The sequence below is a fragment of the Mucilaginibacter sp. UR6-1 genome (assembly GCF_020880975.1).
Classification (GTDB): Bacteria; Bacteroidota; Bacteroidia; order Sphingobacteriales; family Sphingobacteriaceae; genus Mucilaginibacter.
This window is the reverse complement of the sequence record NZ_JAJIWP010000003.1, coordinates 288,358-519,043: the sequence shown is the minus strand read 5'-3', so window position 1 is coordinate 519,043 and position 230,686 is coordinate 288,358. Positions and strand designations below refer to the sequence as shown.

The 230,686-nt window shown below is 44.2% G+C and carries 208 protein-coding genes and 2 tRNA genes (2 of these 210 running past the window's edge); 80 read left to right on the top strand and 130 right to left on the bottom strand.

Going from position 1 to position 230,686, the window contains the following annotated elements; all coding sequences use genetic code 11:
- From LJ707_RS12715 to LJ707_RS12615, 21 genes are all read right to left on the bottom strand, one after another.
- Positions 1–577 carry the 5' portion of a hypothetical protein gene (locus LJ707_RS12715; protein ID WP_228951500.1) on the bottom strand. It extends 2,543 nt beyond the left edge of the window, so the window shows 577 of its 3,120 coding nt (coding positions 1–577); its start codon is at positions 575–577; its stop codon lies beyond the left edge, outside the window.
- Positions 578–583: 6 nt separating this feature from the next.
- On the bottom strand, positions 584–1,588 hold the full coding sequence (locus LJ707_RS12710; protein WP_228951498.1) for a hypothetical protein: 1,005 nt from the start codon (positions 1,586–1,588) through the stop codon (positions 584–586).
- Positions 1,588–2,214, bottom strand: coding sequence for a hypothetical protein (locus tag LJ707_RS12705; protein ID WP_228951496.1), 627 nt, complete (start codon positions 2,212–2,214; stop codon positions 1,588–1,590). The genes LJ707_RS12710 and LJ707_RS12705 overlap by 1 nt, the downstream gene beginning before the upstream one ends.
- Before the next feature lie 106 nt (positions 2,215–2,320).
- Positions 2,321–3,604 carry a hypothetical protein gene (locus LJ707_RS12700; RefSeq protein WP_228951494.1) on the bottom strand — a complete coding sequence of 428 codons (1,284 nt, stop codon included), beginning with the start codon at positions 3,602–3,604 and terminating at the stop codon, positions 2,321–2,323.
- Positions 3,601–3,834 carry a hypothetical protein gene (locus tag LJ707_RS12695; protein WP_228951492.1) on the bottom strand — a complete coding sequence of 78 codons (234 nt, stop codon included), beginning with the start codon at positions 3,832–3,834 and terminating at the stop codon, positions 3,601–3,603. The genes LJ707_RS12700 and LJ707_RS12695 overlap by 4 nt, the downstream gene beginning before the upstream one ends.
- Before the next feature lie 115 nt (positions 3,835–3,949).
- Positions 3,950–4,534 carry a hypothetical protein gene (locus LJ707_RS12690; protein WP_228951489.1) on the bottom strand — a complete coding sequence of 195 codons (585 nt, stop codon included), beginning with the start codon at positions 4,532–4,534 and terminating at the stop codon, positions 3,950–3,952.
- Between the two features lie 83 nt (positions 4,535–4,617).
- Complete coding sequence (locus LJ707_RS12685; RefSeq protein ID WP_228951486.1) at positions 4,618–5,829, bottom strand: hypothetical protein; 1,212 nt, start codon at positions 5,827–5,829, stop codon at positions 4,618–4,620.
- A gap of 136 nt (positions 5,830–5,965) precedes the next feature.
- Positions 5,966–7,162 (bottom strand): head maturation protease, ClpP-related, encoded by a 1,197-nt coding sequence (locus LJ707_RS12680; RefSeq protein WP_228951484.1) that lies wholly within the window; start codon positions 7,160–7,162, stop codon positions 5,966–5,968.
- Between the two features lie 403 nt (positions 7,163–7,565).
- Complete coding sequence (locus LJ707_RS12675) at positions 7,566–7,796, bottom strand: hypothetical protein (protein WP_228951482.1); 231 nt, start codon at positions 7,794–7,796, stop codon at positions 7,566–7,568.
- A 50-nt stretch (positions 7,797–7,846) separates the two neighbouring features.
- Entirely contained in the window at positions 7,847–8,794 is a 948-nt protein-coding gene (locus LJ707_RS12670; protein ID WP_228951479.1) for a DUF2845 domain-containing protein, read from the bottom strand.
- On the bottom strand, positions 8,791–9,702 hold the full coding sequence (locus LJ707_RS12665) for a DUF2845 domain-containing protein (protein ID WP_228951477.1): 912 nt from the start codon (positions 9,700–9,702) through the stop codon (positions 8,791–8,793). Before LJ707_RS12665 ends, LJ707_RS12670 begins: the two co-directional genes overlap by 4 nt.
- A gap of 62 nt (positions 9,703–9,764) precedes the next feature.
- Positions 9,765–12,335, bottom strand: a complete 2,571-nt coding sequence (locus tag LJ707_RS12660; RefSeq protein WP_228951475.1) for a hypothetical protein — start codon at positions 12,333–12,335, stop codon at positions 9,765–9,767.
- 72 nt (positions 12,336–12,407) lie between these two features.
- On the bottom strand, positions 12,408–13,328 hold the full coding sequence (locus tag LJ707_RS12655; protein WP_228951474.1) for a hypothetical protein: 921 nt from the start codon (positions 13,326–13,328) through the stop codon (positions 12,408–12,410).
- An 11-nt stretch (positions 13,329–13,339) separates the two neighbouring features.
- Positions 13,340–14,260 (bottom strand): hypothetical protein, encoded by a 921-nt coding sequence (locus LJ707_RS12650; protein ID WP_228951472.1) that lies wholly within the window; start codon positions 14,258–14,260, stop codon positions 13,340–13,342.
- A 72-nt stretch (positions 14,261–14,332) separates the two neighbouring features.
- Positions 14,333–16,375: a hypothetical protein gene (locus LJ707_RS12645; protein WP_228951469.1), complete on the bottom strand. Its 2,043-nt coding sequence runs from the start codon at positions 16,373–16,375 to the stop codon at positions 14,333–14,335.
- A 12-nt stretch (positions 16,376–16,387) separates the two neighbouring features.
- Positions 16,388–18,487: a SprB repeat-containing protein gene (locus LJ707_RS12640; protein ID WP_228951468.1), complete on the bottom strand. Its 2,100-nt coding sequence runs from the start codon at positions 18,485–18,487 to the stop codon at positions 16,388–16,390.
- Positions 18,488–18,507: 20 nt separating this feature from the next.
- Positions 18,508–18,945 carry a hypothetical protein gene (locus LJ707_RS12635; RefSeq protein WP_228951466.1) on the bottom strand — a complete coding sequence of 146 codons (438 nt, stop codon included), beginning with the start codon at positions 18,943–18,945 and terminating at the stop codon, positions 18,508–18,510.
- Between the two features lie 29 nt (positions 18,946–18,974).
- The gene (locus LJ707_RS12630) at positions 18,975–19,178 is read right to left on the bottom strand and encodes a hypothetical protein (protein ID WP_228951464.1); all 204 of its coding nucleotides are present in this window, start codon (positions 19,176–19,178) and stop codon (positions 18,975–18,977) included.
- Complete coding sequence (locus tag LJ707_RS12625) at positions 19,121–19,822, bottom strand: hypothetical protein (RefSeq protein ID WP_228951456.1); 702 nt, start codon at positions 19,820–19,822, stop codon at positions 19,121–19,123. The genes LJ707_RS12630 and LJ707_RS12625 overlap by 58 nt, the downstream gene beginning before the upstream one ends.
- Before the next feature lie 18 nt (positions 19,823–19,840).
- Positions 19,841–21,052, bottom strand: coding sequence for a PBSX family phage terminase large subunit (locus tag LJ707_RS12620; RefSeq protein WP_228951454.1), 1,212 nt, complete (start codon positions 21,050–21,052; stop codon positions 19,841–19,843).
- A 47-nt stretch (positions 21,053–21,099) separates the two neighbouring features.
- The gene (locus LJ707_RS12615) at positions 21,100–21,504 is read right to left on the bottom strand and encodes a terminase small subunit (RefSeq protein ID WP_228951452.1); all 405 of its coding nucleotides are present in this window, start codon (positions 21,502–21,504) and stop codon (positions 21,100–21,102) included.
- A gap of 208 nt (positions 21,505–21,712) precedes the next feature.
- Between LJ707_RS12615 and LJ707_RS12610 the strand changes: the two genes are divergently transcribed.
- Positions 21,713–22,288: a hypothetical protein gene (locus LJ707_RS12610; protein WP_228951449.1), complete on the top strand. Its 576-nt coding sequence runs from the start codon at positions 21,713–21,715 to the stop codon at positions 22,286–22,288.
- Positions 22,289–22,291: 3 nt separating this feature from the next.
- On the opposite strand, the gene LJ707_RS12605 is transcribed toward LJ707_RS12610, so the two are convergent.
- Entirely contained in the window at positions 22,292–22,660 is a 369-nt protein-coding gene (locus LJ707_RS12605) for a VOC family protein (RefSeq protein ID WP_228951447.1), read from the bottom strand.
- A gap of 210 nt (positions 22,661–22,870) precedes the next feature.
- On the opposite strand from LJ707_RS12605, the gene LJ707_RS12600 reads away from it, so the two are divergent.
- Entirely contained in the window at positions 22,871–23,104 is a 234-nt protein-coding gene (locus tag LJ707_RS12600) for a hypothetical protein (RefSeq protein WP_228951445.1), read from the top strand.
- Between the two features lie 82 nt (positions 23,105–23,186).
- Here the strand turns inward: LJ707_RS12600 and LJ707_RS12595 are convergent, their stop codons facing one another.
- Complete coding sequence (locus LJ707_RS12595; RefSeq protein ID WP_228951443.1) at positions 23,187–24,383, bottom strand: MFS transporter; 1,197 nt, start codon at positions 24,381–24,383, stop codon at positions 23,187–23,189.
- A 102-nt stretch (positions 24,384–24,485) separates the two neighbouring features.
- Between LJ707_RS12595 and LJ707_RS12590 the strand changes: the two genes are divergently transcribed.
- Positions 24,486–24,686 carry a hypothetical protein gene (locus LJ707_RS12590; protein ID WP_228951441.1) on the top strand — a complete coding sequence of 67 codons (201 nt, stop codon included), beginning with the start codon at positions 24,486–24,488 and terminating at the stop codon, positions 24,684–24,686.
- Here the strand turns inward: LJ707_RS12590 and LJ707_RS12585 are convergent.
- The 6 genes from LJ707_RS12585 to LJ707_RS12560 all read right to left on the bottom strand — a co-directional run bounded on the left by LJ707_RS12585 (position 24,673) and on the right by LJ707_RS12560 (position 34,385).
- Positions 24,673–25,725, bottom strand: coding sequence for an LLM class flavin-dependent oxidoreductase (locus LJ707_RS12585; RefSeq protein ID WP_228951439.1), 1,053 nt, complete (start codon positions 25,723–25,725; stop codon positions 24,673–24,675). The genes LJ707_RS12590 and LJ707_RS12585 overlap by 14 nt on opposite strands.
- Positions 25,725–27,029, bottom strand: coding sequence for an NAD(P)/FAD-dependent oxidoreductase (locus tag LJ707_RS12580; protein ID WP_228951437.1), 1,305 nt, complete (start codon positions 27,027–27,029; stop codon positions 25,725–25,727). Before LJ707_RS12580 ends, LJ707_RS12585 begins: the two co-directional genes overlap by 1 nt.
- Before the next feature lie 102 nt (positions 27,030–27,131).
- Positions 27,132–28,130 (bottom strand): glycoside hydrolase family 5 protein, encoded by a 999-nt coding sequence (locus tag LJ707_RS12575; RefSeq protein WP_228951435.1) that lies wholly within the window; start codon positions 28,128–28,130, stop codon positions 27,132–27,134.
- Positions 28,131–28,205: 75 nt separating this feature from the next.
- The gene (locus LJ707_RS12570) at positions 28,206–31,058 is read right to left on the bottom strand and encodes a pitrilysin family protein (protein WP_228951433.1); all 2,853 of its coding nucleotides are present in this window, start codon (positions 31,056–31,058) and stop codon (positions 28,206–28,208) included.
- A gap of 406 nt (positions 31,059–31,464) precedes the next feature.
- Positions 31,465–33,933, bottom strand: a complete 2,469-nt coding sequence (locus LJ707_RS12565; protein ID WP_228951431.1) for a TonB-dependent receptor domain-containing protein — start codon at positions 33,931–33,933, stop codon at positions 31,465–31,467.
- Positions 33,934–34,022: 89 nt separating this feature from the next.
- Positions 34,023–34,385 carry a Dabb family protein gene (locus LJ707_RS12560; RefSeq protein ID WP_228951428.1) on the bottom strand — a complete coding sequence of 121 codons (363 nt, stop codon included), beginning with the start codon at positions 34,383–34,385 and terminating at the stop codon, positions 34,023–34,025.
- 337 nt (positions 34,386–34,722) lie between these two features.
- Here LJ707_RS12560 and LJ707_RS12555 point away from each other — a divergent pair, with 337 nt between their 5' ends.
- Genes LJ707_RS12555 through LJ707_RS12540 form a run of 4 tightly spaced genes read left to right on the top strand, consistent with a single transcriptional unit; the run spans position 34,723 to position 36,874 of the window.
- On the top strand, positions 34,723–35,187 hold the full coding sequence (locus LJ707_RS12555) for a VOC family protein (RefSeq protein ID WP_370632406.1): 465 nt from the start codon (positions 34,723–34,725) through the stop codon (positions 35,185–35,187).
- On the top strand, positions 35,187–35,597 hold the full coding sequence (locus LJ707_RS12550) for an iron chaperone (RefSeq protein WP_228951424.1): 411 nt from the start codon (positions 35,187–35,189) through the stop codon (positions 35,595–35,597). Before LJ707_RS12555 ends, LJ707_RS12550 begins: the two co-directional genes overlap by 1 nt.
- Before the next feature lie 54 nt (positions 35,598–35,651).
- Positions 35,652–36,467 carry an MBL fold metallo-hydrolase gene (locus LJ707_RS12545; protein WP_228951422.1) on the top strand — a complete coding sequence of 272 codons (816 nt, stop codon included), beginning with the start codon at positions 35,652–35,654 and terminating at the stop codon, positions 36,465–36,467.
- Between the two features lie 35 nt (positions 36,468–36,502).
- Positions 36,503–36,874, top strand: coding sequence for a hypothetical protein (locus LJ707_RS12540; RefSeq protein ID WP_228951420.1), 372 nt, complete (start codon positions 36,503–36,505; stop codon positions 36,872–36,874).
- On the opposite strand, the gene LJ707_RS12535 is transcribed toward LJ707_RS12540, so the two are convergent.
- Entirely contained in the window at positions 36,871–37,539 is a 669-nt protein-coding gene (locus LJ707_RS12535) for a phosphatase PAP2 family protein (protein ID WP_228951413.1), read from the bottom strand. The two genes, LJ707_RS12540 and LJ707_RS12535, sit on opposite strands and share 4 nt — an antisense overlap.
- An 83-nt stretch (positions 37,540–37,622) precedes the next feature.
- On the opposite strand from LJ707_RS12535, the gene LJ707_RS12530 reads away from it, so the two are divergent.
- Entirely contained in the window at positions 37,623–39,353 is a 1,731-nt protein-coding gene (locus LJ707_RS12530; protein ID WP_228951411.1) for an amino acid permease, read from the top strand.
- Here the strand turns inward: LJ707_RS12530 and LJ707_RS12525 are convergent.
- From LJ707_RS12525 to LJ707_RS12510, 4 genes are all read right to left on the bottom strand, one after another.
- Entirely contained in the window at positions 39,350–40,357 is a 1,008-nt protein-coding gene (locus LJ707_RS12525; protein WP_228951409.1) for a glycosyltransferase family 4 protein, read from the bottom strand. The two genes, LJ707_RS12530 and LJ707_RS12525, sit on opposite strands and share 4 nt — an antisense overlap.
- Positions 40,358–42,634 (bottom strand): glycosyltransferase family 4 protein, encoded by a 2,277-nt coding sequence (locus tag LJ707_RS12520; protein ID WP_228951408.1) that lies wholly within the window; start codon positions 42,632–42,634, stop codon positions 40,358–40,360.
- A gap of 255 nt (positions 42,635–42,889) precedes the next feature.
- Positions 42,890–44,077 carry an aspartate aminotransferase family protein gene (locus LJ707_RS12515; RefSeq protein WP_228951407.1) on the bottom strand — a complete coding sequence of 396 codons (1,188 nt, stop codon included), beginning with the start codon at positions 44,075–44,077 and terminating at the stop codon, positions 42,890–42,892.
- Positions 44,078–44,303: 226 nt separating this feature from the next.
- A complete protein-coding gene (locus LJ707_RS12510) occupies positions 44,304–44,798 on the bottom strand; it encodes a VOC family protein (RefSeq protein WP_228951406.1) in 495 nt (164 codons plus the stop codon).
- A 145-nt stretch (positions 44,799–44,943) separates the two neighbouring features.
- Between LJ707_RS12510 and yihA the strand changes: the two genes are divergently transcribed.
- The 6 genes from yihA to LJ707_RS12480 all read left to right on the top strand — a co-directional run bounded on the left by yihA (position 44,944) and on the right by LJ707_RS12480 (position 50,713).
- Positions 44,944–45,564: a ribosome biogenesis GTP-binding protein YihA/YsxC gene (gene yihA, locus LJ707_RS12505; protein WP_228951404.1), complete on the top strand. Its 621-nt coding sequence runs from the start codon at positions 44,944–44,946 to the stop codon at positions 45,562–45,564.
- 15 nt (positions 45,565–45,579) lie between these two features.
- Positions 45,580–46,434 (top strand): UbiA-like polyprenyltransferase, encoded by an 855-nt coding sequence (locus LJ707_RS12500; RefSeq protein ID WP_228951402.1) that lies wholly within the window; start codon positions 45,580–45,582, stop codon positions 46,432–46,434.
- Entirely contained in the window at positions 46,422–47,030 is a 609-nt protein-coding gene (locus tag LJ707_RS12495; protein WP_228951400.1) for a Crp/Fnr family transcriptional regulator, read from the top strand. The genes LJ707_RS12500 and LJ707_RS12495 overlap by 13 nt, the downstream gene beginning before the upstream one ends.
- Before the next feature lie 72 nt (positions 47,031–47,102).
- The gene (locus LJ707_RS12490; protein ID WP_228951398.1) at positions 47,103–48,029 is read left to right on the top strand and encodes an NAD-dependent epimerase/dehydratase family protein; all 927 of its coding nucleotides are present in this window, start codon (positions 47,103–47,105) and stop codon (positions 48,027–48,029) included.
- Positions 48,030–48,093: 64 nt separating this feature from the next.
- Positions 48,094–49,794 (top strand): M3 family oligoendopeptidase, encoded by a 1,701-nt coding sequence (locus tag LJ707_RS12485; protein ID WP_228951396.1) that lies wholly within the window; start codon positions 48,094–48,096, stop codon positions 49,792–49,794.
- 265 nt (positions 49,795–50,059) lie between these two features.
- Positions 50,060–50,713, top strand: coding sequence for a hypothetical protein (locus LJ707_RS12480; RefSeq protein WP_228951394.1), 654 nt, complete (start codon positions 50,060–50,062; stop codon positions 50,711–50,713).
- Between the two features lie 79 nt (positions 50,714–50,792).
- Here LJ707_RS12480 and LJ707_RS12475 read toward each other — a convergent pair whose 3' ends face one another.
- The 4 genes from LJ707_RS12475 to LJ707_RS12460 form a co-directional block, all read right to left on the bottom strand.
- Positions 50,793–52,259, bottom strand: coding sequence for a glycoside hydrolase family 130 protein (locus tag LJ707_RS12475; RefSeq protein WP_228951392.1), 1,467 nt, complete (start codon positions 52,257–52,259; stop codon positions 50,793–50,795).
- Between the two features lie 278 nt (positions 52,260–52,537).
- Positions 52,538–53,458 (bottom strand): DUF58 domain-containing protein, encoded by a 921-nt coding sequence (locus LJ707_RS12470; protein WP_228951390.1) that lies wholly within the window; start codon positions 53,456–53,458, stop codon positions 52,538–52,540.
- 99 nt (positions 53,459–53,557) lie between these two features.
- Positions 53,558–53,875, bottom strand: coding sequence for a thioredoxin (trxA, locus tag LJ707_RS12465; RefSeq protein WP_194101136.1), 318 nt, complete (start codon positions 53,873–53,875; stop codon positions 53,558–53,560).
- Positions 53,876–54,119: 244 nt separating this feature from the next.
- Positions 54,120–55,016, bottom strand: coding sequence for a CorA family divalent cation transporter (locus LJ707_RS12460; protein WP_228951388.1), 897 nt, complete (start codon positions 55,014–55,016; stop codon positions 54,120–54,122).
- 181 nt (positions 55,017–55,197) lie between these two features.
- On the opposite strand from LJ707_RS12460, the gene LJ707_RS12455 reads away from it, so the two are divergent.
- On the top strand, positions 55,198–56,067 hold the full coding sequence (locus LJ707_RS12455) for a phosphatidylinositol-specific phospholipase C/glycerophosphodiester phosphodiesterase family protein (protein ID WP_228951386.1): 870 nt from the start codon (positions 55,198–55,200) through the stop codon (positions 56,065–56,067).
- Here the strand turns inward: LJ707_RS12455 and LJ707_RS12450 are convergent.
- Genes LJ707_RS12450 through LJ707_RS12440 form a run of 3 tightly spaced genes read right to left on the bottom strand, consistent with a single transcriptional unit; the run spans position 56,036 to position 59,359 of the window.
- Entirely contained in the window at positions 56,036–57,223 is a 1,188-nt protein-coding gene (locus LJ707_RS12450; RefSeq protein ID WP_228951384.1) for a glycosyltransferase family 4 protein, read from the bottom strand. The two genes, LJ707_RS12455 and LJ707_RS12450, sit on opposite strands and share 32 nt — an antisense overlap.
- Positions 57,198–58,202: a lysylphosphatidylglycerol synthase transmembrane domain-containing protein gene (locus LJ707_RS12445; protein ID WP_228951383.1), complete on the bottom strand. Its 1,005-nt coding sequence runs from the start codon at positions 58,200–58,202 to the stop codon at positions 57,198–57,200. The genes LJ707_RS12450 and LJ707_RS12445 overlap by 26 nt, the downstream gene beginning before the upstream one ends.
- A complete protein-coding gene (locus tag LJ707_RS12440) occupies positions 58,199–59,359 on the bottom strand; it encodes a glycosyltransferase family 1 protein (protein WP_228951382.1) in 1,161 nt (386 codons plus the stop codon). The genes LJ707_RS12445 and LJ707_RS12440 overlap by 4 nt, the downstream gene beginning before the upstream one ends.
- A 248-nt stretch (positions 59,360–59,607) precedes the next feature.
- On the opposite strand from LJ707_RS12440, the gene LJ707_RS12435 reads away from it, so the two are divergent.
- The 3 genes from LJ707_RS12435 to LJ707_RS12425 all read left to right on the top strand — a co-directional run bounded on the left by LJ707_RS12435 (position 59,608) and on the right by LJ707_RS12425 (position 66,626).
- A complete protein-coding gene (locus LJ707_RS12435) occupies positions 59,608–61,050 on the top strand; it encodes a DUF1080 domain-containing protein (RefSeq protein ID WP_228951381.1) in 1,443 nt (480 codons plus the stop codon).
- A 21-nt stretch (positions 61,051–61,071) separates the two neighbouring features.
- On the top strand, positions 61,072–63,165 hold the full coding sequence (locus LJ707_RS12430; protein WP_228951380.1) for a plastocyanin/azurin family copper-binding protein: 2,094 nt from the start codon (positions 61,072–61,074) through the stop codon (positions 63,163–63,165).
- Between the two features lie 71 nt (positions 63,166–63,236).
- Complete coding sequence (locus LJ707_RS12425) at positions 63,237–66,626, top strand: ThuA domain-containing protein (protein ID WP_228951379.1); 3,390 nt, start codon at positions 63,237–63,239, stop codon at positions 66,624–66,626.
- A gap of 836 nt (positions 66,627–67,462) precedes the next feature.
- Here LJ707_RS12425 and LJ707_RS12420 read toward each other — a convergent pair.
- A complete protein-coding gene (locus LJ707_RS12420; protein ID WP_228951378.1) occupies positions 67,463–68,392 on the bottom strand; it encodes a 1-phosphofructokinase family hexose kinase in 930 nt (309 codons plus the stop codon).
- Positions 68,393–68,539: 147 nt separating this feature from the next.
- Between LJ707_RS12420 and LJ707_RS12415 the strand changes: the two genes are divergently transcribed.
- Genes LJ707_RS12415 through LJ707_RS12405 form a run of 3 tightly spaced genes read left to right on the top strand, consistent with a single transcriptional unit; the run spans position 68,540 to position 69,993 of the window.
- Positions 68,540–69,376 carry a sulfite exporter TauE/SafE family protein gene (locus tag LJ707_RS12415; RefSeq protein ID WP_228951377.1) on the top strand — a complete coding sequence of 279 codons (837 nt, stop codon included), beginning with the start codon at positions 68,540–68,542 and terminating at the stop codon, positions 69,374–69,376.
- 1 nt (position 69,377) lies between these two features.
- The gene (locus LJ707_RS12410) at positions 69,378–69,737 is read left to right on the top strand and encodes a DUF1634 domain-containing protein (RefSeq protein ID WP_228951376.1); all 360 of its coding nucleotides are present in this window, start codon (positions 69,378–69,380) and stop codon (positions 69,735–69,737) included.
- A 40-nt stretch (positions 69,738–69,777) separates the two neighbouring features.
- Positions 69,778–69,993, top strand: a complete 216-nt coding sequence (locus tag LJ707_RS12405; RefSeq protein WP_228951375.1) for a KTSC domain-containing protein — start codon at positions 69,778–69,780, stop codon at positions 69,991–69,993.
- Here the strand turns inward: LJ707_RS12405 and LJ707_RS12400 are convergent.
- Positions 69,990–72,434, bottom strand: a complete 2,445-nt coding sequence (locus tag LJ707_RS12400) for an outer membrane beta-barrel family protein (RefSeq protein WP_228951374.1) — start codon at positions 72,432–72,434, stop codon at positions 69,990–69,992. The genes LJ707_RS12405 and LJ707_RS12400 overlap by 4 nt on opposite strands.
- Positions 72,435–72,609: 175 nt before the next feature.
- Between LJ707_RS12400 and LJ707_RS12395 the strand changes: the two genes are divergently transcribed.
- Positions 72,610–73,911 (top strand): alpha/beta fold hydrolase, encoded by a 1,302-nt coding sequence (locus tag LJ707_RS12395; protein ID WP_228951373.1) that lies wholly within the window; start codon positions 72,610–72,612, stop codon positions 73,909–73,911.
- Positions 73,912–74,071: 160 nt separating this feature from the next.
- On the opposite strand, the gene LJ707_RS12390 is transcribed toward LJ707_RS12395, so the two are convergent.
- The gene (locus LJ707_RS12390; RefSeq protein WP_228951372.1) at positions 74,072–74,548 is read right to left on the bottom strand and encodes a DinB family protein; all 477 of its coding nucleotides are present in this window, start codon (positions 74,546–74,548) and stop codon (positions 74,072–74,074) included.
- Between the two features lie 107 nt (positions 74,549–74,655).
- On the opposite strand from LJ707_RS12390, the gene LJ707_RS12385 reads away from it, so the two are divergent.
- A complete protein-coding gene (locus LJ707_RS12385) occupies positions 74,656–76,545 on the top strand; it encodes a DUF885 domain-containing protein (protein WP_228951371.1) in 1,890 nt (629 codons plus the stop codon).
- Positions 76,546–76,620: 75 nt separating this feature from the next.
- Here LJ707_RS12385 and LJ707_RS12380 read toward each other — a convergent pair whose 3' ends face one another.
- Positions 76,621–77,820 (bottom strand): peroxiredoxin, encoded by a 1,200-nt coding sequence (locus tag LJ707_RS12380; protein ID WP_228951370.1) that lies wholly within the window; start codon positions 77,818–77,820, stop codon positions 76,621–76,623.
- A gap of 206 nt (positions 77,821–78,026) precedes the next feature.
- On the opposite strand from LJ707_RS12380, the gene LJ707_RS12375 reads away from it, so the two are divergent.
- Positions 78,027–78,656: an autotransporter outer membrane beta-barrel domain-containing protein gene (locus tag LJ707_RS12375; RefSeq protein ID WP_228951367.1), complete on the top strand. Its 630-nt coding sequence runs from the start codon at positions 78,027–78,029 to the stop codon at positions 78,654–78,656.
- Between the two features lie 113 nt (positions 78,657–78,769).
- On the top strand, positions 78,770–79,516 hold the full coding sequence (locus LJ707_RS12370) for an EcsC family protein (RefSeq protein ID WP_228951364.1): 747 nt from the start codon (positions 78,770–78,772) through the stop codon (positions 79,514–79,516).
- A gap of 76 nt (positions 79,517–79,592) precedes the next feature.
- On the opposite strand, the gene LJ707_RS12365 is transcribed toward LJ707_RS12370, so the two are convergent.
- On the bottom strand, positions 79,593–80,066 hold the full coding sequence (locus LJ707_RS12365) for a hypothetical protein (protein ID WP_228951362.1): 474 nt from the start codon (positions 80,064–80,066) through the stop codon (positions 79,593–79,595).
- 220 nt (positions 80,067–80,286) lie between these two features.
- Between LJ707_RS12365 and ligA the strand changes: the two genes are divergently transcribed.
- The 11 genes from ligA to LJ707_RS12310 all read left to right on the top strand — a co-directional run bounded on the left by ligA (position 80,287) and on the right by LJ707_RS12310 (position 92,158).
- Positions 80,287–82,296, top strand: coding sequence for an NAD-dependent DNA ligase LigA (gene ligA, locus LJ707_RS12360; RefSeq protein WP_228951360.1), 2,010 nt, complete (start codon positions 80,287–80,289; stop codon positions 82,294–82,296).
- Between the two features lie 48 nt (positions 82,297–82,344).
- Positions 82,345–82,896, top strand: a complete 552-nt coding sequence (locus LJ707_RS12355; protein WP_228951353.1) for a hypothetical protein — start codon at positions 82,345–82,347, stop codon at positions 82,894–82,896.
- Positions 82,897–83,032: 136 nt separating this feature from the next.
- Positions 83,033–83,106, top strand: a tRNA-Arg gene (locus tag LJ707_RS12350).
- Positions 83,107–83,169: 63 nt separating this feature from the next.
- On the top strand, positions 83,170–83,742 hold the full coding sequence (locus LJ707_RS12345) for an adenylate kinase (RefSeq protein ID WP_228951351.1): 573 nt from the start codon (positions 83,170–83,172) through the stop codon (positions 83,740–83,742).
- A 133-nt stretch (positions 83,743–83,875) separates the two neighbouring features.
- The gene (gene obgE, locus LJ707_RS12340; protein ID WP_228951349.1) at positions 83,876–84,874 is read left to right on the top strand and encodes a GTPase ObgE; all 999 of its coding nucleotides are present in this window, start codon (positions 83,876–83,878) and stop codon (positions 84,872–84,874) included.
- A 196-nt stretch (positions 84,875–85,070) separates the two neighbouring features.
- A complete protein-coding gene (locus LJ707_RS12335; RefSeq protein ID WP_228951348.1) occupies positions 85,071–86,564 on the top strand; it encodes a DUF5977 domain-containing protein in 1,494 nt (497 codons plus the stop codon).
- 167 nt (positions 86,565–86,731) lie between these two features.
- Entirely contained in the window at positions 86,732–87,727 is a 996-nt protein-coding gene (gap, locus tag LJ707_RS12330; protein WP_228951346.1) for a type I glyceraldehyde-3-phosphate dehydrogenase, read from the top strand.
- Positions 87,727–88,161 (top strand): GNAT family N-acetyltransferase, encoded by a 435-nt coding sequence (locus LJ707_RS12325; protein ID WP_228951344.1) that lies wholly within the window; start codon positions 87,727–87,729, stop codon positions 88,159–88,161. The genes gap and LJ707_RS12325 overlap by 1 nt, the downstream gene beginning before the upstream one ends.
- Positions 88,162–88,536: 375 nt before the next feature.
- Entirely contained in the window at positions 88,537–89,727 is a 1,191-nt protein-coding gene (gene pgk / locus LJ707_RS12320; protein WP_304610903.1) for a phosphoglycerate kinase, read from the top strand.
- A 63-nt stretch (positions 89,728–89,790) separates the two neighbouring features.
- Positions 89,791–90,252 (top strand): DUF2314 domain-containing protein, encoded by a 462-nt coding sequence (locus LJ707_RS12315; protein ID WP_228951335.1) that lies wholly within the window; start codon positions 89,791–89,793, stop codon positions 90,250–90,252.
- 19 nt (positions 90,253–90,271) lie between these two features.
- Complete coding sequence (locus tag LJ707_RS12310; protein WP_228951333.1) at positions 90,272–92,158, top strand: CocE/NonD family hydrolase; 1,887 nt, start codon at positions 90,272–90,274, stop codon at positions 92,156–92,158.
- A 17-nt stretch (positions 92,159–92,175) separates the two neighbouring features.
- On the opposite strand, the gene LJ707_RS12305 is transcribed toward LJ707_RS12310, so the two are convergent.
- From LJ707_RS12305 to LJ707_RS12245, 13 genes are all read right to left on the bottom strand, one after another.
- Positions 92,176–93,174: an ABC transporter ATP-binding protein gene (locus tag LJ707_RS12305; protein WP_228951331.1), complete on the bottom strand. Its 999-nt coding sequence runs from the start codon at positions 93,172–93,174 to the stop codon at positions 92,176–92,178.
- A 69-nt stretch (positions 93,175–93,243) separates the two neighbouring features.
- The gene (locus LJ707_RS12300) at positions 93,244–94,083 is read right to left on the bottom strand and encodes an outer membrane beta-barrel protein (RefSeq protein ID WP_228951329.1); all 840 of its coding nucleotides are present in this window, start codon (positions 94,081–94,083) and stop codon (positions 93,244–93,246) included.
- A gap of 30 nt (positions 94,084–94,113) precedes the next feature.
- Entirely contained in the window at positions 94,114–94,923 is an 810-nt protein-coding gene (locus LJ707_RS12295; RefSeq protein WP_228951327.1) for a hypothetical protein, read from the bottom strand.
- Positions 94,895–95,464 carry an RNA polymerase sigma factor gene (locus LJ707_RS12290; protein ID WP_228952518.1) on the bottom strand — a complete coding sequence of 190 codons (570 nt, stop codon included), beginning with the start codon at positions 95,462–95,464 and terminating at the stop codon, positions 94,895–94,897. Before LJ707_RS12290 ends, LJ707_RS12295 begins: the two co-directional genes overlap by 29 nt.
- A gap of 64 nt (positions 95,465–95,528) precedes the next feature.
- Entirely contained in the window at positions 95,529–96,062 is a 534-nt protein-coding gene (gene hemJ, locus LJ707_RS12285) for a protoporphyrinogen oxidase HemJ (protein ID WP_228951324.1), read from the bottom strand.
- A gap of 356 nt (positions 96,063–96,418) precedes the next feature.
- Entirely contained in the window at positions 96,419–97,444 is a 1,026-nt protein-coding gene (hemE, locus tag LJ707_RS12280; RefSeq protein ID WP_228951321.1) for a uroporphyrinogen decarboxylase, read from the bottom strand.
- 68 nt (positions 97,445–97,512) lie between these two features.
- Positions 97,513–98,040: a tetratricopeptide repeat protein gene (locus LJ707_RS12275; RefSeq protein WP_228951320.1), complete on the bottom strand. Its 528-nt coding sequence runs from the start codon at positions 98,038–98,040 to the stop codon at positions 97,513–97,515.
- Complete coding sequence (locus LJ707_RS12270) at positions 98,040–98,747, bottom strand: response regulator transcription factor (RefSeq protein ID WP_194101113.1); 708 nt, start codon at positions 98,745–98,747, stop codon at positions 98,040–98,042. The genes LJ707_RS12275 and LJ707_RS12270 overlap by 1 nt, the downstream gene beginning before the upstream one ends.
- Positions 98,748–98,757: 10 nt before the next feature.
- On the bottom strand, positions 98,758–99,633 hold the full coding sequence (locus tag LJ707_RS12265) for a sensor histidine kinase KdpD (protein WP_228951317.1): 876 nt from the start codon (positions 99,631–99,633) through the stop codon (positions 98,758–98,760).
- Positions 99,634–99,683: 50 nt separating this feature from the next.
- A complete protein-coding gene (hemL, locus tag LJ707_RS12260; RefSeq protein ID WP_228951315.1) occupies positions 99,684–101,054 on the bottom strand; it encodes a glutamate-1-semialdehyde 2,1-aminomutase in 1,371 nt (456 codons plus the stop codon).
- Positions 101,055–101,366: 312 nt separating this feature from the next.
- Positions 101,367–102,338: a porphobilinogen synthase gene (hemB, locus tag LJ707_RS12255; RefSeq protein WP_228951313.1), complete on the bottom strand. Its 972-nt coding sequence runs from the start codon at positions 102,336–102,338 to the stop codon at positions 101,367–101,369.
- 93 nt (positions 102,339–102,431) lie between these two features.
- Entirely contained in the window at positions 102,432–104,015 is a 1,584-nt protein-coding gene (gene hemC, locus LJ707_RS12250; protein WP_228951311.1) for a hydroxymethylbilane synthase, read from the bottom strand.
- Positions 104,016–104,122: 107 nt separating this feature from the next.
- Positions 104,123–104,953 carry a redoxin family protein gene (locus LJ707_RS12245; protein ID WP_228951308.1) on the bottom strand — a complete coding sequence of 277 codons (831 nt, stop codon included), beginning with the start codon at positions 104,951–104,953 and terminating at the stop codon, positions 104,123–104,125.
- Between the two features lie 78 nt (positions 104,954–105,031).
- Here LJ707_RS12245 and LJ707_RS12240 point away from each other — a divergent pair, with 78 nt between their 5' ends.
- Entirely contained in the window at positions 105,032–105,520 is a 489-nt protein-coding gene (locus LJ707_RS12240; RefSeq protein WP_228951307.1) for a hypothetical protein, read from the top strand.
- Positions 105,521–105,525: 5 nt separating this feature from the next.
- Here LJ707_RS12240 and hemA read toward each other — a convergent pair whose 3' ends face one another.
- Positions 105,526–106,752 (bottom strand): glutamyl-tRNA reductase, encoded by a 1,227-nt coding sequence (gene hemA, locus LJ707_RS12235; RefSeq protein ID WP_228951305.1) that lies wholly within the window; start codon positions 106,750–106,752, stop codon positions 105,526–105,528.
- Positions 106,753–107,053: 301 nt separating this feature from the next.
- Here hemA and LJ707_RS12230 point away from each other — a divergent pair, with 301 nt between their 5' ends.
- The 3 genes from LJ707_RS12230 to LJ707_RS12220 are packed head-to-tail and all read left to right on the top strand — an operon-like array spanning position 107,054 to position 109,353.
- The gene (locus LJ707_RS12230) at positions 107,054–107,464 is read left to right on the top strand and encodes a DoxX family protein (protein WP_228951302.1); all 411 of its coding nucleotides are present in this window, start codon (positions 107,054–107,056) and stop codon (positions 107,462–107,464) included.
- Between the two features lie 17 nt (positions 107,465–107,481).
- Entirely contained in the window at positions 107,482–108,315 is an 834-nt protein-coding gene (locus LJ707_RS12225) for a S9 family peptidase (protein ID WP_228951300.1), read from the top strand.
- Positions 108,316–108,360: 45 nt separating this feature from the next.
- Positions 108,361–109,353 carry an MBL fold metallo-hydrolase gene (locus LJ707_RS12220; RefSeq protein WP_228951297.1) on the top strand — a complete coding sequence of 331 codons (993 nt, stop codon included), beginning with the start codon at positions 108,361–108,363 and terminating at the stop codon, positions 109,351–109,353.
- Positions 109,354–109,410: 57 nt separating this feature from the next.
- On the opposite strand, the gene LJ707_RS12215 is transcribed toward LJ707_RS12220, so the two are convergent.
- Entirely contained in the window at positions 109,411–110,814 is a 1,404-nt protein-coding gene (locus LJ707_RS12215; protein WP_228951296.1) for a lipopolysaccharide assembly protein LapB, read from the bottom strand.
- A 419-nt stretch (positions 110,815–111,233) separates the two neighbouring features.
- On the opposite strand from LJ707_RS12215, the gene LJ707_RS12210 reads away from it, so the two are divergent.
- Positions 111,234–112,886, top strand: a complete 1,653-nt coding sequence (locus LJ707_RS12210; protein ID WP_228951295.1) for a S8 family serine peptidase — start codon at positions 111,234–111,236, stop codon at positions 112,884–112,886.
- Between the two features lie 137 nt (positions 112,887–113,023).
- Here LJ707_RS12210 and LJ707_RS12205 read toward each other — a convergent pair whose 3' ends face one another.
- On the bottom strand, positions 113,024–114,907 hold the full coding sequence (locus LJ707_RS12205) for a DUF4153 domain-containing protein (RefSeq protein WP_228951294.1): 1,884 nt from the start codon (positions 114,905–114,907) through the stop codon (positions 113,024–113,026).
- Between the two features lie 209 nt (positions 114,908–115,116).
- Here LJ707_RS12205 and LJ707_RS12200 point away from each other — a divergent pair, with 209 nt between their 5' ends.
- The 4 genes from LJ707_RS12200 (at position 115,117) to LJ707_RS12185 (ending at position 118,195) form a co-directional block, all read left to right on the top strand.
- Entirely contained in the window at positions 115,117–116,100 is a 984-nt protein-coding gene (locus LJ707_RS12200; RefSeq protein ID WP_228951293.1) for a pyruvate dehydrogenase complex E1 component subunit beta, read from the top strand.
- A gap of 77 nt (positions 116,101–116,177) precedes the next feature.
- On the top strand, positions 116,178–116,399 hold the full coding sequence (locus LJ707_RS12195; RefSeq protein WP_228951291.1) for a zinc ribbon domain-containing protein YjdM: 222 nt from the start codon (positions 116,178–116,180) through the stop codon (positions 116,397–116,399).
- 91 nt (positions 116,400–116,490) lie between these two features.
- Entirely contained in the window at positions 116,491–117,051 is a 561-nt protein-coding gene (locus LJ707_RS12190; protein WP_228951288.1) for a hypothetical protein, read from the top strand.
- Positions 117,052–117,175: 124 nt separating this feature from the next.
- Entirely contained in the window at positions 117,176–118,195 is a 1,020-nt protein-coding gene (locus LJ707_RS12185; protein WP_228951286.1) for an LLM class flavin-dependent oxidoreductase, read from the top strand.
- Between the two features lie 238 nt (positions 118,196–118,433).
- Here the strand turns inward: LJ707_RS12185 and LJ707_RS12180 are convergent.
- A tRNA-Asp gene (locus tag LJ707_RS12180) sits at positions 118,434–118,545 on the bottom strand.
- A 152-nt stretch (positions 118,546–118,697) separates the two neighbouring features.
- Between LJ707_RS12180 and LJ707_RS12175 the strand changes: the two genes are divergently transcribed.
- Positions 118,698–119,174: an Lrp/AsnC ligand binding domain-containing protein gene (locus tag LJ707_RS12175; protein ID WP_228951284.1), complete on the top strand. Its 477-nt coding sequence runs from the start codon at positions 118,698–118,700 to the stop codon at positions 119,172–119,174.
- A gap of 4 nt (positions 119,175–119,178) precedes the next feature.
- Here the strand turns inward: LJ707_RS12175 and LJ707_RS12170 are convergent, their stop codons facing one another.
- From LJ707_RS12170 to LJ707_RS12160, 3 genes are all read right to left on the bottom strand, one after another.
- Positions 119,179–121,425 carry a Tex family protein gene (locus LJ707_RS12170; RefSeq protein ID WP_228951282.1) on the bottom strand — a complete coding sequence of 749 codons (2,247 nt, stop codon included), beginning with the start codon at positions 121,423–121,425 and terminating at the stop codon, positions 119,179–119,181.
- A 106-nt stretch (positions 121,426–121,531) separates the two neighbouring features.
- A complete protein-coding gene (locus LJ707_RS12165; RefSeq protein WP_228951279.1) occupies positions 121,532–122,056 on the bottom strand; it encodes a protease in 525 nt (174 codons plus the stop codon).
- A gap of 250 nt (positions 122,057–122,306) precedes the next feature.
- Positions 122,307–124,760, bottom strand: a complete 2,454-nt coding sequence (locus tag LJ707_RS12160) for a TonB-dependent receptor (RefSeq protein ID WP_228951278.1) — start codon at positions 124,758–124,760, stop codon at positions 122,307–122,309.
- A 118-nt stretch (positions 124,761–124,878) separates the two neighbouring features.
- On the opposite strand from LJ707_RS12160, the gene LJ707_RS12155 reads away from it, so the two are divergent.
- Positions 124,879–125,529, top strand: a complete 651-nt coding sequence (locus tag LJ707_RS12155; protein WP_228951277.1) for a metal-dependent transcriptional regulator — start codon at positions 124,879–124,881, stop codon at positions 125,527–125,529.
- Positions 125,530–125,838: 309 nt separating this feature from the next.
- Here the strand turns inward: LJ707_RS12155 and LJ707_RS12150 are convergent, their stop codons facing one another.
- Positions 125,839–126,405 (bottom strand): porin family protein, encoded by a 567-nt coding sequence (locus tag LJ707_RS12150; RefSeq protein ID WP_228951276.1) that lies wholly within the window; start codon positions 126,403–126,405, stop codon positions 125,839–125,841.
- Between the two features lie 440 nt (positions 126,406–126,845).
- On the opposite strand from LJ707_RS12150, the gene LJ707_RS12145 reads away from it, so the two are divergent.
- The 3 genes from LJ707_RS12145 to LJ707_RS12135 all read left to right on the top strand — a co-directional run bounded on the left by LJ707_RS12145 (position 126,846) and on the right by LJ707_RS12135 (position 129,655).
- Entirely contained in the window at positions 126,846–127,061 is a 216-nt protein-coding gene (locus LJ707_RS12145) for a hypothetical protein (protein WP_228951275.1), read from the top strand.
- A 76-nt stretch (positions 127,062–127,137) separates the two neighbouring features.
- Positions 127,138–128,880 carry a S41 family peptidase gene (locus LJ707_RS12140; protein ID WP_370632398.1) on the top strand — a complete coding sequence of 581 codons (1,743 nt, stop codon included), beginning with the start codon at positions 127,138–127,140 and terminating at the stop codon, positions 128,878–128,880.
- Between the two features lie 190 nt (positions 128,881–129,070).
- The gene (locus LJ707_RS12135) at positions 129,071–129,655 is read left to right on the top strand and encodes a hypothetical protein (protein WP_228951274.1); all 585 of its coding nucleotides are present in this window, start codon (positions 129,071–129,073) and stop codon (positions 129,653–129,655) included.
- Between the two features lie 79 nt (positions 129,656–129,734).
- On the opposite strand, the gene LJ707_RS12130 is transcribed toward LJ707_RS12135, so the two are convergent.
- A complete protein-coding gene (locus LJ707_RS12130; protein WP_228952514.1) occupies positions 129,735–131,816 on the bottom strand; it encodes a prolyl oligopeptidase family protein in 2,082 nt (693 codons plus the stop codon).
- Positions 131,817–132,241: 425 nt separating this feature from the next.
- Here LJ707_RS12130 and ispG point away from each other — a divergent pair, with 425 nt between their 5' ends.
- The 5 genes from ispG to LJ707_RS12105 all read left to right on the top strand — a co-directional run bounded on the left by ispG (position 132,242) and on the right by LJ707_RS12105 (position 136,804).
- Positions 132,242–134,287 carry a (E)-4-hydroxy-3-methylbut-2-enyl-diphosphate synthase gene (gene ispG, locus LJ707_RS12125; protein WP_228951272.1) on the top strand — a complete coding sequence of 682 codons (2,046 nt, stop codon included), beginning with the start codon at positions 132,242–132,244 and terminating at the stop codon, positions 134,285–134,287.
- A 113-nt stretch (positions 134,288–134,400) separates the two neighbouring features.
- Entirely contained in the window at positions 134,401–134,610 is a 210-nt protein-coding gene (locus LJ707_RS12120) for a hypothetical protein (RefSeq protein WP_228951270.1), read from the top strand.
- 10 nt (positions 134,611–134,620) lie between these two features.
- Positions 134,621–135,430, top strand: a complete 810-nt coding sequence (locus LJ707_RS12115; RefSeq protein ID WP_228951268.1) for a 5'-nucleotidase, lipoprotein e(P4) family — start codon at positions 134,621–134,623, stop codon at positions 135,428–135,430.
- 72 nt (positions 135,431–135,502) lie between these two features.
- Complete coding sequence (locus LJ707_RS12110) at positions 135,503–136,369, top strand: aldose 1-epimerase family protein (protein WP_228951266.1); 867 nt, start codon at positions 135,503–135,505, stop codon at positions 136,367–136,369.
- A 90-nt stretch (positions 136,370–136,459) separates the two neighbouring features.
- Positions 136,460–136,804 (top strand): hypothetical protein, encoded by a 345-nt coding sequence (locus LJ707_RS12105; RefSeq protein ID WP_228951264.1) that lies wholly within the window; start codon positions 136,460–136,462, stop codon positions 136,802–136,804.
- Between the two features lie 52 nt (positions 136,805–136,856).
- Here the strand turns inward: LJ707_RS12105 and LJ707_RS12100 are convergent, their stop codons facing one another.
- Both LJ707_RS12100 and LJ707_RS12095 read right to left on the bottom strand, forming a co-directional pair.
- On the bottom strand, positions 136,857–137,618 hold the full coding sequence (locus LJ707_RS12100) for a PLDc N-terminal domain-containing protein (RefSeq protein ID WP_228951262.1): 762 nt from the start codon (positions 137,616–137,618) through the stop codon (positions 136,857–136,859).
- 68 nt (positions 137,619–137,686) lie between these two features.
- Complete coding sequence (locus LJ707_RS12095) at positions 137,687–140,419, bottom strand: DNA gyrase/topoisomerase IV subunit A (protein WP_228951259.1); 2,733 nt, start codon at positions 140,417–140,419, stop codon at positions 137,687–137,689.
- Between the two features lie 206 nt (positions 140,420–140,625).
- On the opposite strand from LJ707_RS12095, the gene LJ707_RS12090 reads away from it, so the two are divergent.
- Positions 140,626–141,051 carry a nuclear transport factor 2 family protein gene (locus tag LJ707_RS12090; RefSeq protein WP_228951256.1) on the top strand — a complete coding sequence of 142 codons (426 nt, stop codon included), beginning with the start codon at positions 140,626–140,628 and terminating at the stop codon, positions 141,049–141,051.
- 64 nt (positions 141,052–141,115) lie between these two features.
- Here the strand turns inward: LJ707_RS12090 and LJ707_RS12085 are convergent, their stop codons facing one another.
- Positions 141,116–141,622 carry a YdeI/OmpD-associated family protein gene (locus LJ707_RS12085; RefSeq protein WP_228951253.1) on the bottom strand — a complete coding sequence of 169 codons (507 nt, stop codon included), beginning with the start codon at positions 141,620–141,622 and terminating at the stop codon, positions 141,116–141,118.
- Positions 141,622–142,128: a GyrI-like domain-containing protein gene (locus LJ707_RS12080; protein WP_228951251.1), complete on the bottom strand. Its 507-nt coding sequence runs from the start codon at positions 142,126–142,128 to the stop codon at positions 141,622–141,624. The genes LJ707_RS12085 and LJ707_RS12080 overlap by 1 nt, the downstream gene beginning before the upstream one ends.
- 186 nt (positions 142,129–142,314) lie before the next feature.
- Between LJ707_RS12080 and LJ707_RS12075 the strand changes: the two genes are divergently transcribed.
- Positions 142,315–142,737 (top strand): nuclear transport factor 2 family protein, encoded by a 423-nt coding sequence (locus LJ707_RS12075; protein WP_228951249.1) that lies wholly within the window; start codon positions 142,315–142,317, stop codon positions 142,735–142,737.
- Between the two features lie 435 nt (positions 142,738–143,172).
- On the opposite strand, the gene LJ707_RS12070 is transcribed toward LJ707_RS12075, so the two are convergent.
- Genes LJ707_RS12070 through LJ707_RS12060 form a run of 3 tightly spaced genes read right to left on the bottom strand, consistent with a single transcriptional unit; the run spans position 143,173 to position 145,383 of the window.
- A complete protein-coding gene (locus tag LJ707_RS12070; RefSeq protein ID WP_228951247.1) occupies positions 143,173–144,216 on the bottom strand; it encodes an exo-alpha-sialidase in 1,044 nt (347 codons plus the stop codon).
- 15 nt (positions 144,217–144,231) lie between these two features.
- Positions 144,232–144,891, bottom strand: a complete 660-nt coding sequence (locus LJ707_RS12065) for a GDSL-type esterase/lipase family protein (protein ID WP_228951245.1) — start codon at positions 144,889–144,891, stop codon at positions 144,232–144,234.
- A 3-nt stretch (positions 144,892–144,894) separates the two neighbouring features.
- Complete coding sequence (locus tag LJ707_RS12060) at positions 144,895–145,383, bottom strand: cytidine deaminase (RefSeq protein WP_228951243.1); 489 nt, start codon at positions 145,381–145,383, stop codon at positions 144,895–144,897.
- A gap of 456 nt (positions 145,384–145,839) precedes the next feature.
- Between LJ707_RS12060 and LJ707_RS12055 the strand changes: the two genes are divergently transcribed.
- Both LJ707_RS12055 and pdeM read left to right on the top strand, forming a co-directional pair.
- Complete coding sequence (locus LJ707_RS12055) at positions 145,840–147,576, top strand: thiamine pyrophosphate-dependent enzyme (protein ID WP_228951240.1); 1,737 nt, start codon at positions 145,840–145,842, stop codon at positions 147,574–147,576.
- Between the two features lie 77 nt (positions 147,577–147,653).
- Positions 147,654–148,319 (top strand): ligase-associated DNA damage response endonuclease PdeM, encoded by a 666-nt coding sequence (gene pdeM, locus LJ707_RS12050; protein ID WP_228951239.1) that lies wholly within the window; start codon positions 147,654–147,656, stop codon positions 148,317–148,319.
- A gap of 610 nt (positions 148,320–148,929) precedes the next feature.
- Here the strand turns inward: pdeM and LJ707_RS12045 are convergent.
- The 6 genes from LJ707_RS12045 to LJ707_RS12020 form a co-directional block, all read right to left on the bottom strand.
- Complete coding sequence (locus LJ707_RS12045) at positions 148,930–149,610, bottom strand: OmpA family protein (RefSeq protein ID WP_228951238.1); 681 nt, start codon at positions 149,608–149,610, stop codon at positions 148,930–148,932.
- Positions 149,611–149,831: 221 nt separating this feature from the next.
- Positions 149,832–151,160: a HAMP domain-containing sensor histidine kinase gene (locus LJ707_RS12040; protein ID WP_228951237.1), complete on the bottom strand. Its 1,329-nt coding sequence runs from the start codon at positions 151,158–151,160 to the stop codon at positions 149,832–149,834.
- A gap of 11 nt (positions 151,161–151,171) precedes the next feature.
- Entirely contained in the window at positions 151,172–151,855 is a 684-nt protein-coding gene (locus tag LJ707_RS12035) for a response regulator transcription factor (protein ID WP_228951235.1), read from the bottom strand.
- A gap of 5 nt (positions 151,856–151,860) precedes the next feature.
- A complete protein-coding gene (locus LJ707_RS12030; RefSeq protein ID WP_228951226.1) occupies positions 151,861–152,736 on the bottom strand; it encodes a hypothetical protein in 876 nt (291 codons plus the stop codon).
- 16 nt (positions 152,737–152,752) lie between these two features.
- Positions 152,753–153,088, bottom strand: a complete 336-nt coding sequence (locus LJ707_RS12025; protein WP_228951224.1) for a hypothetical protein — start codon at positions 153,086–153,088, stop codon at positions 152,753–152,755.
- Positions 153,089–153,227: 139 nt separating this feature from the next.
- Positions 153,228–154,106, bottom strand: a complete 879-nt coding sequence (locus LJ707_RS12020; protein ID WP_228951221.1) for an FAD:protein FMN transferase — start codon at positions 154,104–154,106, stop codon at positions 153,228–153,230.
- Positions 154,107–154,268: 162 nt separating this feature from the next.
- Between LJ707_RS12020 and LJ707_RS12015 the strand changes: the two genes are divergently transcribed.
- From LJ707_RS12015 to LJ707_RS11995, 5 genes are all read left to right on the top strand, one after another.
- Positions 154,269–155,033 (top strand): UDP-2,3-diacylglucosamine diphosphatase, encoded by a 765-nt coding sequence (locus LJ707_RS12015; RefSeq protein ID WP_228951219.1) that lies wholly within the window; start codon positions 154,269–154,271, stop codon positions 155,031–155,033.
- Positions 155,034–155,128: 95 nt separating this feature from the next.
- On the top strand, positions 155,129–156,202 hold the full coding sequence (gene prfA, locus LJ707_RS12010; protein ID WP_228951216.1) for a peptide chain release factor 1: 1,074 nt from the start codon (positions 155,129–155,131) through the stop codon (positions 156,200–156,202).
- Between the two features lie 83 nt (positions 156,203–156,285).
- A complete protein-coding gene (locus tag LJ707_RS12005; protein WP_228951214.1) occupies positions 156,286–156,681 on the top strand; it encodes a hypothetical protein in 396 nt (131 codons plus the stop codon).
- Between the two features lie 84 nt (positions 156,682–156,765).
- Positions 156,766–157,263 carry a heavy-metal-associated domain-containing protein gene (locus tag LJ707_RS12000; protein WP_228951211.1) on the top strand — a complete coding sequence of 166 codons (498 nt, stop codon included), beginning with the start codon at positions 156,766–156,768 and terminating at the stop codon, positions 157,261–157,263.
- Between the two features lie 572 nt (positions 157,264–157,835).
- Positions 157,836–158,606: a hypothetical protein gene (locus tag LJ707_RS11995; protein WP_228951210.1), complete on the top strand. Its 771-nt coding sequence runs from the start codon at positions 157,836–157,838 to the stop codon at positions 158,604–158,606.
- Positions 158,607–158,668: 62 nt separating this feature from the next.
- On the opposite strand, the gene LJ707_RS11990 is transcribed toward LJ707_RS11995, so the two are convergent.
- Positions 158,669–159,202 (bottom strand): YfiT family bacillithiol transferase, encoded by a 534-nt coding sequence (locus tag LJ707_RS11990; RefSeq protein ID WP_228951209.1) that lies wholly within the window; start codon positions 159,200–159,202, stop codon positions 158,669–158,671.
- 84 nt (positions 159,203–159,286) lie between these two features.
- Here LJ707_RS11990 and LJ707_RS11985 point away from each other — a divergent pair, with 84 nt between their 5' ends.
- The 7 genes from LJ707_RS11985 (at position 159,287) to LJ707_RS11955 (ending at position 168,613) form a co-directional block, all read left to right on the top strand.
- Positions 159,287–161,101 carry an FAD-dependent oxidoreductase gene (locus LJ707_RS11985; protein WP_228951208.1) on the top strand — a complete coding sequence of 605 codons (1,815 nt, stop codon included), beginning with the start codon at positions 159,287–159,289 and terminating at the stop codon, positions 161,099–161,101.
- Between the two features lie 5 nt (positions 161,102–161,106).
- Positions 161,107–161,520 (top strand): hypothetical protein, encoded by a 414-nt coding sequence (locus LJ707_RS11980; RefSeq protein ID WP_228951207.1) that lies wholly within the window; start codon positions 161,107–161,109, stop codon positions 161,518–161,520.
- 104 nt (positions 161,521–161,624) lie between these two features.
- On the top strand, positions 161,625–162,089 hold the full coding sequence (gene rimP / locus LJ707_RS11975; RefSeq protein WP_228951206.1) for a ribosome assembly cofactor RimP: 465 nt from the start codon (positions 161,625–161,627) through the stop codon (positions 162,087–162,089).
- A 4-nt stretch (positions 162,090–162,093) separates the two neighbouring features.
- A complete protein-coding gene (gene nusA, locus LJ707_RS11970) occupies positions 162,094–163,329 on the top strand; it encodes a transcription termination factor NusA (protein WP_228951205.1) in 1,236 nt (411 codons plus the stop codon).
- 62 nt (positions 163,330–163,391) lie between these two features.
- Entirely contained in the window at positions 163,392–166,373 is a 2,982-nt protein-coding gene (gene infB, locus LJ707_RS11965) for a translation initiation factor IF-2 (protein WP_228951203.1), read from the top strand.
- Between the two features lie 153 nt (positions 166,374–166,526).
- Complete coding sequence (locus LJ707_RS11960; RefSeq protein ID WP_228951201.1) at positions 166,527–166,892, top strand: BlaI/MecI/CopY family transcriptional regulator; 366 nt, start codon at positions 166,527–166,529, stop codon at positions 166,890–166,892.
- Positions 166,893–166,903: 11 nt separating this feature from the next.
- Positions 166,904–168,613, top strand: a complete 1,710-nt coding sequence (locus tag LJ707_RS11955) for a M56 family metallopeptidase (RefSeq protein WP_228951199.1) — start codon at positions 166,904–166,906, stop codon at positions 168,611–168,613.
- 10 nt (positions 168,614–168,623) lie between these two features.
- Here the strand turns inward: LJ707_RS11955 and LJ707_RS11950 are convergent, their stop codons facing one another.
- The 17 genes from LJ707_RS11950 to LJ707_RS11870 form a co-directional block, all read right to left on the bottom strand.
- Positions 168,624–169,229, bottom strand: coding sequence for a hypothetical protein (locus tag LJ707_RS11950; protein ID WP_228951198.1), 606 nt, complete (start codon positions 169,227–169,229; stop codon positions 168,624–168,626).
- Between the two features lie 66 nt (positions 169,230–169,295).
- Positions 169,296–176,315, bottom strand: coding sequence for a cell surface protein SprA (gene sprA / locus LJ707_RS11945; protein WP_228951197.1), 7,020 nt, complete (start codon positions 176,313–176,315; stop codon positions 169,296–169,298).
- A 147-nt stretch (positions 176,316–176,462) separates the two neighbouring features.
- Positions 176,463–177,044: a Holliday junction branch migration protein RuvA gene (gene ruvA, locus LJ707_RS11940; RefSeq protein WP_228951196.1), complete on the bottom strand. Its 582-nt coding sequence runs from the start codon at positions 177,042–177,044 to the stop codon at positions 176,463–176,465.
- Positions 177,045–179,348: an NADP-dependent malic enzyme gene (locus tag LJ707_RS11935; RefSeq protein WP_228952511.1), complete on the bottom strand. Its 2,304-nt coding sequence runs from the start codon at positions 179,346–179,348 to the stop codon at positions 177,045–177,047.
- 93 nt (positions 179,349–179,441) lie between these two features.
- The gene (locus LJ707_RS11930) at positions 179,442–180,857 is read right to left on the bottom strand and encodes a lytic transglycosylase domain-containing protein (RefSeq protein ID WP_228951195.1); all 1,416 of its coding nucleotides are present in this window, start codon (positions 180,855–180,857) and stop codon (positions 179,442–179,444) included.
- A 66-nt stretch (positions 180,858–180,923) separates the two neighbouring features.
- Positions 180,924–182,345 (bottom strand): Asp-tRNA(Asn)/Glu-tRNA(Gln) amidotransferase subunit GatA, encoded by a 1,422-nt coding sequence (gene gatA, locus LJ707_RS11925; protein WP_228951194.1) that lies wholly within the window; start codon positions 182,343–182,345, stop codon positions 180,924–180,926.
- Positions 182,346–182,437: 92 nt separating this feature from the next.
- Positions 182,438–182,638: a twin-arginine translocase TatA/TatE family subunit gene (locus tag LJ707_RS11920; RefSeq protein WP_228951193.1), complete on the bottom strand. Its 201-nt coding sequence runs from the start codon at positions 182,636–182,638 to the stop codon at positions 182,438–182,440.
- A gap of 40 nt (positions 182,639–182,678) precedes the next feature.
- Positions 182,679–183,104 carry a twin-arginine translocase TatA/TatE family subunit gene (locus LJ707_RS11915; protein WP_228951192.1) on the bottom strand — a complete coding sequence of 142 codons (426 nt, stop codon included), beginning with the start codon at positions 183,102–183,104 and terminating at the stop codon, positions 182,679–182,681.
- A 54-nt stretch (positions 183,105–183,158) separates the two neighbouring features.
- Positions 183,159–184,466 carry a murein hydrolase activator EnvC gene (locus LJ707_RS11910; RefSeq protein WP_228951190.1) on the bottom strand — a complete coding sequence of 436 codons (1,308 nt, stop codon included), beginning with the start codon at positions 184,464–184,466 and terminating at the stop codon, positions 183,159–183,161.
- A 17-nt stretch (positions 184,467–184,483) separates the two neighbouring features.
- Entirely contained in the window at positions 184,484–185,278 is a 795-nt protein-coding gene (locus LJ707_RS11905) for a DUF4292 domain-containing protein (protein WP_228951188.1), read from the bottom strand.
- Complete coding sequence (locus LJ707_RS11900; protein ID WP_228951186.1) at positions 185,256–186,986, bottom strand: tetratricopeptide repeat protein; 1,731 nt, start codon at positions 186,984–186,986, stop codon at positions 185,256–185,258. Before LJ707_RS11900 ends, LJ707_RS11905 begins: the two co-directional genes overlap by 23 nt.
- Before the next feature lie 9 nt (positions 186,987–186,995).
- The gene (gene dut, locus LJ707_RS11895) at positions 186,996–187,430 is read right to left on the bottom strand and encodes a dUTP diphosphatase (protein ID WP_228951184.1); all 435 of its coding nucleotides are present in this window, start codon (positions 187,428–187,430) and stop codon (positions 186,996–186,998) included.
- A complete protein-coding gene (locus tag LJ707_RS11890) occupies positions 187,427–188,929 on the bottom strand; it encodes a lipopolysaccharide biosynthesis protein (protein ID WP_228951182.1) in 1,503 nt (500 codons plus the stop codon). The genes dut and LJ707_RS11890 overlap by 4 nt, the downstream gene beginning before the upstream one ends.
- A gap of 21 nt (positions 188,930–188,950) precedes the next feature.
- Positions 188,951–189,244: an acylphosphatase gene (locus LJ707_RS11885; RefSeq protein ID WP_228951181.1), complete on the bottom strand. Its 294-nt coding sequence runs from the start codon at positions 189,242–189,244 to the stop codon at positions 188,951–188,953.
- Between the two features lie 124 nt (positions 189,245–189,368).
- Positions 189,369–190,376 (bottom strand): LiaI-LiaF-like domain-containing protein, encoded by a 1,008-nt coding sequence (locus LJ707_RS11880; protein ID WP_228951180.1) that lies wholly within the window; start codon positions 190,374–190,376, stop codon positions 189,369–189,371.
- A gap of 3 nt (positions 190,377–190,379) precedes the next feature.
- Positions 190,380–190,979, bottom strand: coding sequence for a PspC domain-containing protein (locus LJ707_RS11875; protein WP_228951179.1), 600 nt, complete (start codon positions 190,977–190,979; stop codon positions 190,380–190,382).
- Between the two features lie 18 nt (positions 190,980–190,997).
- Positions 190,998–191,702 (bottom strand): SDR family oxidoreductase, encoded by a 705-nt coding sequence (locus tag LJ707_RS11870; protein ID WP_228951178.1) that lies wholly within the window; start codon positions 191,700–191,702, stop codon positions 190,998–191,000.
- An 88-nt stretch (positions 191,703–191,790) separates the two neighbouring features.
- Here LJ707_RS11870 and LJ707_RS11865 point away from each other — a divergent pair, with 88 nt between their 5' ends.
- Positions 191,791–192,675 carry a PfkB family carbohydrate kinase gene (locus LJ707_RS11865; RefSeq protein ID WP_228951177.1) on the top strand — a complete coding sequence of 295 codons (885 nt, stop codon included), beginning with the start codon at positions 191,791–191,793 and terminating at the stop codon, positions 192,673–192,675.
- 3 nt (positions 192,676–192,678) lie between these two features.
- Here LJ707_RS11865 and LJ707_RS11860 read toward each other — a convergent pair whose 3' ends face one another.
- A complete protein-coding gene (locus LJ707_RS11860; protein ID WP_228951176.1) occupies positions 192,679–193,437 on the bottom strand; it encodes a universal stress protein in 759 nt (252 codons plus the stop codon).
- Between the two features lie 276 nt (positions 193,438–193,713).
- Between LJ707_RS11860 and LJ707_RS11855 the strand changes: the two genes are divergently transcribed.
- The 7 genes from LJ707_RS11855 (at position 193,714) to LJ707_RS11825 (ending at position 199,096) form a co-directional block, all read left to right on the top strand.
- Entirely contained in the window at positions 193,714–193,896 is a 183-nt protein-coding gene (locus LJ707_RS11855) for a hypothetical protein (RefSeq protein WP_228951173.1), read from the top strand.
- A gap of 174 nt (positions 193,897–194,070) precedes the next feature.
- Positions 194,071–194,802 carry an ABC transporter permease gene (locus tag LJ707_RS11850; protein WP_228951171.1) on the top strand — a complete coding sequence of 244 codons (732 nt, stop codon included), beginning with the start codon at positions 194,071–194,073 and terminating at the stop codon, positions 194,800–194,802.
- Positions 194,799–195,551 (top strand): ABC transporter ATP-binding protein, encoded by a 753-nt coding sequence (locus LJ707_RS11845; protein WP_228951169.1) that lies wholly within the window; start codon positions 194,799–194,801, stop codon positions 195,549–195,551. The genes LJ707_RS11850 and LJ707_RS11845 overlap by 4 nt, the downstream gene beginning before the upstream one ends.
- Before the next feature lie 190 nt (positions 195,552–195,741).
- A complete protein-coding gene (locus tag LJ707_RS11840) occupies positions 195,742–196,629 on the top strand; it encodes a class I SAM-dependent methyltransferase (RefSeq protein ID WP_228951167.1) in 888 nt (295 codons plus the stop codon).
- A gap of 61 nt (positions 196,630–196,690) precedes the next feature.
- Entirely contained in the window at positions 196,691–197,737 is a 1,047-nt protein-coding gene (locus LJ707_RS11835) for a hypothetical protein (RefSeq protein ID WP_228951165.1), read from the top strand.
- 135 nt (positions 197,738–197,872) lie between these two features.
- Entirely contained in the window at positions 197,873–198,553 is a 681-nt protein-coding gene (locus tag LJ707_RS20355; protein ID WP_304610902.1) for a PKD domain-containing protein, read from the top strand.
- Positions 198,554–198,700: 147 nt separating this feature from the next.
- Positions 198,701–199,096 carry a hypothetical protein gene (locus tag LJ707_RS11825; protein WP_228951163.1) on the top strand — a complete coding sequence of 132 codons (396 nt, stop codon included), beginning with the start codon at positions 198,701–198,703 and terminating at the stop codon, positions 199,094–199,096.
- Positions 199,097–199,254: 158 nt separating this feature from the next.
- Here LJ707_RS11825 and LJ707_RS11820 read toward each other — a convergent pair whose 3' ends face one another.
- Positions 199,255–201,096, bottom strand: coding sequence for a UbiD family decarboxylase (locus LJ707_RS11820; RefSeq protein WP_228952510.1), 1,842 nt, complete (start codon positions 201,094–201,096; stop codon positions 199,255–199,257).
- Between the two features lie 298 nt (positions 201,097–201,394).
- On the opposite strand from LJ707_RS11820, the gene LJ707_RS11815 reads away from it, so the two are divergent.
- Positions 201,395–202,294: a sugar phosphate nucleotidyltransferase gene (locus LJ707_RS11815; RefSeq protein WP_228951161.1), complete on the top strand. Its 900-nt coding sequence runs from the start codon at positions 201,395–201,397 to the stop codon at positions 202,292–202,294.
- 119 nt (positions 202,295–202,413) lie between these two features.
- Here LJ707_RS11815 and LJ707_RS11810 read toward each other — a convergent pair whose 3' ends face one another.
- The 29 genes from LJ707_RS11810 to LJ707_RS11665 all read right to left on the bottom strand — a co-directional run.
- Positions 202,414–202,725, bottom strand: a complete 312-nt coding sequence (locus LJ707_RS11810; protein WP_228951159.1) for a DUF3467 domain-containing protein — start codon at positions 202,723–202,725, stop codon at positions 202,414–202,416.
- Between the two features lie 97 nt (positions 202,726–202,822).
- A complete protein-coding gene (locus LJ707_RS11805) occupies positions 202,823–203,749 on the bottom strand; it encodes a GDP-L-fucose synthase (RefSeq protein ID WP_228951158.1) in 927 nt (308 codons plus the stop codon).
- A gap of 39 nt (positions 203,750–203,788) precedes the next feature.
- A complete protein-coding gene (gene gmd / locus LJ707_RS11800; RefSeq protein ID WP_228951157.1) occupies positions 203,789–204,904 on the bottom strand; it encodes a GDP-mannose 4,6-dehydratase in 1,116 nt (371 codons plus the stop codon).
- Positions 204,905–205,049: 145 nt separating this feature from the next.
- The gene (gene lhgO / locus LJ707_RS11795) at positions 205,050–206,267 is read right to left on the bottom strand and encodes an L-2-hydroxyglutarate oxidase (RefSeq protein WP_228951156.1); all 1,218 of its coding nucleotides are present in this window, start codon (positions 206,265–206,267) and stop codon (positions 205,050–205,052) included.
- A gap of 45 nt (positions 206,268–206,312) precedes the next feature.
- Positions 206,313–208,115, bottom strand: a complete 1,803-nt coding sequence (locus LJ707_RS11790) for a right-handed parallel beta-helix repeat-containing protein (RefSeq protein ID WP_228951155.1) — start codon at positions 208,113–208,115, stop codon at positions 206,313–206,315.
- Between the two features lie 106 nt (positions 208,116–208,221).
- A complete protein-coding gene (locus LJ707_RS11785) occupies positions 208,222–209,301 on the bottom strand; it encodes a 6-hydroxymethylpterin diphosphokinase MptE-like protein (RefSeq protein ID WP_228951154.1) in 1,080 nt (359 codons plus the stop codon).
- 85 nt (positions 209,302–209,386) lie between these two features.
- Positions 209,387–209,839 (bottom strand): YhcH/YjgK/YiaL family protein, encoded by a 453-nt coding sequence (locus tag LJ707_RS11780; RefSeq protein WP_228951152.1) that lies wholly within the window; start codon positions 209,837–209,839, stop codon positions 209,387–209,389.
- 1 nt (position 209,840) lies between these two features.
- Positions 209,841–210,608 (bottom strand): inositol monophosphatase family protein, encoded by a 768-nt coding sequence (locus LJ707_RS11775; protein ID WP_228951150.1) that lies wholly within the window; start codon positions 210,606–210,608, stop codon positions 209,841–209,843.
- Positions 210,609–210,629: 21 nt separating this feature from the next.
- Positions 210,630–211,226: an SIS domain-containing protein gene (locus LJ707_RS11770; protein ID WP_228951149.1), complete on the bottom strand. Its 597-nt coding sequence runs from the start codon at positions 211,224–211,226 to the stop codon at positions 210,630–210,632.
- A gap of 14 nt (positions 211,227–211,240) precedes the next feature.
- Positions 211,241–212,233: a Gfo/Idh/MocA family protein gene (locus LJ707_RS11765; protein WP_228951141.1), complete on the bottom strand. Its 993-nt coding sequence runs from the start codon at positions 212,231–212,233 to the stop codon at positions 211,241–211,243.
- A 30-nt stretch (positions 212,234–212,263) separates the two neighbouring features.
- On the bottom strand, positions 212,264–212,785 hold the full coding sequence (locus tag LJ707_RS20350; protein ID WP_304610901.1) for a serine acetyltransferase: 522 nt from the start codon (positions 212,783–212,785) through the stop codon (positions 212,264–212,266).
- Positions 212,786–212,789: 4 nt separating this feature from the next.
- Positions 212,790–213,710 carry a phosphoglycerate dehydrogenase gene (locus LJ707_RS11750; RefSeq protein WP_228951138.1) on the bottom strand — a complete coding sequence of 307 codons (921 nt, stop codon included), beginning with the start codon at positions 213,708–213,710 and terminating at the stop codon, positions 212,790–212,792.
- Entirely contained in the window at positions 213,703–214,401 is a 699-nt protein-coding gene (locus tag LJ707_RS11745; RefSeq protein ID WP_228951136.1) for a cytidylyltransferase domain-containing protein, read from the bottom strand. The genes LJ707_RS11750 and LJ707_RS11745 overlap by 8 nt, the downstream gene beginning before the upstream one ends.
- A gap of 31 nt (positions 214,402–214,432) precedes the next feature.
- Positions 214,433–215,185 (bottom strand): 6-hydroxymethylpterin diphosphokinase MptE-like protein, encoded by a 753-nt coding sequence (locus tag LJ707_RS11740; RefSeq protein WP_228951134.1) that lies wholly within the window; start codon positions 215,183–215,185, stop codon positions 214,433–214,435.
- A gap of 316 nt (positions 215,186–215,501) precedes the next feature.
- Positions 215,502–216,494, bottom strand: a complete 993-nt coding sequence (locus LJ707_RS11735; RefSeq protein ID WP_228951132.1) for a hypothetical protein — start codon at positions 216,492–216,494, stop codon at positions 215,502–215,504.
- 2 nt (positions 216,495–216,496) lie between these two features.
- Positions 216,497–217,957 carry an MBOAT family protein gene (locus LJ707_RS11730; RefSeq protein WP_228951130.1) on the bottom strand — a complete coding sequence of 487 codons (1,461 nt, stop codon included), beginning with the start codon at positions 217,955–217,957 and terminating at the stop codon, positions 216,497–216,499.
- A 273-nt stretch (positions 217,958–218,230) separates the two neighbouring features.
- Positions 218,231–218,953, bottom strand: coding sequence for a hypothetical protein (locus LJ707_RS11725; protein WP_228951128.1), 723 nt, complete (start codon positions 218,951–218,953; stop codon positions 218,231–218,233).
- On the bottom strand, positions 218,950–219,816 hold the full coding sequence (locus LJ707_RS11720; RefSeq protein WP_228951126.1) for a glycosyltransferase family 2 protein: 867 nt from the start codon (positions 219,814–219,816) through the stop codon (positions 218,950–218,952). Before LJ707_RS11720 ends, LJ707_RS11725 begins: the two co-directional genes overlap by 4 nt.
- Positions 219,817–219,854: 38 nt before the next feature.
- Positions 219,855–221,102 (bottom strand): O-antigen ligase family protein, encoded by a 1,248-nt coding sequence (locus LJ707_RS11715; protein ID WP_228951124.1) that lies wholly within the window; start codon positions 221,100–221,102, stop codon positions 219,855–219,857.
- 1 nt (position 221,103) lies between these two features.
- Positions 221,104–222,003: a glycosyltransferase family A protein gene (locus LJ707_RS11710; protein WP_228951123.1), complete on the bottom strand. Its 900-nt coding sequence runs from the start codon at positions 222,001–222,003 to the stop codon at positions 221,104–221,106.
- A gap of 2 nt (positions 222,004–222,005) precedes the next feature.
- Positions 222,006–222,905, bottom strand: coding sequence for a glycosyltransferase family 2 protein (locus LJ707_RS11705; protein WP_228951122.1), 900 nt, complete (start codon positions 222,903–222,905; stop codon positions 222,006–222,008).
- Positions 222,906–222,910: 5 nt separating this feature from the next.
- Entirely contained in the window at positions 222,911–223,933 is a 1,023-nt protein-coding gene (locus tag LJ707_RS11700) for a hypothetical protein (RefSeq protein ID WP_228951121.1), read from the bottom strand.
- A gap of 2 nt (positions 223,934–223,935) precedes the next feature.
- The gene (locus tag LJ707_RS11695; protein ID WP_228951120.1) at positions 223,936–225,018 is read right to left on the bottom strand and encodes a glycoside hydrolase family 99-like domain-containing protein; all 1,083 of its coding nucleotides are present in this window, start codon (positions 225,016–225,018) and stop codon (positions 223,936–223,938) included.
- A gap of 23 nt (positions 225,019–225,041) precedes the next feature.
- Complete coding sequence (locus LJ707_RS11690; RefSeq protein WP_228951119.1) at positions 225,042–226,418, bottom strand: hypothetical protein; 1,377 nt, start codon at positions 226,416–226,418, stop codon at positions 225,042–225,044.
- A gap of 35 nt (positions 226,419–226,453) precedes the next feature.
- Positions 226,454–227,173 carry a cytidylyltransferase domain-containing protein gene (locus LJ707_RS11685; protein WP_228951118.1) on the bottom strand — a complete coding sequence of 240 codons (720 nt, stop codon included), beginning with the start codon at positions 227,171–227,173 and terminating at the stop codon, positions 226,454–226,456.
- 16 nt (positions 227,174–227,189) lie between these two features.
- A complete protein-coding gene (locus LJ707_RS11680; protein ID WP_228951117.1) occupies positions 227,190–228,263 on the bottom strand; it encodes an Ldh family oxidoreductase in 1,074 nt (357 codons plus the stop codon).
- Positions 228,263–229,132: a hypothetical protein gene (locus LJ707_RS11675; protein WP_228951116.1), complete on the bottom strand. Its 870-nt coding sequence runs from the start codon at positions 229,130–229,132 to the stop codon at positions 228,263–228,265. The genes LJ707_RS11680 and LJ707_RS11675 overlap by 1 nt, the downstream gene beginning before the upstream one ends.
- Positions 229,132–230,367, bottom strand: coding sequence for an alcohol dehydrogenase catalytic domain-containing protein (locus LJ707_RS11670; protein ID WP_228951115.1), 1,236 nt, complete (start codon positions 230,365–230,367; stop codon positions 229,132–229,134). The genes LJ707_RS11675 and LJ707_RS11670 overlap by 1 nt, the downstream gene beginning before the upstream one ends.
- A 75-nt stretch (positions 230,368–230,442) precedes the next feature.
- Positions 230,443–230,686: the end of an acyltransferase gene (locus LJ707_RS11665; RefSeq protein WP_228951114.1), read on the bottom strand. Its footprint extends 893 nt past the window's final position; 244 of the gene's 1,137 nt are visible here — the last part of the coding sequence; its start codon lies beyond the right edge, outside the window; its stop codon occupies positions 230,443–230,445.

Below are 230,686 nucleotides of genomic sequence, written 5' to 3'. Positions count from 1 at the left end.
ATGATGCCGAGCCTTCAACCTTAAGTACTCCCCGATTTTCAGGAAAACGGCTCAGATCAGTACCAGGAGCTATTTTAATAGTTGTAAGATTACTCCCGGCACCAATAACCGCTCTTAGTCCGGAGGCATTTAATGCACTATCCACATAAATAGTACCTGCCGGCAGTATCAATCTTAATTTTTTGGTTACGGCATAAGCGGCAGCTTTATTAAATGCCTTAACATTAGCATTTGCGCTGCCGGGTAAGCTATCTGCCTTTAATCCGAATTTTGTAACATCTACACCAAAAAATGCTATAGTATCATTCTTGCCATTTGTACTGACACTATCAGCATACTTATTAGCTGACGTACTGGCCGATTGTATCAGCTTATTTGTTTCTGTGGCCGAATAAAACCTATTAGTGCCATAAAATGGGAAGTTGACCCAAATTTGCCGTGAGGTATCAGCAGGATTTTTTATCCTGAACTGTGGTGTGGTTGGTATTGTGCCTTCAGGTAATGTTGTTGTGTTTTGCGCATAGCCTATGCTTACCCACAAGCATAAAAGCCATAAGGTTAAATTAATTTTCTTCATCAAATTTTATTTAATCGTGATTATCAGATCATCAATAGTGGTTGATCCGTTGCCACTGTCGTGACCATATATGTGGAGCGTATTTAAGCTGCCTGCCGAGTAGCGCTTTTCTACAAGTACATCATTTACTGACCGGCGGATATTGTTAGCCGCTACCATTTCAACTAATACAACCGGATCATTACCATATTCACTATATTCTGTACTGTAAGCAATAATGAAAGGTATAGGCGAGCCCTCCGGAATACCAATGGTGATCGCCTGCGCAGGTTGATATATGAGGGACACACCTTGCGGCCAGTCGTTATCAGCCTTAGGACCATAGAGTGTGTAGGTAGTGGTATTTAAAAAGAAGTCGCCATTTTTGCCGATGCTGTTTGATGGGTTGCCCGTACCATAGAGCAAAGCATTGGCTGCTTCGCCTTTTATGGTTATACCTGCCGGCCAAATGCCTGATATTTTAGGACCAAAAATGGTAAGCGTTGCCGTATTAAAATAGAAATCGCCATTTAAGCCTACGCTACTCAGCGGATCAACAGCGCCGCTCAATATCGCACTGCCACGAGGGCCTTGCGGACCGCTCGCCATCGAAAATACCTGTAGCCATACACCATTGCTTTTTTTATAAAATATACCCGTATCAACATTTACATAACTATCTCCGTTTGCACCTATGCCTGTAGCCGGAATACCTGAAGCAAAAATGGTTGTATTACCTGTTACACCGCCCGATGCCGGAGTATAAGTACTCACCCAAACCGCATTTATCTTTTGATACATCGCTCCTGTTTGGGTATTCACAAACACATCGCCGTTTTTACCTGAATTATTTTGAGGCAACGTTGTACCAAAAGTTACATTTGCACCTGCGTATATATTGCTGCTAACAAAGCCAAGTAACTGATCGAGGTTAAACTGATAATCAGTACCACCTTGTACAATCACTGATACATCATCAGCCGTTAAACCGGCAACTATAGGCAGTTCGCTTATTTTTTTATCTGTTGCCATCAATTTAAAAATTCGGTTATCGGATAGTACAATTCAGGCGTTGAGCCGGTGAGTGGGTAATTGTAGCGGGTTCTGTCAACAGCGCGAATACGTGGACCCGGCTGCCTTGCCGTGCGGTTTTTATTGTTTTGCTGCCACTGTATAAAATACTGATGGTGATCGTCCAAAAAACGTTCAATATCATTAGCATAAGCATTGGCTATACTACGTTGTTTCTGCACCAGTTTCATAATCTCTGATGTGGCCAGCGCCTGCCCCATATCCTGCTGCTTGATCACCGGGCCTGTTGGTGTATAATGCACAGCATCGTTCTCAATAAAACGGGCAAATGTAAAATATACCAATGCCGGGATGATGCCTTCATACAGCACAATGTTTCCCTTATCATCCAGGTATTCGGCTCCGTTTAACAGATCCTTAAAATGTTGCGGAGCATCCGGTTTTAATATACCGGCATCATCAAAATGGCTTAACAGGCTATTGTATATATTTCTGCCTAACAAAGGTTTCAGATCGAGGTCCTGTGCTTTCTTTATAAAAGCATTAAGCCTTTCGGGTTTAATGTTTACTGATATGTCCTGATATTGCTGGAATGTGCTTTTGTCAATTAAATATATCTGGGTCATGTTTAAAAAATGTAATTAGTGATAAATGACAGCGCTTGAATGAGCGCTCCTGTTAATGAGTAGTGAGAAAATCAGTTAAACTGATCCGCAAATAATTGTTGACAGGCTATAGCAGTCCTTGAACCATAGCTTTAGCTTCGGCCTGCTTAAAGCCATAAGCATATACAAGTGTTGCTATTTTATTTTCTGCAGGCAAACCAGCAAGCAGCAATTGATTAATGGCCGAACCTGCTTTTACACCTATACTATCCTCAGCAACATTAGCGGGCACGGGTATTATGCACCAGTTTCCGGATGGGTTTAACAATTGATGGTAATGGCTGAATAACTCCTCCAGCACCTCGGCTATCTCTGCCCTGTCGGGCGCTGTGTTATCATTAAATTCACGTATGGCTTCCTTTTTCTCGCCGCCGTTGCTTAGGCCTGATGATTTTTCAGGATTCACCAGCTCTTTAGGCACTGAGAAGCCTTTAATAATACGTGCTTCAACAGAGCGTTCGGTACTTTCAAAAAGCTTATCGTTATTCTGGATTGAATAGGGCTGAAATTCAGGTTTTGATCTTTCATCTTCATATTCTATTACGATGATCTTTTGAGCACTCTTAGCACCCTGAAACGTACCCAGGTCTTTTTCCAATTGTGATGGAGAATTGTTACTCTCTCCAACGCCGCCGCTATTGTCCGCTTCCTCGCGGCGAGCCGGCATAAACAGCATGGTTGACGGCAGAAAACCTGTGGTAACCTCACGATTGTTAAAAGCCTTTATACCGGCCTCGGTTTCAAAATCCTCCCAAACACTATCAGCTTCTATTAGCGGGTAATCATCTATCTGCGGATTAAAATAATACAACTGGCCTTTGTACTGCCCCCAGCCTCCGGCTGCTGATACCTGCTGCTTTATTACTTCAGGATCAGGGTCATACCGGTCAAAAAAGATCACTTTGCTGCGCGATATATGCTTCCAGGTCTTTCGCCCCCAATCGTTGTATACGGCATACTTACCTGTGGTATCTGCATTATCAATATCGCCCATGCGGATATCCTCAAACTTTACATAGTTTACCGAGCATATCTTAAAATTGGCGTTATAATTTACGTGGATGCCAAAACCGGTAAACAAAGCCTTATCCGTAGCAATAGCCTTTAAAAGTTTAGCCAGGGTTAACCCTTTACTGTTGATGACCTGTTTACCAAGCTTAGCATCCTCAAAGCCTATACCGGCTATAAATTTTGCCCGCTTATTCCAGCAATCCTTTGCAGTGGGCGACGCGGCCACCAGTTCGAGCATGCGTTGCGGGTAGGCATTATCAATATCAAAATTAAGTATACCGAAGGTTTGATTGGGCCTAACCAGTATACGGCGCTCTATTTGCGGCAAATACGTTTTCATTCGCCCTCCCCTCTACGCTCAGCATCAACTTGTGGTTTAAGTGTTTTTTCCTTGCCGGATGCTTTTGGCTTCGGCTCCTGCTTTACAAAGAGCGGCGCTATGTGCGGATATTTATTCAGATACCATTCCGCCGCCTCGTCCGTCAAATTATCATTGGTATGAGCCGCCGTCTCGCCGGGTGCAAACTGGTGCCTGCCGGGCTTTAACACATATTTTTTTGGTGTACTCATTTATTAAAATAGTTAAGATCATTACCCGCGGCCCATTAATGCTGATGGCCTGGTTACGTGATAAGGTTATTTGAAGGGCCGGGGCAATGATGTTGTTTTAAGCCATCAGAATAGGTTAGGCTACTAATTCTTCGATCGCGGCAATGGTGCTGGCATAGGTGGCCGTGCCCGATTGAGGCGCTATTGACACAGCGCGCGGCGGATAAGGCTCCTTCAGCTTTTCAGGATTGCTCAGTTTTACTTTGTAACCGCCATCCAGTGTTTCGTCAGCAGCATTACGCTCAGCCTCAGTTAGTACCAGGCCATTTACCGCGCCGTATAGCTCCACGGCCGAATCACTGGCTTTATAATTATTTACCACAATGGCACGTACCCTGCCATAACCCATGGCTTGCAGTTGTGCTTTAATTTCAACCGACAAGCCGGCCACATTAAAATCAATCTCCTCGGTATAGCGTGGGCCTACCTGTGTTTTGGCCAGTTTTGAGGTAGCGTTAAAACTGTTATTAGTACCCTCAAACTTGTACACTTTGGCTGTGGCAACGGCAGTAAGGCCGGTTACTATAAGTGGGTTAGTAGTGCTGTAGGTGAGGGTGATTTCATCCTCGTTAAAAATGTATATCACATCCTCAACACCGGCGGTTACAGGCTCACTCGCGCCCAGGGCAAAGCCCGCGTTTATTTTATTATAAATCGACATATTGTTTTTTATGAATTAGATTTTTGACAGAATAGTACCTACACACGGTACCAGGACGATCCGCTTCGGTAAATGCGCTTTGATTACGCGCTCAGGTAGAAAAGTTCGTTAGCGAACTTAAAATTAACGGCGGCTTTCATACGGGCCTTCATGCGTACCACATTGTCATTGGTATAAGGCTTCATGTACACGGTTGAAAGTTCGGAAGCATCGCCAAGCAGATCAACACCCAGGAACAGGTTTGATGAACGCGCGCCCAAAATGGTATTGGCCTGCCAGTGATTCATCAGTTGCAGCGGAATGCCCAGGTAATCCATTTTCTTTTTATCAGTAAAGGCATTCAGCACGTTCACCGCCTTATCGGCTTGTGCCTGCGCGTAAGCGTAGCCTACATGTAAAGGCACCTGCAGGTTAAAATCATCCTGACTGCGATCGGCAGGGTCAAGTTGCGCATATACCTCGCCCAATACGGTTAATACATTGCTGGCATTGATGTAGCTTACCGTTGCCCCAGTAGCTGTACCGGTAAAGGTGGCAGGCTTGCGGGTGTTGATCTCATTAAAATTACGCACCAGCTTAAAAGTAGTAGCGCTGAGAACTTTGATAAAGTACGATTGGCCCTGAACATTAGGCGCTCCGGTGGTACCATTAGTAGTGTCCTTGCTGCTACCTGTAACCGCTGTTACCGTAACTACATCACCATCAGCCAAAGTAGCAGTGCTTGATACGGTTACCACACCATTCGCATCAATAGCCGTTGCAGCCATTGAGGTTGAAGGTTTAGCCAAGCCTACTTTGTATACGCCCGATGCTGCCGCTATGCTCGGCAACAGGCCGGTGAACGGTGCGGTAAACGTAGCCTCTTTGGTTGCGCCCTTACCCAGCCAATACAAACGCTCGTTAGCGATCTGAATTTTGGTGAGGTAGCGCTGCACCATAAAATCCGACAGGTCAACAACGCCTTCATAATCGCTGAATGCGCCGGGGCTTAGCCTTTGGGCTTCCCATGATTGTACGAGGTTATCCCACTGCTCCTGTTTCATAAATTCGTATATCACCGGGTCAAGGTAGCTTTCGGTTTGTGAGGCCGTGGTACCCTGATCGTTAAACATGCCCGATGGATCCTGCAGTTTTACGTCATCATCAACATCAAGGATGATCTTGCGCGATTTAACGTCGTTAATTACTGTAAGCAACCCGCGCTTAACCGAATCGGCTTCAAGCAGCGTGCTTGCCATAAAACCCGCCAGCGCTTCGCCGGCATAGGTGTTGTTTGTAAATGTAAATTGAGCCATTTGTTAATTTAAAGTCCTCAAACCCCTAAAGTGAGAGCGAGCCCCAAACCCTAAAGGGGAGTTAGGAATATTTATAGGTTATATTAATATAGATGATAAGGTTTAATTAATGAGCAAGAGTTCCCCCTTTAGGGGGTTAGGGGGCTGTGGTTTTATCCTGAACAGCTTTTTTAACGGCGGTACGTGCCAACTCGCTTTGCGGGGTAAAAAACGGCACTTCTTCAGCTTTACCTTTTGCGCTCCTTTTTGAGCCTACAGGCATAAAATCTGAACGGATCTCGTTACGTACCTGTTCGGTTGTTTTATTGAGCTTTGTATTGGCGGTTTCTAAAGCAGAACGGGCCTCGGTAAGCAAAGCGTTTTGGGCGTGCAGCCGGGCCTTGAGCTCCTGGATACGGTTCTCTACCTCCATCTTTTTAGCCTGAAATTTTTGCTTTTGTTTTTCGGGTAATACTTCTTCATCGGGTTCTGTTTGTGCCGGTTGCTCAATCTGTTCAACCAAGCCATCGGTTACCTTTAGCTTTTTGCCGTTCGCCGTGGTGTAAGTGTCGGTACCGGCAGGTTGCAGCATTTCCTCGTCCTGGTAAACCTCGCTGCCCTCGGCCAGTTCACCCTCGTGGTGCAGGGTACATTTGTCGGTAATGGTGTGTTTGTTTACCACCCGTTTAAAGAAATTCATAATCTTATCTAACACCGTAGTGGTTTTTTCGATAAGCTCCTTGTTCTCCGTGTTCATGTTTGTATTTGTGTTTAGTATTTTGTTGATGCAGCGTTGGTATACCGCGGGCGCGGTTGAAGCGAATTGCTTAATGTGCAGGCTGTTGGTAATGGGCATACTATAATCATCCACCCGGTCAATAAAACCCAGACTAAGCGCCTGGTCGGCCGTCATCCAGGTAACGGCGTTTATCAGGCTATTAACTGTAACACCGTCCAGACCCGACCGATCCATGTAGATCTGTGCCAGGCGCTCCTGCACCACGTTCAGCATCTGTACATCTTTCAGCAACTCGTCGGCGTTGCCGCCGCTGCCTACCATGGGTTTATGGATCATCAGCAAGGCGTATTTGCCCATCACCACTGTATCGCCGGCCATCGCCACTACTGATGCGGCCGAGGCGGCCAATGCATCAATATAAACTGTAACGGCACCAGGGTATTTTTTTAGCATATCGTAAATGGCTATGGCATCAAACGCGCTGCCACCTGCCGAGCTGATATGCACATCCACATCGGCACCCGCAGCAGCATTTAACTGGGTTTTGATGTGGGCGGATGACAGGCTGCCCGAGCCTATGCTGTCCGTTTCGTTATCATATAAGTATATCTTCATTGTTAATTTGGTTATTTGTCATCAAGTATGATGCGTGGCTGAAAAAGCCTGTTGCCGGTATGGCTATCTCCTGAAATTCTGCCTGTGATATGCAAATCAGAAATTGCATCAGCAGATAAGCTATTTTGATTTTCGGTTGTTGATCATTCCCGTTTTGTGGAAGATCGATTTTATCGGTGGCGATATGTTATTACAAATCTCGGAAGAATTTTTCGCCCTGATGGTGCCGGTGTTTTGGCAGTGGGTCTTTTATCGTGCTGCCTGTTTAGGCGATCAGACAATACAAATATCGTGAGTATTTATTGATGTAATGGTGCCATTGGTGTGGCAGTACCCACCCAACCCTCCCGAAGGGAGGGCTTTACTAACAAGTCCTCCACTTTGGGGAGGATTTAGGTGGGGTTTACTGCGTAAAAGTATTGAGCGCCCGCCATATAGTACGTTCCCCCTTTTCGAACTGAACCTCCGCCTCCAATACAGCTTTATTCAGGCTGATGCCCCGGGTTTTTACCTGGGCATGTACCCATAAGTAGATCTCGCGGTAAGTAAATACTTTGGCGCTGATCAAGCCGGATTTAAACAGCGTAGTCAATACACCGGTTTCGTAAAGTGAATTAGCGGTTTGAATATTCATACAGATATGTTATTTATGCCTTTTGGCATATTATTATTAAAAATATCGCCTTATCGCGATATTCCGGTTAGCTTCCCGTTCTCAAAATAAAAATAGCTTTGGATGGCTGTTTCGCCGTAAACCCATTGCTCCTTGCGGATATTGCCTATAACACTTTTATTGCGCTTGGTGGGCCGCCCTTCAATTAATTGCACGGCATCCATCGGCATACCTATTTCGGTACGGCCTGCTTTTACCGCCGCCCAGGTTTTATCGCTCAGCTTATACTTGGTTTGCGGGTTTTCGGTGAAGAATTTTTCGATGAATAAATCCGGCAATTCTATTGTCGAATTGGTACCACTCATATTTGCATTCTCATAGCCGACCCGGCCTTTATCATCTTTAAATATAATAAAAACAGGCACGTTATTACTATATGATGCCAACACATCAATCACCATAACCTTTGCAAAACGTGCATTTTCAATAACAGTACCTTTATCAGCATATGGATCACCTACCACATACTTTTTTATATTCAACCATAACGGTTTGTTAATTAAGCGTTTTTTTGTACTTAGAATATCATATATCGGAGCAAGCTCTGTAAATCTTTCTCTAATAATCTCACAGCGATATTCAGTTCCTGAACTATCTATAAAAAATCCTTCCTTTTCGTTTAAAGAGGTTAGTTTTAAAAGTTTACCCTCGCCTTCCTTAGCTGATATATTTTTAGATGCACCTTTTAGAAACAAATTTGAGTATCCATCTTTTAAAAAAAGATCCATTAATGGTAATACAATGTATGTCTCTCCTACAGTTTCCGCTAACGTACGATAAGGTAGCGGCCCATAAAGGAGTTTGTCCTCCGACTTTTTCTCTTGTTTAACCGCGGTTTCTGCGCTTGCATAGGCACCTCGTTTTATATAACCATTACTTTGTGCAGATGCTAAGTTTGCAAGCGCTAAAAAAACGACGGTGATAAATGATGGGGATATTCTTTTGTTTAATTTTCTCATCTTGATATTCCAGTTAGCTTTCCATTCTCAAAATAAAAATAGCTTTGGATGGCTGTTTCGCCGTAAACCCATTGCTCCTTGCGGATAGTGCCTACCACGCTTTTGTTGCGCTTGGTTGGCCGCCCTTCTATCAACTGTACGGCATCCATCGGCATACCTATTTCGGTACGACCGGCTTTTACCGTTGCCCAGGTTTTATCGCTCAGCTTGTATTTGGTTTGCGGATTTTCAGTAAAGAATTTTTCGATGAATAAATCCGACAATTCTATTGTTGAATTGGTGCCGCTCATATTTACATTTTCATAACCTACCCTGCCCTTATCATCTTTACATATAATAAAAATAGGCATCTCATTGCTATAAGAAGCCAAAACATCTATCACTATAACTTTTGAAAAACGTGCATTTTCGATGACTGTACCTTTATCTGAATATGGATCTCCAACTACAAACTTATTTACATTAAGCCATAATGGCTTATTAATTAAAAGTTTGCGAGAGTTTTCTATGTCTGATAATGGAGCAAGTTGAGTAAATGTTTCTTCAAAAATTTTGCAAATGTATTCTACACCATTACTATCTGTAAAAATTCCTTCATTTTCATTTACAAATATCAACTTTAATTTTTTACCGGCTCCTTCCACAGCATCCACATTTTTTTTGTCACCTTTTTTGAAAAGCTCTCTGTAACCTGATTTCTCATCATATTTGGATAAGGGTAATGTTATGTAAATTTCACCTATAGTTTCTTTTAAAGTACGATATGGTAATGGGCCATAAAGAAGCTTACCTACTTGGTTTTGCGTTTCTTTAATCTCAGTGGATATGCTGGTTTGCGTATTGTTATTTTGTGCAGAGGCAATAGTTACAGTTATTCCGAAAACCAATGTAAAAAAAGATTTATGCATTTTGCTAATTTTTTTGGTAAATATAATTAGCGAAAATGATATTGCCAAACAATGTTTAAAAACTACAGGTTAACACGGTCAACCGTTCGGGCAAGGATACTTTGCTGTGTGTTAATGTCCTTAACATCAACATATACGGGCGGAAAGTTGTTAATAATTTGGTAAGCCAGCGTATTGGCCATTTCCTTAACATCATTTACCGGCTGGCTGTAGTAACGGCCGGCGTTGCCGCCATCGGTATAAACACCGCCAAGCGCATAAGCCGGCGAAGTATTACCCGTCGAAAAATCGCGACCGCCGTATGCCACATTTATGGCGCTTACCAGGTTGCGTGCCCAGGGGTTGCGCATAGCTTCAGAAACCACTACCGCCTCGCCCGAACGCAGGTAGGCATTGGTATCATCTGTACGGCTATAGCCGCCTAACAGTGCCCCCCGCCCGTCGGACATGAAACGACCGCCACGGGCATAACCCGGTTTTTGCTTCACAATATCGGCAATGGATGTAGCGCCCTGCGCGGCCATGAAAGCCGCCTGGGCTATACCCAGTGCCTGGCCGATAAACGGAATGCCTGAATAGGCTTGTAACGATTCCATAATGGCTTTACGCGTACTGATAATAATATCGCCAACGGCGGTGGCTTTTTTGGCTATAAAAGCGGCCTTAAATATGGCTGAATCCTTTTTGGAGTTTTTGAGTACGTTATCCAGAAACTTATCGCCCAGGAGCATACGCGATTGCGTGAGCTGCATCTCAATATCAAACTTTTGTTTGGCGAATTTTTGCTGCATGTCAACACTTTGTATTCCGGCCAATTGTTCGGCTACTTTTATGACATCCAAGCGTTTTTGTAATTGAATTATCTCTGAATTTTCCGCGCCATTAGCATATTGCCCTGTAGGCGTTTCGGGTTGGGCGTTGTTTTGCTGGCTGTTTGCGTTTATTTCGTTTTTCTTTTGGGTTTGGCGGATTTCGTACTGCTCTTTCCACTTCTCCATCCCTGCCAAAAGTTTTTGTTCTTGTTCTATAGATTCAGTCAACTCTGCTATCTTAGTTATATCGGTTGATTTAAGCCTTCCTCGGTTCTTTAAATTGCTTTTAATCTGCTTTTCTAATTCATCATGCTTCTTTTGATAGGCAGCTAACTCTTCTTTACTTTCCAGTTCAATTAATTTGATAGCCCTTTCCCGTGCGTCAGTAATATTTTCAACCTGTAAACGCTCAATCTGCCGCTGGTAATCCTCAAGTTTTAGCAGTTCCTCATTTTGGTAACGGGTAGTTATACCGGCCAATACGGCGGCGCGTTCCTTTTCAAGCTGCTCAATGGTTTTTTTGTGCCCTACATGCTTTTTTACCAGGGCATCAAAATGGTCGTTAGTTTCCTTAACCTCTTTGGCGTAGCCGCTCAACGTCAGGGCAGTTAAGCGGGCTATAGAGGCAAGCTCTTCTTCCTCAGCTTCCTTATTACTATCCTTGTCAATCTTGTTTTTATCCTTTACAAACTGTTTGTGTTTTTTTAAACGGCTATCAAGCGTTTTTACTATTGTGCTGGTATTCTTTACTTCGTTATCTGCCGCACTATCTGAATCTTTTTTATTGTCTTCGTAAGCTTTTTTGAATTCCTTCCCGGTTTTTTCGGCAAACTCTTTTACGGTGTTCAGGCCATTCTTTATCTTATCGGTGCCGTTGGTTATGCCTGTACCCATTTGTATCAGGCCATCACCCATCTTTTTAATATCGCCTTTAAACAGGCCGTCAAAAAACACGCTAACTCCTTTAAAACGGTTGCCAATGTTATCCAATACCGCGTTCCATACCTTTTTAACGGTTTCGGCCGGGTTCATTACAGCATCAACAATGGCTTTGCCGAAGGACATAAAAACACCCTTTACCCCATCAACTACTTTGCCCACGGCGTTAAGGGCAACTTTCAGCATGGCAACGCCCTGCGAACTTTCGGTAAAATACTCCACTAACGATTGCAGCACCAATACCAACAAACCAAAGCCTGTTGTTTTTATGGCCCCCCCCACGCTTTGAAAGCCTGTTTTTACGGCACCCAGCCCGGTCTTCATCGCGTTAAAACCTTTGGCGGCATCATCAAGAACACTTTTTTGCTTTTCGTCGAATAATTCTGATTTTTCAACCGAGGCTTTGATTTGGTCAAATGATGATTTTAGGGCATCCAGCGAGTGTTTTTGGTAATCAAATGCCTCACGGCTTTTGGCTACTTTTTTCTCCTGATTGTCTATTGTTTTGTTAAGGTTTACAATTTGTACATTCAGATTATTTACCTGGCTGATATTGCTGCCCTGTGTTTTTGAAAGTTCATCGTATTCCTCTTTTATAGACTCAAGCAGCTCCTTGTTCTGCTTTATTAAATTGCTGTTTGAGTTAAGCACTTTCGAGTTTTCAGCCATCTGGCTGTTAGCCTTTTTGAGTGATACCTCGGCAGCAGCAACACGATCAGTAAAATCATCAAATGATTTTACTCCCTGCTTCATGATAACCGTTAGCTCGTTTATACGCTGACGTACCTCATCCAGCAATTCCAAAGTTTTTTTTGATTCCTCATTTAAGGAATTATCCTGACCGGGCCTGCCCATACCCGATTTATTATTACTATCAAGCATATTCATATATGTTTTAAATGCCAATTGGCATAATTTATTAATACCGAAAGAAACTTTTCTTTCGGTGTGCAATTAATTTTGAATGCTCGTTAACTTACCGTTGCGAAAATACAGGTAGCTTTCGCCGTATATCCACTGGTCGGCAGTACCGGCACCGGTTGAGCGGTTAATCTTGTCAGGAAAGCCACGGCTCAGTTTTACCTGGTCTTCCGTCATACCAATTTCTGTAACTCCGGCCTTAATCTTCGCCCACATAGCGGGTGTAAACTTGTAAGTAAGTTTAGGATCTTTTGTGAAGAAAATATTTGTGAACCTACGTGTAAATAAAAATTCAGGGGCTGAATTAGTGCCGCTTACAAGAACATCAGTCAAGCCAACCTCACCGTTTTTAGTTTTAACTATAAACCTTGCAGGCACACTTGATAGATAACTTATTACAATATCAGTCACTAAAACGGGTTCAAATCTTAGATTTTTTATTGGTGTGTAAGATTGCTTTTCTTGATCGAAAGTATAAATCTGATCTTGGTTCAACCATAGTGTTTTACCTAAAAACAATTTTCTGGCCTGATCAATATCATACACAGGTACAATATCTTTTATAGATCCCTCAAATAATTGCGATGTATAATCCATCCCCACACTATCTTTAAAATGTGCATATTCATTATCTAATGATTTTAATATCAATATTTTTCCTTCACCTTCTGTTTCTAAAACCTTTTTATCCCGGTCAAAAACAGTGCCTGTTGACAAATATGTATAACCATCAGCAGCAAACCGCTTCATTAAAGGCACAACTACGTATTTTTCTCCAACTGTTTCACTTAACTCTCGGTATTTTACAGGGCCGTATAAAAACTTGTCTTCCTTTTGAGCAGGCTTTTCCTGCGGGGTTTTACCTATGGAACCGCTTTTAATGTAACTGTTATTTTGGCCAAAGGCTGTATTGATAAACAGCGTAGTTAAGGTGATGAGTATAATCTTTTGCATTGAGGTTAATTTTAATTTTGAATACTGGTTAACTTACCGTTGCGAAAATACAGGTAGCTTTCGCCGTATATCCATTGGTCGGCAGTACCGGCACCGGTTGAGCGATTGATCTTGTCAGGAAAACCACGGCTTAGTTTTACCTGGTCTTCCGTCATACCAATTTCTGTAACTCCGGCCTTAATCTTCGCCCACATGGCGGGGGTATACTTGTAAGTAAGTTTGGGATCTTTAGTAAAAAATATATTTGCGAATCGATGTTTGAATAAATATTCAGGGGATGAGTTTGTGCCACTTACAATAACATCCATTAATCCAATTTCACCTTTTTTATTCTTTAATATAAACCTTATTGGTACGCTTGAGTTATAGCTTACCACAATATCAATCACTGTAACCTGTTCAAATCGTAAATTTTTTATTGGCGAATAAGATTGCTTAATTTCATCAAATATGTATATCTCAGTTTGATTCAACCACAATATTTTATCCAAAAATAACTTGCGCGCTTGTTCGATATCATATACTGGTACAAGTTTATTTATATAACCATTTAGTAAATCGGATACATAATCATTACCCAAGCTATCGATAAAATGAGCATACTTATCATCTATAGATTTTAATATCAACACTTTACCTACCCCCTCTGCTGCCGACAGCTTGGTATCAAAATTGTAAATTGTTCCTTTGGATATTGATCTGTAACCGCCTGATGCTAATTCCTTCATAATAGGAATTATTAAATATTTTTCGCCAACTGTTTCTCTTAACTCTCGGTATTTTACAGGGCCATATAAAAACTTGTCTTCCTTTTGAGCGGGCTTTTCCTGCGGGGCTTTACCGATGGAGCCGCTTTTGATGTAACTGTTGTTTTGACCGAAGGCTATAGCAACGGATAAGGCTGTTATTATTGTTAAGAGTATTTTTTTCATCAGTTTAAAAATGATTCTTTTTTACGTGATAAACATAAAAAATGTTACTCATAAAAACTAATATAATTAGCATTACAATCTTATCAACTCAACCTTTGTGGGCTGTCCTTTACGCCAGCTATCTATTTTGTTGATGTAGTAATACGCGCCATCCTGTTGCAGGTAAACGGGTATAAGCAGGTCAAGCTCCAGTACATCGCGCGGGGTAAGCGTAAAGTAGCGTACCACCTTTTTAGTTTGCTGCAATACTTTTTCCAGCTCAGCGTAATACCGGCTTTTAGTACCCGGGTATGTTGTATTGCCGTCAAACATATCAGCATAACATAAATGCTGCTCTGCTCCTTCCTTGTAAAAGTAGGGTGTGCTTATGTAATCGTTTTTTACGATAACCTCATTAGTACCATCGAAAAACTTAATGGGTGTTGCATCACTAATGTAGCGTATTTCGTTTACAAGCAGTCGGGGCGACACTTCTATGCTAAAATCATCACCTTCCTGCTCCATCATCCTGATCTGCGCCACCGGCCCACCAATGTATGGCGTGTTAAGGCTTGGTGCAAAAGGAGATTTAAATAACTCGGCCGATGCCGGTAACGAGGCGTCCTGAATATCAATCTGCGCCTGGCCAAACTTTGGCGGTATGGCATCATCCTCTTCAAACAGCATGTAATTCATCTGGGCATAATTACCTAACTGGTAAGTGATCTGTTTGCCCTGGTCAAGGCATTTGCCGGTCCAGTCTTTAGCGTTCGGAATATTCTTCACAATATCCCGCAAGCTCGAAAAAACGATCGTACGTTCAACCGCGTTGGTTTGGCAAATAATACCGAAGCGTTGCAGTATATCCTTCAAAAAATCTTTCTGACTCAGATCAGGCAGTATACGTTCGCATTGTACGGTTTGGCCGTATTGCACATCCTGGTTAATGGGTTTTATGGTGAGCGAAGCACCCTGCTTTAAAGTGAAGCCCGAAGGGCGGTCGCCAAAAAATTCGTAATCCATCCGCAGACTATCATTTTTTTCAAGCGGGATTTCAAGTGACAAGGTTTGATTTCTGAATATCCGTGATCCCACCTTCAAAGCCTTTATTGTGATGGTATAATCGGCCGAGAGATCAAAAAACATTTCCTGCACAATCTGTTCTGTACCCTTACGGTTTACCCTTAAAATAAATTTAAAGGTTGAGTTAGGACTGCCCTTATACACTCCCGTAAATATAAATTCAGGTATAAAAAACTTAACCTCTACTTTCATGGTTTCTATGGCCGTAAAAGTCGTTCCGTTTTTAAACTGCTTCCCTTTGTCGGCATCTACACGATTGAATTGAACAGTCCCCTTATTACTGTGAATATCCGGATGCTGCCTTGAAAAATCGGATGCTAATGAAACGGCGGAACTCAATTCATCCGGTTGATTCTGATAATCAGTACCGTGCTCCCATTTACTATTGCTAAACTGGCATATCAATTTATCATACAACAGATCTTTTGTTAATGAGCCGCTCGCCCTGTAACCGGTTGACGATACCAGCATATTGACCGCTGTTTTCACAAAAAAACCGGGGCGTAGCTGGCGTACGTTAATTTCGTGCTGGCCGCCCGCCGGGTTGTAGGTAAGTTTACCATAATCAACAACCGGGTAAATCCAACCTTCGGTATTTTGTTGTGATGATATTACACTATGCAGGTTCCACTCATGATCGTGCGATTGCCAGAACAATTGTTTTCCGTACTTACTCCACTGGCTGGTGCTATCGCCCATCTCGTAAATTTTGCCGCCCAGCGCATCAAAAAAATCAACATTTCCTGATAGTATGGTGATGTTCACAACATCATTATCAATACTATTAAGCTCGGCAATGCCATACGGAATAACCTCTAAACCATCCTGCACCAGCTTGGCATTGTATCGTTTGTATAACTCACCTGTATTAAAAGCCACATCATCCGGAAAACCCAATATGCGCCGGTTACGCTGTGTTAAGGGCAGCTTAAACTGGTTAGAGGTATTGCCTTGCTGGTTTTTAACCTCACCAAGGTTATTGATCTGAAAAGTTAAGGCAATGGCGTTATCGTCGGCCAGGTCAACCAATTGATCGTTTATAAAAAGTTGCATGGTATATGTTTATTATTGTGCCTGAATGTTGATGGCCGGCATATTAAAGGTGATACTGAATGGGGCCTGCCCGTTCCGGGTTTCGTATTCGCTATAAGTAGCGGTATTTACTACGATGGTTTGCCACTTGACCGGATTTTTGCCCACCAGCATTTGCACCTTTGGCGAGTACTTGATGGATTGCAATCCTTTAATATCCTGAACTGGCAGGTCCTCGGCCATTACCTTTACCTTTTGACCCGCGCTTTTGCTGATCACCTCCTCAATACCCTGCTGGTTTTCCCAATCGTGTACGTAATTTTTAATGATAACGGCATTCTGAACATCTAACGATACTTCCTGATTATAAACAAAGCGATAATAGTTCCATGAACCTGACAAGCCTATCCACCGCAGGTAAACAGAGGCATCATCAATGGCCTTATCTATCCTTATGGTTTGTAATTGTGTTACAGTTTGCTGCTGTTGGTTTGTGTCAACATATTTCAGGGCGATGGTAACGTAATGCGCTTCCGCCGGAAATTGCTGGTTAATAAGCAGCCTGTTAAGCCCCAATTGCGCCGGCACTGAAACATCACCTGTTGTTTGCCTTGAGATTACCATTTTACTGCCATCCTGGTTAAGCAGCCACGAACCATTCTCGTTGAGCAGGTACTGGTTTTGCAAGGCGCCGGGCAGAGGCTGCCGGTTAACGTCGAGCAATTTTAGTTCACAAAACAAAGCCAGGCCCAGCATATCCTCACTGTAAATAAAACCAACATCAAACGGATAACCATTACTGTACGCAGGCTCTATAAAATCGGCAATCCATTTTGCACGTAATGACGGACCCGCGACCGATTTAAATGGCACGTATGCTGCCAGGTTGCCGCCATGCTTTTCGCCCAATTGTTTGGCCGCGTACAGCACATAGTAGTTGCCTGCCACAACAGTGTATTTGGATTGAGTACCATTGGCATATTTACCATCCCATACCTCATCATAAGCAATACTGTAGCTGGCGCTCAGGTTGGTATCACGGTGATTAACCTGGGTGTAATTGCTACTATCCTTTACCTGCAGCAGGCTTTGCAAAAAGGTAGATATATCAGCCCTGGTAAGGCCTGTGCCATCCGGACGATGGGTAGCTATAATGGTTTGTTCCTGACCGGTGTCTGCATCCTGGTAAGTTATGCGGGTTTGCATTTTATAATAAGGACGTATACTGTTGATGTTAACAAACCCTGTTTGATTAATTTTATAAGGCGTATCGAGCACCAGCTTACCGGCATCTTTAGTTTTTACTTTAAATACACCCTGATATACCCCGCAGTTTATATATACTAAATCGTCGGCTTTTACCAGGCTCATGTCACCATTGATATGCAAACGGGCCTTATTGCCTTCATCACGAATATAATAACTATCAATCTTCAGCACATCAAAATCGCGCCGCTGGTAGCTGAATATCACCGGATTGAATGCCGCGTTCCAGCGGGAGGTATTATTGCCCACTGTAACAGATGGATCATCAATCAGCAACCCGGTTTGTATAGGTACTTGTATAGAGGTTTGCTGCGTACAGCCTAATGGGTTTCCATCTTTTACGGTTATTTGAACCAAACCACCGCGAAGGTTGGCAAATATTGGCGAGAGTTGAAAAGTGTCGCCGCCATCAATACTATAAGTTATAGGCCCGTAGCTTGATGCAGCATTAACAGTGATTTGCCCATCAGCAGCACCGGGAGCACTTTCCGGCTTGTTTACGGTTACGTAATTGATCTTCAAATCGCATACCGTAGGATTAACCGGTTCTGTTGCCGGGATAACTGATTTGATAGCGTAGCTTTTTGAATAGGATGAAATAAGCACGCCCGTATAATCATACCGGTATTCGCTTATCATCCCGCTAAAAATAAGGATGCTTTGGCCGGGTATGGTTACCGAATTGGTGATGAAACCGTCACCCTCAATCTCGTTGTAAAAAACAACGGTATTATTGCCATTAACCGCTGCGCCTGTATTGGAATCAGTTAAACGGATGTACACATTGGCGTAGGTTGTTTGGCCACCGTTTTGGTCGGGGTAGGAATAGGAGTAATCGGTTATATCAATTTTTGCGATTATAGCCATTTTGGGTTGATATTGAATTTTTAAGAATTGGTTGCGGCAAGCATTACATTAAGGGCCACACCGGTTGTATTAACATTGAACTTATTGTACAGGGGGCGGCACCTTGCCCTATCTCCTGGTTTAATTTTAAAGTACCTTTTAGTACCAACCCGATACGAAGCCGCCTTTTCAATAAATTGCGAAGCCATGGCAAGCGCCTGTGCAACATAGGTTTCATTATCGGCGGTGTACTCACCAAAGTCGGTTTGGTATAAAAACTCAAGCGTGAGATTAAACAGGTTGTCAACCTTTCCATTTATCTGTGGCGATAGCTCAATACCTTCAACAGGATACATAAATACGCAGGGAAATGTGGCGGCATCGGCCATGGTGTTCAGCTCATTTGCGGTGCCGTGTATAAACCCCGGCGCACCGTCCAGCATGTGTACAATAGCCTCGATATGATTGCGGATAGGCATAATATTATTTATTTTGAGATTGATTGATTTTATGATTTATTGGCCTGCAGCATTTCGGTATACCGGCGCTGATATTCGGCCTCAGTTTTGTTGAGCAGCAGCTTGGTAAGCAGCCTTTCGTAGGGCATATTCATGATGTCGTCCCATTTGGTAACGTCGCCGCCCGATAGCGCATTCAGGGTGTTAATGTGCTTAAACTTTTCAAACGCCTGTATTCCCGCACGTTTCTCCAAAGATGACGGAACTGCTGCCAAAAGCCTATTTTCTTCCTCGATAAGTCGGGATAACAGGTAAAAAAATGTTTGGCTATGGGCAGAGCCTCCGTTACCTTCATGGTGTTTATCACATCAATAAATGCCGCTGCCTCATATTCGTTGTATGGCTTTCCTGTAGCGCGGCAATAAAAGTATTGCGCCAGTAGCTTACCGCACGCCTGTAACGCCGGACTAAAATTGGCCTGCCAATCCGCCTCACCGAAGGCTTTTACATGCGCGGCAATTTCATCAGCAATAATATCCCGGGCTGCCCAATACGCTCCGGCCGGTTCAATTGCCAGATTATTTGAAACCTTTACTTGCTTAATATTGCCGTTGATGTTGAATGTAACCTTTTGTGGTATATTATCGCTGTTGTAAAGGTTTTTTATGGCAAAGGCCAGCTTTAAAATCTGTTCGTTAAAGATGGAAAGTTCCGTAGCATTGGTAACCTGCTTCAACTCGTCAGCAGGCACACCTGATAAAATACTGATGGCTTCAACATCACCTAAGTTTTCCGCAGCTTGCAGGGCAATCATTTGCTCCAGGGTTATCTCATCCAAATTTTCGGGCATACGGATGCTCAGCTTACCCTTGGGGGTTTGTACACTTTTTTCGATCATATAAATTTACTTAATCTGTTATAAAATACCATTGAGCAACGGGTCAGTACCTGTATGGCTTTGCCTTACAGGTAACTTTGAACGTACCGCGCCGTTATTGCTTATCCCGAGCTTGTTGAGCGCTACATAGCGCAGGGCATCTATCAGGTGGTTCCAGGCATCAACCGGCTCGTTTATAGTACGGCCTGCCCTGTCGCTTTTCCATTTATACCGGCCAAGCTCGTTACGTAAATTGGTACTGGCGCGGGTAATATTAATCTTGTACCGTTGCAAAATATCAATGGAGTTGGCTACGCTATCGGCACCCTTTTTTGCCGGACTGATGTACCAGCCCATACGCCTCAATTCTTCGATGGATTTAGGTTCGGCACTATCGGCAATCACTTCACTGTTAACACTTAGGCCATTATTCCGGAGCTTTGCACCTATGTCAGTATTGGTAAGCCCGTGCTCATAAAAAAGCTCATGCACCCATAATTCGCCGTTTTGCCGGTATACCTGTAAACAGGCTGTAGGGTCATTGGTAAAGCCAAAATCGAGGCCGGTGGCTATTAACCGCGCGCCATCCGGCACGGCTTCGCATACCTGCCAGTTGGCGAGTATCAGTCCGTTAATTTTGCCGGTTAGTCCACGTGCATAAACCTTCCATAATTCAGTATCAACATGTTTTAAAGCCTCAATTTTTTGTCGCACGGCATCATCCACAAAAGGGTTATGCCGATGGTCGGAAATGATGAGTTGCACACCCTGCCGGCCCAGTAATTTATCATGCACCCAAAATTCAGTATTGGGATTATAATCAATGTATACCCGCAATTTTGTACGCAGGGCGAGCTCGTTATACACTTCCCAACTGATGCCGTTGGCTTCGTTAATAAACAGATAATCCCTCTTTCCTGATTTGGCATCCTGGGCGTTGTCATAACTCCTGAACTCTATAATGCTGCCATTTGCAAACTCAAAAAAGCGATCGCTTTTATTGTAGGTTTTTACAGCGGCCATCAGCGGAACGTTACTTTTATATATATTAAGCGCATCGCGTATGGCACCGGCTTTCAGGTTGGGCATATCCTGCCCGCAAACGGTAATTACCAGCCCACCTGTTTCACAAGCCAGGCAAAACAGCACCTGCAATATGGCATAGGTTTTACCGGATGATGTACCGCCCTGGTTCACCACAATATGTGCAGATGAATGAAAATTATGATCAAATAATACAGATGTATCCATGTAAACAATAAAATATGAATTGAATGATAATTGGCATATATATTCAATTATAAACCAACTTCACCCTCGCTATTAGCGGGCAAAATACCCGTACTTTTTACTTCAATTTGTAATAGCGGCTGATTAATGCTTACGGAGCCATACGGTTGCTCACCACCCCAACCCATACTACGCAGGGCAAACACTGCCCCTGTTGGCGATGACAAATGCAAACGCTTTTCATACTCCGCTTCTATTTGCAACCTTGCCTTGCGGGCGGTTTCGGCAAAGCGCCCTTGCTGCTCATATATGCCGAATTCCTCCCTGCTGGTAAATCCGAGATAGAGAATCATCCCGCAAAAAGTGGGAGAATCAGCTTTTTTGTCAGTCGGAGGGATATCAGTACAAAATTGTCTAAAATAATTGTCGACCTTTTGTTGAAAGGCTGTAGACGATGAAAATTTGACAGGCATAGGTTATGTGAGTTTTAAAGAACATTACAAATATACAGATATTTCTTTATATATAAAGAATAATTTAAGAAATTTTTTAGAGCAAATGCCACTTTAACTTTTATTAAAAATTTAACTTAGTTAAATAATGTTAAATTGACATTTGGCCATGCTTTTGCTATTGTTTATTTGAGTTATTAATTTGTACTTTTAACTATAATCTGTCCGGATGGGAACTAAAAAGTTTACGCATTTATTTTTCTCCCTTTTATTGCTCGTTTCGGCGGTTATAAGTTCGTGCCGTAAAGATGAGGATCTGCAGAGTTTTAATAAAGATGCCAAAGACAGTACCGCCCTTGCCTCATCATCAGGAAGTTTTATTGCTACCTCCGGCGAATTAAGCATTACCTTTAACGACAGTACCTACGTTTTTGATGCCGCTACAGATAGCATTGCCTTTGTGCGTGTTGATACGGCCGGCAATCAATATTTTGGAATTACGGCCATTAACGATGATCATAGCATGAGCTTTGGCATAAGCGGCCTTGGCGAAGCGGTTAGCAAAGCCACCACAAAGGTTGAAGGCAGCCAGTTTTTATTTAAGGATGAAAAACTGGCCCCTACTTACACGCTAAGCAAATCAGCCCATGAGCTTGACCTGGGTAAGCTCTCGCTTAAAAAATATGTTAACGAAAAGGATGATGTTGCCGCAAAGGGCACCTTCACCACCTTCCTTGCATCAGATACCAGCAAAAATGCCGTACTTTATAAAGTTACCGGCAAGTTTGATATCAAATTCAAATAAACTTTATTCAGCTACGCTGAAGCTGGGATTATAGATCAGGCCGATCACGTTTCCCCACGGATCTTTAACAGTTGCCACCCAAATATCTCCACCTACGTTTTGTGGTGTTTCGTACGCGGTGGCACCAGCCGCGGTAAGGCGCTCAAATTGTGCGTTTATATCAACAACACCCCAATAAGTAACCACGTTATCGCCAAGTGTACTTTCGTCAGGCTGCAAACCAAGTTCATATCCACCAATGTTGAAGCCGATATAGTATGGCTCATCAAAATAAGGTTCAGCCTCAAAGGCCTTAATGTACCATTCTTTTGCCGCTTGCAAATCGGCCACTTTGTATATGGTGGTCCGTAATCCTAAAAATGCTTTGTTCATTTTGCTAATATAATTATCATTTTGCTGAATTCAAGCCGATTGTTTACTCATTATTAACTTATCAACCTTAGTTAATAATTTTTAATAATGGGTTAAAACACTGTATATCAATACAAGAAATACACCTATTCGGAATGTTTTTATTTTTTTTATGTAAATGTCAACAAATTAGTGTATATATTTGTAAAGTAATAACAAACACATCTGTTTATGGAAGATATTATAAAATTCAGAATTTTTTTAACCTTCCCGTTATTAGGCCTGCTTATTCCGGACCTCGGGTTGTTCTTAACCGGTTCATCAGCATTAGCTGCGCTACCTGTTACACATCGTATTATAGCATCAACATTGCTTATATGCATAGCGGTACTTACCGTTGGCATCTCGCTTTACAAAAAGAAACACAATATTGGAAAAACAGCCACACCTGTGTTTGACCTGTAAGCGAACAATGAATTAACCGCCCTGTATGCAGGTTTGTTGAACGGAACCGTGCAGGGGCGGCGCATTTAAAGCCCGATTATTATTAAGATAAATTTCTTACTTTTTCTCTGCCGAAGGCAAAATGCAATAATAACGCTGCTAATACCAGTACGCCACCTAACACTGATACGCCCATCCATTTCCAGTTTTGCCAGCACAGGCCACCGAGCCAGGTGCCCAACGCGCCACCTATAAAGTAGCATACCATATATACGGTATTCAGCCGGTTACGTGCCTCCGGGTGCAGGGCGAATATAATAGCCTGGTTGGTTATATGCATAGCCTGCAAACCCAGATCGAGCAGGATAACGCCAACAATAAGTCCGATAAAGTAGTAGCCATATACACCGAAAATCAGCCATGATACGGCCATCATACCTAATGTTATGGTGATGATGAATGACCGGCTTACTTTATCAGTAAGCCTGCCCACCACTGATGCCGCTATGGCACCGCCCGCCCCTATTATACCAAACGCGCCGCTTACATCAGCCCCTTTAAAAAACGGCGGCCCTTCAAGCAAAAACACAAGCGTTGTCCAAAACGCGCTAAAACTGGCAAAGGCCAGCATTCCACGCGCCGCGGCAAGGCGCAAAGCGGGTTCGGTGCGTACAAAGCGCACCAGCGACCTCATTAACGAGCCATACGTACCACTAAACTGCGGCCTTATATCAGGAAGCTTAATGAGCAGGGCTATCCAAAGCAAAACCATTAAACCCGCGGCTATAAAAAATATAGCCCGCCAGCCATAATGCTCTCCTACAAAACCACTCACTGTGCGCGACGTTAGTACCCCGATAAGCAAACCACTTACTACGGTACCAATGGCCTTGCCACTTTCTTCGGGCCTGGCCAATTGTGCTGCCAGCGGCACAAAAAGCTGCGGAATAACTGATGTTAGCCCGATAAAAAAACTGGCAACCATAAGCATATGTATACTCCCGGCCCAGCCGGCGGCTAATAAAGCGATTACGATAAATATAAAATCAACCAATATCAACTTTTTACGCCGCAGCATATCACCCAGCGGAATAATAAGCAGCAAACCGGTAGCGTAACCTATTTGCGTAAGCATGGCTATCAGGCTGGCCTTAGCTTCGGTTACTTTAAACTCCGCAGCTATTTTGGCAAGCAGCGGCTGGTTATAATAATTATTGGCCACCACCATACCCGCGCCAATGGCCATTAGCCAGGTAAGTGCCGGGGTAAGCGTGGGTTTTGTATTATTGTCAGTCATCATAATAAGTAGAACGCTAAGATAGCAACACCCTTAAAATGATTTGTCAGTATGTTATAAAATGTAGCAGCATGAACTTTTTTAGCCGGGTGACGTTATGATAATATGGATTCGGACCAAATACATTACCGCTATTTTAATAAGCTAAATAATAACACGCTTTACGTACAATCGTTAAGGCTTGACCCTGACTTGAATATTGATACCCAGTTACGTTCAAAATTTGATGAGCTTGCAGCCGAACATCATTTACAGGCCGATGAAATAGGCATGGAAAGCGTTGATGACCCATCTACAGTAAGCTAAATTTTTTCTGATCGATATACTTACGTACTTCGGGCGCTACCTTTGTACCGTACAATTCAATGGCTTTTAAAACCTGCTTATGCGGCGTATGGCCGGTAACCAACTGTGCCAGGAAACGGGTATTGCCAAACAGCTCATATTGTTCCAGTATCTTGTCAATAGCGTTTTGCACATCACCAACAACTAACGGCCCCTGCTCGCGCAGATAGTTGAATGACTCGCGGTTCATGGGTGACCAGCCACGATCACGACCGACACGGTTCATCAACGCCTCGTACGATGGATAGAACTCCTTTTGCGCCTGCCCGGTTGTATCAGCCACATAAAACTGCGAGCTTATGCCTAATTGCAGCTTGCTTACATCATGCCCTGCCTTTTCTGCCGATTCGCGATATAACTCAACAAATGTTATAAAGTGCCTGGGCGCGCTGCCTAATATGGCAATAATCATGGGCAAACCTAATGCACCCGCACGCTTGGCAGAGGCAGGCGTTCCGCCAACACCAATCCATACCGGTATTTGTTGCTGTAACGGCCGCGGATATACGCCCTGACCTTTTACAGGCGCACGGAATTTACCTTCCCAATTCAACTTCTCGCTTTCATTTATTTTAAGGAACATCTCCAGTTTCTCGGTAAACAGTTCGTTGTAATCATCAAGGTTAAACCCGAAAAGCGGGAACGATTCAATGAACGAACCCCGCCCGGCAATGATCTCTGCCCTGCCGCCGGAGATCAGGTCAACCGTGGCAAAATTCTGGAAAGTGCGCACCGGATCAACTGAACTGAGTACCGTTACCGAACTGGTGAGCTTTATATTTTTAGTGACAGATGCCGCGGCGGCCATCATTATCTCAGGCGATGATATTACAAAATCAGGGCGATGGTGTTCGCCAAAGGCAAATACATCCAGGCCAACTTCATCGGCAAGCTTTACTTCTTCTAATAATTGCTGCACACGCTCATGCGCATTTACCGCGGCGCCTGCTTTACCGTCAGGCGTTACCTCGCCAAAGGTGCTGATGCCTAATTCCATCATTATTTGTTTACGGGCGAATGATTTGTGGGCCTGAATATTTGCAGCTCCTCACCCTTACCGCGTATGCGCTGCGCCAAACGCAGGCTTTGATCGGATGTGAAATACTTGTACGCCCAATTAATAAATATCTGCAGTTTGTTTTTGATGCCTAATATTAACATTAAGTGCAAAAACATCCAAATAAACCAGGCAATGCGGCCTTTAAAGTGAATTTTTGGTTTCTCCAGATCAACCACCGCTTTGCGTTTACCTATTGTGGCCATTACACCTTTGTTATCAAACTCATAAGGTACCGGTGGGTCGCCGGCGGCTTGCCTGATCAGGTTTTTGGCCAAATGTTCACCCTGATCGCCGGCCACGCTGGCTAACTGCGGATGCCCGTTAGGATACTGATCTGTTTCCATGTAAGCAATATCGCCTATTGCATAAATATTACCTGAGCCAATCACCTTGTTAAACCTGTCAACATGTACACGGTTACCGCGGGCCACATTTTCGGGCGGGATACCATCAGGCAAATTGCCCCGCACACCCGCCGCCCATATCACTGTTTTTACGTTAATGATCTCACCGTTATCCTCAACTATCCTTTCACCATCAAACTCCTCAACACCGGCACCAAGTTTAAGTACAATACCCATATCTTCCAGGTACTGCCTTGCCTCTTTGCTTGATTTTTCGCTCATGTTTGATAGCGGGTTCTTGTTATGGTCAATGAGGTAAATGTGCATCAGATCCCAGTTCAGTTCCGGGTAATCTTTAGGCAAGGTATTCTTACGCATTTCGGCCAATGCCCCGGCAAGCTCTACTCCTGTTGGCCCTGCACCTACTATGGCAATACTCATTACACGGCTTTTCTCGGCATCGTCTTTTACCTCAAGCGCATCCTCAAAATTATTGATAATACGGTTCATCAGCCTCAGCGCCTCAAAGGTAGTCTTCATCGGGAAGGCGTGCGACTGGATTTGCTGGTTACCAAAAAAGTTGGTTTGCGTACCGGTGGCCAATACCAGCAAATCATACTCAAAATCGCATATATCGGTAACTACGGTATTTATTTCGGGCTTGATCTCCTCCACCTCGGCAAAACGTATGCGTACATTTTTGCTGTTGTGAAAAACCTTGCGTAACGGGAACGATATATTACTGGCCTCTAAACTGGCGGTAGCAACCTGGTAAAAAAGCGGCTGAAACTGGTGAAATGTTACCTTATCAAGCAACATTATATCAAACCCCTTTTTGTTATTTAATTCGCGGGCCAGTTTTAAACCGGCAAATCCTCCGCCTATGATAACTATCTTCATGTGGTGAACGGCTTAAATACACTACCACACAAGTTGGCAATTAGTTTTGGTTATTTATGTTAATATTCAAAAATTGACATGAGTTTAATCATAATATGATAATCAGTCAATATTGTTAGTCTTATTCAGGCTTCGCAGTTTTAAGCGTATATAAATGCCTGCCGGGGTTAGGTGCTGCTCTTTCCAATTGGCTGATATGGCTGCCCCCGGTTTAAGCAAAGCGGTGGTTTCATTCTTATCGGTAACGTTCCAGTTGGTCCAGCTTAACCGATTATCTTCCAGCCACTTTAACCACACATCAGTTTTACCTTTGTCAAAAACACCATTGCCGTCAGCTTCACCAACGCCCCACTCGGTTACAAACAGCGGTAGCTTATTTTTTATGGCCATGTTTGCCCTGTTACATAATTTCTGCTGATGATACGGGTCTGAAGCATAAAAGTGAAAAGAGTAGGCGATATTTTTAAACCCGGTAATAGGGTCGGCAGAAGCGATGTCCACATCCTGATCCCAATGCGGGCTCCCCACAATGATCAGGTTTTCGGCATCAAACTTCCGTATTGTTTTAATAATTTCAACAGCGTAATCTTTAACCACGGCCCAGCTCACCCTCTCGGGTTCATTCCATATCTCGTAAATTACATTGGGCGTACCCTTATATCTTTTCGCCATCATGGCAAAGAATTGCCTGGCTTTATCTATATTTTTATTGGCATGATGATCGTGCCAGTCAATCAGCACGTAGGCTCCTTTCCTGATAGCCTGATCGGTTACTGTAGTTATGAGTTGCAACTGCCGGGCAGAATCCTGCAGGTATCCGCCTTTAGGTTCAACCGCCATTGATACCCTGATCACTGATGCCTTAAAATCAGTACAAAGCCAGCTAATCACTTCGGGGTTATAATATTTTTGCCCCTGCCATATACTCCATGACATACTGATGCCACGGAGTTGCGGCGGATTACCATGCTCATTAACCACCCGCCCATTATCAACGCTAAGCCTGCCATTAGCTTTAACCGGGGTAGTAACCGTTTGCGAACATGCCGCCTGTGTCATCAGCATTAAAACTAAAGCGAACAGCATCGTAACCTTTTTCATTATTGGCGTATTAGTTATGGGCTTTAAACAAAAAACCCCTCAGTGAGAGGGGTTTTACTATTACATCAAATATAATTATAATGTTTTACCATCGGCATCAAGCTCTACAATAGGGTAGCCTAATTTTTGCAGGCCCGGTAAAACCCTGGCCTTATCGCCTACTACCAGTATCACCATTTTATCAGCACTCAGGTATTTTTTGGCAAGCGAGTTAATTTCAGCATTGCTGATATTGGTCAGTATCTTGTTCTGCTCGTCAACATAAGTCGGTTTCAGATCGTACTCCATCAGCATTGACAGGAAGTTGGCTTTTTGTCCGTTGGTTTCGTACTTACGGGCATCACTCTGGCCAATTGACTGCTTGGTGAATACCAACTCATCATTGGTAATACCTGTGGCGTTGTAGTTCTTGATCTCCTTAATAAATTCAACCACAGCACTATCAGTTGATGAGGCACGTACACCTGCGCTGGCTGTAAAGTTACCGCCAAATTTGCCTGATGCGAAACCCGAACGCGCGCCGTAGGTCCAGCCCTTGTTTTCGCGCAGGTTCATGTTAATACGGCTGTTGAAAGCGCCACCTAAAATGTAGTTGGCTATGCCCAGTTTATAATAATCGCCGGTTGCATCGTAATTCAAACCGCTCAGGTAACCAATACGGATCTCTGATTGTGCGGCATTAGGCACATCAACCAGGTAAAGGGTAGTTTTATCGAATGATTTTCCTTCGGCAGGTTTTGGCAGATCAACCTTTTTATCTTTCCAGGTATTCAGGAAAGCCAGTTTGGTTTTAACGGCGGCCTCGTTAATATCGCCAACCACAACCACCTTTGCCAATGATGGCACAAAGTAATTATCGTAGTAGTCCTGCACATCCTGCAAAGTAATACCCGGTACGGTTTGCTCATTACCTGTGGTTGAGAAGGTACGCACGTTATCAACCCCGTATAAAATTTTATTATACACGCTCGATGCAACACCGGCAGGCTGGGTTTTAGCTTGTTTAAAGCCTTCCATTATCTGTGTTTTGTTACGGTCAAGGGCTTCCTGGATAAATTTAGGGTTAAACAGTTTTTCCTGTAACAGGGCGATTGTTTTATCCAGGTTTTTGGTCAGGGATGATACCTCTATACCAATGTTATCAGTACTTGCATACGCGCTGATATCGCTACCCAGTTTTTCCAGCTCGGCATTGTACTGCTCGGCAGTGTAATTCTTGGTATCTTCATTCAGCATACGTGCCACTATGTTGGCCAAACCTGCCTTTTGCGGGTTGTTGATAGCCCATAAGCCACCACCATCAATTGAAAGTGATATGGTTACTGTCGGGATCTCCTTGGTATCAGTACCTACCATTCGGATACCGTTGGCTGTTTTAGCCGTCCATATAGCCGGAACTTTGATGGCCGGGTTAGCACCGGTGCCGGGTACTTTGGCACGGTCAAAGTTATCCTTAGCTTTGGCATATTTCAGCCCGTTATAACCGTAATCGGGTGCTTTGTAGCCTGCTTTATCAATGGTATAATTGTCAGCGGCTACAGGCTGCACAGTACCGCCTTTTGGCAATACGCTTAACACTACAGCCGGTTTGCCTTTTACGTATTGGTTGTATACACGCATTACATCAGCCTTGGTTACCGAGCGGATATCATTCAGCTCCCTGCCGATCTGATTTGGGTTACCGGTAAAGGTTTGCGCTGCGGCTAATTCAGATACCTTACCGCTGATGCTTTGCAGGCCGTTGATGTAGTTAGCCTCGGCACTGGCTTTAAAGCGGGTCAGGTCATCATCACTAACACCTTTTTTCTCAAACTCGATCAGTGACGAATCAACCAGCTTTTTCATGTCAGCCAATGACTGGCCCGGGAATGGCACAATGCGAATGCTGATCTCGCCCGCCAGTTCGGTATTTGACGAACCCATGTACGCCTGAGCGGCTTTGCGGGTTTTTACAAAGTTTTTGTAGAAAATAGAATTTTTACCCTGACCGATGATATTTGAAAGCACATCAAGCGCCGACATATCCTTGGCATACATTTTAACACCCGGATAGCTTATGGACAGCAAAGGCAGCTTGGCATAGTTATCAGTGTATGATACGTACCGATCAGCCTTTAGCACCGGTGCAGGTAAGCTTACATTTTTAACTTCGGGGCCTTTTGGTATGCCGCCAAAGTATTTGCTAACCCAGGCAAGGGTTTGTTTCGGGCTGATGTCGCCACCTATGGTAATGGTTGCATTATTTGGTCCGTACCAACGTAAAAAGAAGTTCTTTAAATCGGCCAAACTAACGGCGTTTAACTCCTCAATGTAACCAATGGTTAGCCAGGAGTACGGGTGCCCGTAAGGGTATAATGCTTTTGACGAATACTCGCCTACCAAACCATACGGGCGGTTATCATAATTTTGGCCACGCTCGTTTTTCACGGTTGCGCGCTGCACCTCAAATTTTTGCTGGGTAACAGCATCCAGCAAAAAACCCATCCGATCCGACTCAAGCCAAAGCATTTTTTCAAGCTGATTGGCAGGCACGGTTTCGTAATAGTTGGTACGGTCGCGGTTGGTTGAGCCGTTAAGGGTACCACCCGCCGCGGTAATGATCTTGAAGTGATCGCCGTTGGCCACGTGGTCTGAGCCCTGGAACATCATATGCTCAAAAAAGTGCGCAAAGCCTGATTTACCTATTTCCTCGCGGGCCGAGCCTACGTGATAGGTAACGTCAACGTGTACAATGGGGTCTGAGTGATCTTCGGTTAAAACTACGGTAAGGCCGTTAGGCAAAACATATTTTTCGTAAGGGATAACCAACTCGGTACCTTTACGGGTAACCTTTTCAATGAGTTTAGGTTGCGCCTGTTGTGCATTAGCGGTTAGCGATGCCGCCAATACCGATGCTGCAAGCAAGAAGCTTTTTAGAGGTCTGGTCATTTTTTAGTATTTAATCAACTGTAAGTTATAACAAGGCCGGTTGCTGCCGCGCGCTTGCAAGGGAAGCCATAATATTACACATTTTCGCTAAAAATACTTTGTAAAGGAGTTGTTACAAGATAGCATGATATCCCTTTATGATTTTATGCTATCTATCAAGAACTACGTCATTGCGAGGAACGAAGCAATCTCATTAGGATATGTCGCTCGAGGATTGCTTCGTACCTCGCAATGACGTGTTTGCTATACTACATTGTCATTTCGAAGCGATAGCGGAAATCTGTCTTCGTTCATAGTGAGGGGACAGATTTCTCCTTCGTCGAAATGACAGAAAATCTTATTACTCCCTCTCCTAAAGGAGAGGGCCGGGGTGAGGTGGCTCCTTTGAAAAAGGCTGTGGTAAAGTCTACCTCATACCCTCATCCGGCTGCACATCTCCCTGGTTTTGATCGCGGTTTTGCTTTTTGTTATTTTCGCTCTTGCGCCCGGTTGAGCCGAAACGATACCCTATTGAAAATGATATTACCCGCATGGAGAACCTCCTTGAAGCATCCTGGTAATATGGATACTGTCCCACCGTATTATATATCTCTGAACGAAAACGGCGTGTGTTAAATGCATCACGTACGTTACCGCTTATGTTCAGCTTATCAGTAATATCATACTTAATACCGGCATCCAAACCGTACATGGCCTTCATTTTACCTTGCGCTATTACCTGCGGACCCTGGTAATCATACCGTAACTGTATACCCAGTTTTTTAATGGGCTTTATGTTGCCGGTAATATTGGCATTCCAGGCATAGCCCGATGTTTCCTGCAAACCCAGGTCGGCATCGCCGTCTATCTGGCGATAGTAAACATTTACGTTACCCGTTACATCAAATGCTGATGAAAAATTCCATTTGGCTATCAGCTCATAACCGGCATTACGCGCACTGTTCACATTCTCAAAGCGGGTAAGGGTACGGCTGCTATCCAGCCCGATGCTGATACGCTGAAAGTTCTCGTTAGTAAGGCGGTAGTATAATGACGATGTGAGCGTAAGCGCTTTCCAGTAGTTGATGTAACTCAGCTCAAACGAGTGCGTATCCTCCGGCCTTAATAATGGGTTACCCTGCTGATAGTTCAGCGGATCACTCCTGTCTAAAAACGGCGAAAGCTGCCTGTCCCTCGGGCGACTTACACGGCGGGTATAGCTTAATTGCAGGGTTTGCGCATCGCTCAACTTCTGGCTCAAAAAGATGCTTGGGTACACCCGGAAATAATCCTGGTTATTGCGTACCGTGCTGGCACTATCTATCAGCGAGGTGCGAATATTGGCATCCTCCAGCCTTACACCGGCCTGTATACCAAATTTACCGAACTGGCGCTGGTAGTTGGCATAAATGGCGTGTATATATTCGTTGTATAAAAAGCGATTGGTTTGGCTCAGGTCGCGCTGAAACATGCCTTGCGTAAAGGCCGTATCCACCAAATAATTATTATCGTTTTTAGCAATGGTGCTGCGGTAACCCGCCTCAAACCTGCCTTTATCATCGGCAAACGGCAATACATAGTCGGCCTGAATGTTCCAGTTGTTTTCCTTTTCTTTATTAAAGTTATTCTGCAAAAAATTGGTTGACGATGCCGGCTCGTAATACCGGTATGCCGTGTTCAGGTAGTCGTAATTATCCTCGTCGCCGCGCGAGTAGCCCAGGTTAGCGGTTAACTGCTCACCCTTGCGCTTAAATTTCTGATCCAGGTCAAGGTTGATATCATAGTTGGTACCGCTGCCGTTGCTCACATTATCCTGCACGGTTTGCTGGGTAAGCGTGCGCGATTGGCCAAACAGATCAGTTGAGCCGGTTTGATAACGGTCGCGCTGGCGGGTGTTTACATTGCCCGACAGACTGATGGTCGTTTTTTCGGCAGCGTTCCAGTCAATTCCCGCCCTGATGTTATGCGAATCGAACACAAAGCTTTGATCCTGCACCTGGTTTTGAAACAGTGTATCAGCACCAATAAATGTTTGCCTGTTGGTATACCCGTTACCTACACGCTTACCGTGGCGATAGCTGTAGTTAGTATAAAGGTTAAATTTTTCGGTTTGATAGCCCAGGTTAAGGTTACCGTTGTAAGTATCATAATTACCCGCAGTAAATGCCGCCTGCCCGCTAAAGCCAACGCGGGCATTCTTTTTCAGAATAATGTTGATAATACCCGACTGCCCTTCCGGATCGTACTTTGATGATGGATTAGTGATCACCTCTATATTTTCGATAGCGCTTGCAGGCAGCGATTGCAGGATATCGCTCACGCTGCCGCCTGTCAGGGCAGATTGCTTGCCGTTTATCAGTACCCGCACGTTGCCTGAGCCGCGCAGGTTTACGTTACCGTCCACATCAACCTGTACCGATGGCACATTGCTGAGCAGATCAGTAGCCGAACCGCCCTGGCTTACCAGGCTTTGGTCAACACTGAAGGTTTTTTTATCAACCCCAAGCTGTATGGTGTTGGGCTGGGCCTTCACCACCACCTCTTTAAGTACACTGGTAGCACGGGCTAATTTAATAGTACCCAGGTTATACGCTTTTTGCGCAGGGCTTATAATAATGCTGTCCTTAGTAAAACTTGTATAGCTTACAAATGTAATACGCACCTGGTAAGTACCATCGGCAAGGCCGTTAATGGCAAACTTACCATCCAACCCGGTTTGCACACCCTTTACAGGCTGATTGGTGGCTTTATCAAACAAACCTACGGTTGCAAACTCAACCGGCTTATTAGTTTCGGCATCAGTAAGTGTACCGGTAACCGTACCGGTTTGCTGTGCATATAAATTGGTAGTAGTTAGTATCAGAATACTCAGGATCCCCTTTATCAACATTCTCATGCTGCAAAATTGCCCATTTTAATGTGGCAGGGCGAGCATATTCTGTAACTTTATTAATATGTAACTTAATTGATAGGATAGTTTAATAACTATGCCTCAACAGCATCATACACAATAACCTTCTCCCACAAATGGCTGTGGTTCTTGATGAACTCCTGGTGTATGGGGTGATCCTGATAAGTTTTTTGTCCTTCCAGATCGGCAAAGAACATGAGTTCAGATACGCCCCAGCTATTATCCACCACGTCGCGCTTTTCGGTACTGGCCACTATGCCCACATGTATCTGCTTAATGGTTTCAATTTTAGCAAGGCTTTTAACCCCGGCCACCAGCTTATCCCTATCCTCAACCGAACCCGGGTTTTTAAGCCAGAAAAACACATGGTGTACAATAGGGTATTTACTTTTTGCCGATGCTAACGGTAGTGCCGATGCTGCTGTTCCTGCTGCCATAACTGCTGTAGTTGTTATAAAGTTTCTTCTGCTTTTTGTGCTCATAGTATCAGATTAAGGAGAGCGTAATTTAGTAAAAGTTTGGCATCCCTCCTAAATCCTCCCCAAAGGGGAGGACTTTCTTTTGCTCCCTCTCCTTTGGAGAGGGTTGGGTGAGGTTGATTAAAGCCCTCCCTTCGGGAGGGTTGGGTGGGTTCTCCTTTGGAGAGGGTTGGGATGGGGTACTGTCGCGTGCAGCCCCTGTATATGTCGCTTTTGCACAGCACGGTTAAACACAGGTGCTGGTATGTTTGTATAGTAAATACAGCTAACCACTAAAACATAAAACTATGCAAAGATAGCGCCTTTTCTTTGGTTTGATAACAACGCCGAAGAAGCCATGAACTATTACCTGAGTGTATTTAAAGATTCAAAACCACTGAGCATAATGCGTGCGACTGAGGGCATGCCCGGTGCACCCGGCTCGGTACTTGTAGCTTATTTTGAATTGAATGGTGTGGAATTTGCCGCGATGAATGGCGGCCCGCAATTTAAGTTTGATGAGGCCATATCATTCGTGATAAACTGTAAAGACCAGGAAGAAGTAGATTATTACTGGAACACATTCATTGGCAATGGCGGCACCGAATCGGCTTGCGGATGGCTGAAGGATAAATTCGGCGTATCATGGCAGGTAACCCCTACCCGACTGATTGAACTGATGCAGGATAAAGACCCGGTAAAAGCACAGCGTGTAGCACAGGCCATGATGGGCATGATCAAGATAAACATTGCCGAACTGGAAAAGGCTTACGCCGATTAATGATGAATAGCAAGGAAAAGCCCTTTGTACCCAAAACGGTTGATGAATACCTGGCTGCGCTTGCCGAGCCTGCCAAAGGCGCGCTTGCTAACGTACGTGCCGCTATAAGGGAGGCAGCTCCGCAAGCCGAAGAGTGTATAAGCTACCAAATACCTACCTATAAATACAAGGGTATGCTGGTACATTTTGCGGCCTTTAAAAACCACTGCGGCTTTTACGGGGTAAGCAAGGTGGTTATTGAACAGTATATCAATAAATTACCGGGCTGTAAAATAAATGGCACTACCATACAGTTCAAAGCCAGCCAGGGTTTACCTGCTGATGTGGTTAAGGAGATCGTAACCATCCGCCTTAAGCAAAATGATGAAAACTTTGAGCATGGCCGCAGGCAGTACGGCAAAAAAGAATAAACATTTTGCTAAAAAAATTATCAAGCTAAAAAACAAACCGGTATTTTTGCTCCAATGTCATTATACATTGCAGCACTAAATTCGGGCAGTAACGGCAACTGTTATTACGTTGGTAATGAGCACGAGGCCGTGCTGATTGATGTGGGTATATCCTGCCGTGAGGTAGAGCGCCGCATGGCCCGTTTAGGGCTGCAAATAAGCAAGGTAAAGGCCATCTTTATTTCGCATGAGCATAGCGACCACATTAGCGGCCTTAGCGTGCTTTGCCGCAAGTATAATATACCTGTATATATAACGCCCGGCACCATGCTGCATGGCCGCCTGATGCTTGATTGTGTGGTGAACTTTACCGGGCATCAACCTATAAACATTGGCAGCCTTACCATAACCGCGTTCAGCAAACTGCATGATGCCGCCGATCCCTACAGCTTTGTTGTAACCAATAGCAACATCACCATAGGTGTATTTACCGATCTGGGGGCTGTTTGTGCAAACCTTACCCGCTACTTTAAGCTTTGCCACGCTGCTTTCCTGGAGGCGAATTACGATGAGCAGATGCTCGACGGTGGCCGTTACCCCTATTTTTTAAAACGACGAATCAGCGGCGGTAAAGGTCACCTTTCAAACGCGCAGGCCTTGCAGCTTTTTATTGAGCACCGGCCGCCATTCATGTCGCACCTGCTTTTGTCGCATTTATCAAAAGACAATAACTGCCCCGACCTTGCCCTGGAGCTTTTTAAACAGCACGCCGGTGATGTGCACGTAGCCGTAGCCTCACGCTATGCCGAAACAGCACTATACAAAGTTGATGGTCAAAAAGCCGCCCCTGCCAGGGTAATTCAAACCATACAAATGAGTTTTTTTGATTAAAAGCGCTATTTCCGCAGGCCTTACATACTTTACCCATGCCCGAAACTTTAGAATTTACTTTAACCATCGATTCGCCTGAGAACAATAATTATGTTGAACAATTTCTGAATAGCCTTGTATCAATAAAAGATAATCACGCGCTTATGTGTAACCGGTTAGAGCGTTATCATTGGGGTATGGGTACCAGTCCGGAAGTAAAGGCGTTCAGTATCGAGCTGGTTAAGCCCGCCACCGATGTATCAGGATCGTTCAGGTGCCGGTTCAGGGTTAATTATAGCTTTACCTGTTCGGGTATCGAGAGTAGCGAAAATGACACCATTAGCTGGGAATATAAAATAGATAAGTTAAAAGGTACCATATTTTTACAGGGCGAAACACCGCTAACCCGTGATAGTGATGATATTTAAGCCGACCGCTTTTTCAGCAAAGCATTTTGCCACTTAGGCGAGTGCAAAAATTGCTTGCTATCTATAAAACTTAACCATAATACGGTTACTATTACACCCGTTACCGAGCCTGCTACCACGTCCTCAAAAAAGTGTTCGCTAAGGTACATACGCGAGTAACCTGCAAACACCGCTAATATAAAAAACACCATACCCCAGGCCTTTTTCCGTGAAAAATAGGTGAGCACCACTGCCGTTGAAAATGCGGTTACCGAGTGGCCCGACGGAAAACTATGCACCAGATAAATATGTACATCTTTAACAAAGTGTATATTCTGTAAATGTTCGGCAAAGTATAGCTTAGGGCGTGGCGCATCAAACGCAAACTTTAGTGCCTGTGCTATTAATGATGATACCGCGTAACTGCTGGCCAGCAAAAATGCTTTACTGTAACTAAAAAATAATATAAGCACAACCACTATCGCAATGGTAAAAAGCCCATCGCCAATATTTGTATAAAAGCGAAAGAAAAGATCGGCAACCTCGCTATAGCGTGAATTTACCGCGAAATATATCTCCTCGCGGGTGTAAATAAGTTTGAGGCTCAAACAAATAATTAAAAACAGCAGATACAGGATAAAAAAAACATCGATACGGCGCAGCACACCTTTTATTCCTATATTCATGGGTGCAAATTAAACCTTATACAAATGCTATGCAAAAAAATGGTTATGTTTGGGGTTGATTGGCCCTCATAAAGCATTGATAAATGTCGAAAAGTATATTTCGTAGAAAATCAGTTTCCAAAATTTTAGCCGATGTTGAAAGCGGTTTCAGCGACAGCGAACATTCCGGCGGTTCAACTCATCTCACCAAAGCACTTAAAGTAAAAGACCTTACCCTGATGGGCATTGCCGCCGTTATTGGCGCCGGCATTTTCAGTACCATTGGCGAGGCCTCTTTTCATGGCGGGCCGGGTGTGAGTATCCTGTTTATTATCACTGCCGTTACCTGCGGCTTCTCTGCATTATGCTATGCCGAATTTGCCTCACGCATACCGGTAGCAGGTAGTGCTTATACCTATGCCTATGCCTCATTTGGCGAACTGATAGCCTGGATAATCGGCTGGGACTTGCTGATGGAATATGCCATCGGTAATATAGCCGTAGCCATATCATGGAGCACCTATTTTGTGAATTTGCTGGAGGGTTTTAATATCCATGTTCCATCCTACCTAACCATGGATTATTACACTGCCCTTAAAGCGCACGAGGATATTGAAACCTTAACCGCGGGTGGTAAGCTGGCCGAGATAACTGATAAGATGCGCCACGCCGCGGCCGCCTTTGCTGATGCGCCCGGTGCCGGCAATTTTAAGCTGATAGCCAACATACCTGCGCTGCTTATTGTAGTAGCCATTACTTACCTCGTATATATCGGCATACGCGAAACCAAAAAGGTAACCAACGCTATGGTGATGCTAAAAATAGCTGTAGTTATAACTGTAATTCTACTTGGGTTTTTCTACGTAACACCAGCCAACTGGAACCCTTTTATGCCCAACGGCTTTAGTGGTGTGATGAAGGGCGTTTCGGGTGTTTTCTTCGCTTACATCGGGTTTGATGCCATATCAACTACGGCCGAGGAATGCGAGAACCCGCAGCGCGATCTGCCACGTGGCATGATCTATTCATTGATTATTTGTACCGTACTTTATGTACTGATAGCCCTGGTATTAACCGGCATGGTAAGCTATAAGGATCTGCAGGTTGGTGATCCACTGGCTTTTGTATTCGCTAAGGTGGGTTTAACAAAAATCAGTTATGTAATTTCTGTCAGCGCTGTTATAGCCACGGCCAGTGTATTGCTTATATTCCAGTTAGGGCAGCCCCGCATATGGATGAGCATGAGCCGTGACGGATTGTTACCGAAAGCATTTTCACGCATTCACCCCAAATTTAAAACCCCATCATTCGCTACCATAGTTACCGGTTTTGTAGTAGCCATACCGGCCCTGTTCATGAACCTTACCGAGGTTACCGATCTGACCAGCATCGGCACCCTGTTCGCTTTTGTACTGGTATGTAGCGGGGTACTGCTATTACCAAAGGAAGCTGCCGTACAAGGCCGGTTTAAACTGCCGTATATTAATGGTAAATTTATAATACCTGCATTGTTTATTGGCGCGGTTATCGGCTTTCACAAACCGGTGATGGAACTGTTATCCGGCGAGAATGTACACGAGCGTTTTCCGCTTATCCTGTTTATCATCGTTAGCGCGGGTATTGCCGTAGTATCGTTCATTAAAAACCTATCGCTTATACCCGTATTAGGTTTATTAAGCTGCCTTTATTTAATGACAGAGCTTGGCTACATTAACTGGCTGCGCTTTTTGGCATGGCTGGTAATAGGCCTGGTGATTTACTTTACTTACAGCTACAAAAACAGCAAATTAGGTAAGGATAACGGCATTGAGCTGCCTGATAATAAAACCCTTTAAGCGCCTAATACCTGTTGGTATAATTTAAAATAATCATTAGCCATTTTATCGCATGAGAATTGCGAGGCTGCCCACTCATGGCATTGGCTCCTGTTAATATTTGGTAATTGCCCTACGGCTTCTATAGCTTCATCAACGTTATTTACAAGATAGCCGGTTTCCTGATGCTTTATCAGTTCGGGCATCGAGCCCCTGTTAAATGCGATAACCGGCGTACCACAAAGCATGGCCTCGGCTACGCTCATGCCAAAGGGTTCATTAAAATTGATGGGGTGCAACAAAGCTGATGCTTTGCCTAATAACTCCTTACGCTTCTCAGGTCCGGCATGGCCTACATATTGTATCTGATCGTCAAGATACGGCTCAACCTTTTCGCGGTAATAACCTTCGTCCTGTATAATTCCTGCTATCAGCAATCGTTTGCCGGTGCGTTTAGCTATCTCAATAGATTCCGCTGTGCCTTTATGGTGATGTATCCGCCCAAAATATAACAGGTAGTCCTCCGGTTCGGCATTAAAAGCGAAATCCTTTACATCAAGACCGTTATATACCGTTGCCAGGTATTCCAGCTCCGGGCTACGGTCTGAATTACTGATGGACACATAATACCCTCTCGAGTTATATTTTTTATACACCGGGATGATCTTCTCAGACGAAAAACCATGAATGGTAGTGATCAGCGGCGTATTTATCAACCCCGAATAAGTAAGCGGCAAAAAATCAAAATTGTTATGGATCAGGTCAAACTCACCCGCCTTTTCCATCAGGTTGCTGATGTGCAAACACTCCAAAACTTTGGCATCCTGATTACGGTCTTCCTCATAACCCTGCTCACATATTGCTTCCAGCTTTCCGGCTGTTATAGAATCGCCCGTGGCAAAAAGGGTAACATCAACGCCTAACTTTATCAGTCCTTCGGCAATGTTTGATGCTACCTGCTCCCACGGCCCGTAATGCCTGGGCGGTGTTCGCCAGGCTACGGGGGCTAATACGGCTACCTTCATTTAGCAGATCTGTACACTATGGCCAAACTTGTTATACTCGTATTCAAGCTCAAAAGCTTTTAGTACGGTAAGGTGCGATATCAGGTAAGCCAATGTACTCTCGGCACCCTGGTTACGGTTTATGCCTGTTGGCAGCAAGCCATCGCAGCAGCCCTTGGTTTCATGATCATACAGCGGTGCACGTAGCGTATTCTCGCCCAGGAACCATTTATAGCTCAGGAACATTTTTTCGATATACTCCGGCGTGCGGAATATTTTATAGGCCTGGAAGTGCATCAGCACCATGGCCATGGTTTCAATAGCCTGCTGATCGTAAGTAGGGAATGTACCACCACGGTAATACCAGCCATCGTTACCAACAGGGCTCAGGTAACTGTTTGAGAGCGTTAACTTATCAAGGAATGACATGGATTTCATAGCTACCACACGCACCTCTTCATTCCCGGTTATCTCGCATGAGTGCAGCAGTGCCAGCGGTAGGATAGCGTTATCATAGGTCATGCCCTCCTCAAACCACTGCCAATCGTCGCTGGCGGTGCTATTGAACGCGTCAACCAATGGTTGTGTTAGCCTAACCAGTTCCTGCATCATGCCTTCATCGGCAGGTACGGCCTGCAGGTATAAGCTGATGCCTATTATAGTATTGGCCATGCCGCGCAGGTATTTAAGATTGCGGAAGTGCGGAAATGATTTCTGGAATATTTCTAACGCGAATTCGCGGTATGAGTTACTTGCCGCGCAGCCAATTAAATGACCCAGGGCCCAAACAGTACGACCGAATGAATCCTCCGACCCAACCTCATCAAGATATTTTCTGTCGAAACTTAAAAAGTTACGGAAGTTGCCATCATCGGTTTGCATGTAGTGAATGTAGCTCAGGTATATCGGCAATAATTCAAACGCTTCCTCACTTTTGTTACGTTGGTAAGCCATTAGCGCCATAATGAGCGCGCGGGCATTATCATCCAAACAATACCCCTCTTTTAGGTTAGGTATACCATATTTAGCATGCTGAACAATACCGGTATCATCCGTTAAGCGCAAAACGTGCGTCAGGCTGAATTTTGGTAGTATTTCAGGATCAACAATGCTGTTCTTTAATATCTTGTCGCTAAAATCATGGCTCATGCATGATTCCTGCGCTACTTTAATAAATTCCGCACCAATTACCGGGTAACGCAGGTGCAGGCCATATTGATAAGCATTGGTTTTAAGATCGTTCAGCACAGCGCTGTTATCAAGCAGTTCGTTCACGATCTCGGCAAGGGCCTCTGAATTCTTAAAATCGAACAACCTGCCGCGGTTATGATCAAGCAGCTCCTGAGCATGCCAGTATGGAGTTGATACCACGGCTGCGCCCGAACCAACCGCGTAAGACAGGGTACCGCTGGTTATCTGTGCCTCGTTCAGGTACGGTGTTACGTACACCTCACAGGCGGTCAGGTAATTTATCAGTTCTTCCTCAGAAACAAATTTATTGATAAACGCCAGGTTTTTTGAAACACCTAACTGGGCAGCAAGGCTTTTTAATGATTCGCGATACTCCTCGCCCGAGTTTTTAAGTACTCCGGGATGGGTGTTACCTAAAATTACATACATCACATCCGGATGATTTTCAACTATTTTAGGTAATGCTTTTATAACGGTTTCGAGCCCTTTGTTACGGCTTAATAAACCGAAAGTAAGTAACACACGGTGGTTTTTGAATGATGAAAGGCTCTTAACCGGGTTTTCAACCGGCGCTTCCAAATCAGGCACACCGTGTTCTATGATCTGTATTTTTTCTTCAGGAATGTCATAAACAGTGGTTAAAAACTCAACAGCGCGCTGGCTCATTACCACTACCTTTGATGATTGCTCAGCTATTTCGCGAATGATGATACGCTGCACATAACTTGGCTCCTTTAATACGGTATGCAATATGGAGATCAGGGGTTTCTCTAACCGGTTAATAAGCGGTAAAATATAAATACCACTTTCGCCGCCATAAATACCAAATTCATGCTCCAATATACAGGCATCAACGGTACTGGTGTTGATGTAATTGGCGGCACGTATGTAATCTTTTTGATTGTTTTGGCGCACCACATATTTTACTTCCTCCGGGTATTCATATTCCTCAAGATCTGACGAATCGTTCAGGGCAACTACATAACCTCCGTCCGATGGCGTTTTCCTTTCAGGAAAATTAGCATTGATTGCACGCATCAGGTTTTGATTAAACGTAGCTATCCCGCACTCTCTCGGCGGATAGGTTGATATGTAGGCGATCTTCATTGGTATATATGATTTTTTATTTTTAGTTAATACTTTTTGATACAATGTGTCGGCACGAACGGCTAAAAAAAAGGACACGGAATTATCAAAATAATGCGCTAATAGGCTTTAATAGCTGTTTTATGGCATCATACGGCTTATGGTGCACAAAGCGTACCAAAACATGGCAATTTTAATTAAAACTCAATAGCAGACCGGTAGATAGCGGAAGTAGCCTACAAAAGAATAACGAAAAGTAATTTGTACCTGAGCAAGTTAGGTATAATATTCAACAGCCTCGATAATAATTTCACAAGCTTTTTTAATATCGGCATGGGTAATTATTAGCGGCGGGGCTATGCGCATGGAGTTTGAGCAGTGTAAAAACCAGTCGGTTATTATACCATTTTCTATACAGCGGTCAATTATTTTTTTGTTCAGCTCAAAGCTTTCAAATTCTGCCGCCAGCATCAAACCCTTACCACGCACCTCCTTTATAGCCGGATGAACCAATAACTCTTTAAACAAATGCTCTTTTTCAGCAACCTGCCGGGTCAGGTTCTCCTCAAGTAAAGCCTCCAGGGCGGCCAGGCCTGCGGCACAGCTTACGGGGTGCCCGCCAAAGGTGGTAATGTGGCCCAGTATCGGGTCGTTTTTTAACGCGCCCATTATCTCTGCTGATGATATGAAAGCACCTATCGGCATACCGCCACCCAGAGCTTTGGCTAAAAGCAAAATATCAGGCTCTATACCGTAATGCTCAAAAGCGAATAGTTTGCCCGTGCGACCCATTCCGGCTTGTATCTCGTCAAGTATCAGCAGCGTTCCGGTTTTATCGCATTTGTGGCGCAGCGCCTGCATGTATTGTATCTCTGGCACGCGGATGCCCGCCTCACCCTGTATGGTTTCAACAATAACACATGCTGTTTTATCAGTGATCTTTTGCAGATCGCTCAACCTGTCAAACTGAATAAAATCAACATCAGGCAGCAGCGGACCATAGCCACGCTTAAACTCATCACTGCCCATTACACTTAACGCGCCATGTGTACTGCCATGGTATGAGTTATGGCAGGCGATGATTTGCGAACGACCGGTGTGGCGCTTGGCCAGTTTTAATGCCCCCTCGGCAGCTTCGGCACCTGAATTTACAAAGTATACCGACTGAAGATGCCCGGGTAAAATGGATACCAGTTTTTCGGCAAAGCGCACCTGTGGCGTTTGCACATACTCGCCATACACCATCAGGTGCATGTATTTATCAACCTGATCTTTAATCGCCTGTACAACCCGCGGATGCCTGTGGCCTATACTGCTTACGCCAATGCCGGAGATCAGGTCCATATACGCCTTGCCATTAGTATCGTACATGTACAAACCCTCGGCACGCTCAAACTCCAATAGTAGCGGAAAATCGGTAGTTTGGGCATTGTGCGATAAAAATAGCTGGCGTAGCGTTGGCATGAGCGGGATGAGTTTGAATTATTGATTGCTGCAAAGATATTGGGTTTGTTGTATGGGAGAACAGATAAAGTATAGAAATAAAAGAACGCTTAATTTTTTATTGTCATTTCGAGCGCCGGTGAGAAATATGTACACGTTCATTACCAGGCGAATATATTTCTCCTCATACCTCGTCGAAATAACAATATAATTTTAAGTTCACTATTCGGGGAGGTCTTTGAAAGGGTTACACACCCTCCGCTAAAGCCAGCAGTCCTTTTACATCCAAAGCCTTAGTGTACATTGTTATTTTGCCATCCTCATCAAACGGCCATTGCTCGCGGGGGCGATCCCAGTATAATTCTACACCATTTTTATCCGGATCATCGAGGTAAATAGCCTCGGATACGCCATGATCAGATGCGCCGCTGATCGGGTAGCCCGCGTCAAGCAATCGCTTCAATATAACCGCCAAATCCTTACGTTCAGGATATAAGATAGCTGTATGGAATAACCCTGCTGTATGTTGCGGTGCCGGGCCGCCATCCTTACTGTACCAGGTATTTAAACCTATATGATGATGGTACCCTCCCGCCGAAATAAATGCCGCCTGATCGCCATACATGGTAACCAGTTCAAAGCCCAGCAGCCCGATATAAAAATCCATAGCGCGCTGCAGATTGCTCACCTTTAAATGTACGTGGCCTATGCGTGTTTTGGCAGGAATGATGTAGTTATCCATAAAATTGCATGTTTAAACTTCAAATTTACAAATAAGGCCAAACTGTATTGGTAATCAGTTTGTAAATATAACTATAGTGAGGCATACGCACCGTATTTCAACTGCATATCGCCCATGTGTGACCACTAATATCTATCTTTGCAGCATGATCGTCAAATCAGCGGAATTTATTTGCAGTAATACCCAGATCTCAAAACTCCCCCCTCCGGTAAAGCCCGAGTACGCTTTTATCGGGCGGTCAAACGTGGGTAAGTCATCTCTCATTAACATGCTTACCGGCAAAAAGGGGCTTGCAAAAACTTCGCAAACACCGGGTAAAACACAATTGATCAATCATTTTTTGATCAATGATAACTGGTACCTTGTAGATTTGCCGGGGTATGGCTACGCCCGTATCTCCAAAAGCAAGAAGGAAGACTGGAATAAGTTTTTGCGTACCTACCTTGACAAACGCGAAAGTTTGCAATGTGTAATGGTATTGGTTGACAGCCGCCTGGAGCCGCAAAAGATCGACCTTGAATTTTGCAACTGGCTGGGCGAGCATGGTCTGCCTTTCGTGTTGATATTTACCAAGGCAGATAAGCAATCATCCATTAAAACAGATCAGAACGTGGCCAAATTCCGCAAGGCTTTGTCAGTTAACTTTGAGGAAGTTCCGCAGCATTTCATCACCTCGTCCGAAAATCAGATTGGTAAAGATGAAGTTTTGGGTTTTGTTGACCAGATAAACCAGAATTTTGAGATACCTGAGTATAAGCAGTTTTAATACTACACCCCGTACATGAAAAAATATTTATCCTTAGTTACGTTTACGCATACCATATTCGCCATGCCGTTCGCTTTCATAGGCTTTTTTTTAGCGGTAACCACAACAAACCGCCCTTTTGAGTGGCCCAAGCTGCTAATGATGGTGCTGTGTATGGTATTCGCCCGTAACTCGGCCATGGCCTTTAACCGCTATCTGGACAGAGATATTGATGCCAAAAACCCGCGCACCTTGCAGCGCGATATCCCGGCAGGCCGTATCAGCGCCCGTAACGCTTTAATATTTACCTTAACTAATTGTGCATTATTTATCGGCACAACATGGTTTATTAATCCGCTTTGCTTTTACCTGTCGCCGGTTGCTTTATTAGTAGTATTAGGCTATAGTGCTACCAAGCGCTTTACAGCTTTATGCCATATGGTGCTGGGTCTGGGCTTATCGCTTGCTCCTATCGGTGCCTATTTAGTAGTAACGGGCGAGTTTGCGTTAACGCCTATTTTCTTCTCGTTATCGGTTTTATGCTGGGTAAGCGGGTTTGATATTATTTATGCCCTGCAGGATGAAGATTTTGACCGCAGCCAAAGCCTGCATTCTATACCGGCGTACCTGGGTAAGGCAAGGGCGCTTAATCTGTCTACTTTGCTGCACGTATTTTCAGCCATATTTATTATGATGCCTGCCCTGGTTACACAGGTAGGTTTTTTATACTATATCGGCATCGCTTTCTTTTGCGCCATGCTCATCTATCAGCACCTGCTGGTAAAACCGAACGATCTGAGCCGTGTTAACTTCGCTTTTATGACCACCAATGGCATAGCCAGTGTAGTGTTTGCCGTATTATTTTTACTGGATAGGATATGGATCAGGTAAACCAGCTACAGGCCTTTAAACAGCATGTGGAAAGCTATGTGCTTTTCAATGCTGATGAATGGCTCGAACTGGAAAAATACCTTACCTACATCCAACTAAAAAAGAAGGATTACTTTGTTGAAAAGGGCAAGGTATGCCAGTATTTCGGTTTTATCGCTGCCGGTTCGGTACGCTATTTTAATATACGGAACGATGGCGAAGAGATCACCAACTTTTTCAGCTTTGCCAATGAACTGGTAAGCTCCTACAAAAGCTTTGTAAAGCAGCAGCCCAGTATAATTTATGTACAAGCGCTTGAGGATACGTCGCTGGTTTGCATCAGCCACAGCAATATTCAAAAACTGACCGAGCACCCGCTATTAGCCCATAAAATGGAACGCTTTGGGCGTTTGGTAGCCGAGTATTACCTCTGCTGCTATGAAGATCGTGTACAGGCTTTTATTACCCAATCGCCGGAGGAAAGATATGTAGAGTTGCTTAAAGACGGACAAGACGTATTACAGCGTATTCCTCAGCACTATGTAGCCAACTATTTAGGTGTAACACCCGTTTCGCTGTCGCGCATCCGAAAGCGCATTTTTATTCCGGCCAAATAAATTACTTATCTTTTGTTAACGTTTTAAGCCTGTTAAGCCGGTTAGCTTTGTATCATACAAAAACAGAAAGCTATGCACACTATATTAGGCGCGGGCGGTCCGGTTGCTAATACACTCACCCGCCAACTTATCGATCATAATCAAAACGTTAAACTGGTTAGCCGCCGTCCCTCAACCTTTACTGGCAACAACGTTAGCTGGCAAAAGGCTGATCTGCTTAACCGTAACGAAGTACTAAATGCCGTAAAAGGTTCAACCGTTATTTACTTGTGCGCCGGTTTGGTGTATGATAAGGATATATGGCGCGAACAATGGCCTGTCATCATACAAAACGTAATAGACGCCGCCAAAGAAACACAGGCCCGGCTGATATTTTTTGATAATGTTTACATGTATGGCCTGGTTAACGGCGCCATGACTGAAAATACACATTACAACCCAACAAGTGTAAAAGGCGAAGTACGTGCTAAGGTTGCGACAACTTTAATGGATGAGGCTAAAGCAGGCAATATCAAAGCCTCTATATTGCGCGGTGCTGATTTTTACGGTGCCGAAAGCATGAACAGCTTTTATGATATGATGGTGCTTGACAAATTCTCCAAAAGGCAAAAAGCGCAATGGATAGGCGATGCCAACACCAAACATTCATTTACCTATGTACCGGATGCAGGCCAGGCTATGTACCTTTTAGGCCAAACACCCGAAAGTGATAATCAGATATGGCACGCCCCATCAGCACCCGCGTTAACGGGTAAACAATTAATAGAGCTGGCTGCCGGTGAATTTGGCGTAGCGCCCAAGTTTACAAGCATTAACAAAGCAATGTTATGGATGGTTGGCTTATTCAACAAAACGGTGATGGGTACAGTTGAAATGTATTATCAGTACGATCATGATTATATTTTTGACTCCTCAAAATTTGAAAAAGCATTTGGCATAAAACCAACCACTTACCGCGACGGTATCAGCCATTTAGCGCAAACACAATTTAAACGCTGAACCTTTTACGTGCACATGATGTTCAATTGTATAACTTAGCATTTTAAAACGTTTACGTTACACCATGATACACAAAAAAACACGCAAATATATTCCTGCTGATCTGGAAATAAAGTGGGAAAACCTGGAACCTTTTTATACCGAATTAGTTAATCGCCCCATAAATTCTGTTGATGAACTGGAGCAATGGCTGCGTGACCGCAGTGAGGTTGAAGCTGCACTGGAAGAGGATTTTGCCTGGCGATACATCCGCATGACGTGCGATACCACCAGCGAAGAGTTATTGCAAAACTTTCAATACTTTGCTACTGAGATAGAGCCTAAAACCGCGCCGTATAATAACGACCTGAACAAAAAACTGGTAGACAGCGCGTTTGTGAATGAACTGAACCATGATAAATATTTTGTTTACCTGCGCGGCATACGTAAAGCGCTTGAGCTTTTCAGGGAAGAGAACATTCCGCTGCAAACCGAAATACAGATAGAGCAGCAAAAGTACCAAGGCATCACCGGTTCCATGAGCGTGCACATTGGCGATAAGGAATTTACGCTTGAGCAGGCATCGGCATTACTAAAAGGCACCGACCGTATTTTGCGCCAGGAAGCCTGGGAAAAGATAACCAACCGCCGCTTGCAGGACAGGGAGAAGCTGGATGAATTGTTTGACCACCTGCGTTCGCTAAGGCATAAAGTGGCATTGAATGCCGGGTTCGAGAATTTCAGGGATTATATGTTCCAGGCTTTAGGCAGGTTTGATTATACCCCGCAGGACTGCTACGAGTTTCATGCCGCTATTGAAACCGAGATTGTACCTATATTACGCGAACAGGCCGAAAAGCGCAAGGAAGCTCTCGGTCTTGAAACTCTTAAACCATGGGATGTTGACGTAGATATATCAGGCAAAGCACCGCTTAAACCGTTTAAGGATGGTGATGACCTGATCGAGAAATCGATACAGTGTTTCAGCAACATTAACCGCTACCTGGGCGAGCGCCTGGAGATCATGAAGGATAACAGCCTGTTTGATGTAGAGAGCCGAAAAGGCAAAGCACCGGGCGGCTACAATTATCCTCTGTCTGAAACCGGCGCGCCGTTCATATTCATGAATTCGGCCAATACTTTCAGGGATCTGACCACTATGGTACACGAAGGCGGCCACGCGGTACATACCTTTTTAACAGCCGACCTGGAGATGAATGATTTCAAACATTGCCCGTCTGAAGTGGCTGAGCTGGCCTCCATGTCAATGGAGTTGATCTCCATGGATAACTGGAACGTTTATTTTGATAACGAGGAAGACCTGAAACGTGCCCGCAAAGATCAGCTTATTGATGTGTTGAAAACCCTGCCCTGGGTAGCCGTGGTCGATCAGTTTCAGCACTGGATATACACCAACCCCGATCATACCGCCCAGGAACGCCGCGAAGCATGGATCAAAATTTATGAGCCTTTTGGTGCCGGCTTTGTAGATTGGAGCGGGCATCCGGATGCGGAAGCCAACCTGTGGCAAAAGCAATTGCATATTTTCGAGGTGCCTTTTTACTACATTGAATACGGGATGGCCCAGCTTGGCGCTATCGCAGTGTGGAAAAACTATAAGGAAGACCCTGAAAAGGGTTTACAGCAATACCTGGACGCGTTAAAGCTGGGTTACACCAAAACCATACGCGAGATATATGAAACCGCGGGTATTAAGTTTGATTTTAACGCGGCCTATGTTAAAGAACTTGCGGAGTTTGTACGCAGCGAAATGGAAAAACTGTAGCAAATAGCAACAATATTTAAAAGCCTGTCAGTGTACTGAACAGGCTTTTTTTGTGTAACAATACCGTAAAGTTAATAAAGTGTTAAGCATAAATATTTTATAATTATCCACAATTTTAAATTAAACATAAATACCTTATATTCAATTATTTATAATAATTTTTGCTTTACAATATATTTCCAAATCAATAAATTTACACGTGTTACATATGCTATTTTGTACACAAAAACATACGTATTGGCATAGTTATAGCAATGCTTAGTGTATGAAAAAGATAGCATTATTTATACTCGGCATAATGGCTTTCAGTTTTGCAGCAAGTGCGCAGGAATTAAAGCCGATAAAAATTGATAGTGTTGTTTCTGTCAACCTACCTGTTGAACATGAAGTAAAAGACACATTAGGACAAAAAATATATTCAGGCAGTGGTTCGTTAGGCTATATGGTTGTTATACGTTCATCAAACGGAAACAACAAACCGCTTGAAAAAGAAAAAGACTTGAACAATGTATTTAAGGAATACATTAAAAAAGTTCAGGGTCAATCATCAGGTAGTGTATTAAATGCACGCGATACTACCATTGGTAACCTTAAAGCCAGAATATTTGCTCTTGAAGCTGATAATGGCAGTGGTGTTGAGCTGAGGGATTTCGCGGTGATCTACACTAAAGATGCTACGTATACCTTTGAGTACATGTACCCTGAAAGCCGTAAGGATTTGGTTAAGGCCGAAAACAAAGCTTTTTTTAGCTCAATTAAAACCTCTGAAGCTTTACAACGTACAGATCAGTATGTAAACACCGAACCAAGCGGCGTTTCGCAAACAGGCAAAATAGCCATATATGGTGGCGGCGCGCTGTTGCTGGGGCTTATAGCATTCTTTGTATTCCGTAAAAGGGAGCAAACAGCATTATCATAAACACCCCAAAAATTTAACATATAAAAGGGGCATATTCAAAATGAATATGCCCCTTTTGCTTTTACTATAAGTTAGCCGGTTATATCCCGTCTGCCTTTAGTTTATTGATCAGCTCATCCATATCAACTTCAACAAATGAGGTTGAGTAGTCTGACAAGCCGTACGGAATGATGAGTTTATTATTGTTTACTATAGACCCGCATGAGTAAATAACGTTTGGCACGTAACCCTCACGCTCATCACTGTTAGGGATGATAAGCGGTTCCTTTAAACGGCCTATCTCAATTGATGGGTCATCCAGCTTTAACAAACTCGCGCCAAGTACGTAACGGCGCATTGGGCCAACACCGTGGGTTATCATGATCCAGCCATGCTCAGTTTCAATTGGCGAACCACAGTTACCTATCTGTATAAACTCCCAGGTAAAGCGTGGCTCCTGCAACAGCACCGGTTTTTCCCAGATGTTTATCTTATCCGAGTACATGATGTAGTTATTGCAGCCATCAATGCGAGATATCATGGCGTATTTACCATTTATTTTGCGCGGAAAAAGGGCCAAATTTTTGTTTTGGGCCCCATCGCCATATAATGGCATTATCCTGAAGCTATAAAAATCAGTAGTTTGCAGCAGCTTAGGCATAATCAGCGCACCATCATAAGCCGTATAAGTAGCGTAATAGGTGGTACTGCCATCATCATCAGTAAATTTTACAAAACGGGCATCCTCAATACCTTTTCGCTCGTATTCAGATATCGGGAAGATCACCCGGTCTGATATATCAGTATCTAATGAAAATACGATTTCGTAGTATGAATCAGCCAGCCACAATATTTTATCATACTCCAGCTTATATGCGTCGCTTTCCTGCATTTTTTGCGAATCGAGAATGATACGGCGCAGGTTTGAATATTCAAAATGGTGATCAAGCTTTGATTCAAGCTCTTTAAGTACACCAATATCAATTTGGGTAGCTATAGCCTTATCAAAAAACAGTTTTTTATTGTAAACAGCGTTACGCACAATTTCGGCTTCATCAATATAGTTACCGGCAGGTAGTACAGTGATGTTGTTCTTTTCATCAAACAAAGCCCGGCGAAAGGTAATTGAGGATATGTGCCCCTCGCCTACCGCCCTGAAACTCATGATTACGCGGCGCTGGCCCTCTTCCAGTTCGGTTTGATCAGGATCATCAACAATGGATGGGTTAAAGAAGGCGGCCGACTCAATTGAGTATTCATGCGTAAAATATGACCCTATCAGCAACTTACGGTAAACCGAAAGCGAATCAAAATCAATACCCAGCTCCTCAAAAAGCGGCTTTAACTTGCTGCAATGGCGGTTAAGCACGCGGGTAATATTACGGTGGCGTTTTGAATACTCCTGCAATATGGGCGATACAATGCCAAAGGCGGCATCCTCACTTATCACCATTACTTTTTGTATTACCTGCTTGGCGCGGTCATTACCATTAAAGAAAAATCTGGCTATTACGCGCCTCGAATCCGGGTTAACTCTTATTGGCTTGCGTACAATAGGAAGTCTCATATATAATAAATAAGTTTTATCACTAACAGCTATATTGGCAATTTGATTGCCTTGTTTTTATTGTTTTTTACTCAATAAACGCAAAAAATGTTGCGTATACCACTAAACACAATCCGCAAAACGATTGGTTTATTTTTTTTTATAATTGTGATTGGGCGTTGGTCATTAGAGTTGTCATTGGGCATTCGGCAATGATATTTATACAGCTATCATCAATGTAAATAATTCATTAATGATTAATTATAAATGCCCAATGACTAATGACCAACGCCTAATGATCAAATAATTCTGTTTCGTTTAATAAGGTACGCTTTCAGCACATCATTGTATCCCGCACTAATGTCGGCATCAATTATGTCTATGTTGTACTGGGCGCATTTGAGTTCGAGCTGATGGCGGTATTGCTGTAAGGATGCGCGATAGGCTTCACGTATGCGGTTAGGGTGTACTTTGATCTCCTCGCCGCTCTCCATATCAATAAAATGATGCGGGCGGTTATCAAACTCAAAATCAATTTCGTGCTTTTTATCGGTTACGTTAAATATCACCACTTCGTGCTTGCTGAATTTGAGGTGTTGTATGGCGGCAAACAGTTTCTGCAATTTATCGTTATCAACACTATTCTCGAGCATATCGCTAAAAACAATAATGAGCGAGCGCTGGTGTACCTCGGCAGCAATATGGTGCAGCACGCCTGTAATGTTTGTAGTAGTATTAATCTGCGCGTTGGTATAGGCCTTTTCCAGTTCGGCAAACAGGTAGTATAAATGTGTGCCTGTTGATCGTGCGCTACTTAAAAAATCAATTTTGTCGGCAAAAGTGCATAATCCAAAGGCATCGCGCTGTTTTTTGAGCAGGTACATGAGCGATGCTATCGCGTAAACAGAAAACTGTAATTTACTGGTACCCTTTTCAGGATAATTCATGGATGATGAGGTATCAAGCAATAAGTAACAACGCAGGTTGGTTTCCTCCTCAAACTGTTTAACAAACAGCTTATCGGTACGGGCCATCAGTTTCCAGTCGATATTCTTAACCGACTCACCATTATTGTACAGCCTGTGCTCGGCAAACTCTACCGAAAAGCCATGAAACGGACTTTGGTGCAAACCGGTTATAAAACCCTCAACCACCTGCCTGGCCAGCAATTCAAGGTTAGCCAGTTGCCTGATATGCTGATCGTCGCTTAATTTTGCCATTATACTAAAGTAGTTATTTGACCGGTGAAACCATAACGCATAAAAAAAGCGGCACTATATAGCACCGCTTATTTTATATTAAAGAAAACGACAGGAGCATTATACCTGAGCGCTCAGTTTATTTGCTAAAATTGATTTTGGCACCGCGCCGATCTGTTTGTCAACGATCTCGCCATTCTTAAAGAACAACAACGCTGGAATATTACGGATGCCGAACTTCATTGATATGCCGGGATTGTTATCTACGTTAACTTTACCTACAACGGCCTTGCCATCGTATTCTTTAGCCAACTCCTCAACTACCGGGCCTACCATGCGACAAGGGCCGCACCACTCTGCCCAAAAATCAACCAATACCGGTTTATCTGATTTTAATACAAGTTCCTCGAAGTTTGCATCAGTTATTTCTAAAGCCATGATTTCTTCTTTTTAAATTTTGTTATACAAATATATACTAATCAAATTGCTTGCCACAAGTACAGGGCTGACATTGTGACAATCAGATTATCTACACCTGCCAGAGTAACTTTTGGGTGACGCTAAAGGTAATGGTTTATGCCAAAAGGGCGCAAAGTTTTTATTAACATGTTAACCTATTCCAAGTTCTTTCATGTATTAAGTATCCGGATGACTTATAATAGCAGGACATATTTTATCAGCATTATAACCACCCTTTGCGCCTGAACCAAAGGTAAATCAGCACTGTAATAATTACCATTACGCCTAAAACCCCAGGATAGCCATACTTTTCGTGCAGCTCGGGCATAAATTCAAAGTTCATTCCGTAGATGCCCACTATAAAGGTCAGCGGCATAAAAAACACCGAGAATACGGTGAGTATGCGTACCGTTTCGTTAGTGCGCTGCGCGGATACGTTAAAATACAGGTTAAGCAGGTGGTTTATATTTTCGGACAAGGCATCATAAATATTTTGCAGGCGTACATACAGGTCGCGGGTATCGCGGGTGTTCACATCCCCCTCCTCGGCATCAATGGTATCAATAATATCATATGACAGCATCAGCATACGCCTTACCAGGTCGGCTTTGCGTTTTAAAAAATACATACCTTTTAAAAGCGGCGCCTTTCGGGTGCGTAAAAATATCTGTTCCTCATAATACTCCAAACTACGCGACAGGTGATTTGATGGTTCATCATAAGTAAGCAGGCAGGCTTTAATAATATTGTTAAGCAAGTGATAGCTACTGTTGCATTTTCCCTTCTTCACTTCCTCGCCCAGCGTATCTATCAGCTTGTGCGGCTTACGGTGAATGGTCACAATAAAATCCTTAGCATAAAATATGGCTACCTTATGGGTAAGCTGCTGCACGGTATCGGCCTCACGTACCCTGGTATCGGTATGTATCCTGAAAATAATGAAAGCGTAATGCTCCATCTGCTCATACTTGGGCAGGTGGTCGGGTTGCAGGCTGTCATCTAACAGTTCCTCGTGTAAACCATACTTTTGGGCGGTTTCATGTATCTCCTCATGCTGTGGTTCATATATATCGATCCACTCAAAATCATTATCCTTTTTGCTGGCAAGTTGTCTAAGCATTACACAAATTAAAATAACTAAACATCATCACCGTAAATAAGTTCGTGATACTGATGGTGTATTTTGATGGCTAATTACAATAAATTAATTTAAAACTTACTGATTTAGAGTTTATTTAACCTTGATTTTATCATTTAAACATACCCTAAACCGACATTTGAATTAAGAAATTTAACTTAATATGCGAACGAAAAGTTTGATAGTAAAATTCCTTAAAACCGCCACCCTGTTATTCCTCATTGGCAACGGCTTACCCGGCCAGGCTCAAAAAATCCCGCTTCAAAATGGCTTTGCCCACAACGATTACTGGCACAAACGCCCATTGTTTGACGCGCTGGATAATGGTTACACCCATATTGAGGCCGACATTTTTTACATCAATGGCGAAATGGTGGTGGCACATTTTTTCCCGTTCTTTCAGGGTAACCGAACGCTCGAAAAACTGTACCTGAAACCACTGGCTGATCGTATTAAAAAGCAGGGCAATGTATTTGAGGGGTACGATACGCCCGTAACCCTGATGATCGACATAAAAACCGGTGCTGAAGATACTTATCGCGCCCTGAAACCTCTATTGCAAAAATACAGCTCCATACTGTCAAGTTACGAGAATGGCAGGTTGCAAAAGCGGCAGGTAACCATTGTACTATCAGGCAATAAACCTTACCGGTCCATAAAAAACGAAAAGCAGCGCCTGGCTTTTATTGATGAGGACCTGCGCGATGTAGGCAAGGATAAATGCGATGCCAATGTTTACCAGATGGCCAGTTGCAAATACAGCTCATTGTTAAACTGGGACGGCAACGGCACCATGCCCGATGACGAACGCAGACTATTGTGCAGCTACGTTACCAAAGCGCACAGCATGGGCAAAAAGGTTCGGCTGTGGGCATCGCCCGAAAAAGAATGCGTATGGAAGCAATTACTGAGCTGCGGTGTAGACCTCATTAATACCGACGAACTTGCGATGTTACGTAAATTCCTTATCACCAATACATCAGTTAATGAAAATATCAATCTCACAAAAAAGGCGCGGGTTGCATCGCTGTAAGTTCCTCAAAGCAATCCAGGTATTCTTTTACCATTTTATCCCAACCGAAGTGCTTCATCGTGTATGCCTTTATCTGCTTTGGTTGTAGTTTATAGTGCCGTGGTTGGCTGTTCAGCTTGCTGAGTGCATCTATCCACGCAGCTTTGTTGGCAGCAGGCAGCAAATAGCCATTATGCCCGTGGCTTATTACATCCTTTATTCCCTCAATGTTTGAGGCAAAAACTTTGGTACCGCACAAACAGGCCTCAAGGCATACCAGGCCAAAACCCTCCAGATCGCCGGGTACACGTATGTTAGGCATTATAAATGCCTCGGCCGCCATAAGCAATTGCAATATATCCTCAAAAGGTAAGCGCCCCAGGTGCTTTACCCGGTTAGCCGTACCTGATTTTTGCAACAGCCTGCGTATCTCCTCCTCATCAGTAGGCCAGCCTAAAAAAGAGGTTACCTGCCTGCGCGTTTTAGGGGGTAACGAACGTATTATTTTATCTGCAAACGGGGCGCGTGGTTTAAACGGGCCTATAATAAGCAAGGTAAAATCATCACTCAATGCGGGCATAACGTGTTTTATGAGCCACGCAAAACCTTTACGCTTTACAGCCCTGCCCATGCATATCAGTACCCGTTTATTATCAAGCTGAAGGCCATGCTGGGCGGCTATATCGTTAACCAGCGCGGGTTGCGGCAGGCAATCAGCAATGGAGGCATCAACGCCGTTGCTTATCACCTTTATTTTTTCTGCCGGGATGCCATACTTTATACAGGCATTTGCCGTGGCATTGCTTACGGCAAATATCTTGTCAAACTTTTTATATTCGGGCAGCACCGAGCGGCGGTAAGTGTTGTTAGGAAAAACCACATCCAGCCCGTGCAGGGTAACAGTACGTTTTAAGTGCTCGTACCCTTTGTGGCGCATACATATGGCCGCCATAAGCCCATCGTTGTAATGAATAACGCTTATACCCGGGTACTTACGGCACATAGCCACAATACGCCTGTTAAGCGACATAAAAAAGCGCAGCTTGCTTGTGCCCGTTTTATAAACAATGGCATGTATGCGGGCATGCTTTTTCATCCCGCGTACCAGCTCGTAGCTTTGCTTTTCCATACCGCCGGTTGCGGGCGGGTGTTTATGACTTACAAACAGGATCTCCATTTTGGTAAAGTGTGGTCGTTCGTTTCCTGTCGATAAAAAAATAAGCCACCAGGCCCAGCAAAATCCAGAATAACTGGCGGGCACGGCGCAGCAGCGATGCCGTTACCCAGGTTTCGGCAGCGGTTATGCCTACAGTAGCAAGCATCAATTTGTTGCCATACTCCTCCACCCCTATTTGCGCGGGCACAAACGCCCCGGCCGATTTAAATATGATCACGCTCATATCCACAAACATGGCGGGTATAAAACCTGCTCCGGTAGCCAGCAAGTGCAGGATGATGTAGAACTCAAGCGAGCCCAATGCCCAGTGCAGCATAAAAAAGCAGCAGGCTATCAGCATATCCTTTTTGTTGGTATAATAAAAAGCGCGGATAGCTGCACTTGCTTCGCTAACCTTTGTACGCAGCTTTTCGGTACTATTGGCGAACCAATTGCCCAAACGTGTTTTGCCTAACCCTTTAAATAATACTATCAGCAGGTAAATAAATACTGCTACACCGGCGAGTATGCCCAGCACCATACCGGCTATACTTAACGAAAAATGCAGCGCAGGTACAAAAGCAAAGGCCAGTATGGTTATGATAAGTAACGAGAGTAGTTGTGTAGCCATCATCAGCACTCGCGATAGCAGTACCGAGGTAACCACTACCTGTTTTTCTATCGGATGATCGCGCAGCAGATAAATCTTGAGCGCCTCGCCCGCCACAATACTTGTGGGATTGATGATGCCTACCGTTTCGCCAACATGTCGTACCCAAAACAGTTGGGCAAGTTTAACATGCTTACCATCCTCACCCATACAATTGCGCCATGCAATGGTACCGCATATATATGAGGACGCGCTTATCAGCAAAAGCCATATAAAGTGGAATCCTACCTGCTGCAGGGAACTACCAACTTTGTTAAGATCGGTATGGCGAAGAAATACCCAGGCGCATATCAGTATGGCAACAATAATTAATACCTTCAGATACTTCATTCAGCAGGCAGTAGCCGGCCACGGGTTTGCTTGGCCAGTTGGTTAACATCATTAAAGTATACCGAGGCAAGCTCATTCCAGTTAAATGCGCTGCTATATTTTAAGCCTGCCTGTACAACCCTGCTATGCAAGGCATCATCATTTATAAGCAGCATTATTTTGCTGATGTATTCATCCGCATTGTAAGGCTTGCATTTAAAACCATTAACATCCTGCTCAATAAAATCGGCCGAACCGCCGCCATCGGCAATAACGCATGGCAGGCCTGATGCCATGGCCTCTAAAACCACATTACCGTATGCCTCGGATACCGATGGAAACACAAACACATCTGCCGAGGCATACAACACAGATAGCGTGTCATGATCTACCTTGCCGGTAAAAAAAGCATCGGGCATACGCTCCCGGCAAACGGGTTTCTCTTTACCATCACCCGCTATTACCATGTTAAAAGGTGTGTTGGCCGCTTTTAAACCATCGTATATATCAAATAAGGTTTCCAGGTTCTTTTCCCAAACCAGGCGGCTGGCAAACAGTATCACCGGGGCGTTATTGCCGGTTACATTTCGCATAAAGGAGGCATCATACTTTGCCGGCGAGAACAAACCGGTATCAATACCACGTTTCCAGCTTTTCATTTTATGCGGTTTTACACCGATACCTGCCAGCCATTTACCTATCCCCTCGGACGGCATATAGATGGTATCACATCCGTTGTAAAAATTGCGCTGCCCGTCAATCACCCTTGAGCGCACAAAATCTATCAAAAAGGGCGTGTGTTTAAAGTAATAATCAATGTATGATATAAAGTGTGTATGGTAAATGCTGATCACCGGCAACCGCTCCTGCCGGGCATATTTCAGCGCAAACTCACCTAATAACGATGGTGTTGCTATATGTACCACATCGGCATCAAATGTCCGTAGTTTTTCTTTCAGGCTTACTTGCACCAGCCCGGGTAAGGCCAGTTTATAATTACGGTTAACAGGTACGGTAAGGGCAGGTACCTTTACACATTCAAAGCCATATAATTCATCAGGCCCGGTGCCGCAAATAAATAAAAATTCAAAAAACTCCGGGTTGATGCGGCTGATGAGCTGGTACATGGTGCGCACAGCCCCGTCATGGTCCTTATCCAATATTTCTGAAAAAAACACAACCCTTGTTTTTCTGCGGTACATCATGCCCAAAACTATGGCTGTTGTGTAATCTCATTATTAAAATAATATTGTTTATGGCTTTTTAGCAGGCTGATTAAAGTTGGATAATGTTATCAAATTATGAACAATCAGCGCTGTTTTGTAACATTTTGTTTAGACATTACAGTAATTTTTAAAAACAAGCTAATCAAGCTATTCAGGTATCTCCAAAATATCTATATTAGCCCACCTCGATAAAAATGATTATGAGAAAAAACCTTTTACTAAAAACAACATCCCTGTTGTTTCTCTCGGCTGCTGCTTTACCTTTTGGCGTTGCCGCACAGGACACACAGGTACCTCTGAGTGATCTTTCGGCTTTTAAAAAGCCATCAGCCAACTGGTCAGTTGCCGGTTCGGTAAAAAGCGATTTTAGCAAAGATGAAGTTCTGGAAAAAAAAGACGGCCAGGGCATATTGGTAACCATCCCGGGCAAGGGTAAAAATGAAGACATCTTTACCAACTTTGAGCATGGCGATATTGACCTAAGTGCCGATTTTTTGATGCCTAAAGGCTCAAACTCGGGTATATACCTGCAAGGCCGTTACGAAATTCAATTAAGCGATGCCTGGGGTAAGGATAAACTTACCTATCAGGATCTGGGCGCTGTATACCCGCGCTGGGATGAAAGCCGCCCACAAGGCCAGTTTGCTTACGAGGGTGTGGTACCACGCATTAACGTGAGCCGTGCACCGGGCCTGTGGCAAAACATACATATTGTTTTTCAGGCACCTAAGTTTGATGCGGCAGGCAAAAAAACAGCCAATGCGCGCATTGTTAAAATAGAGCTTAACGGCGTAACCATTATTGAAAATGCCGAACTGCAAGGCCCAACCCGCGGCTCTGCATTCCCTAACGAAGCCGCCACCGGCCCTATCCGCCTGCAAGGCGATCATGGTGCCGTTGCCTTCAAAAATATTAAATACAGCACTAACGTAAGTAGTAAGGTGACTGACGGCTCAGGCCGCACCTTTAGCGAAAAACAAGTATTTGTTACCGTTACCGATGAACCTGTATTACTGCGCAGCTTTGTTGACATTAATGATAAAAAACGTGTTACCCATGCTATTAACGTAGGCTATCCGGGCAACATCAGCTACTCGTACGACTTGGGTACCGGTGCCCTGTTCCAGGTATGGAAAGGCGGCTTTGTTGATGGTACGCCAATGTGGCTTTTCCGTGGTGATGGTAATACCACTGTTATCGGCAGCAAAATACCTTTGAACGATGCGCCATCATTGGCCGTATTAGCTTCAGAAACCAACGCATGGCCTGATTCGCTGCTTGCCAACCAGGCATTTCGCAGCCGTGGTTATGAGTTGGATGATAAAGGCTACCCAACCTTTAAATACGAGGTTAGCCAACTAAAAGTTGATGATAAACTTACCAGCGATGGCGGCAGCAGCCTTACCCGTGTGGTAACGGTTAACGGCCCCGTTAAGGATAAACTTTACCTGCGCGCCGCAACCGGCAGCGATATTGTTGATGCCGGCAACGGCATGTACGCGGTAAACAACTACGAGTACTACGTACAGTTTGATAAAGGCACCAAGCCGGTACTGCGCACAGCAGGCAACGGCAAGGAGCTGCTTATCCCAATAAAAGATGCCGATAAAGGTGCTTCGGTTAAATACTCACTTATCTGGTAAACTCAACAAATACTGTTATAAATGAAAGCTACTGTAAAAAATATACTACTTACTTTATCTGTAACTGCCGTTGTTGGGTTTACAGCTAAAGCGCAAAATAAGGAAGCCGGGGCTACCGAAAAGGATTTTTACCGCATAGTTACCCTGCCAATACCCGAAGGTATTGAGCTTGAGGTTGGCGGTTTGGCCCTGTTGCCTAACGGCGATATGGCGGCATCAACCCGCCGTGGCGATGTGTACATTATTGAAAACCCGTACATGCTTAACGGCACTACGCCGCACTACCGCAAGTTTGCAACCGGCATGCATGAGCTGCTGGGCCTTGCCTATAAAGATGGCGCGTTATATGCCGTGCAGCGCGGCGAGTTGACCAAACTGGTTGACAAGAATGGCGACGGTAAGGCTGATGTTTACGAAACCGTATTTGCATGGCCATTAACCGGTAACTACCACGAGTACTCGTACGGCCCTGTAATTATGCCTAACGGTAACTTTATGGTTAATGCCAACGTTGGCTTTGATGGCTTTGAATGGTGGCGTGGTAAAAGCCATGTGCCCTGGAGAGCATGGACAATGGAAATTACCCCTGATGGTAAAATGATGCCTTTTGCTACCGGCTTACGTTCACCTGCCGGCCAGGGGCTGATTGATGGTAAATATTTTTACTCTGAAAACCAGGGCGACTGGGTAGGCTCGGGCCACATGATGCAGTTAAACAAAGGCGATTTTGCAGGTCATCCCGCAGGTTTAAACTGGGCTGACCGTCCGGAATCACCGGTTAAGGCACGTACCCAGGATATCTATTCTCGTGTTGACCCTCGCTTTAACCAGGGTAAAATTGAGGATGATGATCCGAACCGTCCGTACAAAACATTTTTTGAGGTAGCTAAAGAAGTACCTGGCATGAAATTGCCAACGGTATGGTTACCACATTCTATTTTAGGCACATCAACCTCATCAATGATACAAATACCAAAAGACGACCGTTTTGGTCCGTTTGCAGGGCAGGTAATTATTGGCGACCAGGGCCAAAGCCGCCTAAACCGTGTTTACCTTGAGCAGGTAAAAGGCGAATACCAGGGCGCTGCCTTCACCTTCCGTGAGGGTTTTGAATCAGGCGTATTACGTTTAGCCTGGGGTAATGATGGCTCACTCTTCGTAGGCCAAACCAACCGTGGCTGGGGTTCAAAAGGTCCGAAGGATTTTGGACTGGAGCGCGTAGTTTGGAGCAAACGCACTCCGTTTGAAATGAAAGCCGTTAAGGCCATGCCTGATGGTTTTGAGATTGAGTTTACCAAACCTGTTAACAAAAAAGCGGCTGCCGATCCGGATGCTTACGCTATTACCGGCTTTATTTACAAATACCACCCGGTTTACGGTAGTAACACAGTTCGCGAGCAGCAGCACGTGGTTAACGCGGCAATCGTATCAGAGGATGGTACAAAAGTACGCCTGGTGATTGACGGCCTGCGCGAAAAATATGTTCATGAGATAACGCTTGACGATAAGATCGTTTCGGCTGACAGCGCTGCCAAGGTATTACACCCTGTAGCATACTATACGCTTAACAACATACCTGAAGGCGCTAAGCTGAACGTACCTAAACGTACGCCAAAAATGGCTGGCCATGACCATATGAACATGGGCAAGCCAACACAAACCCCTGCAAAAGCAGCGGCAGCCAAAACCCCTGAAGGTTCAGGCCTGAAAAAGAACCAGCTTACCAAACCTGCTTCATGGACAAGCATCGATCAAACCATAACACTTGGTACCAAGCCGGGCCTTAAGTATGATAAGAGCGAGCTTACCGTAAAAGCGGGCAGTAAAATAAAGCTTACCTTCAGCAATAATGATGATATGCCGCACAACTTTGTGGTAGTACCCGACGGGCAGGCTGTTCCGGTTGGCGAGCTGGCCATGAAGCTTGGCTTGCAAAGCGTTAAACTGAGCCATATACCTAATACGCCAAAGGTATTATTCAATACTACACTGGTAGGGCCTGGCGGGTCACAAACCATTTACTTTGTGGCACCAACCAAACCCGGAAAATATACTTATGTTTGTACTGTACCAGGGCACTTCTACGTGATGCAGGGCACACTAACAGTGAATTAACCAACATTACACCATACATAATAAACCGGTACTTAGTTACCGGTTTATTTGTTTTAAAACCAATTTTAACTGTGAAAAGTACGTTTTATTTACGCTTATCGGGCTTTGCCATTATGGGCATTAGCATCGTGCTGTTTTTATGCGGAAAAATAGCGCCCAAGCCACGGGTGCTGGTATTCAGCAAAACAGCGGGCTTCCACCATTCGTCCATACCCAAAGGGCTTAACGCCATTATTAAACTGGGTACCGAAAATAATTTTGATGTGGATACCACCACCAACGCGAAAGCGTTTACCGAAGCTAACCTGAAAAAGTATGCCGCCGTTGTGTTTTTAAGCACTACAGGCGATGTACTCGACCAATACCAGGAGGCTGATTTTGAACGCTACATACAGGCCGGAGGCGGTTTTGTGGGCATACATGCCGCAAGCGATACCGAGTATGGCTGGGGCTGGTATGGCCGTTTGGTTGGCGGTTATTTTAAAAGCCACCCGGCACCACAGCAGGCCGTGTTGAATGTGGTTGATAAAAACCACCCATCAACCAAACACCTGCCTGATACCTGGACACGTACCGACGAATGGTATAACTTTAAAAAGCTTAATCCAAACGTTAAGGTATTGATCAACATTGACGAAAAAAGCTACAAGGGCGGCGAGAATGGCGACAAGCACCCAATGGCCTGGTATCATGAATTTGATGGCGGCCGTGCATTTTATACCGAACTTGGTCATACTGATGAATCATATGCTGACGCGCAGTATTTGCAACATGTTTTAGGGGGCATAAAATACGCTATTGGCGATAACAATGCAATCGATTACAGTAAAGCCAAAACGCAACGCGTGCCCGAAACTAACCGCTTTGTAAAGCGTGTACTGGTAGAGGGCGCTTTTTTTGAACCTACTGAAATGGCCATACTGCCCAACTTTGATATACTGGTAGCGCAGCGCCGCGGCGAACTGATGAAGTACGATGCCGTTAAAAAAACGGTTAAACAGGTTGGCCTGCTAAATGTGTACTTTAAAACCAGCGTACCCAACGTAAACAGCGAAGAAGGCCTGCTGGGCATTGCCGCCGACCCGGCATATGCTACCAACCACCACATCTACATGTACTACAGTCCTGCGGGCAGCGAGTCAATTGATCGCCTGTCGCGCTTTGTATTTAAAGGGGATACGCTGGATAACAGCTCAGAAAAAGTGATATTGGAGGTAAAAACCACCCGCGAGATATGCTGCCACACCGGTGGTTCCATTGCGTTTGGTAAAGATGATAACCTGTACGTTTCGGCTGGAGATAACTCTACACCGTTTGATGAGCCCGGCGAAAAATACCCGACACAAAGCTTTGGCCCGATGGATGACCGCCCCGGACATGAGCAGTATGATGCCCGCCGTTCGGCAGGTAATACTAATGACTTACGCGGCAAAATACTCCGTATAAAAGTGAAGGCCGATGGCACTTACGATATTCCGGATGGTAACCTGTTCCCGAAAGGCACGGCCAAAACCCGCCCCGAAATTTATGTGATGGGCAACCGTAACCCTTACCGTATATCGGTTGATAAAAAAACAGGATATCTGTACTGGGGTGAGGTTGGGCCAGACGCTAATGTTGACAGTATTGGCACCCGTGGTCCGCGCGGATATGACGAGGTGAACCAGGCACGCAAAGCTGGTAACTTTGGCTGGCCGCTGTTTGTAGGCAATAATTATGCCTACAACATCCACAACTATACAACCAATGAAAACGGCGCGCCATCTGATCCGGCGAAGCCGATGAATAACTCACGCAACAACACCGGTTTAACCGAGTTGCCGCCTGCGCAACCGGCCTACATCTGGTACCCGTACGCCGTATCTCCTGATTTTCCGGAACTGGGCAGTGGCGGCCGTACAGCTATGGCAGGCCCGGTGTATTATACGGCAGACTATCCGGCAGGTACACGTTACCCATCTTACTATAACGGCAAGCTGATTATTTACGATTTTGTGCGCGGATGGATCAAGGCCGTATCACAAACACCGGAGGGTGACGTAGATAAGATAGAGCCTTTTGTTGACGGTATGAAATTCAATTCCATGATAGATATGGAAGCCGGCCCTGATGGCCGTATTTACGTGCTTGAATACGGTAACGGCTGGTTTAATAAAAACCCCGACGCTGCCATATCACGTATTGACTACCTTGCCGGTAACCGTCCGCCTGAAATAGCTGCTTTAAATGTTGATAAAACCAGCGGCAACGTACCGCTTACCATATCGGCAAGGGTAAAAGCCACTGATCCTGAAAAGGACGCGCTTACCTACGTTTGGCACATTGGCAAAACTAAAAAGGTTACCAAAATGCCTGTTTTAAAACACATAGTAGCCACAGCAGGCGAGTATGAACTGAGCGTTGATGTTATAGACAGTAAAAAGGCATCAACCACAAGCAATACGGTAACCGTTTACGCCGGTAACGCGCGGCCAACAGTAGCTGTTAATGTAAGCAGTAACCGCAGCTTTTTCTTCCCCGGCAAACCTGTTAAATACAATGTAAGCGTTGCCGATAAAGGCGCAACAGTTAACCCGGCTAACCTGTATGTTTCTGCCGATATGCTGAAAGGTACTGATAAAGCCGGTGCCAACCTTGGCCACCAGGTAATACAGGCAACAACCATTGGTAAAAACATTATGCTAACGCTGGATTGCAAGGCTTGCCATAAGGAGAATGAAACCTCGATAGGCCCTGCATTTGTTAAGGTTGCACAAAAATATAAAGATGCTAAAGATGCCGACACGCATCTTACCAATAAAATCATCAAAGGCGGCGCCGGTGTTTGGGGCGAAGTGGCCATGCCTGCGCATCCATCATTAAAAGAGGACGATGCCAAGCTCATCGTTGGCTGGATACGCTCACTGGCGGATGATAACAAACCAAAATCATTGCCTGCCAGTGGCATGATAACCCCTAAAACCAATGATGCAGGCAAGCAAAATATGGTGTATACCATACAAGCTAACTATACCGACGAAGGCGCGAATGGCATAAGGCCGTTAGCAGGTACAGGCGCTGCCATATTACGCAGCAATATTATTGAGGCCGGTGAGTTTACCGCAGTAAACGGTTTTGCATCCAAAGATTCAGCCGGTACCAAATACCTGGTGTTTCCTGCCGCTACAGGCAGCTTCAAGGCCGGTAAGTTTGATCCGGCAGGCATTGCCTCCCTTGAATTTAGCGGCGTAGGCAACAGTGCAGCATCAAGCTACACCATAACCGTTTATAATGGTAAAGGCGGCGCTAAATTAGGCAGCGGCACTATCAGTTTCGCGGCCGGTAAGCAAAACGCTACGGCAACCATACCGCTGGTAAAAGCCACCACCCCTGCCCTGCGCGATTATTTTATTGAAGTAAAGCAAACCACGGCAACTAAGAACCCGCCATTGCTAAAAGCAATAAGGTTTGTGCCCTTGTAGCAAAAACCATTATTATAAAAGCGCCCTGTTTAATAGCAGGGCGCTTTTTGTTTTATTCTTTTTTATATAAATTATTTTTGCTTTTCTTGATGAGGTCGCTAACGCTAAGTTTTGTTTCTTTTGATCGCTTAAAACAAATTCAGGACAGATAATAAAGCGATTGTTAAATTTAATGCCTGTGCATAATCATCGTCGGCCTGCTCTTAGCCGCAGAGGCCAGTTACTTTGTCTTAGACACAAAGTAACCAAAAGTCAAGGCAGAAAAAACCTTCCACACACAGGCCATACTCCCGGCCCGGTTTTCTGCCAGTCCCTCGCTCTTTAACTCTCCAAATTATTCACAAAAGAAAATTTTCCTTTTAAGTACAACACGATCATAATTTAAATTTCCGGCCTTTTAATTTTCGGATAGCAGGATGATGCACTACCTTTAATAGAAAATTAAACAGCCGGCGATTTATTCGTTATTGTTTATTTTAGTTGTACTCATGAGATCGCTAACGCTAAGTTTTGTTTCTTTTGATCGTTCAAAAGAAATTTAGGACAGGTAATAAAGGGATTTTTTAATTAATACCTGTGCATAATCATCGTCTGTCTGCTCTTAGAGGCCAGTTGCTTTGTCTTAGATACAAAGTAACCAAAAGTCAAGGCAGAAAAAACCTTCCACACTCACAGTCCATACTCCCGGCCCGGTTTTCTGCCAGTACCGCCCACTTTTTCTTATTATATTTTTAATGTCATTCTAAGAGTTTCGAGGAGAAATCTACCGCCTTACTATAAATTTGTGCAGATTTCTCGCTGACGCATCGAAATGACAAGCTACTTTTATAATCTATCTATTTCGTCAGCCATTCATATAAACGGTCAACATCTGCAGTTTTAAACAGTTCGGTACCATGGTTCATGGTGGCCGCGCTGCCGCAGGCTATGCCCATGCGTACTATATGGCCCAAATCGTAATTGTTTACACAACCGTAAACCATACCGGCCACCATACTATCGCCCGCGCCTACGGTGCTGCGCTTTTTTACTGATGGAGCGCTCACAAATTCAGCCTGATCTTTAGTAATGGCATAAGCGCCCTGCGGCCCCATTGATACTACCACAATACCGCATTTGCCTTTGTTAACAATAATACGGGCCGCCTCTTCCAGCGATTCATTATCGTCAACTTCCATACCGGTAAGCTTACGCAGTTCGCTTTGGTTGGGTTTAAGCAGATAAATACCTTCTTCAATGGCCTGTTCCAGTGCTTCGCCTGATGTATCAACCACTAAACGGGCATCTTCCTGGTGGGCAATACGTGCTATCTTAGCTAAAAAGTCGGCACTTACACCTTTTGGTATACTGCCGCTTGCCACAATATAACTGGCTTTTGCCGCCATTTGCTTTACCTCTTTCAGTATCTTATCCTCTTCGCCGGCAATAAGGGCAGGCGCGGGCATACCAAAACGAAATTGCTCATTTGAGGCACGGTTAACTACTATAAAGTTTTCGCGTGTGGGGTGATATGTTTCTATCGGGTGCTGCGCTATGTCCTCATGTTCAAGCAATTCCTGCAAAAGCTTGCCGCTTAAACCGCCCGAGGTAAATACCGCTGTTGATTGTAAACCTAACCTTTTTAACGCACGGGATACGTTGATGCCGCCGCCGCCCGGTTCAAATTTAGGCTCATTACATTCCAGTTTATGTTCGGCAACTATTTTCTCAACCGATGTACTCTTATCTATTGTGGGGCTTAATGTAAGCGTTAATATATGTTTCATAACAAGGGGTATGTTATCTTTATCAAATTCGGGCGCAAAGATACACATCCTTTAGCGGGCATACATGTTTCAACTGCTTTTTAATGGTATTCTAACGTTCATCGTGCTGTAAAAACTGTACTTTTGCAGCACGAGAGGATAGTGCTTATGACTGTATTAACGTTTACTTTGATATTACTTGCCGGTGCTTACGCCGCCGGATTATTAGGCTCATTAACCGGCCTTGGCGGCGGGTTTGTGGTCATTCCGCTGCTTACGCTTGCTCTCGGGGTTGATATTCATTACGCTATCGGCGCCTCATTGGTATCGGCTATCGCCACGTCATCCGGGTCGGCCGCGGCCTATGTTAAGGAGGGTATTACCAATATGCGGCTGGGCATATTTTTGGAGATAGCCACCACCATCGGCGCTTTCACGGGCGCTATATTGGCCGCCTTTATACCCGCACACTTTATTGCCATACTTTTTGGTACTGTGCTCATATTTTCGGCCATTATATCCTTAAAAAAGAAATCAAACGAAGTAAACCTTAAAAAAAGCTACCTGGCTGAAAAACTGAAGCTCGACGGGCAGTTTCCGGAAGGCGGGGGTTTTATCGCGTACCGGGTTATTAACGTTGCCGGTGGTTTTTGTATGATGATTGTAGCCGGTATCATATCAGGCATATTAGGCATCGGTTCGGGCGCGTTAAAGGTTGTGGCCATGGATGGGGTAATGCGTATTCCTTTCAAGGTATCAACTACTACCAGCAACTTTATGATAGGCGTAACCGCAGCCGCAAGTGCCGTGGTATACCTGCAACGCGGTTATATTGATCCGGGTATTTGCATGCCGGTGGTTATAGGGGTTGTGCTGGGTGCTTTAAGCGGTTCAAAAATATTGGTGCGCACCGCATCAGCCGCATGGCTTAAATACCTGTTTGCAGGCATTATTTTAATATTGGCCATACAGATGATCTATAATGGCTTATTAGGGAGAATTTAAGATGAGGATACAGATAATTATTGGCCAGTTGCTGCGCATAGGTGTATTTACATCAATAGGCATCGCTTTTTTGGGCGGTGTTATTTACCTATCAAGGCATGGGCACGAGGTGGTTGACTATGCAACCTTTAAGGGCATTCCGGATTATGTAAAACCGGCAAACCTATTTACCAGTGTTTTTGAATTGCGGGGCAGGGCCATTATACAGGTAGGTATTATGCTGCTGATAGCCACCCCGGTAGTACGCCTTATATTTTCGGCTATAGGCTTCGCTGCCGAAAAGGATTACCGTTATGCCGCCATCACGGTACTGGTACTGGGTATCATCATATTCAGTATGCTTAGCGGCAAGGCAGGCTAATTCAACATGGTACATATTTTGATAGTTTACCGGATAGTTTATGAAACGCGTGCACGTAGAATCATCAGCCCTGGAAAGTATTGGTTACGATACCGAAAGCCAAACCCTCGAACTGGAGTTCAGGGATAATGGCGGCGTGTGGCAATACTTTAACTTCAAACCATCCGCTTTCAAAAAATTTATTGACTCCGACTCGCTGGGGCGATTTTTTGTAAAAAAGATCAAGGGAAAATTCAAAGAGCGACGCATGCCTTAATTCTCGTTACTGCTGCCGCCCATACGGGATAATTCCTCGGCAGCACCGCCTGTACGCTTACGCGCGGCTTTCAATGTACTATTGCCAAAACGATAATTGAACGTTACGGTTACAAAGCGTGTTCCCGGCTTTTCGCGCCCTCGCATGTTCAGGTTTAAATAGCGGGTATCATACCTGTCAATCTGCGTGTTAAAAATATCGCTCATAGCCAGCCGTATGGTACCCTGGTCGTGCAGAATGATATGGCTCATACCCGCGCTGAAGTAGTACTGCTCCCGGTAATTCTTGATACCAAAGTAGGTTGGCGTTTCGTAATTGGCATTCACCTCGGCCTTAAACTTATCGGTTATACTGAATGACTGGTTGATTTGGGTCAGAAAATCATAAGCGTGTTTATTACCGGCATTTTCATCCTTATAAAAATACCGGCTGTGGCTAAATTCAAAGTAACTGTTTATTTGCCACCAGGGCGTAACATCAAAAGGCGCAGTGATCTCTAACCCGTACACATGGCGGTTAGCCACGTTACTTTTGGTAGTAGTATAAACACCGGTGGCATTGTTCTGCTCGTAAATGGTGGTATAAAAATCGTTGGTTGCGGTAAAACTTAAAGCAGCCTTAAATTTGATCAGATAAGTATCGGCAAGCTCAAAGTAGTTTACGTATTGCGGTTTAAGAAATGGGTTGCCGGTACTGAAAGCGTACGGATCGATATAAGCTACAAAGGGGTTAAGGTCCTGGTAATTAGGCCTGCTTATACGGCGATTGTATGACAGGGTGAACTGGTGCTTCTCCCCCACGCCCCTTATTAGTTGGATACTCGGAAAAAGGTTGAAGTACGAAGTATCAGCCACGCGGTTAGGATTATATGATGTACGGTTGGCGTGGGTTTGCTCGGCACGCAACCCGGCGGTAATATCAGTAGCACCTATTTTTGTGTGATAATTTACATAACCGGCTTCAATGCGTTCCTTATATACAAAATGATCGGTAAGGCCGGGTACAAGCTGAAAATTACCGTCAACCTGCTCATTAAAATCTATCCGGTTATCACTGTTTACTTTACTTACCTTAACACCGGCATCAACACTGCCCGATGACGATAGCACCCGGGTGTAATCAATCTTGGCCGAGTAGATATTGATGTCGGCAGGAGATATTACCCGGTAAAACAAAGGGTCGCGCACCTGCACACCGGCAGGGTTGAAAAAGTCGTTACGTAATTCCTCGTCAGACCGGCGGTTATAATCCGAGTAATCCATATCGGCAGACAGTACATGCTTATTATCCTTACCGAAAAAACCACGGTAGTTGAGGTTATAATTCAGGTTATAAATATTCCTGCTGATGCCTGACCTGGTGGTAATCACCGAATCGGGCACACCGTTATAAGCTATGTTGGTGGTGTTGCGCTTATCAATATCGGCCGGTGTGGCGTAACCATGCAATATAAAGCCAATATTTTGCTTTGGCGATACTGCCCAATCAGCACCGGTATTAAAGGTGTAACTTTTAAGGCGGGTGGTACCTTTGTAGCGCATTTTATAATCAGATGTATTCGGGCCTATGGTGATCAGCCTGTCAACATCCCAAAAACGGGGCACCTCGCTGGCTGTAAAAATATAACTGCCAAACAGGTTCACTTTTTTAGCGCGATAGTTAAGATTTATGCCTGAGTTAAACTTATAATTTTCGCCTACGGCAGCACTTTGCGTAGTGCTGACGCGCCAGCCCAGGTCGCGGTTTTTTTTAAGCACAATATTGATAAGGCCGCCACCCGCGGCATCATACTTGGCCGATGGATTACCGATAAGCTCTACCGAACTGACCATACTGCTATTATAGCTTTTCAGCAATTCGGCTAATTGTTCGCCGGTAAGCTGGGTTACCTTTCCGTTGATGGCTATCAGCGCTTTTTGCCCGCCCTTGAACAACACCTCCTCGCCCGATACCTTTACCCCGGGCGCGTTCTTCAACACATCCAGCATATTATTACCTGCCGATACAATGCTTTTTTCAACATTGATAATGGTTTTATCAGGCCTTACCTCCACAAACTCCTTTTTGGCGGTTACCTTAACCTCTTTGAGCTGATAGTTGAGGGGCACAAGTTTTACATCGGGCGTTTTTATATTGCCGCTACCCTCGGCCACCACATATTGCAACGTATAAAACTTGTTATAGCCTAATTTATTTATAGCGATGAAATATTTTCCGGGCTTAATATCCCTGAATTCAAAAAAGCCGTTCTTATCGCTTATGGTAGTGGCTATTAGCAGAGAATCAGGATGATGAAGTAACCTTACCGTAGCAGCATCAGCGGGTTGCATAACCTCTGTTAATACTTTACCTTCAATCCCTTTTAACCCGGTTTGCGCCAAACTTTGCGTGCACGCAAATGCAAAAAGGATCAATAAAAAGGATCGGGTCAGTATATTCATTAATACAATCAGGAAGAAGATCTGCAGCGTACCATCAGGGCAATTGATTATGATGGTATCACAATAATAAGCTTTTTACGCCAATCATCGAAATATGTTGTTGCCATAACAGGCTTAACACACACGTTTTTTTGATTAGCTTTGCCTTGTACCTAATTATACATGACGTTTAAAAATGACTACTTTAAAAACGCTCGTTACTTTCATCGTTCTAACTATAGCATCGCTTAACCTGTTTGCCCAGGCCGAGCCTGAAGCCAACAAAAAAGCTGTTCAGTATTTTATCAAACAATACAATACCGGCCACCCGGATAGCGTGTACGCTCGCTTTAGTACCGAAATGAAAGCGGCCTTAACCGCCGACCAGTTTCGTACCACTACCATACAGCTCAAAAACCAGTTGGGTATGTTAAAAAATGCCGATTTTTTGAAGATGGAAAAAAACGTATCCGTTTATAAAGCCAATTTTGAAAAGGCCACTTTTACCCTTAATGTAGCCCTGAATGCGCAAAACCAATACATGGGTTTGCTGCTTAGCCCGTATGAGGCATCTGCATCCTCAGTTCCGGCCGTAACAGCCATTGATGCCTCGCTAACTGAAACACCTTACACGCTCAAAACATTTTCGGGCAATATATCGGGCTCACTGGTAAAGCCTAAAACTGATGGCAAGGTGCCGTTAGTGCTCATTATTGCCGGCTCAGGCCCTACAGATCGTAATGGCAACAGCCCTAAGCTGGGTGTTAACAGTAACGCTTATGTACAGTTAGCTAATGAGCTGGGTAAAAAAGGAATTGCCACTTTAAGGTATGATAAGCGCTTGATTGGCCAGTCGGCAAGTACCACCAAAGAGGCAGAACTAAAGTTTGAGGATATGGTTGAGGATGCCGTTGGCCTGATAAACGATGTTAATGACAAAGGCGAATTTTCAAAGATCATAGTATTGGGTCACAGCGAAGGCTCGTTGGTGGGCATGCTTGCCGCTAATGATGCCCCTGTAAAGGGCTATGTATCAGTTGCCGGTGCCGGCGACCCTGCCGAGAAGATATTAATTGAGCAGATGAAAACACAGCCAAAGTATATTGCCGACGGCTTTAAGCGTGTGCTCGACAGCCTTAAAAGAGGTAAAACCACTCCCAATGTTGATGCTTCGCTGTATTTTATTGCCCGCCCCAGCATACAAAACTACCTGATGTCGTGGTGCAGGTATGATCCTCAGCGTGAGATCAAGAAACTTAAAATGCCGGTGCTCATTGTACAGGGCACTACCGATATTCAGGTACCTGTTGCACAGGCCGAAAAGCTAAAAAAAGCTAAATCGGATGCGCAATTGCTCATTATCACCGGCATGAACCATATATTAAAGGAAGCACCTGCTGATACCAAACAAAACATGGCCACCTACAGCAACCCCGACCTGCCCCTGAAACCCGAACTGGTTAGTGGCATAGTTGATTTTGTTGGAAAGGTGAAGTAGAGCTCACATGCTTTAAGCCAATCACTTCAAAGATTGCCTGGTACCTCGCAATGACGTTTTTGATTGTCATTCCGAAGCGATAGCAGGAAATCTATCCGCGCTTATTAATATAGCGACAGATTCCTCTTCGTACCTCAGTCGGAATGACAAAAATCTCCTATTACGTCCATGCGCACAGCATTCTCCTTATAGCTAAGATCTCCCCGGTGTGATAGGCGGTGTGATCGGCTATCTGCAAAGCTTCGCGCAGCAGGTTTTGACCGGAACCATGGCCAAAGGGTTCATAAATATTATCTGCATTTTTTAACAGGTTGATAAACTCCTGCAGATCACTATCTATTTTTTTAAGCGACGCATCCCAGGCATCATCACTCCCTGGCGCGGCTTCATCGGGCCAGTATTCATCCGGCCATTTGGGCGATTCATGGCTGGTATCCCGGCTAAACTCCAGCATATCCCATTGGGCAATACGTATATGCTCAACCAATTGCCAAATGCTGTAAGGCATATTATCGGGCTTTACGCCGCGCAGGTTTGCCGGCAGGCGTTCAACAGCTTCGCTAAAACTTACATGTGCCCCTTTACCTGTCAGCAACGTAATCAGTTCATTTATCAGTGTATCGTGGTTTGAATTCATAAGTGCGTATTTTGAATGATAACAATCGCGATAGCGTAAGGTTGACTGAAATTTTAAACCTTTGTTTAGGTTTACACTGTATTATTTAAACTAAATGCTTTAAGTTTATGGGCATGATTATTAGCGCGCGTACCTTATATAAATTACTGCTTATCGCCATTTGCGGCTTCACCTTTTTATCAGCCTGTAAAAAGGATGGCATGGGCGGCGAGCTTTCTGATGAAGAAAAGAATAACGACTCGTTTACCCGCTATGAAGGTAAATTTTTAGATGAACTTTGGAAACTCAACCCCGATTGGGCGACTTCCGTAGGCTACCATAAGTATGATAGCGTACTGGTGCTGCCAAGCGAACAGAAAAAAAAGCTGACTGACTTTGCCAAAAGCAACCTCGACTCGCTGAGCCACTATCCTCAAAATGAGCTTAGCGCCAGTAACCGTATGGATTTTAACCTTATTCAAAACTACCTGCGCAAAACAGAGTGGACATACGGATCGCTAAAAGCTTATGAGTGGGACCCAACAAGCTATAACATTATTGGCGGCTTTGCTTATATTTTAAATGAGAAGTATGCGCCGCTTTCTGAAAGACTGCAAAGCTTTTACGAAAAGATGGCCGCTATACCGGCTTATTATAAGGATGCGCAAAAACTCGTAAAAAACCCTGTGCCCGAACTTACTGACCTGGCAATAGACCAAATGACCGGCGGTGTTGATGTTATTGAAAAGGATTTTATTGACTCGCTAACCAAAAGCAGCGTGCCCGACCCTAAGCAAAAGCTGATGCGCGAAAGGGCAAAGGCCAGCGCGGCGGTGATCCGCAATTTTACAGCGTGGCTAAAAACCATCAGGAGCGATAAAGGCCGCAGTTTCAGGCTGGGTAAGTCATTATATGATGAAAAGTTTAATTACGAGATAGAATCGGCCCTTACGTCGCAGCAAATGTTTAATGCCGCTGTTGAGCGCAAAAAATTTCTTCATAAAGAGATGATCAAGCTCAGCAAGGAACTTTGGCCCAAATACATGGGCGATAAAAAGATACCTTCAGACTCACTGGCCATTGTTGAGGATATTATTGGCGCACTATCATTAAAACACGTAGAGCCCGCACAATTTCAATCAGCTATTGAAAAGCAGATACCTAAACTAAGTGCCTTTGTTAAGGAAAAAGACCTGTTGACCATGGACCCAAGCAAACCGCTGGTTGTGCGCCGCGAACCTGCTTACATGGCCGGTGTGGCCGGGGCATCGGTATCATCACCAGGCCCGTACGAAAAAAATGGCAACACTTATTACAACGTAGGCAGTTTGGATGGATGGGATAAAGACCGCGCCGAAAGTTACCTGCGAGAGTATAACGACTATACCCTGCAAATACTGAACATTCACGAAGCTATACCCGGCCACTATACCCAATTGGTTTACGCCAATAAGGCGCCAAGTTTAATAAAATCGGTATTGGGCAATGGTGCCATGGTTGAGGGCTGGGCTGTTTACGGCGAGGAGATGATGCTTGATGCCGGATACGGCGGGAACGAGCCCGAGATGCGCCTGATGTGGTGTAAATGGAACCTGCGCACCGTTTGCAACGCCATATTGGATTACAGCGTACATGCAGGCAGCATGACACGTGAGCAGGCGCTAAAGCTACTTACTAAAGAAGCATTCCAGCAGCAGGCTGAGGCCGAAGGTAAATGGAAACGCGTTAGCGTAAGCAGCGTGCAGCTTACCAGCTACTTTACGGGCTACCACGAAATAAAACTGCTGCGCGAGGAGTACAAGAAAAAAATGGCCGACAAGTATCGCCTCAAAGAATTTAACGAGAAGTTTTTGAGCTACGGCAGCGCCCCGGTAAAATATATAAAAGAGGCTATGCTGACCAACGAAGTTGAAAAGCCAGGCGATAAAAAAGCCGATCAGCCTGAAGAAAAAAACGAAAAGAAGGCACCAAAAGCCGAAGAAAAGAAACCGGCCAAAACTGATAGCGGCGCACAATAAAGCTTCATAATTAAACCTAAACAAAAAGCGATGCACCACCTGCATCGCTTTTTGTTTGTTCAAAAAACAGGGCTGTTACAACAACTTTGCAAGCTGTTCTTCAAGTGCTTTTTCGTTTAAATTTTTGGCGAGCACTTTGCCATCTTTATCAATAAGATAGTTAATCGGTATCGCGGTGACGTGATACATTTTACTGACATCGCCATTCCAGAATTTCAGGTCAGATACGTGCGTCCAGGTTAGCCCGTCGGTTTTGATGGCCTTTAACCAATCATCCTTTTTACGATCTAACGATATGCCTAATATTTTAAAGCCCTTCGCTTTAAATTTATTATATACCTTAACCAAACCCGGGTTATTTGCCCTGCATGGCCCGCACCAACTGGCCCAAAACTCAATCAAAGTAACATTACCCCTAAAGCTTTTTAATACCACTTCTTTCCCGGCAACATCTTTCAGGCTGAAATCAGGCGCTACCTTACCAAGCAGGTTAGTTTGAAATTGATGCCGGTCAATAGCATTATACACAAAATGGGCACTTGGCAAGGCCTTTATCCTGTCTGTAAAATTATTATACAATAACTCTAACGCATCATAATTTACCACAAAAGTATATGAGTATTCTTCCAGTAAATGCAAGGCCGTAGGTGAATCGGGATGCGATTTGATATACGGAAGCACTACATCATCGTAATGTTTACGATAGGCTTCTGTCGACATATTTTGCATCACTACTGACAATGAATCTTTTAACTTTCCGGTAGCTGATCGTAACTTTGCATACTTGTCGGCATTTAGTTGCCAAAAGTTTTCCTGAAACTTGCTAAGCTTCAATTCCATGTTTGCATAATCTTTTTGATACTGGCTGGGATTTTCAATCCGGCTGGTATTTATAAAATTGTTTACAGTGATGTTAAAGTTGCCCGGGTGCGAAAAAAAAGTATAATAGTCATTATATCGCACCACTATATTATCTGTTGACCGGTTCGGATCAACTTTAATACTATCTCTCGGATAAAATGTTAAATAAGCTCTTCTTGGCTCCTTTAGATAATGTTTGACCGTAAGCCTGCCATCTTTTATCACCGGGAACACCGTTTCGCCACCAAAGCGAACTTTGAAAACACCGGCGGTATCTTTAAGCGTGGCCACATCAATATTAAGAGTAATATATCCGCTTAGCGAATCGGCTGCACCGGTTTTTGGTTGCGAAAAACCAAAGTTGCTGAGCAAGCACAAGCTTATAAGTACAAAAATTGTTTTTAAGGTTGACATACGGCTATGAGGTTTAGTATTAAAAATAAGATTTATACTTGGAGATGCATAGATGAATAAGGTTTAAGGACAAGTAAATTTATTTTATTTAGCAGACTATTAAGCAGTTAATAAAAATTACAAATAGGCGTTAAACCATCCATTTTCGGCGCCGTCATACTGACAATTAAACACACAATTTCAACTTAACACACTACACAATTTTCATGAAAAAGATCATTGCTGCAATGCTGCTATGCGTTGCTTCCTCAACTGCCTTTGCCCAAACCGAAAAGGGCACACAAAACATCGGCGCCTCATTTTCCATTCAAACCTCAGATAGTAAGAATAACTATTTTGATGGTGCAATTAACATATCAAGCAACATCAAACTAAACATATATAACGCGGGTATCAACTACGCCTATTTTGTTGCGGATAAATTGGATTTGGGTGTATTGGCCGGTTACAGTTATCAAAAAAACAGTCAGGATAATAATGACACAGAGTTTTTACAAAAAGTTAATGGATATTTTGCCGGAATACAATTACGTAAATATGTTTTATTTAATGATAAGATAGGTATACGTACAGGCCCGTCATTCACATACGCTCGTGATAAATCTACCAGCAAATACTCCATACAAAATGATCAGGTAACTAATACGGATAGCTATAACGGGCGCCTGGGTCTTGATTTTGTTTTTTACCCTACTAAACACCTGGGTATAACTTCATCAATCGGCAGCATTTATTACACCCACTCTAAATCAAAAGGATTTTATGAAGGCTCATCTAATAACTTCGGTGCAAATTTTGTCAATAACCTAAACCTCGGTTTTTTCTATAGCTGGTAATACCGGCGCGCCCTCTCTGTACAAAATACAGAGAGGGATTTTGAAAATTTATCGTAACAAGCCCGCCACATCAACTGTCATACATTATAATCAGGTAATAATATAATCAGCTTATGACACAGTACGAAGAGCAGGCCTACATACAACTGGAGTTTTGGCAGCATCGGATGCAAAAAAAGCCTTCGCTGGGTAACCGCATAGCTAAGGGAGTACAAAATAAGATCAATAACATTATACCCGAAAAGGTACACCTGGCTATTACTGTAGCCATTGAGAAAATGGTAAAGGGTGTTTTATTTGGTGCCCGGTATGTTACTAAAACTCCGTTAAATGATGCCTCATTACACATGCGCGAGATACAGGTTAAGGAGCAGATAGCTTTTTACAAACGTACGGCATCAGTTGAGGGGGCTATTACCGGCGCCGGCGGCATACTGATGGGACTGGCCGACTTTCCGATACTGATCGGCATAAAAATTAAATTACTGTTTGAGATAGCCGCCTTGTACGGTTACGATGTGCACAATTATAAGGAGCGTTTATATATACTTTACATTTTTCAACTGGCATTCAGCAGCCAGCAGGGGCGTAACGAGGTATACCAAAAACTTGCCGCGTGGCAGGGTTACAGCCAAAGTTTGCCCGATGATGAGAATGAATTTGACTGGCGCGCATTTCAGCAGGAGTATCGCGATTATATTGACCTTGCCAAGATGGCGCAACTGATACCCTTTATTGGCGCGGCCGTTGGTGCCGTGGTGAACTACAGATTGATTAACCAACTGGGCGAAACTGCCATCAACTGCTATCGCATGCGCAGGCTTAGTCCGCTAAAAATTTTAACCGTCCCTACACCTTAAATAACAATTGATGAAAAACGAAAAAAGCCGCATTAAGCGGCTTTTTTTATGGATTTAAATTTAACGTTTTAAAACATTAAAAAGTGTAACGGAAACCAAGGCCAAAACGGGCTGCCTCGAAATCTGAGTCGTTATTTAACTGCCATGCCGGGCGCCAGTCAAGCGTCATGCTGATAGGTGCTGATGGTACTTTAAAATCTAAACCTACCATAGGGCGTAAAAATACAAATGTGCTGCTGCCGTTATCAAAGCCATTGTCATCAACAAATGCTAATTGCGGACCAACACCTAAATACCACTTTAAAGGTGTGCCTTTTAATGGTTGATGGTATTGATAGTAACCACCAAGCCAAACGGCATCAGCGCCAAATAACAGATCGGCTTGGACAGCGTCCTTACCATTAAAAAAATGCTTGTAAGACGGGCCAACCAAAGTTGAACCATCACCAAATTCAATACCCAAACCCAAGCCGGTTTTGTAGCTTTGGGCGAATGATTGTGTTGCTGACAACACAATTGCGGTTACGGCTAAAAGAAAAAATTTTTTCATAAGTTGAAAATAAGGTTAACGATAAATATTAATTGTGTGTGCTTTAACAATTTTTATGCCACAGCACGGTAAAAAAGCACACACATATTTTTAAATGCTACAACATTGCGGCGATCTAAAAGGTTTCGCAAAAGTTAAAAATAATTCAAATACACTGTGAGCCTTTGCATTAGCACTGCGCACTTGCAGCAAAAGCGGGCAAAACTGTATCTTCGTTGCTATGTCATCCAACGAGGTAAAAAAACAAATTGAAGCGCTTACTGCCGAACTGAAAAAGCATAATTATAACTATTATGTGCTGGCTATGCCTACTATTGCCGACTATGATTTTGACCAGAAACTAAAGCAACTGGCCGAACTCGAAAAGCAGCACCCGGAGTTTGCCGACCCCGATTCGCCTACGCAAAAGGTAGGGGGCGAAGTAACCAAGGAGTTTGTTACCGTTAGGCACCGCTGGCCCATGCTATCATTAGGTAATACCTATAACGCGCAGGAGTTACTTGATTTTGACCAGCGTATACGCAAAGCCATTGGCGATAATTTTGAGTATGTATGTGAGCTGAAATTCGATGGCCTATCCATGAGCCTGACCTATGAAGAGGGTAAGCTGGCCCGTGCCGTTACCCGCGGTGATGGTGTACAGGGCGATGACGTAACCACCAATATACGCACCATACATACCATCCCTAAAAAACTTAATATGGGCGATTACCCCGCACTTTTTGAAATACGCGGTGAGGTATTCATGCACCGAAAAGCTTTTGAACGCCTTAATGATGAGCGTATTGAAAATGGCGAAGTGCCTTACGCCAATCCGCGTAACTTTGCATCGGGCACGGTAAAAATGCAGGATTCGGCCGAGGTAGCCAAGCGGCCTCTGGATTGCTTTTTGTATGGTTTATACACTGACAAAACTTTATTTAAAACCCATTGGGAGAGTTTGGAAGCCTTGAAAAAATGGGGTTTTAACGTGAACGATCATAGTCGCCTTTGTGGTAATATCGACCAGGTGCTGGAGTTCATCAGCCATTGGGATACCGAACGTTTTAACCTGAGCTATGATATTGACGGCATAGTTATAAAAGTAAATAACTACGGCCAGCAGCAGGAACTTGGTTTTACGGCCAAATCTCCACGCTGGGCAATATCTTATAAATTTAAAGCCGAGCGTGTTGAAACCGAATTGCTTAGTGTAAGCTACCAGGTGGGGCGCACAGGCGCGGTTACGCCTGTTGCTAATTTAAAACCGGTTTTATTAGCCGGCACCACGGTTAAGCGTGCCACGTTGCATAATGCCAACGAGATTATCCGGCTTGATTTGCACGAGGGCGACAGCGTTTTTGTTGAAAAGGGCGGCGAGATCATTCCTAAGATCATTAGCGTAAATACCGAAAAACGCCACCAGAATGCTGTGCCTGTTGAGTACATAACAACCTGCCCGGCATGTGGTACGCCTTTAGAACGCAAAGAGGGCGAGGCGGCGTTTTATTGTCCTAATGATGAAGGATGCCCTCCACAAATTGTTGGTAAAATGCAACACTTTATTAACCGAAAGGCCATGAACATTGATGGCCTGGGTGATGAAACCATTGAAACCTTGTATCAAAAAGGGTTGCTGCACCATATCAGCGATATTTATCGCCTGCATGAACATGCCGACGAATTAAAGCAGATGGACAGGTTTGGCGAAAAATCGATCACCAATATGCTGGATGGTATCGAAAAATCAAAACAGATGCCTTTTGAAAAGGTGCTGTTTGGTTTGGGTATACGTTACGTAGGCGCTACCGTTGCCAAAAAGCTGGCGCTGCATTTTAAGAACATCGACGCGCTGGGCAAGGCCACTCATGAGGAACTTATAGCCGCCGATGAAATTGGCGACCGCATAGCCCAAAGCCTGACAGAATATTTCAGCAGCGAAGATCATCAGGAGGAGATACAAAAACTGAAAGACCAGGGGCTGCAATTTGTTGTTGAGGAGAAAGAGGTTACCCTTGCCAGCGATAAGCTCGCCGGAAAAACCTTTATAATATCGGGCGTATTCGAAAAATTTTCGCGCGATGAGTTGAAGTATATTATTGAGCAGAACGGCGGTAAAATACTCAGCAGCATATCAGCCAAGTTGAACTACCTGGTAGCCGGCGACAACATGGGTCCGGCCAAGCTGGAAAAGGCTAATAAGCTGAACGTGCCGATTATTAGCGATGAGGATTTGATGGGGATGATTTAGCGAGATTGAGGAAGGTTGATTACGGATTAAGTTTAAACTTTAGGTTTTATGATTACTTTAAAACAATACTTGCCTTTAGCACTGCTGATTACCGTTTGGAGTTCATGTATTAAGCCAATAACTTATAAAGAGGCTACTGATGCTTTAATAAAAAAGTACGACAAAACTGACTTTAGTCTTTTTAACCAATTTTACATACACTACCAAAGTTCTGGCAATAACATTAATTCTAAAATATACTTTGCAGGAGTAAGGGTAAAGGGATTCAATTGCGCACCTTATGCTGTAGAGCATAGCAAATTCATTATTATGGACTTTTTTGATATTAGTAATAAGCTGGTATTGCAAAGTAACTGTTCGGATTATATGAGTGACAATCAAATAAAACATATGACCTCAGCGATTGACGAGTATGATTTCTTTATGATTGAGGCAGACAGCGTCGGAAACGTATATATCAGGCCTTATGAATCAGATCATCATGTTTTATTAAGATCAGTTCCGTCGCCGCAAAAATCAGTATTGGAAGGATTTAAACACTATAAAGGACGCTGGTATATTCACGAATCTGCTTTATCTAAATTACAAAGCGAGCAATAGTAGTAGTATCTATAACAATAATCGCTCTTGATATGAGGCAGATAGCTTATCAAGCTGCTTATTTTTGCAAAAAAATTTGCACTAATTAAAAAGAAACGTATTTTTGCAGTCCCAATCAAAAGGGGATAAATAATACGGACTTGTAGCTCAATTGGATAGAGCATCTCACTACGGATGAGAAGGTTAGGGGTTCGACTCCCTTCAAGTTCACTCAAAATAATAAATTATAGCCTTTCCGTAATCGTACAGAAAGGCTATTTAAATTTTATAAGCATGCTAAACTTGGTTTTGTTCGGCCCTCCCGGCGCAGGTAAGGGCACTCAATCACAAAAACTTATTGATAAATACGGACTGATCCACCTCTCAACCGGTGATTTGCTGCGTGGTGAAATATCACAGGGCACCGAGCTTGGTTTAGAGGCCAAAAAGCTGATGGACGAAGGTTTGTTAGTGCCTGATGCCGTGGTTATCGGCATGATCAGCAATAAGCTGGATGCTAATAAGGATGCTAAAGGCTTTATATTTGACGGTTTTCCGCGTACGGTAGCACAAGCCGAAGCGTTGGATACACTGCTGGAGTCAAAATCATCAGCCATATCGGGCATGGTAGCCCTGGAGGTTGATGACGACGAGCTGGAGCGCCGCCTTTTATTGCGCGGTAAGGATTCAGGCCGCCCGGACGATGCCGACCCGGCCATCATCCGCAAACGTATTAAAGAGTATAACGATAAAACAAAACCGGTAGCCGGTTACTATAAAAATCAAAATAAATTTACCAGCATCAACGGCATAGGCTCCATCGAGGAGATCTTCAGCGCCATTGTAGCGGTAATTGAAAAATATTAATTTTAAGTCCGAAAAGTCGGTAAGTCCGGAAGTCAGAAAGTAATTAATCTTTCGGTTTTCCGGACTTATTGTCTTTTCAGACTTCCGGTCTTTCGGACTATACCGACTTCCGGACTAAAAAACTTACAACGCCATGTCCCAGGGTTCCAATTTTGTTGATTATGTGAAGATATGCTGCCGTTCGGGGCATGGGGGTGCGGGCTCTGCGCATTTACACCGCGATAAGCACACCGCCATGGGTGGCCCTGATGGTGGCGATGGAGGCCGTGGCGGGCACGTTATTGTAAAAGGCAACGCCCAGTTATGGACACTGCTGCACCTTAAATACCGCAAGCACGTAATAGCAGGCAACGGCGATCCGGGTGGCAGCTCATTATCTACCGGCAAAACCGGCAGGGATGAGATATTGGAAGTACCACTGGGTACTATTGCCAGGGATGCCGAAACCGGCGAAGTGATATTTGAAATAACGCAGGACGGCGAAACCAAGGTGCTTACACCGGGTGGCCGCGGCGGGCAGGGCAACTGGCACTTTAAATCAGCCACGCAGCAAACCCCGCGCTTTGCGCAACCGGGCCTGCCGGGGCAGGAAGTGTGGAACATACTCGAACTTAAGTTACTGGCCGATGTTGGTTTGGTAGGTTTTCCTAACGCGGGTAAATCAACCCTGCTGTCGGTAGTATCTGCCGCCAAGCCCGAAATCGCTGATTATGCCTTTACTACCATAGTACCCAACCTGGGCATCGTATCTTACCGCGATAGCAAATCATTTGTTATGGCCGATATTCCGGGTATTATTGAGGGCGCATCAAAAGGCAAGGGGCTGGGCTTCCGTTTTCTGCGCCATATCGAGCGTAACTCGGTATTGTTGTTCATGATCCCGGCTGATACCACGCGCACCATTACCGAAGAGTACCAGATACTGCAGCACGAACTGCAAGAATATAACCCGGAACTAATGCACAAACCACACGTGCTGGCCATCACCAAATCAGACTTACTGGATGATGAGCTGACCGAGGAGATGAAACAGCAGGTACCTAAGGGTATACCTTACGTTTTCATATCATCGGTAGCGCAAAAAAATATTGATAAGCTGAAGGATCTGCTATGGCAGGCCATTAACCAGTAATTGCTGTTTATTTCTCTTAGATAAATGCCTTATATATAAGGATATGTTTATTTTAACAACATCAATATCGAGAAGTTAAGTGGTTTTTAATTAAATATCTTTTAATTGATAATTATATTTTGACAAAAGGGAAAGTATTTATATTTTGTGGTAGTTAATCTTATCACAAAAAGTAAATCCTAACCAAAATCAAAAAATGATTATCAAAACCAAAATTTACATCGCCATGGCGGTGCTCCTCTTTCTGGGTGCCTGTAAGAGAAATCAAATTGAAACTCAGGACAATTCTAAAAAACCACAAAACAAAGAACATGGTCGAGGCGCTATACTTGACCGTGAAGCCTATTTAAAAGTTCCGGAAGTGAATGTCGAGGAACTGATCGCATCGCTTCAGGCTAAAGGGGTAAAACCTAAATTCCAGTTAAATGTTCCCGGTAAGCGCGTTGATGCCATTAGCCCGAACCCTGCCCCGCCAAGCTCTGTAATACTATTGCACCCCGCTATCGGTAATCAATTAGAGACAGGTACTTGTGTATCATGGTCGGTAGGCTATGCGGCTAAACAAATATTGGATATGACCTGGCAAAGCTCCACTGCTGATGCAGGCCAGCGCAGCGGGTGGTACATCTATAATAGAATATACGCTGCTGGTTTATCCGGATATAGCTGTTCCATAAACGATAGTCCGCCAAATGGTGGTTATGGACTCAATACTGCGGTAGGTTTAAACTGTGCAAAAAATTACGGTGTGGCATCAGTAAGCAAACAGCCATCTTATGCAGCTTGCTCACCGGCACCTACTACGGCTGCCAACACATCCGCTTCTACTGACAAAATAGCGAGCTACGCTACTGTAAGTAATTATTTTGAAATAAAACAGTTGTTAGCTGCAGGCCTGCCTGTAGTTTATAGTTTTGCGTATTATAATGATTTCCAAACGGCTTTTGATTATCATACAACATGGTCTACAACAAATTCGCCTGCCACAGGCTCGGGTCATTCAGTATGTTTTATAGGTTATGATGATAGCAAGGCAGCTTTTTTATTACAAAACTCGTGGGGAACTGGTGGTGGTGATAGCACCTATCCTGGTTGTATGTGGGTTTCCTATAGTCTTATAAATACTATGCTGGCTCAAGGCCGCTCAAATGGAGGTGCCGAAGCGTATGTAGTGCAACCGTTTAGCTCAACTCCTGTAAACTCTTTCTACAATACGCAACAGGTTGGCGTATTTTATCCATCTTGCAGCGTTGGTATCGGCTCTGGCCAGGTAACATTTACTGTTCCTGCTAACACTTATTCGTCGCCGGTATCGGTTGCTGCGGCTAACGCCCTTGCCCGCAATTATATTGATAACAACGGCCAAAATTATGCCAACCAAAACGGTACTTGTACTCCAGCCACCGTTTCAATAAACTTAACCAGAAGCAATTCAATAAGCGGCACCTATAGTATTGAATTTAATGGTGCGCCAGGCGTGTTTCAAAAACCGTTTAATACGGGTACTGTAACAGTTCCGGCTGGTAAATACACCGTGAGTATTTTTCCAATCGGTGGTTCTACTATTTCTCGTTCTTTTTCCGGATCATCATGTACAATGTCTTACAGTAACTTCGGAACCTCTGTTTCATTCACTAACGTGTTGCTGAATTGTGGTACAAGTGGTGCATCATTTGCCATAAATCCATAAAAAAGGCTTAGCGTTTTATTAATAATGAAACAGCTAACAATCTTATAACTAACAAATCGTCCCTTGACTATAAATCAAGGGACGATTTGTTTACCGGCAATATTGCCTTTAACTGAATATTGCCGCGCTTTAATTGTATAATTTTGTATTTCATTAAAGCTTATACAATGAGGATAGCTATAAACGGATTCGGGCGCATCGGCCGTATTTTTCTGCGGAATATTTTAGATAAACCCGGCATTGAGGTCATCGCCATAAATGACCTTACGGATACCCATACCCTCGCCCATCTGTTTAAGTATGATTCGGTTCACCGGGGCTTTAAGGGCTCGGTTGAGCATACAGATGGTGAGCTTGTTATTAACAGCAAAGCCATCAAAGTTTTAGCTGTGCGCGAACCGGCACAACTGCCCTGGAGAGAACTGGAAATTGACCTGGTGATAGAATCAACCGGAAAATTCACCTCGCAGCAAGGTGCCGAGCAGCATTTGCAAGCCGGCGCAAAACAGGTCATCATATCCGCACCGCCAACTGATAAAAGTGTGCCTACAGTAGTATTGGGTGTTAATGATGAATATATCGATCTGGCAGCACCCATACTGTCCAACGCGTCCTGTACAACCAACAATGTGGCAGCCATGGTAAAGATACTCGACGATAACTGGGGGATTGTGGATGGCTATATAACCACCGTACACTCCATGACGGGCGACCAGAATTTGCACGATGCCCCGCACAAAGATCTGCGCCGCGCACGGGCAGCCTCGGCATCCATCATACCTACAACCACCGGCGCGGCAAAAGCTATTACCAATATTTTTACACATCTGGAAGGTAAATTGGGCGGCGCGGGCATACGTGTGCCGGTACTTAACGGCTCGCTTACTGATTTTACCTGTAGCCTGAAAACGGATACTACCGTTGAGCAGATCAATACCGCTTTTAAACAAGCGGCATCAGGATCAATGCAACATATATTGGAGTATACCGAGGATCCGATTGTATCAACCGATATTTTAGACAATCCTCATAGTTGTATATTTGACGCGCAGCTCACCTCCATAGTAGGCGGGCTGGTTAAGGTAGTAGGTTGGTACGATAACGAGATGGGCTACTCGAGCCGCCTTGCCGACCTTGTTGTTAAAATAAATGCCCTTAAATAATGATCAGATTTATACAGGTTGAAGATTTGTTAGCTGTACGTAACCAGGTGCTGCGCGAAGGCCGGCTGCAACCGCATGAGTGTATCTTCCCGACGGATAAGATAGACGGCGCATTCCACCTCGGTTATTATGTTGATGATGAACTGGCCTGTTTGGCCTCATTCCACCCGCAAAGTTATGGTGAGTTTACCGGTAAGGGCTACCAGCTACGCGGCATGGCCACTACCGAAAATCATCGTGGTAAAGGCCTGGGCAATCAATTGCTAAACTTTGCTATTGTTTATTTGCGCGGCCAGCAAGCCAACTACCTGTGGTGCAATGCCCGCAAAAAAGCTATGAATTTTTACTTTAACGTAGGCTTCGAGGTAATATCACCGGAGTTTGATGTGCCCCGCATAGGCCCGCACCATGTAATGTATTTAAGGGTGAGATGATATCCCTCCTATCCTTCCATAAAGGGAGGACTTGAAAAGAATAGAAACCTAAGCGTTATAATGACGCATAAGTTAGATCCATTTGTCATGCTGAGCTTGCCGAAGCACTAACCGCTTAGCAGGATTCCTCGCTCGCCCTTCGACAAGCCCAGGGTGACTTCCCTACGCCACTTTTTATCTTCAAATTTGCTCCTCCTAAAAAAGATTGCTTCGTGCCTCGTAATTACGCATTTTTGAATTTTAATGGCACCCATACTATTGTTAACATAAAATGAATTTTGCCAAAAACCGGTGGCCTTTTTAACTTTTACGTTCCGTAATTGAAATAATTTGCTGATTTTGCGGCACTGCTGAATTTTACAACCAGTTTTGAATATGAAAACAATTGATCAGATAAGTTTTTCCGGTAAAAAAGCCCTTGTGAGGGTTGATTTTAACGTTCCGCTTGACGGCGATTATAACATTACCGATGACAACCGCATTACCGCGGCATTGCCTACCATCAAAAAATTATTGAAGGATGGTGGTTCCGTTATCCTGATGTCGCATCTGGGCAGACCAAAAGATGGTCCGACCGAAAAATATTCATTAAAGCATGTAGTTGCCCACCTGTCTGACCTGCTGGGCCAGCAAGTTGAGTTTGCCGATGACTGCATTGGTGAACAAGCCGTAGAAAAAGCCGGTGCACTTGAAAAAGGTGAAGTTTTACTGCTTGAAAACCTGCGTTTTTACAAAGAGGAAGAAAAAGGCGATAAGGATTTTGCCGAAAAGCTTTCAAAGCTGGGTGATGTTTACGTGAACGATGCCTTTGGTACCGCGCACCGTGCGCACGCTTCAACCGCGGTTATAGCACAGTTTTTTCCTGACGCTAAATACTTTGGTTACCTGATGGCTGCCGAGCTTGAAAATGCCGAAAAGGTATTGAATAACGCGGCTCGTCCGTTCACTGCTATTATGGGTGGTGCCAAGGTGTCTGACAAGATACAACTGATCGAAGCCCTGCTTGAAAAGGTAGATAACCTGATCATTGGCGGTGGTATGGCTTACACCTTTGTTAAGGCGCAAGGCGGCGAAATAGGCACTTCGCTGCTCGAAGCTGATAAGCTTGACCTGGCTAACGAGCTGGTTGAAAAAGCTAAAGCCAAAGGCGTTAACCTGATTTTACCTACCGATTGTATTGTTGCTGATAAATTTGACAATAACGCGCAAACAGCGGTATCGCCAAACAACACCATTAAGTCTGACTGGATGGGTTTGGATATCGGCCCGGATTCAAGAGAGGCTTTTGCCAAGGTGATCGAAGAATCAAAAACCGTGTTGTGGAACGGTCCGATGGGTGTATTTGAGATGGAAAGCTTTGACAAAGGCACCAAAGCGGTTGCTGATGCCGTAGTTAAAGCTACCGAAAAAGGCGCTTTCACGCTGATTGGCGGTGGCGATTCGGCCGCGGCTGTAACCAAATTCGGCCTGTCAAACGAGGTTAGCTATATGTCAACCGGTGGTGGTGCTTTGCTGGAATATATGGAAGGCAAAGAATTACCGGGTGTAAAAGCGATCAACGAGTAATATCTGCATATCGAGATAAACAGAAGGCGGCCACATGGTCGCCTTTTTTATTTAGCTTTGAACATGAATTTACCTAACCTAAAAATAGTATTAGCCATTGCTTGTGTTATTACATTTATAGCCTGCCAACAGCCTGCAAAACAAAGTGAAAAATATAAGCTTGCTGAACTTGAGCGAGAGGATAAACAATTTTTGGCCTTAAAAGACACGGCACAAAACCACATCAACGAATTTGTAACAGGCCTGGAAAAAAACAAGCTTGATACTAATTATAGGTTTATGGTAAAGTCAGACTTTATAGAAGGTCAAACTCACGAACACATGTGGAGCGTTATACTGAATTTTAAAGAGAATAAATTTTATGGCCTGCTGGCCGACTCAGCTTATAACCTGAAAAATATAAAAACCGGCGATAAAGTAATTATCCATAAGGAAGATGTTGAAGATTGGGCGATATTTGATTACGAGCATCAAACGGAAAAAGGCAATTTCTCCGACAAGTATCTACGCAGCAAAATGAAATAATTACCACACCACCTCATACATGAAAATACGCTACACCATAGCTTTATGCCTGATGTTTTTCGCCTTTGGCATAACGGCCTTAAAGGCTCAGCCCAATAACCCCGATGCCGAATACATAAAAGCCAACTACCAAAAATTTGAGTACCATATACCCATGCGCGATGGGGTAAAGCTATTTACCTCGGTTTATGTACCGAAGGATAAGACGAAGAAATATCCTTTCATGATGGACCGTACGCCATATAGCGTTGCGCCTTATGGTACCGATAAATATAAAGGCAGCCTTGGCCCCTCTCCTTTATTTTTAAAGGATGGCTATATATTTGTTTATCAGGATGTACGCGGCCGCTGGATGAGCGAGGGCATTTACGAGGAGATGACACCCGAACTTGAAAAGCACAAAAGCAAAAAGGAGGTTGACGAGGGCACCGACACCTACGATACCATTGACTGGCTACTGAAAAACGTTGCCGGCAATAATGGCAAGGTAGGCGTTTGGGGTATCTCCTATCCCGGCTTTTATACTACAACGGCCTTACTGAGCCGCCACCCGGCATTGGCAGCCGCATCGCCGCAGGCACCCATTGCTGATCTGTATCGCGATGATGCCTTTCATAACGGTGCGTTTATGCTGGTGGCCAATTTTGGCTTTTACCCGGGCTTTACCAACAGGCAGGATAACAAGCCTACCCAGCGCCGCGGCAGCCGCGTCGACTTCGGTACTGAGGATGGTTATAAATTCTTTTTAGAGATGGGCTCGATGCGTAACAGTAACGTGAAGTATTTTAAGGATACCATCCGCCTGTGGAACGAGATGATGGACCATCCCAACTACGACAAGCACTGGCAGGACAGGAATGTATTGACCCACCTGCACGATATAAAAACTGCGGTACTGGTTACCGGCGGCTGGTATGATGCAGAGGATTTGTATGGCGGCATCAATACGTATAAAGTTTTAGCCAAAAACAACCCTAAAACGCCGGTTTATTGGGCTATCGGTCCTTGGGTACATGGCGGCTGGGCAAGGGGCACAGGTGATCATTTAGGTGATGTTGACTTCGGTGGCGAAACAGGCCCTTTCTATCGCGAAAGCATAGAGTTTAAATTCTTTAGCCATTATCTGAAAGGCACAAGCGATTTCAATCTGCCTAAAATAAACGCCTTTGAAACCGGTGCTAATAAATGGAACACTTACACTACATGGCCGCCCAAAGAGGCTACAGAGAAAAATCTTTACTTTTTGCCTGGCGGTAAGTTATCGTTTTCCCCTCCGTCTAATACAAGAGAAATTTTTGAGGAGTTCGTGTCTGATCCGAACAAACCGGTGCCATTTGTTAACAACATCAGCATGGATATGGATCGTGAATACATGACCGCCGACCAGCGTTTTGCCGCTCAACGCCCGGATGTACTGGTTTATCAAACCGATGTATTGACTGACGATATTACCCTTGCAGGCGATATATGGGCCAACCTTAAAGTATCAACCACGGGTACCGATGCCGATTGGGTTGTGAAAGTAATTGATGTTTATCCCGACTCGGCAAGCAGCAATAAGTTTGCGGGGAAAGGTGTAGTTATGGCTGGCTACCAACAAATGGTGCGCAGCGAGGCCATGCGTGGTAAGTTCCGTAACAGTTTTGAAAAGCCAGAACCTTTTAAACCCGATGAAATAACCCCGGTAAACTTTGAGTTGCAGGATGTGCTGCACACTTTTAAAAAGGGGCACCGTATTATGGTACAGGTACAAAGCACCTGGTTCCCGCTTATTGACAGGAACACGCAGCAGTTTCAGGATATTATGAAAGCTAAAGATAGCGACTTCAAGAAAGCTACGCATAAGGTATATACCTCTAAATCGAGCCCAAGCTTTTTAAAGGTAAGGGTGATAGAGAAGAAATAATTTAAACGGCAGGTGGCTTAATACTCAAGCCACCTGTTTACTTTGATGTGCAGCTTTTCACTAACATGATGAGCACCTTTTTTCAGGTTGATGGTGCGCAGTAAAACGCCATCACGCTCAAGCAGCAATTCCTCGTAAAAACCTTTAAACAGTATTTCGGTAACCGTCCAGTCGCGGTGGCTAAGGCTACTGGTAATGGTTAGGTCATCAGGGTAAATAACTACGGTTTGCTTTTGTGATGATATGTTGAGCAATTTGGCTTGCTGTGTTGTAAGCACATTACAGTTGCCCAAAAGTTTGGCGGTATACAAACTGCCCGGGTGCTGATACAACTCCTGTGGAGCACCCGATTCAATGATCTCGCCATCCTTCATCACCACCAATACATCAGCCATAGAGAGTACCTCTGCCGGGTCATGCGATACCATTACCACGGTAATGCCCGTTTCCTTAACTATCTGCCTTATATCGCGCTGCAAGCCATCCCTGAATGAGGTATCCACCTGGTTAAAGGGTTCATCTAAAAACAACACCTCGGGCTGGGTAACCAAAGCACGGGCTATTGCTACGCGTTGCTTTTCGCCGCCGCTCAGGTCGGCTATGCGCTTACCGGCCAGGTGCAGCATATTGAGTTGCTGTAATACCGTTTCGGTCTTTTCCTTTTTTGCCTTTAGGTTCGTGCTGGGCAACAGTATAGAAACATTATCGGCCACCTTGGCAAACAGGTTCAGGTCATCGGTATGCTGGGTTACCATCTTCATGCTGTCGTGCCCCGGAATCAGCTTTTCCTCAGGGCCCCAAATACGTTCGCGTTTAAAGGTAATCAACCCCGAGTCAGGCGACATCAAACCATAAAGCAAACGCAATAAAGTTGTTTTGCCGCTGCCGCTTGAACCTACTATGGCCGTAATAGCATGTGGCCGTATATGCAGATCAACATTGTTTACACCCGCGTTATGTACACCCGGGTAACGCATGCTTACGTTTGCCGCCTGCAAAAATGAATTATCAGTCATCACCGGCAAATATACACAAAACAAAAAGGCCACCCGAAGGCAGCCTTGTAAGTGGAATTTGTATTCAATTTAGAATCCAACGGTAGCGCCGAACGAGAAGTTCTTTAAGCCCTTTTGCGCCGGACTATCCTCAAACATATCGTTAGCATAATATTTGGCAAAGAAACCTATACCGCCGTAGCCCGCGCGTAAAAAGCCGCCATACCTTACTTTAGCCATGTTAAAGCCGGCCCTGAAGTGCTGATCGCCGTTCTCCAGGCTTTTTTGGCGTACGTGGCCATCAATTAGCAAACCGAATATTGGGCCTGCCACAATATGGAAGCGATGACCGGCATTATCATTTTTGCTTCTCCAGTAAAACGATAGCGGCAGGCGCAGGTAGGTTGATGAAAACACATTTTTATTATAATCAACATCATCAACGCTGTAAGTTAACTGATCCTGGAAACGAAGCGGGGTAACGTTCTCACGCAAGCGAAAACGCGTCCAGTCAAAACCGGCAGAGGCGTATATTTTAAATGAGCTGTTAAAACGGTAGCCAAGCTCCAGCAAGTCAAACCCGAAGTTGCTGCTCTTCCATGATCGGTAGCGCAAAAATTCGTTCTCGGGCGATAGCGTAAAGCTGCCGTTGTCAACCAAGGTGGCAAACCCGATATCCACGCGTGAAAATGTTGGCGTGAAAGACCATCCCGGATGTTTAGATACCTCGCGGATAGTATCATTATTATTAGTAGTAAAATGGAAAGTCATTTTACGTTTTTTACGAACAACGGTATCCGTAACCGTGCCTTTGGGGCTTGTAGTAGTAGTTATTGTGGTGGTAGTAGTAACCACACTGTCGGCATTGTTTTGCGCGAAGAGCGCGGTGGTAAAACCAGCGGTTATTAGTGTAAAAATCAGGCGTTTCATATATATTGTGTAGTGTATATTTAAGTTGATTTATTCTTCTTCAGTTTCTATTTTAATGATGCCGAGGTTAATGCCCGTAAGCCTTTGGCCATCGCCGTTATCTTCAAATTCTATTATCTTATCCTTACGTTTATCAATTTTTGATACGATGGCGTTAAGCAAGCCACCCAAGCCCCTGCGCTTCTTTTTTTCCGGTTGCTCAGCAATTGTTTTCTGCATTTGAGGCAGCCCTGCCGAAGCAATTATAACAGGCTTTGTTTTAAATGGTTCGGGCTCGGCCGAAATACTTTTTTCGCTAAGCGTTACCGCTGCATCAGGCAGTACCGGTGTGCTGATACTTTGCTGCGGTTGTTGCGCCACCTCGGCAATAAGTATAGGCTTTGTTTTAATACCCGCTATTGGTTTTAGAGGTGTTGCACGTACCCTGGCTAATTTGGCCGGGGCAGATTTTTCCTTTTTACTATGCTCATTTCGCATTTCCTCAACAGGGGTTGTTACCGGGGCACTGCTTTTTTCAGTATTTTGAGCAAGAACCGGCTGCTCGGCCGGTTTAGTTACATCAGCTACTTTTTTTGCAGGCTGCACTTTAGTAATACGTTGGGTATTATTCTCAGGCTTAACCTCCTGCTGCTTCATGAGCAACAAACCGGCTGTAGCAATTATTATAACCGATGCAGCAGCGCTAATGTAAGCCCATAGCGGTTTCTTCTTTTTGTCCACATCAAGCCCGGCCACAATATTGCCCCACACGTTGCCGGATGGTTCTACTTCCAGCCCGTTCAGCTTGTTTCTGAACAGATCGTCGAGCTCGTTATCCTGCATATTCATACCTTTTTCCATCGCTTTTAGCAATTAATTCCTTTAAAATAGCACGCGCCCTTGATAGCTGCGATTTTGATGCCCCCTCTGTGATGCCTACTATTTCGGCTATCTCCTTATGGGTGTAACCCTCAATAGCATACAGGTTAAACACCATGCGGTAACCCGGGGCTAACTGCTGCACCATGGCCAGCAAATCCTTAGCATCGAGGTTGGCCGCGGCAGCCGGGTTAACCGATTGCTCGTGCCCATGCTCGGTAATATCAACCACTTGCATCATTTTATGATGCTTGCGGTAATATTCAATGGAGCTGTGTACCATGATACGACGTATCCATCCCTCAAATGATCCTTCGCCGCGATAGTTCACCAGGTTTTTAAACACCTTGATAAAACCGTTCTGCAGCATATCTTCGGCCTCCATCCTGTCAACCGCGTAACGCATACATACCGCAAGCATTTTTGAAGCGAATTGCTTATACAGAGCTTCACATGCCTTTCGGTCACCCGTTTGGCATCGCTGTATCACATCATCAATTGTAAAGGTTGGCTCCAAAAACATCATTTAAAGGTAAGATGAATGTTTGCAGGAAATGGTTGCAAGAGGTAAGAAAAAAAGTAGAAAATTATTTCTTCTCGCGGAAGTGTTTATAAATCTTCACGGCAGACATGATGATCATCGAGAAAACGATAATGCCGATTACGCCGAAGATCCAGTTAAGCGAGTTTTTAAGTACTACTAAAAATACAATGGCGAAAAGGAAGATAGTCGCCAGTTCATTCCAGATGCGTAGCTGGGTGGACGTCCATTTGAAGATGCCTTTGCGCATCTGTTTTATTTTGCTTTGGCAGATGTGGTGGTAAACAATTAGCCCTACAACAAAGGTGAGCTTGATGTGCATCCAGCCCTGGTGCAGCCAGGCGGGTACCATTATCAGCATACTTATACCGGCCAGCAGGGTTAGCACCATGGATGGCACGGCAATGATATACCACAGCTTGCGCTCCATGATCTCGAACTGCTCCGACAGGATGCGGCGATCCGGCTCGGGCTTTTGCTGCGCTTCGGTATGGTAAATAAACAGGCGCACAATGTAAAACAGCCCCGCCATCCAGCAGACTACAAATATAATGTGTATGGCTTTTATGTATTCGTACATTGGCGCACTCAGTTAAGCATCTTCATTACCTGTCCCAAATTTCTTTTGAGCGATCAAAAGAAACAAAAATCGCCGGCTTTTTAATTTTCTATTAGCGGTAGTGCTTCAACCTGCTACCCGAAAATTAAGAGGCCGGAGGATAGGGTTATGAGAGGTTTTTGTTTTTTTTAATAACTTGTTAATTGCATCCGCCATGTCATGCTGAGCTTGTCGAAGCATTAGCCTCTTTGTCACCCCCCCCACTCACCCTTCGACAAGCTCAGGGTGACAGGCCTCCGCTTTTATTTCATCTGCACATTTGCATATAAACACATCTGCACATCCAATTCCCCCTTCAGGGGGTTAGGGGGCTGAGTTTAATATCTAAACTCCTTTATCACCCCAACCGCGTACTTCACGTTATCAAACGGAATATCGGGCATAATGCCGTGGCCGAGGTTGAATATAAAACCATCTTCGCCGCGCATACGCTCAAACAGGCGGTGTATGCGCTCTTTTATCACTTTTTTATCAGCGTATAATATGTGCGGATCAAGGTTACCTTGTACAGCGATGCCTTGCGGCAGGCGTTGCTTAATATCCTTCAAGTCGACATTCCAGTCGATAGAGATCACATCCGGTTTAGCCTCAGCCATCAGCGGCGCGAACACCGAGCTGCCTTTACAGAACGATATCACCGGAATATCCTTACGGTTCAGCTTACTGATGATCTCGGTGATGTAACGGTGCGAAAATTCGGTATAATCATCCCACGATAGCGCCTGGGCCCAACTGTCAAATATCTGTACGGCGTTTACACCGGCAGCAATTTGCAGATTAAGGTAGTCGGCTGTTACAGTGGCTATTTTTGCAAGCAGGCGATGCGCCAGCTCCGGCTGGTTGTGCATTAAAAGCTTGGTCAGCTTAAAATCCTTTGACGAGCCGCCCTCAACCAGATAGCTCATTACGGTAAACGGCGCGCCGGCAAAACCGATCAGCGGAATTTTACCATCCAAACGTTGCTGTATCACTTTAATAGCATCAGCAACGTATTGCAGGCGGTGGTTTACGTCGGTTTCCAACGCGTCAATATCGGCAGCGGTACGTACCGGGTTGGCAAACTTGGGGCCTACGCCCTGGGTAAAGCTCAGATCTCCGCCCATGGCTTCGCCGGTAACCAATATATCTGAGAACAGGATAGCGGCATCAATATCCAGCAAATCAACCGGCAGCATAGTAACATCAGCGGCAATCTCGGGCGTTTTGCACATCTCCAGGAATGAGTATTTGTTTTTGATTTCCCAATACTCTTTCATAAAACGGCCGGCCTGGCGCATCATCCACACGGGTGGGCGCTCTGTTTTTTCAGATAAAGCTGCCTTAATAAATAACGAATCTTTCATACCTCTTAACCCCTCCTAAATCCTCCCCAAGAGAGAGGACTTGTTTATCTTTTTGATAATGATGGGTACTATTTCTTTTTATTGTTTAACTCTTGTTTTAACGTGTTCAGCACCTCGCGCATTTTGGCGGTGATGTTGTCACGATTTTTTTCGGCCAGGCCTAAAAATGCGGTGGCCTTTTCATAGTTACCGTTGCGGTAGCTTATGGTAGCCACGTGCACCAGCGCCGCCACATGATCGTTAACCGTACGCAACGGGTATTGGGCGGCTATTTCAAAATGCTTTTCGGCCTCTTCATAATCACGCTTTTGCAGGCTGATGCTTCCGAATATGAATTCGTAAAATCCGCGACGCTTTTTTCCCAGGTATTCAGGATTACGTATTTGCAGCAAAAGCTTCTCCGCCTTATCAAATTCCTTGTGATGAAATTGTTTGGCGGCTAAAATCACGGTACCCTCCTTAAAATATCCCCATACTACAAAACCGGCCAGCAACACAGCAACCGCGCTGAGCTGATAGGTTTGATAGTACGCAAACACAGCGGCCAAAGCCAAAAACAAAAGCGTTACTATTATACGCGCCTTGTTAGTGAACATTAGTGATGATCTTCGGTAAACTTATACCCTACACCACGTATAGAGTGGAAATACACCGGATTTTTAGGATCAGGCTCAAAGTATTTGCGGAAGGTAAGAATGAAATTATCAATGGTACGGGTTGACGGATATACGTCATAATTCCATACGGTTTCCAATATCTGCTCGCGCGATACAGCCTCATTACGGCGCTCAATCAGCAGTTTAAGCAGCATGGTTTCCTTTTTGGTAAGTGCGGTGATTGAGCCATCCTCATTAATCAGCTCAAATGAGTTGAAGTGGATGGTTTTATCGCCAATTTTATAGCTATTAAACTCTTTCAGGTCCTCCCCTTTCAGGCTGCGTTTTACCAGGTTATTAACGCGCAGTATCAGCTCTTCCAGGTTAAAAGGCTTGGTCAGGTAATCATCAGCACCTTTTTTAAGGCCCGATATCTTGTCCTCGTTGGTATTCTTGGCGGTCAGGAACATAATAGGCACCTCGCTGTTCTCAAGCCTGATGGTTTCGGCAACCACAAAGCCGTCTATCTCGGGCATCATCACGTCCAGTATGATCAGGTTAAAGCGCTCCTCTTTAAAAAGCTGCAGCGCTTTTTTACCGTTTTTAGCGGTAGATACCTTGTAGCCTTCAAGCTCAAGATTAAGTTTTATAGCTTCGAGCAGGTGTTCTTCGTCTTCTGCTAATAATATACGTTTTTTGTGTTGCATGTTATGTGTTTTAGGTTAATCCGAAAGTAACTTCAAATATACTGCCTGCCGGATCATTATCTTTTACCTTTATGCTGGCCTGATGCTTATCAAGCACCTGCTTAACAATGTATAACCCCAAACCTGTACCTTTTGTGTTACGGGTTTCTTCGCTGCCTACGCGATAAAAACGGTCAAATATACGCGCCTTTTCCGTATCGGCTATACCGATGCCGTTATCAGCCACCTCAAAATATATTTTACCATCGTTACGATAGAGTTTAACATCTACCGACTGGCAGGGGTTTGAATATTTTACAGCGTTCTCTATCAGGTTGGTTACTACCGAGGTTAGGGCGAATTTATCGCCGGTTATCTCAATTTTAGGCTCAATCTCGGCATTGATGATCTGCTGGTTGCAATCGCATTTGCTGATCTGTAAACGGTTAACGATATTATCAACCAGGTTTGACAGGTTGAAGCTTGCCTTGGGGAAAGTGTACGAGCTATTCTCAATTTTTGAGGCCAGCAGCATGTTTTCAACCATATCGTCCAAACGCTCAATATCGTTAAGTGATTTGTCGATAAAATCAAGCACCTGGGCTTTGGTCAGGTCGCGCTTTTGTATGGTTTGCAGCAATAATTTTATTGATGCCAGCGGCGATTTAAGCTCGTGCGTTACGGATAGCAAAAAGTTCTTTTTCTGTTCCTGCAACTTGCGCTCCCTGTTCATGGATTTGTGCAGGTAGAACGCGCCTAAAAAGAACACGCCCACAAACATACACCCCTCACCCATGATCATGCCGCTGCGTTCGGGCTGCATTTTAACCAGCATATACCCCCACCAGATCAGCTCGGCAACTGCATAGGTTATTATCGCGTAAAATATAACCAGTGACCTTTTCATCCTCTATATACTTTTGTGTGCGTTTGTTTATAATTGATACTGCTAAGTTATTAACTATTAGGCCTGAAAACAATGTCCAAACTGTCAAATATAGCACGTTTAGCCTTTTCAAGGTCAGTTTTTGTATGGGCTGATGAAATAAACCCTACCTCGTAGCCCGACGGGCCAAAATAAACGCCCCTGTTCAATAATTCACGGTGCATTTTTTTGAATTTTTCCATGCTTGCAGGTTCAATATCTTCGGCGGTACGAATGTCCTTATCCGTAAACGCGAACCAAAATATAGATCCAATGCTGAACACCTTTAATTTATAGTTGCGCGCGGTTGCAAAGCGTTGTATAGCCTCGGCAAATTCCTGTGCCTTATTGTTCAGGTCGCGGTAAAAACTCATGCGCAGCAGTTCGGTAATTTGCGCTATACCCGCGCCCATGGCTACCGGGTTGCCCGATAGCGTCCCTGCCTGGTATACACTGCCTACCGGCGATATATGATCCATGATTTGTGCCGATGCTCCGTAAGCGCCAACCGGCATACCACCGCCTATGATTTTACCGTAAGTAATAATATCCGGCTTGATCTGATAATAACCCGCAGCGCCCTCAAAGCCTACACGGAAACCCGAGATCACCTCATCAAATATCAGCATGGTGCCGTTGGCGGTACATATTTCACGTAAAAATTGCAGGTATTCTTTATGCTGCAATAATAAGCCGTTGTTGGCCGGTATCGGCTCGATAATAACAGCGGCTATCTGATCCTTAAATTCTTCAAATGCTTTTTGCAGGGCATCCTTATCATTTAAGGATACCACGATGGTTTCATCGGCGAATGATTTGGGTACACCTGCCGACGATGTTTCGCCAAAGGTTACCAGGCCTGAGCCTGCTTTTACCAGCAACGAATCGGAGTGGCCGTGATAGCAGCCCTCAAACTTCAATATCTTATCGCGTTTGGTATAACCCCGTGCCAGCCTGATAGCCGACATTACCGCTTCGGTGCCCGAACTTACAAAACGTATCTTTTCAATGTATTTATTGTTTTTCAGGATCAGATCCGCCAGTTCATTCTCCAAAGCAGTTGGCGCACCGAATGACATGCCGTGTTGTATGGTTTCAATCACCTTTTCGCGCACCTTGGCATTGTTATGACCAAGGATCAACGGCCCCCATGAGCAGCAAAAATCAATAAACTGGTTACCATCGGCATCCCATATATGGCAGCCATCACCTTTCTGAATAAAAAGCGGCGTACCGTAAACTGACTTAAACGCCCTCACCGGCGAGTTTACCCCACCCGGAAAGTATGTTTTAGCCTTCTCGTACAATTCGGCAGATTTTTCCCTGCTTATATCCGGCTTGGCAGTAGTGCTCACCGGTTTTCCCTCGTCGTCTGAAAATATCTTTTTAATTGAATCGAACATTTTATTTTATGCTTAAAGCTGAAAGCATAAGGCTTAAAGCTTTTTGTTTGTTTATCTGTTATACCCATCCCGTCATTGCGAGGTACGAAGCAATGACGGCTTTATTATTCCTGTCATGCTGAGCTTGCCGAAGCACTCGCCGCTTTGTTATTACCCCTCTCTCGCACCCTTCGACATGCTCAGGGTGACAAGGCCTTATTTATTCCTCTTAGTGACAGGCTTTATTACTGCTGTCATGCTGAGCTTGTCGAAGCATTCGCCGCCTGGCTATTCCCCCTTGCACGCACCCTTCGACATGCTCAGGGTGACAGCCTACAGCCACTTATTCTCCAACACCTCTTTGGCGTGGTAGGTTAAAATGGCGGTAGCGCCTGCCCGGCGGATGCTCATCAGCACCTCGGTAATGGCACGCTGTTCGTTAAGCCAGCCGTTTTGTATGGCGGCTTTAATCATGGCGTATTCGCCGCTTACGTTGTAGGCCGCTATCGGCAGCTCGGTGCTATCTTTTAACAACTTGATCACATCAAGGTAGGGCAATGCCGGTTTAACCATCAGGAAGTCGGCACCTTCGGCTTCGTCCAAGCGGGCCTCGATCAATGCCTCTCGCTGATTGGCGGGATTCATTTGGTAGCCTTTTTTGTCGCCAAACTTTGGCGCAGAGTTCAGGGCATCCCTGAACGGTCCGTAAAAAGCACTGGCATATTTTGCCGAATATGACATGATGCTCACGTGCTTGAACCCATTTTCATCCAGCACCTGGCGTATATAACCCACACGGCCGTCCATCATATCCGAAGGGGCAATGATATCGGCACCGCTTTGGGCATGTGCCAGGGCCATTTTGCCTAATATCTCCAGCGTTTCATCGTTCAGGATCTCACCATTCTCCACAATACCATCATGGCCGTCGCTGCTGTATGGGTCCATAGCCACGTCGGTAATTACGCAAGCTTCCGGGAATTCCTTTTTCACCTTGCTGATAGCGCGCAGGTATAAACTACCCTCGCGGTGGCTTTCAGTAGCGTATTTATCTTTCAGCGCTTCCTCAATATTCGGGAACAGATCAAACGATGTTAAACCCAGCTTCATGCAGCTTTCTACCTCGCGCAGCAGGTTATCAATTGAATACCTGTAGATGCCCGGCATAGAGGCTACTTCGCTCTTCTGGTTATTACCCTCAATAATAAACAACGGAAAGACAAGGTTGGCCGCGCTCACATGCGTTTCCTGTATCATCTGGCGTATCGCCTCGCTTTTCCTGTTTCTTCTTGGTCGTTGTAGCATTACAGCCCCCCATCCCCCTAAAGGGGAAGTTTTTCAATAGTTATAATTATATATATACCCACTCCTACTCCCCCTTTAGGGGGCCGGGGGGCTTCAAATCCCAAACACCGCTTCAGCCAATCCTACCTCGTCTGGCGAGAAGGGTAGCGTGTAGCGTACACCCATTTCTTCAAATTTCTTTCCGGTTGATTTACCTATGGCAATCACTTTTTGATGCGGATCAAGCAGGTTATCAGCAAAATAGGCATCAACGTTTGATGGGCTGGTAAATATCACCACATCTGCCGAGCTTGCCTCAACATCTTCTTCCAGCACGGTTTCATAAACCGGCAGGTCGATGATCTTGGTATCGGCCGATAAACCCTGGTGAATGCTCCTCATCGGGCTTGCCGCACCCGGGAAGGTTACCGTTGTGCCATTGGCCAGTTTGGCAAATTCAGCGGCAACATCGGCAGTATCATTACCTTCGCCGGTAAATTCGGCAAAGTAGCCGTGGCGGCGCAGTGCATCTTCAGAGCCACTGCCCATTACGCCGAACTTTACTTTTTTAGGTAATTGCGGCTCGAGCTTAAAAAAGTATTCAACCGCGTTTTTGCTGGTAAAAAACACCCAGTCGGTATTGCGCAATATAAACGGATCGAGCTTGGTGATCACCGCTACGGTACGTATCAGCGAACGGGCCTCGATCTCAATATTGTTTTTTGATAATGCTTTGCGGAAATAACTATTCTCGCTTACCTCGCGAGAGATGAACACTTTAGCCGGATGCTTACGTTCGGCACCAAACCTGGCTACTACCTTTTCAGCCAGGCCTTCGGTGGTATCAGCCTCTATAAATAGGCGGTCGGGGAAGCCCTCACCGGTATCGGCTTTTGAGGTAAACACCTGGAATTTATCTTCATCCTTGCGGCAATAGCAGCCTAAAGGCAGGTGGCAACCACCACCAAAAAGCTTGAGTACGTTACGCTCTACCGCCAGTTCTTCGGCAACATCGGCATGGTTGAGGGCTTGCAGCGCCTCAAATAGCTCCGCGTCGTTCTCTCTTATCTGGATAGCCAGCGCACCTTGCGCGGGCGCGGGTATCAATTCGGTAGGTGTTAATTCCTCTACATAAAACTCGCTCAAATCCAAACCTAAACGGGCAACACCCGCCTTGGCCAGCATAATGGCATCGTAATCTTCATCGCGCAGCTTACCAATACGAGTAGGTACGTTGCCGCGCAGATCCTCAATTTCCAAATCGGGGCGAACGGCCAGCAATTGCGCCTTTCGCCTGTTGGACGATGTACCCACAATAGCGCCGTATTTAACCGACATCTTTTGGCGCACATCCACACAATCCTTTAATATAAGCAGCAGTTCGGCAGGATCCTCACGTTCAGATACCGCCGCTATTATCAGCCCCGGAGGGTTCTCAGTAGGCAGATCTTTATGTGAATGTACGGCCAGGTCAATGGTGCCGGCAAGCAGCTCTTCTTCCAACTCCTTGGTAAAAAAGCCTTTACCTTCCAGCTTATCAAAACTTAAATTCAGGATACGGTCGCCCTGTGTTTTGATGATCTTTAATTCGGCCCTGATATTGATAGCCGCCAAACTGTCCTTAACAAAATTGGCCTGCCATAGCGCGAGGTCACTTCCGCGGGTTCCTATAATGAGTGTTCTATCCAAAGAGATCATGTATTAGCGACCACAAATTTAGCTTTTTAGTGCTTTGGTTTATTTAATAATTAACGATATGAAATTGAAGTGACCGAAAGCCTTACAAGCTAACACTATAGATACTGTTATTGCAGATATTTATCTAACTGGGCAAACAAGGCTTTACTATCACTCGGCCGTTTGGCATCGGTTTCAACTATTTCCCCTTGCGCATTTACAATAACATAGGTTGGCATTGCTATTTGCGCCAACTTGTTTTGCACAGCATTATGGTACAGCTTATCGTATTGTTCACCGCTTAAAAAAAGATGAGTACCCTCTACATCATATTTGGCAACCTGCTTTCGCCATAAATACTCATTACCCTGAGAGATGTACAGATAGCCTATTTTACCTGATTGCCGGTACTTTTCCTTCAAAGGTTTTGTAAAATCCCTGAATTCGGCCAGGCATGGCCCGCAGGTTGTTCCCCAAAAATCAATGTAAACTACCTTACCCTTAAAGTTTTGGGTTATTACGTTATTAATATCTGTTTCGCGATCATCAATACTTATAAATTTTATCTTTTGATTTTGAGGATTAAGCGTTAAGGCTATGCCGAATTTTGCACCCGTGAATAATACCATTAAAACCAAGGTGAAAACCAGCGGCTTAGCTATTTTACCGCTTTGGCGTTTGTATTTTATAAGTAACCATACTCCCCCTATTAATAACGCTAATACCAAAAAGCTTTTTAAATAGATAAGCATATTAAGCGTGTGGTTACGTTCAAGAATATTATCCAGAATGTGCGCTTTTTGCTCGCGGCTAAGTTCATATACATTTTGAACTACGTTAATCATCTCCTCCCGTACATCCTTCTCCCAAGCCAGGCGGTGCTCGGCAATATCGATACATAACAAAGGAATAACAGCCAGCATGATTGCCGCAGTCCAAAAAAGCTTTGACCTTATCATACTGCAAATTAAATATTTACCATATTAAAGCACAACTTGTTACATGCTAATAATTACTTTAAACGTTATATTGCAACTATGCGCCCACTATACTGCCTTATAATCGGCCTTTTTACATCGGCATGTACCGGTAAAAAAATTAACGACCATACTGTTGCAACAGCAAATGCCAACGCAAAACAATGGGCCGCAAAAAACCTTGCCGATACACCGGGATATAAACCACTTGGTTTTGACGGACCGGACAGCATCATCCTGTCATACCGTAACGATAGTGCTTACATACGCCTTGAAGATTCTATTATGCAGATCGAAGCCCTGCGTTTCCAGGAAATGGGCGAAAACTTTAAATTGTTTAACGAGCGGAAGGAGAGCGGGTATTATGAAAGGAAACAAGCCGGATTCAGGAAACTACAGGCAGGTATTATTAAAAAGGTAAAGCCACAATTTATAGGCTATAAAATAGAACACCACTTTACAGTGACCGACAGCAGCGGGGCCGCTTTACTTAATAAATATGTATTGTATTTTGACAGACAGGGCAACCTTACAAAGGCTGCACGCTAAACGGCTTAGTTACCGTTAATCAATATATCCTTCGCCATAATCATGGGTACGCTGATATATTTCTTTTCCATATAGCTGATCACCTTTTCAAGTACCTCGCGCGATTGCTGATCAAGGCCTTGAACCTCATCAACAAAAACGGTATTTAAGGCGGTGCTGCGTATTTCCTTAATCTTTTCAGGCACCTGGCGCATGGCTATCTCTACACGGCGCTGTTTAAGCTGCAGGCTAAACTCGGCCATATTATCAACAATAATAGCCTCAGCGTGTACCAACTCCTGGTAACGCTCCTGCAGGTTGCGTTTGGCTACCTCATTAAGCGAGTGCACCTCGATAAAGTTAACCGGAAACTGCTCCAATACTTCGGGAGCGGTATCATTAGGTACGGCAAGGTCAACAACAGTCTTGCGGCCTGTTTCGCCGTTTAGTAATGAGGCGTACAGCTCCGGGGTAATTATTGGCAATGTTGCCGATGTACAGGTTATAATTACATCAAACCCGTTTTTATAGTTGGCAAGCTCCTCAAGCCCGTAAGCTTCGCCACCCAAATCAGCAGCTAACTGCCGGGCATTAGCTACGGTGCGGTTAAATACCACAAAGTTGCTGAATTTATGTTTTTGAAGATATTTGCTGATGTTGCGGTTGGTTTCGCCGGCGCCGATGATAAGTACGCGGGCGTTTGAGCAAAGTTTAAGATCCTTTAGTTTACGGTAAGCCAGGGATACTACCGAGATAGGGTTTTTAGAGATATTGGTATGGGTGTAAACCTCTTTAGCTGTTTTAACCACACAGTTCATCACCATTCGCAGGTAATCCCCGGTTAGGCCACCTTCCCTGCCTTGCTCATATGCTTTACGTATCTGGGCTAAAATTTCCTTTTCGCCTACCACTAAACTTTCTAACGAGCATGAGGTGCGCAGCAAATGGTTCAGTGCATCCTTACCTTCATAAATAACGGCGGCATCCATAAAGGTACCCATATAGTGTGAGCACAAGCCCATCTCAAGCGAACCGATAAATTTTTCGGCAAAAGGCCTGTCCACATTTTGCGAAGTGGCCATAACAAATACCACACGGTTACAGGTAGCCAGGTAAAACAATTCGGAAATACCGAACTCAACCTTAACCCTTTGAAGTTTAACGGTCAGATCCTCCTGGCAAATCACCAATTTCCCCAACTCCTTCAGCTCGATCTGTTTGTGCGTAAAAGCTATAACCTTTAAATACTTCAAAGCAGTTTTAAATTTAACCCAACAAAAATAACAGGAATAAATACCCCTTATGTCAACACTTTGTCAAACAGCCGTATTTAGAATGTATATAAATAACATTCATCTATTGATTACGGGGCTGCAAATAAACATTTTTCGACCCGCACACGCAACAACACAAAACAATATTTTGCATTTATTACTTATCAGTTACCCTATAAACAATTACCTGTAAAAAAGCTTTGAGGTTGCCTGTACGTATTATTATTTAAAAGCAACTTAGCTGTAAGGCAGTTATCATATACAAATAAAAAATTAACCCATGAAAAAGGCGGCGCTTATACTCATGATCATTGGCTATGCGCTGGCAGGTATTAACCATTTTATCAGCCCGGCATCATACATAAAAATTATACCGCCTTACCTGCCCTTTCCCGAAATATTGAATTTACTGGCAGGCATATTTGAAATATTTTTTGCCGCGCTGCTTATTCCGGCAAGTACCCGTAGGTTTTCAGCATATGGTATTATACTGATGCTGATCGCTTTTTTACCCGTGCACATCAGCATGGTTGCTAACGCGCCGCTGCAATTGGGCTCCCTTAACGTTACCCCGCTGCTGGCCTGGGTAAGGTTAATAATATTACAACCCTTACTGATAGCATGGGCCTGGTGGTGCGGCACAGCAAACCAAAGCCTGATTAAACAAAACGGTAACAAACAGGTTAGCTAATTACAGTAATTATTATAATGATCGTACAGGAAAACTTTGTTACTCCAGGCGCTAAAGGCCGCCCCATAGCTCTTGATATTACCGTGGATACCGAAAAGCGGGATGCCCCGCTCGTCATCTTCGCGCATGGCTTTAAGGGTTTTAAGGATTGGGGCACTCATAACCTTATTGCCCGGTATTTTGCGCAACAGGGTTTCCGTTTTTTAAAGTTCAACTTTTCGCATAACGGTACCACGGCTGATGAACCTACCGAGTTTGCCGACCTGACCAGTTTTAGCGAGAACACATTTTCAATTGAATTAGATGACCTGAAACACGTATTGGATTTTGCGGCCAGCGGCGCTGCCTTTAAACGTACCGACCAGGTTTATTTAATTGGGCACAGCATGGGCGGCGGCGTAAGCATTATACAAACGGCTGAAGATTCGCGCATAAAAAAGCTGATTACCATGGCCGCGGTGGCCACCTTTAGAAACCTGTGGCCGCGCCAGGCCGAAAAGCAATGGAAGCTGATGGGTGTAATGCACTTCCCGAACCAGCGCACGGGGCAGCAAATGCCGGTTAAGTCGACCCTGCTTGATGACCTGGATAAAAACCCTGAACGGTTAAACATCATTGTTCGCGCTACGGAGATCGCGCGGCCCTGGCTTATTGCCCATGGCGATGCAGACCCGACCGTACCGCTATCGCACGCGCAGGAATTGCATGCCGCGCAGCCAAATGCCGAGCTATATATTATTCCAGGCGGCGACCATGTGTTTGGCGGCAGGCATCCGTATACCGATAAACAGTTACCCGCTGTATTGCAGCAGTTTTGCGACAAATGCATTACTTTTTTACAAAACGATTGAATTGTAAAACGCCATATTAGCCCTGTACAAAAACACACCACAACTATGGGCATACAACCCGCTAAAAAACAGGGCAAAAAATTTGTCAACATTATCCCTACCGATGCCGCGGGCTTTGGTAAAATGCCGTCAATACTGCGCGAATACATCAATAATAAACAGGAGAATGTACCACTTAAAAAGCTGGGCCCGTTTACTACCGATGCCGGCGTTTACAATACGCCACCTGCAACCGGCCTGCGTATTACCTGGATAGGCCACTCGAGCATTATTATTGAGATTGACGGCAAACGCCTGCTTACCGACCCGGTTTGGAGCCAGCGGGTATCATTTTCGCAAAGTATAGGGCCTAAGCGCTTTTTTGATGCCCCGCTTGCACTAAACCAACTGCCGCATATTGATGCCGTGATCAGTTCGCACGATCATTATGACCACCTGGATGAGCACACCATCAAATACCTGGCAACCAAAAATATTCCGTTCATATGTTCATTGGGTGTAGGCCAATACCTGCGCAAATGGGGCGTTAAAACTTTTACCGAACTTAATTGGGGCGACAGCACCCAACTGGATAACCTGACCATAACCGCTGCCCCGGCCAGGCACTTTTCGGGCAGGGGCTTGTTTAACCGCGATGAAACCTTATGGTCGTCATTCGTGATAAAAGGGCCGCAGCATAATATTTATTTTGGTGCCGATTCGGGGCCATCCCCAAGCTTTAAAGATATTGGCGACGCGTTTGGTCCGTTTGATTTGACCATGCTTGAGGTTGGCGCCTATGGCAAACACTGGCCCGATATACATATGGGGCCTGACAATGCTACCAACGCGCATTTAGCCTTAAAAGGTAAAATAATGCTACCTATACACTGGGGTACGTTTAACCTTGCCCCTCATGCCTGGTACGAGCCTGCCGAAAAGGTGCTTGACTTTGCCGCGCAAAAAGGCATCAGCCTGTTTATGCCTTCGCCGGGCACACCTACAGATGTTGAAGCGAATGAGGTATCTAACTGGTGGAAACCTTACATGAGCATATAAAAAAAAACAGCGGCCGGGTTATCCGGCCGCTGAAAAAATAAAGCATTAATCAAAAAACTATCTTGTATACCTGCTGATGATGTCAATGATTACCTTGTTTTTTTGCAACTGAGGCAAATAATCAAACAGGATATAATGTTTTTCAGGATCAGTAGTAAGCGCCATTTCCAGTTGGTTTAGCGCCTCATTGTAATCGCCTTTGGCAAAAAGATAAGCCACCATACGGTAATATAACTCTGCCGCGTCGGGGTTATTTTTGATGGCCTGTGTCATCACCTCTATGGCCTCGCCCAGTTTTTCCTGCTCATATAGTATGGATGAATAATCCAACCAGGCATCTACATCAACCGGGTTAAGTTCAACTACTTTTTCATAAGCCTTTTCAGCCTCTGGTATATGGCCCAGCTTATACTCGGCATCAGCAATAGCAAACCAGTAGTCGGCGTTTGACAGGTCGAGATCAAGCGCTTTTTTATAAAAATGCAGCGCCTCAAAATAACGTTCCTCAAAATCGAGCGTTACCCCGATACCAAACCAGGCATCGGCCAGCTTGGGGTCCATCTTAACCGATTTTTTATAGAAGGCACGGGCATCATCCATTTGCTCCAGCTTTTCGTAGCATTCGCCAATAGCGCAATAAGTGTCGGCATTAGGCTGCTCATACTCAAAAGTCTGGCGGTACACTTCAATGGCCTCAGCATATTTCTCGAGGTTAACCAGCGCGTTACCTTTGTTAAAGTAGGCTGACGCGAAGCTGTCCTTGATGAGGATGGCATAATCATAGGCGTCTATGGCCTTTTCAAACAAACCCAGTTTGGTAAAGGCATTGCCGAGGTTATACCATGCGGCATAGCTGTATGGCTCATTATCAATATATTGCTGATAAAACTGTACACTTTCGGCCTGATTATCAAGCACGTCATAGCAAAATGCCAGTTCGTACAGGGCATCCTGGTTCTCCATATTCTGCTCAAGGCAGCGTTTAAGGTACACCACGGCCTGTTCATAATCGCCCATGTTTTGATGAACGTAGGCCATATGCAGCAATACCTCGTCGGTATCGTCGGCCAGTTCAAGGGCTTTTTCGTAATTCTCAAGGGCTTCGGTATAGCGCTCCATGCTCTCGTACAAGTTACCGCGGATAATGTAGATATCCGGGTCAGACGCTTCGAGCATGGCGGCTTTTTCAAGAGCTTCAAAAGCATCACTCGCACGGTTTGTAACCATTAACAATTGCGCCTGCTTTACTAAAAATACAGCGGCAAACGGATGCTGGTTACGGGCATACTCCACTACCTGTAATGCTTTCGGCGGGTCGTTCTTCTCGATGTAGTAGTCGATAATGTTCTCAAACGCCTGGGCATCAAAAAAGTACTGGTCGTGGTTACGAATCATCTCTTCGTAACGTTCTACCGAGAACTTGGGATCCTCAGTAAAACCAAATTCAAATTCTTCTTCCATTCACTATTTTGTTTGCAGAACATCTCGCTTACAAAGCAATTTTAATTGCCTGAAGGCTTATTTGCGTTCAATTTAATAACTATAATTATCGTCAGGATAATTAAGTTTTCCACATCCGAACATTAGCTAACACCTTTCGGTTGTAACTACCTGATAATAAACAAATATCAATGGGTACGAATGCGAAGGAGGGTTGCTGATCGAAATCGGATTAAAAAATTACCTTTGATAAAGGTACAACATAATACGCAACCTTACTGTTATTACGTTGACGATTTACATATAAACGACAAAAACTATAATTTTAGTACACGTACATATACCATGACCGATCTGACAAATTAACACCGGCCAACAACCGGCATTCATCATACAAATAACTTACATCATATAATAAATATTAAAACAATCATTTATTCATGCTTAATATAAAACGAACGATAGCCGCACCGCTGCTGGCTGGCGCTTTATTGCTAAACCTTGCTACATACGCGCAAACACCTGCAACTCCACCGGCTCCCGCCGCTGAATTACCCAAAAACTGGCACCTGCTCGACCTGAAAAGCGATGGTTTTTTTGGCATAAGCCTTACGCCTGCTTATGAACTTGTAAAAGGTAAAAAAAGCAAAACCGTAGTGGTTGCTACTATTGACAGTGGTATTGATACCGCGCAAAAGGATCTGCAGCCCATACTTTGGACAAACCCGAAGGAAAAAGCCGCCAACGGAAAGGACGACGACAAGAACGGTTATATTGACGATGTGCACGGCTGGAACTTTTTAGGCGGCCCGGGCGGCAAAGCCGATTATACCGAAACTACCGAAGAGGTGCGTGAGTATAATCGCCTTAAACCCAAATATGCCGGCCTTACCGAAGCTACTGCAACCAACAAAAAAGAATTTGCCTACTGGCAACAGGTAAAAGCTACGCATGATACCACCGTAGCCAAGGCAAAAACCGAAACCGAACAGCTATCGCCGGTATTGAATGTACTGATGGCTACCAGCGGCTACCTTAAACGTGAATTGAAACTCAACTCCGATGGTTCATTTAAAAAAGGCGACCTGGAGAAGATCACCTCCGCTAATGATACCATTATGCAGAGCAAAGCCATATGGCAATCAATATTTACCCAGCAGGGCGGCGATGACGATGCCGCGGGTGTTATTAAAGAACTGAGTGAATACCTCACTAAACTGAACAACGACCTTAACCCCGACCTTACCTCACGCCAAAAAATAGTGGGAGACAACCCGGATATTTGGGATACCAAGCCTTATGGCAGCAACATCGTTAAATTTCCTGACGCATCGCACGGTACAGGTGTTGCCGGTTTAATAGGTGCTGTACGCAACAACGGCTACGGTATTGATGGCGTTGCCGATAATGTGCGCATTATGGGTATTAAAGCCGTACCTAATGGTGATGAGTATGATAAGGATATAGCCAAAGCCATACGTTACGCGGTAGATAATGGCGCGCAGATCATCAACATGAGTTTTGGCAAAAAGCTGTCGCCACATAAAAAATGGGTTGATGATGCCTTTAAATACGCGGCATCAAAGGATGTATTATTAGTGCAGGCCGCAGGTAACGATAACCAGGATGTTGATGCCAAGCCACAATTTCCGAATGATACTTTTGAGGATGGCTCGGTTACCGATATGGATAATGTGATTGTGGTGGGTGCATCGGCCGCGAAGAACGACCAGGAACTGGCCGGATCATTCAGCAACTATGGTAAAAAGAATGTTGACGTATTCGCGCCGGGTGTAAAAGTAACATCGGTTGATAAGGATGCCGAGTTTAACACCGCCGATGGCACCAGCTTTGCCTCGCCAATTACAGCAGGTGTTGCGGCATTGGTACTTGAATATTATCCAAAACTAAGCGCAAAGCAATTGAAACAGGTTATCCTGCAATCGGCAGCGCCGCTTAACGGCACCATGGTTTTAAAACCGGGCAGCAAAACAGATAAGGTTGACTTTACCACCCTATCAAAAACAGGCGGCATTGTTAATGCTAAAAAAGCGTTAGAGATAGCTGCGACCTTGAAAGGTGAAAGAAAATAATTCAGACATTAGGCATTGAGATCATTAGTCATTAGTCATTAGTCATTGAATGAAATACTAATGACAACTGCCTAATGACTAATGAACATCGCAAATAAAAAAAGGGAAGGCCCCGGTAATTCCAGGCCTTCCTTTTTTTATTTGCGCTTAATGAGGTAAGTGCCGCTCAGATCAATTCGGGTTATCTTTTTATTTTCATAACTGTAGCTCAATCGGCTCAACACCAGTTTTACTTCAAAACTTTTTGACTGCTCCGTAAGTGTTAATAATGATGCCGGGATGGTAACCGCTTCAATATTTGTATCAGCTCCCTCATCATCTTTTTTAGGGTACCTGGCAGTCAATGTAGTGATCAACTCATTCGGATCAAAAGTAATCAGTTCATTATTAATCCATATTGAATACTTATAAGCTTTAGATTGTTGTTTGATGGTTAAATCCGATCCCCTTGATATTACACCGGCAGTATCGGTATAAGCATTCACATCAACTATATAATCATATCCTTTTAATGCCAGCACTTCATCTATATTCGTAAAATTATAATTCACAAATGGCAAATTAACTTCTACAATGTCACCATCATAATATCTGCCGCTGAATTTATTAAGATTTAACTGTTTTTTTACCCAGGTTAATTTGTTCATCCGCAATTCGTACCGGTTCACAATAAAGCCTGTATTCCATTTGCTTTTCCGCTTGCCTATTGAGTCACTTACCGCTTGCAGGTCTGCTTTAAAATAAGGTTGCAGCGAAGTAAGGTCATGCCGGTTTACCAGGTATTCCAGCACCGCTACTGCACGGTTGCCATCCTGCTTGCTTATTTTTTTAACAGGAATGAACCGGCCATCGCTATAACTGTTATTACGCTTCATGATATTGGCAAGGATGCTTCGCTGAGAAAATTCAGACACCGAGTACGCGCTTTGCGGCCCGTAAACCGATAGCAGGGCAAGGATGCTCAACGTTATCGGTATCAGCTTAATGTTCTGCTTTTTAAACAGCAAAAAGTATATGGTGATGAACAGCAGCCAGCATGCCAGCGTTATTAAAAAGTACCTAAACTCGGTAATACCATACTTAAATACCCTTGCACCAATGGCTACAAAAAGCAGTACCAGCAAAGGTAGCATCAAAAAGTAAAAGCTGCGGGCGTATGTTTTGAGCCACTTGTTTTCGGCTTGCTCACGTATAGGATAAACCAGTAACAGCGAAAGGATGCCGAATACCGAGTAACCCATAATCAGGTAGCCTACATTACCTTTGGGCAGGTTCCATTGAGTTATTATTTTAACCTCGTAAGCCAACAGTATGGCCACATAGATGGTTGCCAGCGGTATAAGCACATATTGGGTAAATACTTTTAAACCTTTAGGATAGCTTACATCCTGATCTAACGCCTGCAAACCCACAGGCACGCCCGATAAAAAGAAAATGGTGCCGAACATGAACACGATCCATGTCCATATAATCCGGTAAGTATCAAACTCAAATTCAACCCCGAAAAGATAATTGACCGCTCCGATAGCTGCCGAAATACCCAGGCCTAATACCACGCAATAAAGCGCCGATGTTAAAAACCGCAGAAACAGGGTTTTATTGAACTGCCAAAAGCCCTGAATATGCCCTTTAGCGGTAAAGCCGGCATAAGCTACCATGAGGTGAAATGCCAGGCTCAGTAAAAAGAAACGGGTATAGTCGGATTCGCGCTCGGCAGGATTTATCACGAACAATATAGCTATGGCTACACCCGAGGCTATTACGCTTAAAATCAGCTTTCGGGCCTTGGTTAATCCCTTTGCTTCGGCGTATAGGGTTGCCGACAGGTTGAGCAGCAAACCCAGGTTACCCATCATGGTAAGGCGCAGGCACCAGCTTTCGGCATTGCGGGCAATATCATTTAACTCGATATTTACAGTAGTGGCGATGGTTGCCGTGAGCGCGAAAAACAATTCAAACGGAAAGCGCTTTGCGGTTTTGGCGGCGCTTTCGGCCAGGTTTTTAACCGATGGAAATTTCATGCTGATAAAGTTTATAATGGCTAATGTAGCAATTTGTTTAAATACGGTTTAAAAAAACAAGTCTGCACCCGGGCTACTGCAATCCGAAAACTGTTTACCGCTCACTATTGTAACAAACCTGTAAAATAAAATTGGAACCACGCCACAGGTTGTATTTCAAACATTATCGATTATATTTGCGTCCGTAAAAAATCATTTTTCAAAGTACAATGAGAGAAATACAATTCAGAGAAGCGCTTCGCGAGGCAATGCAGGAAGAAATGCGCAATGACGATAAAATATACCTGATGGGCGAAGAGGTTGCCGAATATAACGGTGCCTACAAAGTAAGCCAGGGTATGCTTGATGAATTTGGCGCGAAACGCGTTATTGATACGCCTATCTCTGAATTGGGTTTTGCGGGTATCGGTATCGGCTCGGCCATGAATGGTTTAAAACCGATCATCGAGTTCATGACGTTCAACTTCTCGCTTGTAGCTATTGACCAGGTGATCAACGCAGCAGCTAAAATGATGAGCATGAGCGGTGGCCAGTTCTCTGTGCCTATCGTTTTCCGTGGCCCAACCGGTAACGCGGGTATGCTTAGCTCACAGCACAGCCAATGTTTTGAAAACTGGTATGCCAACTGCCCGGGCTTAAAAGTGGTTGTACCGTCAAACCCTTACGATGCTAAAGGTTTGCTAAAATCAGCCATCCTTGATCCGGACCCGGTTATCTTTATGGAATCTGAATTAATGTACGGCGACAAAGGCGAAGTGCCTGAAGAAACCTACTACATTGAAATAGGTAAAGCAAAAGTGGTTAAAGAAGGCACTGATGTTACCCTGGTTGGTTTTGGTAAAATAATGAAAGTGGTTAACGCCGCTGCCGAAGAACTGGCTAAAGAAGGCATCAACGCCGAGGTGATCGATCTGCGCACCGTTCGCCCTATTGATTACGCAACCGTTATCGAGTCGGTTAAAAAAACTAACCGTTTGGTGATTGTTGAAGAAAGCTGGCCATTAGGTTCAATTGCTACCGAGGTTGCTTTTAAAGTACAAAAAGATGCGTTTGATTACTTAGACGCGCCTATTCAACGTATTATGGGTGGCGATGTGCCCCTGCCGTACGCTCCTACCCTGATACAGGAGTACCTGCCAAATGCCGACAGAGTGGTTAAGGCGGTTAAACAGGTAATGTATGTTACCAAATAAGACCTCCAAACCAAACTAAATACAATTTTTAAGCCTGCTTTTTAAGCAGGCTTATTTTTTTAACCACCTATTTAATAATGGACGATAAAGTAATAGTAAAAGACAGCAACGGCAATCAGCTTAATGATGGCGACTCGGTTACCCTTATCAAGAGCCTCAAGGTAAAAGGCGGTAACACCACCCTTAAACAAGGCACCCTGGTAAAAAAGATACGCCTCACCGATGACCCGGAGGAAATTGATTGCCGGATAGAAGGTATGAGCATTGTACTCAAAACCGCATTTGTAAAAAAGAGATAAACGAGAACGCCCGGCACAAAACCGGGCGTTTTGCTTTAAGTAATTAGTTTTTCATATATTGAGGTACTTAACCTTTATTATAATCAAAACATTGCTGCTATTTCTTCTGCTTACAGCTACTGGTGCATATGCCCAAAACAGTGCAAAATCCTTCAAAGCCCCTATGCGGGACACGGCTATAAAAAGCAACCCCGTCATTTTTTTTAACACCCTTTTTGGCGCCGGTAACCATGGGCTTAATTTAGGTGCTGAACTTAACTATCAATACAACCAGCACATCTTTACTATAAAAGCGCTACATGCAACGCAAGGCGAACATCTTTACACCACGCCGCCGGTAACTTACTCTCCTGATTATGATGAGTTTGGCATATTGTATGGCCAAAGCATCAATAACATGAGTGCATCAATAGGTACATCATTTAATAAAAGGAACCAGTTATCATATACATCCCAAGATGCAATTAACCATAACAGCCGTTACATCGGTTTTCCGTGGGAGATCAATATAAACTGGTTCAGGAAAAAAAAGGCACGATATAGCATTGGCGGCGCAGTTGGCCTAAAATTATTCGGCAATATTTCAAAATACAGCCACGTTGGTTTAGGAGCTACATTAGGCCTCGGCTATTACAAAAGGCATGCTGATTGATGCAGCTTCAGCAATGCTGATAACATCAACATTATATAGCACAGCGTAATCTGAATGCCATAAACGCTGTAATGATCAAATCCAAACGCATTACGGGTTTATTTTTGCACCACGAAAAGTAATCATGGGTACAAATAAATTAACACTTAGCGTTCTTGACCAATCGCCGGTGCGCAAAGGCGCTACTGCCGTGCAGGCCGTTCAGGAAACTATAGCACTTGCACAACTTACTGATAAACTGGGCTACCACCGCTTTTGGGTGTCCGAACATCATAACACCGGCATACTGGCCGGCTCAACACCCGAAGTGTTGATAGCCCACCTGGCAGGCGTAACCAAACATCTGCGCATTGGCTCGGGTGGTATTATGATGCCTAACCACAGTACGCTGAAGGTTGCAGAGAATTTCAGGATGCTGGAAGCCCTGTTTCCCGGCCGTATAGACCTGGGGATGGGCCGTGCGCCGGGCACCGACCGTATTACCGCAGGCATACTCAACCCATCTAACCAATTCAGGGAACAGGATTTTATTGAACAGCTTGCCGATCTGGTGGACTATTTTCATGACCGAGGCGAACCGGGCACCATCAAAGCTAAGATACGGGCTATACCACAGGTACAAACCGTGCCGGGCATGTGGCTGCTAAGCTCCAGCGGGCAAAGCGGCTTGTTTGCGGCTCATTTTGGCATGGGGTTATCATACGCCCACTTCATTAACCCTAATGGCGGCGCAGCGGCTGTACAGCTCTACCGCGAGCGCTTTCAGCCATCAGAGGATATGCCTGAGCCGCAGGCTAACGTAGCGCTGTTTGTTTTTTGCTCAGAAGATGAAGAAAAGCTTATGCAACACCGTGCGGTAATGGAGCACCGCTTTTTACAGTTTGAGCGTGGCGGTCCTATTGGTCCGCTAACGTATGATGATGTAAAGGATTTTGTGTACAGCCAACCCGAGGTGGACAGGCTTATTCACCATAGCAAGCGTATAATTACCGGCAAGCCCGATGAGCTCAAACAAAAACTTACCGCCCTGGCCGAAGAATACCAGGTAAACGAAATAATAGCGGTAACCATTTGTGAGGATTTTAAGGACAGATTGAGATCGTATGAATTACTGGCGGAGGTGTTTGGGCTGGAGAAGAGGTAGTTCTTAATAAGTTTTTGACTCAAAAACCTTATAAAAAAGCAAAGCCCCTGATGGGCAGGGGCCTTTACTAACCAATTATAAACCTAAATTATGAGAAGAGCTGTAGGAGAAGGAGTCGAACCTCCACGGAGTGGTTATTCTTATTGCTAAGAGTTTCCCAGGTTCTCCGCCACCGGGACAAGGAGGTGTGTCTGCCAAAATTTCACCATCCTACAGTATTTATCCGAGCCATCGGATGCTGTTGGGGAAGGATTCGAACCTCCACAGAGTAGTTAGCCCGCTTCGGGTTTCCTATGATCTCCGCCACCGGGACAAGGAGGTGTGTCTGCCAAAAATTTCACCACCCAACAGTATTTTTGTTAAAAAAGAACGTTAAGCATTTCTCATTTGCTTAATACAAATTTAAAGGAGTTATTAAATTCTTGCAAATATTTCAACAAAATAATTTTATTTTTATGCAAGTTTTAATTAAACTTGTATTAAAATATAGATTTTCTAATTTATGCCCCACAGAAAAGCCCAAAATTTAGAAATTGATAATCTGGATATTCAGATATTATCAATCCTGATGAAAAATGCAACTACCCCGTATACCGAGATCGCTAAAGAGTTGATCGTATCAGGCGGTACCATACACGTACGTATGAAAAAGCTTGAGGAGATGGGCGTGATCAAGGGCGCGAGCCTTGAGGTTGATCCTCAAAAACTCGGGTATGACATAACCGCTTTTTTGGGTATCTATCTTGAAAAAGGCTCGCAATACCAGGAGGCAGTAGCACAGTTAAAAAAGATCAACGAGATTGTTGAACTGCATTATACCACCGGTAGCTGGAGCATTTTTGCCAAAATTGTATGCCACGATACCAATCACCTGCGCGAAGTGCTGAACGAGCATATACAAAGCGTAAGCGGCATTCAGCGTACCGAAACATTCATTTCACTCGAGGAAAGCATTAAACGCCAAATAACACTGGAATAATTTTTTACTTGAACTTACTTTTTAAAGCAGCCAGCTTAGCAGCCATATCCGTTTCCGGGTGTGGCTTACTTTTTTGGGTGGATGCCCCCCTGTTGTTATCGTTACGACGATGTGCGGCAGGTTTTTCGTCATCCTTCATTGATAGCGAGATGCGTTTGCGGTTAACATCAACCTCAGTAACCCGCACCTCCACCTTTTGATGTACCTTTAATACCTCGTTCGGATCTTTAATAAAACGGTTGGTGATCTGGCTCAGGTGCACCAGGCCATCCTGGTGTACGCCAATATCCACAAAAGCACCAAAGTTGGTGATGTTGGTTACGATGCCCGGTAGTTTCATGCCCACTTTCAGGTCGCTGATGGCATTAACACCATCGGTAAAGCTAAAGGCCTCAAACTGCTCACGCGGGTCGCGACCCGGTTTAGCCAGCTCGGCCATAATATCGTTCAGGGTGGGCAGGCCTACCGTGTCCGACACATATTTTTGCAGGCTGATGCTTTTGCGCAGCTTATCTTCGGTCATTAATTCTTTTACAGAGCAATTATGATCCTTAGCCATTTGTTCTACTAATTGATAACGCTCGGGATGTACGGCACTGGCATCAAGCGGGTTCGCGGCATCGCGGATGCGTAAAAAGCCAGCGGCCTGCTCATAGGCTTTATCACCAAGGCGGGCAACCTTACGCAGTTCGTCACGGCGTTTAAAAGCGCCGTTCTGATCACGATAGGTAACAATATTTTGTGCTAACTGCGGCCCGAGGCCTGATATATAAGCCAGTATCTGCTTTGAAGCCGTGTTCAACTCTACACCAACGGCGTTTACGCAACTGATCACTGTATCATCCAGCGAGGTTTGCAATTTATTTTGATCCACATCGTGCTGGTATTGGCCTACGCCTATTGATTTCGGATCGATCTTTACCAGCTCGGCCAAGGGATCCATCAGCCTGCGACCGATAGATACCGCGCCACGTACGGTAACATCCTTATCCGGAAATTCCTCACGGGCAACATCTGACGCGGAGTAGATCGAAGCGCCGCTTTCGTTCACCATCACGATGGTAACATCCGCTAAATTCAATCCACGTACAAAAACTTCGGTTTCGCGCCCGGCGGTGCCGTTGCCTATGGCTATGGCCTGTATTTGGTATTGATCTGTTAAGTACTTAACCGTTTTCTCGGCTTCCTTAACGTTGCCTGCACCGGTGTGCGGGTATATGGTGGCGTTTTCGAGCAGTTTGCCCTGTTCATCCAAACAAACCACCTTGCAGCCGGTACGGAAACCAGGGTCGATAGCCATAACACGTTTTTGCCCAAGCGGAGCGCTCAGCAACAACTGGCGGGCATTCTCGGCAAATACGCGGATGGCCTCTTCATCAGCCTTCTTTTTTGTGAACAGGCGCACCTCGGTTTCCATCGATGGTTTGAGCAGGCGTTTATAACTATCCAGCAAAGCTAACTGTACCTGTTGCGATGCGGGGTTATTGCCTTTTATAAACACCTTCTCTAATAAACCGGTCGCTTCATCATCTGCCGGTTTAATATCAAGCCAAAGTACTTCCTCCTTTTCGCCGCGGCGCATGGCCAGTATACGGTGCGATGGCGCGGTTTTTACCGCTTCGCTCCAATCAAAATAATCTTTATACTTAATACCTTCCTGCTCCTTACCGTCAACCACCTTGCTTTGTATGGTGCCTTTTTCGATGAACAGTTCACGCATTTTGGTGCGAGTATCGGCATGTTCGCTAATGTACTCGGCAATAATATCACGTGCACCGGCAAGGGCTTCGTTAACATCGGCAACGCCTTTTTCGGTATCGATATATTTTTCAGCTTCGGCATCCACATCAAACCTGTTTTGCTGAAGCAGGGCATCGGCCAAAGGCTGTAAACCCTTTTCGCGGGCGGTGGTAGCACGTGTTTTACGCTTAGGGCGATACGGCAGGTAGATATCCTCTAACGATACCATCGTTTCAGCCTCATTGATCTTAGCCTCCAGCTCCGGTGTTAGTTTACCCATATCAGCCAATGATTTCAGGATGGCTTCCCGACGCTTATCCAGATCGCGCAGTTGCTGCAGGCGGTCGCGCACGGCGGCTACCTGCACCTCATCCAAACTGCCTGTCAGTTCCTTACGGTAGCGCGATATAAAGGGCACGGTAGCGCCTTCGTCCAGCAGGTTAGCGGTTGCGCTTACCTGTTTTTCGGCAACAGCAAGTTCGGCGGCAATTTTTTTGAAATGGGTTACCATAAGCATCATTTTTTCGGACTGCGAAGTTGGGTTTCTTTAGGCAATTATCAAAGAAAAAGCCTCCCTAAAAATTTCAGGGAGGCTCATCATATAAACATTATCAGTTTTATTTTACGTACACAAAGCTCACGCTATCCTTAACGGTTAGGCCGCTTACGCCTGTGCTGTTGTATACCACGGTGTATTTACCCGGTTTTTCAATAGCGTATGATTTTGACAGGTCGGCTGTAGCAGAAGTGCTGTCGCCAGGGGCAACATTAATGTAGCTGTCGGCAGGTGGCGGCATCATACGTTTAGCCATAGCGCCTTTGTAGTTGGCTTCCTGCCCGTCTTCTCCCTTAATATCAACATATTTGCTTAAAGGCGGCTCGAACGGGGTATGCCATTTCAGAAATTTTGATGCGGTATCAGCAGGGTTGTAAACTGTAAATTTCAGGTTCACCGGCTGGCCAATCTTTACAGTATCGGCAATTTGCATAGTAGCATATATTGTTTTTGGTGCATCCTGATTTTGGGTAGTTGAATCGATACTGCTGGCGGTTGAATCGCCGTTGTTTGAACTATTGTTGCTTACACTGCATGATGCCAGTGCCAGCGCCGCGGCAGATAATAATATTTTGTAGTTTTTCATATAAAGGCAAAAATGCTAAAATCTAAACACTAATTTCTAAAATCTAAATATTAAACGCTGATGAGTAATTTTTAAATCTCAGGGTTTAAGTTTGACAGATAAAATACTGAAAGGTTAATTCACCGGCGAATATTATTTAACCATATCATCAAAATACGACTCCAACATTCACTAAAATAACTCACCCTGTCATCGCTACGCTTGACATCCCTCTCTTCGCAAGCGAAAAGAGGGACTGGAGTAAGCTTCGCTAAAAATGCCATATCGCTTTTACACTTAAATTGCGGCCCATGTTATAGATACCCAGCCTGCCGTTAGGTGATGATTGGTAATACTCGAAGTATTTTAAACGGTTAAGATTGGATTGATATACCTTATCAAATACATTGTCAGCCTGAAAAAAAAGTTCGAGGTATTTTTTGTCGGATGTGGTTTTGATGGTGGTGCCCGCGCTTAAATTAATAAGTGTGTAGCCGGGGGTATAGGTTTCGGTATTATCAAGGGCGTAAAATTTATTTTGTGCCGAGTAGATGTCAGCCTCAACACCCGCGTAAATTTTGGAGAATGCACCATATTCAGCATCCAGCTTAAAGCGCAGTTGCGAGCGCACATGCAGCGGCGGTATAAATGGCAGGTTCTTGGCGGCGCCGTTTGATTGTTCTATCAGCGCCTCGTTTTTATTGATCCCGCGCACGTAGGAGAGGCTATTGTTAAAGCTCAGCCATTTTAATCCTTCGGGATGCAGGTTGAGGGTGAACTCGGCACCATACAACCGCGCTTTTGATTGCTGGTATTGATACGTGCTGTTACCCTCAACAATTACCACCGGGTTGCCGTTAGCGTCGGTTAAACGAGCCTGGTATATATAATTATCGATGTTGTTATTAAAAAGCTCGGCCATAATATCCATATGGCGCAGGTAAGCAATAAAGCCAACATCCTGCTGCAGGCTGAACTCCGGCTTAAACGTGCGGTTACCCAGGTACACGATGTGCGCCCCCGGGTCGAGCCCGTTGGAGCCAATCTCGGTAATGTTTGGCGCACGATAGCCCCGTGCCACATTGGCTTTTATCAGCAATCGTTCGGTTATGTTATAGGTTAAGCCTAAACTTCCGGAAAAACCGGTGTAGTTTTTATCAAACTCCGGGAATTGCAATTGTGCACCAGGAGCATTTGCTTGTTCTTTTTTACCGAATCCGGTTTGCTTGTCAATTCCTACGTAAAAATCGTTCCACTTAATGTGGCGGTTATCATACCGCAATCCGCCCGAAACATCAACCTTACCCCAGCTTTTTTTGGCAAAAATGTAAGTGCCTATATCAAACAAATTATAATCAGGTATCGGGAAATCAGTAGCGTTTTTATTGCGGTTGGTTTGGTAAAAGCCATTAGCACCTATGGTGCTCTCGATACCCGCAAATACCGGCATATTATAGCGGGCTTCGTAGTTCAATGTGTTCAGTACAATATCCAGCGCGGCTTGTTTTAACGCTGTAGGGTGCGTGTACTCCTGCCTTATGTTTTGCTGCACACCCACCAGCGCGTTGATGCTCCCCTCGCCTACCTTGAATTGGCTTTGCGAATACACCCGGTAATGCTTTATGTTTTGATGCAATGGCGCAATGGCATACGTACGCAATTCATCATCAGTAACCAGCGGACGGTTCTTGATATCGTCATTCGCGGCCACCTGTTTGGTAAACCTGCGGGTAAGCGAATCACGGCTACCATCGGGTATCTCCTGCAAATTGTGGTACAGGGTGGCGGCTATCTGGGTATAACCCCATTTTTTATCGGTACGGGCAATGCCGGTAAAGTTCAGTTCGCGAAAGCCGCTGTTATACACATAGCCGTCGGTTTGGTTGCGGTAATCGTGCGCCATTTTGTAGGTGCCGCGCACGCTGTACTTCCAATCGTTTTTGCTGTATGCCAACCCTAACGAAGTAGCGGCCATGCCGTTGTTGTTATGATATTCGGTGGTAACATCGCCCCTGAAACCGGTGCTATCCGGCTGAATGTACGGGATCATGTTGATCACACCCGCCAGCGCGTCAGACCCATAAGTCAGGCTCGCCGGACCTTTAACCACTTCTACCCGGCCTAAACCGTCCGCATCTATTTCAATACCATGTTCATCGCCCCATTGCTGCCCTTCCTGGCGTATACCATCATACAGGGTAAGCACCCGGTTATAGCCCAATCCGCGGATGAACGGTTTGGATATGTTCGGTCCTGTAGTTACCGCGTTAACACCGGGCACCCCTTTTACTATGCTCTCAATAATATTGGTGCTTACCTGCCGCTCCAGCGTGCTTTTTGACAGTACCGCCACCGGCACCGGATTTTTTCGCAACTGCGTAGCACGCGACACACCTGTTACCACCACCTCGTTTAGTTTGGTATCAAGCGGTTTAAGATTTATGTTGATGGTTTGCTGCTCCCCGCCAACAATATTTACGCTGATACGCTTACTCTCAAAAGTTACACTCGAAAAATTTATGCTGCGGTTACCTGCCGGGATGCCTTTCAGTTCAAAATAACCATTGGCATCAGCCCGGGTACCTGATTTGGTACCGGCAACACTTACAGATGCATAAGGCAAGCCAACGGTATCGGCAGTTACACGGCCTTTTATTTCACCTGTTTGCGCCATAACTATAACAGGCACAACTATCAGCATAAAAAACAATAAAGTGTATCTCATATATTTATTTTGCACAAACATAAATATTAAATTCAATAAATAACATAAATATAATTAGTCAAGACTAATTTTATTTATTTAAACTATTAACTATGTTTGTGTACTTGTTGTTTTAAGGATGTATACACTATCAGAAGAAAATTATTTAAAGGCTATTTACCGCCTATCGCAGGATGAGGGCAAAATAACGCCCACAGCCATAGCCGAGTCACTGGGCAATAACCCGGCATCTGTGGTAGATATGATACGCAAGCTTAGCGAAAAGCAACTGATAGAATACGACAAGAAAAAAGGCGTGGAACTAACTCAGCAGGGGCAAAAAGATGCGGTACTTATAGTGCGCCGCCACCGCCTTTGGGAAGTATTTTTGCTTGAAAAATTAGGCTACCACTGGGATGAGATACATGACATTGCCGAGGAGCTGGAGCATATTAATAATGATACCCTGGCCGACCGGTTAGACAAATTCCTGGGTTTCCCGGAGTATGACCCGCATGGCGACCCGATACCCAAGGCTAACGGCAAAATGGCCAAACCCTATTCGGTTACCCTTGCCGCCATGAAAACCGGCAGCACCTGCCGCGTGGCTGCCGTGCGAGATACCAGCAGCGCATTTTTGCAATACCTGCTTAAACTCAACATAGGTATTGGCACACAAATACAACTTGTAGAAAAAATAACTTTTGATAATTCGTTGGTGATCAGCATTAACGGAAAGGATCATACCACCGTATCGCAAAAATTTGGCGAGAATATTTTGGTGGAATAGATGATTACAGGCTGGTTCAGGCTGATTGTTCCCTGCTTAGCTTAATAGCCCTGATAACTAATACGGTTAATGAAATAACGAAAAGTACTGCCGCTATTGAAGCAATAATTACTTTCCACATTTTGTGATGTTCAACACCATCTATAATATTGACAATATTGAGCACCAACATACTACAAAATATAATAACCGGAACTATTAGCTTTTTAATAACTGATGATTGCATAAGCTAATATACAATATGTTTTAAACAAAGAAAGCCGCAGTAATTAAACCGCGGCTTTCCTTTTGATCTCTGACTATCAGCCGTTAAAAGAATTTATAGCCAACACTCAATGCCCAAAGGCTCTGGCGCTGATCAAAGTAGTTGCTCACCTTGCTCAGGCCGCCTTCGTAACGCAAATCGACCGTAATGTTACCAACGTCAACACCGCCGCCGGCCTGAAAGCCCAGCGTGCTGCTTTTGTAGTTACGGAAAGCCTCGTTCACATTATCGCCAAAGCTGCGGCTATCGCTCAATATGGCCGAGTAAACCGGACCGGCAACCAAATGCAGGTTCAGATCTTCCTGACCGAAGCTTTTACCTATCAATACCGGAATATTGAGTGTAGTAAAGCGCACTTTGCCGCTGTAAGTATTATCATCACTCTCGAATTTACCACCGCTGCTGCCTAAATAAAGCTCGGGCTGTAAAAACCAGTTTGAACCAATGCGGGCAAAACCACCTACCTGGTAGCCTGCAACGCTTGATTCCTTTAACTCATCGGTATTAATTTTTGAAAAGGTAACGCCTGCCTTTGCCCCAACTGTAACCTGGGCCTTTGCGCTGATGAAACATGCCACCAGCATTGCTACTGATAAAAAGTACTTTTTCATGTTGTGTAAAAATTTGGTTCAACATCGGTTTAGATGTTCGATAGTTAACAATAGTTTAACCGGTTTGTGTTAAATTTAACAAACATCAAGTTGGGATAGCTTATTAAACCCCTCCCTGACCCTCCCCGAGGAGGGAATGGAATCCCTTCATCATATTGACTTTCTTGTCATTTCGAACGAGGAGAAATCTGTCGCCAAACGCATACAAAGAATAGCGCAGGCCATGTCACCCTGAGCCCGTCGAAGGGCGAGCGAGGGGCCTTACAAGTGGTGAGTGCTTCGATAAGCTCAGCATGACAAAGCGGTAAAGCCAATACGTGATTGAAATGACATGATTATTTAAGGCCTACCTCTCGGGGAGAATTTAGGAGGGGTATCCCGCCAACACGCTATTCCATAAATTACATTTTTTTATATTTTTGCATAAACTCATTATAAGCATGGCCGAAATAAGCATTAGCAACCAGGACTGGAACCGCGTAAAAATAAAACTGCAACGCAAGTACAACCATCTTACTGATGCGCAGCTACAATATACCGAAGGGCAGGAAGATAACCTGATAACACGGATTATGGACCTCGTTAACCGCGACCGTAATTATGTGGTGTTCACCCTCAAAAAAGCGCTGGTTAATATTGATAACAACCGCTTGTAAAATTTCAGAGCCCTCCGCTAAAACCGGGGGGCTTTTTTGTACATTTATATTTTTAGTAACGACGAACAGAGCCAAAGTGAACATCAAGAAATATAAAGTACAGTTTTTAGTAACCGGCATTGTTGCCGCCGCCGCCATTACCTTCAGTTTTAAGGATGACCTTTTCCAGATATCAAAAAATCTTGATGTTTTTGCCTCGTTGTACAAGGAGGTAAATATTAATTATGTTGACGATATCAACTCGGCCAAAATGGTAAAAACCGGGGTTGATGCCATGCTTAACGGCCTTGACCCTTATACAGAATTTGTACCTGAGTCAGAAATTGAGGATTATAAGCTGCATTATATCAGCACGCAATATGGCGGCATTGGCGCATCCATATTTACGCGCGACGAAAAGGTTTATATATCTGATGTATTCACCGGCTTCCCGGCGCAAAAAAATGATGTACGTGCAGGCGATCAGGTATTAAAAATAAACGACATTACCCTTAACGGTAAAAATAATGAGGAGGTTAGCCAATTGCTTAAAGGACCAAAAGGCGCGCCCATAAAAATTGTGCTAAAACGCCCGGGTGAGGCTAATCCTATCGAAAAAACGCTTTTACGTGATGAAATTAAGCAACCTAATGTAAGCTATTACGGCATGGTTGATGGCAATATGGGCTATATCAAACTTGATAAATTCCTGGAACGATCTGCCGAAGAAGTAAACACCGCATTAACCGCTGTTAAAAAGAACAACCCGGCAGGCATCATCCTCGATCTGCGCTCAAACGGCGGCGGTATTTTGCAGGAAGCTGTTAAAATTGTGAACCTTTTTGTACCCAAGGATATAAAGGTGGTATCGCAAATGGGTAAAATAAAGGAGAAAAACTACGTATACGCCACCCAAAGTGCCCCGGTTGAACCTAACCTGCCGCTGGTAGTACTGGTAAATAACCGCTCGGCATCAGCATCAGAAATTGTGGCCGGCACACTGCAGGACCTTGACCGTGCCGTGGTGATCGGTCAGCGTAGTTTTGGTAAGGGGCTGGTGCAGCAATCGTTTAGTTTACCTTACAATAGTTTGGTTAAGATAACGGTAGCCAAATACTACACCGCATCGGGCCGTTGCGTACAGGAGCTTGATTACGCACACCGTAAAAATGATGGCAGCGTGGTTAAGGTAGCCGATTCATCCATCCATGAATTCAAGACCAAGAACGGCCGTTCGGTATATGATGGCAGCGGTGTATCGCCGGATATTGAGATAAAGCGTGATAAATATGCCCGCATCACCCAAACTTTAGTAGGCAAACTGCTGATATTTGATTACGCCACACAATATAAAAACACGCACCCCAAAATTGCCGATGCACGCTCGTTCGCGCTTACGGATGCCGAATATGACGATTTTGTAAAATATCTGTCGGGCAAGGATTATAAATACACCACCGTTACCGAAACCCTGCTGAACAGCCTGAAAACACAAGCCACAACTGAAAAGCAGTTTGGAGAGATACAGGCCGAATATGAATCATTACGCAGTAAGTTACTTGCCAGCAAAGGCAACGACCTTAAACAGCATAAGCAGGAAATAAAGGAGTTGCTGGAAAATGAAATATCCGCCCGTTACTATTACGAGAAAGGGCGTTACGAAACCCACTTTAAATACGATAAGGAATTGGCCGAAGCCATAAAAACCATGCAGGACAAAACCCTGCTCACCTCAGTACTTACCGGCCAGGGTAAATACAAAACAATCGGCAAACCCCAGTTAGCCGCTATGGCCGTAAAAAAAGACGCGGCAGCAAGCGATAATGAAGATGAAGACTAAGCACTTCGATACACTATGAGTTAATTATTTAATTAACATTTCAAGTATCAAAACATCAATTATACATAATAATATATTTTAAATATCTAATTACAAGTAACTTATAAAAGTTTATAATAAATAACTAATGAGTGTTTAAACTTTTTATATAACATGGTTGTCTTACCTTCAAACACAACAAATAATGTTTATGAAAAAGCTCATTATAACTACAGCCATATTACTAAGCTTTTTAACTATACAAAAAGCAAGCGCGCAATTAAGTGTAAATATAAATATTGGCAGCCAGCCGGCTTGGGGCCCTACCGGGTATGATTACGTAAATTATTATTACCTGCCGGATATTGATACCTATTACGATGTGCCTGCACGCCGTTATGTATATTTAGATAATAATGTTTGGGTACACCGCACTTACCTGCCAACACGTTACCGTAATTATAACTTATACAAAGGCTATAAGGTAGTATTGAATGACCGCGACCCCTGGCGTAACCATACGGTAATACATAACAGATATATTACCTACAAAGGCCGCCCAAGTACAACCGTTATTCGCGATAGCCGCGATGTTAAGTACACTAAATACCGTGGTCACCACGCCAAGGTTACCCATGTAAAGTATAAAAGTTATGGTAAAAAAACACCTTTGCTAAAACGCGGCGGTAATAAGCATCAAACTCCATTACTTAAACGTGAGGGCCATCAGCACCAAACGCCTTTGCTTAAACGCGGCGGTCACGATAAAAAAACACCTTTACTAAAACGCGGATAATAAATCTGCGTATATATAAAAAAGCGAAGCGGCTACCCTTTTGGGCAGCCGCTTCGCTTTTTTAATACAGTTTAGTGCCTTACCATTTAACACCCATATTGTAAAACATGAACGACCATTTATCGGCCTGCTCACTAATTACCTGGGCGGTTGAACGGCCCGCGCCATGACCGGCATTGGTTTCAATACGGATCAGGATTGGCGCACTGCCTTTTTGCATCTCCTGCAAACGCGACCCGAATTTGAACGAGTGCGCCGGTACCACACGGTCGTCATGATCGGCAGTGGTGATCATGGTAGCCGGGTAGCTTGCCGGTTTAATAGCATGATATGGCGAGTATTTGTACAGGTACTCAAACATCTCCTTTGAATCTTCGGCGGTACCATAATCATACGCCCAGCCTGCACCGGCTGTAAATTTATTGTAGCGCAGCATATCCATCACCCCTACCGCCGGGAAGGCCACCTTACACAGGTCAGGGCGTTGGGTAATGGTAGCGCCTATCAGCAAACCTCCGTTAGAGCCGCCTGAAACAGCCAGGTAATCCTTTGAGGTATATTTATTTTTGATGAGGTATTCGGCAGCGGCTATAAAATCATCAAACACATTTTGCTTTTTAAGCTTGGTACCGGCAAGGTGCCATTTTTCGCCATACTCGCCACCACCACGTATGTTTGGTACGGCGTAAATGCCGCCATGCTCCAGCAATACAATGTTCGAGGTGCTGAAACCCGGTGTCATGCTGGCGTTAAAGCCACCATAAGCGTAAAGCAACAGCGGGTTTTTACCGTTCATTACCGTACCTTTTTTATAGGTGATGATCATCGGTATTTTGGTACCATCCTTTGAGTTATAGAATACCTGCTTTGATTCGTACAATTCAGGATTAAACTGCACACCCGATTTTTTATATAATTCAGATTTACCGGTGGCAATATCATACTTGAATATGGTTGACGGGTAAATGTACGAGGTGAAGGTGTAATACAATTCCTTCTCCTCCTTTTTTGCCCCAAAACCACCGGCCGAACCTACAGACGGCAGGGCGATATTACGCTCCAATTTGCCGTTCATATCATACTGCTGCACAAATGTGGTGGCATCTTTCAGGTACTCGGCAAAAATTTTTCCGCCCCCAGTTGAAACATTCAGCACATTTTCAGTTTGAGGAATCAGGTCTTTCCATTGTGATGATTTCGGGTTGCTGAAATCAACCGTTACCAAACGGTAATTAGGCGCTTTGAGATTGGTATGTATGTAAAGCTTTTCGCCTACGTTATCAACAATACTATTATCGTTATCAAAATTATCTACAATGTTAATTATCGGGCTGCCCGGTTTGCTCAAATCCTGAATATAAAGCTCATTACCACTGGTAGAAGTTGCCGCGCTTATTACCAGGAAACGCTCGTCCTCAGTTAAACCCGCGCCAATGTAGCGTCGCGGTGTTTTATCGCCGCCAAAGATCAGTTTATCCTCGGTTTGCGGTGTGCCCAGTTTGTGGTAAAATAGTTTGTGGTATTGGGTTAAACCCGCCAACTGACTACCTTCTTTTGGTTTATCGTAGCTGCTGTAATAAAAGCCATCGTTGCCATGCCATGCGGTGCCCGAAAACTTTACGTCGATCAGCGTATCGCCAACCACGCTTTTATCATCCGTTTTTAAAACGATCACCTTGCGCCAGTCTGACCCACCTTCTGAGATCTGGTAAGCGGCCAAACTACCATCCTTGGTAAAGCTGATGCCCGCTAATGACGTGGTACCATCCTTTGAGAATTTATTAGGGTCAAGAAAAATCTCCGGCTGGCCATCCTTAGTTTGGCGCCATAGTACTGATTGACTTTGCAAGCCGTCGTTTTTATAATTGTAGGTGTATTTACCCTCTTTAAACGGGGCGCTGTATTTTTCGTAGTTCCACAGGGCGGTAAGGCGTTCTTTTATCTTTTCGCGATAAGGTATCTGCCCTAAATAGTTTTGGGTAACCTTGTTTTCCTCCTGCACCCAGGCTTTGGTATCCGCGGCGCGGTCATCTTCAAGCCAGCGGTATGGATCAGGCACGGTGGTACTAAAATAAGTGTCGGTTACGTCGCCCTTTTTAGTTTGGGGGTAAGGTAGTGTTTTAATATTCATGGTTTGTGCATGCGTGTAACCGTATAGCATTACGGCAACGCTAAGTAGTGAGGTAAATTTTTTCATCAATAATAAATGGTTATGAGGCGTAGCAAGATACAAAAAATACATTAGCCCGTCCTAAGATAACCCCTCCCTGCCCTCCCGAGGGAGGGAATTGAAAAAACTTCCTATAAAAAGCTCGGCCAGGTGCGATTCCTTCCTTGGGGAAGGGGGAGGAAGGGGTTTTAAATAAGCGGCGATGCATTGATGGCGCCACCCCTCCCCACGCTCCCAAGGGAGAGAATTGAAAAAACTATAAAAAAGCATGAGCATGTGCGATTCCTTCCTTGGGGAAGGTGAAGGAAGGGGTTTGAGAAAACAGATAATAAAATAAGTACGTTGTCATATCGTATTTTTTGCCATGCCTATAGCGTTACATTTTCGTACTTTTGTTTAAATATATTTCTGATTGCATGAATGCTGATGCTGTAAAGCTGCTGCAAGGCCGCTACTGTAATTCGTTAACTCAATACTCGCGCTTTGTTACCCGTGAAGTTAAGATAGGTGATGTACCGATGGGCGGCAATAACCCCATCCGCATACAAAGCATGACCACTACCGACACGATGGATACCATTGGTACGGTAGAGCAATCCATCCGCATGATTGAGGCCGGGTGCGAATACATACGCATTACCGCGCCCAGCATTAAGGAAGCACAAAACCTTGCCGAAATAAAAAAGCAACTGCGCATGCGTGGCTACAATGCCCCATTGGTTGCCGATATACACTTTACCCCCAACGCCGCCGAGGTGGCCGCACGCATTGTTGAAAAGGTGCGTGTTAACCCGGGTAACTATGCCGACAAAAAACGCTTTGACCAGATAGATTATACCGATGCCGAATACCAGGGCGAACTGGAGCGTATCCATCAAAAATTTGCGCCGCTGGTTGGTATTTGCAAGGAGTATGGTACTGCCATGCGTATCGGTACAAACCACGGCTCGCTGTCCGACCGTATTATGAGCCGTTATGGCGATACGCCGCAGGGCATGGTGGAATCGGCTATGGAGTTTATAAGGATTTGCGAACTGCTGGATTACCGTAACCTGGTAGTTTCCATGAAATCGAGCAATCCGCAGGTAATGGTGCAGGCCTACCGTTTATTGGTTGCAACCATGGTGGCCGAGGGCATGAACTACCCGCTGCACCTGGGTGTTACCGAGGCGGGCGACGGCGAGGATGGCCGCATTAAATCTGCCGTAGGTATAGGTACCTTATTAGAGGATGGCCTGGGCGATACCGTCCGCGTATCCCTCACCGAAGAACCCGAAGCCGAAGCACCGGTAGCCATAGCGCTGGTGGAGCGTTATAGTAAGAGGAAGTCCGAAAGTCAGAAAGTCGGGAAGTCCGAAAGTGAAATTATAAATATAACTCCCTCTCCTATGGAGAGGGCTGGGGAGGGGTATTCTCCCTACGAATACAAGCGCCGTGAAACTATCGAAGCTAACGCCTTTATTGGCGGGCATATGGTACCGAGGGTAGTGGTTGATCTGTCGGCGGCTAATTTGAAAGACCCATCAATATTGAATGATGCCGGGTATCTGTATTCGCCTATATTGGATAAATATAATATGGCCGAGCAATCGGTTGATTTTGTTTACCTGGGCGATAATTTGCCATCGTTCAACTTTCCGGGCAACCTTAAACAGTTATACAATTACAAAACCTGGCAGGGGCTGAATAACAAATTCCTTTGTCACCCGGTATTTACCCTGAATGAATATACGGATGCTTCAGCCGACCGTTCATCGCCATTGAATTTAGTACGTGTTACTACTAACGATCTTCAAGGTGAAGCTTTAACTAATATTCCTAATAACGGATCATTAGTATTCGTTTTGGAAACCGATAAGGCACACGGCATGGCCGATCAGCGTACCTTGTTTTTTAAGCTGATGGAGTTGGGGCTGAATACGCCGGTGATTGTTAAGCGTAAGTATAACCTTGTGAGTCCGGAAGTCGGAAAGTCAGAAAGTCAGGAAGATGAGTATATCACAAAACTTCAACTTTACGCCGCTACGGATATGGGCGCTTTGCTGGTTGATGGTTTTGGGGATGGTATCTGGATTGATGCGCCGGGATTACCTGTACAGGCTATTACCTCTTCATCATTCGGCATATTACAGGCCACACGCTCGCGTATCTCAAAAACGGAATATATATCGTGCCCAAGCTGCGGGCGAACCTTGTTCGATCTGATGATCACCACGCAGATGATCCGCAGCCGTACCAGCCACCTTAAAGGCTTGAAGATCGGCATTATGGGCTGCATCGTAAATGGCCCCGGCGAGATGGCTGATGCCGATTATGGCTATGTAGGCTCGGGTACTGATCGTATTACGCTATACCGTGGCAAGGAAGTGGTGAAAAAGAACGTGACATCCGAAAACGCTCTGGACGAACTGATCAACATCATCCGTGAAGATGGCAATTGGATTGAACCGGTGGAGAATTAAGGATTTGATTGTCAACTATGCAAACAATAAATATAAGGCGTAGGTCTTTAACATATCTAACAATATTTTTAGTTGTACTAACTCTGTTGCTTGGTTTTGGTTGGTTTAACAGCATGGTAAGTTACAAATACGAGGTACAGGATTCCATACATTCAGGCGAAACGCTTATACAGTATCAAAAAGATATTTTACAGAACACCACAATCAGTAAAATTGCATTTTTATCCTGCTTAGCATTATTTGTATCTGCCGCTTTTATTTATATAGCCGAACCCTCATTTAAAGGCAAGATATTCTATTACGATAAAATGTCTCGTAAATAAGCTTTTTATAATGATTAAACATTATAAACTAATAACTGTAATTACTTTCTGCGCTATTTTATCCGCCTGTTCTGTTTACCGCCAAACCGTGCAAACCCGCTCTATCGCCAATAACGGCAAAGCTTGGGCATCGGCATGGCAGCAAAGGGCTGCGGAGTATAAGGCATTGTGTTTCCAGGCGTATAACAGTGCCCATTTTCAGATTGATCAGGCTATAAAAATACCGGGCACCAAGCCACCGGCCATTGTAACGGATATTGACGAAACCGTGTTAGATAATAGCCCTTACGATGCGCAGCGCGCCCTCAATAATTTAGAGTACGATACCAAAACCTGGAAGGAATGGACAGCCAAAGCTATTGCCGATACAGTAGCCGGTGCGCCATCATTCCTGAAATACGCGGCAGCAAAGGGCATCACTATATTTTACATCACCAACCGCGATGAGGACGAACGTGCCGCCACGCTAAAAAACCTGCAGCGCTATGGTTTGCCCAACGCCGATGATGCACACTTGTTGCTACGCACAACATCATCAAGCAAGGAGAGCCGCCGCCAGCAAGTATTAAAAACGCATAACATTATTTTGCTTTGCGGCGATAACCTGCCCGATTTTGATGCCTTGTATGATAATAAACCCACCGAGCAGAACCGTGATAAGGCGACTCGCAAACTGACCAATCAGTTCGGTACAAAATATATTGTATTGCCCAATCCATCATACGGCGACTGGGAAGGTGCTTTATATAAGTGGAATTATAAACTCAGCCCGGCACAAAAGGATTCCGTAATTCGTGCCGCTACCAAAACAGATCAATAGTTGCAGGTTGTTATAATTTTAGCATTTTTGGTGTATCATAAACAATCTACCATCAGCTAAAGTTATCAGTACATGACAACCATTCAAAACGATCACTTAAAAGTATCTATCCGCACCAAAGGAGCCGAGCTAACATCGGTATACAATAAAAAAACAGGCGTTGAACAGCTTTGGCAGGCCGATGAATCGGTATGGCCATGGCATGCGCCAAACCTGTTCCCTATTGTGGGTATGGTATTAAATAATGAACTGCTGGTTGACGGCGAAAAATACTCCCTCCCCCGCCATGGCTTTGCCCGCAACAGCGAGTTTGTTTTGATTGACGAAAGCGAGGTACACGCCGTTTTCTCGCTACCCAACAGTGCCGAAACGTTAAAGGTTTATCCTTATAAATTCGATTTTCAGATAATTTATACTTTGATTGAGAATGCCTTGCGCGTTACCTACAAGGTTATCAATCATGATGATCGTACCATTTACTTTTCGGTTGGCGGGCATCCGGCATTTAATGTGCCTTTTAATGCTGGCGAGAACTATGAGGATTACTACCTGGAGTTTGAAACGGAAGAGGAACTTAATCGCTACGTACTGTCTGACGGTGGTTTTTTAACAGGCCAAACTGAACCTGTAGTGCTTGATGGCAAAAAGCTACATCTTACTAAACCCTTGTTCGATCGCGACGCACTGGTTTTTAAGAACATAAAATCAAAACTACTTATTATTAAGAGCGATAAGCACGATCAAACCTTAACGGTGGAATACCCGCATTTTGATCATTTAGGTATATGGGCTAAACCCGGTGCAGATTTTGTTTGCATTGAACCCTGGCTGGGTTATACAGATACCGAAGGATACCCTAATAACATCAACGAAAAAGAGGCTATACACTCCCTTAAACAGGGCCATACCTTTGAGGCCGCGTGGTTCATCAGCATTTAAAAATGTGCTGTATTAAATTATTGCAAATTCTTAAAACATTTCAAAGCGTTTAAATATTATCAGTGTAAAACTCACAATAAATTAACTGCTATGAAAAGGAAAATTTATCTATTAGCTACTACTTTGCTGCTAACTTTTGCAGCTTTTACCAGCAACGCTGCTACTTATAACGACGACAAGAAAGACGGCGTTAACAAGGAAGCTATTGCTAACATGACCGAAGAGCAAAAGCAAGCACGCATTGAAGAGATAAAGCTGCGTGTTGCCGAGATCAAAGCGATGGACAAATCAGAAATGAACAAAGCTGAGCGCAAGGAATTGAAAAACGAGCTTAAAGGCTTAAAGAAAGAAGCACAAGCCATGGGTGGCGGCGGCATTTACCTTTCAGTAGGTGCTATCATCATCATCATCCTGGTACTGATCCTGATCCTGTAATCAGAAAAAGAAATATTTTTTAAAGGAAGCGGCACTTTATGTGCCGCTTTTTTTATGCGGTTTTGTTTGATTGCAATTTTCGTAGTTCGGTATTGGCATAGCTAAACCATTTGCGGTTACTTTTGCGCTCCACGGGGGTAAGGTGCGGCTGTTCTTCCAGCATGTCAGCCAATATGTCGGCAGCATCACCCGGACGATCGTTACGCGATAGAAACAAAGCGTATTCGTAACGTTGTTCAAAATACGAGTATCGGCCTTTCATCAGCTTAAATTCAGCCTCGGCCTGTTCTGTGTTACCTGTTTTTTCGAGCGCTACAGCATACAAAATATGCGACCGCGAGCGGATAAACTGAGGCAGCTTGTATATTTTTTGCGCGGTAGCAATAGCATCTTCATACCGCTCGCTTTGTGTATAGGCAATGATCAACTGCTGCAAAACATGTTCATTTTCGGCAAAGGCACCGGTGAGGCTGTTTTCATACAGCTCAATTGCCTGCTGGGTAAAGCCGCCCTCAAGGTAGGCATCGGCCAGTTTTATACGGTTGGCAAAAGTATCGCTAAAGCGTAGCTGCTCTTCCAGGCGCTTGTACTTAACACCCGGGTTAAGCATAGCCTTTACATCAATATTAGGCTGGCGCATTCTTCGGCCCGATATAACTTCGGAATACAGGTAGGCAATGCAGCCAATAACCGGCAGCACAATTATTACCCATAACCATTTTTGCTGATGGCCGTTACGAATGCAATGTATGGCGCAAATACCCTGTAAAATAAACGGTATATAATATAGATAGCTATTATCAGCAAAAAACATAAAAGAGAATCAGTTATATATATGATAAAGTACTAAGTACCCTCAAATATAATTAATTCCCCTTTAGTTTAAAACAGGCCTAACTGGCCTTTATCGTCCATATCTATATCATCCGGATTAGTTATTTCCAGGTCGATCTTTTTAACCGGTTTTTCCTCAGCTACGTTATTAACCGCTGCATCGGCGGCCGGCGGGGCATCAACAGTTGTTTTTTCCTCCGGTGTTTGTATAATCTCGGTCGCCTCAACACTGTCCGGTGCCGGGTCGGGCACATCGGCGGCATCATCATGTTCGGCAATCAGCTCAACCGTTTGCACCACGTGTGCCGACAAGCGGTTACCCATCGCTTTCATGCCCTTTACATCTATCAGGTCGGCCAGGTTAAGTTCGGCGGTTTCGGCTACCTGGGCTTTGCCCTTTAACTGATCAACCTTTATCACAGCCTGCGCAGCGCCTGATATGATAACCAGTTTTGAGCCACTCTCGTCACTTATAATGCTGGTTTGTTTGCCAATGGCCGTGTTTTCAAATACAAAGCGCTTAACCATGTAGTTTTTGGCCTTACCTTCAAAGTGTACTACGGTATAAACCTTTTCAGCATCATATTTTTCTATAACGATCATCTTATCGTCAAAGTGGTTATTAAGGTCAAAGCTGGTAAGCTCATACACCCCGTTGCTTAGCACGGTAAGTATACGGTCATCACCGTCAAACTCGCCCAGGTATTTGCCCCGCCCATCGGCATTAAGGCGTTTAAGCACATCATCATACCATATTTTACGGCCGGCAAGCGTACTCACACCCTTACTTTTTAACGTTATTTTTTTAACCGGATACTTGGTTACGATGTTACCCATTGAGCCACGGCCCTTAATGCCTATCTCGGCAAAATCAACATCGAACTGTAGTTTTTTTAGTTTTGAGTGAGGCTTTAACTGTATGTTAATCACTTCGGCCTCACCGTTAGGGTTGGCGGTAAAGTATAATGCTTTTGAACCTTTGGTACCCTTGGTCAGATCGTACTCCTTATCGCGGGTGATACCAGTTACCGCAAAGCGTTTGATATAGCTTACACCACTCTCGCCATCCTTATATATCATGTTATAGATGGTGCGCTCATCGTTCTTTTTAAACACGGCAACATGTTCAATACCCTTACCCACAAATACCTTATCCTGTATCCTAACCACGCTAAACCGGCCATCGTTACGAAAAACAATGATATCATCAATATCCGAGCATTCGCCTACCAGTTCCACATTATCGTCACGCTTTAAGCCTGAGCCTACAAAACCATCAACTTTGTTTACGTACAGCTTAACGTTTGCCAGGGCTACCTGTGCCGCCTCTACCTTATCAAAAGTGCGCAACTCGGTTTTACGGCCACGATCTTTACCATATTTATCCTTTAGTTTTTCAAACCAGGCAATGGCATAGTCGTTAAGGTGTTTCAGGTGATGCTTTACCTCTTTTATCTCGTCCTGCAGGTTTTTAATCTGCTCATCCGTTTTCTTAACGTCAAAACGGGTGATGCTGCTCATTGGTTTATCAATCAGCTTTTTATAATCCTCCGGCAGTATCTCACGGTAAAACTGCGGAAAGAAAGGCCCGAACAAACGGTTAAGCACGCCCACTACTTCCTCAAAATTGGTTGAGCTTTCATAGTCGGGATGCTTGTACATGCCCTCCTGAATAAATATTTTAAGCAGCGAGCTGAAGAATATTTTTTCCATCAGCTCCTTCAGCCTTATCTCAAGCTCCTGCTTAAGCAAATCCTTAGTGGTTTCGGTACACTCCACCAGCATATCGTTCACGCTCACAAAGCGCGGCTTATCATCCTGAATTACGCAGGTGTTAGGCGATATGGATACCTCACAGTCCGTAAAGGCATACAGCGCGTCAATAGTAACATCAGGAGATATGCCCGGTGCCAGATGAATAATGATCTCTACATCCTTAGCCGTGTTATCCTCTATTTTTTTGATCTTAATCTTGCCTTTATCATTGGCCGCTATTACGCTATCTATTAATCCGCCTGTGGTGGTACTGAAAGGTATCTCGGTAATGGCCAGTGTTTTTTTATCACGCTCCACAATTTTGGCGCGCACGCGCACACGTCCGCCACGCTGGCCTTCATTATAGTTAGAGCAATCAGCCATACCGCCTGTAGTAAAATCGGGCAGCAGGTTTGGGCGTACACCACGCAAAACCCCTACCGAGGCATCAAGCAGTTCAACAAAGTTGTGCGGTAATATTTTAGTTGCCAGGCCTACGGCAATACCCTCGGCACCTTGCGCCAACAGCAGCGGAAATTTGACAGGCAGGGTTAGCGGCTCTTTGTTACGCCCATCATAACTGGCCTGCCAACTGGTAGTATCCGGATTGAAAACCACCTCATTAGCGAATTTTGACAGGCGCGCCTCGATATAACGCGGTGCTGCCGCCGAATCGCCGGTTACCGGGTCGCCCCAGTTACCCTGGGTATCTATCAGCAGGTTTTTTTGCCCTATCTGTACCATGGCATCACCAATAGAGGCATCGCCGTGTGGGTGATACTTCATGGTATGGCCAATAACATTGGCGGCCTTGTTGAAACGGCCGTCGTCCATTTCTTTTAACGAGTGCAGGATACGGCGCTGTACCGGTTTTAAACCATCATTAATGTGCGGCACAGCACGGTCAAGTATTACGTATGACGCGTAATCAAGGAACCAGTTTTCGTACAGGCCATCAAGTGAGGTAACATTATGTAATTTTTCTTCGCCGTTAGCAGGTATATCGTTAGTCAGATCGTCACTCATTATTAGCAATAAAAAATATGGATTGGGTAAAGATAAGGCATATCGGGCTATTATCTAAGCTAACTTATACACAAGTTAAGCTAACGTGTTTACAATTAACACTTTTCCTGAAAATAATCTTTGCTGCTTGTAACCTATTTGAAATTGAGCGTGTCTTATAGATACAATCAATAAGAAAACAAATTAACCCCTTTTACTACCACGTCATGAAAAATTTAAAAGTACTGCTCACCATACTGCTGTTAGTAGTTGGTGGATTTGCAAAAGCAAACGATGATGATTACAAACTAACAAAAACATACGCATCAAACATATACATTGAAGCGGTAACGCTTGGTAAGCTCGAGGGCTTTGAAAGTGTTGTTGATAAGGATGCCAAGTTTTGCATACTGATGGGCAATAAGCGTGTAGCTACTTACAGCAAGGCCGAGATGCTTGAATTTATGCAAACCAACTTAAAAGGATTAAAACAACTGTGCACCACCAACAGCACCGTTGTTGAAGAGAACGGACAAATGTCTGTACTCAAGGTAGAAATGAAGTATGGTAACTTTACGCGTACCAACTACGTAACCTTTGCCGACACAGGCAAGGGCTGGAAAATTACTAATGTTTGCTCGGTATATAAGTAAGCGTTGGTGTATAACAATTGTGTTTAAAGGGTCCCGATTTGGCTTTCAGGGGCCCTTTTTATTTTCACTCCTTACGGGATGCGCGAATCATCTGCCCGTAATCCCAGCGGTTCATTAGGGCATTTACCGTGAGTGCGATACGCTTATCGCGGATGGGCTGGGTTTTGGCGCTATCTATCCATTTAACAAAATAGCCTCGGTGCGATGGCGTAAGGCCATAAAAATACTCGCCTGCTTCGGGTTCATACTCCAGGCATTCGGCCAGGTCATCAGGCACCTCTATTTTAAAATCTTTATCTTCCTGCAACTGTACTTGCAGCATGGCACCCTCACCCTTGCGGATACCTTTACGCATCTGCGCGTTTACCGGCATTATAAAATTGCCCTCCCCTTGCGGCAACAACGCCACGCCGGCAATGGCCAATCCATCAAGCATACCTTTTACCCTGAACGACCGCTTGTGGCCTGGTTTTAACTCTGCTGCCAGATGAGCGGGTACCTGAATATACGTCCAGCCTGTTTTATCGCCGTTCTCGGCAAATTGCAGTATAATGGTTTCAAACGCTATCATTACATTCCGGGCTTTACCGGTATCCAGATTTCTTCTTCGGATGCCGGATCGTTATTCTTGTATTTTTCGCCAAGTAACTCAAAGTGTGGCCGCTCATCCAATACATAGCTTGAAGCAGGCAGCCATTCCGAAAATATATAATTAAATATGCGCGTGTCCGCGCTTGAGCCTTTGTAATTAAATACAGCATACAATCCGCCCGGCAAATTAAACTCATCCATACCCTGAGGAAGTATGGCATCACCTTCAACTTCAACCAGCGCCCACTTTTCAAACTCCGTTTCCGGATCGAAATGCAAAAAATAACCTGCCGGGTACACCTGTAATGAATATAAACAGGCATTTAAACCGCTTATTTCTGCACGCCTCGGCATAAAGCTTTGCCATAAAACACCTGTTTTATTATGAGTGATGCTGGTAGTTACATGCATACCAACTAATTTTTTGGAGAATACCTCCTGAAAACGGGGTTGCTCAAATGCAGATGTTTGCAATGTTAAGGGCATATGTTACAATTCGGTTAAAACTATCACGCTTTTTTAGCCTTAAAACAGGTCATTAAGCCACGTTTGTTAAATATATGTTAAAAGTGAATCTAATAGCAAAACTACTGTAACGTTTGCAATAGTGCCGCTGTCTTATAGATATAAAAACAAAACATAATTTATACAAACCTTTAAAAAAGCAATATCATGAAAACCTTAAAATCAATCCTGTTAGGCTTAGCATTAATCATAACCTCAAACTTTGTTAAAGCTGACGACATCGCTAAATTAACAAAAGATTACGCTGTTAACACATATATTGAAGCTGTTGCACACGGCAAGCTTGAAGGCTTTGCCCAGGTGCTTGATAACGGTGCTAAATTCAGCATGATGCGTGGCAGCAAAACGCTAAGCTTCAGCAAAAGCGAGATCCTTGAGTCAATGAAAGCAACAAAAAACACTGATCAGGAATGTAAAGTAAGCACTTCAACCATTGAAAGCAACGGCGAAGTAGCCATTGTAAAAGTTGACCTTGAGTATGACGGTTTTACCCGCAGCAACCTGGTAACCATCAGCAACACCGGTAACGGCTGGAAAATCACCAGTGTACACTCTACCTTTAAATCGTAATTAGTTTTAGTTTATTCTTTCTTTAAGCAAAAACCCCGGCCTGTTGGCCGGGGTTTTTTATTTTATCTATCATTCACAAACCCCTTCCTCCGCCTTTCCCAAGGAAGGAATCGCACATTGCCCCTTGTTTTAATAATTAAATTTTGATTCCCTCCCCCGGGAGGATCAGGGAGGGTATCGCAAATTATATATTGCAGCTTTCACAAACCCCTTCCTCCACCTTCCCCAGGGAAGGAATCGCACATTGCCCCCTTGCTTTAATAATTAATTTTGATTCCCTCCCTCGGGAGGGTTAGGGAGGGGTATCGCACATTATATATTGCAGCTTTCACAAACCCCTTCCTCCACCTTCCCCAGGGAAGGAATCGCACATTGCCCCTTGTTTTAATAATTAAATTTTGATTCCCTCCCCCGGAAGGGTTAGGGAGGGGCGCCTTATTGCTCTTTCAGCACCACATGTTTAATATTCTTCCGGTCATACGTATAGGTGATATGCACCAGCCCGTCATTAGTTTGAATGATTGCGGGGTAACTGTACTCTTCCTTATCACCATTTTCAAGCACGGCAACATCCGTCCATTTCTGGCCATCGGTACTCATGGCAACGCGCAGCTTACCGCGGCCGTTAAACCAATCTTTCCCCGGCACGTCCGGATTGTAAACTATTAATTGCTTGCCGCTTTTCAGCGTAACGGCATCCGTACCCGAGTTTGGGTTGAGCAGTGAGGTTGCCGAAAGTTTGCCCCAGGTTTTGCCCCCGTCCGCAGACCAGGCCTGCACTACCGTGCCTTGCCTGCTACGGCAAAGTATCTGTAACTTGCCACCCGAATAGGTTAATATACTCGGTTGTATTACATCAAACTTACCGGCGGTATCAACCGGGATATTTGCCCAGGTTTTTCCGTTATCTGTTGATCGCTCCATATGCGCTTTCCATCGGCCATTTTCGCCCATTTCCTCAATGCTTGAGGGGGAGAGTATCACACCATTTTTTAACTGAACGGGTTTATTTTTAATCGGCCCTAAAATACCGGCAGGCAATTTCACGGGAGCCGACCATGTTTTACCGTCATCATGAGAGGTTTTGTACATGCCCCACCATTCGCGCGGGTTGGGGCCAACTTTGTAAAACAGGGTGATGGTACCGGCTTTATCCTTAAAAAGCACGGGGTTCCATGCAGGGTAGCGCAGGGTATCGTTCACAACGCCATCGGCCACTTTCGTTGTTGAGGTAGCCTTGCCGTTACTCAATGTGGTAAGCCAAATGGAAACATCATTTTTACCCTCCTGCGTGCCGCCAAAACAAGCCAGCAATAACTCGCCCGCCTTGTTTTGCACAATGGTTGAGGCATGGCATTGCTTAAACGGCGCATTGGTAAAAACCAGGTCGGATGATAGTTTTTTGAAAGATTGTGCCTGAACAATACCAGGCAGCGCAAGTAATAAAACAGCTAACAGCAGGGAACGATTTATGATCATCGGCCTAAACTAAGGCTATTTCACGTATTTTTTCAAAACTTTTTCCCATCTGTCATATCCTTTACTGTTCAGGTGCAGGTAATCGCTTTTAAACAAACCGGAGTCAGGACGCATGGTTTTTTTGTTGAGAATGGGCGTAGCTACATCAATAAATTTGGTTTTGGGCTTACTGTCGGCATATGCCTTGATCAGGTTATTGGCCAATATCACCTCGTTTAAAAACCTGGCACGGCTGGGGCTGGGTTTTATTGACAGGAAGTAAATCTCGGCATTGGGTAACTTATCATGGATCATCGTCCATAGCTTTTCAAAGCTACCGGCCACGTTCTGCGCGGTACGGCCTGAGGCAATATCGTTCTCGCCCGCATATATAAATACTTTTTTAGGTTGATAAGGGAACAATACATAGGGCGTATAATACTCCACCCACTGCCAAAGCTCGGAGCCGCCAAGGCCACGTTTTATTACCGGCTTACCCGCAAAGCGTTTTTCCAGGTCGTCCCATAAACGGATAGACGAACTACCGACGAACAATATACCGTCGGGCGCTGGCATCTGCAAACTATCCTGATGCTTGAACTGGCGCACCTCGGCATCAAAAGGAAAACCTTTTTGGGCGCTGGCGTTAAAGGTAAATAAAGCAGCAACTATTGCTAACAGCAGTTTAATTTTCATTGGTTAATGTGTTAAACGGTCTTCAAAAAACAGGAATGGCAAAAAGCTCTGCACCCCCTCAACCACCCAAACCGGGCCGTTTATACAATATAACAGTACGCGCAAGGGGCTGTTTTGCTTTTTTTCGCATTCGGCCATCACCTGCAGGCATGCCCCGCATGAGGTAATGGGTTTCAGTAAATCAAAATCATTAGTTTGCGCGGTAACCGCCATCGTAACAATAGCATCATCGGCATGGTTGGCACCCCAGTTAAACAAAGCCACACGCTCGGCACAAAGTCCTGATGGATAGGCTACATTTTCCTGATTACTGGCACGCAATACCGCACCACTTTTTAGTTGCAAAGCCGCGCCTACTTTAAAATGCGAGTATGGCGAGTGCGAAGTATCCAAAGCTTTTACCGCTTCAAGGCATAACGCCTTGTCGGCTTCGGGCAATTCATCAACGGATGTATATTCTTTAAAAGCTATATTTATTTGTCTGTCGGTCATTAGCAGATGCCCTTATGGTTAAGGGGGATACAATATAAGGGTTTAGGTGGTAAAAAGCAATTTATAAGAAAGATTGTAAACTCATAAATAATGAACTGTTAATTACCTGTCCTAAATTTCTTTTGAACGATCAAAAGAAACAAAAATCGCCGGCTACGCCCTGCCCGGTGAAAGGGTGTGCTTTGGCAAGACTTGTGCTACTCCGGGCATTTCTGATGCCGGTAATGGGGGCTTATTTATGGTTGTGCTTCTGTTTTATCTCATTTTTAACATTGTCATTTCGAGGCGATAGCGAGAAATCTGTATACGTTCATAGTAAAGCGACATATTCAAAATCATACTATTCAAAATCTCCACTCCCTTGGGCAGGGTCAGGGTGGGCTTTTCACCTTTTTTAAAACCGATACATCCCCCGTTGGTTGCTACATAAGTGTTTAAACATAAACAAATACAATTATGGCAAAAACAGTGGCCGACCAGTTGGTTGAAATGCTTGTTAACGCGGGCATAAAACGCATATACGCCGTTACCGGCGATAGTTTGAACGAGGTAAACGATTCCGTAAGGCGATCGGGAAAAATACAATGGATACACGTGCGCCATGAGGAAGCTGGCGCCTATGCCGCCGCCGCCGAGGCGGAACTTACAGGCATTGCCTGTTGCGCGGGCAGCAGCGGACCAGGGCACGTGCATTTAATTAACGGCTTGTATGATGCCCACCGATCAGGTGCGCCGGTTATCGCTATCGCGTCAACCATAGCCACTACCGAGTTTGGCACTGAGTATTTCCAGGAAACCAATACGCTGAAACTATTTGCCGATTGCAGCCATTACAACCAGATAGCTACTACGCCAAAACAACTACCGCGTATGCTGCAAGGTGCCATACAGGCAGCCCTGCATAAAAAAGGCGTAGCCGTTGTAGGCTTACCCGGAGATATTACCGGGATGGATGCAGAAGAGATAACCACCGCAACCCAAAATTTCAACCCGATTCCGGTTATTAAACCATCAGATGCTGATTTGAGTAACCTGGCATCAGTGCTTGGCCAGCATAAAAAGATTACCATTTTTTGTGGCATAGGTGCTGCCGACGCGCATGATGAGGTGGTTGCGCTTTCGCAAAAATTACATGCTACGGTAGCTTACTCCTTCAGGGCAAAAATGGATATACAGCACCATAACCCCAACGAGGTGGGCATGACAGGTTTATTGGGTATTCCATCCGCCTACCAAAGCATGCATCATTCGGACCTGATATTATTATTAGGCACTGATTTTCCTTATGCTAATTTTATACCTACTGATTGTACCATTGCACAGGTAGATACCAAGCCGGAGCGTATTGGCCGCCGTGCCAATGTGGATATTGGCCTGTGCGGGTCAGTAAAAGATACGCTGCAAGCCTTGCTGCCGCTGGTTAATCAAAGTACCAACGATAAATTTTTGCGCGAGCAACTGGAGTTTTACGCCGAAGTAAAAAAGAAAATGCACACCTATGTAGAGGATACCGGTGATACCGACAAAATTCACCCGGAATATGTATCGCACTGCATTGATGAACTGGCTGATGACGATACCATTTTTACGGTGGATACCGGCATGTCGTGCGTATGGGGTGCGCGCTACATTAACGCTACCGGCAAGCGTAAAATGCTGGGCTCGTTCAATCATGGCTCCATGGCTAATGCCATGCCGCAGGCCATTGGCGCGTCGCTGGCATTTCCGGGCAGGCAGGTAGTTGCCTTTTGCGGTGATGGCGGTCTGTCCATGTTATTGGGCGATCTGGCTACTATTACGCAGTATAAGCTACCGGTAAAAATCATCGTGTTCAATAACCGCTCGCTGGGTATGGTAAAACTGGAAATGGAAGTAGCCGGCCTGCCCGACTGGCAAACCGATATGCACAATCCCGATTTTATGCTGGTAGCACAGGCCATGGGCATGAAAGGCTTCACTGTTAATGAGCCAACGGGCGTAAAAGCGGCAATACAAGCTGCCTTTCAGCATGACGGCCCTGCGTTGGTAAACATCATGACAGACCCTAACGCGCTGGCCATGCCGCCAAAAATTGAGTTTAAGCAGGTTAAAGGTATGGCGCTTTCAATGAGCAAGCTGATACTTAACGGCGAAATGAATGAAGTGCTGGATACCGTAAAAGCCAACTACAAACACATTAAGGATATCCTGTAAAGAATAATTTTGTGATTGAAGAGCCGGGCATTAGTCCGGCTTTTTGCATTTAGGTATTTGCTTATCTTTGTACATCTATGACGATTTGTGCGGGATTGCCTTTTAACCTCTTAGGCGAAGATCTGATTTTATTACCTCAGCGTGCCATATACTGGCAACAGCAAAAAACTTTAATAGCTGCCGATGTGCATTTGGGCAAGGTAGGCCATTTCCGTAAGGCGGGCATTGCCGTACCAAGAGATATGGAGCAGGATGACCTGGCCATCCTGTCAGACCTGATAGAAGAATATCGCCCGGAAAAAATCCTGTTTTTAGGCGACCTTTTTCATAGCGACATGAATGCCGACTGGGATTGGTTTGCCCTATGGCGACACCGCCATGCCAAAATTGAGATCATACTGATCCGCGGTAATCACGACATTATTCACGACCGGCATTACACCGAACTGAATGTTGAACTACACGATGAACTACAGGTTGGGCCTTTCCTGATGCTGCACCACCCGCTTACCGCCAGGCAAATGGAACAAGCTACGGCTTACACCTTTTGCGGGCACATACACCCCGGGGTATCCTTAAGCGGGCGCGGCAGGCAACATATCACCCTGCCCTGCTTCGCCTTCGGCGCTAAACAAGGCATCTTGCCCTCGTTCGGCAGGTTTACCGGCCGGGTAGCCATCCGCAACCAAAAAACGGACAGGATATTCGGGGTACTGAAAGATAAGGTGATAGCGATAGCGTAGTCTTAATTAGCTTATAAGAGTATAACTACTGTAATAAATTAACTTATTAACACTACTAAAACTATGAAAATAAGCTAATTAACTTAAAAACAGACATGTACGAATGTTTAAAAGCTATCCCCGATGTTAAAAACTATCATTACCTCTGAAATCTTTCGCTTTGTATCTTTACATCATTCTGGTAGGCGATATAAAAGGTAAGACCGACTGTTGGAAGCAATCGGTCTTACTGCGAGTTATTTGTTGAACTACGCTTTATAAATATTTAAAACAAATGTAGATCAAAAGGAATAATTAAATTACACAATTTAATTTATTTTTTCAACAATTCAAGAACGACGCATAAAAATCAGACTGTAAGCCATGGAAATATTGGTGATTACTTTAGCTCTGTTGATAATATATCAACAGACCCGCCTGATAAAAGCGGTGATTGAAAAACTTTAAGTTTATAGCCCCATCCCGGGGCTTTTTTATAGCAGCAAGCTATGTAATTGCTATTATACTAATTTAATATTTATTGAAATAAAAGTTACACGTGACAATAAAAAACGCGCCCCTGCCTTTTGGCCAGGGGCGCGTACACTATTAATACTATATTGTATCGGGCTTAGTTGCTCGCTTGCTTAGCTTCTTGTTTCATAGCATCATTAGCAACAATTACTATCTCTACACGGCGGTTTTGCGCACGGCCATCAGCAGTTGCGTTTGATGCAATCGGTTCGTTCTTACCTTTACCTGTAGTGCTTAAACGTGAACCGGTAACGCCATTATCAACCAAATAGCTTTTTACTGATGCTGCACGGCGTTCAGATAGTGTTTGGTTATAACTTGCAGTACCGGTGCTATCGGTATGGCCAATAATAGAAATATTGGTTTGCGGATTATTTTTTAGCGATGTAGCTAAGTTTTCAAGGTTAGTACGGGCTGCTGATTTAAGGTCGGTTTTATCAACATCGAACAATATACCCGAGTCGAACTTAACAATGATACCTTCACCTTCGCGGGTTACGGTTGCACCAGGTACAGTTTGTTTAATTTCGGCTGCCTGACGGTCCATTTTACGGCCGATGAAAGCACCCGCGGTACCACCAACAGCACCACCAATTACAGCGCCTAAAGCGGTGTTACCGGCTGCTTTACCTATAAATGCACCTATAGTACCACCGGCACCGGCACCTATAGCGGCACCTTTTTGTGTTTTGGTCAACGAGTCGCAACCCGATGCTATGATGCCTACAGTAGCTACAGCAATACTCAACTTAGCTATTCTTAATTTTAACGTTTCCATTTTTTGTGTATATGATCTTGATTATACCTGTAGGACAAAGGCAGTGCCAAAAAGGTTTAATAATATTTATTGCAGTTATTACACCTTAATGAATACCTGAACAATAATTTTTTAATATTTAGGAAAACAAAACATCATCATTGCAATTATGCATTATGCCATTATTACACCAATGCACACTTTTTAGTACAACCTGGCATTGCTTAACCTGACAATCAGAATCAACCCTTCAATATTGCCGCAGGGATAATCAGGCTGAAAACACTTCCCTTATCCTTTTCTGACGATACTTCGATCTGTATCCGGTGAAAATCAGCAATGGATTTTACTATAGGCAAGCCCAAACCAAAGCTATCCTGCTGTAACGAGCGTTTGAGCTTTTTAAACCTGTTAAATATATAGGGCAATTCATCAGCGGCTATACCTATACCGGTGTCGGCAATATTTAATATCAGGTTAGCAGTATTTTTTTGCGCGGTAATATTTATGCTGCCCCCCTCGTGGTTGTATTTTATAGCATTGTTGATCAGGTTAAACAGCAAATTAAACAGCAAAAACTTATTCACCTTTTGCAGCGCTACATCAGCAGGTACATTAATATTACAGGTGATCTCCTTTTGTTCAAGGCGAATGGATATTTCGTCCTGCACATCGTGCAGCATCTCGTTCAGGTTTACTTCGTCCTCTTTCAAAAACTGCTCATTCTCAATTTGCGATATAAGCAGCAGCGTTTTGGTAATACTTTTTAACCGGTTGAGGATGCGCTGCATTTCCAGCAGCCTAACTTTCAGGTCGTCGGCAATGTCCTCCTCTACAAACATATTCTCAATTTTTGTTTGCAGTATGGATATCGGGGTCATCAACTCGTGCGAAGCATTGGATATAAACTCGCGTTCCTTTTGAAATTTATCGGTTATGGTTTCCATCATACGATGGATACTGATATCGAGATATTGAAAATCGGCAGTACTTGTGCGCACCTTACGATAACTATCCGTATACGGAAAACGGCTGCTGTTAAGCTTTGTACGGATAATTTGCCGCAGCGGGCGCAATACGTAATTAGAGTACACCTGATCGGCCAAAATGGTAAGCAATATCATGCTCACCAGTACCTGGAAAGCTATGTTTTGCAGCGGGCCGCTGGTATCATCAAGGGTTGATACGCTTTTGCCAACCTCTAACAGGTAATTCTTTTTATTTACCTTGAACGTATGGCTCAATATGCGGTACTCAATGGTATCACCCTCTACAATACGGCGCTCATTTAAAATGGTATCCAGGTACTCATCCGCTGCCACTTCATCCAAACTGATGTATTCTTCCTTTAGCAAGGTGTAGCTGCCGTAACTTTCGCCATCGGTAATGTAGTTGCCAATGCCGAGGGTCTTCACAATTTGCAGTACCTTTTCTTTTTGCTCTATCAGCTTGCTATCGGTGTAGCCTAAATTTATTTTGGTGATAAGCAGGGGCAGTAACAACACAAAAAGCACCACAATTACCAGTTTTGAAATGGTATTGAACAGGGTGAGTTTAGTATTGAGCTTCAAATATTTACCTGTTAATTGTTTGCTACAATTTTATAACCAAGCCCGCGCACGGTTTCGAGCCAGTTAGGGGGCGCAAAGGCGTTCAGCTTTTTGCGTATATTTTTAATATGCGCGTCAATATAGTTCGAGTCGTAATCATCATTAACCACGCTGCCCCAAATATGTTCGCTTAACTGTGTGCGGGTAAGGGTACGGTTTTTATGCAACAGCATATAGGCTATCAGGTCAAACTCCTTTTTGGTGATGGTGGTAACCACATTCCCTTCATAACTGATAATACGCTCGGTAAGGTTGATCTGGAAATCGCCAAGGGCAACGGTATTGTGCTTGAGGCCAAATTTGCGGCGGGTTATAGCCTGCATACGGCTTTGCAGCTCAAGCAGCGAAAAGGGCTTGGGTACGTAATCATCCGCACCCAAATCAAGCCCTGTTATACGGTCATTAACCTCGGCACGGGCGGTAAGGATAATACAGGCAGCTTCGGGGTTACTGGCCTTGGCTTCTTTAAGCAGATCAAGCCCCTCATAATCAGGCAAACCCAGGTCTATCAGTATAAAATCGTACAGGTTTACCGATATTTTTTCGGAAGCCGTGCGCCCGTTGTAGGCTACCTCACAAACGTAGTTGTTGTTGGTCAGAAAAATATCTACTTCCCGGGCCAGTGAGCGTTCATCCTCTATAATGAGTACATTCATCAGTTTTAATAAAACAGGTAATAAAACGTTAAATTGAAAAAAGATGCGTGCCTGTTTTGCAACGCGTTTTCAACATTTACAGGGATAGAGTAACGGTAGGCCGCCTCAAGGGTATAGTGCGGCGTGTTGTAAGCCACCGGCACTTTCAGGTAATAATTTAATACGGTAAAGCGCCCGTTATTACGGCTTAGCATAGCCGAACTGAATATCTTATCGCGGTTATGCAGGTAAAACCGGTCTTCAGAGTACCGGTTAACAAAATTTTGCGTACCCAGTATAACGTTTACTGATGGGTTAAAGGTCAGGTAATCGTTATCGGTAAAAATGCTCCAGTTGGGTTCAAAGTATTTGGACTGGCTTACGGTCAGGAAAAAATCGTTCGATTTGCCAAACAGAAAATCGGCCGTAACGCTTGATTTAAGTATCTTCCAGTCGTATGAGTTCTTGAAGTTGATATCATTTGATGATGCCGATTTGATGATACGGGCATCATTATTAAAAATAAAACGGGTGTAGCTGATGTTGCTTGAGTACTTTTTATTTTTTGATTTGAAGTAGTATCCCGCACCCAGGTCAACCTCGTCAAAAACCGGATCGTAACCTAAAACCTTTAACGCCGAGCCATATATAAAAAAGCCCGACTTATCATTATACACCACATCCGTTGCTACATAAGGATACTTTACCGGCCCAACCCGGCCAAAAAATATGGCATCGTTACCATAATTTATACCTACAGATACCGAGCGTTTACGCAGTTGTACACTGTCAGTATCGGCTACGGCGGTTTTGGCAGCGGTTAAAAAATAGCGCGGCTCAATAGCGGCGGCATCAGCCACAGTATATAAAAACGAAATAATAAATAAGCCTAAATACTTCATTTACCGCTTTAATAAATTAACCGCCATTACGCCTGATGATCTCGGGAGGACGCTCCATACCCTCCGGCCTGCGTTGTTTACGCTTTTTGGTTTGATCGTCTTCCTCGCCTACCTTTTCGGGCTTGTATTGTTTTTTTGCTCGTGCAATTTCCTTTATTTTATTCTTTTCGTCCTCGTCTTGTTGTTTTTTTGACTGCTTGTTGATAATTGTATCCTTTCGGGTTTGGTAAAACGAGGAAGAATAAGCTGCAAAACTAACTGAATGAGATGTAGTATAGCTATTTTTTTTTGCAGCAGATGATAATAGCGGCACTGCCAAAAGCAACAGTATTATGTAAAACCACTTTATCATTTAACGGAGGAAAGTAAAAATATTCTCAATATCACACAAATAACAATAATACTATCGCATAAAAAACATAAAACCGCTATAATTAATACAGCGGTTAATTAATTTAATTGTATATAAATTGTTTGGTTGAAAATACTTTTTAAAGCGCGATGCCCTTTGATGGGTAAACCCTGTCATGATCATCAACAATAACGCAAGCCACCTGGTTAAGCCTGTTAATAAGGTACAAGCCGGCATTAATACCAATACTTATCACCGGGGCGGCCATAGCATCGGCCATTTCGGCGGTAGGACTTAAAATGGTAACACTTTTTATAGTACTAACTTCAAAGCCTTTGTTGCTGATGGCAGTAACATTCTTTTTAACGTTAACCGCGTCAACATTTACTGATGTAGCCAAAGCCAGGTTACTGATGTTTAGCTGCGCATAAGGCTTATCAGCTTGTTCCGGGTCGGCGGCGGCAACTGTCCATGGCTCGCTGTCGGGTTGTGTACCCCAGGCTACCATATCGCCACCCGCGTTAATAACACCGCTGCTTACACCACTCATTTGCAAAATATATTTTGCCCTGTCGGCAGCATAACCTTTACCGTTGGCGGCAAAGCTGATGCGCATACCCTTTTGTGTTAAAAACACAGTTTGGGCTTTTTCATCAAGCACAACATCCTTATAACTAATGCCGGCAACCGTTTTTGGCGCGGTGCTGTAAGTAATATCAAACGTGCCGTAAGTAAGCTCGGCAATTTGCAATGAGCGGTTTACCAGCCTGAATAGTTCGCTGTTAACCTTAACCGGGGCTATGCCCGCGTTGCCGTTTACCCGGTTAATGGCGCTATCATCACCAAAAGTGCTTAACAGCTTATCAACACGATTAATTTCGGCAATGGCAATGTTAATGCGCTCAGTAGCCCAGCCCGGGTTTTCACCAACAACGGTGATCTCGAAACGGGTACCCATCAACATGGTTGAATGCCTATATATGGTTGATCTGCTTACTAAATTCTTTACAGCCAGCATAGTTTTGTTGTTTTAAATGAAACTTTTTTATGCCAATACGAAAGCTAAAGTAAAGTCGCTACATGAAATTAAAATGAAATGTCAGTTTCACCATTAAAATCAGTTAGTGCCCTATCAATGTGCCGCTAAAAAAATGCTTGTAATAGTTTACTTTTGCCAGGCATGGCTACACGCAATAAATTATACTTCGCATCTGATTTTCATTTGGGTACTGACAGCTACGGCCCGAGCCGCAACCGTGAGGCCCGCATCATTCGCTGGCTGGATAGTATTAAGCATGATGCTGCCGAAGTATTTTTAATGGGCGATGTATTTGAGTTTTGGTTTGAGTATAAAACCGTAGTACCCAAAGGCTATATCCGTTTTTTGGGTAAGCTGGCCGAATTGGCCGATGCCGGTATAAAACTATACCTGTTTAAAGGCAACCATGATATGTGGATGTTCAGCTATTTTACCGAGGAACTTGACGCTACCATTATTAGTAATGAACTGGAGATTGAGCGCGGCGGCAAAAAATTCTTCCTTCACCACGGTGATGGCCTTGGCCCCGGTGATGGCAGTTATAAAATACTGAAAAAGGTATTCCGCAGTAAATTATGCCAATGGCTGTTTGCCAGGCTGCACCCTAACCTGGGTATAGGCATCGCGGGCTCGTGGTCGCAACACAGCCGCGATACTAACTTAAAACAGCCTGACCTTAAACCCGGCGAGCATGAATGGCTGGTAACCTTTAGCAACGAGGTGCTTGAAAATAAATATTACGATTATTTTATCTTCGGCCACAGGCACCTGCCTATGGATGTACAACTAAACAAGGGCAGCCGCTATATTAACCTTGGCGAGTGGTTCAACTATAACTCATACGCTGTTTTTGATGGTGAAAGCCTCAGCTTAAAGTATTTTGAAAATACAACTGTGCGCCCATAACGTTTACCTTCCGCTGAAAAAAATCCCGTAAAAAAACTGTACTTTTGTGCACTTTTTAGCATAGCCCTTTGCCATGCTAACTGACTGATACTTTTATGTTAGATAAATTAGAAGCTATACACCAGCGCTGGAAAACAGTTGAAGGTGAACTGAGCAGCCCGGATGCCATGGCTGACATGAAGCGTTTTGCCCAGCTTAATAAAGAATACAAGGATTTGAACAAGATTGTTGACGAGTATTTCATCTACCGCAACATCATGAGTAATATTGATACTAATAAGGAAATTCTGGCTACTGAAAAGGATGCCGAGTTTCGTGATATGGCTAAGGAAGAGCTTGATTTATTATTGGTTCAACAAGAGGAAAAAGAGGAGCAGATACGTTTAATGCTGATCCCGAAAGATCCGGAAGATACCAAGAACGCCATTATTGAAATACGCGGCGGCACGGGCGGTGATGAAGCCTCATTATTTGCAGGCGACCTTTACCGCATGTACATGCGCTTTTGCGAAAAACGCGGCTGGCGTACCGAACTGGTTGATTATACCGAGGGTACATCTGGCGGTTATAAGGAGATTGTATTTAACGTACTGGCTGAAGATGCCTACGGTACATTAAAATTTGAATCGGGCGTACACCGCGTGCAACGTGTACCCGATACCGAAACACAGGGCCGTGTACATACCTCGGCAGCATCAGTAGTGGTATTGCCCGAGGTTGATGAGTTTGATATTGAGCTTAACATGAGCGATATCCGCAAGGATCTGTTCTGCGCGTCCGGCCCGGGTGGTCAATCAGTTAACACCACGTACTCTGCCGTAAGGTTAACGCACATACCTACCGGTTTGGTTGCCCAGTGTCAGGATCAAAAATCGCAGTTAAAGAACTTTGATAAGGCCTTACAGGTACTGCGCTCACGTGTTTACGAAATGGAGCTGCAAAAGCATCTTGAAGAAACCTCTAAAAAACGTAAAACCATGGTTGCCACCGGCGATCGTTCGGCTAAAGTACGTACCTACAATTTCCCTCAGGGTCGTTTAACCGAGCACCGCATCGGCCTTACCATTTACAACCTGCCCGAGGTAATGAACGGCGGCATACAGGATATTATGGAAGCCCTGCAATTTGCCGAGAACGCCGAAAAACTAAAAGAAGGAACGGTAGCTTAATTGCACCAACCAATACCCGGTATGCAAGTGTTATAAATTGTTAAACACTTGCATATCATTACAAAAGCACATAGATTTGTTTTATGCTTAAAAGATCAGGCGTTATAACTTTACTGCTGCTGTACTTTGCTACGGTATCGGGGTTTGCCCTGAACTTTCATTACTGCGGCAAAACGGTAGCATCCGTAAAAATTGAGCAGCCTGCCAAAAAATGCCATACCGAAACAGCGGCTTCAAAAATGAAATGCTGTAAGGATAAAAAAGTAGATGTTAAGGTAAAGGATGCCCACCAGGCAGAAAAACCACAATCTCTTTTAAGCAAAGTATTTTCATTTGATATTGCCGCGTTGCCGTTCGAGGAGTTCTTCCTATCGGCACAAAGGGCTTTGTTTGAAAAGATTTTTGACCGTGGCCCACCACCTGATGCGCCTAAAGGCAAAAACTCCATCTTTCTTATCAACTGCAATATTCGTATCTGATCAAAAAATTAGTTTAAATCAATTGCACATGCTGTTTAAACGGCTCGTGATATAGTTTTTTACATTAATTTTTTTGATAACGATATGAAAACCTTAAAAATATTCATAGCCATAATGGCTATCTCTATAAGCATTGCCAAAGCTCAATTCACCAAAGCCGAAGTACAGGTAAGCGGCCTCACCTGCTCCATGTGCTCAAAAGCTACCGAAAAATCACTCCGCTCGTTAAGCTTTGTGGGCGATGTAAAACCCGATCTGAACCGCAACATCTTCATCGTAACCTTTAAAAAAGATGCGGCTGTTGATTTTGATAAATTAAGCAGCAAGGTGCAAAGCGCGGGCTTTTCGGTAAACAACCTGAAAGCTACCTACAACTTTGCCGGCACCAAACTCAGCAACAACATGTTCGAGTACTCGGGCAAGCATTTTCACCTGGTAAACGCCAGCGACAAAGACCTTAATGGCCCGGTAACCATTACCTTTTTAGACAAAGGCTTTGCCCCGGTAGCCACCAACAAAAAGTACGCCCCGCAAAAAACCGCCGCGCCTGATGGTAGGAAGGTTTATTGTGTAGCGATATAAGCAAGGTTACTGTAAAGCGCGTCATTGCGAGGTACGAAGCAATCTCTTTAGGATATTCTTTTAGACAAACCGCTCGGGGATTGCTTCGTTCCTCGCAATGACGTGATTTTAAAAACATCTTTATTACCTGTCCCAAATTTCTTTTGAGCGCTCAAAAGAAACAAAAATTGCCGGCTGTTTAATTTTCTATTTACGGTAGTGCTTCAACCTGCTACCCGAAAATTAAGAAGCCGGAGGATTGGTTATGATCGGTTTTTGCTTTTATATTTTCCCATTTTTTAACCAATGTCATCTCGAACGATAGTGAGAGATCTGTCTGCGTTGATAATCATGCGACAGATTTCTCCTTCGTCCTTCGTCGAAATGACAAAATATTCAACACCACACGTCACTGCGAGGCACTAATCATCTCATATATAACTCCCTCCTCGGGGAGGGCAGGGAGGGGTTCGCGAAGCATCCATCCTAAAGAGATTGCTTCGTATCTCGCAATGACGTGATTTTAATCAAATCCTGCCCTCGGGAGGATTTAGGAGGGGTTTATGAAAAAAACACTATTAATCGCCATACTAATGGCAATCACTATAACAACCTACGCCCAGGAGCTATACGTTAATACCGAACCGGCCAGCAACATGGCGGCGCGGTCATTAGGCATACGGGTGGAAAACCAGGGCTTTTTTAAGCCTGAATATAAAAACCGCAGCACCATTGAGCTGATGTACGGCGCAAGCAAATACTTTATGTTTCATGGCTCGGCCTACATGTCAAACTTTTACCGGGAGGGGCAACGGTTTGAGGGTGGCAGCGTATATGCCAAGTACCGCTTTTTATCTGTTGATACGGTACAGCGGCATTTCAGGGGAGCGATGTTTGTTAAAGCGTCCAGCATTAAAAATCCGCTGGTCAATCAGGAAATATCATTGGAGGGCGATAACTCCGGCCTGCAAAGCGGATTGATATTTACGCAGTTAATGCATAAGCTGGCATTATCGGGTTCGGCAAGTTACCTGCGCGGCTTTGATAACCGCGGCGGATATAACTTTGCTGATGGCTACTCGCAAAACAGCATCGGTTATACCCTATCGGCGGGTTACTTGTTATTACCTAAAAAATATGAGAATTACGACCAGGTAAACCTCAACTTATATGTTGAATTATTAGGCAAAACCAACCCCGGCCATGCGCAAAGCTACCTGGATGTGGCACCTGCGGTACAACTCATATTTAACAGCGTTTGCCGGTTAGATCTGAGCTACCGCACACCTTTATATAATGATATGGTGCGTAATAGTAAAAATATGTATTTGCTGAGGTTTGAGTATAATATTTTCGGGCTGTAGAAGCCCCCCAGCCCCCTAAAGGGGGAGTTAATAATCAGGCTCTGTATAATAGGGCTTGATTATCAAAACCCATACTTCTTCCTTGTTTCGGTAATATGTGCCAGGTGATGACGGCCGTGCCATGAGTAGGTGGCCAAAGTTTTTTTCAGCGAGTTTGTAGCACCTGTTTCCGGGTGGATGAAGGTACGTTCCCACTCATTTTCGGTAAAGCTTTCAAACAGGGCGATCATGCGCTGATGGATACCTTCCAGCATTTTTAATGATGGTTCCACAGGCAGGTGGTAATCGGCCTGCAGGGCCCAGTAGGCCTCTTCGTAGGGTTTTATGGTTGGGTTATCCTCGGTAAGGGCAAGCTTAATGCGGGTAATGGAGTTCATGTGGCTATCGGCTACGTGGTGTACCACCTGCCGCAGCGTCCAGCCCCCCTGGCGGTATGGCGTGTTCAGGTCATCATCATTTAACCCAATAACCGCTTGCCGCAATTGCCCGGGCAACATGCGTATATCGTTCATCCAGCGGTAAAGGTCATCATCGGTGTACGAGGCCGGGGGCTGAAATTTACCTATCGGGTAGCGCATTTGTTCGTCGGTAAGCATAAGCTAAATATATTATGTATTAATTTTTCAGTTCAACAAGGTTTTGCCCAAATTAGCGTTTTGTATTTTGTTATTTAAAGCCTGATGTTAAAAAAGTTACTGCTGCTTTGTATTATCCTTCAATGTTCTGTTTGTTTTGCCGAAACCATTAAAACCGATGTACTTGTTATAGGTGGCAGTGCCAGTGGTACCGCGGCAGCCATACAATGCGCGCGCAGTAACGTAAAAACCATGCTGATTGAAACCGGCCCCTGGCTGGGCGGCAGCATGACGGCGGGTGGCATTTGCGTGCTTCCGGCTAACAGAAACTTTCAGTCGGGTATATGGGCCGAGTTTCGCAGGCATATCACCACCTTCTACAAAAAAACACCGGGGTATGATACTACGCTAAACGCCATACTGCGTTACGAACCTTACACCGGCGCAGCCATACTGAAAAAGATAGCAGATACGGTTAAAAACCTTACCTATAAACTCAACACACCTTATACTAACCTTAAAAAGGATGGTACCGGCTGGGAGGTTACCATTACCGAGAAAAATGAACCCATCACCATTAAGGCCCGTGTATTGATAGATGCTACCGAACTGGCCGATGCCGCTACTGCCGTAGGCGTTAAATTCGATGCCGGTACCGATAGCCGCGCGCAAACCGGCGAGGCGCTGGCTCCTGCTAATGCCACATCCGAAATTCAGGATATCAGTTTTGCCGCCATTGTAAAGGATAACGGCCGGGCGGCTGACCGTACCATCAAAAAACCCGATGGTTATAACGCGGCAGCATATAGTTGCCTGAAAGGTGCCGACGTAAAAAAACTATTAGCCGATAGCAAATTGCCTAATGATAAATACCTCATCAACTGGTGCGCTAACCAGTACACCGTTTCGGTAGAGCAGCTAACGCCCGAAAACCGCGCCCAAACATTTAAAAAGGCAAGATTGCATACCCTCGGACTGATCTATTACCTGCAAACGGTGCTGGGTTACAAAAGCTTTAGTTTAGAGGAATACCCTACACCCGATAAACTGCCGTACATCCCCTTGATACGTGAATACCAGCGGGCAAACGGCATCCTGAAATTTACGGTAGATGATATTTATCAACCGTATTCGCGGCCAAATAAGCTATATCGTACCTACATAACGGTTGGCGATGCCTTACCCGTACAGGCCTATAGCGATGATAAGAACAAGGTGAAATATCCACCTTTCCCGGCATATGGCATTCCGCTTACCGCTTTTGTAGCGCGTGATGCCGAGAACCTGGTGATTACCGAAAAAGCCCTATCAGTAAGCCACCTCGCCAATGCAACAACAGCCGATCCGGCCGTACAAATAACCCTGGGCCAAAGCGCCGGGGCTACGGCGGCATTCCTCGCATTTTACAAAACCACCACTAAAAACCTGCATGTACGCATTATACAAGGCGAGGTGCTGGATCATAGAGGGTACATATTCCCGATAAGCGATATTCCTTTCAGCGATCCGTACTTTCGCGCCGTTCAGCAGATTTGCGCTACGGGTTTGCTGCAAGCCGAATTTAAGCCGGAAGGAGATCGTGTAGCCGTGATATTTCAACCTGATTCAACCATTAATACAGCCGACATCAAGCCCTTATTAAATGAATACTATACCCGCGCGTTTATCTGGTTCAACCAAAATAAACCGGGAGAGAAATTTACGGTTGGCAACCTCATGTCGTTCATCAGCGATGTTACCCTTACCGACCCTGAAACGCTGAAAAAAATTATGCAGAAGAACTGGCAAACAACCTATAAGTTTAAAACCACGTTTGATATGAACCGCCCGGTAACCCGTTATGAGTTTGCCGCGCTGGCCAATAAATTCATTAACCCGTTTGCCCGCAGGGTTGACCTAACCGGCCGCGTAATTAACTGATCGGCATGAAAAAAGCATGGTGCATACTGTTGGTATTATTCGCAGCCTGTTCATCCGCGAATAAGGATGAGATCACGGTAAAGATAAGCGGTAAAAATGAGATCAGGATACATGGCCTGCCTGCCGAAGCGCTGAGCAAATTAGCCCACGATACATCGAATGCAAAATGGTTAAGCCTGCTGCCGGTATACCGTTTGCCTGCCGATGATGAGCTGAAAGACTATCAGCCGGAGCAGCCGGGAAGGTATAAAATAGTTAATAACAACATATGCTTTACACCCGATACGGCTTTTGCCAAAGGGCAGTCATATTTTGTGCGTTATTACCGCTATGCCGAGGGCGGCAGCCTGTGGGATATCATCCGTAAAAAGAATAAACCCGGCGATCATCCACACACGGATCTGCCCTTCAAACTATAACAAAGTACTTGAATAACAAATAAAAATATTTATATTTGCATAAAATACGGAGGGGGCTGGGTAGCCCCCTCTTTTATTTTACCAATCAAACGGAAAACGGATACATGAATATTGAGCAAAGGGTTACCGAACTGGTTGAGGAAAAATTAGCCGACCGGCCGGACCTGTTCATTGTGAGCATTAAGTTTCACTCGAACGGGAAACTGATGATACTGGTTGATGGTGATAATGGTATAGGTATTGACGATTGCGTGAAGATAAGCCGCCATGTAGGCTTTCACCTCGAAGAGGAAAACACGATAGACACCGCCTACAACCTTGAAGTATCATCACCGGGTATTGATATGCCGCTTACCTTGCCAAGGCAATACAGTAAAAACATTGGCAGGGAATTATCGGTTAAAACAACAGCGGGTACCAAACGCGAAGGCAAACTGCTGGCTGCTGACGAGAACACAGTGACCATTGAAGAAAAAGTAAAAGAAAAAGGGAAAAAGGCTGAACTTGTTGAAAGCGTTATCCCGATAAATGAAATAAGTGAAACCAAGGTTTTAATATCATTCAAATAAGTAAATGAGCAATATTAATTTAATTGATTCCTTTCAGGAATTCAAAGATTTTAAGAACATTGACCGCCCTACCATGATGAGCGTTCTGGAAGATGTTTTCAGAAGCATGATCAAAAAGAAATATGGTACCGACGAAAATTGCGACGTAATTGTTAACACCGACAATGGTGACCTGGAAATATGGCGCACACGCCAGATTGTTGAAGACGGCTTTAGCGAGGACGACGATCTGGAAATTGAATTGGCCGAAGCGAAACTGATTGATGAGGATTATGAAGTTGGCGACGAGCATGTTGAGCAGATAACGCTTGAAAGCTTTGGCCGCCGCGCTATACTGGCCGCACGCCAAACACTGGTATCAAAAATACTGGAGCTTGAGAAGGACGAGATATTCAAGAAATATAAAGACCGTGTAGGCGAAATTGTTACCGGTGAGGTTTACCAGGTTTGGAAAAAAGAAACCCTGGTGCTTGATGATGAAGGCAACGAGCTTTTATTACCAAAAACCGAGCAGATACCTGCCGACTACTTTAAAAAAGGCGACAGCGTAAAAGCCGTGGTATCAAAGGTTGATATGATGAACAGCAACCCAAAGATCATCATATCACGCACCGCGCCCGAATTTTTGCAACGTTTGTTTGAACAGGAAGTACCGGAGATATTTGACGGTTTGATCACCATCAAAAAGATCGTTCGCGAACCGGGCGAAAGGGCCAAAGTAGCGGTTGAATCATACGACGACCGCATTGACCCTGTAGGTGCCTGCGTTGGTATGAAGGGTTCACGTATACACGGTATCGTTAGGGAGTTGAAGAATGAGAACATTGACGTGATCAACTTTACCAACAACGTTCAGTTATACATTCAGCGTGCTTTATCGCCGGCCAAGATAACTTCAATAAAACTTGACGACGAGAAGAAAACAGCCGCTGTTTACCTGAAACCTGATCAGGTATCATTAGCAATTGGCCGCGGCGGCCACAACATCAAGCTTGCAGGTAAATTAACCGGCTACGAAATTGATGTATACCGTGAAGCGGATGAATTGGAGGAAGACGTTGATATTGAAGAATTCTCAGACGAGATTGACAGTTGGATACTTGACGAGTTTAAACGCGTTGGTTTAGATACCGCGAAATCGGTTTTAGCCCTTAGCGTTGATGAACTGGTTAAACGTACTGACCTTGAAGAGGAAACCATAAAAGAGGTTCTGTCAATTTTGCAAGCTGAATTTGAATAAAATCAATTAAGCCGATATAAAATCGTATTTTTGCAAATATATAAGCAGAGAAAGTATAATAAATGTCAGAAGACAAAAGCATAAAATTAATAAAAGCGGTAAAGGAACTGAACATTGGTATGGGTACCATTGTCGATTTTCTTGCTTCAAAAGGGTTTAAAGTTGAAAAACAACCTATGGCGAAGCTTGATAGCGACATGTATACCACCTTGTTGAAGGAGTTTGCTGCTGACAAGATCATTAAGGAAGAAGCCAAGCAGATCAGCATCGGCAAGATCAGGAAAGAGGAAGTGCCTGCCACCGCCGAAAAACCTGCTGAGCCACGCCGTTCAAAGGATTTTGAGAACGAGGAGATACTGATAAAGAACGCGGGTAACTTTGCCGCACAACAACCGGAGAAGCCAAAAACGGCCGAACCTGCCGCGCCTGCTAAAACAGACGATCGCGGGGATAACCTGCCGGGTGTAAAAGTAGTAGGTAAAATTGACCTTGACAACCTGAATGCAAGGCCGCAGCCTGCTGCGCAAAAACCTGCTGAACAGCCAAAACCGGAACCTGCTCCGGCAGCACCGGCACCGGCACCAACCCCTGCCCCAGCACCTGAAGTGGTAAAAGCAGAGGTTAAGCCCGAAGTTAAACCGGAACCACCTGTTGCTGCCCCACCTGTTAAGGAAGAAGCGCCGGTTGCCAAAGCACCTGAACCGCCAAAAGCGGCACCTGTAGTTGCTGAAAGCAAACCTGCACCACAACCGCAACAGCCAGCAGCGCCTGAAACACCGGTAAATGACCCCAACCATGTGATACGTGCCAAGGCCGAGCGCCTGACCGGCCCGAACATCATAGGTAAAATTCAGCTTCCGGTTAATGAGCCGAAGCGTAACCCGGTAGCATCATCATCAAACCCTAACTCAGCCGACCATAAACGCAAAAGAAAGCGTAAAGAAGGCGGTGGCCCTAACCAACCCGGCGGTCAGCAACAAGGCCAGGGACAAGGTCAAGGCCCGGGGCAAAACAATGGCCCTGGTGGTCGTCCTGATTTCAGGAACCGTAATAACAACAATACCGGTGGTAACAGGCCGGATAACCGTAATCGTAACGCTCAGCCGAACACCCCGAAAGAGGAACCGTCTGAAAAAGATATACAAGATCAAATTAAGGCAACACTTGCACGTTTAAGCGGTGCGGGTAAATCAGGCAAGTTTGCACAGCGTGCAAAATTCCGTCGCCAAAAACGTGATGACGTAGCCGCCAATGCCGAAGAACTGGCAATGGAGCAGGAAGCACAATCAAGGGTACTTAAAGTAACCGAGTTTGTAACCGCTAACGAGCTTGCATCAATGATGGATGTACCTGTAACACAGATCATCTCAACATGTATGAGTTTGGGCATGTTTGTATCCATCAACCAAAGGCTGGATGCGGAAACACTGACCATTGTTGCCGACGAATTTGGTTACCAGATTGAGTTTGTTAAACCGGAGGACGAGGAAGCCAACCTTGAAGAGGTTGACGATCCGGCAGACCTGATCCCGCGTGCGCCTATCGTTACCATCATGGGCCACGTTGACCACGGTAAAACATCATTGCTCGATTTTATCCGCAATACCAACGTAATTGGCGGTGAGGCGGGTGGTATAACCCAGCACATTGGTGCTTACGAGGTAACTTTGCCTGAAAATAAAGGCAAGATAACCTTTCTGGATACGCCGGGTCACGAAGCCTTTACGGCCATGCGTGCACGTGGTGCCCAGGTAACAGATATTGTAATTATTGTGATAGCTGCTGACGATAGCGTGATGCCGCAAACCCGTGAGGCCATAAACCACGCGCAGGCTGCCGGTGCACCAATCATCTTCGCTTTCAACAAAATTGATAAGCCGGGTGCCAATGCCGATAAGGTACGTGAGCAACTGGCTACCATGAACATATTGGTTGAAGAATGGGGCGGTAAATACCAGTCGCAGGAAATTTCAGCCAAATCAGGTCTTAACGTTGATAAACTTCTGGAGAAGATATTACTTGAGGCCGAATTGCTTGAACTTAAAGCCAACCCTAACAAACGTGCCGTAGGTACTGTTATTGAGGCAGCCCTTGATAAAGGCCGTGGTATTGTTACTACGGTGCTTGTACAGGCCGGTCGCCTTAAAGTGGGCGATCCGATACTGGCAGGTTGCTACAGCGGTCGTGTTAAGGCACTCACCAATGAACGTGGTATGCGTGTTGAATCAGCAGGCCCATCTACACCTGTACAGGTGCTGGGTATGCAGGGCGCCCCTACCGCGGGTGATAAGTTTAACGCGATGGACAGCGAGCCTGAAGCACGTGAGATAGCCAACAAACGCCTGCAATTGCAACGTGAGCAAGGCTTACGTACTCAAAAACACATCACGCTTGATGAGATCGGCCGCCGTTTGGCAGTGGGTAACTTTAAGGAGCTTAACATTATTGTTAAGGGTGACGTGGATGGCTCGATCGAAGCATTGTCTGACTCGTTGCTGAAACTGTCTACCGAGCAGATACAGGTTAACATCATCTCAAAAGCTGTTGGTCAGATCTCCGAGTCTGACGTATTGCTGGCTTCGGCATCTGATGCGATCATCATCGGTTTCCAGGTACGCCCATCAGGCGGCGCCCGTAAACTGGCCGAGCAGGAGCAGATCGATATCAGGCTGTACTCTATCATCTACGACGCGATCAATGAGATCAAGGCGGCGATGGAAGGTATGCTTGCGCCAACCTTTGAAGAGAAGATCGTGGCTAACGTTGAGATACGTGAAACCTTTAAGATCAGTAAGGTGGGTACCATCGCGGGTTGTATGGTGCTGGATGGCAAGATCACCCGTAATAGTAAAATTCGTATCATCCGCGAAGGTGTGGTAATTTATACCGGCGAGCTTGCATCACTTAAACGTTATAAAGATGACGTAAAAGAGGTAAATGCCGGCTACGAGTGCGGTTTGAACATCCAAAACTTTAACAATATTGAAGTAGGCGACATTGTTGAAGCTTACGAAAATGTTGAAGTAAAACGTAAACTGTCATAAAGTTTAAAACACTGATATATTTAAGGCTTGCCAAATGGCAGGCCTTTTTTTGTTGACATAAGTTTTCGGGCGGCAAATATTTTATTGAAAATCAAACTGACACTTGTATTATTACGAAACTTTCGTAGATTTACGATATAATAGTAATCTGTAATGGAAAAACTTACACAACAGGAAGAAGAAGTGATGCAAATTGTATGGCAAGCCCGGCAAGGATTTGTTAAAGATTTTTTAGATGCCATGCCCGAACCTAAACCACCTTACACCACCCTGGCGTCAACAATAAAGAATCTGGAGAAAAAGGGTTATGTGCAAAGCGAAAAGCTGGCCAACTCCTACCGCTACTCCCCGCTTATAAAGGCTGAGGAATACAAGCGCAGGTTTATGAAAGGCTTTGTGCAGGATTACTTTAAAAGCTCGTACAAAGAACTGATTGCGTTTTTTGCGAAGGAAGAAAAGATTAGCGCAGATGAGCTGAAAGAGATCATCAGCATGATTGAAAAAGGCGACCACAAATAATTAAAACCCTTATGCCGGCCATATTTGAATACCTGCTAAAGCTATCGTTAAGCATAGCCCTTATTTATACATTTTACCTGCTGGTATTACGCAGGCTAACTTTTTATAACCTTAACCGCTGGTACCTGGCGGGTTATACCCTGCTATGCTTTGTAATACCATTTGTGGATGTATCAGGCATCACAGCAGTGGCCAATGAGCGATCGATCGTGCATTATGTACCTACGGTGCAGGCAATCACTTCAGCAACAATAGCCAGGCCGATAGCTCAACCGGCAGAATCTACAAACTGGTGGCAAATAATGGCATTGATATTGGCCATGGGCTCCGCCGTTATGCTGGTAAGATTGCTTACACAGTTATTTGCATTGCGCAAAATAAAACAAACGGCTGTGCCTATAAGTGAAGGCGACACGGCCATTTATCATACCGATAGCGAAGTTACACCCTTCTCGTTCGGTAACAGCATCTACCTGAATAAAAACCTGCATACTGGGGCCGAACTGGAAGAGATCATTCTGCATGAATATGTGCACGTAAAGCAAGTGCATACCTTTGATATTATTTTAGCTGAACTGCTGTGCATCGTTAACTGGTATAACCCGTTTGCCTGGCTCATGAGGCATAGCATCCGCCAAAACCTTGAATACATTGCAGATGATAATGTGGTTAATACCGGTATCGATAAAAAGGCTTATCAATACCACCTGCTTAAAGTGATAGGCATACCGCAATACCGTATAGCTAACCAATTTAATTTTTCATCCCTAAAAAACCGTATCATCATGATGAATAAAGTACGCTCCGCAAAAATTAACCTGCTTAAATTCATGTTTATACTGCCCCTGCTGGCGGTTACCCTGGTAGCTTTCCGTAACCAGCTTATGCCACAGCAAAAGGGTGAGTTAACCTATGCCGTTATATTTTATGATCTGGATACCTATCAACGCGTAGCCAATGTGGAGGTTAGCGAAATTCATGGTACCAAAAGTTATAAAGCTGATGCTAACGGTTATGTAACCATTCCTGTTAAAATCCAGAAGGATAAAGCGCTTCACATCAGCATGAATATCAGGAGAAATGGCTACCTGAAAGCCGAACGCCGCTTTCAATACCCTGTTTACAGAACACAGGAAAGATCAGTTATTGAATTGATAGGATTGAGTAAAAGCAAGAATGCTAATTGTAAGGAATGCCTTAAATTTTTGGCAACCATGAAGCCAGCAGCAAACACAGGTACGGCTTTAAAACAGGATGCTGATGATTTTTACAATTTAGTTTCAAAAAGCAGGTCTGCTACATTAAGAAAAAAGAAGCAGTCTGTGGCTTCAAAACCTAAAACCGGGAAAATATCAGCCGTATCCATTTCTATTATCGAAAAAGGCAAACCTGTAACATCCATCAGCGCGCATGACTCGCTGGTGATAGATACCTCTAAAAAGATGATGACCTTTTATGGCAAAGTAAAGGTTCAGGATGGCGACAAAACTATTACCTCCAGCAAAATAACTATACCACAAAGTACCTGGCTTGGCTGGACCAGCGCGCTCATTTTTATTAACGGGGTTGAACGACCGATTGAGGACTTGCAAAGTATCGATGAAAAGAGCATCACTTCGTTCACATTACTAAAAGATGCTTCAGCTACCGCTATATATGGCTCTCGCGCAGCAAATGGCGTTATATTAGTGCAAACCAAAAAACCTGCAGTAAAACGTTAAGAACATACTATTAAACCTTTAATAAATTCCCGGCAAACGTATGCCAGTGCGGGGCTGACAGGCCATGACGGGCGGTCAGTCCTACCACAAAATTGCGGGCCTTATCTAAAAGGTTACCATCAGTATTGGGCTTTTCGTTACGGCCATGCACCTCGGCACTGAGCTTGTTACCACTGCGCTCCACAATAAAGGTATTGGTTGAACCATGACCAAAAAAGTGCGCCACTTCCCCCTGCGTATGCGGATTGGCTACCGGCCGTACAATCATTACATAGTATTCGCTGTCGCCATTTTCATCCTCGTGCTCGTGCACTTCCTCAATGCGTACCCAATCATACCCATCGCCACCTGCCGGACCGGGGCCGGGCATATCTATGTAAAATATATCCCCCTTTTCGGCTGCCTTATAGGCTACATTGCCCTGCGCATCGGTAATAGCAAAGGTTGAACCCGCCTGCCCTACAAACTGGTGCCAGTTGCCCACATCCCTAAGCCGGTTTTTAACCAGCATAAAATGCTTGTGCGCCTCAGCGTACGAGCTTTGCCCGATGTACTCAACAATATCGTTATGCTCGCCTTCTGTTTGTTCGGGAATAAATTTAGCGGTAGCCTCCATGCGGTATGTTTTGGGTGATAACAAAACAAGGGCCACTGTGTTCGGTAAAATATTAATTAAACCTTGTTATTGCAGCAACAGCTTCAGGTTAATACCAAAGTTGGTGAACGAGGTATTAAAGCTTTGCGATGTGTAAGGGCGGGTAATGTTCGAGTCGTAAAAAATGTTCAGGTTAAAGCGCTGGTTTATCACATAATCAATAGCCGGGCGCAGCGTAATATTTTGCGCGCCCGATGATACCTCGGCAGCCTGCACATCGGCACGGTAGATCAGCGTTTTGTTATCACGAAGTGCCACATCAAGCTTAAAATTCACATCATTGTTATTACGCGAATTACCGAACAACCCAAATGGAAATTTAAATTTAGTGGTACGATAACCAAAGCCCAGCACCACAATACTCTCGTTTAACTGCGCCAACTGGCTGTTGAGCAAACTGAGGCTTAGCGTGCGGCTTTTACGGTATTCAAAATTGGCCGTCATTTTATTTTTAAAGCGAACATCCATACCCACCAGCGGCACAAACTGCTCAAATATGGTAACCTGCGAAAACTGGTAAAACGGCAAAAAGTCGGCATCAATATCACGCGAAGCTACCGCGCCGTTCTGCTCCTGGTATTGCAGCAGCGTAGTGTAGCCATTTACGTTGTATGACGAACGGTAACCATGCCGCAGGTCGAACGAGTCGAATACATCCGAAAGCAGCGGCATACGGCTTAATCCGCTGTAATTGATCTGCCAGTTAGGTATCGGGGTTGACGGGAATGGATTAAGGTTATAGCTCGACGCATTTTTGCCCGTATAAGCTGCCAGGAACGAGGTGACCAGTACATCCTGCGAGTTTGGCCCGTAGCCATCAGCATAACCGCCGCTTACCCCTGCCGAGTTAGGGTTTGCCCTGCCCAAGCGCTGTGACACTACCGACCTGTTTTGCAAAAACTGCTGGAATACGCTTGATATGTTATCAATACCACTGGTTCCCTTAAAAGCGGTTGCCAGCGACAGGAATGATACGCTATAGCTACCCGTAGTAACCGGACTCAACTCTTCAAACTGGTTGGAGGATTGCTGGAATTTATAATTTGTTTGAAAATTTCGATCCTTGGTACGGAAAGCGATCAGCTCGATACGCAGATCCTTGATAGGCTCAATGGTACCCTTCAGCCTGATGTCCTCATTATAGGTTTTTACGTAAAGCTGATTTTGCAGCGAGTCGGTAGAGAGCCAACCATTAGCTACTGCCTTGGCCCGGATATCCGCCTGACTGCCGAGCACAAAGGCCAGGCCGGGCGCGCCATAACCCAGATCTTGCCCGAAAACGTCAGTTATAGGGAGATAGCCCGGCAAAAAGGTTCCCTCCGTTCGGGTTAACGTGCCGCTCAAATTCTTTAAACTGGTAAGCAGCCCTATCCAAAAGTTGCCTTTGTTGTTGGGGTTATTAGCCTTGCGGATGAACGGGAACTTATTATACAGGCTTACAAAATTAAGCGTAGGGTTAAGCTGCACCGTACGCGCGTTCTGTATACTGTTACCCACCTCCAACTGCGGATCGCGCAGGGAAAACTCCGGCTGCGATTGCCAGTTAAAGTGCGTGCTGTAACGCAATATGGCTGATGTCCAGTTCAAACCCGGAATCTTACTTATCGGCGTGGTATAGTTAAAGTTAAGCGTATGGCTGTAATTGGTGGTACGGCCCAGGCTTTTCAGGTTCTCCCACAGGGTATCCCGTTTCAGGCCGTTAATGCGCCCGGCAGGCTCATCCACTACAGACAGGTTGGTGGCATCAATATCCATCTGTAATGATTTGGATATATTCCAGCCGATGCCATAAACGCGGGTTATATTAAAATTCTTGTTAAAAGTAGTCGGGATGGTGCTTGCCGGTATGGCGATAGCGTTAAGCGGATCATTATTCAGGCGCAGGGTATTTTCCGAATAAAACCTGTCGAAATTGATACTAAAGTTCAACCTTGACGGCAGTAAACTAAAGTTAATATCGCGAAACAGGGCCAGCAGGTTGCTTTTGATACGCTTCTCAAAAGGCGCGTAATATTTAGGCTGATTGCTGTAATTATAGGCCAGGCCAAACCTGTAGGTTTTTTGCAGATCGAGCTCGGTAACGTAATCATGGTGTTGATACTCGGTATAGGCATAGCTCACGCTAAAATTCTCCACATCCCATATACGTACCGGTGCCGATGGATTGGTGCGGGCCTTGTGTACGTTAGTAAAGTTAAAGCTTTTACGAACGGTATAATTTTCAGACACCTTGCGGATCGAGTCGCGCTGTAGCTCGTTTTTGGCGGCGGCCAGCCTGTCTTTAAGTTCAATATCACCGCTGGCGGGGTCAAACTGTGGTGTGCCTTTTTGGGTGGATACGTTGATGTAGGCCGGTATGCGGATGCCGCTTTTGTCCGGGAAGAACTTACCCAGCTCGGCATTGGCGGCAACATCAAGCAACTGGTTATCGCTGCGGCTGCGTTCGCTAACGCGGGAATCCAGCGCGCCAAAGCCTACGGTACTTTTACTGCCCGATACAGTTACATCCGCAAAGTCGGCGAGTTTGGCGTTAAAGCGCACGGCTGCCGCCCATCCCCCACGCTGGTCAAAATCAGTTAAACGCAGCTCATCATACCACAGGGTAGCGGTTTTATCAAGGCCGTCATCATTATCATTGGTTTTTAACGGGTTGCGGATACCCAGCATAATAGTACGCAAACGGCTCAAATCCGGCTGACCTTTGATGAGCACTTTTTTACCATTCTCCACATACTCATAAATAGTATTAAGGGGTACACCGGCGTTGTTACGCGCCAGCTTGGCACGGGTAAGCAAAGCCAGCTCCAGGTCTATCTGGTTTTGCTCGGGCCATATCGCCCCGGGATCACGCGTGCCGGGCAGGGTTATTTTTAGCGGCACTTCGTACTCATAATAGTTATCCTGGTAATCAACCCCTAAACGAATGAACGCGCTGATATCATTATCCCTTAACTGGTCACCCTCGGCATGTACAAATGCCTGTAGTTTTTTGTACGAGCGCAAATCGTTATAAAAAGTTTTAAACGCCGCCTTTGAGTAACCATCGCGCAGGCGGTCAACATGTAAGGATAGCGATTGCTCGTTAAGCAGCGTATTGGTTTTTAAGTTATTATAATTACGCTGACGGTTTATGCCCGGCGGTACTACATACGGTATCGGCGTACGGTTGCCGTTCTCCTCCAGGTTTACGGCCTGTACATCAATAATGCGGTTATCCGGTGTAGGGTTAGCAATGCCCGGGTCGGCAATAATATTCAGCGGATTATTCTCGCGATTAAAGGCACGCCACTCGCCGCGCACCAGTTGCAGGGTAGCAAAACGCATCACCGCGGTATCGGCAAAGTTGGTCAGGAACATACGCATAAAGCGGATAGCCTTAAAATCCTGAATGTTACCTACAGCCTGTTCATATTCATTGATCGGTATCCTAAACTGGTACCAGGTTACCGCCTGTGTATTGCCGTCAACCAGCTTTACCTGCGATGTTACCTTATCCGTAATAAAATTCTGGCCAACCAGCATATCTGCCGGGCGGATAGATACACGGTACTGAAAGTACTCATCCGTTTGGCTCATGTTATTATCCCGGTTAATGTCTTCGCCATCCGGCAGCGGAGTTGATGCCGATGTGGTAACGCCCAGCTCACTTTGCGATTGCTCAGTAGTTTTGGAGTTACCCTCAGTACCGTTGAATTTAATATAACGGTCCATAATAGGCACTGATGCCTGGTTAAGCTCCGCCCCCTGGTAGTATTGAAAATTATCTGATGATGGGTCGGCTGCATATTGTGTGGCCGCCTCAGCGCTAAGCTGGCCGTTAACCTGCTGTACTACGGTTGAGAATTTGTTACGTTCATCGCCATCATTCAAGCCATCCAAACCCACATCCTGGCGGGTACGGGCGGCTGGGTCGGTATCAAAAGCGTTAATTACCGGTTGCAGGCGGGTTACACGCCCCCATGCAGTTTCATCAACCTTGGTAAAATCATTATCAACAGGCAGGGCATTTTCCAGGCTTTTGCGTCCATCCTTCAATATATCTTCGGAGATACTGCCCAGGTTAAAATACAGGTCGCCGCCGGGTGAGTTTGGTTTGTAGATGAACGGATCGAGCATCCAAAATTCAATGTAGCCTACGTTGAGCGATTCAAAATCGTTGGTTTCCAACTTGCGGAATATACCGCCCCAGCGCGAGCGCGGGTTTTGCAACGTACCATCATTATTAATGCCGGTTGTGGTATAGTTATATTGTCCGCGCAGGTTAGGGTAAAAGGCCAGGTTAAAGGTTGGCAGCAACAAAGGCTGCCCGGTTACTGATTGGCGGTACGGAAACACCTCGGTTTCTAAAACCTGCCTTACGTAGTGGTTGGATAGCTCGGCACGTGAAACGTTAAGCGTACCCGCGCTGTTATAAAATATCGGGTCGATATTGTAGAATGCCAGCCTTGCACGGTTGTAACCATAGCGCAGGTCATCATTAAATTCCGACTCGCCAAACAATTGCGGCGTACCCGATATCTGCCAGTTGATATAGCTTTTTACATCAATAACTGATTTGCTGTTCTCAAAATCATCCAGGTAGGAGGTGCCGTTTTTTGAACCCGCATAAGTAAGCGCGCCGGGCGCGCCGGGCAGTAACTGCGCGAATTCGCCGCTTACGTTAAAAGATGATTCCTCTTTGGTATTAATGAATGGTATCTTATCAACCCAACGTGTTAACAGGCGCGATTTAGACGAGTAATTACCATCAAAACCCCAGATGGTGTTAGATATGGACTCAGACCCTACCGCCTCATTTTGCGATATGGGCTGCTCCGTTAAGTGCATCATGGTAGCACCCAAAACCAACTTCTCACTGGCAAAATAATCTAAACGGGTACCGAACAGTGTTTTTTGCTGAACGCCGAAAAGCTCATTGTTTTCCAGCTTGATGTTGATGGGTTGGCCTGATGATAGCAAAGCCTGGTTAATCATCCGTAAACGGCCTGCACTGTAATCAACCGTATAATCAGTACCCTCAGTAAGTACCAGCGTACCCGCCGTTACCACTACCGAGCCCTGCGGAATATTTGTGGCATTTAACTGGTACTCTGACCCGCCCTGCGAACTATAAGTACCTTTTATGATATACCGGTTAAGCTGCGGAAAGTATTGCTGCGCGATGGTTCTTGTAGAATCATACAGGGGCTGGTAAACATACCGCCTTGATATGTCGGTTTCACCGGGCAATATTTTAGCGGCCAGGTCGCTGCCGAAAGGCTCTACCTGCGGAAACATCACGCGCCCCTGCTGCGAATCAATGGTTACGCCCTCAATAAAATCGAAATAGCCGTCAGGCTCACGATCGTTTTGTATGTTCAGGTTATCGAGGCCGGTTATGCTGAGCCACAACTTTTGGTTAAGATTTTGCCCTTCGTCGGCCACATATTCTTCAACGCTGCTTTTATCATCCAAACGGGCAATACGCAGCCTGAAATCCGTCGGACTGATCTGGAACGCCCCCAACGAGTAGATGTTCTTCATCATCAAATCCCACGATGGCAGCCGGGGCTTCAGCAACTCGTTCTTTAACAGTTTTACATATAATACCCGCGGCGTATTCGGATCAACCGATACATCACTGGAAAACTCCCCTACCTGGTAGGTTTGGCCGTTGTAAGTATATTGATAAGCCACGGCCAGCACTTCATCATTATTTAAAGGATAATTAAGCGATATATAACCCAGTTGCGAATGCAGGGTAAACTCCCTGTCGGTTAATTTACGGGCGTAGGTGAGCTTGGCAAAGTTATCGGTATTGCCGGTGCTGCGAAACAGGTTGGGCACATCGTTTGAGTTAGTTTGCCTTGCCGATGCCGGCAACTGGCTCAGCAGGTTGTTGGATTGCTGCGGAAAGCCCGGCCCCGAAAATGCAGCCGGTAAAGTTGACGTACCGGGCTGTACAATGGTGGTATTATAAGGCCGGCTCTCACCCAAATCCAAAAAGGCCACAATATCGCGCGAGTCGGTGGTATTATTGGTACGGTTAGTTGTCCAAACCTCAATTTTAGTGATGTTGATATTTGAACTAATGAGCGGCAGGTTGCGCAGCGCATTGTTATAATTGTTACGGAAATACTGCGCCAAAAAGTAGTGTTTGTTGGCCTCATAATCAGCAGCAGTTACCCTGAATTCGCCCTGTTGCTGCCCGTTGGTGATGGTAATGGTACGCGATTGCGACCGCTGCTGTGAAAATATACTCGTAACATCCAACCGGCCAAAACGCAGCTTGGTTTTTACACCGAACAAAGCCTGGCTACCGGTAATTAACGAAGTATTGAGGGGCATGCTTACGTTACCGGCCTCTATCTTTTGAATAATATCATCCTCCCGGCCGGTATAATCCAGCTTAAACTGGTTATCAAACTGGAACTGGGCATCGGTATTATAATTTGTCGTGATCTTCAGCCTGTCTCCAATATTACCGGTTACGTTTAATTGTATACGCTGATCAAAATTAAAATTGAACTGGCTGCGCTGGCGCGAATTAAACAGCGGGTTTTGGTTCTTGTTGATCTGCCCGGCCAGGATCATCTCCGCCGATCCCTGTGGTTTGATAGTAATATCATTACTGCCAAATATCTTTTCGAAGGTTCGACCCCGCACCTGTATACGCGGCACAAAGCCTTCCTGCTGCGAATCATAAGCATACTGATCTGCAGAGGAACGAAAATTTTGACGGATAGATTCCTTTTGAGAAAGGCGCAGATATTCGGCAAAGCTGATGTAACGCGGCGGGCGCAGCAGCAAATTGCCAACACGCTCAACCAGCATGTATTGGTTAGTTACCGGATCGTACTCCACACTGCGGTCAAGGTTCGGAGGATCGGGCAGAAAATACCCCTCACGCGAACGCTGACTACGGGATTGCGGCGCTTTAATTGGAACACGCACTTTAGCGCTATCCCGCTTTACCGGTTTTTGCTGGGCAAATACATTACCAAGGCCCCCTAAAAGGCAGCACAAAGCAACGCAAACAAAAATTTTCCCGGTAAAAGTCCCTTTCAAAAGTAAAATTTAAATAATGGGTAATTTATGTACTTTTTAAAATTCAAAAACAGTAATGCCCATAAAAAAGTTGTCGGGGGTTTAACTTATAAGGGGGAGAGAAACATATATAAAACCAAGCAGACATTGGTTAAGCCTGCTCAGCCTTTATAAACTTTTTAACGCAAACTTTATCAGTTGCTCAACCGTAAGTTCATCGCTGCTGCGCTTAATTTCCTGATCTATCACCTTTTCGGCAACGTTGCGTGTAAAGCCAAGGGTAACCAAGGCTGTAAGCGCTTCGTCCTTAACGGTTTTATTTACAACCACTCTGGTCAGGGTATCCGGGCCCTCTTTACGCAGCTTATCCTGCAGCTCCAATATAATGCGCTGCGCAGATTTTGGGCCGATGCCCTTGATACGTTGGATGAGTGAAACGTTACCGTTAACAATAGCCGCCTGTATCTCATCAGGGGTGATGGATGACAGCATTGTACGCGCGGTGTTGGGCCCTATGCCCGATATGGAAATTAAATGCAGAAACAAACGCCTTTCTCCCTCTTCAGCAAAACCATACAATGTATGGGCATCCTCTTTTACGTGGAGCCACGTAAAAAGTTTAACGCTTTCATCATTGAGTTGTGAAAAAGTATTGAGCGAAATATGGATATGATAACCCACACCACCGGTTTCAACCACTACGTAAGCAGGGTTTTTAAAAGTAAGTTTACCACTAATGTAGGCGTACATCTATCTGCGTTTTGATGAGGTTTGGGTTGCTGCCTTTTCTTTTTCCTGCGCGTCAACAACGGCAATGGTTACCATATTAACAATTTCCCGTACCGAGCTGCCTAACTGCAATACATGCACCGGCTTTTTCATGCCTAACAGTATTGGCCCAACCGCCTCGGCCCCCCCCAGCTCCTGCAATAGCTTGTAAGCAATATTGCCCGATTCAAGGTTAGGGAAGATCAGCGTATTAGCCGGTTTGCCATTAAGGGTTGAAAACGGAAAGTTATCCGCAAGCAGGTCGGCATTTAAGGCAAAGTTGGCCTGCATATCACCGTCAACAACCATTTGCGGGTATTTTTGGTGCAGTATTTTTACTGCCTTGCGGCTTTTTTCAGGCACATCGCCATCGTTTGATCCAAAGTTTGAGTAAGACAGAACCGCTATCCTCGGATCAACACTAAACTGGCGTACAGTACGCTCAATAAGTACGGTAATATCAACAAGTTCTTCAACGGTAGGGTCAACGTTTACAGTTGTATCCCCAAAAAATACCGGCCCTTTGGGCGTTATCATCAGGTACATACCTGCCACACGGTTAACTCCATCCTCAATACCGATGATCTGTAAAGCAGGTTTTATGGTTGTCGCGTAATTTTTAGTAAGGCCGGAGATAAGCGCGTCGGCTTCGCCAAACTGAACCATGCAGGCACCGTAGTAATTACGATCGGTTATCATCTTGCGAGCCTCTAACAAGGTAACCCCGCGGCGCTGGCGTTTTTTATAGAGGTACTGCGCGTATTCTTCAAAACGCTCACATTTACCTTCGCGCGGATCAATGATCTGCACATCATCCAGGTCAAGGTCGTTATCGCGGATAATCTTTTTTATCTTATCAATATTACCCAGTAAGATAGGCTGGGCAATACCGTCATCTTTTACAATTTGCGCGGCACGCAATATCTTATAAGTGTCGGCCTCGGCAAATACTACCTTTTTTGAGTTTTGTTTAGCCTTGCTGGTAAGGTTGCGTAATAACTTATCGGTACCGCCTAAACGATTGCGCAATTCCTCGGCATATGCATCCCAATCGGTTATTACCGAACGGGCTACGCCTGAATCAATGGCTGCCCTGGCCACCGCTGCCGATACCTCGGTAATCAGCCGCTGATCCATCGGCTTAGGGATGATATAATCCCTGCCAAATTTAAGGTTGGTAAGATTATAAGCCAGGTTAACCTCTTCCGGTACCGGCTTCTTAGCCATTTCGGCAATGGCGTGTACCGCGGCTATCTTCATCTCCTCGTTAATGGCGGTTGCACGTACATCAAGCGCACCACGAAAAATGTATGGAAAGCCCAATACGTTGTTTACCTGGTTAGGAAAATCGCTGCGGCCGGTGGCCATAATAATATCCTTACGGGCAGCAACCGCCAGGTCGTAATTTATCTCGGGCTCGGGGTTGGCCATGGCGAATACTACGGGGTTTTTGGCCATCGCTTTCAGCATGTCGGGCGTAACCACATTACCTGCCGATAGGCCGACAAATACATCGGCACCCTTCATGGCATCAGCCAGTGTTTTTATATCCTTACGGTCGGTAGCAAATTCAAGGCGGATCTCGTCCAGATCAGTACGGTCAGGCGTTAGTACACCATTTATATCAAACATCACCAAGTTCTCTTTTTTAACCCCCAGTGACAGGTACATTTTAGAGCAGGAAATGGCGGCGGCACCCGCGCCGTTTACCACCATTTTTATCTTGTCGAGCTTTTTACCCTGTATCTCACAGGCATTCATCAGCGCCGCACCGGATATGATAGCCGTACCGTGCTGATCATCGTGCATTACCGGGATGTTCATCTCGGCCTTTAGCCTGCGTTCTATCTCAAAACACGTTGGAGCCGATATATCCTCGAGGTTAACGCCGCCAAAGGTTGGCTCAAGCGCCTTAACTATATTTACAAAGTCATCAACTGATTTGGCGTTCAACTCCAGGTCAAACACATCAATGTCAGCGTATATTTTAAATAACAAGCCCTTACCCTCCATAACAGGCTTGCTGGCCTCCGGACCAATATTACCCAAACCTAAAACGGCGGTACCGTTGCTTATCACCGCTACAAGGTTACCCTTGGCGGTATATTTATAAACATCATCGGTATTATCGGCTATACGCAAACAAGGCTCGGCAACGCCGGGCGAGTAAGCCATGGTAAGATCGCGCTGAGAATTGGTAGGCTTGGTTGGTACTACCTGTATTTTACCGGGACGGCCCTTGGCATGATAATCAAGGGCATCCTGTTTACGGTTGGGTTTATTCATCATCTCAAATTGAAGGTCAACGGGTCAAAATTACAATACTTTTAGCAAGCGATGCAATTTAATTTTGACCTGTTGATAATGAGATAATTACACTTAAACGCCGCTTATTTTAAGCATCATTCCGGGTTGTATACGGCCTTTGTTTAAACCGTTAAGCTCTTTTATTTTTTCAACCGAGGCACCTTCAAACTTGGCGGCTATTTCGCTAAGCGTATCGCCGCGCTTTACTTTGTAAGTAACAAACTCCTTTAATTTTTTGGCTGATTTTGCCGGGGTAACATCCTGCGGCGCGCTTAAACGCAGCACCTTGCCAACAACTGCTTTGTTGCCGCGCAGGTTGTTCCATACCTTTAAGTCCTGCACTTCTACGCCATAGCGGTTGGCAATAGCGCTAAGGGTTTCACCACGGCGTACTTTATGGCGTGTAGCTTTAGCGGTTGGCGCATCGGCATCCTCACCCCCATCATTATTGCCTGTATTTGAGGCAAACCGAACCTTAGCATCGGGCACTACAAAGCCCGGGCCGTTCAATGCCTCGTATAATGCGGCATAATTTTCTTTAGCGGCCTGCGGTATTACTAAGCGGCGTGGCAGTTGTGCCGTACCATTAACAATTTGCTTTTTATATGCCGGGTTAAGCAGGCAAAGCTCCTTCATATCCACATCAAGCACTTTAGCTATGCCTTGCAGCGGTACAAACTTATTTACCATAACGGTATCGGTTTTTACCGAGAAGTTGCAGGCTTGCGGTGTTATATTATGGTGCTTATAATAATTCATTACATATGCCATGGCTATAAACGCGGGCACATAGCCACGGGTTTCGGCAGGCAGGTACGGGCGTATCGACCAAAAATCATTAGCGCCCGCCTTTTCAATGGCACGGGTTACCGCGCCCTTACCGCAATTGTATGAGGCAATGGCCAGCAGCCAGTCGCCAAATTCCTGGTAAGCATCGCGCAGATAGGCAGCGGCGGCATAACTTGCCTGTATAGGGTCCTTACGGTCGTCAACATAATTATCCATTGATAAACCGTAAAGGCGTGCCGTAGCGAACATGAATTGCCACGGACCGGTAGCGCCTACACGCGATACGGCGTTAGGGTTAAGTTCTGATTCGACAATAGAAAGGAATTTTATTTCTTCGGGAACACCCATGTCACGAAAAGCCTTTTCGTAGATGGGGAAATAGTATTGCGATTTACCGATAACATCGGCCATGCCACCCCTGCGGCGGGTGTAAGCATCAATATAACTTTGTACGTACTCGTTATAATCAAGCTGTATATCTTTTTGTACCGAATCCAGGCGGCGCTTAAATATGCTGTACTCCTGGTTAGCCGGCGGAATTACCTGTGCCGCAATGGGCACAATAATGGTATCTTTTTGTTGCTGATAACCTGCTGTAGGGGCTATTCTTAATAATTTATACCTGCCGGAGTCGATAGAATTAGCTTTAACAAGCTGTATGGATAAAAAGCAGATAAAAAACGTAAATAATCTCTTCATTCGTTAGGGATTTTTATACGGCTAATAAAAGCGCATGGTTGCGCAAATTACTAAGGTATTAATTTTTTATAGTTTGAGGAAATATTCAGCGAAGTTGAATAGCTCCTGCTCTGCAAAGTGTTTGGCTAACAATTGTAACCCTAACGGCAATCCCTTACTATTATTGCCCACGGGTAATGATATTGCCGGCACACCGGCTAATGATGCCTGTACGGTAAATATATCGGCAAGGTATGAGCGCACCGGGTCAGTTTCACCTTTACCTATCTCAAAGGCAGGTTCAGGAGCCGTTGGTACTAATAAAAAATCGTACTGGTTAAGTATCTCCTCGGTTTTTGTACGGATCAGCCTACGTACCTTTTGCGCCTTGGCGTAATAGGCATCATAGTAACCGGCACTCAACACAAAGGTTCCCAGCATAATGCGGCGCTTAACCTCCTTGCCAAAACCCTCAGACCGTGATCTTTTGTATGTTGATTGCAGATCGGTAGCTTCCGGGCTGCGGTAGCCGTAGTGCACACCATCATAACGTGCCAGGTTTGATGATGCCTCGGCTGTGGCCAGTATATAATAAGTAGGCACCAGGTAATCCAGATATTCAAAGCTGATGGGCTCAACGGTATGGCCTTCGGCACGTAGTTTATCAATAGTATTTACCATTGCCGTTTTAACATCATTATCTACGCCCCTGCTTGATACGGCTTCCTGTAAATATGCAATGCGTTTTTTTGATGGATCGGCAACTACCGGCGCGGCATTAACCGCCTTGCGCGACAAGGTGCTGTCATAATCATCAGCACCGGCCATGATCTCGTACAACAGGGCGGCATCCTCAACCGAACGTGTAATAGGCCCAACCTGATCAAACGATGAAGCGTACGCTATAATACCATGACGGGATATACGGCCATAGGTAGGTTTAAAACCAATCATTCCGCAAAATGACGCGGGCTGCCTTACTGAGCCGCCGGTATCTGTACCGATAGCGGCATGGCACATGTTGGCCTGCACAGCTACCGCCGACCCGCCTGACGAGCCACCAGAAACACGGTTATTATCAGCAAAGTTACGTACCGCACCATAATATGAATTCTCGTTAGCGGCGCCCATGGCAAATTCGTCGCAATTACAACGACCAATGATCACTGCATCCTCGGCAAGCAAACGCTTAACTATGGTTGATGAGAATATGGAAGTAAAATTTGAAAGGATTTTTGAAGAGGCCGATACCTTATGGCCTTCGTAACAGATGTTATCTTTTATGGCGATAACCATACCTGCAAGCCTGCCTGCGGTGCCTTGCTTTAAACGGGCATCAACCTGTTTGGCCTGCGCGGCGGCTTCATCAGCAAAAACCTCGTTAAAGGCATTCAGGTGAGCGTAGGTACTGATCTGTTCAAGATAACCGGTAACAAGCTTTGCAACCGTTACCTCTCCGCTTTGCAACTTACTTTTAATTTCAGTTAAAGAGGAATAAAATTTAGCCATGGGGCTAAAATAAAAAACTTATCCGTTGAATGTACAATTATCAACAGATAAGTTTTAAATACCTTTTTCGCAGATAGCGAACTTACGAAACCTTATGAATTGGCTTTTGTAGTGTTTGTATGCTCGTTGGTATGCGTGGTTGTAACATTGTCATCAGATGGATTGTTGCTCGCATCTTTAAACTCCTTAACACCCTTGCCTAAACCTCGCATAAGCTCAGGGATTTTTTTACCCCCAAACAGCAACAAGATCACCACAACGATTACAATAATTTCCGGTGTTCCTAATCCCATGATCTTTAATTTTTATAGTATGATAAATAATTCTGTTCAATTAACCTTTGTACTCAAACGTATTGGCCGGCCTGCTAAAATCAGGCGATTTAACTTCGGGCTGTTCGTCCGCGCTGTTATCATCAGCATGGTTAACAGCAACCTCTGTTTCAGTATCTACGTTATTTTCAGGCTCGTGGTTGTTATTAGTTTCAGTTATTTCGGCAACTGTAGTATTTTCTTCAACAGGCTCAGTGCTTGCAAGCTGTTTTGGCTTAGCTGGCTTTTCGTCGTCAAAGTTATTGATCTGTTTATTGATCTCGCGCTTCACATCTTCTGATGCATCCTTAAAATCACGTATGCCTCTGCCCAGGCTTTTGGCCAGGCCCGGCAACTTATCACCGCCAAACAAAAGCAGCGCAACAAAAAATATCAGCATCAGTTCGCCCGTACCAATATTTAAAAACAAAAAAACTGAATTGTGCATGATATTCAATTAGCTTACAAATATATACAATTACTATCTTATATAGTTTCTCAATTAATCAGGCGCAAGCCATATTTTGGGGTTAACCGGTGTTTGGCCTTTGTAAAGGTCAAAGTGCACCTCGGTTTCGCCCGTGGCCCCATCAGTAGCTACAACTCCTACCGCCTGCTTGGTACTTACCTTTTGCCCGCGCGCCACACTTGCCGAGCGCAGGTTTGAGTATGCTGTAAAGTACTCGCCATGCCTTATTACCACCAGGTAAGTACCGCTTACGTTAACCACATTACTTACCTCGCCATTAAATACGGCGCGTACGGTAGCACCGCTGCTGGTGCGTATATCAACCCCGGTATTTTCGGTTTTTATACCCTCTATATAATACGTACCAAAGCCCTGTGTTATTGTGCCGTTGGTTACCGGCCATGGCAAACTGCCGCGGTTACCCAAAAAATCGTTTGATAAACGGGCCGCTTCCGGCGTGGCGTTCAACACATCACTATTACTTGAGCTTTTGGTAATTTCTTTCGGTTTGTTTGATGCAACAGGCGCCGGTTTGTTGTCCCTTTCCGCTGCCGCTATCCTTGCACGCTCGGCCGCAGCACGTTCACGGGCTTCGGCCTCCGCTTTACGCCTTGCCTCGGCAATTTCTTTACGGATAGCCGATGAGATCTGCCTGTTAATAGCGCTGATTTGTTTTGACTTTGTACGCTGCTGCTGTTTAAGATAACCTTGTTGCTTTGATAGCTTGCTTACTACCACTACCTGGTCTGACCGTTGCTTGTCAAGGTTTCGTTTTTCTTTCTCCTGATCCTCTAACAGCGTACGCTTTTCCTTCTTGGTACGATCGAGCACGTTGATCTTTATACCCAGATCTTTTTGTGTGCCTTGTATTGACTCGGCCTGGCGCTGGCGATAGTTACCAAATTGCTGCAAATATTTAAGCCTTTTATATGCCTGGTTAAAATCACTGGCGGCAAAAATAAACATCAGTTTATTATAGGCGCTTTTGTTATGGTAGGCAAAAAGTACCATACCGGCATAATCCTTTTTAAGCTGATCTAACTGGCCTTGCAGGGTATGTACAGTATTGGTATTTTCCGAGATCTGGTTATCAAGGTTGCGCACCTCGCTGTTAATGGTACTGATCTTATCCTCCCGCAGGTTTATTTGCGCCTTCAGGATATTAAGCTGTTTTAACGAAACGCTTTTATCTTTTCTTACCTTATCATACTCGCGGTTAAGCTCATCAAGCTCATCATTAAGCTTTTCGCGGCGGCGCTTTAATTCGGCACTGCTTTGCGCAAACGAGTTTACGGCTACGCAGGTGCAAATAAAGATCAGTAACAGTCTAAAAAATTTCATTAAGCTTATTTAAGGGGTCAATCTGCCGCGGGCGAATACTTATCAGGAATACTGAACGGATAATCTAACGGCTGATCAAACTCAACTTTATTGTAACGCAAATTAACCTGTATTTTTTGTTTTTTCACAACAGAAGCGATATCAATTTGCGATGGCACCACTTTGTTATCTGCCGTTTGTATAAATACGTTGTTAGTTACCTGTAAGGATTGCTGCAATTGCTCATTAGCCAAACTGGTTTGTGTAACCCGCATATCGGCACCCAAAACAAGCTTATACACCAGCTCATCCAGCTTGCCCGAACCGGTTAGGTTAGCAGCGCCGGGCTCAAATATTATATCCTCATTAAGCAGTTTAGGGATGGCATTACCCACCAGTAACGATTGCAGGGTAATATAATCTATTTGCCTGCTGGCAAATTTATGAATGTAGCTGAACGGCTTTTTAAGGTATACGCCCTGGAATTTATTAATAACCTGTATGCTATCGGGCGTTATCAGCGCGCGGGCCACCTCAACGCCTAATAAGGCCGTTACCGATACCCATATCTTTTTATCGCGGTTGATGCGAAAATTTAGCGTAACATCCTGATCGTTGCCATTGATGTTAAGCTTTGTTTTTGCCTTGGCCGAAAATGTATTGAAGGTAAGCTGCTTTGAACGGATGGCTGCCAACCGTGTTTCTACATCGTTTACAGGCTTTGCCGTTGTTGCATTACGGTTAACCACCACCTGCTTTTTCGACTTACAGCTTGCAAAAACAAGCAGGCCGAAAATTATTATCAGAATTTTATTCCACGTATTTTTTTTCATTGATCTTTCGCTCTAACACTGCCGATTTGCTACCATTTAACTTCGCTTTCTTCCAGTTTTGCATGGCAGCCTCGGTATCGCCTAAGTAAAACATTATATCGCCATAATGTTCTGTTTGTACCGCACTATTATTTTTATCGTGCACCAGGGCCTTCTCCATCCACACTTTTGCCTCGGCATACTTTTTTTGTTTAAACAGTATCCAGGCGTAGGTATCTTCAAACGAAGCGGTGTTGGGCTGAAGCTCATTGGCACGCTTAGCCATCTGCGCGGCTTTATCAAGCAGTTCTCCTCTTAACGATAAATAGTACGCATAATTGTTCAGCGTATACGCATTATCCGGATTATAGGTAAGCGATTTTGTATAAGCATCGTCAGATGCCTTGTCATTCTTCAACTCATGAAAGCAATCGCCCAATATTGAGTAAATATAGCCGCCCAGGTTATTATCATCACTATTAAGCGCGGCAGCAGTTTTAAGATAGCTTAAAGCCTTAGAAAAATTCTTTTTTTGATAGTAGGCCGTACCCAGCAAATAATTCATCCAGGCCTGGTTCGGGAAGTAGGTCATGGCCTCCTCACCGTCACGTATGGCATCGTCTACCTTGTTTTCAGATAGTTCAATGCGTACAAGCTGCTCAAAAGCTGCATAATTATCCTTACTCAGCAAAATAGCTTTTTTAAAAAGCGGCTTGGCATCAGCATACTTTTCATTCTGCACCAGCATATCGGCATACAGTGCCTGCGCCTTGGCATCATCGGGATGCGTGGTGGCCAGTATACGGCTTAGCTCCAATGCGCTGGTACGTGCGGCGGGGTCCTGCAGTTTGGGCAAGTAACCTAATATGATCTTGATCTTTTGGTTAACATCAATATCCGGACTGGCAAAAGCGATGGAAAGTTGCTTAAAACTACCTTCCATATCCTTTTTATCCCGGTAAATATCCGCCAGTGCCAAATGCAGCATACCGTTATCCGGGTTAATTTTGGCGGCCTGTTCAAGCACTATCAATGCCTTATCGCTAAACCCGTTTGAGTTATACAGCTCTGCCTTGAGCAAATAATAACGCAACTCACCGGGGTTGGCGGCTATCATGGTATCGAGCTCAGCCGTTGCCTTGTCGAGCTTATTTTGTTTAAGATAAACCTTTTGGCGATTGATCAGCAGATCGTCAGTTAAACCGGTTATGCCTTCCAGTTTATTGTAAACAGCCAGGGCATCATCATACTTTTTCAGCAAAAAATAGGCATTGGCCTTATCAAAATAATAGTCGGGCTTTGGGTTGATGCGCGTTAATTCATCATACACATATTCCAGCTTGTCAAGGTCATTGGTTTTTTGATAGCTATCAGCAAGTGCCACCCAATACCACTCGTTATCGCGGTTTACAGTAACGGCACGTTCAAGCAGTATCTGTGCATCAGCCTCACGATTTTGCGTTTTCCGCAGCGCGGCAAGCTCATACATGGCGGCATCATTGGCTGGGTCAATCTGCAGGCAACGGTTAAACAGATCGGCAGCCAGGGTAAAGTTCTCGATGGTTTTCTCCCTTATGGCCGAAAAGAAAAGCTGCTTTACCATAATACTGTCTAACGAGGTCATGGGTTTACCCACAACCATTACCACGCCGCCGCCCTTTGCCCCTTTTTTATTTTGGGCAATGGCCGCCACGGGCAGCAACAGTATAATGATGAAAAGCTTTTTCATTAATGTTTATTAACCGATACCGGTATGACCATAACCGCCTGTGCCGCGGCTTGTTTCGTTCAGCAGTTCAACTTCCTGCCATTCTACCTTTTCATGACGGGCCACCACCATTTGGGCTATGCGCTCACCAGCGTTCACCACAAAATCCTGGTTTGACAGGTTGACCAGCAGTACCTTGATCTCGCCGCGGTAATCGGCATCAACCGTACCCGGCGAGTTTACTATACTGATGCCATGCTTAAAGGCCAGGCCGCTACGCGGGCGGATCTGCGCCTCAAAACCCTCGGGCAGCTCAATGTGCAGGCCGGTAGGTATCAACTGGCGCTCCAGTGGTTTCAGGGTCACGGGTTCTTGCAGGTCGGCACGGAGGTCCATACCGGCGGCATGCAAAGTTTCATAAGCCGGCAACGCGTTAGCCGACTTGTTTATTACTCGTACGATCATCTCTTAAATATGCTCAATAATTGTTTACGTTCAAAATAAAAGGCGGTTGCCGTATAAGCAACCAAAAGGGCGTTACCCACAAAAATGTTACGGCTAAACACCACAAACGACAGGTAAACAATTACTGCCGAACTCAATATATAAGCCAGATTTTTTTTAAGGTTATACGGGATAGGATAATTGCGCTGCCCCCACACGTATGATAGTACCGACATCAGGGTATACGCCCCTAAGGATATCCAGGCTGATGCCATATAACCGTATGATGGGATGAACATCAGGTTAAAAACAATGGTAAACAATGCCCCAAGGCCTGATATGTACAGGCCATACTTAGTTTGATCGGACAGTTTATACCAAACAGAAAGGTTCATGTAGATACCCAAACTAAGGTAACCAAAAAGCAAAATAGGCACCACCCGCAAACCCGACCAGTATAAGTCGCGCTGTATAGCGCCTTTGGCTTTAATAAAATATTTAAGCAGTTCAATATTAGCTACTATGCCAATAAAGATGACACAAATCGCGATCACAAAATAATTCATGATGCGGGCATATATCTGCCCAGAATTTTTGTTTTTTGCACTGCTGAAAAAAAATGGCTCGGCACCCAGCCGGAACGCCTGTATAAAAATATTCAGGAACACCGATATTTTGGCGCAAGCTGTATAAATACCTACCTGCTCACCGGCTGTATCAATGGACAACAATTGCCCTAAAAGTAATTTATCAAGATTTTCGTTAATAATAAACGAAAAGTTGGCAATCAATACAGGCCAGCTATAACTTAACATTTCGCCCAACATCTGCTTATCAAAACGCAGTTTAAAGCTAAGCAATTCGGGTAGTACCATTAACACAGTTATAGCGCTGGCTACCAGATTTGAGATAAATACATAACCCAACCAATGCGGGCGATACCAACCCGCTATCCAATTTGCGCCGGGTAAGCCATTATCAATAATAAAGGGCACACCGAATATCAGGAACAGGTTAAGCCCCACAAAAATCAGTATGTTGGCTACTTTAATAAAGCCATATCTGCCCGGCCGGCCTTCGCCCCGTATCTTGGCAAAGGGCACCACGCAAATGGCATCAAGCGCCATTACGCTGATAAATAATTTTATATAAAGCGCGTACTCAGATACCGGGGTTTTATCATCAATAGCTATCCACGCGGCCAAATGATTAACCCAGGGCAATGTTATGAACAGCAATATGCCTATCATCAGCAAAATAACCCCAAAGGAGTTATCATACACATGCTGCTTTTTTTCGGGATGCTTATTCAGGTACCTGAAATAGGTAGTTTCCATACCAAAAGCCAGCAGCGGGTTTAGCAGCGTGGTCCAACTATACATGGTATTTAAAATACCGTAGGTATTGGTAGTGAAGGTTTTTACATATACAGGCGTTAAAAAAAACGTGAGTATTCGTGGTAAGATGGTAGTTAAACCATAAACAGCGGTTTGCCCGGCAAATTTTTTAGCAGTTGACAAATGACTATGAGTTTTTAACCCCTACGCCCCAAGCGTGCGGTTTATTTTTACAACCTCAAAATTACGATAGTTTTTTAATTCGCCCTCATGGGTTTCAACGGCGGCAACCTCGGCATCCTCGGGGCCTTCGTGGCACCAATCTAAAAACATGCTCATGGTGCCGGCATCGGCTTCGGCCTCAATAAAAACACTACCATCGGCCTCGTTACGTACCAAACCCTTAACGCCTAACTGATCGGCCACGGCCTTGGTTGATGCCCGGTAAAAAACATGCTGCACTTTGCCGGTAACGGTTATATCGAGGTGTTTTTTCATTGATTAGGATAAATTACACGGCAAAAATAGTTTATCTGCAATTAAACACAGCGGTTACCACACAAAAAAAGCCGACCTATCAAGGTCGGCTTCGTGATTGTATATAGCAATTGTGAAAAGGGTTTTAATATTTGCTTACGTTAAAGTCGGATATGCCGCCTTTCATTTTGATGTACATTTTGTTTTTGGCTGATGCAAAGCCCGGGGTTTCATAACGGTTATCATCTACCTTGGTAAAACCGTTGATGTTGGTTGATGATAAGCCCGAATCGGTAGTTATGCTGCAAGCGGCCCCCTCAGGTACCTGCAATTTGATCTCGGATACACCTGTTGATACCTCAACCATGGTAGTAGCCAGCGGCTGGCCCATTTTAACATCAAATGATGCCGCGCCGCCACTGATGTTAAGCTTACGCACCTTGAATTTCGACAGGTCAAAATCGATCTCGGCCGCACCTGTTTTTACGTTGATATCCCAAACCGGAAGGGTATTCAACTTAAAATCCGCTTCATTGGCATGGTCACTGTCCCATTTAAAATTATGGCTTTTACCATTATCGCGCATCTTGAAGTTCAATACAGCCAGCGAGTCGGTTTTACTGTTAGTGAATTCATAACGGTTCAAAAACTCTTTGGTTGAAGCGCTGAATAGTTGCGATGAGGTAGTATCGCTTAACTTGTATGTTGCACCGCCACCGCTAATGTTCAATTCGGCTACCTTAATATCGGGCGAGTAGGCATACTTAAAATTGCTGTTGCCTTCAACCTTAACAATATCGCGGTCGTTATCATCATCGTCATTATCATCATTGTCGTCATCACGATTGTTACGGTGCCAGCCTTTATCATCCAGGTGGTAACGAAAGTTGCGTGGCTCCCAAAAATAACGACCACCGGTATCGGCAAACAATATCACCGCTAAACCACCTACTAAAACAATGGCTCTGATAGCCGTTGCCGTGCCCGACTTATTGTTGGCGAATATTAAGTTAACACCCGCTATTACCAGGAATATAGGCCACAGGCGCCAAAAGTTCATCCAGTGTATGTGAACATATCCAAAGTGCGACAATAAGTACGCTACGCCTATTAAAACAAGCACTAAGCCTGTCATCAGTTTATCGTTTCTCATGGCTTATACAGTTGGAGGGTTATCATTAAAAGTTTGCTCTTCCTTTTTCTCAGGCTCGGTTGCGGCAGGCTGCTCAGGGGCGGGCTGGTTCCAATCCTTACGCTCCCAGGGCTGCGATTTAGCGCCCGATAATATAAAGGCTATACCCGCGCCAACCAAAAGTAATGGCCAAAGCACATCAAAATCAACATCAGGTATCAGGTTAAACTCATCAAGCAAAAAAGCACCGCCGATGATTATCAGGATAGCACCCATTATAACACCTACGCTTGAGGTTTTCTTTACCGGAGGCACACTGCCAAAAGGCTTGCCTGCTTCATAGTTGGGCATGGTAAAGTTTGGCTCGCTGCTGCTTTTAAACGGATTGTATGGCTCCTGCGGCGGCGGAACGGTATAGCCAACGTTAGGGTCAAAATATACGTTACGTTTTGGCAATACAATCCACAGGATAACATATATAAGGCCGCCAAAGCCTTTTACAATAAAGGTTACCAAAAATATAACCCTGATGATTGATACATCAACACCGAAGTAGTCGGCTAAGCCAGCGCAAACACCACCTACCTTTTTGCGGAGTTCGTCGCGATAAAGTTTCTTTTCCATTGCTTTGTCAGTTTGTTTCTAAATCTGGCCGTAGGTTGGTTTGATGATGATCTCGTCAACGTTAGCGCCATTACTCATGTTTAATATAGTTGTAATGGCCGATGCAACATCTTCGGGTAAAACCATCCGGTTGGTATCAACCTGTGCGCCTTTCCATGAGTCGGTATACGTTGACCCCGGAATTATCGCGGTGACCTTTACACCGTGTGGCTGCATTTCGAGCTTCATTACCTTATTAAGACCTACCAAAGCATACTTTGTTACGCTATACACACCTGCCTCAGCTATAGGATCAAGCCCCGCTACCGAGCATATATTGAAGATATGCCCTTTACCGACAGAAACCATGCTTTTACCGAAGAAACGGTACAACTCATAGGCCGGGCGCAGGTTGGTATCCATCTGTTTTTGGTATGATCCTTCATCATCATCAAGTATAGCCGCAGGCTTGAACATACCCACATTATTCACCAAAATATCGACGAAGCCCATGTTTTTCTCGGTGAATTCGGCAAAATTTTTCAGCTCTGTGAGGATGCTGCAGTCAGCAACGGTGGTAAATACCTTTATTTCTGGATTAATGGCGATCAATTCGGCCTTAAAAGCATCCAGCTCGGCAGCATTACGCGAGCAGATGGATACATTGATACCCTGTTTAACCAATGCTATAGTAATGGCGCGGCCCATACCCTTGGTGCCGCCGGTGATGATGGCGTTCTTCATATTATCGTGTGTTTGTGGTTGATTTTTGGCTAAGATATAGCTTAAAGTTAATACAAATTTTACCTTTACTTTTTCACCCTTTATTTTGATGAGTACAAATACTACCATTTACGATATATGCTGCATTGGCCACATTACGCACGATAAGGTTGTCACTCCGCAGCACGAGGTTTATATGCCCGGCGGTACAGCCTTTTACTTTTCGCACGCCGTAAGGCAAATGCCGGTTAGCTATAAGCTGATAACCGCCCTGGCGCAGGAGCAAATGGCTTATGCTGAGGGCTTACAGCAAGCAGGTATTGAGCTTACCGCGCTGCCCAGCAGGCATACCGTTTACTTTGAGAACAGCTACGCCGAAAATTCCGACCACCGTACCCAGCGCGTATTGCAAAAGGCAGATGCCTTTACAACTGCTGATGTTGCCGGTACCTCGGCCCGTTTTTATCATTTAGGCCCTTTATTAGCTGATGATATTGACGCGGAGATATTTAAGGCGCTATCATTAAAAGGAACCCTATCGCTTGATGCGCAGGGTTTACTGCGCGAGGTTGTGGGGACTGAAGTTATGGCTATCGACTGGGCGGACAAGGCGGCACTTCTACCTTATGTGCACATACTCAAGGTTAATGAACATGAAATAACCGTACTTACAGGTACCGAAAATATACATGAGGGTGCAAAGTTGTTAACCGCTATGGGTGTTAAAGAGGTGGTGATAACCTTGGGTACACAGGGTTCATTAATTTATGCCGATGGTGAATTTTACAATATCCCCGTTTATAAACCCACTGAATTTAAGGATGCCACAGGTTGCGGGGATACCTACATGGCAGGCTACTTGTACAAACGCGCTACGGGCTCAACTGTTGATGAAGCCGGACATTTCGCTTCGGCTATGGCCGGGTTAAAGGCAGGTATATCCGGCGCATTCAGGGGCAATGAGGCGGATATACTTGGCTTTATGAATCATTAAAATCTATCCCGGGAATACAAGCACAGGCACATGCAAGCTGTTCAGCGCGTCGGCGGTGAGTTTGCCTTGCAGCACTTCCCTAAAATGGTACTGGTGGTTGGCCAGTGCCAGCAGGTCGGTTTTCATGGTATTGATAATAACGTCCGTAGCTTTCTGCACATTGCGCTCGGTGGTATTACTAAATTTCAGGTTATCATAATTAACAAAACGGCGTATGCCATCGTTAAAAACGTCGAGGGCGTAGCTTTCATCCATACGGGGCAAACCGCTGGCCGGTAAGTGGGCCACGTGCACACTGGCATTGCTGCCTTTGCCTAAATTAGCCAGATACCTTACAATAGGCAACTGGCAATAACGCAAATCGGCCATGTATGTAATGCGTTTAAGGCTGCTGAAGGTGTAATACTCGGGCAGTACCAGCACCGGGCAGGTAACCCTGCTTAATATACTATGCAAACAAATGGTAGTATTGTTACTCAAACCGCTTATAAGCAATGATGAATTGCGCTGATTGATAAGCTGCGCAAGCTCGGCTTCTTTAAGACCGCAGGCCTCTATCTGCTCGCCATAAGCAGTAGTTTCAGGCCCCCGCGATTCTGTTTCATCAAACTCGCCTGAAACCAAAACTTTAACACTTGCCTTAACATCGGCCACATTGGCCACCACTAAAGGCACTCCGGCAAGCCGTGCAAGTTCGGCAGCCATGCGCATAGCCCGGTCACTGTGTATCGAGCCATCACTTAATAACAATACTTCTTTCATATACGGTAGTTGTAGTAAAAAAACACAAACAAAACATTACACGCCAACAGGGTGCATCAGCAAAATTCTAAACGGGAACTTCTAAAAATTAATTTGTCAGGTTGTTTAGCGTAGTGGTGGGTTCGCTATTCTAAAAAAAGAAACAAGGCGTGTTTTAAATGGTTTTAATCAGGATTAAAAAAATAATTAAAAATTAAATTCAGGTTACAATACCCTTCTCCCGGCAATGCCTTACAACCTTAATAATTGTGGCGCAGCCTTTGCTGATGCTAATATATGAGAGTAGAAATTGAAGCAAGCTGGAAGCAACTGAACACATTGATCGCCTTAACTGAAGGCAACCCTGAACTGGAAATAATTAAAAACCAACTGATGACCGCCAAACAACTCGCGGGCGATAGCCAGGCCGGTGAAATACCCGAAGAGGGAGATAACGCGATCATTAAACGTATGGAGTAATATACAGTAAAAATTAGTGGCCGGGATAATTTATACTCCTTACCAAACAATTTTTCCCTTCTTACTCTTTAATACATAATTTTAGTACAACTGCTAAATTCACGTTACCATGCGGGTTTCAAAAAACAGTTTGATATTAAAAATGTACTTTTAACCCGATTTATATAGCAACAAATGTTTACCAGTTTAGGCAGATATATACTTTTATTACGATTAAGTTTTAAAAGGCCCGAGAAATTCAGTGTTTACTGGGCCGAGATTATGCGCGAAATGGTGTCCATCGGCATAGGGTCGTTGGGTATCATCAGCATCATATCCCTGTTTATTGGCGCAGTAGCGGTTATCCAGGTGGCTTTTCAGCTTACCAGTCCGCTGGTACCGGCCACTATTGCAGGCAGCATCTCTCGCGATTCAACCATTCTTGAATTCAGTCCCACCATATCGGCACTGGTGTTAGCCGGCCGTGTTGGTTCAAGCATCGCCTCTCAAATAGGCACCATGCGCGTAACCGAGCAGATAGACGCGCTCGAAATTATGGGCGTTAACGCTCCGGGATACCTTATATCGCCAAAAATACTGGCCGGTATTACTATGGTGCCCATGCTTAATATACTGTCAATATGCCTTGGCCTGGCCGGCGGTTATATAGCTTGTGCCGCTTCGGGCGATATTTCTCCTGCTGATTATATCCTCGGCCTGCGCGATGGCTTTTTGCCCATCACCTTACAGGCATCGCTGGTAAAATCATTCACATTCGGTTTCATCATCACTTCGGTTTGCGCTTACCAGGGTTTTTATACTTCGGGCGGTGCTTTGGAGGTAGGCCAATCAGCCACCCAGGGTGTGGTTTGGAGCTGTATCATGATCCTTTTTGCTGACCTAATTATATCCCGCGTAATGTTATGATCGAGATAAAGGATATTTTTAAAACATTCGGCGATAACGAGGTGCTTAAAGGCATCAGCGCTAAATTTTTACCCGGTAAAAATAATTTGATCATCGGTGGGTCAGGCTCAGGTAAAACCACCTTACTTAAATGTATAGTGGGCCTGCACGAGCCTACCAAGGGCCAGGTATTTTTTAATGAGCAGAATTTTACCGAGATGAGCTTTGAGGAGCGTGTGCCCATACGTACCGAAATAGGTATGCTATTTCAAAATTCGGCTTTGTTTGACAGCATGACAGTTGAGGAGAATATTATGTTCCCGCTTAACCTGTTCACCAACCAATCAAAAAGCGAAAAGCTTGACCGTGCTAACTTTTGCCTTGAACGGGTTAACCTGAAGGGTAAGAATAAACTTTTCCCGGCCGAGCTTTCAGGTGGTATGAAAAAGCGTGTGGGTATTGCCCGCGCCATATCCATGCAGCCCAAATATTTGTTTGTGGATGAACCCAATTCAGGCCTCGACCCTAAAACATCCATCCTGATAGATGAACTGATTGCCGAGCTTACCAAGGAATACGAAATTACCACTGTTATAGTAACCCATGATATGAACTCGGTAATGGGTATAGGCGACCATATCATCTTTTTACACCAGGGCCAAAAATGGTGGGAAGGCTCAAACAAGGAAATTGCCCATACCGACAACCAGGAACTTAACGATTTTGTATTCGCCAGCAAATTTATGGAAGCGGCGAAAGAGAAGCTGTAGTTTTTAAGTCCGAAAGACAGAAGTCGGGAAGACCGAAAGAAAGTAGTTCGAAAGTTCATAATTCGAAAGACAGAAATATCATTAACTTTGCGGTAAAACAACTTCCGGACTTTAGGTCAACACTGACTTTCGGACTAACAAAACTTCCGGACTTTCGGTCTTTACCGACTTCCGGACTTCAACAACAACAATGATCCAACTACTTACGCCTACGCACTGGAAAGATTACGAACTGATTGATTGCGGCGACTTTGAGAAGCTGGAACGTTTTGGCGATACCATACTCATCCGCCCCGAGCCGCAGGCCGTGTGGGACAAAGCCCTGCCCGAAAGTGAATGGCAAAAGCTGCACCATATAAAATTCAAAGGCCGTTCGGCAACTACAGGTGAATGGGTCAAGAAAAATCCTAAAACGGCTGACCGCTGGCACATTGAATATAAAAACCCGGATGCTGCAATTAAATTCCGTTTAGGCTTAACCTCATTTAAACACGTGGGCATATTCCCGGAGCAGGCCGTAAATTGGGATTACATCAGCAGTAACATCAAAAAATTTAAAACATCTACACCAAAGGTGCTTAACCTGTTTGCATACACTGGCGGTGCATCATTGATTGCTAATGCTGCCGGTGCCGAAACCACACACGTTGACTCTATTAAACAAGTGGTTACCTGGGCCAATGAAAACCAGGAACTATCAGGCTTAACTAACATACGCTGGGTGGTTGAGGATGCCTTGAAGTTTGTAAAGCGTGAGCTTAAACGCGGCAAAAAGTACAATGGCATTATACTTGATCCGCCGGCTTACGGCCACGGCCCCAATGGCGAAAAGTGGAAGCTGGAAGACCACATAAAAGAGATGATGCGCGATGTGGTACAACTGCTTGACCCGGAAGAACACTTCCTGATACTGAACACCTACTCATTAGGTTTTTCATCAGTAATTATTGAAAACCTGGTAAAGAGCGCCTATCCGCAGGTGCAAAACTTTGAAACCGGCGAGCTGTATTTGCAAGCCACTGCCGGGCCTAAACTGCCGCTTGGTGTATTTGGTAAGTTTTGCAAAATAAAAGCTTAACAGGCTAACCATTCAATTATATTTACAACAAATACTAACTATAAAACTGTTTTTACCTGCCATGAGAGCAAAGCATCTATTTTTACTGTTGTTACTCAGTTTATCAACTTTAACCCTATTTTCAAACTGTACCGGCAACGGTAAGTCGGCCTCAAAAAGCAGTGTAACAGCCGCAAAAGGCGATGATCAAAGTGGCGACACGATCAACAAGTCAACCTATCCACCGTTGGATACAGCGCTTTATGATTCATTGAACCGCAAACTGGCCAATGGCGATACCAATGGTTACTGGCCTGTAAAAAAAGCTGCTTACCCCCTACCGGGTGCTATACTACCGTTTAAACGCGTGGTTGCCTTTTATGGCAACCTGTTCTCAAAAAAAATGGGCATACTGGGCGAGCTTCCGCCCAACGAGATGCTGGCCAAACTAAAAACCGAGGTTAAAAACTGGGAGAAAGCCGATCCTACAACCCCGGTTGTACCTGCACTGCATTATATTGCCGTAGTTGCCCAGGGAGATGGTGGTAAGGATGGCAAGTACCGCTACCGCATGCCATTTAAGCAAATTGATACTGTGCTTTACCTGGCTAAAAAGGTAGATGCTTTAGTATTTTTAGATGTGCAGGTGGCTTTAAGTGATATTAAAACTGAACTGCCGCTGTTAGAAAAGTACCTGTCCATGCCTAATGTGCATTTTGGTATGGACCCTGAATTCTCCATGAAGGATGGCAGCAAACCGGGTAAGCGTATAGGCACCTATGATGCTGCCGATATTAACTACGTTAGCAACTACCTGGCTGATTTGGTTAAAAAGAATAACCTGCCGCCTAAAATATTAGTGGTACACCGCTTTACCCGTAAAATGGTTACCAACACTAAAGACATTAAAACCCGCCCCGAGGTACAGGTGGTAATGGATATGGATGGCTGGGGCGAACCATCATTAAAGCTGGGCACATACCGCCACTGGATCTATCCGGAGCCGGTACAGTTTACCGGTTTTAAATTGTTCTACAAAAACGACATTAAGAAAGAGCCTAAGCGTATGCTTACTCCCGCCGAACTGATGAAGTATAAGCCGATACCGGTTTACATACAATATCAATAATCAACAAAAACGCCGCCTCAAAAAGGGCAGCGTTTTTTATTGATATTCCGGCTATAAATTTACTTGAAAAATAAAATTCAACTTGAACTTAATTATCATATCTTGTGGTCATAAAATTTATCCCTTATCACAAGTATGAAAAAGATCTACTCTTTGATGGCCGTAGTGCTTATCGCGGCATCATCATGTAAAAAAGACCCGGTTGCGGGCTTTTCAACCGAAAGAACAATATTTTATTTAACAGAATCGGTAGCGTTTAACAACACCTCTAAAAATGGCAGCAGCTACAGTTGGGACTTTGGCGACGGCAGCACATCAACCGATGCAAACCCCACCCACGCTTACACTAAAGCAGGCAGTTACACTGTTAAGCTTACCGCCGGTGGCTCAGTTAGTACACATGCTATAAAAGTGGGCAATGGCACGGCCAGTTATGTTGTGAAAAACAATTCATCACTGGCTTTTGAGGCGGTATCCTATTACGTTGATGCCAATAATGACCTGTTTGACTTTATTGAGCATGGTGCTTTGGCCATATCACGCAGTACCGATACGGTTTTTACTTCACGCAATGCCATCCACCTGGGCGGTATGGTAAACAACCAGATATTTATTGTTGTAAATGGCTATAGCATTACTAAGTTTCAAAACAACGATCTTGTTATAAACGATAATACGCAAGTTTTCTTTGGCGATGGTACGGGCGTTAACAGCAATTCAATCCCGGCAATAACACGTGGTAAAGCATCGTACAAAGGCCTTATGGCTAAAAAAACTAATGTCAGGCCGATGATCTACCTCCGGTCAGCAAAGTAATTTAATGTGTGAACCTAAATAGTGATTTTTTGAAACGGCGGGTATTTATATCCGCCGTTTCTTTTTGGTATGTGATCATCAAAAGTAAAAAACACCGGGCTTAATTTTCCGTATTTCACGTACCTTGTATTACTAATATACCTGTTTATGAAAAGTGCTTACTTCAGTATTACTTGTGCCGTATTATTAAGCGCATGCCAAAATTCAAAGCCCGAAAACAATTTTAAAACAGTTACGGTTGAGGCCATTTCCTTTCAAACCGAAACCATGTTTAAAATAAGCTGCGAAAAGTTTGATACTTATTACGCTGATAAGTGGCGCAGCAAAACCATAACCGACAAAGCATCACTTGATAAACTAAATGGCTTGCTTCAAAGCCTGCGCAAAACGGATAACGCTTATGAGCCTGATGTACGGGTAAAACTTTTACTTACCAATACCAGCGGCACTGCCGATACCGTTTGCCTTGATGATAAGATCACCCGGTATAAAAATGCCAGCTACAAAACATCTGTTGAGCTGGCCAATTTTGTGCAGCAGTAAGTTTCCTGTTCATTATCCTGCCATTTTGAGAAATCTGTTTGTTAAAGTGATAATTTTTAAACGCCCTCTCCTTTAGAAGAGGGCTGGGGTGAGGTTAGCTAAGCGACAGATTTCTCCTCGTACCTCGTTCTAAATGACAATGCGTGTTAATATCGCTATTAAATTATTCCGTAAAGCGCTCCGCCCTTTTCACCCATTTTATCAACCAACTTTTCGGTAGCCGGGTCTTTTTCCAGCACGGGCGCATGGTGTGGTTTTATACGCGCGTCAATAATCAGCGGCCCCGTACATCCCCAATGTTTATGCTCGGTAAAGCTGCCAATGCCATATATATCATGCGATGGATTGCTGCGGGTAAAGGTTACCCACACCAGGTTATTGATGTTTTGCGCGGTAAAGGCGGCATCATCACAAAGCACTACCAGGGGCAGGCCATTCAGTTCCTTATCACTTAATGCTTCTTCAAGTATCTCCAGCATCAGGGGCATATCGCTGGTGGTAATATTTTTGGGCACCTCAACAGCAAGCACACCCGGCATAGCCATTTTAAAGCCGCTGAAAGGCCTCGGTAAGCTGAACCAGGCTGGCAGTTCATTCCAAAGTTCACGCTTAATGCTACCAGCTACCGTAATGGCCACTTTACTGCCACTGTTTAGTCCGCTGCCACTGTAGTCAAGGGTATCAATGGTGGTTTTGGTATAAAAGTGCAGGTCGCGGGTAAGGTCAACACGCTGCAGTATGTGTTTCAGAAAACCGCCTATATCATGTATGTCCAGCTCCGGGTCATCCTCCTTAGCGGCAATAAACAGGTATTTGGCCAGGCTTAGCTGGTTTTTGCCTAAAATATGGTTGGCTATAGTGAGTATCTCCTGCGGACGGCGCTCATTCAGATAAGGCGTATAACGCTCACTGCCGATAGCAAATAACAGCGGATGCACGCCTGCGGCGTCAACAGCGTTAACGGCTACAAGGCCCGGAATTTCCTGTGGCAGGGCAGATCCGGCTATCTCATGGATCAGCGCGCCAAAGCTGGTATCCTCCTGCGGCGGGCGCCCTACTACCGTGAACGACCATATGGCATCCTTACGGTGATAAACATTGTGCACCTTCATCAGCGGGAAGGGATGCGTTAAGCTATAATAACCGAGGTGATCACCAAAGGGGCCTTCGGGCTTATTCTCATGCGGCATTACGGTACCGGTTATCACAAAATCCGCTTCCGCCGAAATACAAAAACCTTCATCATCATAAAAATAACGGAAACGGCGGTTACCCAACGCGCCGCCAAACGTCATTTCAGACAGGCCCTCGGGCAGTGGCATTACCGCAGCAACCGGGTGCGATGGCGGGCCACCTACAAATATGCTCACCTTTAACGGCTGGCCTTTAGCATTGGCCTTGGTTTGATGCACACCTATACCACGGTGCAACTGGTAGTGCAGGCCTATCTCATTGTTAAGCACATACTCGTTACCGGCAAGCTGGATGCGGTACATGCCCAGGTTGGCATTCATAATGCCGGGCTTGTCCATATCTTCGGTATACACCTGGGGCATGGTAACAAAGGGGCCGCCATCCATAGGCCAGTTTACTACCTGTGGCAGTTCACTTATGCGGGTACGCCCAAAGCTGATAGGTGCCGAACGCCTGCCTACCTTCATAGGCAGGGCTGAAAGTGCGGTAAGACCAACATTAGCGTATTTAAACGGATTTTTAATAGCCTTTATTGGATCATTCTTTATATCGACCAAAGTTTTTACCTTATCCAGCGTATCTCTGAAAATAAATTTCGACCTGTCAAGCGTACCAAACAGGTTTGATACCGCCGGGAACTTGCTGCCCTTAACATTCTCAAACAATATAGCCGGTCCCTGGTGCTCAAAAACGCGCAGGTGTATGGCTGCCATTTGCAGGTACGGATCAACTTCTTCCTTAATACGTATCAGGTGGCCGTTGCGCTCAAGGTCGGCAACGCAGGCTTGTAAACTTGAATAACCCATTGCGGCTAAATTACGTACAAAAATATCATTAAGGGATACCGAATAGCTAAAGGCGTTAAAAAGCAACACATCCGGGCATTATTTTGAAATAATGATGAGATTATTATTAAATACTTTTTATTATTGCGTTAAGAGTGTTAAATTTTCAATAAAACCTGCTATCGCATATAATTCCGGATATTACTGGTTATTATTGTTAACAATATCACTTAAAAATATTACATCTTCACTTTTTTAAAACCAAATGCTAAAAATCGCATTCAACAATAATTAACATACTCCAATAACATAAAACACAATGAAACCAACTTTACTGATACTTGCAGCGGGCATGGCCAGCCGCTATGGCAGCATGAAGCAAATTGACGGCTTTGGCCCCAACGGCGAAACTATTATTGATTACTCTATATACGATGCCATCAAAGCAGGTTTCGGTAAAATAAGCTTCATCATTCGTGAAGAATTTGCTGAGCCATTTAAAGCCATATTTGAGCCTAAATTAAAAGGCCGTGTTGAAACGGATTACGTTTTTCAAAACTTCGACCTGAAACAATACGGTATTGATAAAGAAATTGAGCGTGCTAAGCCATGGGGTACCGCCCACGCGGTATTAGCTGCCCGTAACCAGGTGAACGAGCCATTTTGCGTAATTAATGCTGATGACTTTTATGGTTATGATGCCTTTGAAAAAATGGCGAAGTTTTTAACCACCGAGGTTAGCGACGATACTTACTCGCTGATAGGTTACCAGATAGACAAAACCCTTTCAGAGCACGGTTCGGTATCGCGCGGTGTATGCAAGGTAGAGGATGGCAACATGGTTGAGATCAACGAGCGTACCCAAGTATACTTTAAAGAAGATGGCAGCGTGGTTTACGAGGATGGCGGTGTTGAGTATCCGCTACCTAATGATACCCGTGTTTCTATGAACTTCTGGGGCTTTACTCCGGCTGTATTTAAACAAAGCGAGCCAATGTTTGTGAAATTTGCTCATGCCAATGAGGGCAATCCTAAATCAGAATTCTTTATTCCGCTGGTAGCTGACGAACTGATCAAATCAGGTACAGCATCATTTAAAGTGATCCCTACCGCCAACAAATGGTTTGGTGTTACATATAAAGAAGATAAACCAATTGTTCAGAAAAGCATCTCTGAACTTGTTGAGAACGGCACCTACCCCGCTAACCTTTGGGAATAAGCATCCGATAAACAGATACAGAAAAGGCTCACCTAAACAGTGAGCCTTTTTTATGCCGAAAACTTCCTGTTGCCATATCCATCAATGTAAAAAGACTATTGACCAATGACAACTCCCTATCAAGCCTGCCCTACCGGCCCGCCAAAGTTCATGGGGAAACCGCCGTTATCATCGGGTATGCGTATGCGGCCGTTCGCGGCTTCAAATTTGGCTACATTCTCTTCAATAGCGCTTAAGAGCCGCTTGGCGTGTTCGGGGGTAAGTATAATGCGCGATTTTACTTTTGCCTTGGGCACGCCCGGCATAATGCGTATAAAATCGAGCACAAACTCAGAGGTTGAGTGTGTAATGATGGCCAGGTTTGAGTATATGCCCTCGGCCATCTCTTCAGACAGCTCTATATTCAGTTGATTGTCGTTTTGTTCTTCCATAACACTAAAGTACTAAGCAGGGTTAAAACAGGCAAGTAATAAACAAAATAGCCTTACCTGTATGCAGGCAAGGCTATTAATTAATTGTTTAAAACGCTTAAAGTTTGCTCTTAAAATCTTCGTAAGCAAGTTTAATGCCTTCGGGCAAATCAATGGTATGTTTCCAGCCGTAACCGTGCAGCTTGCCAACATCCATCAGCTTACGTGGCGTGCCATCAGGCTTGGTGGTGTCAAAATCAATATCGCCTTCAAAGCCAACTATATCTTTTACGAGGTAAGCAAGGTCTTTTATAGCGATATCTTCGCCTGTACCTATGTTTACCAAACCGGGCTCATTGTAATGCTCCATCAGGTAATAGCAAGCCTCGGCCAAATCATCAGCAAACAAAAACTCACGTTTTGGCGAGCCTGTACCCCATATGGTAACAGTAGCCGCGCCCGACTCCTTAGCCTCGTGAAAACGACGGATCAAGGCAGGCAGCACGTGCGAGTTTTGCGGGTGATAGTTATCGTTATAGCCATACAGGTTGGTAGGCATTACCGATATGTAGTTACAACCATACTGATCGCGGTAAGCATCGCACATTTTTATACCGGCTATCTTGGCAATAGCATAAGGCTCATTGGTAGGCTCAAGCGGACCGGTAAGCAAGTAATCTTCCTCTAAGGGCTGCGGAGCCATTTTAGGGTAGATACAGCTTGAACCCAAAAACATCAGCTTGGTAACACCATTTAAATGAGCGTTATGGATGATGTTGTTTTGAATCTGCAGGTTATCATACAAAAACTCGGCGCGGTAGGTATTGTTAGCAACAATACCGCCTACCTTAGCCGCGGCCAAAAACACATAATCAGGTTTTTCGGCAGCGAAAAAATCAGTTACCTGTTTCTGATCGCGCAGGTCAAGCTCTGCTGATGTACGGGTTATAATATTAGTATAACCTTCTTTTTGCAGTTTGCGGTAAATGGCCGAACCAACCATGCCGCGATGGCCTGCTATATATATCTTGGAATTCTTATCCATTTAAAATTATACAGAATGTTTAATAAAATAAGCTACAGCTTATTCAAACTGGTTTTTAATAGCATAGCCCGAATCTTTAAGCAGTTTTTCGCGCTCAAACAGTTCAAGGTCGGCAGCCATCATTTCCTTAACAAGGCCTTGCAGGTCATATTTAGGTTTCCAGCCCAGTTTTTGGTTTGATTTGGTAGGATCACCTATCAGCAACTCAACCTCAGTAGGGCGGAAATATTTTGGATCAACCGCTACCACTTCTTTGCCAACAGGTAATTGGTACAGCGGGTTGCTGCAGCTTACAACATATGCTTTTTCGTCAGCGCCTTCGCCTTTAAATTCAATTTCGATACCGGTTTCAGCAAATGACATACGAACGAACTCACGTACACGTGTGGTTACACCAGTAGCGATTACGTAATCTTCAGGAGTTTCCTGTTGCAGTATCAGGTACATGGCCTCAACATAATCTTTAGCGTGGCCCCAATCGCGTTGCGCGTCAAGGTTACCCAGGTAAAGTTTATCCTGCAAACCCATCGCAATTTTAGCGGTACCGCGGGTAATTTTGCGGGTTACAAAGGTTTCGCCGCGCAGCGGGCTTTCGTGGTTAAACAGGATGCCGTTGCAGGCATACATACCGTAAGCTTCGCGATAGTTAACAGTGATCCAGTAACCATACAGTTTAGCCACAGCGTAAGGCGAGCGTGGGTAGAAAGGCGTAGTTTCTGATTGTGGTACAGCCTGTACCAAACCATAAAGCTCAGAAGTTGATGCCTGGTATATCTTTGTTTTTTGAGTTAAGCCTAATATGCGTACAGCCTCTAATATACGCAGGGTACCGATACCATCGGCATTCGCGGTATACTCAGGGGTATCAAAGCTCACCTTTACGTGGCTCATAGCACCCAGGTTATATATTTCATCGGGCTGTACATCCTGTACAATGCGTATCAGGTTGGTTGAGTCGCTCAGGTCGCCGTAGTGCAAAACCAGTTTAGGGTTAAGTTCATGCGGATCCTGGTAAAGGTGGTCGATCCTGTCAGTATTAAATAATGAACTGCGGCGTTTAATACCGTGAACCTCATAACCTTTGCTCAGCAACAATTCGGTTAAATAAGCGCCGTCCTGTCCTGTTATGCCTGTAATTAATGCTTTTTTGCCCATATTTTTGTTTAGTAGAGTGATAACTTATTTCGTATAGGATATGTTATTTAGATGATTTATTTTATTATTTACATAATTCGATAAAAAATCATGTGAAGATAATAATAAAATTGCTTTTTATTGCCAATATTATAAAATTAATATATTAATTATATCCAAATTGTTTGGCCGCCATTCCGGCTATCTCATTACCTATTGCCAATGATGCTGTTGCCGCAGGTGATGGCGCGTTAAGTACGTGTATCATGTTGCCCTGCTGCTCTATCTTAAAATCATCTATCATTTCGCCATTGCTGCTCACCGCCATAGCACGAACGCCTGCACGGCCGGGTACAATATCATCCATTTGCAGACTGGGGATCAGTTTTTGAAGCCTGTCTAAAAACAAGCGTTTTGAGAAGGCGCGCTGATACTCGTCAATACCAAATTTCCAGTGTTTGGCAAAAAACTTCCAGGTGCCTTTAAAGCCGAAAGCAGCGGCAGTATCACGCAGCGAAAAATCGGTTTTACCGTAGCCTTCACGCTTAAATACAAATACAGCGTTAGGGCCGCATTCCACACCGCCCTGTATCATGCGGGTAAAGTGTACACCCAGGAACGGGAATTTAGGATCAGGCACGGGGTAGATCAGGTTACGCACCTTGCTCATCCCTTTTTCTGACAGGTCATAATAATCGCCACGGAAACCAATGATGCGGGCATCTGTATCGATGCCTGTTTTCTGGGCAATACGATCGGCTTGCAAACCGGCACAGGCTACAATATTTTTTGCCCTAAACACGCCTCTTGGTGTAGCCACTGTGGTTATGTCGCCCTGCCTTTCAAAGCCGGTAACTTCATAACCGGTGAGCACTTTGCTTTGCGGAAATTTCGCTTCAATAATTTCTTTGTACTTAGCGGCAACGCTGGCAAAATCAATAATACCGGTACACGGCACCCATATACCTTCAATACCGCTACAGTACGGCTCGATCTCCTTTATACGGTCAATACCTATTTTTTCAATGCCTTCAACCCCGTTGGCCAAACCGTTGTTAAACACGCGGTTCATGTGCTGCAGCTCAGATGGGTCGGTAGCCACGATCACCTTACCGCATATATCATGCGGAATGCGGTGCTCTTTGGCAAAATCAACCAACTCCCTACGGCCCGAAATACAAAGGCGGGCTTTGTATGAGTTTGGCTTATAATATATACCGGAGTGAATAACACCCGAGTTATGCCCAGTTTGATGTGCGGCTACATGATCTTCCTTTTCAAGCAACAGTATTTTAAGATCAGGGTTACGTGAGTTTATTTTATATGCTGTGGCAAGGCCTACTATACCTCCGCCAATCAATATCAGGTCATAATCGTTACCCATTGCTTATTAAATACTGTTATTTGCTTAAATGTAATTATTAAATACTTATTTCATTAACACAACAGACGAATAAGGCTGTAATGTAACCTTGCCTGTGTAAGTTTTGTTATTTGCATCACGGTAAGTACCGTTAAGTGTAACCGTTTTTGGCAATGCACTGGCATTATACTCAAAGCGCGAAGCATCATCACTCATATCCTGAAGTTGCTTGTTGGTATTTGCCAATGATAGTGCGGAGCGAAGTAACCTTGTACGGTTTAATGACATGGTTTGCTTTTTTTTGCCGACCAAAATATTACCTAATATGGTGTTGTTTTGTGAGTCGGCATCCTTTGCATAACTAACCAAAATTTGGTTGGAATTGTTATAACAGGTGTTACCATCAATATTGATATTACGCGCACCGTTTAAAAATATGCCCGAACCAGTACAATTAGCTATCGTGTTATTTTTTATATCAACATCATGTGAGCGCTCATCCATATAAATACCATGCGCATTAGGGTTGGCATTGTAGGATCCATCATATGAACCTACTGAGTTAAGGATAATATTTGATACAATTTTTTGATTGGTAAAGTTATTGGCTTGTTTACCGCTAAAAGTATATATACCGCCGCCATCACTTTTGGTTAGGTTTATATTTTTTACAAGATTATTTTTGATAGTGACATTGGCTGATCGAAAATCAATACCACTGTATCCAACACCGTCAATAGTGTTATTTTGAATTAAGGCACTGCCTGCTTTAGCATTATATCTCACACCTACAAAACTGCCCGAGCTATTGGTACCCCGGCCTGCTACCAAACCAATATTTTTTATGGTATTGTTAAGCAACTTAAAACCCGAATGATCATACACCACAACCGCGTTATTATACACGTCATTTATAGTACATCCGTCAACAACCACATTGTTACCTTTCCCCAAAATGGATATACCATCCTGCCCAACATCGCTGATGGTAACATTACGCACGGTAAAAGCCTTGAGGTTTTTACCATTTATACCAAACTGGCGTTGCTGTGCAATAGCTATATTTTGTATTACGATGTTTGATTGCCCCACAACATTAACACCGGCTGTATAAATAGATGCCTCTATGCCTCTCCCGCCCGGATCACTAACAGAATACAGCATTACCTGCTTGGTTGACGGGTTAAAATACCATTCGCCATCCTGATCAAGGGTTTTAGGGTTATCCTGGATAAAGTACCCCCAGTTATCATTCATAGGTGTTTGTGTACCTTTAAATATAAGTGTGTTACCCTGCTGACTGATAATTCTGTCACTATCTATCTGCCAAAGGTTTTTACGTATCACTACATCCCCACCTGTCCAATCGGTAGTTAGCGGCTCCTTGCCTGTTAACTGGGTTTTGCCAATGTGCGAACGGATGGTAAGAAAACCTTTGTTAGGATACCTGCCCAATGGCAATGGCTGATTATTGGCAAAAAGGTTGATAGCCGAACCAGTGTATCCGGCACAATCAGCAACCCATATATTGCCTGATGAACGTTTCCAGCCGGTAAGTGGTACCGTGCCATTTATAACCGGCTTATTGCCTGTGCCATAAGCACTGATGGTTATGGGGGCACCACTCGTACCTGATTGCCTTATGTTGAGCTGGCCGTTAAAAGTATCACCTTTTTTAAATGACAATACATCGCCGGGATTAAGCACCAGTTGATTAGCCTTTGCTATTGATTTGATTGGCGCGCTTGCTGATGTACCGGCATTGCTATCATTGCCATCAGCAGATACGTAATAGGTTGACTGTGCAAACACGGGTGTGCTTGCAACCAACATGAACAGATATTTTATTAAAAAAAAATTTTGCTTCATCACGATACGTTTTTATAGTCAGACAATGTTTAACTGCGTAAGTTTATTATTGTTTACTGATCACCTTAAACTAACGTGTAATATCGTCATCTGTTGCTATATTGGTTTATCGTTTTTTGAATACATATTTACTTTGGTAAGGACCAAACGGAATATGTGTAAATACTGCCTTATTGATCATTCCCGGAGCAGCGTCAGCAGGGCAAATAAAATCACCCGTTTCGGTTGTGAAACCTTCGGCACTGTCAAGCCGCTCATAATTGCCAAAAGCTTCATCAAAGGTTGTAAAATTACTGCCCGGAAGCACCATATCCACAAATAGTTTGAATTGCTGCTCTTCTGAAAAGCCAAGCACATCATACATATTTACGCGGGGATATTCTTCCATCACTCCGCCAAACGAAGCGTTGTATATTTTCTTACCTTCCTTATCAAAAAACTCGCGCCCGGCTTTAAAGTTATCAATCATATCCTCAACCGTAGGATTGCGGTAGGCCATGCCTTTACCATCATAACGCGGGTCAAAATGGTTAGGGTCGTCATCTTTTTTACCTACCCAGTCGCGCTCGCTTATTTTTTCAACGCTACGCTTGGCAAAGGTCATATCAACACCAAGCATATATATTTCCTCAAAACCCAGGTAAGCCAATATTTGCAAGCCACCGTTAACTACGGTTTTGTTAATACCACACTGAGGCAGGTTTAACGAGTATTCGGGCTTATCCATGTAAAGCCAGTGTATTTTTTCTGACTCGGGGAGGTAGCTTTTAAAATCAACATTTGAGGGATGAAGATCAGGAAAGAAAGCGTATTCAACAACCGGCAGTATCTCGTCGGCTATTTCTTTATATATCTCTTTTAGTTTAAGATCGTCAGTAACCAGGTAAAAATCTGGCAGCCAGTTAAGGCGCTCATACAACAGGTTAATACGGTTAAAGCACATGGTGTACTCATCCTTTAACAAATAAAGGGGCGTTTTATTGATGCTTGGTCCGGCACCAACAACAAACACGCGCTTACCTTTATATTTATCTTTTAAATTCTTCCATTTTTGAATATTATGCTCATCAGTCTTTTGAAATGCACGCTTAAGCTTAACAATACCATATTTAACCAAACGTTCTGAAAAAACTTTCAGCCCGTCGGTTTCCATTATTCTTCTTCCCTTTTTAATTAAGCTTTGCATAGAACATATTATACTTTGTTTACTGACTTACCATTTCCTCAATAACAGGAATGTATGCCTTATTTAACTGATATTTACTGGCGAATTAACATTTTATTTTGATTACCACTTTTTTTATCTGTTCAGGCTCGTTCACACACAACTGGGGTGCATGCCCATCCGAAGGATAGAATACAGCAAATATGCCGTTACCTGTTAATACAGGGGTATAATTGCCGGTGTTGTTGTGGTAAAAACGCCTGTCCTTCTCCTCATCATACGGGATGTAGGGTGTAAGCGTATCAACATGTGCCCAGCGTATAAGCTCAGTATTTACAATGCAATACTGCACATCAATAACATGCCGATGCGTTTCATAGCCAAAATCGTTCTCGTACGATGTACCGTACTCCATCACGATGGCTTTAGCTGTTGGCGATACGGTGTAGGTGCCGGGTTCAACATCAGCGCCAAGGCCTTTTATAAATTTTAAACCCAGATAAATATCCTCGTGGATATCTTTATAAAACTCCAGGTTATCGAGCGAATCAACGATCATGTTATTGTTTGATTAAACTGTTGTAAGCATAAACGTTCAGGAAGTTTTTACCTGTACCGTTGCTTATATCGGCCTTGCCACCGGCCGCCAAAACAAGTGCAAGCCCGGCAGCCACATCCCATATAGCGATGTTATTTTCGGCATATGCCTCAACGCTACCTTTGGCCACATAGGCCAGTGATGTTGCTGCCGAACCAAATAGCCGCACTTTTTTATAGTCTTGAATATTCTTTACAAAATCCTGCAAAACTGCTGTATCAAATTTTAGGTAAACCGGAAAGCCGGTAGCCAGTATGCTGTCCTTCTTTTCGGCTACGCTGCTAACGCTGATAGGCTCACCGTTCAGGTGAGCACCCTCGCCTACTATGCCTGTAAATAGCCTGTCGTGCATAAAATCGTACACCACGCCCAATACCGGCTCGCTACCGTTCCATAAACCGATAGAGGTACAGAAAATATCGATCCCTCTGGAAAAGTTGAGGCTGCCATCCAACGGATCAACTATCCATTGGTATTGGGTATCACCTTTTGTACCATCTGCATTAAGCACCTCGCCTGCTTCCTCGCTTAATATACCAAATGCCGACTCGGCATGCAGTGTATCAAGTATAGCCTTTTCGGCTACCAGATCGGCCTCCAGCTTAATATCCTTACCTACGCTGCTGTTAATTTTAATATCAGCATTCAGTAATTCCCTTAATGCCTTACCGGCTTTGGTGGCTGCTTTTACAGCGGTATCAAGGCTTTGCCTAACTAATTCTTTATCCATTTATACAGCGGTTGTTTGGTATTACAGGCTCAAAAATTCTTCGTCCTTAGCCAGGTAATTCACAATAATGTGGTTAATGATCATGTGGATATCCTCGATCGGCCCATAATCTTTATCCTGGTTTGGCGTATAGATTTTGTATTTGCTGTTCTCTTTTAGTTTACCACCTTTAAAGCCGATGAACGATATAGAGTTACCGCCTTGCTCATTAGCAAAATCAACCGCGCGAACAAGGTTTTCAGAGTTACCGCTTGCTGATATAACAACCAGGGTATCGCCTTCGCCAAATACACCGCGCATTTGCTCAACAAAAATATCGTTGAAGTCGGTATCGTTACCAACGGCGGTCATCAAAGGTGCATTGTCAGTAAGGGCCAGTATTCTTGGGCGGAATTTAGAGAAATAACGTACGAAGAAACGAAAATCAGCCTGCATGTGCGATGCAGTAGCCGCGCTGCCGCCATTACCGGCAACATACACAGTTTTACCGTTTTTAAAGGTATCAATAAATACAGTAATTACCTGCTCAAGCTCTGCCGGATCGATCAGTTCAAGCAGATCAACGATCTTTTGTTTGTAGCTAACTAAGTGTTCGGTTACGGTGTTCTTTCTATCCATGATTGATTGTTTTATTAAAAGTCTTTTTGTTTATATACTTCGTCAATGATTCGCATTAATTTCTGAGCATCGTCAGACGTGCCGATAACCACCGGCTGATCTTTAGTAACGGCATCAAAAAAGTGGTCAACCTCATAACGCCAGCTATTGTTGTTGGTGTATTTGGTGGTTACCTCATCCTTCCAGGTTGCGGCAGGCGCGGTTGAACGGTTACGTGCGATAGACAGTGTTTCTTCGCCGTATGACATGGTTGAGGTGATCAAGCCATTCAATACCATATATCCTTGTTCCAAAAATATCTCTAACGAGAACAGGTGGCGCCATTGCGTCATGGTTGAGTGCAGTGATGCTACCTTACCTGTTTTAGTATCTTTTAATATAACGAAGGCGTTATCCTCAACGTCCATGTGCCAGTACAGGTTGGATACCTCGGCCTTAACCACATCATAATCACCTGAAAGGTACAGGAACAGATCGAGCATGTGTATACCCTGGTCCATCAGGATGCCACCACCCGCCAACTCCTTTTTAGCACGCCATTGGTTAAAGTAATCTGCAGTAACGCTTTTGCCATAGCGGCCGCGCAGCCATAATACTTTACCATACTCGCCACTGTCAATCAGCTCTTTCATGCGGATAACGCTGTCATGATGGCGGTGGTTAAAACCGTACATCAGCTTTTTGCCGCTTTTTACTTCGGCTTCGCGTATCTCAGCAACATCAGCCTCGGTAAATGCCGGTGGTTTTTCGCAAAAAACGTGCTTGCCTGCATTTAAAGAGCGTATGGTAAGATCCTTATTTAAAAAGTTAGGCGTACAAACAAATACAATATCTATATCAGGGTGTTTGATGATGCCATCGTGATCAACATTGGGTAAGCCATTTATTTCGGGCTGGTTGTTAGGTTCAGATACTGCAATAACTTTTCCGCATTTTAGCTCATCAATAGCCTGGTGCCTGGTTTTACCCATTACACCATAACCAATAATACCAACTTTTAAGCTCATACTAATTTATAATTTATGTTTTTCAGTGTGTTATTCTTTTACTCGTAAAAACCTGCTCGGATGACCACCAACAATTGAATTGGCTTCAACATTCTTTACTACCAGACTTCCTGCCCCAATAATCACATTATCGCCTATGGTTACATCACCAATAATCAGGCAACCAGGAGCTATAAGCACATTATTGCCTATTACCGGATACCTGTCGCCATTGGAGCCGATGGTTACGCTATGCCCTATGTAAACATTATTACCTATAACAGCCTTGCGGTTTACCACCACACAGTAACAATGGTTAAGCCTGAAACCCTCGCCTATACGCGTGTCTACCGGCAAATCAACACAATACCTGTTGGTCATAAGCCTGTAGTACAAACTCAGGGGCAATAATAGCAACGATGCTAAAGTACTTTTATGGAAATGGTTAAGTATCCTGTACAGAATAACTATCCTGTAGTTTTTTTTGGTGAGAAAAAGTATCACCAAAGGTTTTTTATCCTTTCCTCTCAGTTGCTTTATATCAGCTTTTAACTTGCCCGATAAGCTGCTCATACTGTTATGCTAATGCGTCAACTAAATTTTGAGCGGCGTCTATCTCCATCTGCAGCTTGCCTTCGGTAGCGTACGAGCCCAGGTGCGGCGTAAGTACAATATTATCCAGCTCACAAAGCGGCCCGTCATACGGCTCTTTATTGTATACATCAACCGCTGCGGCTGACAGCTTGCCTGATATAAGGGCATTATATAATGCTTCCTCATCAACAACACCACCACGGGCTATGTTAACCAGGAATGCGCCATCCTTAATTTTTTCAAATTCTTTAGCGCCTATTACCGCTGATTTATCGGCATTGCCCGGTACGTGTACCGTAATAATATCGGCTTGCGAAATCACGGTTTCAAAGTCGGCTATCTCAACACCGGCTTGTTCAGCCCAGGCTGTATCCGGATAAAGGTCAAAACCAATAACCGGGTTGCCTATGCCCTTGAAAAGGCCTGCAACCATACGGCCAATACGACCTAAACCAATAACACCAATCTTTTTGTTGATGATAAGGTTACCTGTCTGCTTTTTCCAAACCTTATTTTTCATGGCGGCATCAGCCTGCGGTATTTTACGCAGCATGGCAAACGTCATGGCCAGGGTCAACTCGGCAACGCCACGGGTAGGGCCGTCAGGCGTGTTCAATACCTTGATACCTTTTTTTGCGGCATGGTCAAGGTCAACACTATCCATACCTACACCTACACGGCTTATTACTTTCAGCTCAGGCAGGGCATCCATTACAGCGGCGGTAAGCGGCTCAACACCGGCTACAATGCCTACGCAGTCCTTAGCAAGCTCAATAGCTTCTGCTTCGGTAAGTTTGCGTTTGTATGGGTTATTTATAACGGTATAACCTGCATTTTCAAGCAGTTCAATGGGCTGTAAGCCACATTCGCCAAAAGATGAAGGTGAAAGCAATACTTTATTCATAATATTCGGGTGTTACATCAGCGTTAGCTGATTTTGCTGATAGATATAATTCTGCAAGTTTAAAATCCTCCTCAGTACTCACTTTTATTGAGCGTACAGGGTCAAACGGGTAAAGGCCATAGTTGCCTACAAACACCGCGTAACCATGCTGCTGGTAATGCTCAATAAATTTTTTAGCGTTCCAGATACACACCGTCCAGGCGCAAAGCTGCACCGGTTTCAGGTTCTGTGTCATCGGCAGCAGGGCCTGATCGTTAAAGTTGATTGGTTTACCATCCAAAAACGACTGTAATTTTTCTTCACGTACCGAGATCAGGCAATCAAGCTGGTTATCTTCGTAATACTTGATGGCGCTGTCAATGTCCTCCGGCAAAACCAAGGGCGATACCGGGTTAACCATTACCAGGTTCTCGGTTTCAATATTCAATAAAAAATCATAGTTAAACTGATCCTGAACAATGTGATCTTCGGCCAGCTCATCCTTACGTTTGTAAAACTGCACGCCATAATCGTCGCACAATTTTTTCATGATATCAGCCTCGGAGTTGATATAGGTTTCGCTGATGTATTTTGAGCCTTTGCAGGCTTCAATAGCGTAACCTACCATTGGTTTGCCATTAATAAGGCGAAGGTTTTTCTTTGGGACCCGTTTGCTTCCTAATCGTACAGGAATCTCAGCTACGTATTTCATTAATAATTTATTTGTACTTTATATTATCAGCTTATGCCAACTGCTCTTTGGTAAAAAACGAATCGTAATCCTTTTTCTCAAAAATATCAAGCATACCACCTATTGTGGCATCGTAAACCTTGCGGCCATCTTTCTCAAAAGCATCACGCGCCAGTTCGTAGGCCAGCTCTTCACCTTTGTAATCGGGTATCTTCCAGCCTTTGCCTTTAGGTATATAGTCTTTTATAAAATGGTTCTCTTCCTTATCAGTTGCCGCTACAAACTGGCCTGGTACGCCCTGCCCTTTATAGCTATGATCCTTACCTATTAACACCACTTCGGTAAAACCCATATGATAAGCTAACTGCAGGCACAAAAAGGTTACGCTATGCCCACCCCAGCCTGACTCATTAAGGTTGGTTGAAAAGCGCGCGTTATAATCCAGGTTAATAAAGGTAAGATCGGGTACGTTCTTAAACCAGTTGCGTGTGCGCCAGTTATAAAACTTTGGCCCGCCACGCTCTCTAAACTCGGCAGTAAACTGCTTCAGCATGGTTTCAATATCAGTAACCACCAGGTAGGTTGGCTCAAAACCTGAAAGGTAAATGCGGTTCATGCCAAAGGTAAACTCTGTATCGAGTTTTGTAAGATCGGTTTTCTTTAAGCTGGGGCCGTTGGCTACAATAAAGCAACGTTTGCCTTTATGCAGATCGCGGTAATGATCGAGATTGATCTTGCTTTGTTTTGCAGGTGGGGTATCCAGTTTCCAGGCCAGCGAATGCGGAATATATTTTAAACGGTTCATGATTACCTTTTTTATCCGTTGAAAGGATAGGTCAGATAATTTTACTGTTTTAATATATTTCCATCTACTCATAGGTGTAATGACGTGGATAACTGTTTTAAAATATGTTTTGCCAGGGTTTCATTCCCTGATCATTGCTTTTTAATACTTATAGGCCGATATTTATCGATATAGATATTTTCATTAAAACGCGTATAAAAATACTATTTTTTTAATAAATGATCTAATAAAATAAAATTTTATTAACGCAACAATTAATTAACACCCAGCAGGAATAAGGCATAGTTAACTTGTTGCCATAACGTTAAATAAATATTTATTTAAATATTTTCAAGCCCGGATACTCAGCCGGGCCTTTTCCATCGCGCAATACCTGTTTAAATGCTTGGGTAAATTCCTCTTTACCGTCCTCATTTAAATGGTCGGCATTGCTGTATAGTGCTATATTATCAGCCATTTTTTTATATGCCGAAAAATCATAATAGGTTGTACCTGTTTGTTTACAAAGCTCAGCCATCACCTTTTCAGTCTCTTCAATATCCTTTGGCGGATAATTATCAGTATATGCTTTATAAAACGGCGGTGTATAAAATATACATTTTATTTTTTTTGCTTTCAACTCAGTGGCTATTTGTTTAAGATATGCCAGGTACTGTTCACGTATCTGCGGATTATATTGCAGTGCCAGCTTTTTATCCTTACTGTGATCAAAAGCATCTATTTTGCCTGATTGCAGTATCTTGGCTGTATCAACCACAATATGGCTTACTTGTTTTGATGCTTTTTTTTCTTCTTTATCCTTGAGTGCTTTCACCAGTTTACGGAAACCGTAATCGGCCTGTATAAAGGCGAACAGCTTACCAAAAACCATGTTGTTATAATCATTTGCGGAGATTAACGTGTACGAAGGTATTGCCGCATATAAACCCTTGCGCGCATCATTCAGGTTACCGTTTGAAAGTGCTTCATTATCAAAATATAACGAAGAATAGGAAATACAGATAAGCACCTCTTTTAGATGAGGCAGCTCGGGCGACAGATAGTCAAGACTGTATTTAATGGAGGCGATATCCTGCCCGCCCATTGACAGGTTTTTGCCGGTTTTATCCCAAATATTATAATCAAGCGAGCCGCCATGCGAACGGCCAAAAGCAAGCGACTCAATTTTATCGCGCCGCAGATACACGGCATTGATCATGTTTTTTTGCACGGTCACACTTTCTGCCGGAACAATAAAGCTCAGCAGTTCACAAATAACCACAACCGTTACTAAGTATATTGCCCCTCTGCTTAATATCTTCTTTTCCATTATTAAAACTGAAAGTACACAAACTCGTTAACACCAAATTTTCCGAACCATAATATCAAAAAGGTAACGCCTATGTAAAATACCCAGCGCGGCACGAGTGACATGTTCAGCACGGCATCTATAACCCCGGTTTTGCGTACGGCGAATGATATGGTTACCAGCATAATTACAAAAACGATGGCCAGCACAAAATCATAAAATTTAAGGCCGATCAGGCTTTCGGCGCCACCGGGTACAAACAGGCTTTTAACATCAGTCGCTATATTGCTAAACTCAAATATTTTACCAAATACTACAAAACTGTCAGACAAGTTGTTGGCCCTGAAAAATACCCAACCTATAATAACGATAACGTAGGTAACAGCCCACCTTAAAATATTTTTAAGGTTTACACCCGGCTTTATATTGCGGATACTGCGACCGTATACATAACGCTCAACAACCAGCATTATGCCATGTATGGCACCCCATATTAAAAAAGTATAGGCGGCACCATGCCATAAACCACTAATTACAAATACAAACACGGTATTGAATATCCACCTGCCTTGTGATACCTTGTTACCACCAAGCGGAATGTACAGGTAATCGCGAAACCAGGTTGACAGCGATATGTGCCACCTGCGCCAGAATTCAGTTACCGTTTTTGAGAAATACGGCGACCTGAAGTTCAGCATCAGATCGATACCAAAAAGCTTTGAAACACCCAGGGCAATGTCTGAATAACCTGAAAAATCGCAATATATTTGGTAAGTAAAAAAGATGGTGGCAATGATAAGTGAAACTGACGAAGCCTGGTCAACATGGTTATACACATGGTTAACGGCTATAGCCAACCTATCGGCAACAACCATTTTTTTGAATAAACCCCAAAATATCAGTACAAAGCCTCTCCTGAAATTTTCGTATTTATAATTATCAAGATGCCTCAACTGCGGCAACAGATCTTTTGTACGTGCTATAGGTCCGGCAACCAACTGCGGAAAGAAGGATACGAATAACAGGAACCTGAAAAGGTTTTTTTCAGTTTGCACCTCGCCCCTGTAAACATCAATTACATAGCTAATAGAGTGGAAGGTATAGAATGATATACCTACAGGCAGCAGAATATCTAAAAAATCAAAATGATACGGGTAGTGAAAATAGAATGATACATCCTGAGCAGCCTGTACAAAAAAATTAAAATACTTAAATATAAAGAGTATAAGGAAGTTGACAACTATACTGAGCGTGAGGAAGAGCTTTTTCCGCCGTTTATCGGGCGATTTTTCAATGAGCAGGCCTGACAAAAAGCAGGAGGATGATGTAAAAAATATGAGCCCCAGGTAACTAAAACTCCAGCAGGCATAAAAAAAGTAACTTGCCGCCAACAGAAAATATAACCGGCCCTTTTGATTGAGCAAACGGTAAACAACTAATACTATTACTAAAAAAACTACGAATTGGATAGAGTTGAAAAGCATTAGCTAAATAATTACAACTAAATTGTTTATAACGATTAACGAGGACCCCGACTACACCATTTATCCTCAGTTATTGAATGTTTGTTTAATAACCCGGTTTGTTAACTATAATTATAAATAAAATTTAGGCAGGTATTAATGTATTCAATTTCACGAAAGTAATAATTAAATATTACTTTTTTAAAAATACCTTTAAAAAAATAGAATATTAATAATAAATTAATCAATTATATGTTTTTTCTGCAAAACAGCTCATATCAATCAATTAACCCTTTATTGGTTGTCATAAATACGTTTTGCATCCCAGGTAATATTTTCTTTAACTACCCTGGCCGGCACACCTGCTATCAAGCTGTTAGGCGGATAATATTTACCCGGTACTAATGATCGTGTACCAATAACGGATTCGCTGCTTATTTTAGCCCCTTTAAGTATAGATACATCACGGCCTATCCAAACGCGGTCGGCAATGGTAATATCAACGGCGTAGTTGATGCGCTTCCCGGTGGCTTTATCTAATATGGAGTGCGAATCGCCATTGCGGATGTCAAGCCCGGCGGCAAACAGGCCACCCGCACCTATAGTAATTTTGCCCGATGGTTCAGTAACCGCTATGGCAGCCCCGCGCATATCAGTACCCTGGCCTATGGTAATAGTACTGTTATCATCCTCAAACCAAAGCTTAGTATTTTGCATGATGCAATTTTCGCCAATGGTTAAAGTATGGCCGCTGCCCTTAATATATATTGATACGTTTAGCAGCTTTGAATTTTTACCCAATATCACCGTATTGTTATTGCCATTAAACTTGATGCTAACTGTTTTGAACAATACGTTGCTGTATTCAACCTTGTTCGCCTTACCTTTATCGGTAATTTTAAGCATAAAAAGCTCGGACGAACGGCTGGCCATATTGAGCACTTTACCGTGTAATGACGGGCTCAGCTTTTTTAACGATTGCGATAATCCCCTTAAATAGCGTAACGGACTGCTCATACCAGTTTAAATCTCCTGAGAAATTTGCGTGAATGCGCCATTAAACTAAATGTAAAAAAGGTAAGGAACTGTACCGGGTTATCAGCCACTATTTTTGAGTAATAAAAACGGTATTTTATATAGGTTGATGACCTGAAATCCCAAAAGAAAGGTTTAACATCTTTAAAAGTATATTTTTGCTTGATGTCAACCCCGTGAGTTTTATCAGGCATTTCAAAAACCAGCGGTTTAAAGGATAGTATAAGTTTATAGCCCGCTTTTCTGGCCCTCAAAGGCAGCTCAGTATCACCACGATGTTTAAAGTGCACAGCATCAAACAGGCCTATTTTATGAAATACCTCAACCGGTATCAATATGCCACGGCCAATAAGGTCGAACGGATAGATAGGCAGTTCGCGGTCTATTTCATCCAGCTTTTTACCTTTATAAACAAAACTATTAAAGGCAAACCAGCTATTGGTATACTTACCTGCATAGGTAATTGATTGCTTATCGCGATAATCAACCGCAGCACATCCTACCAGCGCTTTAGGGTTCTGTTCTCCCACTTCTATCAATGTTTCGAGCCAGTCATCAGCAATGATAACATCGTCGTTTTGAAGAATGATATGGTCAATATCCTTATGATTATCAAGCACGTATTGTATGCCAAGGTTTACTGAACCTGTCCACCAAAGGTTACCATCTCCCTTAAGTTCAATAACCGAAGGATGGGCAGACAGTAATGCTGATGTATTATCAGTAGATCCATCATTCACTACAATAAAAAGATCGGGCTTTACTGTTTGATTTTCGATGTAACCCACCAGGTTCATCAATATCTGGCTCCTGTTAAATGTTGGGACAACTAATGCTACTTTCATATATTAATAAACTGTACCTTTTAACTCAATAGCTTGTGCTAAGTGTATGACACTTTGACCGGCGGGATATTTAATCCGGTTTTTACTGCTGATCTTGCCTTATAATCTGTGATAACATATAAAAATGCCAGACTCATAAAAAATGGTATGGTATAATATGTTTCAGAAAAACTGATAAGCAGGAAGATAAAATAAAGCGGGACCACCGAACGCCGCTGATAAAATTTACTCAACCGCTTTAAAGAGTAGATCATCATCCACGAAAAGGCTATCATGTACAAAAGCCCCATACCGGCCAGTGTACTGGTTAAACCATTATTAGTGGTGGCATCGCCCGAAGTGGCCTGCCCGTACGCACTTTCCGCATTACGGCCCTGACCAAAAAGCGGGCTTTCGATAAAAAATGCAAGATCACGAGCGGCAGAGCCAAAACGTGATTTATCTGAATCGCGCGCGCTTTGGTCTTTAATTTTGTTGTTAAGAAATGCCACATTAAAAAACGCAAAAAGAGAGACCGCTGCAAGTAAGGGTATAACGATTACTTTATATCGGTTAAATTCAGCCTTTAATAATACATATAACGACAGCATAAGTGCTAAGTAACCTGTTGTGCTGTATGTGGTTATCATAGCGATAATAAATATCAAGCCTTTTTTATTCTTGATGGTTCCCTCAGAAATGTACAGAAAGAACAATGCCATTATCAAAAAACCTACAAAGGCTCCCGGCTCCCAAAACGGCCCGCAATTACGTATCATTTGTAACGACTCATTGGATTGAGTTAGATACCTGTAGCCATGAAAATTATATATAATAATGTGAAAAGTTTGCGCATTTTCAACTGTTGGTGTGAATGGAAAAAAGGCAAATGGTGATGAAAGCTTTTCAAAAATGGCTTGTGAGTTAGGTATCAGTACCATTGCCAGGTAAAAGAAAATACTGATGTAAGAAAAGAAATAGAGTATTTTAACGTATAACTTCAGGAAGTTAATTTTTGTAACACGTATAACCAGGTATCCCCATATAAACCGTATGATCAATCCAAAATATGTTGACCAAAAGTATTGCCCACCGGTTGCGCCTTGAAATATTTGCAACAAAAGCACTAAAACAACAAAAAAAAGAAAGCGCCTGTCAACCTGCCTGTTGGTATGCATTAAAAAGGTAAGCCCGGTAAGCATTAGGCTTATAAGAATTAATGGTAGCTGCCCCTGGAAGAATGGTATCCCGGAGGTAGCTATCAGCATAAAAACCGAAATAAAAGCTAAATTCTTTTTTAGCGTCATGTTATAAGTTTTGTTGGGATGCACGCGCCGGACGCATTACACCAACCAATACCTTTATAAATCTTTTTACAGAATCGATACTCAATACAACCGGGTTTAACAGTTTAAACGAATAAGAAACCGCTTTTAACCTATTATTTGTAGCTATAAGATCGCAAGCATAAAAATAGTAAGTTCTGCGCAAAAATATGCTTTTAAACGCTGACATGTCTACCTTACTTTTCCACTTTTGTACTACCTGGCTCAAGCCCTTTAAACGTTTATCAATTGATTTTGATGTGCGTACGCCAAAATGCTCCCTGAACTTAATGAGCGATTTAGCCACATGTGCAAATTTGTATTTATGCGCTATACGGAACCACATATCCCAATCCTGGAATGATATAAGTTGTTCATCAAATAATCCGCTCTCCTCTATCGCCTGCTTGGTAACGGTTACACAAGTAGTTGTTATGGGGCAAAAATCACCCTGCCGCATAGCATTCAGCACATCTGCAGGCAGATCACGCTTCGCTTCGCTCGTTTTATCGCTTTCATCACTAAACAATATACAATCCGAGTATACCAACCCTACATTTATGCCAGCCTGGTGAGCCTTAAAATGCTCTTCGAGCTTGGTTGGCAACCACAGATCGTCATCATCCAGAAATGCTATTAGCGCCCCGTCCGACTGTTTGATACCTGTATTGCGGGCAGCATTACCGCCCATTGATACCTCGTGGTGTATAACCTTTACGTTGTTGAACTCGCTGCACACCTTGTTTACAATATCCTCATCAGGCTTATGATCATTAACCACCACCACCTCATAATTACTATAAGTTTGCGCGGCAACACTGGCTAATGCTTCCCTCAAAAAATCGGGACGGTTATATGTAGGTATAATGACCGAAAACTTCATGCCTAAAATCTGCTGGCTTTTTTGCCTGTTAATACTTTATATCGCTCTGCCGAACGTACTGCCTTGAGATAATACCGTACAAAAAAAACGTCGAGCTTTTGGCTTAATGAAAGATTTTTGCCTTTCTTCAGGATATACCGGATATCGCCACCTGTGGGCCTAACCTCTTTCACAAAGCGGATCATGTAACCCAGCTTGCTTACTTTTTTGTTTTCCTGGAAACCGGCTTGTCCGCCACCCACGCGACGCGCTTTGTTAGCAATTTCCTTCAGATCATGCCGGGCCGGATGCTTGATGATCAGTTCAGGTACATAATCAATACCAAAACCGCCTTTTAATGCCCGCACGCCCCACTCATAATCTCCACCGGACATCAGCGTATCATCAAACACACCTACAGCATCAAATACTTCCTTTTTGGTAAACATATTGGCAGTAATGCTCGTACCTTCAACGTTAACATAACGCTCCTGGTTAAATGCGAAAACACTTTCGTACAGTTCGGCCTTTGTAAGTTTAGCCGATTGATAGAACAACTCAACACTACCACCAATACGGTAACACTGCGGATGATTATTAAAATGATTGACCGCGGTACTTATCCAGTTAGCATATGGTATACAATCAGAATCAGTAAAACCTAATATCTCTCCTTTTGCAATTTTAAGCGCTGCATTACGCGCCGCATATGACCCTGGCTTAGACTCGGTGATCACCTTACAATTGCCAGGTAGATCATATCCATCCGGCACCTTGTCATTCGCATTATTATTAGCCACGATTATCTCAAACCTATCAACCGGATAAGTTTGTCCGGCTAACGCCCCCAAACATAGCGCCAACCGATCCCAATCGTTAAAAGTGGGTATGATGATGGTAATATATGGGGTATGGGAGGACATGGGGGTTATTGGGTTAGGGTGGTGTATAAGTCTATATGTTGCTTGACCGAATAAGACAAAGAAAATTGTACTTTATCTGCTTCTGAAATATCACAAAACTCTTCCGTGCATAATGCTTTCTCTAATGCAGCTATTACAGATGATTCATCTGTTGCATTAAATTTTGGAAAGCCAAACTTATCTAACATCTCAGTAATATTTCCGCTTTCAGGCCCAACTATAGACTTATTAAATGCCAGAGATAAATAGATTACTCCAGATGTCAAATTTTCGAGCCTCGGTATTAGAACAGCATCAGCAGCATTAAAAAAAATCTGTACCTTATTATGTGGCACAAACTTAAAACCAAGCCACTGATTGGAAAACATTTTTTTTAGAATATGTTTTAACCTTATAGATATTTTTTTTAACGGATAGTTTTTAAAAGACAATCTTTCAAAAAACCCTGGTATCAAGAGATATTTATTAGTTATGTTTATTTTTGAGAATGCATTAAAAATAAATTTCTTTTCATCCTGCGTCCTGATTTTACCAAAACATAAAATAACTTTAGCTTTTTCAGGTATGCCAAGCTCATTTCGAGCTTCCTTACGATTAGCTGAATTTGGATAACTTGTATAAATATGATGTGGTATGATTCGATTAATTGTTCTACCATCAGCTAAGTGTTCAAAACTGTATTGGCCTAAATGTACTACTGCATCAGCTATCGAATATGATAGATCATAAAGTGGCTTAAAGCTGAAAGCATTCTCTTTATTTGGCAATTCATTATGCCTTGTAACCACAATTTTAGCCCCTCGTTCTTTCCATATTTCAAGGCGATATTTAAACTTGTCCACTTCCTTAGCAGATGGTGGCAACCATTTAAATAACTCTTCGGGCCATTGTATATGAACAACATCAAAAATGTCATCAGATTCCCAAAAATCATTAACTGAATTCTTGATTTCCAGTGCTGTCGACAATCCTTTTACAAGTTCAGTTATGTAAGGATTATTCGCATTTGATGTCATTAAAACTTTCATATTCAATCCTCAATGCATTTTTTCAATACTTCCAAATATGCATTCTCTGTTTCACGGTCAGGCTCAATATAATTGCCCTCAGCCCATTCATTCCATGATTTAAGGAATGCTATACGCTCTTGTTCTGGTTTACCTTGGATCGATTTAATAACATTATTAACATGCACTTCAAACAGTTCTGATGTTGAATCCATCAGCACTACTCCTCTTTTTTTACTTCGTGGCGTATTATCCCAACGTGGTACTATATTAGGCAAATAACCTTCGGGCAGTCCATCTGCTTCTTGTTGGGCGATAAAATCTTTATATGATATTCTGCGTGGTAAAAAAAATGAGTTATACAACGGAAACTTCCGTCGAGCTTTCATCTGAATATTTCCGTATTTTTTCTTTTCAACTTGCGTTACCACCGGGCTAATAGCATTTGATACAAGGGCATCCATGCTCACTTCAGATGGTTTTTTTCCGTTAAGTACACCAACGAAATATACTCCAGGAAGCCCGTTTTGCTTTGCAAGCCTTTGCCACGTTTCAACAAAAAGCTTTATATCAAAATCTTTATCCCCCGGACGATATATAAGAAATAATGGTTTACCATCAACGGTTAAATATCTTTTATCCAAAAAAGCCGGTAAAACTGTATTAAAATGATCTTCAAAATCCTTCACATCCGGATATTCCTGTTTTATAAGCACGGTACCCGGTGAACCATGCCATATACCCGACCAAGTTTCATTACCCCATCCAAGACAAAATGGAAAATCTGGTGTACCTGATTTTACTACTTCATCAAAAACACGGTCAAGTATACGACGACCTCTGCCAAACCAATAATGCCAGTAGCAGAAAGCCTCCACTCCATGTTCTTTCGCCAATTTAGCTTGTGCCTCTCTAATTTCAGGTAATCGTAAATCATAAAAGCTCAAATCTCCAGGAATAACCGGTTGTTTATGACCTTTATAAAGAGGCTTGGCTGCCGCTACATTTGTCCACTCTGTAAAGCCTTTACCCCAAAAATTATCATTTTCAGGTATAGGGTAAAACTGTGGTAAATAAAATGCAATTACTCTGGCTTTTTTATTCATGATAAATTTTTACAGGATATAATTTAACTTTTAACAGTTTGGCTTAATAATGTTTGTATACTTTTTTTATAGGAGTACTCTTGCTGTCCAAACTGATGCTTTAACAATGCCGCCACTCTTTCCAATTTCTCATTCTCAAGAACATGATTATTTTTGATGATTTTATCTAAAAGCTCATCTTCATTATTAAACATATCATCAAGTCCACCATAATCAATAAAATATTCATCGCTATATCTAAAACATGCTTTTCGTTTTAATAGCGACGTAAAGTAAACCGTAGTTGAATGACAAATGCAGAAATCGGAAGTTTCAATTAAACTTAAAAGCATTGAGGAATTTTGATACACTTGATTGAGGTTGTTGTATTTGTCAAATTCATAATGCTCTGGTTTATTAGTAGGATGCATTAGTACATCAAATCTATAACCTGTTTGCATCGCTACTTTTCCCGCAATGCGCAACATATCAGTATTTGATTGTTTAAGCGTACTACGAGAAAATAGTAGAATAAACTTATTTGTTGGTATTGGCGCTACATTCTCAGTATTATAAAAATTATCTATTTTATAATCCTCAACTGAACTACCTGATAATAATATGTTTTTGGCAGGTGTATTATTAGAATTAAAAACACTTACAACGCTGCTTCCCCAACCAAGTAAATAATCAGCCGGTGAATTAAGATAATTTATAGCTGATTGCGAATATTGATCATCTCTGTGCTTAATGTATATACCATGTTGCAATGTTGCTGTAAGAATACTTTTCTTCTTTGCCGCTTGAACAAAGATATTTCCGTACTGCTTCATATCTGAGAATACAATTAGCAAATTCAGATTATTCAAAAAATCTTTTGAACTTATATATTCAATTACATCATAGTAAAAAAGACACTTCGCAAGTAAATTGATGTTTTTAGCTACTGATTGAAACTTGAAAGAATGGCGCGTAGGCACAATGAACAGCGCCTTTACTATTATAAGAAATTTATTAAACACGGAACCTATAACAAATCGTTTTTGAGCTTTATTATCATTTTTTATTGTAAAAACGCGTACATCATAATTATCTATCTGATTTAAAACGTTATTACATTGCTTAATATAATCGCTACGATTGTCATCGTCCATTACAAAACCTATAATTTCATTATGTAACCCATTTCCAGACTTTTTGATTATTGAAATAGGTATGCTATGGTTTATATAAAGTAGATTTTTTAACAAAAATTTAAGTTCAGCTATAATCCCATACTTTTTATTCTCCCCATCAACATGATGCAAATGAGATAACTGATTCGCAATTATTCCCCCATAATTATAGCCGCGGAAAGTTACACGTTTCCATTTTTCCCAGTGGGGAAGAAACTTGTCTTTATATTCTTTTCCGATGATCATGTTATTTTGGGATAATTGCTACTGATAGGTAGTTGTTACGAATCCAGTATATCTTTTTTGGCCTGGTATAGGGCGCGAGCCATTTCCAGGTCTACAGGCTCGTCAATGTCTATTGAGCGCCATTTTTCCATTTCTACATAACCGCATTTCGGGCCTATACGGCCAATGGAAAACAGTATATCACGTTTGGTGGCATAGATGGCTTTATTCTCTGCCCATTGGTTCCATGATTCTTTTTGGCGTGGCATACGTTTGTTAGGATCGTAGTTACGCGGTTCAACAGTTGTACCTTCGTCTGTTACGCTCCATAGGTAACGGGTATCATAGTATAAGCTCAGTGCCGAATCATAACCCTGGTTTTTCACCAGATCGATAGCAGCGTCAATAGCTGATACATTACGCAGCGGCGCTGTTGGATATAGTAACACCACAATATCAACATGCTTGTCAGGGTTCGCTTCCTCAAACTGTTCAACTGTCCATTTCAGCAACAGGTCAACCTCTTGTAATATCTGATCATGGGCATACATATCCGGACGGGTCATGGTATTGGCACCCCACTTTTCAGCTACCTGGCGAATTTCTGCATCCTCACTGTTAACAATGTACTCATCAATTAATGCCGATTTTTTAGCCTGTGTAATAGTATGTGCAACCAGTGGCTTACCACCCAGATCGATAATATTTTTACGCGGAACGCCTTTTGAACCTCCTCTTGCCGGTGTAATGGCCAGTACTATTGATTTCTTCTCCATGTCAAGAATATGTATATCAGTTTAAAATTATCTCATTAATTCCGGTTACATTCAGTTCATCAGCAACCGACTGCAACGATGCAAAAATCTCGGGCTCCAAAGGTATGCCTGATGCTGCGCGCTCGGCGCTGATCAGTTTCTCCGGATCACCGGGCGCCATAATAGCGCGACCATCAACTGAAGGTAGAGCGCGTAAACGGTCCATTTCTTCCTGAAGTTCCTGCGCAAACGCCTGTAAGGGTCTGAACCTGTTAATATCAAACACCAGGTAAAACTGCCCAAGCAGCCTTTTGCCCGATATATCAGAGCCATACATGGCACTTACCTGATCGCCATTGGGCATACCGCACAATGCGCCGCAAAGTATATCAACCAATAAAGCAATACCAAAGCCTTTATAATCACCAAATGGTACCAGCAACTCAGCTATTTTAGCGTCAGTCGTGATATTGCCATCCTTATCGGCAGCCACACCATCAGGTAAGGCAAGCCCTAACTGGCGGTATAACTGAATTTTGTTACCTGTAATTTGCGTCGTCGCGGCATCATAGCATAAAGGCTCTTCATTTTGCAACGGAAAAGCATAACAAAACGGGTTAGTACCTAAAAATGCTTTTTTTGAACCTGTCGGGATAAGCCTTGGCGTAGTATTAGTTACCGCTAAGGCAAAAAAACCGTTTTTTGCAGCTTGTATGGTATAATAAGCCAGCATACCACAGTGCGATGAATTGGTAACCGTTACCGCTGCCATACCTTGCTGGGCAGCTATTTCCATGGCTTTATCAATTGCTGTTTGCCCTGCCGGGAAACCCAGCGCATGGTCGGCATTGATAATGCCGGTAGTTGGCCCGGTCTGTTCAAATTCAAACTTAGGCATGGCGGTTAAACGCCCTGCCTTTAATGCTTTTACATAATGAGGCAATAAACGTATACCATGCGAATCAACACCACGCAATGATGCCTGCACCAGCCCCTCGGCTGCCGTGCGCGACGAAAGCTCATCAAAACCCGCAGCCAAAAGCAGCTTTTGGGCGAAGGCCTCCAATGCGGCTGCATTTACATTTATAGCTGATTCTGTAACGTTCTCCATTATGGTTTCGGATATGTTTTTAAGCCATTGATGGCCATAAAATCTTTAATAATCTCTTCGTTCTCTAAAAAGTAGTTTAGCCCCTTCCAGTTATACTGGTTAATTACGGAGTTGGCACTGCCTGCCTTGAATACCTCTGTATCCTCACAATTGGCACCGCTGCCATCCAGGCCTATATTTTCAATAACGGCCTCTTTTGGGTAAACCGCAAAGGTTGATGTAAGGTAATGCAGCAGTATCCAGCTTACGCTCCATATATCTACTTGTCCTTTTAAAAACTTTTCAGATTTTGAGAGGATGGCCATATCGCTCGAAAAATCTTCTATCGAAAAGCCTATCGTATCAAACAACGCTACAACCTTGGCCAAGTCAACCTCGTATTGCTGCCACCTGTCTGCCCAGGTTGCCCAACCCCATGTTGAAAAGCGGTTAAGCAGCAGCAGATCCGCCTCGGGGTCAAATATAAAGTTACAATTCGGAAACAGGTAGCCGCAAAGGCTGCGTATCTTCTTGTTATCCTTCAGTTCGGTTAGGCCCTGCCTGAAAAATTCATAGCCGCCCGGCCTTAATACACAATCATCCTCAAGCAATATGGCCGCATCAGCACCATCGGCAAATGCATCGCTCATGGCCGTGCGTACACTTTTTGCCAGGCCAAACTTCTCTGTACGCTGGGTAAGCGTAATGTTCAGCCCTTTAAAGTTGTGTACAATATCAAGTATGCGCTTTTGGTTTTCGATCACCTCGGGTTTATCCGAGTAATCAAGATAGGCTTTAACGTGCTCAACGCCGTTTACAGCCAATCCCTCAAGCGTACTTAACGTGTGCTCCGGACGATTGTACATCAGAAGTAACAAGTCGATCCTCATTACCCATTGAAGTTAGGATTCGGAATGATATACGCATGACCAACCTGGTGCAATGGCCTTGGCGGGTTATGCATCTCGTCAATATATTTTATTCCTTCTTCCAAACCTTCCAAACGTATAGCCGGCTCAATCAGGTGTTCCTCAATAAACGCGCTCGCACCGGCCTTTATCAACTCAATAACCTCTTTACGGTTACGGATGTTACCCACCCCGCGAGACATCATGATGTTCAATCCTGAAAACTGGATCAGATCCTTATTCAACAATATATAGTGCGACCCGAAACCAAAAGGTATACAATGGGTTGACGGGCTCAGTATGTTCTTGTTATCCCATATAGGCGCTGTGTTGCCTGATGAACTATCAAACAACAGGTTACAACCACGGCCGCCGAAATGTGTTTTCATTTTTTTGGCGATATCTTCAATGCTGCTGTTCAGTTCGTGCCTGAAACCAAGGCTTTGCTGTTTGTTGTTCAGCTCGCCTACTATTTCTTCAGGTAAAACATAGGTTTCGATAGATTCCGGATCAATGGCTTTAATTACTGCCAGGCGTTCTTCTGATGAATCAAGCACAAATATTCTTGATTCCGGACAGGTACGGTTATGTATATAAGCGGCAATAAGGCCAGAAAAGCCTGAACCTACCAGCAATAGCCTGCGCATTCTTAATGAATCAGCATGGCGGGTAAGCGCGTTACGCACATCGGCAATCAAAAAGCCGAACATGAAAGGCATTAATTGCTGTATGGTTGGATTTTCGTGTTTACGATAGCATATCTCATATGAGTATTTTGGCAATACCACGTATTTGGCATATGAGCCATCGTAACTGTGTTTACCATGGCCTATGATAGTACTTTCGCCGTAATCGCATTCGGTATATCGGTGTAGTACAGTACAGGCATAGCAATCATAATGCTCGCAGGGTACGTGGCCAAATACGGTTACATAATCGCCTACGGCTATTTCACGAGCATCTGCATTTGATTGTATAACACGGCCAACGCCACCGTTACCAAAAACAAATTCATCATCGATCATAAATTCATCACGACGAGGGTGTATGCCATCCGGGTGCGAGGCCAGCCAAAAGCTTCCGTGCATAGGTATGGCAAGCATCTCAACTAATATTTCACCCTGCCTAAGCTCACGAACACCGGCTTCTTCCAATGTTGTTTTGAGCGTTTTTTGCTCCTTATTTAACCAGCGGGTAGTAATTTGTAAGTTTCTCATCTGAATTTACTCAATTTGATTACAATTGTTTTAATACTGTTATATATCGCCCCGGCACTATCCCTTCAATGTTAATTATCTGATTATGGGTGTCGCGGGTACCGCCGTACCCGGCTTCTCTTCCTTAAAATACTTATCGCGCAATGTCAGGAAAGGTTTTTCTATCCATTTGTACAGGTAACTTGCTATAAATAAATTTAAAGCGAAGAACAGCACAAAAAATATCAATGAATAAACACCACCCTTTAAGCCGAATTTTTCCTCCACTTTATTAAGCACATATACTACCGGAAAATTAACCAGGTAGATGGAGTATGAC

Coding starts and splice junctions, on each gene's coding strand:
- LJ707_RS12710 (WP_228951498.1), bottom strand. CDS start 1,588: ATGGCAACAGATAAAAAAATAAGCGAACTGCCTATAGTTGCCGGTTTA.
- LJ707_RS12705 (WP_228951496.1), bottom strand. CDS start 2,214: ATGACCCAGATATATTTAATTGACAAAAGCACATTCCAGCAATATCAG.
- LJ707_RS12700 (WP_228951494.1), bottom strand. CDS start 3,604: ATGAAAACGTATTTGCCGCAAATAGAGCGCCGTATACTGGTTAGGCCC.
- LJ707_RS12695 (WP_228951492.1), bottom strand. CDS start 3,834: ATGAGTACACCAAAAAAATATGTGTTAAAGCCCGGCAGGCACCAGTTT.
- LJ707_RS12690 (WP_228951489.1), bottom strand. CDS start 4,534: ATGTCGATTTATAATAAAATAAACGCGGGCTTTGCCCTGGGCGCGAGT.
- LJ707_RS12685 (WP_228951486.1), bottom strand. CDS start 5,829: ATGGCTCAATTTACATTTACAAACAACACCTATGCCGGCGAAGCGCTG.
- LJ707_RS12680 (WP_228951484.1), bottom strand. CDS start 7,162: ATGAAGATATACTTATATGATAACGAAACGGACAGCATAGGCTCGGGC.
- LJ707_RS12675 (WP_228951482.1), bottom strand. CDS start 7,796: ATGAATATTCAAACCGCTAATTCACTTTACGAAACCGGTGTATTGACT.
- LJ707_RS12670 (WP_228951479.1), bottom strand. CDS start 8,794: ATGAGAAAATTAAACAAAAGAATATCCCCATCATTTATCACCGTCGTT.
- LJ707_RS12665 (WP_228951477.1), bottom strand. CDS start 9,702: ATGCATAAATCTTTTTTTACATTGGTTTTCGGAATAACTGTAACTATT.
- LJ707_RS12660 (WP_228951475.1), bottom strand. CDS start 12,335: ATGCTTGATAGTAATAATAAATCGGGTATGGGCAGGCCCGGTCAGGAT.
- LJ707_RS12655 (WP_228951474.1), bottom strand. CDS start 13,328: ATGCAAAAGATTATACTCATCACCTTAACTACGCTGTTTATCAATACA.
- LJ707_RS12650 (WP_228951472.1), bottom strand. CDS start 14,260: ATGAAAAAAATACTCTTAACAATAATAACAGCCTTATCCGTTGCTATA.
- LJ707_RS12645 (WP_228951469.1), bottom strand. CDS start 16,375: ATGCAACTTTTTATAAACGATCAATTGGTTGACCTGGCCGACGATAAC.
- LJ707_RS12640 (WP_228951468.1), bottom strand. CDS start 18,487: ATGGCTATAATCGCAAAAATTGATATAACCGATTACTCCTATTCCTAC.
- LJ707_RS12635 (WP_228951466.1), bottom strand. CDS start 18,945: ATGCCTATCCGCAATCATATCGAGGCTATTGTACACATGCTGGACGGT.
- LJ707_RS12625 (WP_228951456.1), bottom strand. CDS start 19,822: ATGATCGAAAAAAGTGTACAAACCCCCAAGGGTAAGCTGAGCATCCGT.
- LJ707_RS12620 (WP_228951454.1), bottom strand. CDS start 21,052: ATGGATACATCTGTATTATTTGATCATAATTTTCATTCATCTGCACAT.
- LJ707_RS12615 (WP_228951452.1), bottom strand. CDS start 21,504: ATGCCTGTCAAATTTTCATCGTCTACAGCCTTTCAACAAAAGGTCGAC.
- LJ707_RS12610 (WP_228951449.1), top strand. CDS start 21,713: ATGGGAACTAAAAAGTTTACGCATTTATTTTTCTCCCTTTTATTGCTC.
- LJ707_RS12605 (WP_228951447.1), bottom strand. CDS start 22,660: ATGAACAAAGCATTTTTAGGATTACGGACCACCATATACAAAGTGGCC.
- LJ707_RS12600 (WP_228951445.1), top strand. CDS start 22,871: ATGGAAGATATTATAAAATTCAGAATTTTTTTAACCTTCCCGTTATTA.
- LJ707_RS12595 (WP_228951443.1), bottom strand. CDS start 24,383: ATGATGACTGACAATAATACAAAACCCACGCTTACCCCGGCACTTACC.
- LJ707_RS12590 (WP_228951441.1), top strand. CDS start 24,486: ATGGATTCGGACCAAATACATTACCGCTATTTTAATAAGCTAAATAAT.
- LJ707_RS12585 (WP_228951439.1), bottom strand. CDS start 25,725: ATGATGGAATTAGGCATCAGCACCTTTGGCGAGGTAACGCCTGACGGT.
- LJ707_RS12580 (WP_228951437.1), bottom strand. CDS start 27,029: ATGAAGATAGTTATCATAGGCGGAGGATTTGCCGGTTTAAAACTGGCC.
- LJ707_RS12575 (WP_228951435.1), bottom strand. CDS start 28,130: ATGAAAAAGGTTACGATGCTGTTCGCTTTAGTTTTAATGCTGATGACA.
- LJ707_RS12570 (WP_228951433.1), bottom strand. CDS start 31,058: ATGACCAGACCTCTAAAAAGCTTCTTGCTTGCAGCATCGGTATTGGCG.
- LJ707_RS12565 (WP_228951431.1), bottom strand. CDS start 33,933: ATGAGAATGTTGATAAAGGGGATCCTGAGTATTCTGATACTAACTACT.
- LJ707_RS12560 (WP_228951428.1), bottom strand. CDS start 34,385: ATGGCAGCAGGAACAGCAGCATCGGCACTACCGTTAGCATCGGCAAAA.
- LJ707_RS12550 (WP_228951424.1), top strand. CDS start 35,187: ATGATGAATAGCAAGGAAAAGCCCTTTGTACCCAAAACGGTTGATGAA.
- LJ707_RS12545 (WP_228951422.1), top strand. CDS start 35,652: ATGTCATTATACATTGCAGCACTAAATTCGGGCAGTAACGGCAACTGT.
- LJ707_RS12540 (WP_228951420.1), top strand. CDS start 36,503: ATGCCCGAAACTTTAGAATTTACTTTAACCATCGATTCGCCTGAGAAC.
- LJ707_RS12535 (WP_228951413.1), bottom strand. CDS start 37,539: ATGAATATAGGAATAAAAGGTGTGCTGCGCCGTATCGATGTTTTTTTT.
- LJ707_RS12530 (WP_228951411.1), top strand. CDS start 37,623: ATGTCGAAAAGTATATTTCGTAGAAAATCAGTTTCCAAAATTTTAGCC.
- LJ707_RS12525 (WP_228951409.1), bottom strand. CDS start 40,357: ATGAAGGTAGCCGTATTAGCCCCCGTAGCCTGGCGAACACCGCCCAGG.
- LJ707_RS12520 (WP_228951408.1), bottom strand. CDS start 42,634: ATGAAGATCGCCTACATATCAACCTATCCGCCGAGAGAGTGCGGGATA.
- LJ707_RS12515 (WP_228951407.1), bottom strand. CDS start 44,077: ATGCCAACGCTACGCCAGCTATTTTTATCGCACAATGCCCAAACTACC.
- LJ707_RS12510 (WP_228951406.1), bottom strand. CDS start 44,798: ATGGATAACTACATCATTCCTGCCAAAACACGCATAGGCCACGTACAT.
- yihA (WP_228951404.1), top strand. CDS start 44,944: ATGATCGTCAAATCAGCGGAATTTATTTGCAGTAATACCCAGATCTCA.
- LJ707_RS12500 (WP_228951402.1), top strand. CDS start 45,580: ATGAAAAAATATTTATCCTTAGTTACGTTTACGCATACCATATTCGCC.
- LJ707_RS12495 (WP_228951400.1), top strand. CDS start 46,422: ATGGATCAGGTAAACCAGCTACAGGCCTTTAAACAGCATGTGGAAAGC.
- LJ707_RS12490 (WP_228951398.1), top strand. CDS start 47,103: ATGCACACTATATTAGGCGCGGGCGGTCCGGTTGCTAATACACTCACC.
- LJ707_RS12485 (WP_228951396.1), top strand. CDS start 48,094: ATGATACACAAAAAAACACGCAAATATATTCCTGCTGATCTGGAAATA.
- LJ707_RS12480 (WP_228951394.1), top strand. CDS start 50,060: ATGAAAAAGATAGCATTATTTATACTCGGCATAATGGCTTTCAGTTTT.
- LJ707_RS12475 (WP_228951392.1), bottom strand. CDS start 52,259: ATGAGACTTCCTATTGTACGCAAGCCAATAAGAGTTAACCCGGATTCG.
- LJ707_RS12470 (WP_228951390.1), bottom strand. CDS start 53,458: ATGGCAAAATTAAGCGACGATCAGCATATCAGGCAACTGGCTAACCTT.
- trxA (WP_194101136.1), bottom strand. CDS start 53,875: ATGGCTTTAGAAATAACTGATGCAAACTTCGAGGAACTTGTATTAAAA.
- LJ707_RS12460 (WP_228951388.1), bottom strand. CDS start 55,016: ATGCTTAGACAACTTGCCAGCAAAAAGGATAATGATTTTGAGTGGATC.
- LJ707_RS12455 (WP_228951386.1), top strand. CDS start 55,198: ATGCGAACGAAAAGTTTGATAGTAAAATTCCTTAAAACCGCCACCCTG.
- LJ707_RS12450 (WP_228951384.1), bottom strand. CDS start 57,223: ATGGAGATCCTGTTTGTAAGTCATAAACACCCGCCCGCAACCGGCGGT.
- LJ707_RS12445 (WP_228951383.1), bottom strand. CDS start 58,202: ATGAAGTATCTGAAGGTATTAATTATTGTTGCCATACTGATATGCGCC.
- LJ707_RS12435 (WP_228951381.1), top strand. CDS start 59,608: ATGAGAAAAAACCTTTTACTAAAAACAACATCCCTGTTGTTTCTCTCG.
- LJ707_RS12430 (WP_228951380.1), top strand. CDS start 61,072: ATGAAAGCTACTGTAAAAAATATACTACTTACTTTATCTGTAACTGCC.
- LJ707_RS12420 (WP_228951378.1), bottom strand. CDS start 68,392: ATGAAACATATATTAACGCTTACATTAAGCCCCACAATAGATAAGAGT.
- LJ707_RS12415 (WP_228951377.1), top strand. CDS start 68,540: ATGACTGTATTAACGTTTACTTTGATATTACTTGCCGGTGCTTACGCC.
- LJ707_RS12410 (WP_228951376.1), top strand. CDS start 69,378: ATGAGGATACAGATAATTATTGGCCAGTTGCTGCGCATAGGTGTATTT.
- LJ707_RS12405 (WP_228951375.1), top strand. CDS start 69,778: ATGAAACGCGTGCACGTAGAATCATCAGCCCTGGAAAGTATTGGTTAC.
- LJ707_RS12400 (WP_228951374.1), bottom strand. CDS start 72,434: ATGAATATACTGACCCGATCCTTTTTATTGATCCTTTTTGCATTTGCG.
- LJ707_RS12395 (WP_228951373.1), top strand. CDS start 72,610: ATGACTACTTTAAAAACGCTCGTTACTTTCATCGTTCTAACTATAGCA.
- LJ707_RS12390 (WP_228951372.1), bottom strand. CDS start 74,548: ATGAATTCAAACCACGATACACTGATAAATGAACTGATTACGTTGCTG.
- LJ707_RS12385 (WP_228951371.1), top strand. CDS start 74,656: ATGGGCATGATTATTAGCGCGCGTACCTTATATAAATTACTGCTTATC.
- LJ707_RS12380 (WP_228951370.1), bottom strand. CDS start 77,820: ATGTCAACCTTAAAAACAATTTTTGTACTTATAAGCTTGTGCTTGCTC.
- LJ707_RS12375 (WP_228951367.1), top strand. CDS start 78,027: ATGAAAAAGATCATTGCTGCAATGCTGCTATGCGTTGCTTCCTCAACT.
- LJ707_RS12370 (WP_228951364.1), top strand. CDS start 78,770: ATGACACAGTACGAAGAGCAGGCCTACATACAACTGGAGTTTTGGCAG.
- LJ707_RS12365 (WP_228951362.1), bottom strand. CDS start 80,066: ATGAAAAAATTTTTTCTTTTAGCCGTAACCGCAATTGTGTTGTCAGCA.
- ligA (WP_228951360.1), top strand. CDS start 80,287: ATGTCATCCAACGAGGTAAAAAAACAAATTGAAGCGCTTACTGCCGAA.
- LJ707_RS12355 (WP_228951353.1), top strand. CDS start 82,345: ATGATTACTTTAAAACAATACTTGCCTTTAGCACTGCTGATTACCGTT.
- LJ707_RS12345 (WP_228951351.1), top strand. CDS start 83,170: ATGCTAAACTTGGTTTTGTTCGGCCCTCCCGGCGCAGGTAAGGGCACT.
- obgE (WP_228951349.1), top strand. CDS start 83,876: ATGTCCCAGGGTTCCAATTTTGTTGATTATGTGAAGATATGCTGCCGT.
- LJ707_RS12335 (WP_228951348.1), top strand. CDS start 85,071: ATGATTATCAAAACCAAAATTTACATCGCCATGGCGGTGCTCCTCTTT.
- gap (WP_228951346.1), top strand. CDS start 86,732: ATGAGGATAGCTATAAACGGATTCGGGCGCATCGGCCGTATTTTTCTG.
- LJ707_RS12325 (WP_228951344.1), top strand. CDS start 87,727: ATGATCAGATTTATACAGGTTGAAGATTTGTTAGCTGTACGTAACCAG.
- pgk (WP_304610903.1), top strand. CDS start 88,537: ATGAAAACAATTGATCAGATAAGTTTTTCCGGTAAAAAAGCCCTTGTG.
- LJ707_RS12315 (WP_228951335.1), top strand. CDS start 89,791: ATGAATTTACCTAACCTAAAAATAGTATTAGCCATTGCTTGTGTTATT.
- LJ707_RS12310 (WP_228951333.1), top strand. CDS start 90,272: ATGAAAATACGCTACACCATAGCTTTATGCCTGATGTTTTTCGCCTTT.
- LJ707_RS12305 (WP_228951331.1), bottom strand. CDS start 93,174: ATGACTGATAATTCATTTTTGCAGGCGGCAAACGTAAGCATGCGTTAC.
- LJ707_RS12300 (WP_228951329.1), bottom strand. CDS start 94,083: ATGAAACGCCTGATTTTTACACTAATAACCGCTGGTTTTACCACCGCG.
- LJ707_RS12295 (WP_228951327.1), bottom strand. CDS start 94,923: ATGGAAAAAGGTATGAATATGCAGGATAACGAGCTCGACGATCTGTTC.
- LJ707_RS12290 (WP_228952518.1), bottom strand. CDS start 95,464: ATGTTTTTGGAGCCAACCTTTACAATTGATGATGTGATACAGCGATGC.
- hemJ (WP_228951324.1), bottom strand. CDS start 96,062: ATGTACGAATACATAAAAGCCATACACATTATATTTGTAGTCTGCTGG.
- hemE (WP_228951321.1), bottom strand. CDS start 97,444: ATGAAAGATTCGTTATTTATTAAGGCAGCTTTATCTGAAAAAACAGAG.
- LJ707_RS12275 (WP_228951320.1), bottom strand. CDS start 98,040: ATGTTCACTAACAAGGCGCGTATAATAGTAACGCTTTTGTTTTTGGCT.
- LJ707_RS12270 (WP_194101113.1), bottom strand. CDS start 98,747: ATGCAACACAAAAAACGTATATTATTAGCAGAAGACGAAGAACACCTG.
- LJ707_RS12265 (WP_228951317.1), bottom strand. CDS start 99,633: ATGAAAAGGTCACTGGTTATATTTTACGCGATAATAACCTATGCAGTT.
- hemL (WP_228951315.1), bottom strand. CDS start 101,054: ATGTTCGATTCAATTAAAAAGATATTTTCAGACGACGAGGGAAAACCG.
- hemB (WP_228951313.1), bottom strand. CDS start 102,338: ATGCTACAACGACCAAGAAGAAACAGGAAAAGCGAGGCGATACGCCAG.
- hemC (WP_228951311.1), bottom strand. CDS start 104,015: ATGATCTCTTTGGATAGAACACTCATTATAGGAACCCGCGGAAGTGAC.
- LJ707_RS12245 (WP_228951308.1), bottom strand. CDS start 104,953: ATGATAAGGTCAAAGCTTTTTTGGACTGCGGCAATCATGCTGGCTGTT.
- LJ707_RS12240 (WP_228951307.1), top strand. CDS start 105,032: ATGCGCCCACTATACTGCCTTATAATCGGCCTTTTTACATCGGCATGT.
- LJ707_RS12230 (WP_228951302.1), top strand. CDS start 107,054: ATGAAAAAGGCGGCGCTTATACTCATGATCATTGGCTATGCGCTGGCA.
- LJ707_RS12225 (WP_228951300.1), top strand. CDS start 107,482: ATGATCGTACAGGAAAACTTTGTTACTCCAGGCGCTAAAGGCCGCCCC.
- LJ707_RS12220 (WP_228951297.1), top strand. CDS start 108,361: ATGGGCATACAACCCGCTAAAAAACAGGGCAAAAAATTTGTCAACATT.
- LJ707_RS12215 (WP_228951296.1), bottom strand. CDS start 110,814: ATGGAAGAAGAATTTGAATTTGGTTTTACTGAGGATCCCAAGTTCTCG.
- LJ707_RS12210 (WP_228951295.1), top strand. CDS start 111,234: ATGCTTAATATAAAACGAACGATAGCCGCACCGCTGCTGGCTGGCGCT.
- LJ707_RS12205 (WP_228951294.1), bottom strand. CDS start 114,907: ATGAAATTTCCATCGGTTAAAAACCTGGCCGAAAGCGCCGCCAAAACC.
- LJ707_RS12200 (WP_228951293.1), top strand. CDS start 115,117: ATGAGAGAAATACAATTCAGAGAAGCGCTTCGCGAGGCAATGCAGGAA.
- LJ707_RS12195 (WP_228951291.1), top strand. CDS start 116,178: ATGGACGATAAAGTAATAGTAAAAGACAGCAACGGCAATCAGCTTAAT.
- LJ707_RS12185 (WP_228951286.1), top strand. CDS start 117,176: ATGGGTACAAATAAATTAACACTTAGCGTTCTTGACCAATCGCCGGTG.
- LJ707_RS12175 (WP_228951284.1), top strand. CDS start 118,698: ATGCCCCACAGAAAAGCCCAAAATTTAGAAATTGATAATCTGGATATT.
- LJ707_RS12170 (WP_228951282.1), bottom strand. CDS start 121,425: ATGGTAACCCATTTCAAAAAAATTGCCGCCGAACTTGCTGTTGCCGAA.
- LJ707_RS12165 (WP_228951279.1), bottom strand. CDS start 122,056: ATGAAAAACTACAAAATATTATTATCTGCCGCGGCGCTGGCACTGGCA.
- LJ707_RS12160 (WP_228951278.1), bottom strand. CDS start 124,760: ATGAGATACACTTTATTGTTTTTTATGCTGATAGTTGTGCCTGTTATA.
- LJ707_RS12155 (WP_228951277.1), top strand. CDS start 124,879: ATGTATACACTATCAGAAGAAAATTATTTAAAGGCTATTTACCGCCTA.
- LJ707_RS12150 (WP_228951276.1), bottom strand. CDS start 126,405: ATGAAAAAGTACTTTTTATCAGTAGCAATGCTGGTGGCATGTTTCATC.
- LJ707_RS12145 (WP_228951275.1), top strand. CDS start 126,846: ATGGCCGAAATAAGCATTAGCAACCAGGACTGGAACCGCGTAAAAATA.
- LJ707_RS12135 (WP_228951274.1), top strand. CDS start 129,071: ATGAAAAAGCTCATTATAACTACAGCCATATTACTAAGCTTTTTAACT.
- LJ707_RS12130 (WP_228952514.1), bottom strand. CDS start 131,816: ATGCTATACGGTTACACGCATGCACAAACCATGAATATTAAAACACTA.
- ispG (WP_228951272.1), top strand. CDS start 132,242: ATGAATGCTGATGCTGTAAAGCTGCTGCAAGGCCGCTACTGTAATTCG.
- LJ707_RS12120 (WP_228951270.1), top strand. CDS start 134,401: ATGGTAAGTTACAAATACGAGGTACAGGATTCCATACATTCAGGCGAA.
- LJ707_RS12115 (WP_228951268.1), top strand. CDS start 134,621: ATGATTAAACATTATAAACTAATAACTGTAATTACTTTCTGCGCTATT.
- LJ707_RS12110 (WP_228951266.1), top strand. CDS start 135,503: ATGACAACCATTCAAAACGATCACTTAAAAGTATCTATCCGCACCAAA.
- LJ707_RS12105 (WP_228951264.1), top strand. CDS start 136,460: ATGAAAAGGAAAATTTATCTATTAGCTACTACTTTGCTGCTAACTTTT.
- LJ707_RS12100 (WP_228951262.1), bottom strand. CDS start 137,618: ATGTTTTTTGCTGATAATAGCTATCTATATTATATACCGTTTATTTTA.
- LJ707_RS12095 (WP_228951259.1), bottom strand. CDS start 140,419: ATGAGTGACGATCTGACTAACGATATACCTGCTAACGGCGAAGAAAAA.
- LJ707_RS12090 (WP_228951256.1), top strand. CDS start 140,626: ATGAAAAATTTAAAAGTACTGCTCACCATACTGCTGTTAGTAGTTGGT.
- LJ707_RS12085 (WP_228951253.1), bottom strand. CDS start 141,622: ATGATAGCGTTTGAAACCATTATACTGCAATTTGCCGAGAACGGCGAT.
- LJ707_RS12080 (WP_228951251.1), bottom strand. CDS start 142,128: ATGCCCTTAACATTGCAAACATCTGCATTTGAGCAACCCCGTTTTCAG.
- LJ707_RS12075 (WP_228951249.1), top strand. CDS start 142,315: ATGAAAACCTTAAAATCAATCCTGTTAGGCTTAGCATTAATCATAACC.
- LJ707_RS12070 (WP_228951247.1), bottom strand. CDS start 144,216: ATGATCATAAATCGTTCCCTGCTGTTAGCTGTTTTATTACTTGCGCTG.
- LJ707_RS12065 (WP_228951245.1), bottom strand. CDS start 144,891: ATGAAAATTAAACTGCTGTTAGCAATAGTTGCTGCTTTATTTACCTTT.
- LJ707_RS12060 (WP_228951243.1), bottom strand. CDS start 145,383: ATGACCGACAGACAAATAAATATAGCTTTTAAAGAATATACATCCGTT.
- LJ707_RS12055 (WP_228951240.1), top strand. CDS start 145,840: ATGGCAAAAACAGTGGCCGACCAGTTGGTTGAAATGCTTGTTAACGCG.
- pdeM (WP_228951239.1), top strand. CDS start 147,654: ATGACGATTTGTGCGGGATTGCCTTTTAACCTCTTAGGCGAAGATCTG.
- LJ707_RS12045 (WP_228951238.1), bottom strand. CDS start 149,610: ATGGAAACGTTAAAATTAAGAATAGCTAAGTTGAGTATTGCTGTAGCT.
- LJ707_RS12035 (WP_228951235.1), bottom strand. CDS start 151,855: ATGAATGTACTCATTATAGAGGATGAACGCTCACTGGCCCGGGAAGTA.
- LJ707_RS12030 (WP_228951226.1), bottom strand. CDS start 152,736: ATGAAGTATTTAGGCTTATTTATTATTTCGTTTTTATATACTGTGGCT.
- LJ707_RS12025 (WP_228951224.1), bottom strand. CDS start 153,088: ATGATAAAGTGGTTTTACATAATACTGTTGCTTTTGGCAGTGCCGCTA.
- LJ707_RS12020 (WP_228951221.1), bottom strand. CDS start 154,106: ATGCTGGCTGTAAAGAATTTAGTAAGCAGATCAACCATATATAGGCAT.
- LJ707_RS12015 (WP_228951219.1), top strand. CDS start 154,269: ATGGCTACACGCAATAAATTATACTTCGCATCTGATTTTCATTTGGGT.
- prfA (WP_228951216.1), top strand. CDS start 155,129: ATGTTAGATAAATTAGAAGCTATACACCAGCGCTGGAAAACAGTTGAA.
- LJ707_RS12005 (WP_228951214.1), top strand. CDS start 156,286: ATGCTTAAAAGATCAGGCGTTATAACTTTACTGCTGCTGTACTTTGCT.
- LJ707_RS12000 (WP_228951211.1), top strand. CDS start 156,766: ATGAAAACCTTAAAAATATTCATAGCCATAATGGCTATCTCTATAAGC.
- LJ707_RS11995 (WP_228951210.1), top strand. CDS start 157,836: ATGGCAATCACTATAACAACCTACGCCCAGGAGCTATACGTTAATACC.
- LJ707_RS11990 (WP_228951209.1), bottom strand. CDS start 159,202: ATGCTTACCGACGAACAAATGCGCTACCCGATAGGTAAATTTCAGCCC.
- LJ707_RS11985 (WP_228951208.1), top strand. CDS start 159,287: ATGTTAAAAAAGTTACTGCTGCTTTGTATTATCCTTCAATGTTCTGTT.
- LJ707_RS11980 (WP_228951207.1), top strand. CDS start 161,107: ATGAAAAAAGCATGGTGCATACTGTTGGTATTATTCGCAGCCTGTTCA.
- rimP (WP_228951206.1), top strand. CDS start 161,625: ATGAATATTGAGCAAAGGGTTACCGAACTGGTTGAGGAAAAATTAGCC.
- nusA (WP_228951205.1), top strand. CDS start 162,094: ATGAGCAATATTAATTTAATTGATTCCTTTCAGGAATTCAAAGATTTT.
- infB (WP_228951203.1), top strand. CDS start 163,392: ATGTCAGAAGACAAAAGCATAAAATTAATAAAAGCGGTAAAGGAACTG.
- LJ707_RS11960 (WP_228951201.1), top strand. CDS start 166,527: ATGGAAAAACTTACACAACAGGAAGAAGAAGTGATGCAAATTGTATGG.
- LJ707_RS11955 (WP_228951199.1), top strand. CDS start 166,904: ATGCCGGCCATATTTGAATACCTGCTAAAGCTATCGTTAAGCATAGCC.
- LJ707_RS11950 (WP_228951198.1), bottom strand. CDS start 169,229: ATGGAGGCTACCGCTAAATTTATTCCCGAACAAACAGAAGGCGAGCAT.
- ruvA (WP_228951196.1), bottom strand. CDS start 177,044: ATGTACGCCTACATTAGTGGTAAACTTACTTTTAAAAACCCTGCTTAC.
- LJ707_RS11935 (WP_228952511.1), bottom strand. CDS start 179,348: ATGAATAAACCCAACCGTAAACAGGATGCCCTTGATTATCATGCCAAG.
- LJ707_RS11930 (WP_228951195.1), bottom strand. CDS start 180,857: ATGAAGAGATTATTTACGTTTTTTATCTGCTTTTTATCCATACAGCTT.
- gatA (WP_228951194.1), bottom strand. CDS start 182,345: ATGGCTAAATTTTATTCCTCTTTAACTGAAATTAAAAGTAAGTTGCAA.
- LJ707_RS11920 (WP_228951193.1), bottom strand. CDS start 182,638: ATGGGATTAGGAACACCGGAAATTATTGTAATCGTTGTGGTGATCTTG.
- LJ707_RS11915 (WP_228951192.1), bottom strand. CDS start 183,104: ATGCACAATTCAGTTTTTTTGTTTTTAAATATTGGTACGGGCGAACTG.
- LJ707_RS11910 (WP_228951190.1), bottom strand. CDS start 184,466: ATGAAATTTTTTAGACTGTTACTGATCTTTATTTGCACCTGCGTAGCC.
- LJ707_RS11905 (WP_228951188.1), bottom strand. CDS start 185,278: ATGAAAAAAAATACGTGGAATAAAATTCTGATAATAATTTTCGGCCTG.
- LJ707_RS11900 (WP_228951186.1), bottom strand. CDS start 186,986: ATGAAAAAGCTTTTCATCATTATACTGTTGCTGCCCGTGGCGGCCATT.
- dut (WP_228951184.1), bottom strand. CDS start 187,430: ATGATCGTACGAGTAATAAACAAGTCGGCTAACGCGTTGCCGGCTTAT.
- LJ707_RS11885 (WP_228951181.1), bottom strand. CDS start 189,244: ATGAAAAAACACCTCGATATAACCGTTACCGGCAAAGTGCAGCATGTT.
- LJ707_RS11880 (WP_228951180.1), bottom strand. CDS start 190,376: ATGAGAAACGATAAACTGATGACAGGCTTAGTGCTTGTTTTAATAGGC.
- LJ707_RS11875 (WP_228951179.1), bottom strand. CDS start 190,979: ATGGAAAAGAAACTTTATCGCGACGAACTCCGCAAAAAGGTAGGTGGT.
- LJ707_RS11870 (WP_228951178.1), bottom strand. CDS start 191,702: ATGAAGAACGCCATCATCACCGGCGGCACCAAGGGTATGGGCCGCGCC.
- LJ707_RS11865 (WP_228951177.1), top strand. CDS start 191,791: ATGAGTACAAATACTACCATTTACGATATATGCTGCATTGGCCACATT.
- LJ707_RS11860 (WP_228951176.1), bottom strand. CDS start 193,437: ATGAAAGAAGTATTGTTATTAAGTGATGGCTCGATACACAGTGACCGG.
- LJ707_RS11855 (WP_228951173.1), top strand. CDS start 193,714: ATGAGAGTAGAAATTGAAGCAAGCTGGAAGCAACTGAACACATTGATC.
- LJ707_RS11850 (WP_228951171.1), top strand. CDS start 194,071: ATGTTTACCAGTTTAGGCAGATATATACTTTTATTACGATTAAGTTTT.
- LJ707_RS11845 (WP_228951169.1), top strand. CDS start 194,799: ATGATCGAGATAAAGGATATTTTTAAAACATTCGGCGATAACGAGGTG.
- LJ707_RS11840 (WP_228951167.1), top strand. CDS start 195,742: ATGATCCAACTACTTACGCCTACGCACTGGAAAGATTACGAACTGATT.
- LJ707_RS11835 (WP_228951165.1), top strand. CDS start 196,691: ATGAGAGCAAAGCATCTATTTTTACTGTTGTTACTCAGTTTATCAACT.
- LJ707_RS20355 (WP_304610902.1), top strand. CDS start 197,873: ATGAAAAAGATCTACTCTTTGATGGCCGTAGTGCTTATCGCGGCATCA.
- LJ707_RS11825 (WP_228951163.1), top strand. CDS start 198,701: ATGAAAAGTGCTTACTTCAGTATTACTTGTGCCGTATTATTAAGCGCA.
- LJ707_RS11820 (WP_228952510.1), bottom strand. CDS start 201,096: ATGGGTTATTCAAGTTTACAAGCCTGCGTTGCCGACCTTGAGCGCAAC.
- LJ707_RS11815 (WP_228951161.1), top strand. CDS start 201,395: ATGAAACCAACTTTACTGATACTTGCAGCGGGCATGGCCAGCCGCTAT.
- LJ707_RS11810 (WP_228951159.1), bottom strand. CDS start 202,725: ATGGAAGAACAAAACGACAATCAACTGAATATAGAGCTGTCTGAAGAG.
- LJ707_RS11805 (WP_228951158.1), bottom strand. CDS start 203,749: ATGGATAAGAATTCCAAGATATATATAGCAGGCCATCGCGGCATGGTT.
- gmd (WP_228951157.1), bottom strand. CDS start 204,904: ATGGGCAAAAAAGCATTAATTACAGGCATAACAGGACAGGACGGCGCT.
- lhgO (WP_228951156.1), bottom strand. CDS start 206,267: ATGGGTAACGATTATGACCTGATATTGATTGGCGGAGGTATAGTAGGC.
- LJ707_RS11790 (WP_228951155.1), bottom strand. CDS start 208,115: ATGAAGCAAAATTTTTTTTTAATAAAATATCTGTTCATGTTGGTTGCA.
- LJ707_RS11785 (WP_228951154.1), bottom strand. CDS start 209,301: ATGCAAAGCTTAATTAAAAAGGGAAGAAGAATAATGGAAACCGACGGG.
- LJ707_RS11780 (WP_228951152.1), bottom strand. CDS start 209,839: ATGATCGTTGATTCGCTCGATAACCTGGAGTTTTATAAAGATATCCAC.
- LJ707_RS11775 (WP_228951150.1), bottom strand. CDS start 210,608: ATGGATAAAGAATTAGTTAGGCAAAGCCTTGATACCGCTGTAAAAGCA.
- LJ707_RS11770 (WP_228951149.1), bottom strand. CDS start 211,226: ATGGATAGAAAGAACACCGTAACCGAACACTTAGTTAGCTACAAACAA.
- LJ707_RS11765 (WP_228951141.1), bottom strand. CDS start 212,233: ATGAGCTTAAAAGTTGGTATTATTGGTTATGGTGTAATGGGTAAAACC.
- LJ707_RS20350 (WP_304610901.1), bottom strand. CDS start 212,785: ATGAGCAGCTTATCGGGCAAGTTAAAAGCTGATATAAAGCAACTGAGA.
- LJ707_RS11750 (WP_228951138.1), bottom strand. CDS start 213,710: ATGAATAAAGTATTGCTTTCACCTTCATCTTTTGGCGAATGTGGCTTA.
- LJ707_RS11745 (WP_228951136.1), bottom strand. CDS start 214,401: ATGAAATACGTAGCTGAGATTCCTGTACGATTAGGAAGCAAACGGGTC.
- LJ707_RS11740 (WP_228951134.1), bottom strand. CDS start 215,185: ATGAACCGTTTAAAATATATTCCGCATTCGCTGGCCTGGAAACTGGAT.
- LJ707_RS11735 (WP_228951132.1), bottom strand. CDS start 216,494: ATGGAAAAGAAGATATTAAGCAGAGGGGCAATATACTTAGTAACGGTT.
- LJ707_RS11730 (WP_228951130.1), bottom strand. CDS start 217,957: ATGCTTTTCAACTCTATCCAATTCGTAGTTTTTTTAGTAATAGTATTA.
- LJ707_RS11725 (WP_228951128.1), bottom strand. CDS start 218,953: ATGAGCAGTCCGTTACGCTATTTAAGGGGATTATCGCAATCGTTAAAA.
- LJ707_RS11720 (WP_228951126.1), bottom strand. CDS start 219,816: ATGAAAGTAGCATTAGTTGTCCCAACATTTAACAGGAGCCAGATATTG.
- LJ707_RS11715 (WP_228951124.1), bottom strand. CDS start 221,102: ATGACGCTAAAAAAGAATTTAGCTTTTATTTCGGTTTTTATGCTGATA.
- LJ707_RS11710 (WP_228951123.1), bottom strand. CDS start 222,003: ATGAAGTTTTCGGTCATTATACCTACATATAACCGTCCCGATTTTTTG.
- LJ707_RS11705 (WP_228951122.1), bottom strand. CDS start 222,905: ATGTCCTCCCATACCCCATATATTACCATCATCATACCCACTTTTAAC.
- LJ707_RS11700 (WP_228951121.1), bottom strand. CDS start 223,933: ATGAAAGTTTTAATGACATCAAATGCGAATAATCCTTACATAACTGAA.
- LJ707_RS11695 (WP_228951120.1), bottom strand. CDS start 225,018: ATGAATAAAAAAGCCAGAGTAATTGCATTTTATTTACCACAGTTTTAC.
- LJ707_RS11690 (WP_228951119.1), bottom strand. CDS start 226,418: ATGATCATCGGAAAAGAATATAAAGACAAGTTTCTTCCCCACTGGGAA.
- LJ707_RS11685 (WP_228951118.1), bottom strand. CDS start 227,173: ATGGAGAAGAAATCAATAGTACTGGCCATTACACCGGCAAGAGGAGGT.
- LJ707_RS11680 (WP_228951117.1), bottom strand. CDS start 228,263: ATGGAGAACGTTACAGAATCAGCTATAAATGTAAATGCAGCCGCATTG.
- LJ707_RS11675 (WP_228951116.1), bottom strand. CDS start 229,132: ATGAGGATCGACTTGTTACTTCTGATGTACAATCGTCCGGAGCACACG.
- LJ707_RS11670 (WP_228951115.1), bottom strand. CDS start 230,367: ATGAGAAACTTACAAATTACTACCCGCTGGTTAAATAAGGAGCAAAAA.